Annotated in this window: 160 protein-coding genes, 5 tRNA genes and 3 rRNA genes (2 of these 168 only partly in view); 96 read left to right on the forward strand and 72 right to left on the reverse strand. The window is 40.2% G+C overall.

From position 1 onward, the window contains the following. From bamG to rrf, 9 genes are all read left to right on the forward strand, one after another. Positions 1 to 532, forward strand: partial view of a BamG family beta-barrel-assembly machinery protein gene (gene bamG / locus ACYQ3L_RS15375; RefSeq protein WP_379996190.1) — the 3' end only. Its footprint begins 770 nt before the window's first position; the window shows 532 of its 1,302 coding nt (coding positions 771–1,302); its start codon lies off the left edge, out of view; the stop codon is at positions 530 to 532. 70 nt (positions 533 to 602) lie between these two features. Continuing rightward, on the forward strand, positions 603 to 1,226 hold the full coding sequence (locus tag ACYQ3L_RS15380) for an LPS export ABC transporter periplasmic protein LptC (protein ID WP_379996188.1): 624 nt from the start codon (positions 603 to 605) through the stop codon (positions 1,224 to 1,226). A gap of 107 nt (positions 1,227 to 1,333) precedes the next feature. Continuing rightward, entirely contained in the window at positions 1,334 to 3,442 is a 2,109-nt protein-coding gene (locus ACYQ3L_RS15385; protein WP_379996186.1) for a SurA N-terminal domain-containing protein, read from the forward strand. 83 nt (positions 3,443 to 3,525) lie between these two features. Beyond that, positions 3,526 to 4,161, forward strand: coding sequence for an endonuclease III (nth, locus tag ACYQ3L_RS15390; protein ID WP_379996183.1), 636 nt, complete (start codon positions 3,526 to 3,528; stop codon positions 4,159 to 4,161). 358 nt (positions 4,162 to 4,519) lie between these two features. Continuing rightward, a 16S ribosomal RNA gene (locus ACYQ3L_RS15395) occupies positions 4,520 to 6,046 on the forward strand. A 202-nt stretch (positions 6,047 to 6,248) separates the two neighbouring features. Then, positions 6,249 to 6,322 (forward strand) — tRNA-Ile (locus tag ACYQ3L_RS15400). 107 nt (positions 6,323 to 6,429) lie between these two features. Continuing rightward, positions 6,430 to 6,503, forward strand: a tRNA-Ala gene (locus ACYQ3L_RS15405). A 190-nt stretch (positions 6,504 to 6,693) separates the two neighbouring features. After that, a 23S ribosomal RNA gene (locus tag ACYQ3L_RS15410) occupies positions 6,694 to 9,580 on the forward strand. Between the two features lie 185 nt (positions 9,581 to 9,765). Continuing rightward, positions 9,766 to 9,874 (forward strand): 5S ribosomal RNA (gene rrf, locus ACYQ3L_RS15415). Together the 16S, 23S and 5S rRNA genes with 2 tRNA genes alongside form the textbook arrangement of a ribosomal RNA operon. Positions 9,875 to 10,005: 131 nt before the next feature. Here rrf and ACYQ3L_RS15420 read toward each other — a convergent pair. After that, positions 10,006 to 10,602 carry a DUF1062 domain-containing protein gene (locus tag ACYQ3L_RS15420; RefSeq protein WP_459952439.1) on the reverse strand — a complete coding sequence of 199 codons (597 nt, stop codon included), beginning with the start codon at positions 10,600 to 10,602 and terminating at the stop codon, positions 10,006 to 10,008. A 466-nt stretch (positions 10,603 to 11,068) separates the two neighbouring features. Here ACYQ3L_RS15420 and ACYQ3L_RS15425 point away from each other — a divergent pair, with 466 nt between their 5' ends. Beyond that, positions 11,069 to 12,274, forward strand: coding sequence for an FAD-dependent oxidoreductase (locus ACYQ3L_RS15425; protein ID WP_379997809.1), 1,206 nt, complete (start codon positions 11,069 to 11,071; stop codon positions 12,272 to 12,274). Positions 12,275 to 12,944: 670 nt separating this feature from the next. On the opposite strand, the gene ACYQ3L_RS15430 is transcribed toward ACYQ3L_RS15425, so the two are convergent. After that, a tRNA-Thr gene (locus ACYQ3L_RS15430) sits at positions 12,945 to 13,018 on the reverse strand. 273 nt (positions 13,019 to 13,291) lie between these two features. Here ACYQ3L_RS15430 and pepT point away from each other — a divergent pair. Continuing rightward, a complete protein-coding gene (gene pepT / locus ACYQ3L_RS15435) occupies positions 13,292 to 14,512 on the forward strand; it encodes a peptidase T (protein WP_379997807.1) in 1,221 nt (406 codons plus the stop codon). Positions 14,513 to 14,546: 34 nt separating this feature from the next. Continuing rightward, complete coding sequence (gcvT, locus tag ACYQ3L_RS15440; protein ID WP_379997805.1) at positions 14,547 to 15,641, forward strand: glycine cleavage system aminomethyltransferase GcvT; 1,095 nt, start codon at positions 14,547 to 14,549, stop codon at positions 15,639 to 15,641. A gap of 57 nt (positions 15,642 to 15,698) precedes the next feature. On the opposite strand, the gene ACYQ3L_RS15445 is transcribed toward gcvT, so the two are convergent. From ACYQ3L_RS15445 to ACYQ3L_RS15485, 9 genes are all read right to left on the reverse strand, one after another. Next, on the reverse strand, positions 15,699 to 15,920 hold the full coding sequence (locus ACYQ3L_RS15445; protein ID WP_379997803.1) for a hypothetical protein: 222 nt from the start codon (positions 15,918 to 15,920) through the stop codon (positions 15,699 to 15,701). A 124-nt stretch (positions 15,921 to 16,044) separates the two neighbouring features. Then, positions 16,045 to 17,211: an AIR synthase related protein gene (locus ACYQ3L_RS15450; RefSeq protein WP_379997801.1), complete on the reverse strand. Its 1,167-nt coding sequence runs from the start codon at positions 17,209 to 17,211 to the stop codon at positions 16,045 to 16,047. A gap of 167 nt (positions 17,212 to 17,378) precedes the next feature. Further along, the gene (locus ACYQ3L_RS15455) at positions 17,379 to 18,341 is read right to left on the reverse strand and encodes an ROK family protein (protein WP_379997799.1); all 963 of its coding nucleotides are present in this window, start codon (positions 18,339 to 18,341) and stop codon (positions 17,379 to 17,381) included. A 130-nt stretch (positions 18,342 to 18,471) separates the two neighbouring features. Beyond that, complete coding sequence (gene meaB, locus ACYQ3L_RS15460) at positions 18,472 to 19,572, reverse strand: methylmalonyl Co-A mutase-associated GTPase MeaB (RefSeq protein WP_379997797.1); 1,101 nt, start codon at positions 19,570 to 19,572, stop codon at positions 18,472 to 18,474. Positions 19,573 to 19,799: 227 nt separating this feature from the next. Further along, positions 19,800 to 21,065 (reverse strand): tetratricopeptide repeat protein, encoded by a 1,266-nt coding sequence (locus tag ACYQ3L_RS15465; protein ID WP_379997795.1) that lies wholly within the window; start codon positions 21,063 to 21,065, stop codon positions 19,800 to 19,802. A gap of 22 nt (positions 21,066 to 21,087) precedes the next feature. Continuing rightward, complete coding sequence (gene gyrA, locus ACYQ3L_RS15470; RefSeq protein ID WP_379997793.1) at positions 21,088 to 23,676, reverse strand: DNA gyrase subunit A; 2,589 nt, start codon at positions 23,674 to 23,676, stop codon at positions 21,088 to 21,090. Positions 23,677 to 23,956: 280 nt separating this feature from the next. Next, complete coding sequence (gene secA, locus ACYQ3L_RS15475) at positions 23,957 to 27,271, reverse strand: preprotein translocase subunit SecA (protein ID WP_379997791.1); 3,315 nt, start codon at positions 27,269 to 27,271, stop codon at positions 23,957 to 23,959. Positions 27,272 to 27,321: 50 nt separating this feature from the next. Continuing rightward, the gene (locus ACYQ3L_RS15480; protein WP_379997789.1) at positions 27,322 to 28,911 is read right to left on the reverse strand and encodes an alkaline phosphatase family protein; all 1,590 of its coding nucleotides are present in this window, start codon (positions 28,909 to 28,911) and stop codon (positions 27,322 to 27,324) included. Further along, positions 28,908 to 30,131, reverse strand: a complete 1,224-nt coding sequence (locus ACYQ3L_RS15485) for a lipoprotein N-acyltransferase Lnb domain-containing protein (RefSeq protein WP_379997787.1) — start codon at positions 30,129 to 30,131, stop codon at positions 28,908 to 28,910. Before ACYQ3L_RS15485 ends, ACYQ3L_RS15480 begins: the two co-directional genes overlap by 4 nt. A gap of 184 nt (positions 30,132 to 30,315) precedes the next feature. Here ACYQ3L_RS15485 and ACYQ3L_RS15490 point away from each other — a divergent pair, with 184 nt between their 5' ends. Both ACYQ3L_RS15490 and ACYQ3L_RS15495 read left to right on the forward strand, forming a co-directional pair. Next, complete coding sequence (locus ACYQ3L_RS15490; RefSeq protein ID WP_379997785.1) at positions 30,316 to 30,915, forward strand: SagB/ThcOx family dehydrogenase; 600 nt, start codon at positions 30,316 to 30,318, stop codon at positions 30,913 to 30,915. Positions 30,916 to 31,044: 129 nt separating this feature from the next. Beyond that, entirely contained in the window at positions 31,045 to 32,817 is a 1,773-nt protein-coding gene (locus ACYQ3L_RS15495) for a hypothetical protein (RefSeq protein ID WP_459952440.1), read from the forward strand. Between the two features lie 87 nt (positions 32,818 to 32,904). On the opposite strand, the gene ACYQ3L_RS15500 is transcribed toward ACYQ3L_RS15495, so the two are convergent. Genes ACYQ3L_RS15500 through ACYQ3L_RS15510 form a run of 3 tightly spaced genes read right to left on the reverse strand, consistent with a single transcriptional unit; the run spans position 32,905 to position 34,933 of the window. After that, entirely contained in the window at positions 32,905 to 33,255 is a 351-nt protein-coding gene (locus ACYQ3L_RS15500) for a DinB family protein (RefSeq protein WP_380001417.1), read from the reverse strand. Then, the gene (locus ACYQ3L_RS15505) at positions 33,252 to 34,163 is read right to left on the reverse strand and encodes a dihydroorotate dehydrogenase (protein WP_380001415.1); all 912 of its coding nucleotides are present in this window, start codon (positions 34,161 to 34,163) and stop codon (positions 33,252 to 33,254) included. The genes ACYQ3L_RS15500 and ACYQ3L_RS15505 overlap by 4 nt, the downstream gene beginning before the upstream one ends. Beyond that, on the reverse strand, positions 34,151 to 34,933 hold the full coding sequence (locus ACYQ3L_RS15510) for a dihydroorotate dehydrogenase electron transfer subunit (protein ID WP_380001413.1): 783 nt from the start codon (positions 34,931 to 34,933) through the stop codon (positions 34,151 to 34,153). Before ACYQ3L_RS15510 ends, ACYQ3L_RS15505 begins: the two co-directional genes overlap by 13 nt. A gap of 353 nt (positions 34,934 to 35,286) precedes the next feature. Here ACYQ3L_RS15510 and tnaA point away from each other — a divergent pair, with 353 nt between their 5' ends. Both tnaA and ACYQ3L_RS15520 read left to right on the forward strand, forming a co-directional pair. Next, entirely contained in the window at positions 35,287 to 36,663 is a 1,377-nt protein-coding gene (gene tnaA, locus ACYQ3L_RS15515; RefSeq protein ID WP_380001411.1) for a tryptophanase TnaA, read from the forward strand. 11 nt (positions 36,664 to 36,674) lie between these two features. After that, positions 36,675 to 37,190: an OsmC family protein gene (locus ACYQ3L_RS15520; protein WP_380001409.1), complete on the forward strand. Its 516-nt coding sequence runs from the start codon at positions 36,675 to 36,677 to the stop codon at positions 37,188 to 37,190. 233 nt (positions 37,191 to 37,423) lie between these two features. On the opposite strand, the gene ACYQ3L_RS15525 is transcribed toward ACYQ3L_RS15520, so the two are convergent. Then, the gene (locus ACYQ3L_RS15525) at positions 37,424 to 37,930 is read right to left on the reverse strand and encodes a helix-turn-helix domain-containing protein (protein ID WP_380001407.1); all 507 of its coding nucleotides are present in this window, start codon (positions 37,928 to 37,930) and stop codon (positions 37,424 to 37,426) included. Positions 37,931 to 38,495: 565 nt separating this feature from the next. Between ACYQ3L_RS15525 and ACYQ3L_RS15530 the strand changes: the two genes are divergently transcribed. The 3 genes from ACYQ3L_RS15530 to ACYQ3L_RS15540 all read left to right on the forward strand — a co-directional run bounded on the left by ACYQ3L_RS15530 (position 38,496) and on the right by ACYQ3L_RS15540 (position 42,685). Further along, positions 38,496 to 40,130, forward strand: coding sequence for a C69 family dipeptidase (locus ACYQ3L_RS15530; RefSeq protein WP_380001405.1), 1,635 nt, complete (start codon positions 38,496 to 38,498; stop codon positions 40,128 to 40,130). A 137-nt stretch (positions 40,131 to 40,267) separates the two neighbouring features. Next, positions 40,268 to 41,299, forward strand: coding sequence for an iron chelate uptake ABC transporter family permease subunit (locus ACYQ3L_RS15535; RefSeq protein ID WP_380001403.1), 1,032 nt, complete (start codon positions 40,268 to 40,270; stop codon positions 41,297 to 41,299). A 372-nt stretch (positions 41,300 to 41,671) separates the two neighbouring features. Continuing rightward, positions 41,672 to 42,685 carry an ABC transporter ATP-binding protein gene (locus ACYQ3L_RS15540; protein ID WP_380001401.1) on the forward strand — a complete coding sequence of 338 codons (1,014 nt, stop codon included), beginning with the start codon at positions 41,672 to 41,674 and terminating at the stop codon, positions 42,683 to 42,685. 8 nt (positions 42,686 to 42,693) lie between these two features. Here the strand turns inward: ACYQ3L_RS15540 and rodA are convergent, their stop codons facing one another. The 13 genes from rodA to ACYQ3L_RS15605 form a co-directional block, all read right to left on the reverse strand. Further along, a complete protein-coding gene (rodA, locus tag ACYQ3L_RS15545; protein ID WP_380001399.1) occupies positions 42,694 to 44,151 on the reverse strand; it encodes a rod shape-determining protein RodA in 1,458 nt (485 codons plus the stop codon). Positions 44,152 to 44,178: 27 nt separating this feature from the next. Beyond that, positions 44,179 to 46,146, reverse strand: coding sequence for a penicillin-binding protein 2 (mrdA, locus tag ACYQ3L_RS15550; RefSeq protein WP_380001397.1), 1,968 nt, complete (start codon positions 46,144 to 46,146; stop codon positions 44,179 to 44,181). After that, positions 46,128 to 46,655 (reverse strand): rod shape-determining protein MreD, encoded by a 528-nt coding sequence (gene mreD, locus ACYQ3L_RS15555; RefSeq protein WP_380001395.1) that lies wholly within the window; start codon positions 46,653 to 46,655, stop codon positions 46,128 to 46,130. The genes mrdA and mreD overlap by 19 nt, the downstream gene beginning before the upstream one ends. Beyond that, positions 46,642 to 47,505 carry a rod shape-determining protein MreC gene (mreC, locus tag ACYQ3L_RS15560; RefSeq protein ID WP_380001393.1) on the reverse strand — a complete coding sequence of 288 codons (864 nt, stop codon included), beginning with the start codon at positions 47,503 to 47,505 and terminating at the stop codon, positions 46,642 to 46,644. Before mreC ends, mreD begins: the two co-directional genes overlap by 14 nt. A gap of 56 nt (positions 47,506 to 47,561) precedes the next feature. Beyond that, a complete protein-coding gene (locus ACYQ3L_RS15565; protein ID WP_006798177.1) occupies positions 47,562 to 48,587 on the reverse strand; it encodes a rod shape-determining protein in 1,026 nt (341 codons plus the stop codon). A 40-nt stretch (positions 48,588 to 48,627) separates the two neighbouring features. Then, positions 48,628 to 50,151, reverse strand: a complete 1,524-nt coding sequence (gene purH / locus ACYQ3L_RS15570) for a bifunctional phosphoribosylaminoimidazolecarboxamide formyltransferase/IMP cyclohydrolase (protein WP_380001391.1) — start codon at positions 50,149 to 50,151, stop codon at positions 48,628 to 48,630. 278 nt (positions 50,152 to 50,429) lie between these two features. Continuing rightward, complete coding sequence (locus ACYQ3L_RS15575) at positions 50,430 to 51,368, reverse strand: cation diffusion facilitator family transporter (RefSeq protein ID WP_380001389.1); 939 nt, start codon at positions 51,366 to 51,368, stop codon at positions 50,430 to 50,432. Between the two features lie 207 nt (positions 51,369 to 51,575). After that, entirely contained in the window at positions 51,576 to 53,486 is a 1,911-nt protein-coding gene (rho, locus tag ACYQ3L_RS15580; protein WP_380001387.1) for a transcription termination factor Rho, read from the reverse strand. A 165-nt stretch (positions 53,487 to 53,651) separates the two neighbouring features. After that, a tRNA-Cys gene (locus tag ACYQ3L_RS15585) sits at positions 53,652 to 53,725 on the reverse strand. Positions 53,726 to 53,968: 243 nt separating this feature from the next. After that, positions 53,969 to 54,370, reverse strand: coding sequence for a septal ring lytic transglycosylase RlpA family protein (locus ACYQ3L_RS15590; protein WP_380001385.1), 402 nt, complete (start codon positions 54,368 to 54,370; stop codon positions 53,969 to 53,971). A 19-nt stretch (positions 54,371 to 54,389) separates the two neighbouring features. Then, entirely contained in the window at positions 54,390 to 57,347 is a 2,958-nt protein-coding gene (locus tag ACYQ3L_RS15595; protein WP_380001383.1) for a PEP/pyruvate-binding domain-containing protein, read from the reverse strand. 271 nt (positions 57,348 to 57,618) lie between these two features. Beyond that, on the reverse strand, positions 57,619 to 59,142 hold the full coding sequence (locus tag ACYQ3L_RS15600) for a hypothetical protein (protein ID WP_380001381.1): 1,524 nt from the start codon (positions 59,140 to 59,142) through the stop codon (positions 57,619 to 57,621). A gap of 49 nt (positions 59,143 to 59,191) precedes the next feature. After that, the gene (locus ACYQ3L_RS15605) at positions 59,192 to 62,026 is read right to left on the reverse strand and encodes a TonB-dependent receptor (RefSeq protein WP_380001379.1); all 2,835 of its coding nucleotides are present in this window, start codon (positions 62,024 to 62,026) and stop codon (positions 59,192 to 59,194) included. 267 nt (positions 62,027 to 62,293) lie between these two features. Between ACYQ3L_RS15605 and ACYQ3L_RS15610 the strand changes: the two genes are divergently transcribed. From ACYQ3L_RS15610 to ACYQ3L_RS15690, 17 genes are all read left to right on the forward strand, one after another. Further along, complete coding sequence (locus ACYQ3L_RS15610) at positions 62,294 to 62,848, forward strand: hypothetical protein (protein ID WP_380001377.1); 555 nt, start codon at positions 62,294 to 62,296, stop codon at positions 62,846 to 62,848. Between the two features lie 23 nt (positions 62,849 to 62,871). Then, positions 62,872 to 64,200, forward strand: a complete 1,329-nt coding sequence (locus tag ACYQ3L_RS15615) for a TolC family protein (RefSeq protein ID WP_380001375.1) — start codon at positions 62,872 to 62,874, stop codon at positions 64,198 to 64,200. 81 nt (positions 64,201 to 64,281) lie between these two features. Continuing rightward, the gene (locus ACYQ3L_RS15620) at positions 64,282 to 65,499 is read left to right on the forward strand and encodes an efflux RND transporter periplasmic adaptor subunit (protein ID WP_380001373.1); all 1,218 of its coding nucleotides are present in this window, start codon (positions 64,282 to 64,284) and stop codon (positions 65,497 to 65,499) included. Between the two features lie 4 nt (positions 65,500 to 65,503). Next, entirely contained in the window at positions 65,504 to 66,256 is a 753-nt protein-coding gene (locus ACYQ3L_RS15625) for an ABC transporter ATP-binding protein (RefSeq protein ID WP_380001371.1), read from the forward strand. A gap of 126 nt (positions 66,257 to 66,382) precedes the next feature. Beyond that, positions 66,383 to 67,603 (forward strand): ABC transporter permease, encoded by a 1,221-nt coding sequence (locus tag ACYQ3L_RS15630; protein WP_380001369.1) that lies wholly within the window; start codon positions 66,383 to 66,385, stop codon positions 67,601 to 67,603. A gap of 313 nt (positions 67,604 to 67,916) precedes the next feature. Further along, entirely contained in the window at positions 67,917 to 69,023 is a 1,107-nt protein-coding gene (locus tag ACYQ3L_RS15635; protein WP_380001367.1) for a sensor histidine kinase, read from the forward strand. Next, positions 69,020 to 69,739, forward strand: a complete 720-nt coding sequence (locus ACYQ3L_RS15640; RefSeq protein WP_380001365.1) for a LytR/AlgR family response regulator transcription factor — start codon at positions 69,020 to 69,022, stop codon at positions 69,737 to 69,739. The genes ACYQ3L_RS15635 and ACYQ3L_RS15640 overlap by 4 nt, the downstream gene beginning before the upstream one ends. A gap of 106 nt (positions 69,740 to 69,845) precedes the next feature. Next, a tRNA-Ser gene (locus tag ACYQ3L_RS15645) sits at positions 69,846 to 69,930 on the forward strand. A gap of 269 nt (positions 69,931 to 70,199) precedes the next feature. Beyond that, a complete protein-coding gene (locus tag ACYQ3L_RS15650) occupies positions 70,200 to 71,291 on the forward strand; it encodes a site-specific integrase (RefSeq protein WP_380001363.1) in 1,092 nt (363 codons plus the stop codon). Between the two features lie 468 nt (positions 71,292 to 71,759). Further along, positions 71,760 to 72,296 carry a dihydrofolate reductase family protein gene (locus ACYQ3L_RS15655; RefSeq protein ID WP_380001361.1) on the forward strand — a complete coding sequence of 179 codons (537 nt, stop codon included), beginning with the start codon at positions 71,760 to 71,762 and terminating at the stop codon, positions 72,294 to 72,296. A 76-nt stretch (positions 72,297 to 72,372) separates the two neighbouring features. Next, positions 72,373 to 72,870, forward strand: coding sequence for a GNAT family N-acetyltransferase (locus tag ACYQ3L_RS15660; protein WP_380001359.1), 498 nt, complete (start codon positions 72,373 to 72,375; stop codon positions 72,868 to 72,870). Then, on the forward strand, positions 72,867 to 73,796 hold the full coding sequence (locus ACYQ3L_RS15665) for a hypothetical protein (RefSeq protein WP_380001357.1): 930 nt from the start codon (positions 72,867 to 72,869) through the stop codon (positions 73,794 to 73,796). The genes ACYQ3L_RS15660 and ACYQ3L_RS15665 overlap by 4 nt, the downstream gene beginning before the upstream one ends. A 2-nt stretch (positions 73,797 to 73,798) precedes the next feature. Continuing rightward, a complete protein-coding gene (locus ACYQ3L_RS15670; RefSeq protein ID WP_380001355.1) occupies positions 73,799 to 74,167 on the forward strand; it encodes a hypothetical protein in 369 nt (122 codons plus the stop codon). A 109-nt stretch (positions 74,168 to 74,276) separates the two neighbouring features. Next, on the forward strand, positions 74,277 to 74,594 hold the full coding sequence (locus ACYQ3L_RS15675; RefSeq protein ID WP_380001353.1) for a helix-turn-helix domain-containing protein: 318 nt from the start codon (positions 74,277 to 74,279) through the stop codon (positions 74,592 to 74,594). A gap of 33 nt (positions 74,595 to 74,627) precedes the next feature. Continuing rightward, positions 74,628 to 75,458 (forward strand): RteC domain-containing protein, encoded by an 831-nt coding sequence (locus tag ACYQ3L_RS15680; protein WP_380001351.1) that lies wholly within the window; start codon positions 74,628 to 74,630, stop codon positions 75,456 to 75,458. 260 nt (positions 75,459 to 75,718) lie between these two features. Next, positions 75,719 to 76,045: a helix-turn-helix domain-containing protein gene (locus ACYQ3L_RS15685; protein WP_380001349.1), complete on the forward strand. Its 327-nt coding sequence runs from the start codon at positions 75,719 to 75,721 to the stop codon at positions 76,043 to 76,045. 189 nt (positions 76,046 to 76,234) lie between these two features. Further along, a complete protein-coding gene (locus ACYQ3L_RS15690) occupies positions 76,235 to 77,134 on the forward strand; it encodes a helix-turn-helix domain-containing protein (RefSeq protein ID WP_380001347.1) in 900 nt (299 codons plus the stop codon). 58 nt (positions 77,135 to 77,192) lie between these two features. Here the strand turns inward: ACYQ3L_RS15690 and ACYQ3L_RS15695 are convergent, their stop codons facing one another. The 5 genes from ACYQ3L_RS15695 to ACYQ3L_RS15715 form a co-directional block, all read right to left on the reverse strand. Beyond that, positions 77,193 to 78,161 (reverse strand): alpha/beta hydrolase, encoded by a 969-nt coding sequence (locus ACYQ3L_RS15695; RefSeq protein ID WP_380001421.1) that lies wholly within the window; start codon positions 78,159 to 78,161, stop codon positions 77,193 to 77,195. A gap of 146 nt (positions 78,162 to 78,307) precedes the next feature. Further along, on the reverse strand, positions 78,308 to 78,802 hold the full coding sequence (locus ACYQ3L_RS15700; protein ID WP_380001345.1) for a cyclophilin-like fold protein: 495 nt from the start codon (positions 78,800 to 78,802) through the stop codon (positions 78,308 to 78,310). A gap of 11 nt (positions 78,803 to 78,813) precedes the next feature. Further along, on the reverse strand, positions 78,814 to 79,374 hold the full coding sequence (locus ACYQ3L_RS15705) for a sugar O-acetyltransferase (RefSeq protein ID WP_380001343.1): 561 nt from the start codon (positions 79,372 to 79,374) through the stop codon (positions 78,814 to 78,816). 77 nt (positions 79,375 to 79,451) lie between these two features. Continuing rightward, complete coding sequence (locus ACYQ3L_RS15710; protein ID WP_380001341.1) at positions 79,452 to 80,324, reverse strand: helix-turn-helix domain-containing protein; 873 nt, start codon at positions 80,322 to 80,324, stop codon at positions 79,452 to 79,454. A 384-nt stretch (positions 80,325 to 80,708) separates the two neighbouring features. Continuing rightward, positions 80,709 to 81,968, reverse strand: a complete 1,260-nt coding sequence (locus tag ACYQ3L_RS15715) for a hypothetical protein (protein ID WP_459952441.1) — start codon at positions 81,966 to 81,968, stop codon at positions 80,709 to 80,711. Between the two features lie 179 nt (positions 81,969 to 82,147). Here ACYQ3L_RS15715 and ACYQ3L_RS15720 point away from each other — a divergent pair, with 179 nt between their 5' ends. Both ACYQ3L_RS15720 and ACYQ3L_RS15725 read left to right on the forward strand, forming a co-directional pair. Next, a complete protein-coding gene (locus ACYQ3L_RS15720; protein WP_380001337.1) occupies positions 82,148 to 83,602 on the forward strand; it encodes a sensor histidine kinase in 1,455 nt (484 codons plus the stop codon). A 4-nt stretch (positions 83,603 to 83,606) separates the two neighbouring features. Then, positions 83,607 to 84,284 carry a response regulator transcription factor gene (locus tag ACYQ3L_RS15725; RefSeq protein WP_380001335.1) on the forward strand — a complete coding sequence of 226 codons (678 nt, stop codon included), beginning with the start codon at positions 83,607 to 83,609 and terminating at the stop codon, positions 84,282 to 84,284. Between the two features lie 669 nt (positions 84,285 to 84,953). Here ACYQ3L_RS15725 and ACYQ3L_RS15730 read toward each other — a convergent pair. The 13 genes from ACYQ3L_RS15730 to ACYQ3L_RS15790 form a co-directional block, all read right to left on the reverse strand. Beyond that, positions 84,954 to 85,286, reverse strand: a complete 333-nt coding sequence (locus ACYQ3L_RS15730) for a DUF2149 domain-containing protein (RefSeq protein ID WP_380001333.1) — start codon at positions 85,284 to 85,286, stop codon at positions 84,954 to 84,956. Position 85,287: 1 nt separating this feature from the next. Continuing rightward, positions 85,288 to 85,884, reverse strand: a complete 597-nt coding sequence (locus ACYQ3L_RS15735) for a MotA/TolQ/ExbB proton channel family protein (RefSeq protein WP_380001331.1) — start codon at positions 85,882 to 85,884, stop codon at positions 85,288 to 85,290. Positions 85,885 to 85,906: 22 nt separating this feature from the next. Beyond that, on the reverse strand, positions 85,907 to 86,602 hold the full coding sequence (locus tag ACYQ3L_RS15740; protein ID WP_380001329.1) for a hypothetical protein: 696 nt from the start codon (positions 86,600 to 86,602) through the stop codon (positions 85,907 to 85,909). A gap of 51 nt (positions 86,603 to 86,653) precedes the next feature. Further along, entirely contained in the window at positions 86,654 to 90,934 is a 4,281-nt protein-coding gene (locus ACYQ3L_RS15745; RefSeq protein ID WP_380001327.1) for a cobaltochelatase subunit CobN, read from the reverse strand. A gap of 67 nt (positions 90,935 to 91,001) precedes the next feature. Then, complete coding sequence (locus tag ACYQ3L_RS15750) at positions 91,002 to 92,318, reverse strand: DUF4374 domain-containing protein (RefSeq protein ID WP_380001325.1); 1,317 nt, start codon at positions 92,316 to 92,318, stop codon at positions 91,002 to 91,004. An 8-nt stretch (positions 92,319 to 92,326) separates the two neighbouring features. Then, positions 92,327 to 94,738, reverse strand: a complete 2,412-nt coding sequence (locus ACYQ3L_RS15755) for a TonB-dependent receptor (RefSeq protein ID WP_380001323.1) — start codon at positions 94,736 to 94,738, stop codon at positions 92,327 to 92,329. 77 nt (positions 94,739 to 94,815) lie between these two features. After that, positions 94,816 to 95,988, reverse strand: a complete 1,173-nt coding sequence (locus ACYQ3L_RS15760; protein WP_380001321.1) for a hypothetical protein — start codon at positions 95,986 to 95,988, stop codon at positions 94,816 to 94,818. A 315-nt stretch (positions 95,989 to 96,303) separates the two neighbouring features. Further along, positions 96,304 to 96,582 carry a helix-turn-helix domain-containing protein gene (locus ACYQ3L_RS15765; RefSeq protein ID WP_380001319.1) on the reverse strand — a complete coding sequence of 93 codons (279 nt, stop codon included), beginning with the start codon at positions 96,580 to 96,582 and terminating at the stop codon, positions 96,304 to 96,306. Positions 96,583 to 96,995: 413 nt separating this feature from the next. Continuing rightward, positions 96,996 to 98,102, reverse strand: a complete 1,107-nt coding sequence (locus ACYQ3L_RS15770) for a SusE domain-containing protein (protein ID WP_380001317.1) — start codon at positions 98,100 to 98,102, stop codon at positions 96,996 to 96,998. A gap of 26 nt (positions 98,103 to 98,128) precedes the next feature. Continuing rightward, positions 98,129 to 100,063, reverse strand: a complete 1,935-nt coding sequence (locus tag ACYQ3L_RS15775; protein ID WP_380001315.1) for a RagB/SusD family nutrient uptake outer membrane protein — start codon at positions 100,061 to 100,063, stop codon at positions 98,129 to 98,131. 19 nt (positions 100,064 to 100,082) lie between these two features. After that, positions 100,083 to 103,478: a TonB-dependent receptor gene (locus tag ACYQ3L_RS15780; protein WP_380001313.1), complete on the reverse strand. Its 3,396-nt coding sequence runs from the start codon at positions 103,476 to 103,478 to the stop codon at positions 100,083 to 100,085. Between the two features lie 158 nt (positions 103,479 to 103,636). After that, a complete protein-coding gene (locus ACYQ3L_RS15785; protein ID WP_380001311.1) occupies positions 103,637 to 104,845 on the reverse strand; it encodes a FecR family protein in 1,209 nt (402 codons plus the stop codon). Positions 104,846 to 104,885: 40 nt separating this feature from the next. Then, a complete protein-coding gene (locus ACYQ3L_RS15790) occupies positions 104,886 to 105,461 on the reverse strand; it encodes an RNA polymerase sigma factor (protein WP_380001309.1) in 576 nt (191 codons plus the stop codon). Between the two features lie 889 nt (positions 105,462 to 106,350). Between ACYQ3L_RS15790 and susR the strand changes: the two genes are divergently transcribed. The 16 genes from susR (at position 106,351) to ACYQ3L_RS15870 (ending at position 141,544) form a co-directional block, all read left to right on the forward strand. Then, positions 106,351 to 107,976 (forward strand): SusR family glycan utilization regulator, encoded by a 1,626-nt coding sequence (gene susR, locus ACYQ3L_RS15795; protein WP_380001307.1) that lies wholly within the window; start codon positions 106,351 to 106,353, stop codon positions 107,974 to 107,976. A 209-nt stretch (positions 107,977 to 108,185) separates the two neighbouring features. Continuing rightward, entirely contained in the window at positions 108,186 to 109,580 is a 1,395-nt protein-coding gene (locus tag ACYQ3L_RS15800) for an SGNH/GDSL hydrolase family protein (protein WP_380001305.1), read from the forward strand. A gap of 201 nt (positions 109,581 to 109,781) precedes the next feature. Continuing rightward, on the forward strand, positions 109,782 to 112,316 hold the full coding sequence (locus ACYQ3L_RS15805; protein WP_380001303.1) for a glycoside hydrolase family 38 C-terminal domain-containing protein: 2,535 nt from the start codon (positions 109,782 to 109,784) through the stop codon (positions 112,314 to 112,316). Positions 112,317 to 112,346: 30 nt separating this feature from the next. Further along, positions 112,347 to 114,674 carry a GH92 family glycosyl hydrolase gene (locus ACYQ3L_RS15810; RefSeq protein ID WP_380001301.1) on the forward strand — a complete coding sequence of 776 codons (2,328 nt, stop codon included), beginning with the start codon at positions 112,347 to 112,349 and terminating at the stop codon, positions 114,672 to 114,674. Positions 114,675 to 114,850: 176 nt separating this feature from the next. Next, a complete protein-coding gene (locus ACYQ3L_RS15815) occupies positions 114,851 to 116,683 on the forward strand; it encodes a RagB/SusD family nutrient uptake outer membrane protein (RefSeq protein WP_380001299.1) in 1,833 nt (610 codons plus the stop codon). Positions 116,684 to 116,722: 39 nt separating this feature from the next. Beyond that, positions 116,723 to 117,178 (forward strand): DUF5004 domain-containing protein, encoded by a 456-nt coding sequence (locus ACYQ3L_RS15820; RefSeq protein WP_380001297.1) that lies wholly within the window; start codon positions 116,723 to 116,725, stop codon positions 117,176 to 117,178. An 11-nt stretch (positions 117,179 to 117,189) separates the two neighbouring features. Then, positions 117,190 to 118,341, forward strand: coding sequence for a DUF4961 domain-containing protein (locus ACYQ3L_RS15825; RefSeq protein ID WP_380001295.1), 1,152 nt, complete (start codon positions 117,190 to 117,192; stop codon positions 118,339 to 118,341). Between the two features lie 62 nt (positions 118,342 to 118,403). Then, positions 118,404 to 121,565, forward strand: a complete 3,162-nt coding sequence (locus ACYQ3L_RS15830) for a SusC/RagA family TonB-linked outer membrane protein (RefSeq protein ID WP_380001293.1) — start codon at positions 118,404 to 118,406, stop codon at positions 121,563 to 121,565. 13 nt (positions 121,566 to 121,578) lie between these two features. After that, on the forward strand, positions 121,579 to 123,363 hold the full coding sequence (locus ACYQ3L_RS15835; RefSeq protein WP_380001291.1) for a RagB/SusD family nutrient uptake outer membrane protein: 1,785 nt from the start codon (positions 121,579 to 121,581) through the stop codon (positions 123,361 to 123,363). Between the two features lie 38 nt (positions 123,364 to 123,401). Beyond that, on the forward strand, positions 123,402 to 126,521 hold the full coding sequence (locus ACYQ3L_RS15840; RefSeq protein ID WP_380001289.1) for a SusC/RagA family TonB-linked outer membrane protein: 3,120 nt from the start codon (positions 123,402 to 123,404) through the stop codon (positions 126,519 to 126,521). Between the two features lie 94 nt (positions 126,522 to 126,615). Then, a complete protein-coding gene (locus ACYQ3L_RS15845; protein ID WP_380001287.1) occupies positions 126,616 to 129,576 on the forward strand; it encodes a DUF5005 domain-containing protein in 2,961 nt (986 codons plus the stop codon). A 36-nt stretch (positions 129,577 to 129,612) separates the two neighbouring features. Further along, positions 129,613 to 130,500 carry an outer membrane beta-barrel protein gene (locus tag ACYQ3L_RS15850; RefSeq protein ID WP_380001285.1) on the forward strand — a complete coding sequence of 296 codons (888 nt, stop codon included), beginning with the start codon at positions 129,613 to 129,615 and terminating at the stop codon, positions 130,498 to 130,500. A gap of 73 nt (positions 130,501 to 130,573) precedes the next feature. Beyond that, positions 130,574 to 132,850 (forward strand): GH92 family glycosyl hydrolase, encoded by a 2,277-nt coding sequence (locus tag ACYQ3L_RS15855; protein WP_380001283.1) that lies wholly within the window; start codon positions 130,574 to 130,576, stop codon positions 132,848 to 132,850. 61 nt (positions 132,851 to 132,911) lie between these two features. Then, complete coding sequence (locus ACYQ3L_RS15860) at positions 132,912 to 135,578, forward strand: alpha-L-rhamnosidase (protein WP_380001281.1); 2,667 nt, start codon at positions 132,912 to 132,914, stop codon at positions 135,576 to 135,578. Between the two features lie 902 nt (positions 135,579 to 136,480). Then, a complete protein-coding gene (locus ACYQ3L_RS15865; protein ID WP_380001279.1) occupies positions 136,481 to 139,207 on the forward strand; it encodes a family 78 glycoside hydrolase catalytic domain in 2,727 nt (908 codons plus the stop codon). Positions 139,208 to 140,269: 1,062 nt separating this feature from the next. Beyond that, positions 140,270 to 141,544 carry a phage integrase SAM-like domain-containing protein gene (locus ACYQ3L_RS15870; protein ID WP_380001277.1) on the forward strand — a complete coding sequence of 425 codons (1,275 nt, stop codon included), beginning with the start codon at positions 140,270 to 140,272 and terminating at the stop codon, positions 141,542 to 141,544. A 343-nt stretch (positions 141,545 to 141,887) separates the two neighbouring features. On the opposite strand, the gene ACYQ3L_RS15875 is transcribed toward ACYQ3L_RS15870, so the two are convergent. Further along, the gene (locus tag ACYQ3L_RS15875; protein WP_380001275.1) at positions 141,888 to 142,745 is read right to left on the reverse strand and encodes a helix-turn-helix domain-containing protein; all 858 of its coding nucleotides are present in this window, start codon (positions 142,743 to 142,745) and stop codon (positions 141,888 to 141,890) included. A 478-nt stretch (positions 142,746 to 143,223) separates the two neighbouring features. Between ACYQ3L_RS15875 and ACYQ3L_RS15880 the strand changes: the two genes are divergently transcribed. The 23 genes from ACYQ3L_RS15880 (at position 143,224) to ACYQ3L_RS15990 (ending at position 175,279) form a co-directional block, all read left to right on the forward strand. Beyond that, complete coding sequence (locus ACYQ3L_RS15880) at positions 143,224 to 144,438, forward strand: FimB/Mfa2 family fimbrial subunit (RefSeq protein WP_380001273.1); 1,215 nt, start codon at positions 143,224 to 143,226, stop codon at positions 144,436 to 144,438. A gap of 149 nt (positions 144,439 to 144,587) precedes the next feature. Next, positions 144,588 to 145,583, forward strand: a complete 996-nt coding sequence (locus ACYQ3L_RS15885; RefSeq protein ID WP_380001271.1) for a hypothetical protein — start codon at positions 144,588 to 144,590, stop codon at positions 145,581 to 145,583. Positions 145,584 to 145,609: 26 nt separating this feature from the next. Then, a complete protein-coding gene (locus ACYQ3L_RS15890) occupies positions 145,610 to 146,215 on the forward strand; it encodes a DUF3575 domain-containing protein (protein WP_380001269.1) in 606 nt (201 codons plus the stop codon). A gap of 9 nt (positions 146,216 to 146,224) precedes the next feature. Next, positions 146,225 to 148,120: an OmpA family protein gene (locus ACYQ3L_RS15895; RefSeq protein ID WP_380001267.1), complete on the forward strand. Its 1,896-nt coding sequence runs from the start codon at positions 146,225 to 146,227 to the stop codon at positions 148,118 to 148,120. 11 nt (positions 148,121 to 148,131) lie between these two features. After that, positions 148,132 to 150,591: a Calx-beta domain-containing protein gene (locus tag ACYQ3L_RS15900; protein WP_380001265.1), complete on the forward strand. Its 2,460-nt coding sequence runs from the start codon at positions 148,132 to 148,134 to the stop codon at positions 150,589 to 150,591. A gap of 61 nt (positions 150,592 to 150,652) precedes the next feature. Continuing rightward, on the forward strand, positions 150,653 to 151,153 hold the full coding sequence (locus tag ACYQ3L_RS15905) for a hypothetical protein (RefSeq protein ID WP_380001263.1): 501 nt from the start codon (positions 150,653 to 150,655) through the stop codon (positions 151,151 to 151,153). Positions 151,154 to 151,170: 17 nt separating this feature from the next. Next, the gene (locus ACYQ3L_RS15910) at positions 151,171 to 152,565 is read left to right on the forward strand and encodes a fimbrial protein (protein ID WP_380001261.1); all 1,395 of its coding nucleotides are present in this window, start codon (positions 151,171 to 151,173) and stop codon (positions 152,563 to 152,565) included. Between the two features lie 12 nt (positions 152,566 to 152,577). After that, positions 152,578 to 153,591, forward strand: a complete 1,014-nt coding sequence (locus ACYQ3L_RS15915; RefSeq protein ID WP_380001259.1) for a FimB/Mfa2 family fimbrial subunit — start codon at positions 152,578 to 152,580, stop codon at positions 153,589 to 153,591. Positions 153,592 to 153,608: 17 nt separating this feature from the next. Continuing rightward, a complete protein-coding gene (locus ACYQ3L_RS15920) occupies positions 153,609 to 154,040 on the forward strand; it encodes a hypothetical protein (protein WP_380001257.1) in 432 nt (143 codons plus the stop codon). A 42-nt stretch (positions 154,041 to 154,082) separates the two neighbouring features. Further along, positions 154,083 to 158,369 (forward strand): T9SS type A sorting domain-containing protein, encoded by a 4,287-nt coding sequence (locus ACYQ3L_RS15925; protein ID WP_380001255.1) that lies wholly within the window; start codon positions 154,083 to 154,085, stop codon positions 158,367 to 158,369. A 13-nt stretch (positions 158,370 to 158,382) separates the two neighbouring features. Continuing rightward, positions 158,383 to 158,787: a hypothetical protein gene (locus ACYQ3L_RS15930; RefSeq protein WP_380001253.1), complete on the forward strand. Its 405-nt coding sequence runs from the start codon at positions 158,383 to 158,385 to the stop codon at positions 158,785 to 158,787. Between the two features lie 248 nt (positions 158,788 to 159,035). Then, a complete protein-coding gene (locus ACYQ3L_RS15935) occupies positions 159,036 to 159,641 on the forward strand; it encodes a porin family protein (protein WP_380001251.1) in 606 nt (201 codons plus the stop codon). A gap of 11 nt (positions 159,642 to 159,652) precedes the next feature. Beyond that, positions 159,653 to 160,075, forward strand: coding sequence for a bactofilin family protein (locus ACYQ3L_RS15940; RefSeq protein WP_380001249.1), 423 nt, complete (start codon positions 159,653 to 159,655; stop codon positions 160,073 to 160,075). Positions 160,076 to 160,335: 260 nt separating this feature from the next. Continuing rightward, a complete protein-coding gene (locus tag ACYQ3L_RS15945) occupies positions 160,336 to 161,088 on the forward strand; it encodes a hypothetical protein (protein ID WP_380001247.1) in 753 nt (250 codons plus the stop codon). A 28-nt stretch (positions 161,089 to 161,116) separates the two neighbouring features. Further along, entirely contained in the window at positions 161,117 to 163,396 is a 2,280-nt protein-coding gene (locus tag ACYQ3L_RS15950; protein WP_380001245.1) for a hypothetical protein, read from the forward strand. A gap of 24 nt (positions 163,397 to 163,420) precedes the next feature. After that, a complete protein-coding gene (locus tag ACYQ3L_RS15955) occupies positions 163,421 to 164,077 on the forward strand; it encodes a hypothetical protein (protein ID WP_380001243.1) in 657 nt (218 codons plus the stop codon). Positions 164,078 to 165,279: 1,202 nt separating this feature from the next. Next, entirely contained in the window at positions 165,280 to 165,828 is a 549-nt protein-coding gene (locus tag ACYQ3L_RS15960) for an RNA polymerase sigma-70 factor (RefSeq protein ID WP_380001241.1), read from the forward strand. A gap of 69 nt (positions 165,829 to 165,897) precedes the next feature. After that, positions 165,898 to 166,866, forward strand: coding sequence for a FecR family protein (locus ACYQ3L_RS15965; protein ID WP_380001239.1), 969 nt, complete (start codon positions 165,898 to 165,900; stop codon positions 166,864 to 166,866). Positions 166,867 to 167,213: 347 nt separating this feature from the next. Further along, positions 167,214 to 170,402 carry a SusC/RagA family TonB-linked outer membrane protein gene (locus ACYQ3L_RS15970; protein ID WP_380001237.1) on the forward strand — a complete coding sequence of 1,063 codons (3,189 nt, stop codon included), beginning with the start codon at positions 167,214 to 167,216 and terminating at the stop codon, positions 170,400 to 170,402. 20 nt (positions 170,403 to 170,422) lie between these two features. Continuing rightward, positions 170,423 to 172,039, forward strand: a complete 1,617-nt coding sequence (locus tag ACYQ3L_RS15975; protein WP_380001235.1) for a RagB/SusD family nutrient uptake outer membrane protein — start codon at positions 170,423 to 170,425, stop codon at positions 172,037 to 172,039. Positions 172,040 to 172,064: 25 nt separating this feature from the next. Next, entirely contained in the window at positions 172,065 to 173,066 is a 1,002-nt protein-coding gene (locus ACYQ3L_RS15980) for a glycoside hydrolase family 18 (RefSeq protein WP_380001233.1), read from the forward strand. 34 nt (positions 173,067 to 173,100) lie between these two features. Continuing rightward, positions 173,101 to 174,108: a BT_3987 domain-containing protein gene (locus ACYQ3L_RS15985; protein WP_380001231.1), complete on the forward strand. Its 1,008-nt coding sequence runs from the start codon at positions 173,101 to 173,103 to the stop codon at positions 174,106 to 174,108. A 16-nt stretch (positions 174,109 to 174,124) separates the two neighbouring features. After that, positions 174,125 to 175,279, forward strand: coding sequence for a DUF1735 and LamG domain-containing protein (locus ACYQ3L_RS15990; protein WP_380001229.1), 1,155 nt, complete (start codon positions 174,125 to 174,127; stop codon positions 175,277 to 175,279). Between the two features lie 135 nt (positions 175,280 to 175,414). Here ACYQ3L_RS15990 and ACYQ3L_RS15995 read toward each other — a convergent pair whose 3' ends face one another. From ACYQ3L_RS15995 to sucC, 3 genes are all read right to left on the reverse strand, one after another. Further along, a complete protein-coding gene (locus ACYQ3L_RS15995) occupies positions 175,415 to 175,966 on the reverse strand; it encodes a cysteine hydrolase family protein (protein WP_380001227.1) in 552 nt (183 codons plus the stop codon). Positions 175,967 to 176,240: 274 nt separating this feature from the next. Then, complete coding sequence (sucD, locus tag ACYQ3L_RS16000) at positions 176,241 to 177,113, reverse strand: succinate--CoA ligase subunit alpha (protein ID WP_380001225.1); 873 nt, start codon at positions 177,111 to 177,113, stop codon at positions 176,241 to 176,243. Between the two features lie 63 nt (positions 177,114 to 177,176). Beyond that, on the reverse strand, positions 177,177 to 178,304 hold the full coding sequence (sucC, locus tag ACYQ3L_RS16005) for an ADP-forming succinate--CoA ligase subunit beta (RefSeq protein ID WP_380001223.1): 1,128 nt from the start codon (positions 178,302 to 178,304) through the stop codon (positions 177,177 to 177,179). Between the two features lie 612 nt (positions 178,305 to 178,916). Between sucC and ACYQ3L_RS16010 the strand changes: the two genes are divergently transcribed. The 3 genes from ACYQ3L_RS16010 to hemN are packed head-to-tail and all read left to right on the forward strand — an operon-like array spanning position 178,917 to position 183,624. Further along, positions 178,917 to 181,025 (forward strand): TonB-dependent receptor, encoded by a 2,109-nt coding sequence (locus tag ACYQ3L_RS16010; RefSeq protein WP_380001221.1) that lies wholly within the window; start codon positions 178,917 to 178,919, stop codon positions 181,023 to 181,025. Between the two features lie 9 nt (positions 181,026 to 181,034). Then, the gene (locus ACYQ3L_RS16015; protein ID WP_380001219.1) at positions 181,035 to 182,279 is read left to right on the forward strand and encodes an MFS transporter; all 1,245 of its coding nucleotides are present in this window, start codon (positions 181,035 to 181,037) and stop codon (positions 182,277 to 182,279) included. After that, positions 182,257 to 183,624 carry an oxygen-independent coproporphyrinogen III oxidase gene (hemN, locus tag ACYQ3L_RS16020; RefSeq protein WP_380001217.1) on the forward strand — a complete coding sequence of 456 codons (1,368 nt, stop codon included), beginning with the start codon at positions 182,257 to 182,259 and terminating at the stop codon, positions 183,622 to 183,624. The genes ACYQ3L_RS16015 and hemN overlap by 23 nt, the downstream gene beginning before the upstream one ends. Position 183,625: 1 nt before the next feature. Here the strand turns inward: hemN and ACYQ3L_RS16025 are convergent, their stop codons facing one another. The 14 genes from ACYQ3L_RS16025 to ACYQ3L_RS16090 all read right to left on the reverse strand — a co-directional run bounded on the left by ACYQ3L_RS16025 (position 183,626) and on the right by ACYQ3L_RS16090 (position 197,766). Further along, the gene (locus ACYQ3L_RS16025; RefSeq protein WP_006798208.1) at positions 183,626 to 183,994 is read right to left on the reverse strand and encodes a hypothetical protein; all 369 of its coding nucleotides are present in this window, start codon (positions 183,992 to 183,994) and stop codon (positions 183,626 to 183,628) included. A gap of 22 nt (positions 183,995 to 184,016) precedes the next feature. Continuing rightward, positions 184,017 to 185,126: a metallophosphoesterase gene (locus ACYQ3L_RS16030; protein WP_194224535.1), complete on the reverse strand. Its 1,110-nt coding sequence runs from the start codon at positions 185,124 to 185,126 to the stop codon at positions 184,017 to 184,019. 15 nt (positions 185,127 to 185,141) lie between these two features. Further along, positions 185,142 to 186,305: a VWA domain-containing protein gene (locus tag ACYQ3L_RS16035; RefSeq protein ID WP_380001215.1), complete on the reverse strand. Its 1,164-nt coding sequence runs from the start codon at positions 186,303 to 186,305 to the stop codon at positions 185,142 to 185,144. Continuing rightward, entirely contained in the window at positions 186,302 to 186,487 is a 186-nt protein-coding gene (locus tag ACYQ3L_RS16040; RefSeq protein ID WP_380001213.1) for a hypothetical protein, read from the reverse strand. The genes ACYQ3L_RS16035 and ACYQ3L_RS16040 overlap by 4 nt, the downstream gene beginning before the upstream one ends. Before the next feature lie 12 nt (positions 186,488 to 186,499). Beyond that, positions 186,500 to 188,791, reverse strand: a complete 2,292-nt coding sequence (locus ACYQ3L_RS16045) for a DUF5682 family protein (RefSeq protein WP_380001211.1) — start codon at positions 188,789 to 188,791, stop codon at positions 186,500 to 186,502. Beyond that, on the reverse strand, positions 188,775 to 189,059 hold the full coding sequence (locus tag ACYQ3L_RS16050; RefSeq protein WP_380001209.1) for a hypothetical protein: 285 nt from the start codon (positions 189,057 to 189,059) through the stop codon (positions 188,775 to 188,777). Before ACYQ3L_RS16050 ends, ACYQ3L_RS16045 begins: the two co-directional genes overlap by 17 nt. Positions 189,060 to 189,101: 42 nt before the next feature. Continuing rightward, entirely contained in the window at positions 189,102 to 190,199 is a 1,098-nt protein-coding gene (locus tag ACYQ3L_RS16055; protein WP_380001207.1) for an ATP-binding protein, read from the reverse strand. Between the two features lie 26 nt (positions 190,200 to 190,225). Continuing rightward, on the reverse strand, positions 190,226 to 192,070 hold the full coding sequence (locus ACYQ3L_RS16060; RefSeq protein WP_380001205.1) for a HEAT repeat domain-containing protein: 1,845 nt from the start codon (positions 192,068 to 192,070) through the stop codon (positions 190,226 to 190,228). Positions 192,071 to 192,091: 21 nt separating this feature from the next. Next, positions 192,092 to 193,003 (reverse strand): hypothetical protein, encoded by a 912-nt coding sequence (locus ACYQ3L_RS16065; protein ID WP_380001203.1) that lies wholly within the window; start codon positions 193,001 to 193,003, stop codon positions 192,092 to 192,094. 19 nt (positions 193,004 to 193,022) lie between these two features. Next, on the reverse strand, positions 193,023 to 193,538 hold the full coding sequence (locus ACYQ3L_RS16070; protein WP_380001201.1) for an SWIM zinc finger family protein: 516 nt from the start codon (positions 193,536 to 193,538) through the stop codon (positions 193,023 to 193,025). Between the two features lie 184 nt (positions 193,539 to 193,722). Then, complete coding sequence (locus ACYQ3L_RS16075; protein ID WP_380001199.1) at positions 193,723 to 194,685, reverse strand: alpha/beta hydrolase family protein; 963 nt, start codon at positions 194,683 to 194,685, stop codon at positions 193,723 to 193,725. A 13-nt stretch (positions 194,686 to 194,698) separates the two neighbouring features. Next, positions 194,699 to 195,307, reverse strand: coding sequence for a hypothetical protein (locus tag ACYQ3L_RS16080; RefSeq protein ID WP_380001197.1), 609 nt, complete (start codon positions 195,305 to 195,307; stop codon positions 194,699 to 194,701). Further along, positions 195,297 to 195,560 (reverse strand): DUF2089 family protein, encoded by a 264-nt coding sequence (locus ACYQ3L_RS16085; RefSeq protein WP_380001419.1) that lies wholly within the window; start codon positions 195,558 to 195,560, stop codon positions 195,297 to 195,299. The genes ACYQ3L_RS16080 and ACYQ3L_RS16085 overlap by 11 nt, the downstream gene beginning before the upstream one ends. Positions 195,561 to 196,032: 472 nt before the next feature. After that, complete coding sequence (locus tag ACYQ3L_RS16090; RefSeq protein ID WP_380001195.1) at positions 196,033 to 197,766, reverse strand: phosphoenolpyruvate carboxykinase; 1,734 nt, start codon at positions 197,764 to 197,766, stop codon at positions 196,033 to 196,035. Positions 197,767 to 198,021: 255 nt separating this feature from the next. Here ACYQ3L_RS16090 and ACYQ3L_RS16095 point away from each other — a divergent pair, with 255 nt between their 5' ends. Continuing rightward, positions 198,022 to 199,080, forward strand: coding sequence for a class I fructose-bisphosphate aldolase (locus tag ACYQ3L_RS16095; protein ID WP_380001193.1), 1,059 nt, complete (start codon positions 198,022 to 198,024; stop codon positions 199,078 to 199,080). 344 nt (positions 199,081 to 199,424) lie between these two features. Here the strand turns inward: ACYQ3L_RS16095 and ACYQ3L_RS16100 are convergent, their stop codons facing one another. The 3 genes from ACYQ3L_RS16100 to ACYQ3L_RS16110 all read right to left on the reverse strand — a co-directional run bounded on the left by ACYQ3L_RS16100 (position 199,425) and on the right by ACYQ3L_RS16110 (position 204,688). Further along, the gene (locus ACYQ3L_RS16100) at positions 199,425 to 200,753 is read right to left on the reverse strand and encodes a sensor histidine kinase (protein ID WP_380001191.1); all 1,329 of its coding nucleotides are present in this window, start codon (positions 200,751 to 200,753) and stop codon (positions 199,425 to 199,427) included. Positions 200,754 to 200,993: 240 nt separating this feature from the next. Then, positions 200,994 to 202,358 carry a sigma-54-dependent transcriptional regulator gene (locus ACYQ3L_RS16105; protein WP_380001189.1) on the reverse strand — a complete coding sequence of 455 codons (1,365 nt, stop codon included), beginning with the start codon at positions 202,356 to 202,358 and terminating at the stop codon, positions 200,994 to 200,996. A gap of 683 nt (positions 202,359 to 203,041) precedes the next feature. Next, on the reverse strand, positions 203,042 to 204,688 hold the full coding sequence (locus tag ACYQ3L_RS16110; protein WP_380001187.1) for a diphosphate--fructose-6-phosphate 1-phosphotransferase: 1,647 nt from the start codon (positions 204,686 to 204,688) through the stop codon (positions 203,042 to 203,044). A gap of 366 nt (positions 204,689 to 205,054) precedes the next feature. Here ACYQ3L_RS16110 and ACYQ3L_RS16115 point away from each other — a divergent pair, with 366 nt between their 5' ends. From ACYQ3L_RS16115 to ACYQ3L_RS16135, 5 genes are all read left to right on the forward strand, one after another. After that, positions 205,055 to 205,402 carry a DUF3836 domain-containing protein gene (locus ACYQ3L_RS16115; protein ID WP_380001185.1) on the forward strand — a complete coding sequence of 116 codons (348 nt, stop codon included), beginning with the start codon at positions 205,055 to 205,057 and terminating at the stop codon, positions 205,400 to 205,402. 325 nt (positions 205,403 to 205,727) lie between these two features. After that, positions 205,728 to 206,165 carry a hypothetical protein gene (locus ACYQ3L_RS16120; RefSeq protein WP_380001183.1) on the forward strand — a complete coding sequence of 146 codons (438 nt, stop codon included), beginning with the start codon at positions 205,728 to 205,730 and terminating at the stop codon, positions 206,163 to 206,165. 165 nt (positions 206,166 to 206,330) lie between these two features. Further along, positions 206,331 to 207,434: a PCMD domain-containing protein gene (locus ACYQ3L_RS16125; RefSeq protein WP_380001181.1), complete on the forward strand. Its 1,104-nt coding sequence runs from the start codon at positions 206,331 to 206,333 to the stop codon at positions 207,432 to 207,434. Between the two features lie 11 nt (positions 207,435 to 207,445). Then, positions 207,446 to 208,210 (forward strand): porin family protein, encoded by a 765-nt coding sequence (locus ACYQ3L_RS16130; RefSeq protein WP_380001179.1) that lies wholly within the window; start codon positions 207,446 to 207,448, stop codon positions 208,208 to 208,210. 144 nt (positions 208,211 to 208,354) lie between these two features. Next, the gene (locus tag ACYQ3L_RS16135) at positions 208,355 to 208,993 is read left to right on the forward strand and encodes an HAD family hydrolase (RefSeq protein WP_380001177.1); all 639 of its coding nucleotides are present in this window, start codon (positions 208,355 to 208,357) and stop codon (positions 208,991 to 208,993) included. Here ACYQ3L_RS16135 and ACYQ3L_RS16140 read toward each other — a convergent pair. Together ACYQ3L_RS16140 and trhO are read right to left on the reverse strand one after the other, a co-directional pair. After that, positions 208,977 to 209,498, reverse strand: coding sequence for an NUDIX hydrolase (locus ACYQ3L_RS16140; RefSeq protein ID WP_380001175.1), 522 nt, complete (start codon positions 209,496 to 209,498; stop codon positions 208,977 to 208,979). The two genes, ACYQ3L_RS16135 and ACYQ3L_RS16140, sit on opposite strands and share 17 nt — an antisense overlap. Positions 209,499 to 209,505: 7 nt before the next feature. Beyond that, positions 209,506 to 210,537, reverse strand: coding sequence for an oxygen-dependent tRNA uridine(34) hydroxylase TrhO (gene trhO / locus ACYQ3L_RS16145; protein ID WP_380001173.1), 1,032 nt, complete (start codon positions 210,535 to 210,537; stop codon positions 209,506 to 209,508). A gap of 405 nt (positions 210,538 to 210,942) precedes the next feature. Between trhO and ACYQ3L_RS16150 the strand changes: the two genes are divergently transcribed. From ACYQ3L_RS16150 to ACYQ3L_RS16180, 7 genes are all read left to right on the forward strand, one after another. Further along, positions 210,943 to 212,268: a TolC family protein gene (locus ACYQ3L_RS16150; protein ID WP_380001171.1), complete on the forward strand. Its 1,326-nt coding sequence runs from the start codon at positions 210,943 to 210,945 to the stop codon at positions 212,266 to 212,268. Between the two features lie 78 nt (positions 212,269 to 212,346). Then, positions 212,347 to 213,597, forward strand: a complete 1,251-nt coding sequence (locus ACYQ3L_RS16155) for an efflux RND transporter periplasmic adaptor subunit (RefSeq protein WP_380001169.1) — start codon at positions 212,347 to 212,349, stop codon at positions 213,595 to 213,597. Positions 213,598 to 213,604: 7 nt separating this feature from the next. Beyond that, positions 213,605 to 215,935 (forward strand): ABC transporter permease, encoded by a 2,331-nt coding sequence (locus ACYQ3L_RS16160; RefSeq protein WP_380001167.1) that lies wholly within the window; start codon positions 213,605 to 213,607, stop codon positions 215,933 to 215,935. A 4-nt stretch (positions 215,936 to 215,939) separates the two neighbouring features. Beyond that, positions 215,940 to 218,333 (forward strand): ABC transporter permease, encoded by a 2,394-nt coding sequence (locus tag ACYQ3L_RS16165; protein ID WP_380001165.1) that lies wholly within the window; start codon positions 215,940 to 215,942, stop codon positions 218,331 to 218,333. Between the two features lie 28 nt (positions 218,334 to 218,361). Beyond that, positions 218,362 to 219,042: an ABC transporter ATP-binding protein gene (locus ACYQ3L_RS16170; protein ID WP_380001163.1), complete on the forward strand. Its 681-nt coding sequence runs from the start codon at positions 218,362 to 218,364 to the stop codon at positions 219,040 to 219,042. Positions 219,043 to 219,091: 49 nt separating this feature from the next. Then, positions 219,092 to 221,455: an ABC transporter permease gene (locus ACYQ3L_RS16175; protein WP_380001161.1), complete on the forward strand. Its 2,364-nt coding sequence runs from the start codon at positions 219,092 to 219,094 to the stop codon at positions 221,453 to 221,455. A gap of 135 nt (positions 221,456 to 221,590) precedes the next feature. Continuing rightward, positions 221,591 to 223,978 (forward strand): FtsX-like permease family protein, encoded by a 2,388-nt coding sequence (locus tag ACYQ3L_RS16180; RefSeq protein WP_380001160.1) that lies wholly within the window; start codon positions 221,591 to 221,593, stop codon positions 223,976 to 223,978. A gap of 6 nt (positions 223,979 to 223,984) precedes the next feature. Here the strand turns inward: ACYQ3L_RS16180 and ACYQ3L_RS16185 are convergent, their stop codons facing one another. Further along, the gene (locus ACYQ3L_RS16185; protein ID WP_380001159.1) at positions 223,985 to 224,698 is read right to left on the reverse strand and encodes a DUF4276 family protein; all 714 of its coding nucleotides are present in this window, start codon (positions 224,696 to 224,698) and stop codon (positions 223,985 to 223,987) included. Next, positions 224,698 to 225,837 carry an ATP-binding protein gene (locus tag ACYQ3L_RS16190; RefSeq protein ID WP_380001158.1) on the reverse strand — a complete coding sequence of 380 codons (1,140 nt, stop codon included), beginning with the start codon at positions 225,835 to 225,837 and terminating at the stop codon, positions 224,698 to 224,700. Before ACYQ3L_RS16190 ends, ACYQ3L_RS16185 begins: the two co-directional genes overlap by 1 nt. Positions 225,838 to 226,315: 478 nt before the next feature. On the opposite strand from ACYQ3L_RS16190, the gene ACYQ3L_RS16195 reads away from it, so the two are divergent. Beyond that, positions 226,316 to 226,780 (forward strand): hypothetical protein, encoded by a 465-nt coding sequence (locus ACYQ3L_RS16195; protein WP_380001156.1) that lies wholly within the window; start codon positions 226,316 to 226,318, stop codon positions 226,778 to 226,780. 74 nt (positions 226,781 to 226,854) lie between these two features. Next, positions 226,855 to 227,946: a Gfo/Idh/MocA family protein gene (locus ACYQ3L_RS16200; RefSeq protein WP_380001154.1), complete on the forward strand. Its 1,092-nt coding sequence runs from the start codon at positions 226,855 to 226,857 to the stop codon at positions 227,944 to 227,946. Between the two features lie 906 nt (positions 227,947 to 228,852). Here ACYQ3L_RS16200 and ACYQ3L_RS16205 read toward each other — a convergent pair. After that, positions 228,853 to 229,929 (reverse strand): IS110 family RNA-guided transposase, encoded by a 1,077-nt coding sequence (locus ACYQ3L_RS16205; RefSeq protein ID WP_380002099.1) that lies wholly within the window; start codon positions 229,927 to 229,929, stop codon positions 228,853 to 228,855. A gap of 665 nt (positions 229,930 to 230,594) precedes the next feature. Between ACYQ3L_RS16205 and ACYQ3L_RS16210 the strand changes: the two genes are divergently transcribed. Beyond that, a protein-coding gene (locus ACYQ3L_RS16210) for a hypothetical protein (protein WP_379995193.1) crosses the window boundary here: on the forward strand, positions 230,595 to 230,686 show its 5' end (the start). It continues 616 nt past the right edge of the window; only the first 92 of its 708 coding nucleotides appear in the window; it begins with the start codon at positions 230,595 to 230,597; its stop codon lies off the right edge, out of view.

Consider the following 230,686-nt stretch of genomic DNA (forward strand, 5'->3'; position numbering starts at 1 on the left):
TATTAACGGAGATACTACAATTTATAATGGGGTCGATGCTGGAATTCCGGAAACATACGGATTGGGATTTACAGTTAACAGCAACAATAAACTTGTTTTTGGAGCCGATGCTACTTATCAACGTTGGAGCAAGGCGAAATATACTTCATATATGAATGATGGATTAAGCGATGCCGATCGTTTCAATGACAGGTGGAAATACAGCGTTGGAGCTGAATATATGATAGACCCATACGACAGAAGCTTCTTTAAGAAAATACGCTTCAGAGGAGGTGTTAACTATGCTAACTCATATCTGAATGTAATGGATGCATCCGGAAGAGTAGACGGATATAAAGAATACGGAGCGACATTAGGTTTCGGTTTACCTATCCGGGATAATATCGGCCAGCGGATGTCGTATATCAATATTAATTTCGAATATAAAAAACTAAAGCCGAAGCTTAGTAATATGATAAGTGAAGAATACTTCGGTGTATCGCTGAACGTCAATATCAATGAACTTTGGTTCTTCCGCCGTAAAGTTGAATAAAAAATACAGAATCAGGATAAACAGCCTCAATTACAGATTGAGGCTAATTCTTTTTAAGTATATTAGCCTAATGAAGTTAATGCAAAAACAAGGACTGTGGATGGTAGCTGTAATTTCAATATTTACTGCACCTTTCTTTTTTGCATCCTGTAAGAAAGAAGTCAGTTCTGCCGTAAATTTCAAATATGACAAAGAACTTGTTCCATCCATGCATACAGACAGCGTACGGGTGCTTATTTCCGATTCGGGGCTTATCAAATATAAAATGATAACCAAGACCTGGGATGTTTTCGATGAAGCAAAAGATCCTTACTGGTTCTTCCCGAAAGGGCTTTATCTGGAACGGTTCGACACTGCATTTACTGTCGTATTTACAATTAAGGCAGATACAGTGTGGAACTATACCAGGCGCAAACTTTGGCGGCTTAAAGGAAATGTTTTTGCAAGGAACATTGTCGGGGAAACATTCACCGGAGATGAATTTTTTTGGAATCAGCAGGAACAGAAAATATATTCGGACAAACTGGTAGAAGTGACCAGGCCGGAGAAGGGGATATTGGTTGCCCGAAATGGTATGGTGGCTAACCAGCAAATGACAGCCTACGAATTTATGGAAGTAGGAGAGAATGCCGGGAAAAAAACTCTGATTTATGTAAATGAAGATGAAGAAAACAAAGAAGAAAAAGCAGAATAGTTTTTCAAATATGAATGAAATTCAATCTCAATTTATTATCTTCGCACGCTGAAAACTGTATCTTTGAGAATTTAAAATAAACAATATAAAAAGTAATTATTATTTAAATGGCTGCATTACAGAAAATTAGGAGCAAATCAAGCCTGCTTGTCGGTATAATCGCGGTAGGTTTATTAGCATTTGTATTTCCGTGGGGTGAAGTTACAACCTTTGTTAATAAAATGAGAGACAAAGCATTTGTTGTGGATGGAAAGGTGATTACAACAAAAGAATATTCTGAAAAAATCGCTCAATGGGAAAACTTTCAGAAGATTATGTCGAATCAATCCTCATTGGATGAGTTTACTAACTCTCAAATCCGGGAAATGGCTTACCAGCAAATGGTCAAAGAAATAATATTGGATGAAGAAGCAGGCAGATTAGGATTAGCTGTTACACCTGAAGAGTTGAATGATATGGTTTACGGACCTGTTGTAGCTCCTATATTATATCAAATACCATTTTTCGCAAATCCTCAGACTGGCCAGTTTGACAAGGCCTATCTGATGCAATTCCTTTCCGATATTAATCAGGATCCGGCAGCTATGCAGGAACCTCATAGATCTGAGATTATGGCCAGAAGGGAAATCTGGGCTTTCATACAGAATATGATGAAATATCAACGTCTTGAAGAAAAATATGCATCTTTAGTTGCCGGCTCTGTTTTAGTTAGCGATACTGAGGCTAAAGCAGCCTATGCCGATTCTAAGAATGTAGCAGATATAGCATATGTTGTTCAGAGATATTCAGCCCTGGCAGATTCTGCCGTTCAGGTTTCAGACAAAGAAATAAAAGCACTTTACGATTTGCGTAAAAATAACTATAAACTGGATACCGAGCTTCGCAAAATTTCATACTTCATCAAGGATGTTGTTCCCAGCGATGAAGACTATGCTGCCATAGAGCAAGAAATGAATGCCGCGTATGAAAAATTGAAAATGACAGACAATCCTGCTATTGTTCTAAGTGAATATTCATCTACATATCAGGATATTTTTATGGCAGTTTCATCATTGCCGGCCGATGCCAAAACATTTGTGGAATCTGCATCAGTAGGTGATATTTTTGGACCGGTTCGCGAGAATCAGACATATCTGATGTATAAATTAATAGACCGGACAAATGCCGCCGATTCTATTAAACTGCAAATAATACCGTTGCCACAAGGTCTTGATGAAAAAACATCAGCCCATATTGTTGATAGTATCCAAAGCGTTCTTAAAGGTGGCAAGGATTTCGGGGCCGTAGCTGACGAATTATTCCCTAATTCTAACGGAGGTGATTTGGGTTGGACTAACGAAGCGATGTTGGCAAGTGCAGGAATTGCAAAGGAATGTTTTGCCGCTGCAAAAGGTGAAATTCTGAAATTGAAAGTGGGAGGGCAGGATCAGTTGATTCGTATAGCCGATAAAACTAATCCGGTACCAAAAGTGAAGTTAGCAGTAATACAGTTACCTGTTATAATCAGTGATAAAACACAGAATGCTATAGATAACGAATTGAACCAGTTCGTGAGCGAAAACGGAAACCTCGAAAATTTTGATAAAGCCGCTCAGGCTAAAGGTTACAGCCTGATTCAAAATTCAATTATATCGCCATCCGAAATAGCATTGGGGCAAGCTACAGGAACCCGTCAGGTTATACACTGGGCTTTCAATGAAAAGGCCGGTTCGGTGAAGAAATTTGATATGTCAGACAAGCGTGTCGTTGCAATCGTGAAAAATGAAATAACCGGAGAATATATGCCGGTATCTGAAGTGGCAACAGCGTTAAAATCAGAGCTGATAAATGATAAAAAAGCAGAGAAAATCATTGCGGATCTGAAAGCTAAGAATTTGACATCTCTGGATGCTTATGCACAAGCTGTATCAGGAAAAGTGGATACAGTAAACTTTGTTACATTCCAGACTAACAATCTATCGGGGATTGGTTTTGAACCATTAATGAACGTATATTCGAAATTAGGCCAGGTCAATAAACTGGAAGCTCCTATGAAAGGAAAATCCGGAGTATATGTATTGAATGTGACAAACAAAACTGAAGATACAAAAGAATTCAATGCCGAACAGACAAAACAGTCGTTGAAGCAAGCCAATTATTATCAGATGATGTCACAAGCCGTCTCTATATTGAAAAATAAGATGAAAGTAGAAGATAACAGGGTGAAATTCTGGTAAAATTCTTTAAAGAAAAATTTAATCACTATATTTAAGGTCCCTTGTAGCCAGAGCTATGAGGGGCTTTTTTAATTAAAGAGAATATGACAAAAAAAGAACGTTATGCCGGGGTTATTAGTTGGTTTGACAAAAATATGCCTGTAGCAGACACAGAATTGCATTATGACAATCCATTTCATCTATTGATTGCTGTTATTCTATCCGCGCAGTGTACCGATAAGCGGGTCAATATGGTAACACCGCCATTATTTGAAGCATATCCCACACCTGAAGTGATGGCGGTTTCTACTACAGATGCCATTTATCATTACATAAAAAGTGTATCTTACCCCAATAATAAAGCGAAAAATCTGTTAGGAATGGCTAAGAAACTCGTAGATGACTTCGGAGGGAAGGTTCCTGATACTATGGAAGAATTGGAGACTATACCCGGAGTAGGTCGTAAAACAGCAAATGTAATGCTTATTGTGGCTTTTAATAAGCCGGCGATGCCAGTAGATACACATGTTTTTCGGGTTTCAAATAGAATTGGATTAACCGAAAATTCGAAAAATCCCGAGCAAACAGAAAAAGAATTGATAAAATATATACCGGCGAAATATTTATCAAAGGCACATCATTGGTTAATTTTGCATGGCAGATATGTCTGTATTGCGCGGAAACCAAAATGTGAAGAATGTGGATTAACCCCGTATTGTAAATTTTTCTCAAAAAAATGAACTAAAATGAGGTTTTAGTAATGACTTGGCTATTAATGTATTGTAAAAACGGTTGAAAATAGTTTAAAAATACCTCTTAAAATATTTGGAGTTATACTGATTATTTACATATCTTTGCACCCGCTTTACCACTAAAAGGCTCTTCGGCAGCGGGGAGTTTATGGGAGTAGAGAAAGCGATCTTTGAGATTATGAAATAACAACATTATAGAGTGTAGTACACAGTCTGAACCCTGGTTAAGTTTGGGGTTTGGATAAAAAGCTAGAGATAGTAAAAAAAGGTGCTACCGTCAATTACTATTACCCAATAGTAAAATAAAAACGCTTGAACAGGATCAAAAGGTTAAAAAAAAGAATATACAAAGAAGAGTTTGATCCTGGCTCAGGATGAACGCTAGCGATAGGCCTAACACATGCAAGTCGAGGGGCAGCATAGGGTAGCAATACTTTGATGGCGACCGGCGCACGGGTGAGTAACGCGTATGCAACCTACCTATAACAGGGGGATAACCCGGAGAAATTCGGACTAATACCGCATAAAACAGGGGCTCCGCATGGAGATATTTGTTAAAGATTTATCGGTTATAGATGGGCATGCGTTCCATTAGCCAGTTGGTGAGGTAACGGCTCACCAAAGCAACGATGGATAGGGGAACTGAGAGGTTTGTCCCCCACACTGGAACTGAGACACGGACCAGACTCCTACGGGAGGCAGCAGTGAGGAATATTGGTCAATGGGCGAGAGCCTGAACCAGCCAAATCGCGTGAAGGAAGACTGCCTTATGGGTTGTAAACTTCTTTTGTACAGGAATAAAAAGGGGGACGCGTCCCTTATTGCATGTACTGTACGAATAAGCATCGGCTAACTCCGTGCCAGCAGCCGCGGTAATACGGAGGATGCGAGCGTTATCCGGATTTATTGGGTTTAAAGGGTGCGCAGGCGGGCTTTTAAGTCAGCGGTGAAATCTCGGGGCTTAACTCCGAAACTGCCGTTGAAACTGGGAGTCTTGAGTATGGATGAAGTAGGCGGAATTCGTTGTGTAGCGGTGACATGCTTAGATATAACGAGGAACTCCGATTGCGTAGGCAGCTTACTAAGCCATAACTGACGCTCAAGCACGAAAGCGTGGGGATCAAACAGGATTAGATACCCTGGTAGTCCACGCCGTAAACGATGATTACTAGTTGTATGCGATATACCGTATGTGACTAAGCGAAAGCGATAAGTAATCCACCTGGGGAGTACGCCGGCAACGGTGAAACTCAAAGGAATTGACGGGGGCCCGCACAAGCGGAGGAACATGTGGTTTAATTCGATGATACGCGAGGAACCTTACCCGGGCTTGAAATGTACATGAATTACGTTGAAAGATGTAAGCCAGCAATGGCATGTATGTAGGTGCTGCATGGTTGTCGTCAGCTCGTGCCGTGAGGTGTCGGCTTAAGTGCCATAACGAGCGCAACCCACATTGTTAGTTACTAACAGGTCAGGCTGAGGACTCTAACAAGACTGCCGTCGTAAGATGCGAGGAAGGTGTGGATGACGTCAAATCAGCACGGCCCTTACGTCCGGGGCGACACACGTGTTACAATGGGTGGTACAAAGGGCAGCTACTTGGTGACAAGATGCTAATCTCCAAAGCCACTCCCAGTTCGGATCGGAGTCTGCAACTCGACTCCGTGAAGCTGGATTCGCTAGTAATCGCGCATCAGCCATGGCGCGGTGAATACGTTCCCGGGCCTTGTACACACCGCCCGTCAAGCCATGGAAGCTGGGGGTATCTGAAGTGCGTAACCGCAAGGAGCGTCCTAGGGTAAAACCGGTGACTGGGGCTAAGTCGTAACAAGGTAGCCGTACCGGAAGGTGCGGCTGGAACACCTCCTTTCTGGAGATGCTGTTCGAGCAAGGTAGTCCTTTTTAAGAAAGGTACTGCACTCTTAAATGATGTTGTTGTTTTAACATATACTCAGTTTACAGGAGTAGGTACAGGTTTACCAGTTGAAATATACTGTTTACTGTTTACTGCTAACTGTTAACTGACCAAGAGAAACCAAGAAGCTGGCAATCAGTTTCAGGCGAGAACAGCCAGTCCTATAGCTCAGTTGGTTAGAGCGCTACACTGATAATGTAGAGGTCGGCAGTTCAACTCTGCCTGGGACTACATCGCTGCGAGAGCAGCGAGGTTTCAAGATTCCAAGATTTAAAAATTTCAAGATTCCACAAATAATTTTGCAATCATTAAATTTTGAAATCTTTAAATCACCTTACGGGGGATTAGCTCAGCTGGCTAGAGCACCTGCCTTGCACGCAGGGGGTCAACGGTTCGAATCCGTTATTCTCCACAACTTAAGTGAATAACGAAGAGTGAAAAACGAAGAATATAAATTATATTTTTCACTTTACACTTATCAGTTTACACTTAAAAACGATCTTTGACATGATGTATAAAAAGAGCAAGTAAAGTTAGATTATGGAAATAATCTATCAAACCCTGCTAATGAATAATCTTCGGGTTATTTGTTAGATAGAAAAAAGAAAGTAGGAAAGGGCACATGGGGGATGCCTAGGCTCTCAGAGGCGAAGAAGGACGTGATAAGCTGCGATAAGCTACGGGAAGGTGCAAATAACCCTTGATCCGTGGATTTCCGAATGGGGCAACCCAGTATCCGAAGAGGATATTACACTATGTATGTAGTGAGCAAACGCGGGGAACTGAAACATCTAAGTACCCGTAGGAAAAGAAAATAAAAATGATTCCCAGAGTAGTGGCGAGCGAAATGGGAAGAGCCCAAACCGTTATTGTTTAGGCAATAGCGGGGTTGTAGGACTGCGCCGTGGCAAGACCGATTTGAAGTAGAACGCTATGGAAAGAGCGATCATAGAGGGTGATAATCCCGTATACGAATCATATCCGAAGCCTAGCAGTATCCTGAGTAGCGCGGGACACGAGAAATCCTGTGTGAATCAGCCGGGACCATCCGGTAAGGCTAAATACTCCTGAGAGACCGATAGTGAACCAGTACCGTGAGGGAAAGGTGAAAAGCACCTCGAACAGAGGAGTGAAAGAGACCCTGAAACCATGTGCCTACAAGCGGTCGGAGCATTAAAATGTGACGGCGTGCCTTTTGCATAATGAACCTACGAGTTACTCTTACTGGCAAGGTTAAGTACAATGATGTACGCAGCCGAAGCGAAAGCAAGTCTTAACAGGGCGTTTGAGTCAGTAGGAGTAGACGCGAAACCAAGTGATCTACCCTTGGGCAGGTTGAAGTTTGGGTAACACCAAATGGAGGACCGAACCGGTAAGCGTTGAAAAGCTTTCGGATGACCTGAGGGTAGGGGTGAAAGGCTAATCAAACTTGGAGATAGCTCGTACTCCCCGAAATGCATTTAGGTGCAGCCTCGGCGAATTACTTATGTCAGGTAGAGCGACTGATTGGATGCGAGGGCTTCGCCGCCTATCAAGTCCAGATAAACTCCGAATGGGCATAAGTTAATACCGGGAGTGAGGGCATGGGTGCTAAGGTCCATGTCCGAGAGGGAAAGAACCCAGACCATCAGCTAAGGTCCCCAAATACATGTTCAGTTGAATTAACGAAGTATGACTACTAAGACAGCTAGGATGTTGGCTTGGAAGCAGCCATTCATTTAAAGAGTGCGTAACAGCTCACTAGTCGAGTGGTCGTGCGTGGATAATAATCGGGCATAAACATGTTACCGAAGCTATGGGATAAAATATTATCGGTAGGGGAGCATTCTACTCAGCGTTGAAGGCGTACCGTCAGGTATTCTGGAGCGTGTAGAAAAGCAAATGTAGGTATAAGTAACGATAAAGGGGGTGAGAAACCTCCTCGCCGAAAGACTAAGGTTTCCTGATCAACGCTAATCGGATCAGGGTAAGTCGGACCCTAAGGTGTAGCCGAACGGCGAAGCCGATGGAAGAACCGGTTAATATTCCGGTACTGTTATACAGAGTTATGTGGGGACGCAGGAGTGACACTGCTGCCAAGTGACGGATTACTTGGTTAAAGGAAGTAGACGTAGACAGAGGTAGGCAAATCCGCCTTTGGAGTTGAAACTGATAGTACTACAATCCTTCGGGAGCGTAGATAATGCAGGTAAGCATACTGCCTAGAAAAACCGCTAAACGCTAATCTGTATAGCAACCGTACCACAAACGGACACACGTAGTCGGGTTGAAAATACTAAGGCGCTCGAGCGATTCACAGTTAAGGAATTAGGCAAAATGACCCTGTAACTTCGGGATAAAGGGTGCCATCTGTAAGGGTGGCCGCAGAGAATAGGTCAAGGCAACTGTTTAACAAAAACACATGGCTATGCAAATTTGAAAGAAGAAGTATATAGCCTGACACCTGCCCGGTGCTGGAAGGTTAAGAGGAGATGTCATGAGCAATCAGAAGCATTGAATTGAAGCCCCAGTAAACGGCGGCCGTAACTATAACGGTCCTAAGGTAGCGAAATTCCTTGTCGGGTAAGTTCCGACCTGCACGAATGGTGTAATGATCTTGACACTGTCTCAACTGTGATCTCGGTGAAATTGTAGTATCGGTGAAGATGCCGATTACCCGCGATGGGACGAAAAGACCCCGTGAACCTTTACTATAGCTTTACATTGATTCTGGGCACTTGATGTGTAGGATAGGCCGGAGGCTGTGAAGCGGGTACGCCAGTACTTGTGGAGCCATCCTTGAAATACGGCCCTTTAATTGTTTGGAATCTAACCTGCGGATGCAGGAACAGTGTATGGTGGGTAGTTTGACTGGGGTGGTCGCCTCCAAAAGAGTAACGGAGGCTTCTAAAGGTGTGCTCAGGACGATTGGTAACCGTTCGTAGAGTGTAATGGTATAAGCACGCTTGACTGAGAGACCCACAAGTCGATCAGGTAGGAAACTAGAGCATAGTGATCCGGTGGTTTCAGTATGGAATGGCCATCGCTCAAAGGATAAAAGGTACTCCGGGGATAACAGGCTGATCATTCCCAAGAGCTCATATCGACGGAATGGTTTGGCACCTCGATGTCGGCTCGTCACATCCTGGGGCTGGAGCAGGTCCCAAGGGTTGGGCTGTTCGCCCATTAAAGTGGCACGCGAGCTGGGTTCAGAACGTCGTGAGACAGTTCGGTCTCTATCTATCGTGGGCGCAGGATATTTGCGGAGATCTGACACTAGTACGAGAGGACCGTGTTGGACGGACCCCTGGTCTGCCGGTTGTTCCGCCAGGAGCATCGCCGGGTAGCTAAGTCCGGATTGGATAAGTGCTGAAAGCATCTAAGTACGAAGCCGACTTCAAGATAAGATATCCATTAAGGGTGGTTGTAGACTACGACCTTGATAGGCTACAGGTGTAAAGGCAGCAATGTCATAGCCGAGTAGTACTAATAGCCCGGACGCTTTCAAGGGTGTCAGTAACCAGAATGATGTTAACTGACGCCAAACAACAAACCAGAGGTTTGCTATATTACGAATATAAGATAACGATACTCGCTCTTTTACATCAGTCAATCCTACACGGTTGACAGCAAGGCATACGGTTGTGGTATTTAATACTGTAAACTGTTAACTGTAAACTGTTAACTGAAGATATTCAGGTGGTTATAACACCGGGGCTCCACCTCTTCCCATTCCGAACAGAGAAGTTAAGCCCGGTCGTGCCGATGGTACTGCGCAAGTGGGAGAGTAGGTTACCGCCGTTTTTAAGATAAGTCCTTCACTAAACAGTGAGGGACTTTTTTTTTGTTTGGGATACGGGTTTTCCTATGCATATATGGAAGACTATGAAAGAGGCAGCTGGCCTAATCTTGCCAGCTACCACAGACTAGTGTATTTACGAGCAGATATCATTCTCTGCAAATTGTTTAATATAATCTTTAAGTTTTAACCTATCAATTGTGATTAACGATTGATTTTTGATCTTACATTTTTTTAGATCTGTATTATCCGGCAGTTCCATAACATTTGCTGCTATCATTTTCTCCAACCGATTCAGGGAAATATTGAGACATTGACGTATTACAGATGATAATTTCAGATGAATATCATATGCTGTTATTATACAAAATTCAATCTTATCTTCTTCCATATTCACCATTTCTTCAACAGTTATCGGTTGATGAATAATGTCGTATTCTATTGATTTATAGCAAACTTCCACATTGTTTCTTTTCATCAATTCTATATCGGATGCATAGTTCCATGCAGTGTTTGCATCGTTGGTCAAGAACTTTTGATATAAATTTTTTTCAATCGATTCAGGTCTTATCCGTGATAGAATAGTAAGATTGAACGTACTGTCGCATTCTGTACATCTGTAGATCAACCACACGTCCAGAATCTTTTTTTGGGCATTGATTCTGAATTTATCACTGCAATAAAATTGGCTGCTACTGTTGCATTTTGCACATTTTCTTTTTAATAACGGCATATTTTGGATACATATTTCCCATGTATATCGTTTTGTCTTTTTCATTTTGGCTGTTCCTCTCAGGATGTATATACTACCCTTGATCACATATAATTATGTTAAGGCCTATATACAGAGAGTATTTAAGCCGGAAAGGGTAGTGAGATTAATAAATAAATAAGATATACCCGTTCGAGTACAAAACTCAAACAAGAGGAATTACTAGCTTGTGGTATTTGAAGCTAATATTATGCCAGTATATATAAAAGAATAGTTGCCAAAATGTAATAATGTTGGTTTGGAGTACAAAGATAATAGTTTTATTATATTGTATCCAATAATTACTGAGTGTAATTTATTTGATTGAGCAGGTGATGATTTGAATGATAGTGATACGGGGTTCCGTTGAAAATCAGAGTGCCGAAGAGCTGCCAATACGATATTATATATTTATCTTTGCCTCCGGTCTAAACAAATAAAAGATATTATGAGTGACATAACGTATGACTGTATTGTAATAGGAGGAGGAATAAGTGGAATATCTTTTGCTCATTACATGCATATAGCGGGCAAAAAGACATTAATTATAGAGAAGGATAAGAATGCGGGAGGGCAGGTGCAAAGCTTGTTTTCGGAGCAATATCCCGCTTATTGGAGAGAGTTTGGCGCGCATACCTGTTATAATTCCTATACCCGTTTATTGTCGATTGTAAAAGATATCGGGTGCGTCGATCTGATAAGACCATTGGGAAAAGGAAGCTATGTGACATATTCTGATGGACTGATAAAAAAAATGTTTGCAGAACTGTCGATGCCTTCTCTTATACTGAACGGACCCAGAATGTTCTTTACATCAAAGAAAGGGAAGACTGTGAAGGAGTATTTCAGTAAAATTGTAGGTTCGTCTAACTATAATAAATTGTTTACCAGGCTTTTCAGAGCTGTTATATCACAGAATGCAGACGATTATCCTGTTGAATTATTTTTGAAACACAGGAAAGACAGATATAAAGAGTTTCCCCGGAAATATAGCTTTCATGAAGGCTTGTCGTCATTTCTGCATTCCATAATAGAGAAGGATAAGCTGCAAATAGAAAAATCATGTGAAGTGTTGGATATACAGCGTAGCGGCAATGCATATAGAGTTATCACGATGGAAGGTAAAATATTTGATGCGCCCCATATAGCTATAGCCACAGATCCCCAGGCGGCTTCACGGCTGATTAAGGATATAGAGCCGTCCTTGTCGTCATTGCTGGCATCAATACCACTGTTCCAGACTGAATCGTTGAATGTTATTGTACCGAAGGATAAACTGGTAATGCAAAGTATAGCCGGAATAATACCTGTTTCCGACGACTTCCATTCGGCCGTATCCCGTGATCTGATAGAAGATGAAACGTTAAGGAGTTTTACTTTTCATTTTGAAAAGGGAGAAAAAGACGAAGATGAAAAGTCCGATATTATATGCAAAGTGCTGAATATTTCCCGCAATGATATATTGGAATGTAAAATGATCAGGCATATACTGCCTTCGTTGCGTATGTCACATCTGAATATGGCTGAACAAGTGGTTAAAATGAGGCAATCGGATAGTATTTATCTGCTTGGTAACTATTTTTACGGATTATCTTTAGAAGACTGCGTTCATCGTTCATTTGATGAATCCCAAAGGTATGGTGTAATGAGCTGATTTATAGGAATCTCTTTTACTGTTATTTTTGAACATAATTGTTTGATTTTTGGGAAATACTTTATCTATATGTATATGATAGCTTTTAGCCGTTAGCTGATAGTTCTTTGAAGTATTGATTAAAGCAGTTACGAGTTTGCCTCGCCTTCGCTTCGGCGAATGTTATTTCTTCGTCTTGGGGCAGTTATAAGTTACAAGTAAACAAGATACGAGATACAAGTTGTTAACTGATGACTGTTTACTGATATATCTGTTACCTTTTAACAGTTACAAGTTTGCCTCGCCTTCGCTTCGGCGAATGCTATTTCTGAGCCCTTCGGGCAGTTACGGGTTACTTCATTCTTAATTGTATTCTGTTACTTTTGTTACCTTTTAACTATATAGTGTAAATATAGGTTAATTTAATAAGGTTTTTGAGCCGGTTATTGTTAATGTGATGACAGAGGAAGTAAGGACAGGGTGTTACTTTTTTGATCGGTTTGAATATCTGGGAGCAACTGAATATCATCAGTTCATAGGCGAAAAAGTAACAATGAAAAAAGTATGCAAATGGTGTTACTTTTGTTACCTTTTTGACAGCAAAGAGTATGTGTTATGCGTTGTCAACGGCAGACCGCAATATAAAGCCAAAAAAGACCGTCTGAATACTTCAAACGGTCCGCTTTTTTTGAGCCTCTTGTCGGATTCGAACCAACGACCCCGAGATTACAAATCACGTGCTCTGGCCAACTGAGCTAAAGAGGCAAGTGGGTAAGCTGACTATATCGCGTCGCTACAACCGACGGCCCTTGCTGCGATCAAACCCTGGGGGATTAATCGGGAGCTGACCGTATAGGACTTACCCGCGACAAAAGTAGATAAATTTTTCATATTCACAAAATATGAATTCGATTTTTTCCTTTGATTTCCTTTTACTACATTTGTATTGGAAGTCTTTTCCAGAAAAAGAAGTTAGATATCAGTGACTTATAAATTGACATTTTACATAAAAAAATATTAAGAAAAAAACAAAATAACATGACAGTAACAGATCGTTTTATCAAATACGCAAAATTTGATACGGAATCGAATACAGAAACAGGTATAACCCCCAGTACACCGGGACAAATGGTTCTGGCCCGCGAAATAGAAAAAGAACTTCGTGAAATGGGGTTGGATGACGTTACACTGGACGAGAATGCCTATCTGATGGCTACTCTTCCCGCTAATACAGATAAGAAAGTCCCCACTATTGGTTTTATAGCCCATCTGGATACCAGCCCCGATCTGTCAGGAAAGAACGTTAATCCCCGTATTGTAAAAAACTACGATGGAAAGGATATAATACTGAACAAGGATACAAATGTAGTGCTTTCTCCTGCCGACTTTCCCGAAATGCTCGATTATAAAGGACAGGATCTGATAGTGACGGATGGGGATACATTGCTGGGTGCAGATGATAAAGCCGGAATCGCGGAAATTATAACAGCGATCAGATATCTGCAAGATCATCCTGAAATCAAACATGGAAAAATCCGTATAGGATTCAATCCTGATGAAGAGATCGGACTGGGTGCGCATAAATTTGATGTGGAAAAATTTGGCTGTGAGTGGGCTTACACAATGGATGGCGGCCCGATAGGAGAACTGGAGTATGAAAACTTCAATGCTGCCGGCGTAAAGATTAATATACAGGGAAGGAGTGTACATCCGGGATATGCAAAAGATAAGATGACAAATGCGCTGGTAGTTGCCAGTAGACTTATATCCCTTCTTCCGGCGAATGAAAGGCCCGAGCATACCACCAAATACGAAGGTTTTTTTCATCTGACAAATGTGTCGGGAACAGTAGATTCGGCTACAGTGGGCTATATAATACGCGACCATGACCGTAAGCTGTTTGAAGGGCGGAAACAATTGATGATCGAGGTTGTAGACTTCATAAATAGATTGTATCCTAATAGTACGACTCTTGAAATCAAAGACCAATACTATAATATGCGTGAAAAGGTAGAGCCTGTGAAGCATATTGTAGATATGGCTTTTGAGGCAATGGAAGCAGCAGGGGTTACTCCGATCGTTAAACCGATACGAGGAGGGACAGACGGTGCACAGTTATCATTTAAAGGGCTTCCTTGTCCGAATATCTTTGCCGGAGGGCATAATTTTCATGGACGTTATGAGTTCGTGCCTGTACAATCGATGGAAAAGGCTGTGGAAGTAATAGTAAAACTAGCCGAGATAGTAGCAAATAAATAAAATCAATGTTGATACTTAAAATACATAAACAAATATGAAGAAAACACCTTTTACGGATATTCACGTTGCACTCGGGGCAAAAATGCATGAATTTGCAGGCTACAATATGCCCATCGAATATTCGGGTATAATAGATGAGCATATGACCGTATGCACCGGAGTAGGAGTATTTGATGTTTCACATATGGGTGAAATATGGGTTAAAGGCCCCCGTGCGGAAGCTTTCCTGCGACGAATGATGAGTAATGATGTCGCCTCCCTCGAAATAGGAAAAGCGCAGTATTCAGCCATTATAAATGAGCAGGGAGGTATTGTGGATGACATAATCGTATATCATTACGAGCCGGAAAAGTATATGCTTGTTGTTAATGCATCGAATATAGAGAAGGACTGGAAATGGTTCACGGAGCATAACGATGAATTTGCTGATTTGGAAAATGCTTCGGAAGAAGTTGCTCAATTGGCGATACAAGGTCCTAAAGCCCTGGCAACACTGCAAAAACTGACTAAAATAGATCTGACCAAGATTCCTTATTACTCGTTTGCTATAGGCAGTCTGGACGGTTCTGGCCTGGAGAATGTGATTATATCCAATACCGGATATACAGGTGCGGGAGGCTTCGAAATCTACTTTTATCCGCAATATGGGGTAGATATATGGAATGCTTTATTTGAGGCAGGAGAAGAATTCGGAATCAAACCGATCGGGCTGGGTGCACGTGATACATTACGTCTCGAAATGGGATTCTGCCTGTACGGAAACGATTTGGATGATACCACTACGCCTATCGAGGCCGGATTGGGTTGGATAACTAAATTTACGGACGGGCGGAACTTTACTGCCCGCGCTATATTGGAAAAGCAAAAGGCAGATGGCATAAGTCGTAAGTTATGCGGATTTCATATGCTGGAAAAGGGAATCCCGCGTCATGGCTACGATATAGTGAATGAAAAGAATGAAAAAATCGGGATAGTAACATCCGGAACAATGTCACCTACCACAAAAATAGGTGTGGGGCTTGGCTATATTAAACCAGAGTATGCAGCATTGGGTACACCGGTTTTCATTAAAGTGCGTGATAAGAACCTGAAAGCAGAAGTGGTGAAGCCACCCTTCAGAAAGCTGTAAGATATGAGCAGAAAAAGGGACTCCAACCGGAATCCCTTTTTTATCAGTTCTTTAAAATTACTTTTTGTCAGCTTTTTTATCTTTAGTGCAACAAGCTTTTTTATCAGCAGCCTTGTCCTTGGTGCATTCTTTCTTGTCTTTCGCACATTCTTTTTTATCTTTTGTGCATTCTGTTTTAGCTTTGCAGCACTCTTTCTTAGGAGTAGTATCCTGAGCCATTACACTTGATGATGCAACAAAAGCGATACACATAATAACTGACATTAGAAGTTTTTTCATCTCTTTCTTTTTTAATTGTTAGTTACACACTGAGTTTGGTAATACTGCAAATATAAGTGCTATTCGGTTAAAATATTATTAATAGAAGTTAAATATGAAACGTCTTATAGATAATCATTCTAAATTAGTATTCGAAGCGACCGAATTCACTTTCTATAACCAGTTCTGTTTTATCTGATTTTTCAACAAAACCCACTATTTGTGCATCGATTCCGTATGATTTGGAAATATCAATTACTTCCTGAGCATATTCCGGTGATAAATATATCTCCATGCGATGTCCCATATTAAATACCTTGTACATCTCTTTCCAGTCTGTACTGGATTGTTCCTGAATAAGTTTGAATAATGGGGGAACAGGGAATAGATTGTTCTTTGTAATTTTCACATTATCAACAAAATGTAAAACTTTGGTTTGAGCGCCACCAGAGCAATGTACCATACCATGCACATGAGATCTTAGTTTTTCCAATATCTGTTTGATAACGGGCGCATAGGTGCGGGTAGGGGAGAGTACCAATTTTCCGGCGTCTATATCCAAACCCTCTATTCCATCAGTTAACTTCATGCTTCCGGAATATACCAAATCTAATGGGATAGAAGAGTCATAACTTTCAGGATACTTGGCCGCAAGATATTTGGCAAATACATCGTGGCGTGCTGATGTAAGCCCATTGCTACCCATTCCGCCGTTATATTCTTTCTCATATGTCGCGCGGCCGTACGATGAAAGCCCAACTATGACATCACCTCCCTGTATTTTGTCGTTGGAGATTACATCAGATCGTTTCATGCGGCAAGTAACAGTACTGTCCACAATGATCGTACGTACCAGATCGCCTACATCGGCTGTTTCACCGCCTGTAGGATATATGTTGACACCGAGGCTTGATAGTTCCTCACATAAGTTGTTTGTCCCGCTTATAATGGCTGCTATAACTTCGCCGGGAATCAGCATTTTGTTTCTGCCGATAGTGGATGATAGTAGTATGTTATCTGTTGCGCCAACACATAGCAGGTCATCGATGTTCATTATCAATGCATCCTGGGCAATGCCTTTCCAGATAGATATATCTCCGGTTTCTTTCCAGTAAATGTATGCAAGGGATGATTTAGTACCAGCTCCATCAGCGTGCATTATATTGCAATATTCGGGATCACCGCCCAGTATATCGGGAATTATTTTGCAAAATGCTTTTGGAAATATTCCTTTGTCAATGTCCTTTATAGCATTGTGTACATCTTCTTTCGAAGCTGAAACTCCTCGCTGGTTATATCGTTGGTCGCTCATGTTTGTTATTAATAAGTTTTTATTTGAGGTCTCAGACCTATTTATTCTCGGACAAAGTTAATAAAATCAGGCTGATTTTGAAACTTCGGCTGCGAAAAGGAAACAGCCTGCAAATCTCTTTATTCTACAGGCTGTTAATTATACATACATTTACTGTTTGCTTGATTTTAATAGTCTTTTACTTCCCAACCTAATGCACTGGCTCCAAGTACGGCGGCATCGCTTTCCTTAAGTTCCGACATTAATAGCTTAATTTTATTGCGGTATATAGGTAACATGTTTTCTTCCATATGTTTGCGAACCGGATCGAAAATAAGTTTGCCAGCCTTTATTAAACCTCCAAATAAGATAATAGCTTCCGGACTGGAGAACGCTACAAAGTCTGCGAACGATTCGCCTAAAATCTGTCCTGTATATTCAAATATTTCTTTAGCCATTTTATCTCCTTTTACAGCTGCGTCATATACGTCCTTCGATGTGATCTCATCGATAGCTAATTCGCGCAATACGCTGGGGTCCTTTCTTGTCTGCAGGTATTCTTTAGCTGTACGGGCAACACCTGTTGCCGAACTATATGTTTCGAGACATCCTTTTTTTCCACAGCCGCATATACGCCCGTCACGAATAGCTGTTGTATGACCTAACTCTCCGGCAAATCCGTCATGTCCATATACTAACTGGCCATTTACCACAATACCACTACCGACACCTGTTCCTAATGTAATTACAATGAAGTCTTTCATTCCGCGTGCAGCGCCATAGGTCATTTCGCCGATCGCGGCGGCATTTGCGTCATTTGTAAGGGCTACAGGTATATTTAATTTATCAGTAAGCATTTGGGCCAATGGAATTACACCTTTCCAAGGGAGGTTTGGTGCAAATTCGATACAACCGGTGAAAAAATTACCATTCGGTGCTCCAACTCCAATACCTTTGATATTTCCCGAACCTCCGACCTGATCTATTATCTCCTGAACGCCGGCAGATAAATGGTCTACGTATTCGTTTATTTCTTTGTAAGCACCTGTTTTTATAGAACCCTGATTTATGATATGGCCGCGCTTGTCGACTATACCGAAAACAGAGTTAGTTCCACCGATATCGATTCCAATAGCATATGGTTTTTCCATGATTTATATTATGTTAATTCAACAATGAAATTATTTTTGTGATAATGCGTACAAATATAATCAATTCTGTGGTAAAATAAGGACTTTAAAAGTGAATAATAAAGCTTCTCTTTAGTTAAAAAGAGGTTATCTATGAGCGTTTTAAGTATATGTCCAACACTTTATTAGCTGCAACGAACGAACTCATATGTGAATTTAACACTTGGTTTTCGCAAAATTTCAATTCCTTTTGCACTTCCGGATCGTTATAAAAATTACTTTTCAGTCGTTCATTAATAGTTTCATACATCCAGAATCTGGATTGGGAATTGCGTCTGTGTTCAAAGTAGCCGCTTTTCTTAACAAAATTGATATAATCGTCTATCATATTCCATACTTCATCAATCCCTATTTCATAATAGCCGGAGTATGTCAACACTTTAGGTTCCCAGCCCGAATCGGGTAGGGGAAACAGGTGTAATGCATTCTGAAAGTGGGATTGTGCCAAACGGGCTTTTTCAATATTATTTCCATCTGCCTTATTGATAACTATTCCGTCAGCCATTTCCATTATTCCGCGTTTGATCCCTTGCAATTCGTCGCCGGTTCCGGCTAATTGTATCAATAAAAAGAAATCGACCATCGAATGTACAGCCGTTTCAGATTGTCCAACACCTACAGTTTCTACTATAATACGATCAAACCCGGCAGCTTCGCATAGAATAATCGTTTCCCGTGTTTTGCGGGCAACACCGCCAAGTGAGCCTGCGGAAGGGGAGGGGCGAATGAAGGCTCGCTTTTCTATGGACAGCCGTTCCATACGTGTTTTGTCTCCCAGGATACTGCCTTTGGTGAGTTCGCTGGACGGGTCTATAGCCAATACTGCAACCTTTGATGCTTCATTTTCTTTAAGAATGTGCATTCCAAAAGCGTCTATAGATGTACTTTTTCCCGCTCCAGGTACACCTGTAATACCCACACGTACAGAATTACCGGTATATGGAAGACATTTTTCGATAACTTCCTGCGCTATAGATTGATGATCTGTTTTTGCGCTTTCTATAAGTGTTACAGCTTGTCCCAGAATACTTATATTTCCTTTGAGTATCCCTTCAACGTATTCTGATACAGTATATGTCTTACGTTTGAATTTTTTGAAGTTATCTAAGTAAGGATTGACTGTAGGCTGTTCTCCTGTACCTTTATTTACGCGCAATCCCTGAAATTGTTCATCATTTTCGAAATGTTCCATGTACGTGCTTATTGCTATAAATAAGTCTGGATAGGAAGTTATAAAGGGAACTATCAAAATATGTAATTAAACATAATAGTAATTATATAACTTTGATCCGGATTTATTCCTTGATTAATTTAATCTTTAAATTCAGCTTGTAAATATAGCAAAAAACGAGAAGATAATAAAAAGAAAAGCATCTATAGAAACTCCATAGATGCTTTCTTATATATTATTTAGAAAACTTAGTTCAATTCACTGAGTTCTTTGTCTATTGCGTCTAATTCTTTTGATTTATCTACATTCAAAAGACTTAAGTTATAATAAACGTTCTGTAGTTTCATTAATGCCGGTCTCAGGTCTGAACTGTCAGCATTTTTGTTCTTCAGGATGTCGCGGTATTTTTCCAGATACGGCAGAGCTTTTGTATATAACTCTGTTGTTTGTTTGTCCATCTCAGCTTGTTCTTTCCTGTTAGTGGTTTGTCCGGCTTTTTCTTTCATATCCTGTGCTTGCAGTACATAAAGTACGCCTAATCCTTCTAAAGCTCTTTCACAATTTGCATCGGCATTTAAAGCGGTCTGATAGGCAGGTTCCGCCTGGGCATAATCTTTCTGTTCTGAATACAAAGACGCTTTAACGCTCATCAGGTCACATGTATTTGACGGGTCATTTATAATTGCCTGATCTAGATATGCAATGGCTTCTTTAGTCTTGCCTCCTCTGATGTATTCATTGATCAGATTTGGTGTAAAATATTTATTTTTAGGGAATTTCTGAGCACCCTCCAATAAAGCGTTTACATATGCCACACTGTCTTCTATTTGCTGATATTCGCTTGTAAGCAGTTCATATACATCACTTTCTTTGTATGTGCTGTTTTGAACATATGGCTCTGCTATCAGTTTTTTCAATAGTTTTATCGAGCGTGGATGATCTTGAGACTGGATTGAACTGATTACTGCGTAATATTTGATTGTTTGATATGTCGTATCCTGCAGGTTAAAATCAGCTTGTGAATCAGCAAACATCGCTAATGTAGGCAACTCCCAGTATCTTTCAAAGAAGTCAGCCGCTTTTTTAAAGTCTTTTTTATCGTTGTAGAAAACACCGCCATTGATATAGAACCTGTGGCCGTCTCTCATATTTTTAACGATATCTTTTCTGAATTTATTTTTTACCTGGCCCAATTCGTCAGCTTTGATATATGGATCGTACATATTATACAAGCCGATATACATAGATTCTTCGTTACCACCTTTTCCGGTTATTTCTTTCTGCATTTCCAGAGTACGCTCATCGTCGAATGCCTTATATTCAATATCTCCGGCTATTTTCCATGTTTCCGGATCATTACTCGTTTCCGGGTCTGTCAGAGCAGGCTTAATAAGTTCCCTAGCCTCAGACACATTATTCTTCATGGCAGATTTTGCATCTTTCACAGCTTTTTTCTGAGCGAATGAAAAGCTGGCAAGCAAGCATAATGATGTTACTAATAATATACGTTTCATAAAATCATTTATTTTAAATTAATTATTCTTCGGTTATTTCTGTATTGTTTGTATTATCTGTTCTGTCCAGAATGTCAATATCCTCTGCTTCATCCTGTTCCGGTTCAGATTCAACTTTACAGATTGATGCGATTTCATCGTTTCTTTTTCCTAAATTTATGAGCCTTACTCCCTGAGTAGCACGTCCCATAGTGCGAATATCTGAAACTTTTAGACGAATAGTGATACCAGACTTGTTAATAATCATTAAATCGTTTTCGTCTGTTACACTATTTATGGATACAAGCTTACCGGTTTTTTCTGTAATATTAAGAGTTTTAACCCCTTTGCCACCACGACTGGTAATGCGGTAAACCGGTATTATTTCGCCGTTTTCATCGAGTATTTCGTTTCCTTCTTCATCTTTTTCGTTAAGGTTTGTACGTTTACCATAGCCTTGCTCTGAAACCACCATGATAGTTTCATTTCTCTGGGCTTCTTTCGACATAGCCAACATACCGATCACCTCGTCCTGGCCGTCTTCGTCCAAACGCATGCCTCGTACTCCTGTGGCGGTGCGTCCCATTACACGCACGTCTTTTTCATTGAAGCGGATTGCACGTCCGTTGCGGTTTGCCAGCAAGATTTCACTTTCGCCGTCAGTCATCAGTACTTCAATCACTTTATCCTCTTCGCGGATAGTAATTGCATTCACTCCGTTCTGACGTGGACGGGAATAAGCTTCCAGGCTTGTTTTCTTTATAACGCCTTCTTTTGTACAGAAGATCAGATAATGACTGTTTATAAATTCTGTGTCACTGAAGCCTCTTACACGGACAAATGCTGTCACTTTATCATCGGAATCTATATTCAACAGGTTTTGAATAGCACGCCCTTTCGAGTTCTTGGTTCCTTCAGGTATATCGAATACACGCAGCCAGTAACATTTACCCTTTTGCGTAAACAACAGCATATAATTATGCATAGATGCCGGATAAATATGTTCTATGAAGTCCGTATCGCGGGTTTCCGAACCTTTTGCTCCTACTCCACCTCTGTTTTGCGCTCTGAATTCAGAAAGAGGAGTACGTTTTATATAGCCAAGATGTGAAATGGTAATGATCATTTCATCATTGGAATAGAAATCTTCGGGATTAAGTTCTTCTGAAGCGTATACGATTTCTGTGCGGCGCGCATCACCGTATTTATCTCTTACTTCAATCAATTCATCGGTAATAACTTTCATGCGAAGTTCTTCATTTACAAGAATTTCATTCAAATAAGCTATTAATTTCTGAATTTCTTCATATTCGTTACGTAGTTTATCCTGCTCCAGTCCGGTCAACTGACGCAGACGCATTTCGACTATGGCACGGGCTTGTATATCAGATAGCTTAAATCGCTCTATTAAGCTTTCTATAGCCTCTTGCGGCGACTTTGAGGCCCTGATGATAGCAATGACTTCATCGATATTATCTGAGGCTATGATTAATCCTTCTAATATATGAGCACGTTCTTCTGCTTTGCGAAGTTCATAAATAGTCCTGCGCGTTACAACGTCAATCCTGTGCTCAACGAAAAAGCCTATCATTTCTTTTAGGTTCAACGTTTTTGGCCGGCCTTTGACCAGGGCTATATTATTTACGCTGAATGAAGATTGTAATGCCGTTAGTTTATATAGTTTATTTAAAACAACATTCGCATTTGCATCACGTTTGACATCCACCACAATACGCATCCCCTGACGGTCTGATTCATCATTGACATTGCTGATGCCTTCGAGACGTTTTTCCCCGACCAGGTCTGCTATGTGTTTGATTAATTCAGCTTTGTTTACAAGATATGGAATTTCTGTAATCACGATCTTCTCATGATTACCTTCCATTTCTATTTCGGCACGGCCACGCATAACCACGCGTCCGCGACCTGTTTCGAAAGCATCAATAACACCCTGATAACCATAAATAAAGCCTCCTGATGGAAAGTCGGGGGCTTTTATATGCTGCATCAATCCGGCAGTGTCTATGTCTTTATTTTCTATATAGGCAATAGTGGCGTTGATAGCTTCCGTCATATTATGAGGAGCCATATTGGTAGCCATACCTACGGCTATACCAGAAGCTCCATTTATGAGCAGATTCGGAATACGTGTGGGAAGAACTGTCGGTTCTTTGAGCGTATCGTCAAAATTTAACTGAAAATCAACGGTTTCCTTATCTATATCTTTAAGCATTTCTTCGGCCAAACGGCTAAGTCTTGCTTCTGTATAACGCATGGCAGCAGGCATATCACCATCAACACTACCCATGTTACCCTGTCCGTCTACCAACAGGTATCGCATGCTCCATTCCTGGGCCATACGTACCATCGCAAAATAAACTGATGAATCGCCGTGTGGGTGGTATTTACCTAATACTTCTCCGACTATTCTGGCGGATTTTTTGTGTGGTTTGTTAGATGCGTTACCAAGTTCGCTCATACCGAAAAGGATACGGCGGTGAACGGGTTTAAATCCGTCTCTGACATCGGGTAATGCCCTCGATACAATTACCGACATTGAATAGTCAATGTAGGCCGATTTCATTTCATCCTCGATGTTAATCTTAATAATTCTGTCCTCTGTTTCTGCCATTATTTTAAGATAAAATTTTTATTCTCAAATATTTGTGAAGTACCTCGGAAATAAGGTATTTTCTAGTGTTCAAAAAACATGCTAAGATACAAATTTTCTTTGTATTAAGAAAATATAATAAGGCAAAAAAGCCCGATGAATACTAAATTCATCGGGCTTTTTATGTGGTTTGATGAGTGGTAAGTTTTAAGTAGTAGCTAATAGGTTTTAAGATGGCAAAGCCACAAGATTATATCGTTTGATATACTGGCAAGCTTACGACTTACGACTCATTACTTATTTATTCATTTTTTCCGTGACAGTTTTTATATTTTTTGCCGCTTCCACAAAAACAAGGATCGTTTCTTCCCGGTTTCTTATCCACATGTACAGGTGCAATTTTCGGCGCTCCCTGTGGTTGCGGAGGTCTTTGTCCTCCCCCCTGAGCAGCACCTCCATCCTCAATTTCATTGCGCTCGGTGCGGTAACGGCTGTAATCTGTCTTTTGTTCAGGAGCAGCCTGACGTACCTGTTCAGGTTCACGCACAGGTATTTGTCCGCGCATCAGTATTGTAACAGCTTTACCGTTAACACTGTTGAGCATCGACTTGAACAGATTGAACGATTCCAGTTTATAGATCAATAACGGGTCTTTCTGCTCATAACTTGCATTCTGTACAGACTGGCGAAGTTCGTCCATTTCGCGGAGATGTTCTTTCCATTCTTCGTCTATGGTGTGCAATACAATGGCTTTCTCGAATGATTTGATAATATCTTTCGACTGGCTGTCATATGCTTCTTTCAGATTACATGATATATTATAGACGCGTTTTCCGTCTGTGATAGGGATCAGTATGTTTTCGAACTTATCGCCTTGTTCTTCATAAACCTGCTTGATTACCGGATTTGCGATTTCTGCCAGACGGTCCATTTTATGTTTAAAGTTCTGGACTGCCCTGTCATAAATCTGATCTACCATTGTATCCGATTTCATTGTGCGGAAGCCAGCTTCATCGAACGGAACTTCAATAGCAAGCAAACGCAGCAGATCTATCTTCAAGCCTTCGTAATCGAGATTATCGGCATATTGTTCTACTATGTTTACGGCTGTGTCGTAGAACATATTCACGATATCGATACCAATACGTTCACCCATAAGTGCGTGGCGACGACGTTTGTAGATAACCTCGCGTTGTGAGTTCATTACATCGTCATATTCCAATAAGCGTTTACGGATACCGAAGTTATTTTCTTCCACTTTTTTCTGTGCACGTTCCACAGACTTGCTAAGCATGTTGTGTTCAAGCATTTCACCTTCTTTGAAGCCCATACGGTCCATCATCCCGGCAATACGTTCCGAAGCGAACAGGCGCATCAAATCGTCCTCCAGCGAGATATAGAATACGGAAGAACCCGGGTCTCCCTGACGTCCTGCACGACCACGCAACTGGCGGTCTACACGACGTGATTCGTGCCTTTCGGTACCTATAATAGCCAAACCTCCGGCTTCTTTCACACTTGGTGCAAGTTTGATGTCGGTACCACGACCGGCCATATTGGTGGCGATGGTAACTGCTCCCGGTTGCCCGGCTAGTGCCACAACTTCGGCCTCACGCTGGTGTAGCTTGGCATTCAGTACGTTATGCTTGATCTTACGCATGGTAAGCATCTTGCTCAATAATTCTGATATCTCTACCGAAGTAGTACCTACGAGTACGGCGCGGCCCTGATTTACAAGTTCTTCTATTTCGTGTATAACAGCTGTGTATTTTTCACGTTTCGTTTTGTATATACGGTCGTTCATATCCTTACGGGCAATTGGCCTGTTGGTAGGGATTACAACCACATCCAGCTTGTAGATATTCCATAATTCGCCTGCCTCTGTTTCTGCCGTACCGGTCATCCCCGAAAGTTTATGATACATACGGAAATAGTTCTGGAGGGTAATAGTCGCAAATGTTTGCGTGGCAGCTTCCACTTTCACACGTTCTTTTGCTTCTATTGCCTGATGGAGCCCGTCAGAGTAGCGGCGGCCATCCATGATACGGCCGGTCTGCTCGTCTACAATCATTACTTTGTTGTCGATAACAACGTATTCATCGTCTTTCTCAAACAATGCATATGCTTTAAGTAATTGGTTTACAGTGTGTACTCGTTCCGATTTGATAGAGTAACTCTGCATCAGTTCGTCTTTCTTTTCAGCTTTTTGAGCATCGGTCAATGACTGATTTTCCAAGTCGGAAAGAAGTGCGCCGATATCCGGTAATACAAAGAATAACGGGTCGTCGGAATTGCCTGTAAGCAGGTCGATACCTTTATCTGTAAGTTCTATGCTATTATTCTTTTCATCGATAACGAAGTACAAGTCGTCAGTAACAATATGCATGTTGCGCATCTGTTCAGCCATATAATGTTCTTCGGTTTTCAACATCGAAGATTTAATTCCCGGTTCACTCAGAAATTTAATAAGCGGCTTATTCTTAGGAAGTCCTTTGAATGAGCGATATAGGAGCAGGCTGCCTTCTTCTTGTTCTTTTTTGTCTTCCGAAGCCATTTTTACTTTAGCTTCCGCAAGTAATTTAGTACAAAGGTCCCTTTGCGCTTTTACGATAATCTCTACACGGGGACGGAATTCTTCGAACAATTGCTGTTCGCCTCTCGGTATCGGCCCAGATATAATCAATGGAGTACGTGCATCGTCGATCAATACAGAGTCCACCTCGTCGACAATCGCGTAATTATGTTTACGTTGAACGAGGTCTGAAGGATTGATCGCCATATTGTCACGCAGATAGTCGAATCCGAACTCATTGTTCGTACCGAATGTGATGTCTGCCTGGTATGCTTTGCGGCGGCCTTCCGAATTCGGTTGATGCTTATCGATACAGTCGACGGATAAGCCGTTGAACATATATATAGGTCCCATCCATTCCGAGTCACGTTTTGCGAGGTAGTCATTCACCGTTACCACGTGCACTCCGTTTCCGGTAAGGGCATTGAGGAATACAGGCAGTGTGCCTACCAGTGTTTTACCTTCCCCGGTGGCCATTTCGGCAATTTTACCTTTATGCAGTACAACCCCTCCAAAGAGCTGTACGTCGTAATGGATCATATCCCAGACTATTTCATTACCTCCGGCAGTCCAGTGTTTGTAATAAACAGCCTTGTCTCCATCTATATCGACAAAATCGTGTGTTTCTGCAAGCTCTCTATCGAAATCGGTTGCAGTTACTACAATTTCTTCATTTTGGGTGAAACGGCGGGCAGTTTCTTTTACAATTGAAAATACCTCCGGAAGTACTTTCTCCAGTACTTCTTCATATTTGTCGGTAACTTCCTTTTCAAGCTTGTCCACTTCTGCCCATACATCTTCACGCTGGTCTATTTCCAACGCTTCTACACCGGCTTTCAGTTCAGCAATCTTATTTTTTTCGGTGGCCACATAATCTTGTACCTGTTGCCTTATTTCAGCAGTTTTGGCGCGCAATTCGTCATGAGAAAGTTTTTCTATTGACGGATATACTGCTCTGATGCGGTCTACGTACGGATTAATCTCTTTTAAGTCGCGTTGAGATTTGTTTCCGAATAATGATGATAAAATATCAGCGAATCCCATATATTTAGTTTATTTATTTCGAAATTTAATGTTTCAAGATTTAAAGATTTCTAAAGTAATTCTGACAGAGCTTCTTCCCTTGCCGCATTCGGCGAACGTATGCGCATGATATAGGACACCGTTGGGGCTATTTCTGTAGCCTTGACAGTCCTTTTCACCCTGTCGGCCTTTATGTTATTCCCGAAGAATATAACAGGACAGACAACCGCATTATTTCGTATCTGCTTTTCCTTAAAAGAAGCATCCTGTTCATTTACAATTTTATAGCCCGGCTGTAACTCGATGAAAAGGTCACCTGACGTTTCTCTTGTATAACCGTTTTTATAATATTCCATTACAGGATTCCATTGCCCGTGCTGTATCTGGTAAGAGGTATACACCTCTTGTACCCCTGTGAATTCGGAAACGAATTCGGCAGCTTTATCCTGTATTTCCTGTAATGATATTTGTTTTTGCTTTATTAATTCCCTATTGAGATATACCTGTCCGTTGTAGATTTTATTCACCCACTTGTTGTCCCTGCCATAAATGGCCATCAGATACATGTTCAGCAATGCTTCGCAACGATTGACATAGAATTTGTTTTCAGGGATATTTTGTCCGTCCGGATAGCTGGCGTCATTAGAGTTGTAGTATCCTGTAGATGAGATAAAGATCAATGTATTCTTAAGGCCTACCGTTCTTTCTACTTCATCCAGAATTTTTTCTATCTCGCGATCGAGCCGTACATATACATCCTGGATTTCGTATGAATAATCTGATCTTACGTTAGGGTAATTACCTGCATAAAACGTGAGTGACAAAAAATCCGGGCTTGTACGTTTTCCTAATTCGGCTTTAGAAAGTACTGTCAAAGCTGTGCTTGTCACATTCTGATTTACGACGGGAGTTTGTTTTGCCAGTAAGTATGTCGCTTTGTCAGTACCTGTATGATGTGTAAAAGAGGCTTTGTTCTCTACATAAGGGAAAGCTTTATAATCGCTGATATTCAAAAGCGGAGTCCATCGCATATCCCATGCCTGAACCGAAAAGCCTGCATTGCCCCGGTTATCCTGGTCTACTGTCCAGTAAAAATTTTTGTAATATGTACTCGAAGCCCATTTGCCTGTGTAGTCGTCGACCCAGTATGCGGCATTGCCCCTCAATCCCGCAGTGATCAAAGCCTGAGATATTTGCGGAGCAAACGAATATACATCAGAAGTTCCCTTGGTGGCAAGCTTCAATTCATCGGTAATAGTCGAGGATTTGAGTGCTAGAGGAGAAACCTTATCATCTGTATAGTTGCCTAAATAGGCGGGATCTGAGAACGTGAAGACTTCCTGCTCCTTTGCCGCCAGATACTTTTTATTGCCTACGATCCCATGGTAAAACGGCGTAGTACCGGTGTAGATCGTGGCTATGGCTGAAGCATCATCGAGATAAGGGAAATCGAATTTTATATTTTGATAGACAAGGCCTTCATTGAGCAGGCGCTTAAATCCTCTTTCAGTAAAATTGTTTCGGAAAAGTTCGAGATAATCCCCCCTTAACTGATCTATAGTAATGCCTATTACTAATTTGGGTGTTTCACGCACAGTGGTCTGAGCCTGAACAGATGTAATAGTCAATACTGCTACTAATGAGGTTATTATTCTTATCATTTTGTTCTTGGTAAACTGTAATCAGCTTTTTTCTTTAACTTTTTTTGTTGCAAAATATTCATAAACGATCTTAGTCCGAGGGACAAAATGAACGGAATGAATGTCATTTCTAACTGTTGAGGAATCAAATTCCATGCCAAAAGAAACGCTAAAAGCGCCACAAAGTTAATAAAATGATAATAATAAATACACTTTGACAGTGATTTTACAAAGAATAGCAGAGCCACAATGAGTTGCAGCGGATTTAGCCATATTATATTCCAGTTTGGATTCGTACAAGGGTGTACCGAAAAGAACATGAGGAAAAAGATAATACACCCCGCTATTCCTGCAATCAGAAATAATACAGTATCGAATAATTTTCCCGGCACCGTTCTTTGTTTTTTATAAGTCAGATATGATACAATAATACTGGCAACCAGTAGTATTATACCTGCATATAAGGGGGTAACGGGAAAATCTTTTTCAAAAGGTTTCGCTTCCAGAAGAGTGGTTGTGGACAATAAAATATTTCTCGGAATACTGTCGCCTGTTACAGTGGCTCCCTCATAGGCATTCATCAGATATTGAGGCAGAAAGTATTTTTGCCTGTCTGTTATCACTTTATCTGCATCTGCACCTATGACCAGATTTATTCCGAAACGGAACCATTGTTTACTTTTGGTACATTCTACAACTAAATCCCTATATGTTTGTTTTTTATCGGTAGGTGTATAATTTATTTTACCGTTAATATATTTTTCAAATATATCTCTGGGGCGGGTCGTACAATTATCGTAAAAATAATTGTAACGATATACTCTATTCTCCGGCAAACAGTTTGTTAACAGCGCATCATATATATCCTGTTTTTCTTTTTGGCTAAGGTTAAATATCTGTTCAACCACACCTACACCTCTTTCTTTATATTCCTGATAATATGAATTATAAGGTATGGGAGCAACCATATAATCGGTTTCCCCCTTCATAAAGAGAAGTATAAAATTGGATTTGGATATATTGAACAGGCCAAAGTTAAAGGCATAATCAATATTTTGCATCGGATCGCTTACCCGGACAGATGTATGCCCGAACAAGGAATAGACGGCTTCATCCCATGGAGCATTAGTGAGCAGGCTGACTTTGGCCGAATCGCTCAATATGGTCCGGGGTATATCCTGAGCCTTTGTCTGGGCACCCATCCCGATAATTACCGAAAGAAGTATAATCAGTTTTCGCATTATTGAAAAATTTCATCACAAAGATAAGATATATGATGAAAAATATATTCGAATAGAGTATTCATTCGTACATAATGTTGTGAATTTTACTTAAAAAATAGCATTAAAGATTTCAAATGGGAAGCTTTAATTGTTATTATTATCTATTTTTGTTAATGTTAAAATTTAAAAGTATTTTTTAATTATGAAAAGAGGATCATTAATCATTGCTTTATTATGTCTGGTTAGCTATTTATCGGCTCAGGATATACAGTTAGTTCCCCCTGCAAAAACCGGAGGAAAACCTTTGATGGAGGCTCTGAATGACCGCCAGTCGCATCGCAGCTTTGAAAAGAAAGATCTGCCGGCTCAGACTTTATCTGATTTATTGTGGGCGGCATACGGTTTCAACAGGGAAGATAAGCGTACGGTACCTTCCTCTCAAAACAAACAGGAAGTAGATGTATATGTGATGTTTAGTAGTGGTATTTATTTTTATGATGCTAAAGCAAACAAATTGGTCTTAAAAGAAAAAGGTGATTTCAGAGCTGCTTTGGGACAACCGAATATATCTGAAAATGCTTCGTTATCTTTGATTTATGTTATTAACCTGGATAAAAATAGCCGGGATGCAGGACTCATGGATGCAGGTTTCTCCATTCAGAATGTATATCTTTATTGTGCTTCGGCAGGACTGGGAGCTGTAGCCCGTGGTTCATTCAAAAGACCGGATGTACACAATGTGTTGAAACTGACAGATAAACAGGAGGTTGCCCTGGTGCAGGCCGTGGGATTTATTAAGTAAATTGAAAGCTCAAATAGTATAATATTGCATATAATGTGCAAGAGGATAGCGGGATAAAATACTGCTGCCCAAATACGTTCTTTGGGTGGACTGTATGGTTTTATAGCAAGCGACTCAGGTTATTTCATAATGATACATATTCTTAATAACGAAAAACGGGGAAAAACGTTTTTTATATTTCTGACTGCTCTTATCTTGCTGTCTGCGGCAATGATAGTGCTTTATATTCCTTTTGCCCCCGGTCATGATTTCTATTTCCATTGCGGAAGGTTGCAGGCACTGATCGATAATCTGGGAAGCCCGTTTCTTATCTATCTGGACTATGATGGAGCAAACGGCTACGGATATTTTACAAAAGCATTTTACCCGGACGTCATGCTGATCCCTTTTGCCATCCTGGGTAAATTTATTCCCCTGATATACGTTTACCTCATTATGCTTTTTTCCATCACTGTCCTGTGTGGTATTTCGTCCTATTTGTTTGTGAACTATCTCTTTAAGGATTCTTTTGCTGCCGCGGTTTCATCATTGTTATATACATTCAGTGTCTATCGTATAATCAATTTGTATGAACGGGCCGCGTTGGGTGAAAGTATCTCCCTCTCCCTTATTCCTTTCGTCCTTTTAGGGCTTTGTCTTATAATTAAGGGTGATTACAAAAAATGGTATGTCTTAGCCATAGCATATAGCCTGCTGATTTTCACGCACCTGATTTCATCGGTACTGATGTTTGTAACGGCAGTCATTTTGCTTGCCGTCAATTATAAGAGCCTGGTAAAAGAGCCGAAACGTCTCGGCTATTTAGTGCTGGCAGGTATCGTAACCATAGTTATTACAAGTTATTACCTGTTTCCCATGCTGGAGCAGATGGCGTCCGATACATTTTACTTTGAGGATAAAAGCCGCCGTATTGTAGGAATAACAGATATGACGTTTAATTTTTCCTATGTATTGCGAAGTGTAATTTCCTATCCGAAAGATATTTACGCAAATTTACATACCTGGCACTTTTTCCCGCCAATAGGTATATTGCTTATTATGCCTGTTTTATTACGTTTCTTTGTCCGTAATAAATCCGGGCAATTGAAATATGCCGATATTGGTGTAATCATAGGCCTGATCTATATTACACCAAACTTAAATGTATTCCCGTGGGATGTTTTTCCTTTCCGCCTGCTGGATTTTATCCAGTTCCCGTGGAGGTTGTTCGGCTTTTCCAGCCTTTTCTTTGCTATAGCCTCGGGGTATTATTTGTCGCAGATACTTAGAACAACAAGAAAGCAGCTGATAGGAAGCATTGTTGTGTTTGTAACCTTTGTATTCATATACACAATTATCGATAATGATGCTTATTCGTATAGCGAAAGGAGAGGTTATAAATATACAATAGGCAAAGATACGCCATTGCGGGAACAGTTGCAGCAGTACTCGAAGAAAGATTCGTTGCTTGTATATTGGCGCGTTGCGGGAGGAGAATATTTTCCCACAAAGCTGCCTGGCTTTGATTATATCTGGTCAAGGGGCGATACCGTGAAAAGTAAAAATGCCGCGACATCTATATCCGGATTTAGCAAAAATAAAGGAATAACGAGTCTTGATGTAGATGTGTATATTCCTGACAGCCTGGAACTTCCCCTGGTGTATTACAAGGGATACGCGGCGGAAATGGACGGCAAAAGGCTTCCTGTGAGTGAAAGCTCCAAAGGATTGGTACAAATTCCGGTGGATAAACAAGGACATGTGAAAGTCTGGTACAACGGTACAATTATCCAGCGTATAAGTTATTGTGTGTCAATTATAAGCATTATCATATTGTGCCTTTATATTTTCCGCGATTTTTTCCGGAAGAAGTGTAAGAGGTGTATTAAATCACTTCCTCTATTTCACTCAGATGCAGTCTGAAATGGGGTAGATAGTCCAGGATCATCGTTTTTAGGGATACTTTATCCCCTAAAGCCGTAATCCATTCATTTTCCAGTTTTTCAGAATTTACATGGCGGATAATATGGATAATAATGAATGGAAATTCATGTATTTCCATAGCTGGATCAGATCATGCCAATCCTCGGTCTGATAATTCTGAATGGCAACCCACTTGTCGTTATTTCCCATATTGGCATAGTCGGGGAAAATCAGCGGATTGGCTTGGTATTGCAGATGAATAATACGATGGATATTATTTGAAGCCGAATCGGCAAGATGTCCCAATGTCTCTCTTATAGTCCAGCCCTGAGTCGTTTTTCGACTGGAGATTACGTCTTCCGGTAAGGATTGTAACTTGGGTTCCCATTCATCAATCAGCCGCAACAGCTCTGTATTGTTTGTTTCAAATTCATTCATACCTCCAAAGCCCCTATTAATTCCCGTACCGAACCGATATTGTTCCTGTCCAGATATTCTTTTATACCATCCACTACCTTTACCGAGATCGCAGGATCAATAAAGTTGTGCGTACCTATCTGAATTGCCGACGATCCCGCCAGAATAAACTCAATGGCATCTTGCCAGCAGGAGATTCCTCCCATACCGATAACCGGGATTTTTACAGCATTATATGTTTGCCATACCATCCGCAGGGCAACAGGCTTCACACATGGACCGGAAAGGCCTCCCGTTACGGTAGATAGTACAGGGCGTCTTTTGTTTATATCGATGGCCATACCCAATAGTGTATTTATCAGAGAAACAGAGTCAGCTCCTTCAGCTTCTACAGCACGGGCTATTTCAGTGACATCGGTCACATTGGGGGATAATTTTACTATCAGTGTTTTGTCCCAAACTCTGCGGACAGCCCTTGTAACATCGGCAGCCGAATCGGCACATACCCCGAAAGCCATACCGCCTTCTTTTACATTCGGACAGGAAATATTTAGCTCAATAGCTGGAATTTTGTCCAAATCGACCAGTTTCTCGGTACATTCTACATAATCTTCGATGGTGGAACCCGATACATTGACTATTACATTTGTATTGAAGTCTTTTATCTCGGGGTAGATACTCGATACGAAGTAGTCAACGCCTTTATTTTGCAGTCCCACAGCATTTAACATGCCGGAAGGAGTCTCTGCCATACGAGGATAATCATTTCCCTGTCGAGGTCGAATGGTGGTTCCTTTTACAAAAATACCACCTATTCGCGATAGGTCTATGAAGTCCAAATACTCTTTTCCATAACCGAAAGTACCCGATGCGGTCATAACCGGGTTCTTCAAATGTAGTTTACCTATGTTTACAGCTAGTTTATCCATGTTAACTTTTCTATATTAAATACGGGTCCATCTGTGCATGCACATATATTCCCTTCGCTGGTCTTTTCCACACAGCACAAACATACGCCAAATCCGCATGCCATCATGTTTTCGAGAGATACTTCGCAGTTGATTTCATGATCGTTTGCATACCTTGCCACAGCTACCATCATAGGCTTTGGCCCACAGGTATAAATGGAGGTAAAACGGGTGTTTTTTAACACTGAATGATTGGTAACATATCCCGTTTCTCCATAGCTGCCATCTTCAGTCGTGCAAAACACTTCTCCATAGCGGGCAAAGTCATCCAATTGGAGTAAATCGTTCTTCGATCTTGCCCCTAAGAGAAATTTAGGACTGAATCCTTTTTCTTTCAGGGATGCACCAAGATATAGCATAGGAGCTGTTCCCACACCGCCGCCGATTAGTAATAATTCCTGTCCTTCTTTCGCGGTAGGGACAGAGAATGAATTACCTAGCGGAAGTAAAAGGTTTACGATATCACCTTTATTATATTCGCACATTTTACGTGTTCCGTCGCCAATTGCCTGTACAAGCAGCCACAGCTCATTTTTTGCTTTATCCACAAAGTTTACGGAAATTGGCCGGCGCAAATAAGTAGATGAAGAACCATCTACTCTTACTTCGACAAATTGTCCGGGAAACATCTCCGGTAAAGGGGAATGGTCTGTGGTGGTAAGTTTGATGAGGCAATAACTTTGGTTTAGTTGGTTGTTTTCGGTAACAACTAAATCCAGCATTTTTTTCATTTACCTTGGTTTTTTAGAGATAAATATCTGTTTCTATTCGGGTACAAAGTTAGTAAAGTTTGGGCGTACTAGGAAATTGCGAGGGAAGAATAATTTTTTGAAAAATAATTGTATCTTTATTGTATCATTTAAAACCTGAAACAATAGTACACTATGGCTTTAAGTTTCAAAAACACATTATTCAGCCCCATATTCCTTAATATTAAGGATAGAGACCATTTTACGTTATAAATTTACTCCAACATTTATTTATTTATCATTTTCTAAAACAAACAGGTTTTAGTCGATGAGTTATATATACAATTGAAGTATATACATTCTCTAATTCATAATTTGTAACTTAAAATATATATATGGAACTACCATTTGCAGAATCATGGAAAATAAAGATGATTGAGACGGTCCGGAAAAGTACGAGAGAAGAACGTGAGCAATGGCTTAAAGAAGCCGGATACAATATGTTTCAACTGAAATCCGAACAGGTTTATATAGATCTTATTACCGATTCGGGTACAGGAGCCATGAGCGACCGTCAGTGGGCCGGTATGATGCTCGGGGATGAAAGTTATGCCGGAGCAACGTCTTATTACAATATGAAGGATATGGTGACCCTTATCACAGGATTTGAATATGTATTGCCGACCCATCAGGGACGTGCTGCCGAAAACGTATTATTCTCTTGCCTGGTAAATGAAGGCGATGTGTGCCCGGGTAATTCCCATTTCGATACTACAAAAGGGCATATAGAGTCCCGGAAGGCCGTTGCGCTCGATTGTACAATCGATGAAGCAAAGGACACACAGCTCGAAATCCCGTTTAAAGGAAATGTGGATGTGAAGAAACTGGAAAATGCCCTGATCAAATATGGTGATCGCATCCCGTTTATTATCGTTACCATAACGAATAATACGGCGGGCGGGCAACCTGTATCTATGCAGAATCTCAAGGAAGTACACGCTTTGGCCGATAAGTATAGCAAAAAAGTGTTGTTCGACTCGGCTCGTTTTGCCGAGAATGCCTATTTCATAAAGATGCGTGAAGATGGATATAAGGATAAGTCAATCAAAGAGATATGTTTAGAAATGTTTACAAATGCCGATGCAATGACAATGAGCGCCAAGAAAGACGCAATTGTAAACATGGGCGGATTTATTGCTACCCGGCTGAAATCGTGGTATGATATGGCCAAGGTAAAAGGAATTGCCTACGAGGGCTTTATAACCTATGGTGGCATGAATGGCCGCGATATGAATGCGCTGGCTATAGGCCTTGACGAGAACACCGAATTCGACAATCTGGAGAGCCGTATCAAACAGGTAGAATATCTGGGTAAGAAACTTGACGAGTACGGCATACCATATCAACGTCCAGCTGGAGGGCATGCGATATTCGTTGATGCCGCTAAAGTGCTGGCACACGTGCCCAAGGAGCAGTTTCCGGCGCAAACCCTGACAGTGGAACTATACCTGGAAGCAGGTATACGCGGATGCGAGATAGGGTATATACTGGCTGACCGTGATCCTGTAACACGCGAAAACCGTTTCGACGGATTGGATTTATTGCGGCTGGCTATTCCCAGGCGTGTATATACCGATAATCATATGAATGTGGTAGCCGCGGCATTGAAAAATATATTCGACCGCCGCGAATCTATCACTAAGGGTGTGGAAATAGTATGGGAGGCCGATCTGTTACGGCATTTTACGGTAAAACTAAAAAAAATCAAGTAAAAGATATTTATATGAAAAAAATAATAAATCTCGTCCTATTCATTCTGTTAGCTGTAAACTTTTATGCTCAGAATGACAGTATAAATAATCCGGCTATTTATAGGGTAAAAACACAAATTTCGGAATTAAGAAACCGTACATTGGAATGTAAGGTGCGTGATCATACGATAATTGTAGATCAACCTAAAGCATTCGGCGCAGATGATTTGGGACCAACTCCTCCGGAGATGCTTTCCATAGCCTATGGGAGCTGTGTGGTTTCTACCATGCAGCTTTTGGCATTGCAGCGTAACTTAACCATACAAGATATATTTGTGCAAGTCGAAGGCAGCATTGATTTTTCAAAAGCATTAGGTATAAACGATGCCAACCGCGCAGGATTTTCAGGACTGAACCTCAAAATCCGGTTCGAGTCGGATATGACAAAAGAAGAAAAGAAATTGTTTATAAATGATGTATTGAAAATCGGGGCAGCCATAGATAATGTGGATAATCCAACTCCGGTAGAATACGAAATAATAGATTAACCCTGACACGAACTTCCAATCTGTACCTATCATAAAAAATAAGAGGGTGTGTCAAAAGCCAAATTGCACTATCGAATTATTACCCTCTTTGTCATTGGCTCCGCTTCGCTCTGCCGAACGTTGTTTCTGAATGCAATGAAGAATCCCGAACCTCCAGACACGAGATGTTTCACTCCGTTCAACATGAGAAAATGAAAGTAAAAATTACTTTTGACACACCCTCTTATTTTTTATTATAAGGGTGAATTATCGGCGTTGAATGTCTCAAATGTATTATCCGAGTAATAAATGATTATTTTACTGATTTTTCGCTCAGTAGTTTTTTGATACATAACAGGTTGATTCATAGTTTTTTCAGGTACATTCTGAACCTGATCAACTATATTTTCCTTGCGATATTCTGTTTCCGGTCGGGGAATGGGCGGAGATACAGAATCCTGAGAGAATAAATCCGGTTGATTTTGACCCGGATGGTAATTATAGGATGAAGGAGTAGATACTTGATGCATAGTTGAAGTTTTTCCTCCATCAGTTTTTATCATATCGCCATTTCCGGTAAGTAACCAGTCGGGATTGATATAATTGACCCTGGATAAAATACGTGTAACCACATCCAGGCTGGGATTGTTACGTCCATTAAGTATATGTGATATAACAGCCCGGCCAAGCTGTAACCTGTCGGCAAACGCTGATGGAGTAAGATGTTCACGCTCCATTATTAATCTTATACGATCTTTCATATATAGTAATGTATATAATGATGTAACAAATGTAAATAATATTTTTTACAAAAGGAAATTTTACTTATTTACATTTGTTATTTACGTTTGTTGACTTTGTTTACAACAAGTCTGAATACAAATGTATTTATATTGATATATTGAATAAGTATTACTTTACATATTTTAATTAAAATACTAATAATTAGATATATATTATAACAAATAGACGTATATAACCCCTAAATACCATTATATCCCCTACTCTATTAATTTTTATATTAAATTATAGCTTCAAATATTTATATTAATATACTGGAATATAATGTATTATTATTATTTTAATATATTATTTTAACTATATACATCTGTGTATTTCAGCCAGAATTACAAATGTATAAGAGTCGATATGTTTCAATACAATTTTAGCTATTTACATTTGGATATTGCACAACATATTCTTGAATATTATAACTTGTATACTTATGTAAATTTCAGTTGCAATACTTTTGTATATTTATTCATATGCCTTCCTTATATATAAATAATAAAGTTTATCTTTACACCATTAAAAAAAATTAGAACTATGAAGAAGATATTTTTATTTACTTTCTTTTGTTTAGTCTCCCAGATTCACGTATTTGCCTGCACAAATTTTTTAGTCGGCAAAAAAGCGTCTCTCGACGGCTCAACTATTATCAGTTATTCTGCCGATTCTTACGCTTTATTCGGTGAACTCTACCATTGGCCTGCCAAAAAATGGGCTAAAGGTGATATGCTGAAAGTGTATGAATGGGATACCGGAAGATATATGGGTGAGATAGCCCAGGCCGCCCAGAACTATAATGTGGTGGGAAATATGAATGAGCATCAGGTGACTATCGGTGAAACAACGTTCGGCGGACGTGAAGAACTGGCCGATCCGGATGGAATAATGGATTACGGCAGCCTTATATATATAACTCTGCAAAGAGCAAAGAATGCGCGGGAAGCGATAAAAGTGATGACAGAACTGGTAACCGAATATGGCTATTATAGCGGTGGTGAATCTTTTTCTATCGGCGACCCCAACGAAATCTGGGTACTGGAGATGATAGGTAAAGGTAAAGGAAACAAAGGCGCTGTTTGGGTAGCTGTACGTATTCCTGACGATTGTATATCCGCTCATGCCAATCAGGCCCGTATACAACAATTTCCGCTCAACGACCCGGAGAATTGCATCTATTCGAAAGACGTAATTTCTTTTGCTAAGGAAAAAGGCTATTATACAGGTAAGGATGCTGATTTTAGCTTCGCGAAGGCTTATAATCCACTTGATTTTGGCGGACAACGTTTCTGTGAAGCCCGTGTATGGACTTTCTTCAACCGCTATAATAAAGATATGGCAAAATTTGTGACTTATGCCCAAGGTAAGACGCAAGAACCAATGCCCCTATACATTAAACCCGACAGAAAGTTATCAATAGCCGATATACAGGAAATGATGCGCGACCATTATGAAGGTACCGAACTGGACTGGAGCAATGATATAGGCGCAGGTCCGTTCAAATCTCCATATCGCTGGGCTCCTCTGACCTGGGAATCGGATTCGGTCCAGTATTGTAATGAGCGTCCTGTGGCTACCCAGCAAACCGGATTTGTATTTACATCGCAAATGCGCTCCTGGTTGCCTGATCCAATAGGCGGTATTCTTTGGTTTGGTACAGACGATGCCGACCAGACAGTTTTCACCCCGATGTATTGTTCTATTACCGAAATTCCGGAATGTTACCGTGAAGGGAACGGAGATTTATATACTTTTTCATGGACATCCAGTTTCTGGATTCAGAACTGGGTATCGAACATGGTGTATAATAAATATAGCTATATGCATCCGGATCTGGAAAAGGTACAAAAGGAACTGGAAAGTAAATTCTTTGCCGAACAGGACAAAACTGAGAAAGAAGCTATTGCATTATATGAAAAATCGCCGGCACAAGCTGTTCAGTTCCTTACTAAATATAGTGGAGAACAAGCACAGTATGCATTTGACAAATGGAAGAAGCTGGGCGAGTTCCTTGTTATTAAATATATGGACGGCGTAGTACGCAAGGAAAAAGACGGAGAGTTTATCCGTAACGAACACGGAAAACCGTCTTCACCGCAACGCGTAGGTTACCCGAAAGAATTTTACCGGCAGGTGGTGAAAGAAACCGGAGATAAATATAAAGTATTGTATTAAACATAATAAATAGAAAATTTTGCCATAGGCTCTGCTTCGTTCTGTCGAACGTTATATCTGAACGGAGTGAAGAATTCCGTAAATTTACACCCGATTCTTCACTCCGTTCGGAATGGCAAAAGAACTTAAGAAAATTAATGTCTAAAAGTCTCATATATAGCCTCCTGTTTACAATAAGTATTCCCGTTTTGTTTACCGCAAATCTGTTTCTGGGCTCTGTATCCATTCCGGCTCACGCTATCTTCGATATATTGGCAGGAAATGAAGTTGAGAAGCAGGCTTGGGAATATATCGTATTACAGTCGCGGTTACCACAGGCCATCACGGCACTATTTACCGGAGGGGGCATAGCCGTATCGGGATTGCTGTTGCAGACAGCTTTTCGTAATCCTTTGGCCGATGCCGGGATCTTGGGTATAAGTTCGGGGGCAAATCTGGGTGTGGCTCTTGTTATTTTACTGATAGGGAATACGATAGGTTCAGTGGGTGGTTTCGATTTTTCCTATTCGATGAGTATCGTATTCGGTGCGTTTCTCGGGGCAGCTCTCATTCTTGCCATTATTATGGGTTTTGCATCTGTTATTCGCAACAATGTTATGTTGCTGATAATCGGTATTATGGTTGGTTATCTCACATCTTCCATAATTTCCATCCTTAAATTCTGGAGCACGAGCGAAGACGCTTATTCGTTTATGATTTGGGGCATGGGAGATTTTTCGGGCGTATCCACCGAGCAGCTACCATTTTATTGCATAGTGGTAAGTGCCGGCCTGTTATTGTCCGTTTTATTGATTAAACCGTTGAATGCTCTGCTCTTAGGAGAACGGTATGCTACCAATCTGGGTGTGAATATAAAATTGATCCGTTTCCTTTTGCTATTATGCGCGGGCCTTTTGACGGCAATAACCTGTGCTTTTTGCGGGCCTATTGCATTTATCGGTTTGGCAGTTCCGCACATCGCCCGTTTGCTGCTGGGAACATCCAATCATAAGTCGCTGTTACCTTTTACTATTCTGATAGGTTCGGTAATGGCTCTTATATGCAACCTGATAAGTGTGCTTCCGGGTGCTTCGGGTTCATTGCCCCTAAATGCGATAACTCCTATATTCGGAGCCCCGGTTATTATATATGTGATTTTGAACCAGAAAAAGATACAATATTTCAATTGATTTATCTATATAAAGTAAAATGCAGAAAGTAATGAGTAAAAAGTAATATTACTAAAAACAGAGAAAAGTTGTATACTTTGTTACCTTTTAACTATATAGGATTAATATAGGTTAATTTAATACATGTTTTTAGCGATATATTGTTAAAATTGAAATAGAAAGAATTTAAATGATTATTACTTTTGTTACTTTTTTTAATGTTACAAGTTTTGTCGTCTCGCACCATTGCCTCGCCTTCGCTTCGGCGATTGTTAATTGGCACAGCGGCAAATCTACTAATTGAGATATTAGTTTTCCTGTTACTTCTGTTACTTTTTAACTATATATAGTTAAAATATGTAACATTGTTTTACAGGGAGTATATAACCAAATATGAATAGAAAAGCGATAATATCTGCAAGAAATATAAGTATAGGCTATGCAAAAACAAAGCATAGGGACAAGACAGCTTTGTACGAAGATTTGTCCTTCGACTTGTATCAGGGAGAACTTGTGTGCCTGATCGGCGCTAATGGAGCAGGTAAATCCACTTTATTGCGGACCATCAGTGCTTCACAACCAAGTTTGCGGGGCAAAGTGCATTATGAAAATAAGGATGTAAACTTATATTCAGAAAAGGAATTCTCCCGGCTATTGGGCTTGGTGCTGACCGATAAGACTTCGGTGGGAGGATTGTTAGTCAGGGAATTAGTTGAATTGGGACGTTACCCATACACCGGATTTTTCGGGCAACTGGCAAAAGAAGATAAAGAAATAGTGCAAAAGGCAATGGAGGATGTCTGCATCGTACATAAAGCGGAGGTATATGTCGCTGAACTGTCGGATGGAGAACGGCAAAAGGTCATGATAGCCAAAGCGTTGGCGCAACAATGTCCGGTTGTATTATTGGATGAGCCTACCGCATTTCTTGATATCGAGAGCCGCATAGAAGTAATGAATCTCCTTCACAACCTGACTATGAATCAGGGTAAAACAATATTGCTCTCTACACACGATATAGATCTGGCTTTGCTCCTCGCCGACCGTTTATGGCTATTGTCGCGGGAAAAAGGATTGACTGGCGGAGTAACAGAAGATATTGTATTATCCGGTACAATGGACAACTTCTTTAAGGGCGATAATATTCTTTTTGATAAGAATTCAGGGAATTTTTTACCGAACAGGGAAAGCCGCAGAAAGGTATATTTGCAGGCAGAGGGATATTTATATCACTGGACCAAAAATATGCTGGAAAGACATGGCTTTGGAGTGGTTGAAGAAGAGAAGGATACCTTGTTCTCGGTAATAGTAGAATCTGCTGTTTCTATCCGGATAGTAAAAAAAGATGAAATTGTAGATAAGTTAGCTAATTATGAACAACTGTCAGATTATCTGTCCGGTATATAGTACTTTATCTATCGTCTTTTCCTTGCCATATCAATGCGCAGGAAGATGAATAAAAGGATAGTAAATCCCCACAGGGAAGAGCCTCCATAGCTGAAGAATGGCAGGGGAATACCAATTACGGGAGTTAGTCCTATAACCATTCCGATATTGATTGCCAGATGGAAAAGGAAGATGCAGGCTACGCAATAGCCATAAACACGGCCAAATATATTCTTTTGTCTTTCAGCCAGATATATCAATCTGGTAATCAGGGCCAAGAATAAGAGTAAGACAAGTACAGAACCGACGAAACCTTGTTCTTCTCCTACTGTACAGAAAATGAAGTCGGTATCTTGTTCAGGGACATATTTGAGTTTGGTCTGTGTGCCGTTCAGGTATCCTTTACCCAAAATACCTCCCGAACCGATCGCGATCTTTGACTGATTGACATTGTATCCTGCACCCATCAGGTCCTCTTCCATGCCTAGCGTAACTTTGATACGCATCTGCTGGTGAGGCTGCATTATGTCGGTAAACAGGTAGTCGACCGAACTAACAAATAATAGGCTGCCCAATGCGAATACAGCTGTAAGCATATAGACTTTCGACCAATGCTTTTTGGCTAGATACAGCAAATAACCGACTAAAATAGCCAGAGCCACAAGAGCTACTATGCCAAAATCGATAGGTACATCGATTAACGTGAGTAGGTATGCGATGCCGAATATAACCACTGCTCCGAGAAATATATTTCGCGCGGTTATACCATCCTTACGGTAACTGATAACAAGTATGGCGCTGACAAGGATAACCAATATAATGGATATAAACTCTCCTGTTGAAATGATACCTATATCTGTCTCCGAATATTTGAGCCCTACAACAAAGAGCACAACTGCGGATAAGCCCAGAAAGAGAATAATCCCCGGCAACCCCTCTCTATACAGCATTAGTATAAAGACTGTATATACGAGAGCCGATCCTGTTTCCTTTTGTAGCATAATCAATGCCATAGGCACTAAAATCATCACAGCTATTATAGACAGGTTCTGCGCCGTAAGTAACTTAAAGTTGTAAGAATTGAGAAATCTGGCCAAAGCCAGTGCTACAGCGAACTTGGCGAATTCGGCGGGTTGGATTTGTATCGAATTGGTTATCTTGAGCCACGACCGCGAGCCCCTGATATCTGTTGCTAAAAAGACCGTTGCCAGCAAGAGGAGTATGAAAGCAGCATATATATAATATGCGAGTATATCATAGAGATTGCTATCCAGTTTCAGGATGATGAAGCCGAGAATAACAGATGTTCCCATCCATATCAGCTGCATACCGGCCCGTCCGGATAAGTCGAACATACTGGTGGCATGCTCGTACTGATAGCTGGCTCCATATATGCTGAACCACCCGCCCAGTATCAATATCATATACAAGGCTATGGTAAACCAATCGAGGCTCTTCTTTATGTTTTCATCTTCTCTCTGATACATCTCAAGTATATGACCCTTATATGATTATCAATTATCACTTTCCAGTGTGAACGGTTTCACTTCATCTTTCTCTACATCATTGCTTACAACTGCAGGTTCTGAAAATTCCATGGTCCGTTTGTTAGTCCGGTTCCAGTTAAAGAATGTTTGTGGCAATATGGTTGTATTCGCAACCCGCTCCTCGATATACTTATCGCTGGCAGGCACTTCCCCTCTCAGATACTTTTGCATCATCAACCTTCCTACGGGAACTCCGAATGTTGCTCCGAATCCTGCATTTTCAACAATCACAAATATAGCTACTTTGGGGTTATCCTTAGGTGCAAATCCCATGAATATAGAATGGTCTTTCCCATGGGGGTTCTCGGCAGTACCTGTCTTACCGCAGACTTCAATGTCCGGCAACAGGTTTGCTCCACGGCATGTACCTCCTGTTACTGCACGGGCCATACCTTCCACTATAGATTGATAGTGTTCCTTCTTTATTCCGGTTTCCCGTTTATGAGTATAGATACTGTCGAGCGGAGTGTCCTGTATATTCTTCACTACATGAGGTACGATGTAATTACCTCTGTTTGCGATCGTTGCGGCCAGATTTGCAACCTGCAACGGAGTAGCAGTGACTTCTCCTTGCCCGATTGCTATAGATATGATAGTGGAAGCATTCCAACTATTCCTATAAGCTCTGTCGTAGAAATTGCTGTTAGGTATAAACCCTCTCTTTTCTGAAGGGAGGTCTACCCCCAGGCGATAGCCGAATCCCATATCTACCATATGGTCTTTCCATACTTCAAAGGCTTCCGGTGTGCTTTTGTACTTCTTTCTGTTGCTGAGCATAGCAGATAATCCATAACAGAAATATGAATTACAGGATGTTGCAATAGCCGGAATTAAAGCCAGCGGTGAACCATGAGGATGGCATTTTGGCCTGCCACCTAATGGCGGATATCCTCCGGCACAGGAGTACATCGTGTTCTCTGTGATAATATCTTCTTGCAGAAATACTAATCCCTGCGTGGTCTTGAATGTTGAGCCCGGAGGATACATACCTTGTATAGGTCTGTTCAACAAGGGCTTCAACGGATTATTCTCCAGTTCGACATAGTTCTTTTTGAAATTACGTCCGCCAAGCAACATAGACGGATCGTAGGAAGGAGATGTAACCATGCATAAGACTTCACCGGTTGATGGTTCGATCATTACAATACTGCCTACCTTGTTTTGCATCAGATACTCACCGTATGCCTGCAACTCTATGTCAATAGACAATGTTAAGTCTTTCCCCGAAATTGGTGCGATGTCATTCTTTCCGTTTTCGTATTTACCCTGTATGCGGCCGTGGGCATCCCGCAGCAGTATCTCAATGCCTTTTTCTCCTCTCAGATATTTTTCGTAAGATGATTCTATTCCGGATTTTCCTCCATAATCCCCTCTTACATAGTAGTTGTCGTTTTCCATCTGAGTTTTGCTTACTTCAGCTACATAGCCGAATAGTAAGCCTGCGTTAGGATAGTTATATTGCCTCAGTGTTCTCTTTTGTATAAAAAAGCCTGAGAACTTGTATAATTTCTCCTGAAGGATGCCGCTTTCCTGCGTGGTGAGTTGGGTCATAAAAGTCTGCTGGGTATATGAGGAGTATCCGGGATTCAATCTCCTGTCTTTTATATCAGTCAAACGTTTATCGAATTGTTCACGCGTAATACCTAGAGTCTTACATAAATCAAGGGTATCGAAAGGTTGTACTTCCCGGGGTATGTATACAAGGTCGTAAGTAGGCTGATTGTATACTAAGAGCTTATCGTTTCTGTCGGATATCTTTCCACGCGAAGGGTATAAAGTTCTGTTGAAGAATGCATTCCCATCGGCAGAACTTTTATATTCACTATTGACTATCTGCAGATTGAACAATTGGATTATATATATAAGCACTATGCTGCAGGCTATCCCGCCTAAAACATATTTTCGTTTAGTGAGGTCTAAGTTGATTTTTGCCATGAACTCTTTTGCTTTAACGAAAATCCTTCAAATGCAAAAATAAGGATAGTTGTGAGTACTGTTGATAGTAATATCCTTATTATAACAAGTTTTATATTGAAATAAGAAAATGACTCTATGGAGATTAGTCCTATATGATGTATAAGAGTCAAAAAGAATGCAAATTTCATATATGCTGTTCCCAGCAGCCTTAGTCCGGGCGTCTGTTCGTCATAGTCGTCTATCATAAAAAACAGTCCCTGCACAGGACGGCAAAGAAATCCGATAAGAGTAGTAGCTGCTGCATTCATCCCGGGTGTATTACAAAAAATATCGATAATGAACCCGAGTATGAATCCTAATAAGGTAGACAGGTTTCTACTGAACCCTACAGGCAACTTCAGTACAAAGTAGATATATGCAAAAGGTACAGCATAACTTAGAAAAGAAATCCTGTTAAGTACCAAAACCTGTAATAATACAAGCAGTACAAACATCAAAGCATATTTTATGACACTACTTTTTAACATTCTTGGTTTTAATCTTATTCTCCAGTTCTTTTATTTCCTCATTAGTATTGTTAATAAGAAGTACATTTTTGAGAGAGCCAAAGTCCGTGGATAATTTTACCTTCAAGCTATTGAAATTATCATCTGTCTCACTCTTGTATCCTTCTATTGTGCCAACCATTATACCTTCGGGAAAGAAGTCCGAGAAGCCGGTTGTTACAATCGTATCTCCTATCTGTACATTCTCATATTTAGGATATTCGGTAAGCATTGCGTAACGTGGGTCTCCCCCTTCCCAGATAAGGATTCCGGCAGCATTCGAGTTCAAAATTTTACAGCTAAAGCGGCTATGCGGATTCAACACGGGCTGTACTATACCGTAATTAGCACTGGCATCAATGACAACACCGACTATTCCTTGTTGAGAAACAACGCCCATATCGGGCCGCACACCATCTTTTTTACCTTTATTGATAATTATGTAGTTATCAACAAGAGAGATACTGTTCTTCTCTATCCGGGCAATAACAAAATGCGGCTCAACCCTTTGCCCTAACGAATCGCGCAAGAAAGCTTCTGTTTTCAACGAATCGGCTTCTATTGCAAATATATAGTCTTTCAGTTCGTTTATTTCGGCTTGCAATTCAGCACTTTTCTGCAAAAGTTGCTGATTCTCTGTTCTTAACCCAAAATAAGAGGAGATGCTCCCTGATATAGCATAAACCCTTCCCGTTATTTCATTGGAAGAGTTTAAGTATATACTTTTTTGGTATGAATTTCCGCTAAAAACGAAAGAGAAACAGATTATTTCAAGAATAATGAAAACAAACCATGAACTATTTTTTAATAAAAAGTTTATCAGGCTGCGCATAATCCGTTCTTATCTATTTAAAATCAATTAGGTATAAGATGTTAATCCTAAATATCTTATCGCATCAGGAAATTGAATTTCTCGATGTTTTTCAAGGCAATTCCTGTACCTTTAGCCACAGCATGAAGCGGATCTTCGGCAACATAAAATTGTATTCCGATCCGGTCAGAGAAGCGCTTGCTAAGTCCTCTTAACAAGGCACCGCCTCCTGTCAGGTAAATACCATTGCGAACAATATCGGCATATAATTCCGGAGGAGTTTGTTCTAATGCGCTCAAGATAGCCGAATCCATTTTGGATAAAGATTTATCGAGGCAATGAGCCATTTCCTGATACGATACAGGAATATCCATCGGTAATGATGTCATCCGGTTTGGTCCGTGTACGATAAAATCTTCCGGAACTTCTTCGTCCGGTAATTCGGTCAAAGCAGCGCCAACGGCTATTTTTATGTTTTCCGCTGTACGTTCTCCTACTTTAATATTGTGTTGACGTCCCATATATTCCTGGATATCTTCAGTCAGGTCATCCCCTGCGATTTTTATCGATTTATTAGAAACGATACCACCCAGGGAGATAACTGCGATTTCTGTTGTACCACCGCCTATATCTACTATCATGTTTCCTTCCGGAGCTTCTACGTCGATACCGATACCTAAAGCCGCAGCCATCGGCTCATAAATCATATACACATCGCGACCTCCGGCATGCTCTGCCGAGTCGCGGATAGCACGGGTTTCCACCTCGGTACTTCCCGAAGGGATACAAATGACAATGCGCAATGACGGAGAGAAAAGACGACTTTTATTATTAAACATCTTTATCAATCCGCGAATCATTTGTTCGGCAGCCGTAAAGTCTGCAATCACACCATCTTTCAATGGTCTTACAGTACGGATATCTTCATGGGTCTTACCATGCATCTGTCTGGCCTGTTCCCCTACAGCAATTACTTTTCCTGTTTTACGTTCCAGGGCTATTACTGAGGGCTGGTCTACAACAATTCTGCCATTATGTATTATGATAGTATTGGCCGTGCCAAGATCCATCGCTATTTCTTGCGTGAAAGAGAATAATCCCATATTCGAGCTTGTTTATTTTTGCTTACTAACCAGTTAATTATTAATGTTTAAAGTGGCGGATACCAGTCATTACCATTGAAATATTGTGTTCGTTGCAATATTCGACGGATAAATTGTCTTTCACCGACCCTCCGGGTTGCACCACAGCTGTGACACCTGCATTGCCGGCTATTTCCACACAGTCGGGAAACGGGAAGAAGGCATCCGAAGCCATAACAGAACCATCGAGATTAAAGCCAAAAGAATCGGCTTTTTCTATCGCCTGCTTCAATGCATCGACACGCGAAGTCTGGCCGGTACCTCCGGCACACAATTGTTTGTTTTTAACCAAAATGATAGCATTCGATTTTGTATGTTTCACCAGTTTATTGGCGAACAACAGATCCTCAAGTTCTGTACCCTGGAGTGGCCTGTTTGTTACCAATTTTAAATCGTCAGCCGTCTGTATGCTTAAATCTTTATCTTGTACCAATACTCCGTTCAACAGAGAGCGGAATTGTTTACTTTCCGTCAGTTCTTGTTTTTGCACTAAGATAATACGATTTTTCTTTTGTTCCAAAATTTCAAGTGCATCCTTATCATATTCGGGCGCAATTACTATTTCAAAGAAGATATTGTTGATCTCCTCTGCTGCCGATTTATCGATTTTCCGGTTGCTGACAATGATACCGCCAAAGGCCGAGACAGGATCTCCGGCCAAAGCATCTTTCCATGCTTCAGCTACGGAAGCGCGCGACGCTATACCACAGGCATTATTATGCTTCAATATTGCGACGGTTGTTTCGTCGAATTCGCTGATAAGGCTTACTGCAGATTCTATATCCAGCAAATTGTTATATGATATTTCACGGCCGTGCAATTGATCGAACATAGCATTGAAATCACCATAGAATGTACCTTTCTGATGCGGGTTTTCTCCATAGCGAAGATGCATGGCGTCGTCTTCGGCATAACGGAATGCTGTTCCTTCATTATTATCCATATAATTAAATATGGCTGTATCATAAGATGAAGATACCGAGAAGGCTTCTTTAGCAAAGAATTTACGGTCTGCGATATCCGATTTTCCCGACTTTTCTTCCAGCAGGTTAATCAACGGCTGGTATTGTTGCTTTGATGCAATGATAATTACATCTTTGAAGTTCTTTGCTGCAGCACGTATAAGAGAAATGCCGCCTATATCTATTTTTTCTATAATATCTTGTTCTCCGGCACCTGAAGCGACTGTGTCTTCGAAAGGATACAAATCTACGATAACCAGGTCTATTTCATGTATATCGTATGCTTTTATCTGCTTCATATCTTCGGGCAGTTCCCTGCGGCACAGGATGCCACCAAAGATTTTCGGATGTAATGTTTTTACCCGTCCGCCCAAGATAGAGGGATAACCTGTTGTATCTTCCACGGCATCGCATGGCAAGCCTAACGATTCAATGAAACTCTTCGTTCCCCCTGTAGAAATGAAACGAACACCTAAACTATCTAATTTCTTTAAGATCTCATCCAATCCATCCTTATGATAAACTGAAACTAACGCTGTTTTTATTTTTTTCTCTGAAGACATGATGTGTTAATTATCCGACTTTTTCAGGGGAACAAAGTTATAAAAACTATTGTTATTACAGGCCGTTTTTAATATAATTTTTCAGGAATATGTCAGTCAGAAAAAAATAGTATAAAATCGCATTAATATTTACATATTTTTGTATATGGAAATCTATCTGAATGATGGTATCTGCCGGTATGGTCTGAAACGAAACAAACGAAACATATATCAGCCAAGATTACGATAGCCTCAAAATGTCTTTTGACAATATGACAGTATTGGCATCAGAATAGCGGTCAATTGCAGGATTCTTCGCACAGGCACAATTCACGGCCTTCGGTCTGTATTGTTACATGCCTGATGCCAAACTGCTTGCCGATCGACCGTTTTGCATTTTCCAAGATAAGGTCCCGATCGGCTCCAGGGCTTACTTTCAGATGTACAGTCATTACGGAGAAATCGGAGGTAATCATCCATATATGCAGATCATGGACGCCCTCTACCCCATCTAGCGATTTCAGAACCTTTATCACCTCTTGAGAATCAATACCGGAAGGCTTGGCTTCCATCAATATGTTCACTGATTCCCTGAGTACGTTCCAACCGCTGTAAAGTACTAGTAATGAAACAATCATACTGGCTATAGGATCGGCTATATACCAGCCGAACAGCATAATAAGCACTGCGGCGATAATAGCTCCGACCGAACCGAGTAAATCGCCTATAACATGAAGAAACGCGCTGCGTACATTCAGGTTTTCTTCAGGAGAACCCTGCGAATGCAGTATCCATGCTACAATAATATTGATAACCAGCCCTATCGTGGATATTATCATCATTCCTTTACCTATTACATGAGGTGGGGACGACAGACGTTCTATCGCCTCTTTACATATAAAAACAGCTAATAAGACCAATACGATCCCGTTTAATAATGCAGCAAGAATTTCGAAACGTTTATAGCCATATGTTTTGGACGGAGTGGCAGCTCTCGCACCGAAGATCAGTGCGCTTAGGCTTAGTCCGAGTGCCACGGCATCACTTAACATGTGTCCTGCATCGGAGATTAATGCCAGGCTGTTTGTCATATAGCCTCCGATAAATTCGATAAACATAAATCCGGTAATCAGGATAAAACTGATGGTCAATGCTTTTTTGTTTGCATTGTGACTGTGACTGTGTCCTCCGTGTGAATGCCCGTGATCGTGGTCATCGTGGCTATGGTTGTGCTTCATAAAACCGTTTAATTAAAAAGTGATAAAAAATAGGTATGAACATTCCTTTCTACGGCCTATCTATGTAAACATCCGGTAATGATAACTTGTTTTAGTTATCTGACATATAGATAAAATTGCCCTTTGTTTATTTATAAAAGAAAAAGCAAGGGTAAAGTTAAACCTTTTTCCCTTGCTTTCAGTATTTAATGTTATAAATATCTTCTGTCAGTCGTTCATTGAAATGAGGAATTCTTCATTGTTTACTGTCTTTCTCAATCTATTTTCGAGGAATTGCATTGCTTCTACCGAATTCATATCCGATAAGAAATTGCGCAATACCCACATACGGCTGAGTGTATCGTTGCTAAGCAGCAGGTCGTCGCGACGTGTACTGGATGCAATGATATCCACAGCAGGGAAGATACGTTTGTTGGACAGTTTACGGTCGAGTTGAAGTTCCATATTACCTGTACCTTTGAATTCTTCGAAGATAACATCATCCATCTTGGAACCTGTTTCGGTAAGTGCTGTAGCTATGATAGTGAGTGAACCCCCATTTTCTATATTACGGGCAGCACCGAAGAAGCGTTTCGGTTTATGCAGGGCGTTAGCATCCACACCTCCTGTCAGTACTTTACCCGATGCCGGTTGTACTGTATTATATGCACGCGCCAGGCGGGTAATGGAGTCGAGCAGGATAACAACGTCATGACCGCATTCTACCATACGTTTAGCCTTATTGAGCACTATTTCGGCAATTTTCACGTGGCGATCTGCCGGTTCGTCGAATGTAGAAGCAATTACTTCGGCGTTTACACTGCGTTCCATATCTGTTACCTCTTCCGGACGTTCATCAATAAGAAGCACTATCATGTATACTTCCGGATGGTTGTCGGCAATGGCATTCGCTATATCTTTCAATAATGTGGTTTTACCTGTTTTTGGCTGGGCAACAATAAGCCCGCGCTGCCCTTTTCCTATCGGTGAAAATAAATCCACGACACGACACGATAAGTTATCGTTGCGCCCTTTTGTCAACTTGAATTTTTCATCCGGGAAAAGTGGTTTCAGGTGATCGAACGGAACACGGTCACGAACCTCGTCCGGAGTGCGCCCGTTGATTCTGTCAACTTTTACCAGTGGAAAGAATTTTTCCGATTCTTTTGGCGGGCGGATAGGTCCTTCTACGATATCTCCGGTTTTTAACCCGAACAAACGGATTTGCGACTGGGAAATATATACGTCATCAGGTGATGACATGTAGTTGTAATCAGATGAACGCAAAAAGCCATAGCCTTCTTGCATGATTTCGAGTACGCCTATAGCATTTAGGATACCTTCGAAATCGAATTGCTTGTTGTCTTGTTGTTGGTTATTTTGCTTCTGATTATTATTGTTATGTTGTTGGTTCTGCTTTCCGGTGGGTTTTGCAGGAGTTTCCGGTACTACGATTTCAACAGGGGCTACTTCCGAATCCACTTCTAAAGGGGAAAGCAAAGGTAATCCCGGGATAGGCTCCTGTGGTTCTTCTTCTCTCACTTTGTTTGAACGGAAAACCAGTTGAGTCGGTTTTGCTGCCGGTTGTTGTGGTTTAACTTCAGCTTCGGGTTTATTCTCCTTTTCCTTAGGTTCTGCATTATTGTTTTTTTTAACAATAATTTCTTTTTGCGGAGCTTTTTCTGTAGCTGCGACAGGTGCCGGGATATCTTTTTTGTCTACTACAGGTGCTTTTACCGGTTCCGGTTTGACTTCTTTTTTTATCTCTTCCTGAGGTTTTGGCTTCGGAGCCTCCTCTTTTTTCGGTGGCTGAACTGCTGCCATTTTTTCCTTTCCCGGAGCAGGTGGTGTGCTTTGAGGTTTAGGGGGCTGATCCTGTTTTTTTGCTTGGTTCTGGGCTTTTTGTTTTCCTTTTGCAGCAGCTTGCGATTTTTTCTGCTGTTGTTCTATTCTATCTTCACTTTGGTAGCTCTCCGAATTTTTATTTTTAGCTTCCATGATAGCTTGTTCATCTAATATTTTATAGATGAGCTCATCCTTCTTATAAGCATCGGGGCGCCTGATTCCAAGTTCTTTAGCGATAGTTCTTAGTTCTATTGTGAGCTTTTCGTTGAGCTCAAGAATGTTATATATACGCATGTATATCTATATTAAATTATATTGATTTTGTATGTATTTCAAAAAATAATTAAGGAATGATCTTTTGGTAGTTTAAATACTATTATAATATTATTATGGATCTTATTTTTAGAAGATAATAACCCAAAATGATTAATTATCATAATGCCAAAAAGTTTGCTCTTTTGGAGGTTCCTGGCGGATTCGAACCGCCGTCAACGGTTTTGCAGACCGGTGCCTAACCACTCGGCCAAGGAACCATTTTCGGTTAGCGAATGCAAAGATATAACAATTTATTCAACAGGCAAGTTTTTATAAATTTTTTTATCCCGAAACCAAGGCTCTCTCCGGTTATAATATAGAACGCAAAAGATTATCAATTATTATCAGATCTCGTATTTACTTACTAGTTAGGATGATATGCAAATACTGATTTTATTCAAATGTTCACTGCAATTTAGTTGTTAATTTCAAATCTAATAAAAATAATTCAGATTCTCTCATTATTTTTGAAGCTTTAACGTATCGAACATATAAATTGTAAAAGGTAAGGGCAAATTATTTTTATATTCTGATACCATCACGTTAGCAACGCCCCGGCTTAATATATCCAGTTTTTTAGCAGCGGCATAAGATAAATCTATGATGAATTTTTTTCTGAAAGGCCCCCTGTCTATTACCCGTACAACAACTTCCCTGTCGTTATGAAGGTTTTTCACCGTTAGCATCGTTCCAAAAGGATATGTCTTATGGGCGCATACCATGCTATCCTTTCTGTATATCTCTCCACTGGCAGTTTTTCTGTTATTGAACTTTGTTCCGTAGAATGTTGCCTTTCCTGTATGCTGGGCATTAGCCACTAAAACGACAAAAAGCAAAAAGAGTCCGAATACCGTTTTCTTCATAAGGTTAATAATTACTTAGTTACTCCGGTTTTAACACAACACCGATTTTTTTCTTTCCGTTTATTTTTATTGTAACAGGATTAGAAAAACGGACATGGCGCAGATATCCTGTTTCATATACGGCCGGTTGACTGTTCAGGTATTCTTCATCAAACAGTCCGTCATTTTGTAAAAACGGATTGATGGAAAAATAGCCGACTCCAAAGGATGTCAGGTTTTGAAAAAAGTGCGTACCCTGACTTGGTTCTATCTTATAGTTATCCAGTGCAATCTCTACCAGGACACGTGCGTTACTTATCTGTGGCCAACGTACCGGTATTCCCAGCCAGGGATCGCTGCTCCCCCATCTTCCCGGGCCAATGAGCACATAGTTCTTATCATTATCCAGAAATTCTTTATTTATAGCATCTATCTCTATGGCAATCAATTGGTTATTGGCTGCACTGAAACTTTTGGTTTTCACATAAACTATGTCGTAAACATCGCTGGTTACACCATGTCCGAGGGCGCTGGTAGAATGGAGTATTTCCTGTTCGGGCTTTATTTGCGACAGGTCCTCACTTTGCAATTCGCGGTTCTGTACAATAGGACGTATCTGCAAAAGGTAGAAAGTACCTTCCCCTTTGTCTTTCAGGTCGGCGGCAAATTCTATTTCCACAGCCCGCCCCATTTCTTCCTGGCCTATTCTCAGCGTTTGTTTCAGTATTTCAGCCAAAGGAAAAACATTGTGTTGCAATATATTAACAAACGATAAGATTTTACGTCCTCCTTCATAGTAACCATCATAGATTACCTGGTCTACAGGATCGTATGTAGATGATATATATTTGATAGAGCCGTCTTTCTCGGCATCTTTCAGATTCAGTTTCAACAGGTTAAAGCCATCGTTCGTAGAAAACTCCTTTTCTGTATCTTTCATATCCAGCGCATAGAAGAAGCGTTGTGTATCCCTTAATGCGAAATCTACAGAACTTAATTGTATTATATTATGCGGATGGGCAGGTGAAAAGCGTAGGCTGACTCCGCCTTCGACAATATATTTGCCCAGCCCCAATACAATATTTGCAATGCCTTCTTCCGGTTTTTCATTGCCTACAGGATAAAAATTAAGCGAGCGGGCAACCCCCGATAATGTAGGATAGAAATGGTCTCCATAACGGCTTCCTACAGCTTCCTGTAATACAATTGCCATTTTTTCCTGATCAATCAGGTTTTGTGTGGCTACCATATATGTTTTGCTGTCTCTGTAAAATACGGATGCATAAACGGCTTTAATTGCTTTTCCTAAAAGACCCAGCATTTCGTATTTATCGGGCAGTAATGGTATCATGTATGTGGAATACACACCTGCAAAGGGTTGATAATGGGAGTCTTCCAATAAACTTGATGAGCGTACGGCTACCGGTGCTTTTACTACATCCAGAAATGCCATGAAGTCTTCAATCAGGCGGTCGGGCAACCCTGCTTTGAGGAAATAACGGAGGATCTCATCATCCGGCCTGTCCGATAAAGCTATGGGGTATAAGTCGTTTATTTCCATAAATTCGTCAAAAAGGTCGGTGGACATAACCACTGTACGGGGGATTCTCACTGCAATATTCTCATCATTGTTCAGTTCCGTGTGTTCTTTTACAATATTGTCCATGAATGCGATGCTACGCCCTTTCCCCCCTATAGAACCATCACCCATTCGCACAAAATTGGAGAACTCATCGAACCTGTCTTTATCAAATACGGCCACAATTCCCGAATTCTTGATACGCCTGTATTTTATTATCATATCATAGATAATCTGGCGGGCATCTTCTACATTGTCGAAGTCCGAAATATCTATTTTCTTGAGTCCTTCTGCCAGCGGGAACAGTGCACGGGAGTAGAAGAAGCGTGAAAAGTGATTGTGAGACATATGATATACCAGTGAATCGGTAGGTATATTAAATATGTTCTTCTGTAAGTCCTTCAGGTTACGGATGCGGAATATTTCTTCTTCTGTATCCGGATTTATAATTATAAAGTCGCCGAAACCAAAATTATTTACAACCTGTTTTCTTAAATCGCGGGGAAAGCTTTTCGAATTTTTATCGATAAAACTGCATCCTAATTCGTCGGCATATAATTTGTTGGATATTTCGGATGAAGTGAAAACGATTGGTTTGAAGCGGTCTCTGGTCTTTACCCATTTGGCAAAGTTATAGCCTGCAAGCTTATCCTTTGTGCCTTCGTGCATGTAACTCATATCGGTCACAATGCCAAGTATATTATCTTTATATTCGGTATATATCCCGACAGCTTCTTCATAAGTACGGGCAAGCATGATTTTCGGCCGGCCGCGCATACGCAGCATTTGCTGGTGTTCGTTCAGGGCTTCTTTCGAAAATTCTTTCGACTCTTCCATAACTATTTTGAACAAGGTTGGCAGTGCCGATGAGTAAAACCGTACCGAATCTTCGATAAGAAGGATAATCTGTACACCTACACTTTCCGTATCATGTTCGGCATTCATCGCGTCTTCTATCAGTTTTATGATGGCCAGTAGTAGATCGGGATTGCCGAGCCAGCTAAACACATAATCTACGCCGGACAGGTCTTCCTGCGACAGCCTCTTGGTCACTTCTCTGGAAAACGGGGTAAGAACAACAAACGGTATATCATTAAAATGTTCTTTTATATGTTTTGCCGTGGCAAACATATCGGTTTCATCCATATTCGGCATCTGGATAATAAGTTCGTAGTGATTCTCAATAAGTTCGGTCAGAGCCTCTTCTTCAGTAACTACTTGTGTAAAACGGGGTGGATAGTTCAGGTTAAGGGATGTATATTCATTGAATATCTGTTCATCGATACGCCCATCGTCTTCCAGAATAAATGAATCATACTTGGTCGCTATCAGCAAAACATTGTAGATTCGTTTATTCATCAGGTTTGCGAATGAAGTGTCTTTGATACGGAAATCTTTGATATCTGGTATTCGTTTCATAGAAAACAGTTACAGTTATTAATTACGAGTTGCCAGTCTGTCTTTAGTAAAATATTTTCCGGCATACTTTCGTTTATCAGGATGATATATAAGCAACAAATATAATGCAAAAAAAGAAGCCGGATATAAAATATGCTCAGCTTCTCTTATTCTTTTAATCTATATCTTTCAATATTCTAGACGAAATAAGTCTTTTTTTACTCCATATCAAATATAAAAAAGGGACGGTTACAAAGTATAACCGTCCCTTTCTATGAAAAATGAAATAATATCAATAAGTAGTGTTTTGAGGGTCAAAATTTGTCCATCCTTTCAGCCAGTTGTCATTATCAGAGTCGCTGGCGAAAGCTCCCGAATAATTTACTTTAGTAAAGAACGGATCGTTCAGCGTGGCATCTGTAAATGCGCCTAAGCCAAGAACCGGGCTTCCTGCAACAGGCCCATAGTTAGGATTAGCTTCTTTACTGTTAGGTTGTCTTAGCTTCAGGTCTGATATATTTGTCAGAGCTCTGTTATTGTTGGCAGTCAGGTTGAAGAATGTACTGGAGAATGAAGCCTTTGTAGCATCGGTAACATTCGTGCCGTCTGTAGATAACTGGTCTGTCCATCCATTAGCCTGCTTGTTGATATCGGAACCTGTGATTCCCATTCCGGCAAATACATTGTTTTGTAATTTAAGTATGCCGTCTGTAGCCCATTTTTGAGTAGTACCTTTCTGGTTGTCCAGTAATAGACCTACCGGATATCCTGTAGCAACAGAATTAAAGAGATTCAGGCGTGAATTGCGGCGAATTTGTATTGCTGCCTGAAATATGCCAAATCTCGATCCATTGTTAGGATTCAGTCCGTCACCTGCAATATACTGTGTGGTATTAGCGAAATCCGTAGCCTGTCCCATAGGGCCTATCAGAGTAACATTACTGAATACAGCTTTAGTATATGGTTCGTCAGTTGTACCGTTGGCGTTGTTATCAGATTCGAAACCATTTGATAATGACTGGTCGGCAATTTTAGGATTTCTTATTCCCAGAAGGAACTGTAATTTACCTGAATATCCATTGTCGGTATCGAAATCGTCATCCCATCCGTGGTATGCCACAAGGTATTTTGCATTTACTGTTCCGCCAAACCACTCAAAAGAATCGTCGTTACTATAAGACACCTGTACATGGTCTATCTGTGTACCGCGACCTACCGATCCCATTGTGAGACCGTTTATTTCCTGATCGGTGGCAAACGGAAAACCGGCATATTCTATTCTCACGTAACTGACGATACCTGAGTTATCATCGTCATTGTTACCACCATGAGGAGCTACAGGACCTCCTTCTATCGGCATTCCGGCAACAATATCAATGTTGTTTTTAGCCCTACCGCATAGGATAATACCTCCCCAGTCACCCGGTTTACGGCTTCCTTTTGCCTGATTTGATGTAAATACAATCGGTTCGGAGGCTGTTCCTTTAGCTATTAACTTACCTCCTTTTCTGGCTATCAGAGCAGCTTTAGTCTCTTTATCACCTTTTATGACTGTCCCCGGCTCTATTGTAAGAGTGGCTCCGTCTTCGATATATACCCAGCCTTTGAGTACGTAAGTTCCTTTCTTAATGGTATGGCTTTCTTTTATAACGAAACTTTGTTCTCCGTTACCGATTTCTGTTCCGTTATTAAACAGGATTTGTTCGGTCTCTTCTCCGCCATTTCCGCCCGTGTCATCATTACTATCCGAGCATGCCGGAAATAACGCTATACATGCAATAAAAAATGCGCTTTTAAATAAACTTAAAGTTTTCATAATCAATATTATTAATAAATGTTTTACTGTTTGATAACTATATGTATAATTAGAATGAGTATCTGGCTGTTAATGAAATATTTTGTCCGGTTTTATATTCCTTCGTTATTTGCTCTCTCTCCTGAGTATTACCATCCTTGTCTACAAATTTTGGAAACTGTGCATACTTTGCTTTTGCAGCCAGGATATCCTTTATTCCGGCATTCAGCTCGAAATGTTTACCCAGTTTTTTAGTCACGGTCAGGTCGAGTACATTGCGGGGCATTTCATACATATCAGGTATATCATTGTTGATAGAAGTGCCTGAAGAGGTGGATATACGGCCGATTCCCACAATACGTTTACCTATAATATTATAGAGCACTGTTGCGTTCAGTCCGAGGACTTCATTCTGATAGAATATACCCGCATTTATCAGGTAGGGGGATTGTCCCTGCATCGGACGGTCGTAATTTGCTCCCGAGTTTTCTTTAAATTTCACTTTACTTTTTATCAATGAGCCATTGAATGTCAGGGAAAAATCTTTCAGTCCCATAAAGTCCAGTTTCTTTTTTATATCTACTTCTATACCGTAATTATCTGCATTATCCGCATTTTTGAATGTATAGATATAGGTTCCTCCCCCGTCAAGGTAAGTCCATTCGATAGGGTCTTTAAAACGTTTGTAGAACAGGGCTACGGAGAATATTTCCGAAGACGAAGGATAAAACTCGTATCTGATATCAAAATTGTCGATATAAGCGGGTTTCAGATCCGGATTACCCGATACGAAACTGAACAGGTCGAAATCATAATATGAAGAAGATGATATTTCCCTGAATTCCTGCCTGTTGGTAGAGCGTCCGTAAGCCACGCGTACCAGATGGTCGTCTGTAAGATTATATGAAGCATTCAACGACGGGAATATATCTGTATATGAATAATCTGTTGTCTTCGATTTGTCCCCGGAGATGGTTGTATAGCTTTTCAGCGACATCTTATTGTGCTCCAGACGGGCACCGGTGTAAATATTGAACTTGCTGAACGGGATGTTGAAACCTACATATCCTGCTGCCTGTGTATTCGTACCCGAATAATCGTTAAGCCTGTCGGTATCGTCATAAGCGTATAATTTATCTGCGCCATAATTTTCCGGAATCAGTATTCCTGAAATGGCATCTCTGTAACCGAAATCATCGGGCAGGTTTTCAGGTATCCAGCGGTATTTAAAAAACCGTGTATTGTAATTCCTGTCTCTGTATTCGCCGTATACTCCAGCTTTTACAGAAGGTTTGAAGCCATTGTCGAACGAAAAATCATGTGTATAATTTGTCGATAAAGTATAGCTATATTCATTCAGTTTATTATAGTCCCGGGTTATATCGTTCTGGTCTATTTGGTATTCTTTGTAATGGGCATCTCCGGAATATCCGTTTTCTTCCCAGTTGATAATACGCCTGTCCGGCTGGTTCTTGTTGCTGTAGGAAAAACCTGTGACCCAGTCCAGATTGTCTTTATCGGTTAGGGTATGTTTTCCGGCTAATTGTCCCGAATAGGCCAGGCGGCTACTGTAGATATATTCGGCTTTGCGCTGCCCGTAAAATCCACTTGTGTTCTGATATCCTTCGCGGTCGGTATATCTGTTCTTCCCTATCTGATTTACTATATTCCTGAATTCGAAACGATGCTTGTCGTTCGGCATATATATAAGATTAGCCAAAGCCCCTACCCTTGCGTCATTATTATACTGATTGTCCTTGTATTTAAATGTAAAATATGGTTTGTCATTATCGGAATCATATACGCCGTATCTGGAGTTTTCCATATCTGTATATGTCTTGCTTGTATTGCTATAGTTCAATGCCGCGATAAGCCCCCACATACTATTATCCTGTCCGGTATATTTACGGTTGATAACGAAACCTAAACGTTGGTCGGGTAATGGATTTTTTGTCTTTACAGACCAATCGTTATTGAATCCGTTCTTTGCCAGGTTATTTACTTGCTCTGCATTAGCATTGTCGATTCGTCCTGAATTAAAGGCACTTGACAAACTTCTCATTCCGTCGTCAAAACCAAGAAAATCGGTTCCGCTGCCTTTGCTGTATTTGAAATCCTTAAACTGAGTCTGAGTATTGATGCCGAGACCATAATTTATCTGTATTGAATTTTCACTGGGAATTCCTTTAGTCTCCACCTTGATAAAACCTCCCGAGAAATCGGCGGGCAGTTCCGGTTGCGGTGATTTTACAATCATTATGTTTTCTATCTGTGAACTGGGGATGATATCGAATGAGAAAGCACGTGTGTCCGCTTCCGAACTGGGTATTGTACTGTTATTTACCCACACATTATTATATCTTTGGGATAATCCTCTGGCTACTACAAACTTATCGTCCATGATAGAAATTCCGGGGACACGTCTTATTACTTCCGATGCATCTCTGTCCTGACTTTTCGATATTTGCTGTGAGGACACTCCGTTTACAACCGCATTGGATTTCTTTATTGAACTCAGGAGAGATACTTCCGAGTTTATACGGCCTATTGCTACTACATATACTTCACCCAGGGCATGCTCCGATTCTTTCATGGGAATGTTTACTATAGTAGGTTCGCCTCTCTTCACTTCCACATCTGTGATTTCCATTGGCTGATAGGATAAATAAGATGTTACTATGGTATATTTCCCGGGGCCAACATTGAGTTCGTAGTCACCGTTTTCATTTGTTATAACTCCTATTGTGGAGTTTTTTACAGATATGGCTACTCCGGGTAAAGTTTCCTGTGTTTTTGCATCTTTTACCGATCCCTTTATTATTGTCTGTGCCGACAGAGTGTTTGCTGATAGTAATATAAATACCGCAAAAAAAGCTTTTAATAAATAGTTACGTTGTTTAAACATATTCCTAATTTCCTTGTATATATTTTCTTTGAATTTTACAATACAAAGCACTTGTATTTTTGTTACAGAAACGCTACATAAAAAATAAGGTTGGACAAAGAAATTATTTCTTTACGGTTAAGTATTTCGTAATATTCTTAACAGCGAATACTTCCCTTTTATCATGCGAAAACGCTTATACTTCTATGGAATCTGCCTGTCTGTCGATTAGCTTTGTTTGTCACCCTTCCTCCTCCTAATTTTGAGATAGAAATAAAAATAAGAATTATGAAAAGGTCAATTCTAACAGCAACATTCATTCTTATATGCTCCGCTTTGGCTGCACAACCGCCAATGAGTGGTGGCAGGCCTCAGGGTGGCCGAGGGGGAGGCCGTCCGCCTATGATGAACGGTCAGGGACAAAACCAGGATAGTTTTATGATAATGGGGATGCCCGAAATCCCGGGCCTAACACTGGAACAACGCGAAAAACTGGGAAAGGAAATAACCAATGAACGTAAGGATATTTCCAAGTTGATGCAGGAAAAGCAGCAATTGAAAATAGATTCCGAAAATCCGGGAATGGCGGAAAAAGAAAGACAGAAACTTTTCGGGAAGATGGCTAAAATAGACGAAAAGATAAAAAAGAAAGAAGAAAGATATGACAAGAAGTATCGTTCTATCCTATCTGAAGAGCAATATGATATATTCTCCGCTAGTAAGAAGAATATAGAGTTCAGAGGGCAAGGCAGACCCGAAAGGGGCAACAGGCAACAGCCGCCTGCACAAAGACCCGATGATGGCGGAGGCCGTCCGGATATGCCGGATGAGGATATGTTTTGATAATTTCATGAATCAGATATTTTATGAACACGTATAATATTAGAAGATTGTTTGGTTTGGTAATGGTTGGTGTTCTTATACCAGCCATTGCTTTTTCACAAAAGAAATGGACTTTGCGGGATTGCATCGATTATGCACGGCAGGAAAATATTCAGGTGAAAAAATCGGACATTACAGCAGAAACTTACGATGTGGATATTTCGCAATCCAAGGCCGCATTGTTCCCTTCCCTCAGCGGAAGTGTCTCACAGCGATATACCAATTCCCAGTCGCCGGACGGAAACGGGGATTACAGGTACGAAGGTCTATTCAACGGGCAATATACCCTGAATGCGAACTGGACTGTGTACAACGGTGGAAAAAACAGGAATGATATAAAGCAGGCTCAATTGCAGAAAGAGATGCAGAACCTGAATACCCAGAATACCCGGAACAATATTGAAATAGCTATAACTCAGGCCTACCTGCAAATACTATACAGCAGGGAATCGATAAAAAACAATGAAAATATAGTCGCTTCAGATTCCGCTCAATTGGAACAGACTAAAATATTTCTTGATGCCGGTAGTATAACCCGGAGCGAATATGCGCAGGTGGAAGCGCAATACAGTGCCGATAAATATAATCTGGTGCAGGCTCAGAATTCGTTTGAGGTTTATAAGCTGCAATTAAAACAACTGCTGGAGCTTGATTATGACGAAGAAATGGATATCGATTTTCCACGGATTGCCGATCAGGACATATTATCTTTTATCCCTTCAAAATATGAAGTTTATCAGAGGGCTTTGAATATTATGCCGGAAATTGCCAGCGGCAAAACAAATATAAAACTGGCAGAACTCAACAAATCGTCTGCCAAAGCGGGCTATTTACCGACAGTATCCGTATCGGGAAGTATCGGTACAGGAAATATATTCAACAGCAGTCCCTCATTTGCGACACAGATAGGGCGTAATTTCAATCAGAGTGTGGGACTGACGGTCAGCATCCCTATATTTGATAATAAACAGAACCGGTCGAATGTAAAGAAAGCCGATTTGAATATTCAAATGGCTGAACTGGATCTTATCGATACACAAAAGACATTGCTGTCGACAATAGAAAACCTGTATCAGGATGCGGTATCTGGACAAAGTAAATACAATGCGGCAAAAGACAAACTTAATTCGGCCAAATTGAGCTATGAACTGGTGCAGGAACAATATGCGCTGGGAATGCGCAATACAGTTGAACTGACGACCGAAAAAAATAATTATGCCAATGCTTTGCAGGATTTGCTGCAAGCTAAATATACGGCGTTGGTAAGTCTCAAATTACTTAATTTTTATCAGGGACAGGAAATCGCATTATAATTATTAATTAATAGTTGACAATTAACTCTTTACAGATTATAAACAACTTGTAACTCGTTTACTCGTAACTCGTAACTAATTATGAACAAGAAATTGAAAAAATACCTGATTATTGCAGTCGTAATAGCAATTGTGGCTACAGGGATATTCTTCCTTCTGCCGTCAACAAAAGGTTCTGCGATTATACTGGACACAGCAAAGGTAGAAAAAGGTGATATCTCGATCGCTGTTACCGCGACAGGTACTATAGAACCGATCACACTTGTGGAAGTAGGTACACAGGTATCGGGTGTCATATCCAAAATATATGTGGATTTTAATTCAGAAGTAAAAGCCGGACAAGTACTGGCCGAGCTGGATAAGAGGCTGCTTGTGTCGGAACTGGAAAACGCGAATGCCAATCTACAGACAAGACAGGTTGAGCTTACATTACAAAAACAAAATTACGACCGTCAGAAAGGTCTGTGGGAAAAGCAAGCTATAAGCAAGGTAGACTGGGAAAATGCCGAATCGGCATATCAGACGGCACAGTTGGCTGTAACTTCATCGAAGGCCGCTGTACTGAAAGCACAAACCAATCTGGGATATGCAACCATCACATCTACTATCGACGGCGTAGTTATATCCCGCGCGGTAGAAGAAGGGCAAACCGTAGCCGCTTCGTTCAGCACCCCTACCCTGTTTACCATAGCTAACGACCTGACAAAGATGCGGGTGATCGCCAATGTGGACGAGGCTGATATAGGCGGTGTGAAAGAAGGACAACGTGTAACATTTACAGTGGATGCTTTCCCTGATGATGAATTTGAAGGAAAAGTGGTACAGGTAAGGCTCGAAGCTACAACAACATCGAATGTTGTTACATATGAAGTCGTTATAGACGCTCCGAATCCCGAATTGAAACTGAAACCGGGACTTACAGCCAGTGTCAATATCTATACACAGGAAGAACAAGACGTGTTGGTAGTACCATCTAAGGCTTTGCGCTTCAATCCTGAGCCCGATATAATGAAGAATTTTAAAGACCTGACGTTGGGGCAGCCTCTGCAGTTCGATCTGAAGGATAAAACAAAGAAAGTAGTTTGGGTAAAATCGGGAAATACACTTTCACCAAAACAGGTAACAGTAGGAACTACTGATGGCGTACATGTATCTGTAAAGGAAGGACTTAATCAGGGAGAAGTAGTTGTTACAGGTATTTCGCAAGAGACAAATAGCAGTATGTCCGAGCCTGAAAAAGTAAATGGCGAATCGAGCCCGTTTATGCCTCAGCGTCCGGGCGGCAACAGAAGGAGATAATGTAATGAATCAGAATAAGGAAATTATAAGAGTAGAAAATCTGAAACGCGACTATGTTGTAGGCGATGAAACGGTTCATGCCTTGCGGGGCATCAGCTTCAGCATACAGGAGGGCGAATTTGTGACCATCATGGGTACCAGCGGTTCCGGAAAATCTACCTTGTTAAATATATTGGGTTGTCTGGATACACCCACAGAGGGAGAATATTACCTTGACGGTATTTCTGTCCGCAAAATGGGAAAGAATGACAGGGCTACACTACGCAACCGTAAGATAGGATTTATATTCCAGTCTTATAATCTGCTGGCGAAGACTACAGCTGTGGAAAATGTGGAATTACCCCTTATGTACAACCCCGATGTTTCGGCAAAGGAACGCCACCAGCGTGCTATAAAGGCCTTGGAAGAAGTCGGATTGGGTGACAGGCTGAACCATAAGTCCAATCAGATGTCGGGAGGTCAGATGCAACGTGTGGCTATTGCCCGGGCACTGGTAAATGAACCCGTAATAATACTGGCTGATGAAGCTACCGGAAACCTCGATACCCGTACATCTTTCGAAATTCTTTCCGTACTGCAACGTATGCATGACGAAGAGGGACGTACAATCATATTTGTAACACACAATCCTGAAATCTCGGCATTCAGCAGTCGCAATATTGTTATTCGCGATGGTAGTATCAAGGAGGATAAGTATAATGAAAATATTCAGTTGGCAAAGGAGTTTTTAGCAAAACTGCCGAAAGAAGATAATTAATGAAATAATGAGATAATACGCCAATGTGCCAATTTGAAAGTGAAAAATATTTTTCGTTTTTCGTCCTTCACTTTTCGTTAAAAAATATTGGCACATTAGTATATTAAAAATTGGCATATTAAAGTTATGAATCTAGTAAATCTATTCAGAATAGCTCTCCGGGCGCTGAGCGGTAATAAGTTCAGGGGATTCCTTACCATGCTTGGTATTATAATCGGTGTAGCGGCCGTTATTACCATGCTTGCAATAGGACAAGGCTCGAAGAAGAGTATACAGGATCAGATATCCACGATGGGTTCGAATATGATAAATATCCGTCCCGGAACAGGTCAGTTTGGCGGAGTACGACAGAGCGCATCGAGTATGCAGACACTGAAACTCGAAGATTATGAGGCTATTGTGGAACAGGCCGAATATATTTCGGCAGCATCGCCCGAAGTACAGTCTTCGGGACAGGTGATTTACGGGGCTAACAACTCTCCTACTTCCATTTATGGTGTAAACCCGTCCTATCTCGATATCCGCAAATATACTATTGCCCAGGGCGAAATGTTTAGTGAAGGAGATGTTAAGACTTCTGCAAAAGTTTGCGTAATAGGACAGACTGTTGTAGATAATTTGTTTACAAACGGTGAAGACCCTGTTGGGCAGACGATCCGTTTCAACAAAATACCTTTTAAGGTAATAGGTGTACTTACCTCCAAAGGTGATAATACGATGGGGATGGATCAGGACGACCTGATAATCGCCCCTTATACGACAGTTCAGAAGCGTATTCTGGCCATTACTTACATTCAGTCCATATCGGCCTCTGCCGTAACAGAGGATGTGACAGAGAATGCTATAACAAGTATAGAAAACATTTTACGGCAGCGTCATAAAATAGGTGCGAATGATGAAGTTGATTTCAATGTACGTTCACAGAAAGAGCTGATTTCCATGATGAGTTCCACAACGGATATGATGACAATCCTTCTGGCATGCATTGCCGGTATATCGCTGTTGGTCGGTGGTATAGGCATTATGAATATCATGTATGTATCTGTAACTGAACGTACCCGTGAAATCGGGCTGCGTATGTCTATCGGAGCCAAAGGTGTGGATATATTGATGCAGTTCCTGATCGAAGCTATCCTGCTGAGCGTAACAGGAGGGGTTATCGGTGTGATACTCGGCGTCAGCAGTGCTTTTATGGTAAATTATCTGCTGGCATGGCCTATCAGCATCCAGGTATATACTATTGTATTGTCTTTCATTGTGTGTACTGCAACGGGAATTTTCTTCGGCTGGTATCCTGCAAAAAAAGCATCATACCTTGATCCGATCGAAGCTCTGAGATATGAATAAGGGTGAATTATCTCTAGAATTGTTTATCTATACGTTTGTGCTATAAGTACAGAGATATTTGATTTCGTTATTGGTTTTCGGAAAAAGTAACAGTAACAAAATATGAATAATGTGTTACCTTTGTTACTTTTTAACAAGCAGTAAGTTGAAAGTTATATGAGATACGAGATATAAAGTTGTTAACTGATGACTGTTCACTGATAACTGAAAAAAACGTTACGTTTGTTACTTTTTAACGAAAAACGGTTAACAAATGTGAATTCGATCTTAAGGTGTCTAAAGTTAACTTATTGTATTTTAAAATGATATAAACATGAAAAACTTTATAAAAATATTTCCACACATCATTATATGGACGATTGCATTGCTGGTTCCGATGTATTTGATTTCGCGTGAAGGGACATTCGATTATAAACCTTATTATAATTATGTTATCCGCATGGGGATATTTGCCATATTGTTTTATGCAAACTATTCTTATTTGATAGAAAAGTACTTGTTCACTAGGAAGTTCGCTCTTTACGTTATTACAAATATAGCACTTATAATCGTTCTGGTAATTCTTCAGACTTTTATATCAGAATCCATGCGACCTGATCCGCAGGTAATAGAGAGTATGGAACAAGGCATGCAGAAGAGACCTCTCCATATGGGCCGATTCCCGGAAGGCAAACATGGTGGACCACCAATTCTGATGCGTTTCGTATTCGATTATGTATCCATTATTTTTGTGATAGGGCTCGCTGTGGCAATAAAAACAACTATTCGCTGGTATCGGGATTCTATTAATTTTGAGAAGTCGAAAAGTGTTCAGTTAGAGGCCGATTTGCGTAACTTGAGAAGCCAGCTTAATCCTCACTTTCTTTTTAATACACTGAATAATATATATTCACTGATCGCCATCGATCAGAACAGGGCACAGGATGCCGTCCATAGGCTCAGTAATCTTTTACGATATGTGATGTACGATAATGATGAGAAATTTGTTCCTTTGGATAAGGAATTGACGTTTACTCAGAATTATATTGATTTAATGAAGCTCCGTCTTAGTGCTAACGTGAAACTGAATGTGCTGATAGACGGCAAAAGCAGCCATGATATGATTGCGTCATTAATGTTTATCACCCTGATAGAGAATGCTTTTAAACATGGGATAAATAATGGTGAAGAAAGTTTTATCGATGTTAGTATTTTGGTAGATCCGGGAAAAGGAGTGCTTTGCACGGTGGAGAACAGCCTTGTGGAAAGAGAAGAAAAAATGAATATGGAAGAGCATAATTCCGGTATTGGTTTAACTAACCTGTCCAAAAGGCTCGATCTTTTATATCCTAACAGGCATGAATTTATCGCAGAGAGACGGACAAATAGTTTCTTTACTTTATTAAGGATCGATTTTGGAAAAGAAAATAATGTGTTATGAAACTGAGATGTGTAATAATAGACGATGAGCCTCTAGCAATAGATTTGTTGAAGACATACGTTGTTAAAACTCCTTTTTTAGAATTGACCGGGACTTTCAACAATGCTTTGTCTGCTATGGATACCATAAGCAATGGGAATGTGGATGTATTGTTTTTGGATATAAACATGCCTCAGATAACAGGACTGGAATTTTCCAAGACCCTCCCTCCTACTACAAAGATTATATTTACAACTGCGTATGACCAGTATGCTGTGGACGGTTTCCGGCTAAATGCACTGGACTATCTATTGAAACCAATTAATTATACAGAGTTTCTTCAGGCAGCGAATAAAGCATTGGAATGGTTTAAGTTGACAGCCGCTTCGTCAAATGATAGTTCTACATCCACTGCGACGAGTATATTCGTGAAATCGGGCTACAGGATGGAAAAAATAGAATTTGATGATATTCTCTATATAGAAAATCAGAAGGATTATGTAAAGTTCCATCTGGAAAATCAGAAGGAGCCGGTTAGTTCGTTGATGAGTATGCAATCACTGGAGGAGAAGCTTCCCGAAAAGCAGTTTATGCGGGTGCATCGCTCTTTCATTGTTAATCTGGATAAGATAAAAACGATAGAAAGAAACTGTGTTGTGTTCGGAAAGGAATATATTCCTGTGTCCGAATCATATAAGGTAAAATTCATGGATTTCCTCAACAAGCATTTCTTTTAATGATGCAGATTTATCGCAAAAAAGGCTGATATTTATTTTGGAATTAGAAAAAAGTACATATCTTTGCATCGCTTTTTAGGAAAAGCACAGTGTTAGGATAAACACTGGAGAGATGGCAGAGTGGTCGATTGCGGCGGTCTTGAAAACCGTTGAACTGCGAGGTTCCGGGGGTTCGAATCCCTCTCTCTCCGCGGAAAGGCTAAGACAAAAGAAGTCAAAAGCAAGGAAAGTCCTACAAATCAGTGATTTGTGGGACTTTTTCGTTTATCCCCATTTCATATAGAAGCCATAAAAAAGCCATTTTTTGACATAGCTGCGTAACCTATTCGTAACCTATTGTCAGAAAATCAAAACAGGTTACGATTTGTCTGATTTGGGCAGTTTGAAGTCCATTTTTGGAAGTCTGTATTTATCTCATTATTTGATTGTTGAATGTATTTTTTAAATTAAATTTTGAGTTATGAAAAAGACCACATTCAGTATCCTTTTTTATGGAAAAAAGAATGGATTAAAGGCAAACGGTAAGATGCCGGTTATGGGACGAATTACCGTGAATGGAAAATCGATCCAGTTTGGAACAAAGGTTGATGTTGATCCTAAATTATGGAATGTAACGGCAAGTAAGCTTGTCGGGAAAACACAGGAAGTCATTAACTCAAACTCAGTGCTTGATAGTATCAAAGCAACGATGACTAAGATTTACAGAGAACTACTTGAAAGAGAAGTTTCTGTCAGTCCTGAACGTATTAAAAACATCTTCTTTGGTGTTGAGATCCAACAACAGATGCTGCTTGATCTTTTTAGGAAGCATAATGAAGATGTTGAGAAACTGATCGGCATAAATAAAAGTAAGGCTACTTACCAAAAGTACGAAGTTACCAGAAAACATCTAACTTCTTTCATCAAAGAAAAATACAATCGATCGGATGTTGCCTTAAAAGAAATCGACTTTATTTTTATAACTGATTTTGAAGTTTACCTCTTGACCACAGCTGGTTGTAATCCGAATACAACAGCCAAATTTATGCAGTTTTTCAAACGGATTGTTATTATAGCCAAGAATAATGGCTGGTTAAAGAGTGACCCATTTATAAATTATAAGATCCGGATTAAGAAAGTCGACCGAGGTTATTTAACACAAAACGAAATAGAATCTATCATCAACAAGAAGATAACGATAAAGCGCCTGGATCAGATTCGGGACATTTTTATTTTCTCCTGTTTTTGCGGATTGGCTTACATCGATGTGAAAAATTTGCGAAAAGAAAATATTCGTATATCATTTGATGACAAACTCTGGCTAATAGGAAAAAGAGAGAAAACAGGAGTGTCTTTTACTATTCCTTTACTTGATATTCCTCAAAGGATACTGGATAAATATGAGGGAGCATTATCGGATGATCGTGTACTTCCGGTTCCAAGTAATCAAAAGGTAAATGCGTATTTGAAGGAAATCGGTTCTTTATGCGGAATTGATAAAGAATTGAGCTTCCATATAGCAAGATACAGAGAGTCCCTTAATCAAGTGTATTTCAGTGTGTTACAAAGTTGACGTTGCCGATAGGTAACGATTTAGAAACCAGCTATCATTATTCGCTGATTAGCTTCGTTTTCAACAATACATTAAGAGCGACTTAATGGATACAAAGGTACGAAAACTACCGGATATATTGTATCTTATTTGTCAAAACTTTCCTATTAAAAATCTGTAACCACAAATAGTTCAGGATCAATTCCAGCAATAATTTGACTGGAATCACTATCTTTGCATCAGAATTTAGAATTTTAACGGATGAATTTCCGTTTAGATATAACATAACGTTCGCTGAACGTCTCATTGCGAAAACTGGTAACTTTCAATTAGAAGAGACAAAGCGCATGTTCATGCTATACAAACGTATAGCGTGGGCTGCTTGTTTCTTCTAAGGGCATACCAGTGCCTCGCAATGGAACAATGCGTGTCCACGCTTCTTTTTTGAGGTACAGCGAGCAATGGTATGAACAATTAAATTTTTGAAACATGAAAAAGATTATCCTTTACATTGCTGCATCGCTCGATCAACGTATTGCAGAGCCGGATGGCGGATTAGAATGGCTTACTGGATTTCCAAATTCCGAAAAGACAGATTATGGCTACAAAGAGCTATTAGCATCGATCGATACCGTTATTATGGGCGGACGTACTTATCGAGAAATATTGAATATGGATGTAATTTGGCCGTATTCAGAACAAATAGCTTATGTTATTTCCCACCACAAATGGGAAGCAAAGGAAAATATGCATTTCATCACAGAAAATATTATTGAGACGATTTCCGAACTACGTAATCAGGAAGGGAAAGACATTTGGTTAGTCGGAGGTGGTGAATTGACTTCGGCACTACTTACTGCTAAATTAATTGATGAAATACAGATATGTTATTTTCCTATAATTTTAGGGAAAGGTATCCCTTTATTTCCAAGTAATCACATAGAGTCTACATGGAAATATATAGGAAGCACGGCCTACAATTCAGGTGTTCTAAAGGTGGATTATATAATAAATAAGACTTGTTGATGTTAATTTGATTCATTTTTACACCGATTCATTTATCAGGTTGAGGTAACTTTGCAGAAAATATAAATATATTAAAATGATACAGTTAAGGAATGTAAACACAGCTACACCCGAAGAAATACAAAAATTAGCAAATAATCATGCAATCGCTGTAAATCTACGGGATGCTTTTCCATATCCTTATACGGTTGAAGATGCTGTTACTTATCTTGAATTAGCCGCAAATGGCGTATTAGGACACGTTTTTGGTATATATGACAATGATACGTTCGTCGGCTGTTGCAGCCTGATTCCGCAAAATGATGTATATCGTATTAATGCAGAAATAGGATATTGGATTGGAGAGCCTTATTGGGGCAGAGGATATGCGACCGATGTAGTAAGGCAATGCTTAAAATTTGCCTTTGAGGAACTTAATTTGTTGCGGGTTTATGCGAATATTTGCGAGTACAATATAGGCTCAATGAAAGTTTTGGAAAAAGTAGGCTTTGAAAAAGAGGCCATTATTAAGTCCTCGATAATGAAAGAAGGCAAAATATTTGACGAACATTTATATAGTATTAGGAAGCAATGAAAAAAGACATAGGCGCTCATATTATCAGCAAATTGGATTTGCAGGATATAGACAAAATACTTGCCGACGAATTAAGTGGGTCAGAGTTAAACACGGTTTTACTGGATGTTTTTAACAGGCGTGTTCAGCAGGAAACACCCTCGTCTTTATTACAGAAATACGAGAGCAACAAACTTGTTAAACCCGCCCCGTTAGAAGATGTTTTGGACTACAAAGAAAATGAATTGCGGACTTATAAATTAATAGCAAGCAAAGGATTTAAACCCGTAGAACTTTCCCCTGTTGCACAGCTTGGGACAAGTAGTGTTATAGCAACGGTAGATCAAAAGAAAGTCCTTACCGCTTTGAGAAATACGGAAGTACAGGCCGACCCAACTAACGCAATAGCATTACATTATGCGGCATTAAAGAAAAAAGGAGAATTAGATAACAAAACCTACAATTACAGTAACATTTCACGGGTAATAAGGACACAAGTTTTTGATAATCCTAATTTCACGCCTCATTTTATTGTTCTTGCTTTGATTTCATGCGGTAGAGATACTGGTAGTTTCACTTTTGAAAAAGAAGAACTATTAAAACATCTGACTACATCGTATGAAATATGTAAAAGTTTCGGAGTGGATAAAATATATTATGAGATTATTCCGTGCAAAGGCTATGACTGTCAAAGCCCGCTTATAACGGAAACAATATCGTATGTCCGGGAAAAAAGTAGTCTTGAAGTTGCGGCTGTTAAGCCACAACATGATAATAACTATTATCAAGGTTTCAGGATAAAACAGCAAATAGTGATTGGCGGCAATACTATTGAAATTGCTGACGGTGGGCTACTTGACTGGACGCAACAGCTTCTAACTAACAAAAAGGAGCGAATGATGACATTTGGTCTTGGCATTCAGGTATTATATCATTTGACTAAATAAACATGGTAAAGGGTAAAGTCATATTTGAAGATGAGGAAAAAGTAGCGATTAAATATCCCTGCTTTGAATTAAAGGATGTTGTAGAGTATTATTTTGAAATATGTACTCCTAACAACTCTATAACTCCGCTTTCACTTGTGGCTTTGCCTAATGCTAATATATCAGTTTCAATTTTTCTATCTGATAGTAGCCAAACATTTAAAGTACACCGTGAATATGGTATAATTGAAACAACAGGCAACAGAATTTCTGGCAGTTTAACGGAAGCAATCGCTATAATATATGCTCCCGGAACGCATGAGTTTGCTATAAAATTTAAGCCTGGAGTTTTACTCTTATTTCGCTGGCGAGATTCAGTTACTTGTCGATAGCCATTTACCCCTGCAAAAATACATTAAGCAGGAGGTTATAGATCAATTAAAACTAAAAAAATCCTTTGATGAACGTGTCCGTTTTGCGGAAGAATTTATTTTAGATTGCTTGAAAAACTTTGATGCAGACCATAAACTTAAAATCGTATCAAAAGCAATTTATTATATTAATAATAATTGTGAATATAAAGCGAATGTAGTAAGTAAACAGGTTGGCGTTTCAACTGCCACACTTAACAGATATTTTAGAGAAGTTTTAGGGATATCTCCCAAGCAGTGCTTTAGAGCCTTACGTTTTAAGGTTGCATTAAGAAGTTATCGTTCTAAAAGTGGTTATGATTTGTATGAGGAATTAGGCTATACCGATTTTTCTCATTTTGTGAAAGAAGCCAAAGATTTGACACATAAAAACCCGTCAGAATTATAGAGATAAAAATATTTGAGTTAAAAGGTAAAACAAGTGTATGCTTCAATTTACTTCCCGTCTAAAAAAGAAATAGATGCAAAGATTGAGCAAATAGAACGCTCGGAAATCAGCATGATTACAAAGTCTTTGGAGGCTTCCTATATCCTTACCGAAGCATTCAATCAACTGAAAGCATTTATTCTGTCATACAAATTCAAAGACGAGGAAGAAGAAATATTCTTTTTTAAAGATGCAAAGCCCAGATTTTGTTCCCGTTTGATATACTATCGAAAGGTTTACAACATTGAAATGAACCGCCCTACCGGTAGTGACAAACAAAGGGAATACCTAAGTGAAATACTAAATGATATAAACAGGTATAACTGCAAGCGGCTCGATTTTATACGTTACTACCGTTCAAGTTCATCTCATTTGGATTCACTCTATTTTCTGCGCGGTCAAACAAATGCAGAACAATATTTGGAAACATTTCGCCACGAATTTGACCAGAATTTTTCCACCAACTGCGATTTTAAGGTCGCAAAAATTTTAGCGAATGATATGCTTTCCGCTTATTTAATGGATGAAATAGAGCTACTAACAGACAATGGGATTAAAATTTTCACCAACGGTTTTCCTGCCAGCAAAATAACATGGCTGGGAAGTAAAGCGGAATTGCAGGAACAAATTTTCTCATGGGATAGTGCAGGAACATTCGGGAAAGTACCACTCACACAACTATTCGACTATATTCAAAATGTATTCAACATTCAGTTAGACCGCAACCTGTCGCGAAGTTTCGATGACCTGAAAATACGAAATAGCCCGACACCATTTCTTGATAAACTAAAAAACGCTCTATTGCGGCGTATGGGAAGAAAGTAGCTAATACCGATGTCGGTATTTTCTGTAAAACACCCGATTTTGATGCTAATTTAGGTCAAAATCGGGTGTTTTGGCTTATAAACCACATTATACCGACCTTTTCCGATTTTTTTCTTGTCGCTTTTCAGAGAAAAATGCGTTTGTAATGCACTGTAAATAAATAATTTGGGAAAAACTTTCAAAAAAAGTCATACCAACCTCGTTAGCGACTATCAGAAATCCCCCGAACTTTGCAGTGAATCAATAAGATACGAAGCATAATGGAAGATGATAATATAAGAGATTTCATGCAAGAATGGTTAGAGCAATTCATGGGACGTTTCGACCGATTGGATAAATTCATGGATATAATGAGCGGACGGCATAATGTATTGAACGGCGAACGGCTTTTGGATAATCAGGACTTGTGCCAACTGCTGAATGTAAGTAAACGGACACTGCAACGCTACCGCTCTGCGGGAGAACTGACCTATATAACCATCCACCATAAAATATTTTATACGGAAAAAAACGTAGAAAAATTCATACGCGACCATTTTACTGATGGCGACAATAACAGTGAAACAGAACTTGAACCATCCGGTTAATTTTTCATTTTTTTGATTATTTGATGTTTAGAACCCTGTACTGTCGTGAATTACTGATTTACAGCGTGGAATGGTAGATTTCAAACAAGAAGCCTTATTTTTACAGAATATAGGATGCGCCTCAGCAATTCAAATAAATTTGATCGCTTTCGGCTTTTTATATATTTGTTATACATAAAATCAGAAATTATGAGCGAAATATTGAATTTTGATACGATACACGATTATAACACCTTTCTGGGAATAGAAACGCTGCACCCTTTGGTAAGTTCTATCGACTTTTCCACAGTCACAAAAGAATTTCATCATATCCGTAAAAGATATGGTTTCTATTTTATTTTCCTGAAAGATGTAAAATGCGGCGATTTGATTTATGGCCGCCATACATACGACTATCAGGAAGGAACGCTTGTGTTTATTGCTCCGGGACAAGTGGCCGGAAAAGATGATACGGGCGAAACTTTCAAAATGCAGGGCTGGGGGTTGTGTTTTCATCCCGATTTGCTTCGGGGTACACTGCTCGGACAGAAAATGAATGATTATTCGTTTTTCTCTTACGAATCGAATGAATCGTTGCATATGTCGGAACGTGAACGGCAGATTATCATAAATTGTTTTCAGGAAATAAAAGACGAATTGAGTCATTCTGTTGATAAACACAGTAAAGCCATCATTACGGCGAATATTGAGGTTTTTCTTAATCATTGCCTGCGCTTTTATGACCGCCAATTCATTACCCGTGAAAATATAAATAAAGATGTATTGTCCCGGTTCGAGGAACTGCTTAACGGTTACTTTGAATCGGATAAACCGCAAACAATCGGTTTACCTTCGGTGCAGTATTTTGCAGATGAACTTCATTTGTCAGCCAATTATTTCGGGGATTTAATCAAAAAAGAAACAGGTAAATCGGCTCAGGAGTATATCCAGATAAAGGTTATTGAAAAGGCAAAGGATAAACTGTACCACCCGGATAAGTCGGTAAATGAAATTGCTTATGAATTAGGGTTTAAATATCCGCATCATTTCAGCCGGATGTTTAAGAAGATTGTGGGTAGTTCGCCAAGTGATTATCGGTTGATGAATTAATAAAAACGAGAGAATCCGTAAAAATTCTCTCGTTATATATCGTATGTTTATATCCACTCTATTTCAAATATTCCTTAAAGAAAGATTCCAGTTTGTCAAATGGTATAATATCCATACGGTCATATAAATCCACATGAGTAGCATTGGGAATAATCATCAGTTCCTTATTATCGCCTTTTAACTTTTTGAAAGCATCTTCACTGAAATAGCGGGAATGTGCTTTTTCACCGTGAATAATGAGTACTGCATTGCGGATTTCGTCGGCATAGGCAAGTTGCGGCATATTGATAAACGAAAGAGACGATGTTATATTCCAACCACCATTCGAATTGAGTGAACGCTCGTGATAGCCTCGTTCAGTTTTGTAGTAACTGTGGTAATCTTTCACGAACCAAGGAGCATCGTCCGGTAACGGATCAATAACGCCTCCGGCAAGTGTATATGTGCCGTTTTTTGAGTCGATTGTGCGCTGGGTATTCAGTTGCTCACGGAGTTTATAACGTGCGTCCGCATCCATAGAATCAAAATAACCATTGGCATTTACACGGCTCATATCATACATGGTAGATGTGGCAGTTGCTTTAATCCGGGTGTCCATAGCGGCTGCGTTGATAGCCAGACCACTCCAGCCACAAATACCGATGATTCCGATCCGTTCAGGGTCTACATCATCACGTGTGGAAAGGAAATCGACGGCAGCACTGAAATCCTCCGTATTAATGTCGGGTGAAGCTACATAGCGGGGTTCACCGCCACTATCACCTGTATATGAGGGGTCAAAAGCAATAGTCAGGAAACCACGTTCGGCCATTGTCTGTGCATAGAGTCCCGATGATTGTTCTTTTACTGCGCCGAAAGGTCCACTCACGGCAATAGCTGCCAATTTTCCGGTTGGATTTTTAGGTATATACATATCGGCAGCAAGGGTGATACCGTAGCGGTTGCGGAAGGTTACTTTGCGATGATCGACTTTATCGCTTTTGGGAAATACTTTGTCCCATTCAGGTATTAATTTTGACTTTTTCATATTTTTATCGTTTGCTTGATTATTTTCGGTTAATACGGTTGTTCCGTTTGTTGCTTCTGCTGTGATTGTTCCTATTACGAGCAAAGCCATGAGTATTATTTTCTTCATTTTCTGTAACTATTTATCTGTTATATATGATTCTTTTTTTATTCCATTTCAAAAATTACGGTGATATTTTCCGAACCTGATGCGGAGGCTAAGCCTGTTGTATCATCTACTTTTCCCAATCGGGTATAGCTGTACGATGTAGAAAAACTTTTGTAGAACAATACCAATGTTTGCGAGCCGTACAGCATTAAATCGCCGTTTTGTATCGTTTTCGGATTAATAGGATTGGTGGGTAAGCTGTTTGGCAGGCTATAATACTTTTCATTATTGTTTAACTCGGACATTGTGATTGTTATGGGTAACAGTTTCTTGAAAGCGGTCGCCGTTGCATTACTTTCAAGGGTAGCGGTAAATGCGGTTGAGCCTATCGTTATTTTCATTTTCATATTCTCTTGCGGATTTTCGTTTTCATTATCGTTGCCCGTGTTCTCCGGTTGCTGAAGTGGTTCGGGACTTCTTATCTCATCGGTATCACAGGCTGAAAGTCCTGTTATTACCATCAAAGAGGAAATTATTATTATAAGCTTTTTCATAATTGTTCTGTTTAAATTGTATTGATGATTTTAGCAGGAATACCGCCGACAATCACATTATCGGGAACATCTTTAGATACAACTGCTCCTGCGGCTACAATAGCGTTTTCTCCGATTATTACCCCTTGCAGAATGGTTGCTCCTGCGCCAATCCAAGCGTTATTCTTGATATGAATGGATTTGGGTTTGAGTGAATGCCGTTCTTCCGGCCCAACGGGATGCCCTTCGGATAATATGCTGACGTTGGGACCTATCAGTACGTTGTCTTCGATGGTGATGCCGCCCAAGTCCAGCAAAGTGCAGTTGAAATTGATAAATACATTTTTACCTATTGTGGTATGCTTTCCGTAATTGATATACAAAGGGGTAAATACGGCAACGCTTTCGTGAATTCCGCTGTCTGTAATTAGGCTTAACAGATTCCTTATTTCTGCCGGATCAGCAGAATTGTTCATTTGCGTCAGCAACATTTTAGTACGGTATGAAGCTTCTCGCATTTTATATCGCTGAGGATCGTCGGACAAGATAGTTTCTCCGTCTCTAAGCCGTTCAAAAATATCTACTTTATCCATCTCTGTATTTTTTGATACAAAGTTCAGGATTTATCGGCTTTACCTGTTAACGATATTCAAACCAATAATTAAGAAATTCAAACCATTGATTCGCGGAGTGACTTCGGATTAGTGCCTGTTTGCTTTTTAAAGAAGTTGTTGAAGTAGGTAGGATATTCAAAACCGAGAGCATAAGCGATTTCCGCAATATTCCAATCCGTATGCAGCAAGAGGGCTTTTGCTTCGGCAATAATGCGTTCGGTGATATGTGAAGTTGTTGATTTTCCTGTAATTTCCTTCACTGCCCGATTCAGGTAATTGGTGTGAACATTGAGATAGCGTGCGTAATTCTGTGCCGTTTTCAGTTGCAAAGGATGGTCGGAGGTTTCGATGGGGAATTGTCTTTCTAACAGTTCAAGAAATACGGAGGTAATTCTTGCGGTTGCTTTTTTTGCCTGATGATAATGTTCTGAGGGTTGCAATTTCAATGCTTCATGAATAATCAGGCTGATATAGTTTCGGATAAGTTCATCTTTAAAGGTATAATCGTTTTCCTGCTCTTCAATCATTTTTTGAAAAAGAGTATTGAGGAACAATCTTTGTTCTTCGGATATTTCTAAAACAGGTGTTCCGTCAATTTTAAAGAATGGTGATTGAAGCAAGCTCTCCGAACGATCGGATTGTTTTAAAAAGTCTTCAGAGAAAAGACAAGTATAACCAATATATGTTCTTGATATTGTTTCCCATGAATAAGGAATATGTGGATTGCCAAAAAACAGAATTGTACCTTCCTGCTCAAAGCTCCTGTCGGCATAGTGAATGATGCTTTTACCGGTAGTAAGACAAATCTTATAGAATTCTTTACGACTGTAAGTGCGCGTGGCATTACTGTCGTCTTCAATTTGAAATGCCTTGAACCCTTTTAGCTTGAGTTCAGTATTAAATTCGGATATTGAACGTTCTTTCTTCATAATACAAAGATAAGAAATTCAAATCTATTAATTCATTTTCCGTTTTTTTCGAAAGGGAGATGAATCCTATTCGTCGTATCACACATTCTATAAGTCGGCAGTATCGGATTGTCTCACGATTCCTTATACTCTGTTGCCAGCTCTGTTATCTTTTCAAAGGTATGGATAAGTAAAAGTTCCTATGCTGTACCATTCGGCTTTAGCTTTGATTATCCCCATAATGGGTGTTTTGTCATCGGGGTTGAGGTTGTTTTTAGGTAAAACTTAAAATTATCCAACGTTATTCAAATTTACGCAAATGATTGAATAAGTGACGAAGGCAGGATGTTTATTACACTCTGCTCTTACTTTGCCCATATCGGCAGGTGGCAACAAGCCTTTGGTTTATTCTTTTACCATTGTGTAAATTCCACCTTTTTCAATAGCTTTCCATCCTTGATTTATTTGAATCTTATAATCGTCTCCTTCAACAATGTTTTCTGCTATCCTTTTCGGGGGAAGAAGATAGAATGCAGACCAATTATTTAGGCGAACAATGCCTTTTTTAACGTTGATTTGCCCCCATTCCCCTGTAAGTGTCATATTTCGTAATAATACAGCATCACCTATTGTAATTACCCGGTCATGAGGATTATAGGTGAAATTAATTTTGCTATTTGTAATCAATAATTTTCTTGTGCCAGGTTTAAGTAATTCTTCAAATTGAGCAATATCTCCAAAGGATTTTAGTTCCTCTTTTTCTTCAGATAAAATCTTGTCATAATTATATTTGTCAAGTAGTTTTTCCAGATAAACATCATCAATTACAAAAGCATGTTGCGGACTTGTCTTTTTTATCAAATAAATCATACCATAGCCTAAATCCTTATCACGTTTCCATTCAGGGTATAACTCATCCAATATATCAGCATAAGCGGAGCCTGTAAAGTAACCGAACGCATTCGCATACCCTTTTGAAATATCATAGTTTAAGCGGCTTTTGACATATTCCCGCATATTGGTAGTAGATAGCTTCACTCCGGTATATTCTGCCAATCCTTCATTTAATTCATATAAATCCTCATTGTTATTTGGATATAGGCTTTGACGATAGGCCCGAATATATAACGCATCATATAGGCTTTGAGCGTCACCATCCAATGCCCTTTGAAGATTTCCCATCTCAATTTGAAGTAATGCCCTACCCTCTGCTTCATCCATATGATAGTTTGCAGATAATTGATTCTCTATACCCAAGCTGTTTTGATGTAAATGGAATATTTCGTGAGTTAATAAATTTACCCGCTGTTCGCATGGAGTATTCATTAGGGTTGCATGAATAATGGTAATATATTTTTTACCATCATATTCAAAGAAACTATTGGCTAAGGGGACTTTGTTATCCCATTGCTCTTCTTTGACGGTTTGCATCACGCCATTTTCAATGGCCGTAAAAAACATCTTATTGTTGAAGTGGTCGATGATTATAACGGGTGCATTCAGCGAAATACCCCATAATTCTTTCGACTCCGGCCTATTCAGTATTTCGGCTGTTTGTTGTAAGCTTTCTTCCATTGTTTCTCCGCAAGAGGATTGCTGCCCATAAGCGTTATAAGCCAATAATTGCAGAAATAATACAGTAAGCAGTACATTCAAATTCTTCATATTTCTTTGTTTTAAATTTCTTATTCGCAAAAATACATACCGGTATTCTCCTATTTTCATATAATTATTATTGAAGCATTACCGAATTATTATTAATTTATTACGCTGTCAGGGTTTTGCCTGATAATCACTATCCAATACAAGTAATTTTCATAATTTTGACCTAAATAACGGAGAGAATGGAAACACGAATTAAAATAATCTACTGGCTGACAATCATCGCATTGGCGGCATTGGTGGTGATACAAGGTTATTGGTTGTTTAATCAGTATACCTATACTTTGGTGCAATATGAAGGAGAGTTATTTGAAAAAACCATTCATGTAGGTCAGATGGATAGGAATTTAAGAAAAGAACTACATGATGAGGGATTTAAGATAATGACCTGGTGGAAAATGGAGGCTACACAAAATAATGTCTCAACATTTAATCCCGAATTGGAGTGGGTTTTTGATACATATATTATTGATACAAGAGAGATTGAACATTATAATTCTATGTCATTACAGCAAATAGATTCTCTATCTGAGGTAAGTAAAGACATTGAGAAATACAGATTTGATATTAAAATCCCTAATCGTGAATATGATGTCTATGATGCGTTGGAACGATTTCATATAAACAAACTATGTCCTTTTAATACAGAGCGTTTTGATTCCTTGCTCTTGACGCAAGGAATCAAAGCTCTATCTATAAAGACTGAAGTTACAGATTCAATGGTCTGGAATCCACATAAGATAAGCCATACCTCAATATGGAATCCAACAATGGAAGTTACTTATCCCTTTAATATTTTGCAGAAAGAGCAGGTTCGAATAACCTATAAATTGGGGGGATCGCCGATACTTGGAAAGATGCTCAAATCTCTCTTATGTTCAATACTCATTTCTTTATTACTCGCATTTTGCCTGATATATCAGATACGGACAATTATTAAGCAGCAACGGATTGATGAATTGAGAAAAGATTTTATCAAGACAATGATTCACGAGTTAAAAAGACCGGTTGCTACATTGAAAATGTGTATCTCTTTCATGAAAAATGATAAAATGATGCAGGATAAAACGATGAAAGACGATATTATTCACAGTTCGCAAAACGAGTTGGATAATCTGTCTTCTTACTTCTCTAAATTAAGGGATTTAACGTATGGAGATATGGAAGAAATACCTCTGAATTTATCAACCTTCAACATAAAAAGACTAATAGAAGAATGTATTGAAAAACAAAATCTTCCTGTTGATAGACAAATTACCATCACAGCCTGTTTTGACAATGATAATGTTGAAATCACAGCGGATAGAATGCATGTAATTAATATTATATGCAATTTATTGGAAAACGCTGTTAAGTATTCGGAAGGAGAAACATCTATTCTGATTGACGGCCATTCAATAGATAATAAGTATATAATAGAAGTTTCAGATAATGGTTTTGGAATTTCACTGGCTGAATGTCCTTTCGTTTTTGATAAGTTTTTCCGGAGTTCAAACATTATAAACAAAAACATTCCCGGAATAGGATTGGGACTAAGTTACGTTAAACTATTGGTTATTGCCCACAAAGGAAAAATATCTTTAGAAAGCACATTGGCAAGCGGTAGTAAATTTATCATTGAGATACCCAAAAAATAATAAAATGAGAGTACGAAAAATATTATTGGTGGATGATGATTTAAAGAATTCCATGTTTCTAAAGCGGTTCTTGGAGGAAGAATCATATGAAATAACTTATGCCAATAATGGGAAGGTGGCTTGGGGATTATTTGCATCACTTAAACCTGATTTGGTATTATTAGATATTAATATGCCTGAAATGGATGGTTTTGAACTTGCTCATAAAATACGGAAATGCGACAAAAAAGTTATTATCTTCTTTCTGACGGACCGGACGGAAAAGTCAGACCGCCTGAAAGGTTTCGGACTGAAAGGGAATGACTATATACCCAAACCGTTTTATCCGGAAGAATTGATAGCTAAGATAAGAGAACGGTTTGATGGATTATCAAACTGTGAGGAAGAAATATATCAAGTCGGAAATACGGCCTTTAATTATTCTCTTTGTAATATTAATTTTTCAGGTGTTTCTCAAAATATATCTGCGAGACAATCAGATATACTTAAAATATTGGTCCGGCATCTTAACTCTGTTGTAGACAGGGATTATATTCTTGAAAATATTTGGGGATGTAGTAATAATTCCAATTCATTATCACTAAATGTCCAGATTACTTATTTGAGAAAAATACTGGAAGCAGATAGTTCCATATCCATTATTTCATTAAATAAAAGAGGATATGTACTCAGAATATCATAACTTAAAGTAAACGGATAAAATCCTTCCGGTTCAATATCCTTGAATACTTTCGTGTTTGCAACTACGATTGCCGTGCACGTTACCTTAATTGCCCCACAACAGCTGCAGGTAATTTGTGGCCGCTGTAGCAGAAAGCTCTCCTGTTTCTACTTCCCTGACCACCTCTAGTTTGAAAGACATACTATAATCTTTTAGACTACGCTTTACATAACTTGAATTCAATTCTTTATCCATAAATAAGTTTTTTGTGTCAACCTATTTTAGGACGGGACATTATAGGTTATCCTGTAATAGGTATGCCTTTCTCCCGACAATACGTGATATTGACTTTTGCCTCCACATTTGGCAGAGTTATATAATAAAAAAGGGAACGAATGAAGCATATTACTTTTTAGGGTATTTTAAAGCACTAAAACACTTGATTTACATGATTGGCTATTTGTCAATTCTCATGATGAAATTATTAGGATGACCGAAAAAAGTGCGAAAAGGATAGTAAAAAGAACATATCTAGATTTTTTCAATAAAATCATCTCTCTTTAATAGCCATCTATATTGATTTTATCCTCTATAGTTGTACTTCCGTTACTCAAGCAATAACTAAGTGCGTTAATAACCTTTCTAGGTGGCCCTTTAGCCCCTGTCCCTTTTCGAAAGAGAACAAGGTAATTATTCCGGAACATAAATTATTTCTCCATTTTCCAGCTCGTAGGCTATTCCTACCTTACGTCCCTTAGAGCCGGACGACTGTTCCTTCGAAGGAGTATATTTATTTATTTTATTTCCTTCTTTGGTTATAATTTCCATGTTTTCTTTGCCCGGATTTTTTACTATTGTATAATCTTCCTGAGTAAATACTTCCGTCATATTCATGTGCATGACCATTGCCACCATGAGAGCAACAGCAAATACCATTGCTACATCGAAAAGGTTTACGATAACACTTAGCGGATCGGTATCCTCTTCTTTGGCAAATCTGCTGACCCGGCGTTGTCTTCTCATATTATCCTTCTTTTTGAGTTAATACACGTGATACATAATCCAGGTTATTCACATCTTTGGCGTACCAGCGTTGTTTGAACTGCAATGTTACCAATCCGATGGCAGATACTACCAGCCCGACTACTGTTGTAGCAAATACAACCTGCATATTATAAGCCATTCCTGCGATATCTCCTGTAGATAGCCCTACCAAAGCCGGACTCATAGCAATAAGGGTTCCGATAAGTCCAAGCACAGGTCCCATTTTTGCTAAAAGTTTTGATAGTGATGCATCTTTTTCCGCCTCATTTTCAAAATTAGAGATTAAATAGTCGGAATATGCATCACTGGCAGGAGTCGTTAGCAGATCTCTCAGATATTTAATGAATAAAGAATTATCATTTTGAGGCAATAAAGATTTAAGTTCATCTACAGATGAAAGGTTTAATCTTTTTATCTGATCATTGAGCACCTTATCGTTTTTTCGTTTGGTCATATATTGATTGTAAAAGCTCCCGACCAGTAATAATCCTCTGGCAAATAGACAGAGTAAAATAATGATATCCGGTATTAATAAACTATTTGCGACCCAGAAGAGTACTTTAGAAATAATTTCCATTGGTTGATTCTGTTTATATAAATTATTTTTTCATTTGTTTTCTTTGCATAATTCGCCACCGGATTTTGTTCCATACATATCCGATAAGGAAAGCAATGGCAAAAAGGGCCAGTGATAACCCCAATGCTTTGAAGTTAACAGGCTCTTCAGCTACCGCATAGGTGACATTCCCGTTGACTGTCGTCAATAGTCCCAGAATTGCCACAAAAAGGCTTACCAGAAAATGCACCTCCAGTCTTAATTCTTTTTCCGGGAACATATATCTTATTCCGTAAGCAGCCATAGGAAGAATAACTAATACCGTTCCTGCCATTATATAAGAGACTGTATCAAAATCTGTTCCTGAAAGGCTAAAAATACTCTGAGTGAGTATATAAAAAAGCACCGGGAACAGAAGTAGGCTGGGATACCAGTACAGAGGCAATAACCATCGTTTTATCCTTCTCCCGAATAAATTCCGGAGTGCCGCGAAGCAAAAAGCAAAGCAGATTACAGATTCGATAGTAACCAGTACAGCAGCATCCTGTAAGGCCTCGCGGTTCATCAAATAATCATTTATCTGAGTCTTTGACTGTAAGATAGCATATTGTTCCGCCCAAAGGAGGAAAACTGCACAAACAATGCTGAATATAGCAGCCTGCCACCACTTCCAGAAACTGAGTTTCAGTATGCAGTTGATAATAATAAACAGCATTAATATCTGAATAATAAGCTCCATATAATTATTGTCAAATCAGGCAGGGAAATATATCTCCCTACCCGATTAAGATTAATCATTACTTTTCCGTTTCTTCTTTAGTATAAATAACAGGATAAAAAATACGACAAGTACTACTCCTGCAATAATAAGCCCGTTCAGGGAGGTTTTTGACTCTTCCGGTATAGTCGTTCCTACTTGGTCTTTTTTCAATACCATGCCATTTTGTGCGATGTCGGATGAAGGTGCAGCAGTCTTCATTTGTTGTATCTGCCGATTATACACTTTTGCTTCTTCTGTCGATACTTTTTTCGAAATGAAATCCTGCAACTTGGCATTCCCTCCGGCAAAACCTGCGCCCGAAGAACCAAATTCTTTAACCAGGCCGGTATGCAAGCTCGCAATATCCGCCAATTGAGCATCTGTAGCCTTCCACATTCCTTTGCGGGCAGTCTCCATCATAATGGCTGTGATCTCTTGCAAAGCCTCGGGATTTGTCTGTTTGAAGAAATCTTTAGTTCCCAGATTTTGAGAATCTTTTACGTACATATCATATAACTGATCCCACAGTTCGTTATCAATAACATCGGGTTTAGCAACATTCCAGCCAAAAGTATTTGTTACTACTTCTGTAATCTGAGACGCACTTGCCGCACCACCTTTCATTACTTCTTTCACATACGCCGGATTTAAAACTGTAGTGCGGGATTCCACTCCGATGGCCTCTTTCAGATCCTGCATCTTAGCATTATTACGGTTTCGGTAATCAGCAAAATATGCATCGGGATCTTTACCCGTAACATTCCGTATAGCCAGATTCATACCGCCCATAAATTCATATACATGATCCAGGCTTAAAGCTCCCCATGTATTATTCTGCCGTGGCTGCACAACCACATCCGTGTTATGAAGTACTGTACGTAGAAGCCCTGTCTGAAACTCTCCCCAATTCTTATCGCTTCCATATGCTGCTCCCATATTATTGATATATGTATCGGCTATTTCTTTTTCCGATTCCCATTTGTCGCTGCCGGTTATCATTTCCTGAATACCTGTTCCGTACATTCCGTTTATTCCTCCGAATATCCGTTGAGTAGACATTGCACGGGCATCTTTAGGTGATATTCCTTGCTCAACCAACTGACGTTCTATCTCAACCGTACTTTGATGTACAAGGTTTTCATATTTTTCATCTTTTGCCGTTGCTGCCATTTCCACAGCTTTCGATATCAGTATCAAACGTGATGCCGCCAAATCCCGGAATTGTCCGGATGTCTGAACCACAACATCTATACGTGGACGCCCCAGTGTCTCAACCGGAATAAGGCGCAGGTCGGAAACCCTGCCGTATGTATCACGTACCGGCTCAACACCCAGCATATATAATACCTGAGCTATTGTTGTTCCTTCACTTTCTATAAATTCACTGCTCCAGAATGTATAACTAACCTTACGGGGGTATTCTCCATGCTGTTTTTTATATTGCTCCAGTGTCGTATTTACTAAAGACACACCCCTGTCCCAAGCTAATTCGGACGGTGTGGATTCAGCATTTATCGAATACAGATTGTGACCTGTCGGTACCGCCATAGGGTTTGCAACAGCGTCTCCTCCCGAAGATGGAGCGATATAACCACCAGCTAAAGCATTTAATATAGATTTGAACTCTTGTTCCGGACTATCTTCCAATGCCTGTTTATAATATACTATATTATTTATAGTACGTTCTATTTCAACGATTGCCCGTGCCTCTTCTTTTTGAGCCTTTGTATATTCAGGGGCTTTCGACATTTCAGATTTTCCACCTTTTGCGGATGGTTTTCCCATCGCCGCCGGATCAACCTTAGTAGGCTTAGTCCCTTCTTCCCTTTTGGAGCTATCCGGGCGTTTCCCAACTTTTGGTATCCACGAAGGATGGCCTCCCGAAGATGGTGCTTTTGACTGAGATCCCGGACTATCACTGTTCATCGCAGCCATTGCAGCTGCCATGCCCCGTTTGGGTGGAGACAGAATCTCTTTTGATTTCTCCAGATCAGATTGATTTATATTTGCTATACCACAGATCAGTTCATTACTCACAACTTTTCCATTCAATACCTGATTCACCAAACTTTTTGCAGGATCGAGGTAAGACCGCGTGAAAAATGATTTGTTTTTCAATTGTTTTTCGGATACCTTTCCCCGTTGCCGGTCCAAAGCAGCCAGGCTGTAAGCTATCGGGTCGGCGCTCATCGCCAATACCGTAGATTTTATTTTTTCGGCAGTGTACGGTATACCCGAAGTATAGAGTTGCCCGTTCATTTTTTCATTGGCTATTTCTTCCGCATAATTCTCTATACGCTCTATGTCCTCAGTAGTATAGGGTTTTGTGAGAATACTATCTAAACGCAAGTCCCGGTGAATTCCCATGTCTACAGCAATCTTTTTTACCTGAAGGGATGCCTGAGGTTGTTTAGGCTCCTCTGTTTTATAATATTCGCGTATTTTGTTTTCCAATACTTTGAATTGCGAGCGTGTATCGCTTTCCATGAAAGCCGGAGTAAGGTAAGAGACCGTTGTTGCATAAGATCGGCGTTTAGCCATCATGCTTTCACCTATATTCCCTATGGTATAGTAATAGAAATGAGGGAGAGTGCCTATCAAACGGTCGGGCCAGTCGTTACTACTCAAGGCCACTTGCTTCTGAGGTGTGAACTCAAGGCTGCCATGCGTTCCAAAGTGAATTAAGGCATCTGCTTTAAATCCATATTGTGTCCATAGATACGAACCAATATAGGTATGTGGCGGAGGTGATTTTGTCCCATGTACGATGGCAAAGCTATCATCGCCTAAAGCGGCCATTGGTTGAGGAAGTAAAACAATATTTCCTAACTGAATGCGGGCTACAGCAAGATACGCTCCATCGTTTTTTATCATGCTCATATATGCACCGGGAGCTTCTCCGTAGGTATCCGTTACCTCTTTATACAGTTCCGGCGATAAAGATCGATGTATCCATGCTTCATAGTCTTGTTTTTTTATCAGCTCCGGATTGCCGTTTTTAAGATAATCATCGAAAGCACCTTCTGCATAAGTGCTCAAAACAGAGCCTTGTGTCATCAAGAGTTTTTCAAATTCTTTTTCGGTTGCAGGAAGATTGTCGACTTTATATCCCTCGGACTTCAACCGTTTCAATAGATTATAGAGAGACAGAACTGTTTCCAGCCCCTGGGCAGCTAATGTTTCCTGTCCTGCTCCTTTAAAATAATATATGGCAACCTTCTTATCTGCATTCTTTTTGTGTTTGAGTGTAATCAGGTTATTCACTATGGTCGTAAAACTTTTAAGCCTGTCAGGTATTGTCCTGAACACATATAAACCATCATTGTTCTTTTCCTGAGCGACTAATGAGTATGGATAAATTGAGCCGTCCAGTTCCGGCATAACCAGACTTTGCCCCATAAATCCGCCGAACATCCCCATCGGGTCTTTCATCCAGTTTTCTTTCAACTGGAGAATGGTGAGCGGTGTAAATATAGGGATATTATGTGCTTTCAACCAATCAATTGCTGCGTCTGCCTGTCCCATCAAAAGGCGCCCGTGCGGGAAATAAACAACAGCTGACGGGTTTATCTGCTCCAGAAATTCGATGCGTTTTGTCATCGAAGATATAGGATACACATTCAGCCCTGAGTTTTGCAAGGATACAATCAGGCTGTCCAGATGTTCTTTATTTCCACTGAAAGGATCGTGTATCCCTGCAACAATAGCAACTTTACCTGAGCCTTCCCTATAAAAACCTTGTTTCTTTAAATAAGATTCATATTCCTTTACGTCTGTGAAAGCAATATTTTCATCGAGATGGAAGAACGCATCGGATACACTTTCTATTACAGGCTGCGCCCCTGTGACAAAAAAGGTCTTTTTGTCTATATTCTGACGGATGTAGCGTGCCATATTCTGGTAATTAGGCTTATTTGCATTCTCGAGATATCCGGATATCTGTTTGAGGTCTGTACTATCCAGATTGCAGATATTATTTTCCGGATTAGTAACAGCAAACATATAGACCGGTGTTCCTTTGTCCGCTGCCAATTGTATTTGATTTCTTTGTTCTTCAGAGACTTTCAGTCCCATTCCAAAACCTAAGACAAAATCATAATTAGTCAGTTTGCCCAGATCGTCTACGGAGACAATTTTATACTTTATAAATTTGTCCTCATTGGATAAGGAAATATTCGATACCTGAAAAGGCTGGAAATTGAGAAGAGCTATTCTCGTCGGAGAGGCCGTTCTCTGCCAGATAATCCAACCCGATATAATAACTAACAGGGCAGATAAGGCAATTATTATGTATTTCTTTTTCGATTTCATTGAAATAATTCGTTATTACTGGTTTTAGTGATTTTTCTTATAGCATCTTCCGTCAATAAGACGGCTTTTAGTTAGTCAGTTTATATAGCCTGACTGGTCTATACTTGTTTTGCAGAAGTATTTCTTTAGCTATTGTGCCATCTCTGTTTATTGAATATATCCCGTTGATCTTGTCCGTACTGCTGTTGGGTACACATATATAGAGTTTATCATCTGCAATACTGAATACGTTCATCCGTGCAGACGGGTTAGATGCCGGAATGTCTAACTTGCGGATAGACATATCCTGGGGATTTAGTTCATAATATTCCATCTCTATCTTACTCCCTTCCGAATCACTATCCGAAAATGTATATTTGATAGTGGATATATGCAGGTATATTCTATTGTTATAGCTGATAATAGACTGAGCAATACGTCCCTTTCCAAAATATTTATCTACGTTAAATTCCCACGTCTTGTCAAAATCCGTTTCTCCTCTTTCTATTCTGAATATTTTAGATTCGGTAGGCGTACCAAATTGGTTCCATCCCCACGAACAGAGATACATATCACCCGACTCGGTCTTAGTTGTAGGATTGTTTTCCGAAACAAAGAAACCGACTGTACGGGTATTGGGATAATTGATGATTTTCTCCACCTGTTTTGTCTCTATATCTATTATGGCCAGATAGAAATTCGTTTCATTGTCGGCTATAATATTAAAACCCACTGTTTCCAGAAATACTACGCTTACATATAACTTTCCTTCTTTTTCGTCTAATACCAATGAACCCGTACGCACCATATTATTACCGCTTTCGTCGAGCCATTTAGCATCGGGACGGAAGTTCATTATCGCGTCCTTCAGATCGATTGACCCGGTAGTATTCATTGTGTACGGATTGAACATGTATATGCTCTGCGGGGACAAGCCTTCGTTATAATAAAACCCGAGGTTACGGTCAACAATACATAGTTTACGGGACGGGAACAAGTTATTTTTTCTCAGATTGAGACTCTCGTTTATAAATACCCGATTACTCATATTGAGGCTTAAGCGATATATACCGGGGGTGGACGACATTCCCTTTTTATCCTTTGCCATAGCAAAGAAATATTTTCCGATAGATTGATGTCCGGCTGAGGTAGACGGATCTGAATTTGTAAACAAAGATTCTTCCGACAATAATTCGTATGGCTCAGTATTATTCTTCACCTGATTCATTTCAAATGTGAAAAATCGTGTTATATCCGAGTTGGACGCCTCCTCTACAGCCAGCACATAATTATTAGAGGTGAAGTCCAGACGGGGTGTATTGTCATTTTCAAGATTCTCAACTTCGCACGATTGTATAAAAAGAGAGCTGAGAATTATAAAACAGAAATATTTTAAAGTCTTCATAATCGAATCTATTTGAAGAGATAAACCGCTTTAGCCCAGAAACTACGTCCGGGATTCTGCATTTTGAAATTATTATAGATGTCTTTATCAAAAATATTACGTACTTCCAATCCCAATGTCAACCTGCTTTCCTTATATGTCTTCATATCGAAAGAAGTTCCTGCTGTGTGAAGCTGTTGTTGAGGGATAACACGGTCTGTGGAAATTTTCGATTTCCCAAAAAGGCCTAAGAAACCATCAGGTTCGTACTGTTTCTCTATATAATCCAGATAATATTGATGTACATATGAATAATTCCAGTAGGTACGAAGTATATTATTCTTACCCAATACATTATTGAAAGTATATTCTACACCCAGATTCCCATAATAGAAAGGCATATTGCTGATACGGGCATCTTTAAAATGCACATTATTTGCATTTTCGTCGAGCGAGCCATTGTATCTGAACTCGTTATAAGTAAGATTCCCCGTCAGTCTGAACTTATCGAAAAAGGTATAATATCCGTCGAGTTCAATCCCATACCCTTTTACTTTCTCCAGATTGAGGAACAAACCCTGATATTGGTTGATTTCCTTGAGTTTTATCAGGTCTGTTGTATTCCTGAAATAAGTATTTATTTCAAAATTGTATTTTGCCGGCTTATGCAGCTTTAGTCCTAAATTGAAATTATTACTTTTCTCAGGTGATAAATCGAGATTGGAAATGATAAAAGTATTATCCCCGAAGATTTCCATCTGGTCGGGTAACCGGTAGGTGTTTTCATATGACGCGCGTATCAGGAGGTTATTCAGTATATTATACTTTACTGCCAGAGAGAAACTAAGCCCTTGTTTAGAGATGGATCTGTCTTCATTTACCAATTCGGACGAACTGTATACCGATTCTTTGCCTTTAGTCTGATAGAACAGGGACTTCATTTGTACAATCGTATTCAACTTGTTGTCAAACAATCCGGCATTATACCCTACCCCTACAATCAGACGATTATACGTAATGCGTTTTTTTTCTAAAGGATTGACCTCATCATCTTTCTTGTTGATGAAATAGTTATCAACTACATTAGCGGTAAGTATATGGGACGGGGTGATATGGTAAGACAATAATCCACGATATATCATATTCTGATAATCGGACTCAAGCCCGTTTTTCCCCGGAGCAGATGTATAAACACTCCCTATTTCCGAAGCCGAAGTGGAAGAATGCGCCTCTCCTTTCCAGTCGTAATATGTATTCTTAAGTGTATCTACAAACAGGTTGTCGATCTTACTATAAACAAGAAACTGAGTAGTATTCAACTTGTTGTCCATAAAAGATTTCCGGTAAGTAACAGAAGGTATGGCAATAGCTTTTTCGGTACGATAGACCGCACCAAAAGCCCTGTCACGGGTGGTAAAATCGTTTTGCATATCCTGATGCAGGGCAAAGCTGGTTACTCTGAACTGCAAAAGGTCTGCCCACGACAGATTGTCGAAGTTTACATACCCTTCTACAAAATATTGCTTAAATTTATTGTGGAATAAACGGGCTTCTATGTATGTATTACGTCCTGTTTCTTCTTCATAATAAGGCAGATTTTTTACCTTGTAATCGTTATCGGAATAATTTCCGAAGGCATACAAACCTACTGATATATTTCTATTCAACCGCCGGAATCCGTTAATAGTCGCTATGTTCGTATTGAAAGACCCTCTTTCGAATGATACTTGAATCTCTGAATCGTATAACTTACGGCTTACCAGATTTATAGCTCCCCCTAAAGCATCTATCCCTATTTCTGTCGGTAATACACCTTTATAAACCTCCATACGTTCGACAGAATTGACCGGAATTTTGGTTATACCGAAACTTGAACCGAGATAATCCAAGGGAATACCGTCCCGCATCAGTTTGATAGATCTGCCGCTAAATCCGTTTATTATAACCTCATTACTTGCTCCTAATGCCCCCGTATTACGCAAACGCACGCCCGGGCTTACATTCAGCAAATTTTGAATATTTGTAGCCTTTTCGTGAAAGTGAGTTACATCGATCACTTCTGCCTTGATGGGATTCAATCTGAGTTCATCAATCTTTCTGCTGGCACTTATAGTTACTTCTTTGAGCTCTATGGCTGAAGTTTTTATATGGAAATCCAATGTATCAGTAGATGCTTTGAGGTCGACAGACTTTATTTCAACATATCCATCCTGATGTAGCGCGTACAGAACATAGGTACCTGACGGTAAATTGTTGATTGTATATCTACCCTTAACATCAGTAAAAGCCCGAGTATCCAATTCTTCAATTATTATCTCTATATTTTCCCGAACTGTATTGTCAACGTATACACACCCGGAAATACTATACTTTTTATTTTGAGAATAAGATTGGTATGGGCAAAGCGATATTATTAATATACAGATTAGTATATATTTCATCTCGTTTAAATAAATAAAGTAAAAGAAGGAGTTTCTCCGTTTACTCCTTCCCTACTCTGATTTAGATACTATCTACATTATTTAGTGAAAATCGTATAATTGTCCTTTTTTACAGTAGTACTATTATCGCTTACATCGTCAGCAGATACAGAAGTAAATTCTCTTTTCAGAATATCAGCGCTTACTGTACTTAGATCTAGTTTGGTTTCAGCTTCCTGCCCGGCATTATTTATCACTTCTTGTAATTCCAGTATGAGTGATTTCACATCGTCAGTTATCTGATATGAAGCTTTCCATACAAATTTCATCACAGAGCTTTCCATTGCTCCTTCTCCTTTGGCATAACTTACAATGTATGTTGCATTATCATATTGCCAGGTCGTTTCCTTTGTACTCACAATACCCATTGGAAATGAATATCTGAATTTAAGTACACTCTCATCTTCGAAATAGAGAGTGATAAGTTTAGCAAATTCCAATACCGGATTCTGGGTAGCAAATCCCGGATCATATATTTTCGATCCTATTTTCAGCATCCATGCAGTGCCTGCCAGATTTGCTTTTGTTACCACAGTAGGATAAATTTGTTCCGGCAGTTTAAACGCTGCACCGTTCAATTTCAGATTGGGAGATACTTCCGTATCTATTTCCCCGCTGGTCTCCACTAGCGTGAATGTTGCTGTTGCTGCCACTTTAGGACGAGTCATCGGGTTTGAAGATTCGTCCATTCTATCCTGATCGATACTTATCAATGTTGTTGTGAAAATAAGCACACGTTTACCATCGAGAGTAGTTTCTTCTAAAGAAGAAGTTTTGGACATTGAAAAGTCATAGGGAGGCATCTGGCTGTTAAACTGAACGACTTCAAACGCTTTTCCGTCTTCACTCTGATTCCATATCCAATATACCTTTCCTGAGCCTCCATATGAGCTGCCGGTTATTAACTTAAATACTTTTCCCGATTTCTGTGTCTGAGAGTCTGTGTAATCCTCGTTCGTAAACTCAACACCCGAAGCACTTTCGAACATATAAGGAGCCCAGCCGAAAACATCCATTACATCAGTGAATGTTTCGTTTTTCCATGCTTTAACATTCGACTTGAAGTTTATTTCTTTAATAATCCATTTTCCTTCCAACTTTATACTTTCGGTCGGTATTACCGGATTATTATCATTATCATCATCACTACTGCAAGAATTCAAAAATAATATACTGCATAGAGCAAGCAGTACAACTTTAATATTTTTCATATGTTTATTGATTAATATAATTTAATGTTTTGCAAAGGTATTCGATGCATGAGTGAGTAACAATACCTAAAAATTAGGGTTTTTTAATAAGAAACTAATGATTTATGATTACTTTATATAGTTATAAAACAGTCTAATGTAAAAATAAAATAAAGAAAATGTCACATATGTTACGGTATTGTATTATCACTATTTAAATTATATTTTATTAACTTTTATAAGAAAATAGTGTTTTGAGTATCTTGCCTTAAAAAGATAATACATACACATAGAAGATTTAGATATTCCTTTAATTATCCCGATATTGCAGAGGTGTCATACCTGTTTTTTTTGAAATAAGTACCGAAAAAAAGAGGAATTTGCAAAATTTAGCTCATCTGGGATCTGGGCTACTGTCCGGTTCGAACTTTTAAGTAATGCTTTTGTTGTCATAATAACCATTTCATCAATCCATTCGGATGCCGCCCGGTCGCTGGCTTCTTTTACAATACGTGCCAAATGTTTGGGGGTAAAATATAACTTCGATGCATAATATTTTATTGACCGCTCCTCTTTATAATGTTTGAATAAAAGTTTTAAGAACTGCTGAAACACTGTATATTAATGCTATCGGTTATTATATCCCCCAAAAAAGAATTAATAATAAATATTTTACTCAAACAATTGGATCAACGTACTGGTATCCCCACACGTTCAAGAGCATCCGGGTCTATTCACATTAAGCAAAAAAGGTAGGCTTTAAATCTACTATTAATATATGCCAGTTCTTCAATAAATTGTAATATTGCTTCATTTAGATTTTACATTTGATTTTATAGGAAATTTGTTATGTAATTTGACCCATTTGCATACTTTATTATTTTTTGTATAAAATTCTAATACCTCATTCTTAATGATTCCGTGAATCTTCTGATCCACCTCTCGACCCGGATATAAAAGAACAGGCCGTATTATTATAATACGGCCCGTCTGCATATCTGCAAGCTATGGTCAGAAAGATGGATTAGTTATTGTTGTTCGAACTTTATCTTCATCTTATATATATCCAGTGTTATTCTATAATGTCCGCCTTCACCATCCTTTATTACCCATTTCAGGTCCTCTCCTCCTTTATTAGCCTGCATCCTGTCATCGGTAACAGGGGCGCCTGCTATCATCGGCCTTAGTGTGTAATTATCATAATTTTCGGCACTAAGTATCTTAAATTCACCAGGATTAAGATTGATATCCAATTCAAACAAATTATGGTTATCTGCTTTCATTGTAAACTTATGGAGGTCTTGCGGGATTCCCCATCCGGTACCCGCATTACCTACAAGATACAGGTTCGGATAGGGTACATTCATTTCGCATTTCAGCGTCATATTATCCTTTCTCACCTCTATATTATAGATGCTCTCGGTACTGATTCCAAACATATTGTCGGGTTCGCTTTCTAGAGCTCTATTGATCAGTGTGTTATCGCCTGCACCTTTATTCAGTGAAGGCAAAGACTCTCCCAATATGGATATGAATTTAAAATACCCCGGCTTCAGGACACCCTGCCATTGATAAACATTACCGGCTTCCGCCTCTGTCATTTTAATAGCCTTCGAGAGATCTGTTCCCGCGGGAGTGGCATCTCCTGTAAGATACAAGGTTTCAGGTGTCGGTACATAACTTTTTACTTCGAGAGTCATTATGGAAATTTCGGGATATATAAACTTAGGTCCGATTACCTTTGCAACTACCCTAGCCTGTATTTTCACGTCAGAACCCGGTATTTGCCCCCATTTATTCAGAATCAGATCGTTCAGTTCCTTATTGGTATATTCAACCTTGAACTCTGCATCAGGAGCAAATTCTATCGGGTCGGTAGATGTTTTGAAATCTGCGCCCCAAATATCAAGCCTGAAAAAATACACTAATGTATTCTCCTGCCCCGGATCTTTTCCCTTATTCCATGTAAAGAAAACTACCACATCATTGCCCTTGGCTTCGTCCAAGACAATAGACTCACTCGATGCTTTCAGAGATAAAGCATCCCCATTATTCTCCTTATCATCATCACTACAAGCTGCAAAATAAAATGCAGCTAAAAATAATATCGATATATATAATAATTGCTTTTGCATAGTTATATCATTTTCACGGGTTAGAATTATTCTGATGTATCCCAAAACGGTAATTGACGCAGATTCGGATTCTTGTCTATCTGGTCTTGTGGTATCGGAACCCAATAATTTTTCTTGGTAAACACACGCTTCTGATAGACTTTTCTCACAAAGAAAGCTTTATCGTTGTTCTTATCGTCGCTTTTGTCCGTACCGGAAAAATTCATTCCCCAGAAATCACCATTTAGTAACTTCTCCCCTAGTTTCCATCTCCTGATATCGTCCCATCTGGTTCCATTTTCGCAATTGAGTTCCACCCGGCGCTCGCGGCGAATAGCTTCCCGCATTGCATCCTGTCCGCTTGGCACTGCAATTTGTCCTTCACCTGAGCCGTAGATTGGTATACCTGCCCTTTCTCTTATCTTATTCAGGTAAAATAAGATTTCCGTTGTTTTAGCCGGTTCCGATTCATTCAGTGCTTCCGCATAATTAAGATAAAATTCTCCCAGTCTGAATAAAATACCCGGACGGTACGGGTTTACATTATTTCGCGGGTCGTGGTCAGGATGTACTTTCTTTCTTACAAGGTATCCGTTCTGAGGTGCATCATGCGTAGGTCCGCCATCCCATGCTCCACTATAAAAACGGGTAGTCCTGTTCTCACGTCTGAACCAGCATTCATTATAAAGCACCGATATATAGAACCGTGGCTCACGGTTACAATACATATTATATGTATCGGCTAATGTAACAGGATTGGAATCCGAATCACGATTTCCTTTTACTTCTATCCATTTTGTATCCCGCTTTTCTTCTGCCGTTGAAAAGCCTGTTTCCGTATAACCCGATGCTGTGTTTATGATCGGAGAGCCGTTCGCATTATATCCTGTTATAGCCGGTAAACCATTTTTCATAAAGAAAGCATCGACCAAAGACTGAGTTACACCCATACCACCATTACCACCGGTTCCACGGGGCTGTGCATGCCTGTCATATTCCCATGTTTCCGCCGGATTTCTGGCAAATAAGATCTCTTTGTTACCTTCGTTAAATCTACGGAACAGCATATTCTGATATGATAGGAATGGATCGATATCACCATTATTCAGATATTCGTAATACAGAGCATGTCCGTTTTTCTCAGCCAGTTCTATCAGATCCATGTTTGCTTTTACCGCTTTCGCCCATTTAGACGCATCAGGGGTAGAGTTAAATACAGGAGTGCCTTCACTGTTTGTATAATTGGCATAGTCGGGATTTCCGTTAACTAAAGGACTTGCCGCAAATAACAGCATCCGCGCTCTTACTGCCAGGCACGCAACAGAAGTGGCTCTTCCGTACTTTTTGGATTCATTATAGTATGGAGGCAGAATCTTCGACACGGCAACCAGTTCCTGATCTATCCAGTCAACGACTTCATCAAATGGTTTCTGAGGTATCATCAGTTCCGAAGCAGGTGCATTTACATCCACCAGGCCTAGTTGCAAAGGTATAGCTCCATAATAGTTCAACAACAGATAATAATAATATGCTATAAGAAAGCGCGCTTCAGCCTTCATATATTGTACTTCCTGTTCAGTAACCAGCTGAGCTTCGTTGGCCCTTACATTATCAATAAAAATATAAGCGGCACGTATCCTTTTCGGAAGCTGATTGAAGTAATTCGGTACCCAATCCGAAGTAGGATTCCAGTTTCCCTGTTGCTTCCCGATAATATTCCATCCAAACTGGAGCCAGCCTGTAGATGGAGCCAGATCGTCTCCCAGAGGGTCCATTCCTCTGGCGTATGTCCAGTATGTATCCGGGATATTGGAATATACACCGGCCAGCCAGTCTTCGGTTCTGGTCTTGTCTTTGAATATCATTTCCAGTGTCAACTGGTCGTCAGGCTCTTTATCCAAAAAGTCTGAGCAGGAGCTCATACCTCCTGTTAAGAGGAGGATAAGCGAAAGATAAAAAAATCTATATATTGTTTTTTTCATAATTTTCGATTTTGATGTTTCAGAAACTGATATTTAGACCGATAGAATATGATTTTACCAGCGGGTATTTACTTCCCCTGTCAGAGTCGATTTCAGGGTCCCATAACTTGAAGTCGGATATAGTCAGTATATTAGTTCCCCGGCAGAATATCCTTGCACCCGAAGACCCGAATTTCCGAACCATTGTTACAGGGAAATTATAGCCGAGTTCGATATTTTTCAGGCGCAGCATTTTCATATTCTTCATCCACCATGTAGACTCCTGATAGTTGTTTTCGTTCAGCCCCTCATACAATCTCGGATAGAAAACATCCTGTCTTGGATTTTCGATAGTCCACCTGTCTCCGGCATTTGTAAAGAAGTTACCTACTCCACCGAGACCAGATCCGGGAATAAAATATGCTTCACGTCCTATCATACGGTAAGTATGACCGTTTCCCTGGAAGAAAAAGCCGAAATCGATATTCTTATATCTGAGGTTGGCTCCAAATCCGTAGACAATCTGAGGATCGACCGTTCCTCCGAGATTTGTCCTGTCCAGAGCATCAATTCTGTTATCACCGTTAACATCAACATATTTGATATCTCCCGGACGAACGGACGAAGTAAAGGTTGGCGTCGGTATATCATCTTTAAGAATGCCATTTTCCACATCGGCAAAATCCTCGTCAGTGAACAGTCTCTCGGCCACCAGCCCGAATATCTGACCTACCGGGAGCCCTGTAGACGAACGGTTTGTACCTATTATACCTAATGATTCATCCTGTTCTATAATCTTATTCTTTGCATATGTAAATGTACCCCTTGCCGACACAAACCAATCCTTATTAATTTGTTTGTTGACATCCAGCACCATATCTACACCTTTATTGTCTACTTTTCCGAAATTGGCAAAAGGCATGTCAACAAATCCTGCAGAAGCAGGCATCGTGGTACGGCGCATAAAAATATCCCTTCGTTTTTCCATAAAGTAATCCACTTGCAGTTCGATTGCGTTGAACAGGCCCAGTTCTACTCCTAAGTTTGTCTTTGCCACAGTTTCCCATTTCAAACCTGTATTCGCGATATTTCCTTCCCAGCGTCCTGCTCTTCCGAATTCATCCCTGTTATATCCCCATACATAGCCATCTGTATTGTTTATGGTAGAAATATACGGAAAGCGGTATTCTGTATCACCTATCTTGAAACGGTCATTTCCTACAAGCCCCCACGATCCTCTGAATTTTACCTTAGACAAGGTATTTCTTATTCCTTGCATAAAAGGCTCTTCCGATAAGATCCATCCGGCTGCTACCGAAGGAAAAAATCCATAGCGCTTGCCTTTTGCAAAGTTCTCGGAACCATTATAACCGAAATTAAACTCGCCTATATATCGTCCCTTCATCGTATATGACATGCGACCCGCTATTCCCTGAAAACGGAACGGAAGCTTGCCCCCGTCATCGTAATTTCGTTGATTATACATGAAAAGGGCATTTACAGTATGATCTCCGAATGTATTGTCATACGTAAGTGTACCTTCCAGATAAGTGTTTTTATTTCCAAAATTAGCTCCTACAGAATGATCCAGGAATTCCTGCCCGTATGAAGAAACTATAAGTTGTAATCGGCCTGTTTCTGGGTCCCTCCCTGTAGCCGGATTATAATAATCGGGACTTTTCCCTCTTCTTACATTATTATCGGAATAATTGTCGAAAGAGAATGTTCCTTTTACCTTCAATCCGGGAAGAAACATTTTCAAATCCTGTTCCACTACAAATAAAGATTCAAGTTTACTCTGTACCACACGTTCATAACCGGTTTGAGTGAGTAATGCCCACGGATTTACACGTTGCGGAACTTGCGGAATCTCGCCTGTAGAATAACGTGTGGGATGCTGATATGGGGGTGTCTGGTATGCCATTGCAAAAAGATTATCAATACTCTGCGGCGGAGATGTGCGTTCCTGCATATAGCCTCCGACATTGAACCTTACCAAAGTGGTAGGGGTCAGATTTATATCTACATTAGAGCGCATATTGTACCTGTTCAGCCTGAGAGAAGAATTCCATCCCTGATTTTTATCTCTTTCAAGAATTCCGCCTTCGTGGTAAAAGGCTCCTACAAAAGAATAGCGTAATACCTCCGATCCTCCGTTAATATCAATAGAAGCCCTGGTATTGGTACCGAAATCTTTAAGTATTGCATCCATCCAGTCCACACTCGGATATAAATCGGGGTCTACCCCATTCCTTATATTATCGATATGCTGTTGGCTATACATCGGTTCTTTACCACTCTCGTGGCGTATACTGTTCATTACTTCGAGGTAATCGGCTGCACCGACAAATTCAGGTATCTTAGTCGGTTGTGTGATTGCCTGCTCCACTTTAAAGGAAAGGGTCGGTTTACCCACACGCCCCCGTTTTGTATTGATAAGTATCACTCCATTTGCGCCTCTCACCCCATATACAGCACTGGCAGACGCATCTTTCAATACAGAAAAAGATTCGATCTCTTCGGGGTCGATATTATTCAATGAACGTTCAATACCATCAATAAGCACTAATGGAGTGCGATTGCCCTGGAATGTACTGATACCACGTATCCAGAAGTTGGAATTGTCATAACCGGGCTCTCCCGATCGTTGCACGCCAATAACACCGGCCAATTGTCCTGCAAGGTTATTACTCATCGAGCGTGTAGTTCCGGCTGCAAGCTTTCCGGGTTCGATAGTAGAGATGGAACCTACGACAGATTCTTTTTTCTGTGTACTGTAGCCGACAACTACGACTTCGTCAAGCTGCCCGACATCTTCCTGCATTATTACATTTATTATTTTACGCTCACCTACGGTTTCTTCTTTAGGTAGAAAGCCGATGTATTTGTACTGTAACACAGTATATTTATCAGGTACGTTTATCGAATAATTCCCGTCGGTATCTGTAACAGTGCCTGTACTTGGATTATTCTTAACAATGATAGAAACCCCAATCAAAGGTTCCCCTTTCATATCCGTTACATTTCCCCTGACAGTAGTTTTATTCTGATTTTGCCGGGGAGTAGCAGGCGCCGGCTTTCTGGACACAAATACCTGCCTGTCGGATACAGTATAAATATAATCAGTGGATTTAAAAAGCTCTTTAAGCACTTTGTCGATAGTCTGACCTTTCATATCTATGGTCATACTTTTGTTCAAATCCACAGATTCATCATAATAGAAAAAAACATATTCACTGTTTTTTTCTATTTCTGAGAAAATTTCTTTTAAGGGTGTATTCTTTAAATTAACGGAGATTCTTGTTGTCTGAGAATAACTTTCCACGGCATATGACAGATTTATTCCCAGTAGCAGGAAACATATAATCAGTCTCATAATCCGCAATATTTTTCTAATATTAGCATCTTTTATGCTAAAAGAACGTTTTTTTATCATACATTTGTTATGATTTAAAGGTTAGACTTTGTACAGTTTTAACAATTTAAACTCTATTGGATGGTACTGGTACTACCATCCAATTTTTTCTGTAAGCTTCTTTACATAGGCATTTTACTGATTTAAGGTTAATACTTATTTTAAATGGTACTTTTTCACTAGTTCTTATTTATTTTATATATATTTCCTTCCTGCGAATAAATGATTTTCCCGTCGAAAGATAATCCTTTCATTATTTCCTCGATGTTATCTTTCAAATCCAGTTTCCCTGAACATCTTATCATTGAAGCTTCCGGACTACATTCTATATGTATTCCATAATATCGTGACAACCGTTCGAATACGACTCCCAGTCTTTCATTCCGGAACAGGTAAAGTCCTTTTATCCATGAGATATATTTATCAGCTTCTACCGGAATTATCTTTTCATCGCCTCCCTGAGTTTGAAACATTGTGTTGGGATTCAATATTGTACCTTTGGATTCTTCAGTTTCTACTTTTACTATACCCGAAACTAAAACAACCCTCTTCAATGCATCGGATTCATAAGCCATAACATTAAAGCTCGTACCCAGGGCTTGTACGCTCATATCTTTAGTCCTTACAAAAAAAGGCTTGCTTGCATCCTTGGCAACTTCAACAAATATTTCACCATCGACGTATATCTCTCTTTTATCTTTACCGAATTCGCTCGGATATATTACCCTCGAACCTGCATTAGCCCACAGTTTGGAGCCATCGGACAAGGTAAGTACGGAGCGTTTGCCCTTTGGTATAATCAATTGATGTATTGTTACAGACTTTTCTTTCTCAAGTACACCTTTTTCTGTTTTTATCTCATTCTGGTCGTAAGTAATTGTCGCTTCTTTTTCATCAAAAAGTATAGTCTTATTATCAGAAATAATCAGCTGTATTTCGGAATTATCGGGCAGTTCTACTTTGTTCTTATCCGCGTAGGCAATTATATCCGATGTATTTTTACCGGAAAATATATCCGTAAGGAAGGGAAATGAGATGGCCAGTATGGCTATACTTGCCGCCACTCCTATAGTAATAAACAGTGGCTTTCCTCTTTTACGTTTCTTATCCCCGTTCCTATGTGAAGAAATATTATTCCACATATGCGATATTTCATCATCAGACAGAGGATCGGCCGGAGCAGCTATAGATTGGAGATATTGTTTTGCAAGTATATACTCTTGAATATTATCGGGCTTTTCATTCTGAAAATTTGCCCAAAAAATCTCAGATTCTCCTGATGGTTCTTTAATAGAAGAAATAAAGAAATCGTCTTGAAGGAAATCTTCAAATGAATAATTTAAATAATCTGATTTATGAGTATTTTCAGGCATACGTTTTTTGTTCATTTATCAAGTAAACAAACTCTCCTTATTTTTATACTCAATTTTATTCTGATTTTTTATAAAAGCTTCTGATTTTTTTTAATGACCGTTGTATAACGTTTGCTACAGACTGATAATTCATCTCTGTAAGAATGCTGATTTCATCAATACTCATGTTCTCCACAAAACGGTAGTATATGATCTCCCGCTGCCTCATTGTGAGTAGGGACATCACTTTATCCACAGTTGCTTTAACAGACAGATCTACTTCAATATCTATCAGTAATGTCTCGGCCGTATCTTCCGTATAAGTTTCTGCCTGTTTTTCCTGAGTATCAAGAAATGCTATATGGGTTTGATGACGTTTTAGTACGTTGATCAAATGATTTTTCAAAACCCTAAAGAGATAAAATTTTATATTATCGGTAAAACCAATCTTTTCTTTATTATCATATAAATTAATGAAAATATCCTGAATACAGTCTTTTACAAGTTCTCTATCTGATGAAAGTTGCATACCATAATGAAACAGACTTTGGACATATTTTTTATAAATATGCGTAAATGCTGCATCATTTCCGGCCTGAAAGCTTTTCCATAATGAAGAATCGTCTACAAAATTATCAAAAGAGTCTCTCATTAAAAATGATAATAATTAAATAACAATGCATTGCACGGTATATGTAAGTCAAGCCGATTAGCCTTTTATATGTCCGTTGCATCTTATACCAATCTTGTTGTATCCTGCGAATGGGAATCAAATATGTATAAGATACCGTGTATTCTCAGCTAAACAAGACAAGATTTTTACTGCAAATATACTGACAAAGGTCAGGAAGATTCGCAGAGAAACTTTTTAGAACATAACTTTGGAGGTCTATTACTGATTACTATATGCGCCAGATATAAGCAGGAAATCCAAGCTTTTAATATAACCTTTTTATATCTACCCTTTAAAACCTCTTTTAACATAGCCACTTTTTTCAGATTATAGGAAGGCGTTTGTATAGTTCCGCAATCTTATCCGGATATTTTGTTCCAAGTTTATATCCTTTTTCATAACCGGTCAAAATGGCTTGTGATACACCTATTTGTTCGGCAAGGATATCCTGATTTATATTACGCCAATCTCTCCATCGACAGACATTCGTGCCATGACTGTTTTTCTTGACTGTCGTTTATTCCATGATACTCTAAATCTGAAATTGTTGCCCTGCAAAAATAAGAATTTAAAGTTATTGATAATTTATTTTTATTGTAATATTTCAATGAAATCCTTCCTGATGTTTTTAATCACCGTTATTCCCACTATTTGATCTTATTATACTTATAAAACAACATAATCTTGAATTTCACATACCTCTCTGCTATATTGAACAAAGTACTGTTTTAAAACAATTCTTTCCTAGGCATAAAAGCTGTATCCGGAAGGAATTTCTTTTGGTTATACAGCAATATTATGCTTCCATATGACTATTATATCAGATTTATATGTACTTTTATCCATAACATACGAATCTTATAACTAAATGAAAAAGACACTCCTCATTCTGTTTTGTATTATATACAATACAACAGGATATATATATTCCAAAAATAAGATTGATTCTCTTCTTAAAGTTCTGGATAAGACTATCTCAGAACGTCCCACATATATGAAGGAAAAGATACAACGAATAGACAGTTTCAAATTAAAACTAAATAATAGCCTTTCACTGGATAAAATATTCAGAATAAATGAAGATATTATTGCCGAGTATGAATCTTTTGCCTGCGATTCAGCTATTGCATATATAGATAAGAATATAAAAATAGCTGAAAAGTTAGACAATAAAGAATTTTTGTCGCAAAGCAAATTGAAGCTCTCCTTCGTCCTATCTTTGTCCGGCTCATTCACACAGGCTTTGGAGGAGTTGAATAGTATCGAGTATAAAGAACTTCCCACACATTTAAAATCCATGTATTGCTGGACATATATACGATATTATGAAAATCTTATAAAATATACAGACGATCCTCAATATGAGAAAAAATATCAGATTGAAAAAATGCATTACAGGGATACGGTCATGTCATTTCTTGGAAAAGGTACAGATATGTATGTGAAGGAGGAAGCTTTCAAGTTTCAGGACGAAGGCAGATATGATGAAGCCAGGCAGATATTATCCGATATATTTTCCAAACAGGAACTTCGGACACACAACTACGCTATGTCTGCAATGAGTCTGGCATTGGTTTATAAATACCTGAAAAATAGTGAACTGGAAGAAATGTACCTTATTTTAGCAGCAATAACAGATACTCAACTTGCTGTGAAAGAAAATGAGGCGCTTTTGGCATTAGCAATAAACCTATATAATAAAGGTGATGTTAATAGGGCTTATAATTACATAAGAGCAGCACTTGACGATGCAAATTTCTATAATTCCCGTTTCAGAAATACGATGATCGCGCGTGTACAGCCTATTATAGAAGACACATACCTGAACAAAATAGAGCAACAGAAGAGAAATTTAAAGGCATATGCTGTAATCATCAGTTTGTTTGTTATTGTGCTGGCCATTGCTTTATTCTTTATTTATAAACAAGTAAAAATAGTTTCCAGAGCCAGGAAAAACCTGAAAGCAATGAATGAGAAGTTAGCCAGTATCAATCATAAGCTGGATGAAGCTAATCTTATAAAAGAAAAATACATCGGTTACTTTATGAATCAATGCGGCGTATATATTGACAAGCTGGATGATTACAGAAAAAATGTAAACCGCAAGATAAAAGCGGGTCAAATAGATGAATTGTATAATATGACTGCTTCCAACCGTAGTTTGGAAAAAGACGTGGAAGAACTTTACATTACCTTTGATAAGGCATTCTTCAAGATATATCCCAATTTTGTGGAGGAGTTCAATACTTTACTTAAAAAAGAAGAACGTTACAAACTGGAAAAAGAACAATTGAATACTGAACTCCGGATTTTTGCTCTCATCAGATTAGGTATAACAGATGTCAATCAGATAGCCGTATTTTTACGTTATTCCATCCAGACTATTTACAACTATAAAAGTAAGGTAAAAGGAAAGGCTATAATAGACAGTGAATATTTTGAAGAAGAGGTGAAAAAAATTGAGGTATTTTCTATTAAAGATAACTCTATATAATTTACCAAAACCCCAATAAATAAAACAGGTAAATAGCTTACATATAGAGGTTTACTGGATAATTGGATTGAAAATCATTTACTCAAATGCTTACTTCGAACAGGAGTGAGTTTTTTTTGTAAATATATTTGTACATGGCTTTTTGGAGCCGTACACTAACGTAAGTATTTTGAGATAACCTGACTAAAAGTCGTAAAATCCAATACCAAATGAAAAACAAATCTGTTGCAATCATTATTCTGTTCGTGCTGCTATGTTCTTTCATGACATCGAACGCTCAGAAAATCAGTCCATTTAAGGACGGGGAAAGGGCTGTATTCCTGGGAAACAGTATTACTCATGGTGGACACTATCATTCATATATATGGCTTTATTATATGACTCATTTCCCAGAAATGAGGATTAAGATATTGAATGCCGGAATCGGAGGCGACAGGGCCATTGATATGGTAAAACGGCTGGATGGTGATGTATTCAGTAAGAATCCCACAGTAATAATAGCCACTTTTGGAATGAATGACTCGGGCTACTTTGAATACAACGGAGATCAACCCGAAAAATTTGCAGACGAAAAGGTCAAAGAATCTTATGACGCTTACAGGCAAATGGAGGCCAGATTCCGGAATTTGGAGAATGTAAAGGTGGTGCTCATGGGCAGCTCTCCTTACGACGAAACTGCTGTTATAGAAGGAAACAATCCTTTCAGGAACAAGAATAAGGCAATGCTCAGGATAGTCGATTTCCAACGCGAATCTGCAAAAAATAACGGATGGGAGTTTTTCGACTTTAACGAGCCTATGACAGCCATTAATCAACAATTTCAACAGCACAATCCTAAGTTTACCCTTTGCGGGACCGACCGCATTCATCCCGACAATGACGGGCATATGGTAATGGCATATCTGTTCCTCAAAGCACAGGGATTTGCAGGTAAGGAAGTTGCAGACATAAATATAGACGGCTCAAAGATGAATATCATATCTTCTTCGAACTGTGAAATTTCCAACCTGAAAAAAAACTCTGCTGGAATCACGTTTGACTATCTCGCAAAATCATTACCCTACCCGATGGATACAATAGCCCGTGGATGGGGATATAAGAAAAGCCAGGCCGAAGTGGTTAAATCAGTTCCGTTTATAGATGAAATGAACAGGGAAATACTATCAGTAAAAGGATTGAAAGGGGATTATAAACTAATGATAGATGAGGAAAATATAGGAACATGGCCTGCAAAAGATCTGGCAGAGGGCATCAACCTTGCCACGCTTACCAATACACCTCAGTACCAGCAGGCCCTCAGAGTTATGTTCCTGAATGAAGAACGCTGGGAAATAGAATGCCGTTTTCGTGAATATGCATGGGTACAGTTCAACTTTTTTCTCAACAAAGGTATAACCGATCCGAATACCAGAGAAGCTATTAAGGTATTGGATAAATATAAAGGCAGTGATGGCTGGCTTAATGGCAGGCGTGACCTTTACTCGAAAGCGATGTTTCCTGAAGTAAGACAGGCATGGCAGGATGAGATGGATTTGCTTCTTTCGGCTATTTATGAAGTAAATACTCCTGTGAAAAGAAAGATAACTCTTGTTCGCGTAAAATAAGGCTATGAATTGAAAATTCATAGATTGTTTTTGAATGGAATCTATTTGAAAGTTAATTGTAAGTAATATAAAATCAATACACTTAGGCTTGAATGAGTTGTATAACCTCAATTCAGGCGGAGGATGAAGACCACCCGGAGTAAAAGGACTTCGACAATCTCTTAAACCAACGTATTCGAAAAATAAACCCAAAATTGATATATGAAGCGGATTTTTGCTTTTGTACTGATATCTGTGTCTATACTCGGAAAAGTATCTTCCCAACAGCAGGCATACTTTGTTGACGGCTATCATGGTGGCGTCTATGGGCATTACCCGATGTGGGTGACCCAGTTTATGACAGATAAACTGTCACAACACCCGGAGTGGCGCATAGGACTCGAAATAGAACCCGAAACATGGGATACGGTAAAAGTAAAAGAACCGCTTGCGTATCACAATTTCAGAAGTATCGTAACGGATAAAAGAATCGAGTTTACGAATCCTACCTACGCCCAACCCTATTTATACAACATATCGGGAGAAAGTATTATACGGCAGTTCGAATATGGTATTAATAAGATACATCAGCATTTCCCGGATGTGACTTTTACGACATATTCGGTAGAGGAACCCTGTTTTACAAGCAGTCTGCCACAGATTCTAAAGTCGTTCGGTTTCAAATATGCCGTACTTAAATGTCCGAATACCTGCTGGGGCGGATATACGGCAGCCTATGGTGGTGAGCTGATTAACTGGATAGGACCTGACGGAACTGCTATCCTTACAGTGCCGCGCTATGCATGCGAAGAGTTGGAAGAAAATTCCACATGGCAAACCACAGCATGGGGAAATTCCAAAGCCTATCTCAAGGCATGCTTCGACTACGGGATAAAAAATCCTGTCGGAATGTGTTATCAGGATGCAGGATGGAAAAACGGCCCGTGGCTTGGTCACGGCAACAAGGTAAGGAACAACTCTGTATATGTGACATGGAAAGAATATATAGAAAACAAGTCGGTAGGCAGTTCCTTCGATAATCTGCACTTTTCGCAGGAAAATATGCTGGTCAACCTGATGTGGGGAAGTCAGGTGCTTCAGAAGATTGCACAGGAAGTACGTATATCCGAAAATAAGATTGTGATGGCTGAGAAGATAGCAGCTATGGCAACTATCGGGAATAATTATGCCCCGCTGCAAACATCACTGGACGAAGCGTGGCGTACCCTGATGCTGGCGCAACATCACGACTCATGGATAGTTCCTTACAACCGTCTGCATAAAAATCGCACATGGGCGCAGGAGATCACTCTGTGGACAAACAATACAAATAAAATTTCGGACAATATCATCGAAGAGGCTGTCAAAACATATGGTTCCAAAAATGGATCACCTTCCCGTGACTTGTCTTTTGTAAAAGTATACAATACGCTGGCAACAGAAAGGTCGGAGTTAGTAACCATAAGCCTGCCCGCTACCCGCATCAGGCAGGGATTGGCGGTATATGATTCGAAGAAAAAAAGAATTCCTTCGAGTCTTCGACACGAGGGAGATTCTATCTGTCTCACCTTCAGAGCGGAGGTGCCTTCTTTCGGTTATGCAACATACAGTTTACAAGATGAGAAACCAAATAAAGAAACATATTCTGCTGGTAAAAATAACTCAGAAGGCGATTATATACTGGAAAACGATATGTATAAGATCGTTATCGATGCTGCAAAGGGAGGAACAATAAAAAGTCTGATTGCCAAAAAAGAGAAAAACAAAGAATATATCGACACTGCCAACCAACACGGCTTCGGCGAACTGAGAGGCTATTTTTATGAGGAAGGGAAATATTATTCTACCGTTGACTCTCCGGCAAAAATCACTGTATTGGAAGACAACGGCCTCAGAACCATAGTGAAAATAGAAGGGAATATCTCTATTCACCCTTTCACGCAGATTATCACTTTGAACAGTGGACAGAAACGTATCGATTTCGACCTGACGGTAGATTGGAAGAGCAATGTCGGCATAGGTGAATACAAACAAGGTAATAATTGGCGTGATAACAGGAGGGCATATGTAGACGACAAGTTCAAATTGAATATAATGTTCCCTGTAGGCTTATCTTCACCCAAATTGTATAAAAATGCTCCTTTCGATGTATGTGAAAGCAACCTCAAAAACACATTCTTCAATACATGGGACAGCATAAAACACAATATAATCCTTAACTGGGTAGACCTTGTCGATAAAAACGAGGTATATGGCTTTACCCTCTTATCAGATCATACCACCTCTTATTCTTTCGGAGAAAATTATCCGTTAAGCCTGACCGCCCAGTATTCGGGCATCGGATTATGGGGTATGGATTATAAAATAACAGGGCCGTTGAAAATGAAATATGCTGTCATTCCACATACCGGAAAATGGAAAGAATCCCGTGTGTCGACTGAAAGTAACAAGTGGAATGAACCTTTAGTGGCTTCGCTTCTCGCTAAAACTTCAACAGAAGACAAATCCTATTTCGATACCGGCAACTCAGGCTATGAGGTAACTGCATTTAAGACTCATGGCGACGATCTGCTCATCAGGCTGTTCAATGCCGAAGGAAATACTTCCGTACAGAAACTGAAGTTCGGGTTTCCCGTATCATCAGTGGAAGAAGTTGATTTAAGAGGGAATATAATCACAAAAAATACAATTCACAAAAACAGTATATCGCTGTCGATACCCCGTTTCGGGATTAAAACATTATTAATAAAAAGATAAGATAGGAAAATAATTGAAATGATTGATACTATGCTAAAGATGACAACAGCTCTTATAACGGTTCTTTGCCTGACTATAACGGGATGCACCACGGAAGTAGAAACAAAAAGTTCTGCACCTTCCGATTATGTCAATCCGTTTATCGGAGCCAGTACCAGCGTAGGTGCTGCCGGAGTCTACCATGGACTGGGAAAAACTTTCCCCGGAGCGGCCACACCATACGGGATGGTTCAGGTTAACCCCAATACAATAACAGGAGGTGACAATTCGCCGGGCTACAGTTACGAACATAAAACTATCGAAGGTTTTGCATTTACACAAATGAGTGGTGTGGGCTGGTTCGGCGATCTTGGTAATTTCCTTGTAATGCCTGCTACAGGAGACCTGAAGACAATTGCGGGTAAAGAAGACGGGAGCATAAGCGGATACCGTTCGCTGTACGATAAAAAGACGGAAATTGCCAAAGCAGGGTATTATTCAGTAAACCTGACCGACTATAATATCCGGGTAGAAGCCACGGCAGCACCGCATAGCGGAATCTTACGATTTACATTCCCCGAGCATAAACAATCACGCATACAGATAGACTTGGCTCGAAGAGTTGGCGGGACATCGACATACCAATATGTAAAAGTAGTTAATGACAGCACTATACAAGGGTGGATGAAGTGTACGCCGGATGGCGGCGGATGGGGTGATGGAGAAGGCAATACCGATTATACTGTGTTTTTCTATGCGCAATTCAGTCGTCCGTTGAACAATTACGGCTTCTGGAGCGCCGATATACCTGATAATTGGAAACGTAAACTCAAAGATGTTACAAGCATCCCTTATCTGAAAAGGGTATCGGAAGCTAAAATTATCAAAGATGTCAAGGAATTGGAAGGCAAACATCTGGGATTCTATACAGAGTTCGATACGAAAAAAGATGAGGAGGTAACACTGAAAGTGGGAATATCTTTTGTCGATATGGATGGTGCCGGCAAGAACTTCAAAGCGGAAATCGCAGATAAGAATTTCGACCTTGTCCGCAACAAGGCAAAAGCAAGTTGGGATAGGGAATTGGGCAAAATAAATATTACGGGAGGAACAGACGATCAGAAAACAATTTTCTATACATCCCTTTATCACACAATGATAGATCCGCGCATATATACCGATGTAGACGGGCGTTACACAGGTGGTGATAAGCAGATATACAGTGATTCCACATTCACGAAACGTACTATATTCAGCGGATGGGACGTATTCCGGAGCCAGTTCCCTCTGCAAACCATTATTAACCCCGAATTGGTAAACGATCAACTCAACTCTCTGATTACCCTCGCCGAACAGAGCGGACGCGGATATTTCGAGCGCTGGGAAATTGTGAATGCATACTCGGGCTGTATGATAGGGAATCCTGCCTTATCGGTTCTGGCAGACGCGTATGTGAAGGGTATCCGCAATTATGATATAGATAAGGCCTACAAATATGCAGTGAATACATCGAAAAAATATGGCAATGACGCCCTCGGCTATACAGCTTCGTCACTCAGCATATCCCATACGCTCGAGTATGCTTATGCTGACTGGTGTATATCCCGTATTGCCAACAAAATGGGCAATAGCGACGATGAAAAACTGTTCCTGAAAAAAGGTCAGGCCTACAGGAATATTTTTGATAAGGAAAAGGGCTGGTTCCGTCCGCGGAAGGCTGATGGTTCTTGGGAAGAATGGCCTGAAAATGCGCTATTTAAAGAATGGTATGGCTGCATAGAATCTAATTCTTACCAGCAGGGGTGGTTTGTACCTCACGATGTTCCGGGTATGGTGGAGTTGATGGGAGGAGAAGACAAGGTTGTTACCAATCTTACAAATCTCTTTGAAAAGACTCCCGACAATTTTTTGTGGAACGACTATTATAACCATGCCAACGAGCCGGTACATCATGTTCCTTTCCTGTTCAACCGCCTGAGACGGCCCTGGCTGACGCAAAAATGGACCCGCCATATATGCGATAAAGCCTATGCCAACAAAGTAGAAGGCATAGTGGGCAATGAAGATGTAGGCCAAATGTCGGCCTGGTATGTGCTTGCCGCCTCCGGGATACACCCTGTGTGTCCGGGAGATACACGTCTTGAAATAACAAGTCCGGTATTCGACAAGATAGAATACAAGCTGGATACGAGATACTTTAAAGGAGGAAAGTTCACCATAATAGCCCATAATAACTCACATCAAAATATATACATACAAAAAGCATTGCTTAACGGAAAAGAATATAAAGACTGTTATATAGATTTTTCAACTATAGCAGACGGAGCCACCTTGGAATTGTTCATGGGCAGGAAACCAAACAAAGACTGGGGTATATGAAACTTGGAGAGCTTTAGAAATATGATGCGGAATAAATCACAAATACACTTTCTTATGGAATGAAAAAGCGGATACAAAGGGACCATAATTTGATATATTAAAACAATGTTGATTGATCGATAGGTAGAGTTTCGGGTATTTAAATGAAAAGTTTTTATTAACCTAATACATTATGTATGAAAAACATTTTATATTTATTATTAACGTTAACAGTCGTGTGGGGATGCTTTTCCTCTTGTAACGACAAAGGGTTTCTCGACGAAACCGTAACGACAGACCTCAATTATAATAGGGTTTTTTCCGACAGTGCGCTTACCGAGGGCTTTCTGGCCGAAATCTATCGGGATGTGGGTTTTGACGTGAAAGGCAATCGTTTCAGTACTATATCGGAACAATTGGGTGGCCTTCAGACCGCATGCGACGAAGCCGAATTCAGACTCTCTTCGGAAGGTATCGCCGATGTGCAGTTTGCGTCGGGGACCGTTAATCCGATAATTATTACCGATGATGCATGGAAGATACCTTACCAAAACATCCGGAGGGTAAATATCTTTTTTAAAGGGATAGAACAGGCACCCCTGCAAAGCTTCCGTAAGGCTCGTCTTAAAGCCGAAGCCCGTTTTCTGAGGGCCTGGTATTATCATATCATGGTAAGGCATTACGGAGGTGTACCTTTAATCGGTGATACCATTTATGCTGACGGTGACAAACCGAAAGATACCCGTGATACATTTGAAGACTGTGTGAACTATATCGTTAAAGAATGTGAGACTGCAGCTACCGAACCCAATCTGCCTGTAAAACCTACGGGATCATATTATGGGCATGCGGGAAGAGGCGCTTGCAGGGCTTTGATTGCCCGTATAAAACTATTGGCAGCCAGTCCTCTTTATAACGGGAACAGCGATATAGTTGCGGGAACAAACGTCCCTGCCGAGTTGGTCGGATATCCCGGGTACAGCAAGAAACGATGGGAAGAAGCGATGAATGCCGCGAACGATGTAATCTCCCTGGGGCAGTACAGTTTGTATGTATTACACACAGATCCTTTCAATAACAATAATCCCGATTCCGGACATGGTTTCTATGCTTTGTTCCAATCATTAAAAGATGAATATAAGCCCTCATCTCTCGCTGAATCTATACTCGATGATCGTAGTCTTGGGCGAGTAGCGAGAGAAAGCTGGTTTCAGCCTCCATCCCGTGGTGCTGCAAAAAGCGGATTTATCTATCAAAATCTGGTAGATGCATTCCCGATGAAAAACGGAAAGCCGATCAGCGATCCTGCGTCAGGATATGATCCTAATAATCCATATGCAAACCGCGACCCGAGGTTCAATAACACTGTGGCCCACGACCAGACAATGATTGCGTTAGCACCGAATAATAACCCTGATCCAATAAACGTGTACCGCAAAGCCGACGGTTCTTCCAGTGGTAAAGATGCTGTACATCAGGGCACGCCTACCGGCTATTATATCAACAAAATGGTCAGTCGTCATTTGGCGGCCAACGCTGTACATGGCGAAAATGAGGCAACTCCGATCTTACGCTTCGCCGAAATTTACATGGCCTATGCCGAAGCAATGAACGAATATGAGATAGGTGATGGCAACGGATCTCAACTAGTATCGCCAGCAGACAAAACATACGAAATATTAAAAGCGATTAGGGCACGCGGAGGAATAGAGGCCGGTACAGACGGTATGTACGGATTAAAACCGGATATGACACGCCTGGAAATGCGTCAGGCCATACGCGATGAAAGACGTATCGAATTTGCTATAGAAGGCCACCGTTTCTTTGATGTAAGGCGCTGGAAAATAGCTGAACAAACAGACAGCCAGATGATGACGGGTATGGAAGTCAGGCTGACACCTGAGGGTGGCAAGTCATATACGCGTTTCAATGTACGGCAGCGTATTTTCAGAAAGGCGATGTATTTCTGGCCTATCCCGTATGCGGAAACATCCAAGTCTCCGAACCTGATCCAAAACCCTAATTATTAAGATTAACCTTTTTTCTAACTCTGTAAACAAAGATTCATTATGAGAAGATTAAATACAAAAATGATGTTTATGCTTTGTATTATGGTATACTCTTTCCTTTCCTGCGATAAATTTAAAGATTCGAACGGTTACGACATCGAGGAACCTGTTAAAAACCTTGCCGGTTCATGGTATATTACCAAGGCCGTAAGGAATGGAATAGATATAACCAAAGCTATGGATTTCAGTGCTTTCAGGATTACCTTCAATGACGATAATACGTATACCATTGATAATTACCTTCCATTTTTGGTTCGCCAGGACGGGACATGGAATGTAAACGACCCTCAGTATCCCACACAACTGTTGTTTAAGGAAGGAACTTCTACCGGATCCAATATTTCTCTTTTCGACTATCAGACAGTGAAAGGAGAACGGCAGATAACCCTTTCATTCTCGCCGGGATGTCAGAGCAATGTATATTCCTATGTATTGGAGCGGGCGTCTAATAAATAAAACAGAACACCATGAAAACAAAACCGAAAAATAAAATATTGATATATAAAATATTAGGGTGTATGATCTGTCTTGTCGCATTTATTTCCTGTGGCATAGAATGGTTCACAGACCATGGGAGTAAATTTGATGACGAATATAAGGATAACAACTCTCCAATCATTTATAAGACAAATTCCGTAAAGGCAGGTGAATATGCCGAATTTGTCATGTATATAAAATGCGGGTCGAACATAGACGGTGGCCGGACAGAAAAACTGATAATCGCCGTTAATGTTCCTAAAGTGTGGACAGATGCCAAAAATGCTATAGTAACATGGGAAGGTACCGGCAATGGTAAAAATCTGGAGGGAGAACATAAGATGTCGCCGATCCCTGATGGAACTTCCCCTGTGAGTAAGCCGGGTCTGACTTGGGATCAAGCACTCCTTAACAAATTCGGTGGAGAAAATCCGAATGTACTGGACGATACCCAATGGGTGGCATTTGTGTCTGATGCTGCGGGGACTATAGATAACGGAGGCAATGCGTATGACCTGTATGTAAAAATAAAGATAAAAATGAAAACCGGTCCCGATAACCTGAGGGCGAAAATAGGATTCTTCGCTAATTATGAATCTGACGGACTGAGCGAGTATAGTTCAGGAAACAATCAGGTAGGGCCGGATCATTGGAAAGTGATGTGGGGCGACTGTTTTGAAGTGACGGACGGTGAAGGCGTCGAACCGATAGACTTCTGCCAGTATCATTTCTATCAGGTAACTCCGGGCAATGCTGCACATAATGATATTCTTACGTTCAGGTATATCGGCGATTATTACAACAACCAGTTGATAAATGAAAGTAATATCTACCTGAATGCCAAGGCTCACACTGCAAATGGTAATACATATACAGTAGACGAAATATCCGACAAAACAAAACTACTGAAAGATTCCAGATGGGGAGTAATGTGGAGTGCGACACTGTGGCCTGAAGGCTTTTTCGGCGTGCCAGCCAACGAGACTATCACTCATATCGAATATTATTTTACAAATGCGGACGGTTCTCTATTTGTCGACAAATATGACGACGAACAAGCAGGAAAAGATGATCCGGCCGGAGACGACGATCATTCGACAAGGGAGAAAAAGCCGTTTGTTTACAATTTCGTTTGTAAATGAGATCAATGTATAAATTTTTATAATTAAAACCGGAATTTATGTATAATTCAATATATAAAAAGATGAGTAAGAGCTGTTACTTCTTGCTTATGATCGTATGGTGGTTGTTGTCAGGATACGGGACCGCTTATGCCCAGGAGAAGGCGGCTAACGGCGCATCCGGCTTTTCGGGTGTGGTTGTCGACCAGTACGGGAGACCGGTACAAGGCGTGGAAATAGCAATTAAAGCAGGCAGTTACAAGGCAATAAGCGATGAAGCAGGAACGTTTGGCATTGATGCTGTTATTGGAAATACGCTTGTTCTCACACATCCCGATTATTTAGTAAAAGAAATCAGAATTCCCAAGGACATCAAAAAGGGAACAGTATTTAAAGTAGATATAAAAGATAAGAAGCTAAAAAATCCTGCTAAGCTGGATATCCCTTACGGAAAAACGGTAGACAAGGAAACTTATCTGGGTGCGGCATCGACCATTTATACAGATGAAATAGCCCCTGCATTGTCTGCTAATATACTGGGCGCATTATCAGGCAGGTTGCCCGGCCTGTATATTTCCCAGGGTAGAGGATACAGAAATACTTTTACCAACCAGAGTACAGTTAACAATGCTTTTCTGGGCGGTCAGGCCGATGATTCCAGAGTAGGATATAACGACAATACGCAGTACGGTTTCTCATTACGTGGAGCTTTTTCGCCGGTAGTGGTTGTCGACGGATTTCAAAGCGAACTGTTCAACATCGATGTGGAAAGCATCGAATCGGTTTCGGTACAGAAAGACGCCTTGTCTTCCATGTTTCTGGGAGGAAGAAGTTCGCGCGGGGTAATGTATATTACTACTAAAAAACCGGTAGAAGAAGGGTTTAAGATATCATTCACCGGCAGGTATGGCATACAGGAACCCATAAAGACGCCCAAGCCGCTTCCGGCCTATCAATGGGCGTACCTGCTGAATGAGGCTCTGGTCAACGATGGTAAAAACGGAGTATATACAGCCAGTAACATAGAGTCGTTCCGCTACGGGAAAGACCCGATAGCATACCCTGACGTAAACTGGTACGATCAGGTACTGAAGAACAACTCCGATATCCAATCCTACAACCTGAATGCAACCGGAGGAAATAAAACAGCCCAGTACTTCGTCAGTTTGGGATACTTCACAGAAAACGGGCTGTTTCGCGAAAACGCGCAGAACGCCTACAATACCAACCTATCATACGACCGGTACATGGTAACTTCCAAGATTAACGTAAATGTTTTACCGGGACTCAAAATGGGAGCCACCGTTATAGGGCGTATCGAGGAGGGCAACCAGCCGGGAGCAGGTACAAGTAGCATTATGAGCGATATATACACACTTCCGGGAAGCGTATATCCGGTTTACAATCCCGACGGCTCCTATGGCGGGAACAACAGCTACCAGAATAATCTGATGGCGAAAACTATCGGTTCGGGTTATATAAAAGATCATATGCGCGACGGATATGGCAATATTGTTATCGATCACGACATGGCATGGCTTGCCGAAGGCTTATCGGCGCGTATGGTAGGAAGTGTTGTTTCGCAAAGCCGCAATGCCTTGGACCGCAGCAAGCAGGAACCTGTCTATCTTCGTTCTCTGAATCCCGATGGATCGCTGAGAGGCTATGAACGCTTTGGGAGTATAGTCCCGCAAAAGAATAGTTTCATTGGTGTATCAAACTTTCAGTATATGTATGGGCAGGTTGCACTGGACTATAAAAAAGTGATAAATAAATCGCATACGATAGAAGGAAATGTATTTGCTGATGTAAAAGAGGTTTTGGACAATTATCAGTTGCCTGAAAAACCTGCAAATCTTAATGCAGAAGCCAAATACGACTATCAGCAGAAATATTTCGCCCAAGCGGCCGTTTCCAGAAGCTACCTGAACAGGTATGCGCCGGGTAAAAGATGGGGGACGTTTTACGCTTTCGGCTTAGGATGGGATATCAGTAAGGAAGCATTTATGCAATCCATCGACTGGGTAAATAAACTAAAGCTACGTGCGGTGTTCGGACAAACGGGAAACAGTATCGGACGCGACAATTATTATACATGGAGACAACAGTATGAAAGTAATGCCGTTACTGTTGCGGGTACAGGAGCTTATTATCCGCAGGGATCGAACTATACGGGCTTGTATGAAAATGTTGCAGTCGGGCTTATCGAAACAAATCTCAGCTTGTCGAATCCGAACCTGACATGGGAGAGAGCCAATAAACTGAATCTGGGGCTCGATGCCAACCTGTTCGACAACAAACTATGGATTACAGCTGATTTATACAGCGACAAACATTTCGATCTTTTGATGACCAGAGGGAAAAGTATAGAGCTCATCGGTTTGAACTATCCTACTGAAAATATAGGGAAAGTCCGGTATCAGGGTGCCGATCTATCAGTAACTTATCAGGATCACATCGGGAATTTCAATTATTATGTGACCGGAAACTGGAGCATAAATCAATCGAAGATTTTATTTATGGATGAACAAAATGTTCCCGAAGAATACATGCGCAGGACAGGCAATCCGGCCGGAACCCGCTATGGGCTTATTGCCGAAGGATTTTTCCAGACAAGGGACGAGGTGGCAAACAGCCCGGTTATTTCCGGTTATAATATCGTCCCGGGCGATCTTAAATATAAGGATATGAATGGAGACGGAGTAATCAACGAATATGACCAGACTGCAATAGGCGGCAATAAACCGCTCTGCTTTTTCGGTCTGAACTTTGGATTCGAATACAAGGGACTTGAGTTGTCAGCTTTATTTCAAGGCGCTTACAACCGTGAAATTTATTTTCCGGATGCAGGCTGGGAATATGCAACAGGATTCATAGCATGGGGTAATACCTACAGTCAGGCATATGAACATGTACTGAACCGCTGGACTCCCGAAACGGCCGAAACGGCTCTGTTCCCAAGGCTTTCCACAAGCCCGAATTACAATGTTGCTCCTAATGGCATGAATAATTCATTCTGGTTGAAATCAGGAAATTACATACGGTTGAAAAACCTGAATATAGCCTATACCCTCCCCGATTCATTTTCGCGGAATTATCTTGGCGGAGTGAAAGTAAAGGTATTCGTCGGTGGTCAGAATTTATGGACACAAGCTGCTTTCGATCTGGTTGACCCTGAAGTTGTAGATTTCAGGAACTATCCGGCGCTACGTGGCTTCAACACAGGGATCAACATCAAATTTTAGCATTCTCTAAAAAATGAAAGACATGAAAAATAAATTATATATCATACTGATAGGCCTGTTCTGCACGTTGTGGTCATGCAACGACTATGAAGATGTTCCTGTGGAAAAGCATACGCTTGAGTATGTGTTCTCAACTACAGATTCACTGGGTGTAGATGCAAAAAGGTATTTAAACAACATTTACAGTGTTTTGCGATACGGACACAATGGCATTGACGGAGACTATCTGGATGCAGCTTCGGACGATGCTGTCACATCGGTCAATTCGGAAAATCAAATCTATCAATTGCAGGTCGGCCGTTATTCACCTTTTGTACGCCTTACTGACATGGGATGGGCTAATTATTACAGGGGCATTCGCTGGTCGAATACATTCATTAAAAATATAGACGTGGTTCCATTCATGCAAACATATAACAATCACGCCGGTACTAAAATACCTCTTAACAGAGCACTGAAGGCCGAGGCTCGTTTCTTCAAAGCATTTTATTATTTCGAACTTGTAAAACGCTATGGTGGTGTGCCTTTGGTTGGTGACATACCTTACGAATTAGGAGAACCGATGGAGTTTCCGCGAAATACATTCGACGAATGTATAGAGTATATCGTAAATGAGCTCGACAATATCAAAGACAGCCTGCGTTCGGTTCCTATCGCCAATGTCGGGGCAGACGGCCATGTGGTGACATCGGGAGCGGCTATGGCTCTCAAAACAAGGGTATTGTTATATGCCGCAAGTCCATTGTTTAACGAATCTCCGATCGAAGCCGGAAATCCGTATGTAGGTTATGATAAATATGATCCTGCCCGCTGGAAAAGAGCAGCGGATGCAGCGGAGAATTTCATCAAGGACTGGGGTCCTGGAGGAAATTATGGGGGATATGCTTTAATGAATGATTTCAGGGATGTATTCCTTTATTATTACGGCCCGTCTACAAATGAAGTCATATTCCATGTACAGGTACAGGATGGTCAGAAAAAAAGAGATGTGGAAGTAAATAACGGGCCGATAGGATTTTCCAGTGAAGCCAAAGGCAACGGACGCACCAGTCCTACACAAAATCTGGTGGATGCTTTCCCTATGAAGGACGGAAAACCAATAAGCGACGTGAGTTCAAAATATACATATTCGGAACAATCGATGTACGACAACCGCGATCCCCGCCTCGATTACACAGTATTACATAACGGTTCACGCTGGCTTAGTTCGGTGCTGGCCACATACATAGGCGGACGAAATAATCCGGGCGGAACTACCGAAGCCACGACAAAAACCAGCTATTACCTTCGTAAATTTATGGGTAAATACGAAGATAAGGAGAAATATGAAGAGACTCTCCGCAACTGGGTTCTATTCCGCTACGCAGAAATATTACTAAATTATGCGGAAGCCAAAAACGAATATGACCTTGCTTCTTCGAAAACAACAGCCGACGCCAAAGTGATCGAATATATCAGGGAAATAAGAAAAAGAGCCGGAATTGACGGTGACGATGATACTTATGGCATAGCCGGTAACACAACCTGCGTAGCGATGAGGGAACTTATCCGTAACGAAAGAAGAATTGAAATGGCATTTGAGGAGCAACGCTTCTGGGATATACGACGTTGGAAAATAGCCGAAGATATTTTCAACCGGCCACTAAGAGGATTAGCACTGGTGATGAGGACAGGGAATATACAGATTGAACATATTGATGTTCTGAATGCAAAATTCGATCCGAAAAGATACCTATATCCTATACCATACAGCGAAGTAAACAAAAACAGTAACATGGTTCAAAACCCTGGATGGTAACAAAGCTATGTTTATCAATTCTTTAACAATCGATTGATATGAAAAGACTAACTTTATTATTTATAAGCATACAAATCTTTGCCTTTGCTTTCGGGCAACAACAGTTCCAACTGAAAGGCAAGGTGTCATCAACTGACGGGGAACTCCTGACCGGAGTGAGCGTCACTGTTGATGGAACGACAAACGGCACGATGACAGATTCTGATGGTAATTATACATTAACAGTAAAACCCGGAGATCAGGTAACATTCTCTTTTATCAGTTTCGCAAAGCAATCTGTCAAAATAACTAATCAGAAGATTCTGGATATTGTACTCCATTCCGATCAGACAGCATTAGACGAAGTTGTGGTTGTCGGTTATGGTAAAGTGAAAAAAATCACATTGACCGGAGCTGTAAGCGCTATGTCGGCCGAAGAAATACGAACGGTCCCCACATCCAGTGTGCAAAATGCGTTGGCGGGAAAACTACCCGGATTCTTTTCTCAACAGCGTTCGGGACAGCCCGGTAAAGACGCCTCCGATTTCTTTATCAGGGGAGTCAGTTCCCTGAACGAGGAGGGTAATCAACCGCTGATCATTGTAGACGATGTTCAATATACATACGACCAGCTGCAACAGATCAATGTGAACGAAATAGAAAGCATTTCGATTCTGAAAGATGCTTCTACTACGGCTATCTATGGTATTAAGGGTGCTAACGGCGTTTTGGTGGTAAAAACCCGCCGTGGCGAAGAAGGACGCCCCCGTATAAATGTACGGCTCGAAGGTGGTTTGACTATGCCCATACGTACACCCAAATTTCTGAACGCTTATGAAGCGGCATCGCTTACAAACGAGGCTTTTGGAAATGATGGATTGGAAAGCAGCAAGCCGTTTACCGCTGCCGATTTGGAGCATTTCAGGCTGGGAGACGATCCTTATGGCCATCCTGATGTGAACTGGTATAAAGAGATTTTTAAAGACATAGCCAGTCAGCAGAATGCAAACGTGGATATTTCGGGTGGTACTAAAAGGCTGAGATATTTTGTTACGGGTGGATTCTTCTCCCAAAATGGTTTGACACGCAATTTCGAAGACCCGTACGGCGAAGTGAACACTGATTACTTCTACCGCAGGTTTAATTTCCGCTCCAATCTGGATTTCGATGTCACTTCTACTACCAAAGTCCGTCTCGATATGTCGTCCCGTTTTATGAATATCAATGAGCCAAACGGCTTAAATGCCGTAGGGGAAATCTATAACTTCAAGAATATGACCCCGTTTTCGGCTCCATTGAAAAACCCCAACGGAACCTACGCTTATCATAATTACTTCTTTCCCGACAGTAAAGACCCTACTTTGAATGCACGTCTGGCAAATGAAGGTTACAGCCGCACAAGGAGATTCGATTCCAATATACTATTCGACGTATCCCAGAATATGGACTTTGTTACCAAAGGGCTTTCCGGCATGTTACGCGTAGCATATTCCAGTATAGATGAAAATTCCAGAAGGATGTGGCGGGCTAAGGATATGTATCCTACCTATCATTATACTCCTTCGGGGAACGGAGGTACATATACAATCAACCCTACGGTGAACTCCTATGCTTACGAGAAGTATGTATCAGGCGCCGGTATCAATAAGGCTATAAGGGATTTGAATATACAGACATTCATCAATTACGAACGGACCTTTAACGAAGACCATAATATCAACGGAATGTTGTTGTACAACAGGCAAAGCCGTACAAGGGACTGGGAAAACGTGCCTTTTTTCAGCCAGCCTGACGTTCCTGCAAAATTTGTCGGATATACGGGCCAGATCAAATATAACTACAAGAACCGGTATCTGTTCGACCTGAACACGGCCTATAACGGGACCGACCGATTTAGTAGGAACAAGCGTTTCGGCTGGTTCCCCTCTGTCGCGGCAGGATGGAATATCGGCGAAGAACCATTTTTTCAGGAGAAATTCGGCAGCAAGGTCGATATGCTGAAAATCAGGGCCTCGTATGGTTTGGTAGGATCAGACGTAGCATCGGGTGGCCGTTACCTTTATAAGCAGTATTATGAGCAAGGAGGCGGATATAGTTTTGGCGAAAATTATAATAATAGAATATCTTCATATAAGGAAGGCTCATTGGCAGATGAATCGGTTACATGGGAAAAAGCCCGTAAATTCGACGTCGGCATAGATGCCAGCCTGTTCAATAATAAGGTATCCTTCACGATAGACTATTTTTATGATTTCCGCTATGACCAGTTGGTAGAGAGAAGTGATGTGTCTCTGGTCTTTGGTTTGGGTTCGGCCCGCAAAAATATAGGAGAAACCACTAATCAGGGTTTCGACGGGCAAATCGGTTATACTGACAAATTCGGAGATTTTAGTTTTAATACTAACCTGGTGTTTTCCTATGCAAAGAATAAAGTGAAGTACAAAGCCGAGGCTCAGCAAAGATATCCCTGGCTGGCCGAAACAGGCAAACCTATCGGTCAACCATTCGGTTATACATGGCTTGGATATTACACACAACAGGATATAGATGAAATCAACGCGGGTAATCCGAATAAGATTCCCGTGCCTTCAGTTCCTGTATCGGCAGGCGACCTTAAATATCTGGATATGAATGACGATGGCGCTATCGATGACTTCGACAAAAGCGCTATCGGTAAACCTAACCTGCCGACAACCACACTTGGATTTACGATAGGCGGATCATATAAGGGTTTTTCACTGAACCTGTTGTTCCAGGGATCATTTGATTATAGTTTCAGTGTCGTAGGAACGGGCATAGAATCTTTCAAAAGCCAGTTTCAGCCCATCCACTTGAAACGCTGGACACAGGAGAGATATGATAACGGTGAGGTAATCGATTTTCCGCGCCTGACAACGAACCCTTCGACCGTAAGCAGTAGTGAAGCATACATGTCGGACTTCTGGCTGGTAAACGCATGGTATATCCGTCTAAAAACGATTGACCTGGGCTATGAACTACCTAAGAGTGTATTGCCTAAAGGGATATATAGCACACGCTTCTATATGAATGCTTATAACCTGTTCACTAAAACGAACTATGATAAATATCAGCAGGACCCTGAAATAAAGACGAACTCGGCAGGTGACGCATATATGAATCAGCGGGTGGTAAACTTCGGCGTGCAGATGTCGTTCTAAAAAAATCATTGTAGCAGGGTTATCTACCGTATATATGAATGATAACCCTGTATACTATTACGATACACATTCATGACCTTTATTTATAATGCATATGAAAAGATTTTATGAATTTTTCAAAACTTCGCAGAGGTTATACATATTCGTCCTGTCATTATTCGTTATCAGCTTTATACTATATGGCTGTTTCAGATTGAGATCGCTGAACCATCCCACAACGGCGGAGACCAACAGTTATTTTGACGTGACCTTTGTCTGCGAACATACCAATCCGACCAAAACAGAAGGAAGAGGTTATTTCGGCGCGCTTTTGCCTGAAGGATGGAGAGCGCAGGATTATACCGAATATACCGTACATTTTCCTAATCCCGATGAAAATATATACGGGCGCCTCGCTTTCGACCAATATTATACGGATGCTTTAAATACCGCTTTTCCGGCTCCTGCGGGTTATTATTGGTGGGGCGGCCGTTCAATCGATATACTTGAACTTTTGCATAGCGACAATAATAAAAGCGATGATTTTACTTTTACATTCCGCATATTTACAGATAATCAGACCGGGAATTTTAGCCTTAGATACGTGGTGGGCACCGATGGCAACGATGAAAATCCGGCCGGAAACGGGAAGTATATCGATGAAACGCGGACAATCTCTATTACACAAGGTAGCGAATATCCGATGCAGAAGACTCCGAACTGGGTACTTTTGCCAAACAGAGGTGAAGATGCCAATGTACAGGTTTATTCCGATAAGGATTACGACGGATTCTTCACTCGCTGGCACGGATGGACAGGCGGCGACATTGGCCGGTCTGAGCCGCTGGGCGACGGGCGGAGTATTTGGGTATGGGGCGACTCCCATACAGGTACTGTACTTTCCGGCCGCACCAGAGTAGGAAATAAAGGAGATAACCAATTCGAACGCAACTTCGTCATGGTTCAGGACGGTGAGGATTTTAGCGCTTTCAGGCTATTGAATGACGGCTCGCCGGGTGGCAACCCTCCGGTAAAGGAAGTACTGATACCTACCGATGACAATGGAAACCCTTTGAACAAGAACAGTGTATGGTACTGGCCTGCGGGAAGTTCTGTTTACTATCGCAATGGCGTTCCTGAACTTCAGATGATTCTCAGCCGTGTGCAAAACGATGGCTCGGGAGGAATGTGGGGTATGGTGGGTGTGTCGGCTGACGTTGCCGTATTCTCCCTGCCCGATCTTAAGTTGAAGGAGATAAAAAAATATAAGCATATGACCCGGAGCCTTGCAAAAGGCGATAGCAAATTCGGGCTGGATTTCGGAGGATATGTATTCAAAGACGATGACGAAACTGTGTATATATACGGTTATGCCGATATTGAAGGTATCTGTACACGGTATGGCCTTGTAGCCCGTGTTACGAATGGAGACCTTACGGGGGACTGGGAATTTTATAATGCCAGGACAAAAGAATGGTCTACCGATACGTCATGGCAAAATGACCTTGCCAATTGGGAAGGTGCTACTATAGTGCAAGACCCTGTGTTTGTATTTAAAGATGCCGGGAAATATTATGGGATTGCCCAGCCGGGAAAGTGTTTTAGCGATGAAATCGTACTTTATGAGGCCGAGACTCCTTATGGGCCATTCACAAACAGGAAAATAATAGCGAAATTACCGGCCGAAATAAGCACGGAGAACTCATTTTTCTGTTCATTATTGGCCGTTCATCCGCAGCATTCCAAAAACGGGGAAATATTCTTTTCCGTTTCCAAAAACTTTCAGGACGACAAGCCGTGGTATGCAACCGGAAATGCCGACACATACCTGCCATACTTCTTCCGGGTGAAAGACTGGCGTGACAAATTAAGCATTGCGAATCAGGATGCTACCGACAATAAGGGCATTCTTACCGCCCAATACGAAAGCGATATGGAAAATGCGACAGATAATGATGCTGCGACTATCTATTCGGTCAATGCAGGAAAAGCCTGGATTGAATACGAATCTCCGTCTCCGGTTAATTTAAGGCGCTATACAATCACTTCTGCGCCGGATTCTCCCGACAAAGACGACAAAGACCCTCTGCATTGGAAGCTATTGGGTTCGAATGACGGAACATCATGGACTGTACTCGACGAGCGTTATTATGCCGAGTTTGAGCACCGCTCCCAAACCGTGAATTATAATGTGCCTGTCGATGGCAATTATACTCATTTCCGCCTCGATGTTCTGGCATCGAAGGGAGGAACAGGATTACAAATAGCCGAATGGCAGCTTTTAGGTAAATTCGAATATGAGTATGGTACTGTCGCCGAATTGGAAAGCGTGACCGTAGATGGTAACCCTGTGGCTGTACAAGATGTTATGGCTATAGATCTGCCGGCTTCAAGCGGAAGCGGTTTTACAGTTAATTTAGCAACCGTCGACAAAGGAACAATAGATGGTAAGGCAAGTAAATATACATTTTCTGCCGAACTGGACAGGCCTGATATCAAAAAATATAACATAAAAGTCATATCGGAAGACGGAAAAGCCCAAAAGGACTATACGTTAATTTTCAACAAGCGTTTTGCCTTTGACGACCTTATTAAAGTGAAATGGAACAATACCCTTATGTTGTATCTTAACAAATTGAAAGATTACGATATAACGGGTTACCAGTGGTACCTCGACGGAAGCCCGGTTGCAGGCGCCACGGGAACCAGCTATGTAGCTGGTTCAAAGAAGAACGACCTGTTGAGCCAGACATCAGCTTATCACATTGTATTGAAAACCCCTGACGGAGATTTACGTTCCGAAGCAGAACGGATAACGCTGAAGAGTACGGGTATAATCACTCATCCGAATCCTGTAAAATCAGGCGAAGAAGTGACTGTAGATGCGGATGTTGATGAAGATTTACTCCGGAATGCAACGATTGAAGTCTACAACATTTATGGTAACAAACTCAGTGCTGTTAAAGCTCAGGGACGTTCAACCAAGGTAAGTATGCCGTTTACATCCGGTATATATATGGTTCGGTTCAAGGCAAAAAATGATTTTGAAAAAACGCTGAAGGTTGTTGTTAAATAGGAATGTCTTAGTTAAACGTATATTAATTAAATGATTATGAGAAAAACAATAATAAAAGGCCTTACAGCCGTTTTCATTTTATTTACTTCGGCTACTGTTCTTTCGGCTCAGGGAAACAAGTCTGAGGTTTCGGTATTTGTAGCGGGAGGGTTGTCGACGCTGGATTATGAAGCGGCTTTTGGCAACCATAAGAATGGTGCCGGAGGTAACCTTGGGATAGGCTATACCTATTTCATTTCCGAAAATTTCGGATTGAATACAGGGGCTGAGTTCTCCCTATATCAGGCTGAGTTGACTAAAGATAAGTTTAATAATGTGTCCCGGTCTCTGGTTGACGCATCGGATGGAGAATTGTATGATTTTTATTCTTCGGTGAAGGGTTATAAGGAAAAACAAAATGTGACATATCTGAATATCCCGCTAATGGCGCAGTTCCAATCAGGGGAAAAGAACAAGCTGTATGCGCAGGCAGGAGTTAAATTGGGCATTCCCGTGAAAGGGAAATACAAATCTTCGGCTTCCGAAATGGTAAATAAAGGATTCTTTCATGATACTGAAAACTGGGGTGAAACTCAGGAATTTATGGGCTTCGGAACGTTTACAAATTATTCGAATAATGAAGATATCAGGCTAAGGGTCGTTTGCTTTTTCAGTGCCGATCTGGGTATGAAGTGGGCTTTGTCGGATAAGCTGTTTTTATATACGGGCGCATATCTCGATTACGGATTGAATGATATCGTGAAAGACAGCCGCAATCAGAACTTTATCAAGTTTAGGGATACATCCGAAGGATTGGTTACATTGAATAGCAGCGTCCTTAATTCATCGATCGGCTATGGTAGCAATACACTTACCCAAACGTTGAGTGACAGGGTGATACCTGTCAGTATCGGGCTAAAAGTCAGATTGGCTTTAGGGTTATAAATTATAATTATCCGCAAAGTCCGGATATAAGAATGTTTAATATTCGGACCTTGCGGATTCAATAATCATATATATGAAAAAAATTAACTTTATATTCTGGGTTCTTTTATTATCCGCTACAACCGCCAATGCGCAGTTAAAAGACCTTGTGCAATATGTAAATACGCTTCAGGGAACCGATTCCAATTTCGGGCTTAGTTACGGTAATACATATCCTACAACGGCTATGCCTTTCGGGATGCATACATGGGCAGCTCAGACAAACAGGAACGGAGAAGGGTTCAAATATATGTATGCCGATAATAAAATCCGAGGATTCCAGCAGGCCCATCAATGTAGTCCGTGGGTGAGTGACTATGCTGTTTATTCCTTGATGCCGATGGTTGGCGAATTGATTGTTAATCAAGATAAGAGAGCCGCGAAGTTCAGCCACGATAACGAAATCGGCAACCCGCATTATTATAAAGTTACATTTGACAATGGTATTACTACCGAAATGGCGCCTACAACGCGCGGGGTACATATCCGCTTCTCATTCCCTGAAAACGGGGACGCTTATTTGGTACTCGACGGATATACCAATATGAGCGAAGTAAAAATAGATCCGCAGAAAAGACAGATTAAAGGCTGGGTAAATAACCAGCGTTTTGTAAATCATCCGGAAAACTTCCGTAATTATTTTATAATACAATTCGATAAGCCTTTTGAGGCATATGGTACATGGGAGAATGAGAAAGACAAAATTTTCCCTGACGAATTGCATCGCGACGACAAAGGTGCGGGTGCATACATTAAATTCAAAAAAGGAACAACAGTACAACTAAAAGCTGCTTCATCATATATAAGCCCCGAACAGGCATTGCTCACATTAAACAGGGAATTAGGCAACGATGAGAATCTGGAAGTAACAAAGGCCCGGGGGGCAGAAACCTGGAACAAATTACTGAGCAAGGTAATTGTAGAAGGAGAAACGGATGAGCAAATAAGAACTTTTTATTCGTGCCTTTTCCGTGCGAATCTTTTTTCGCGCAAGTTTTACGAACGTAACGAAAATAACGAACCTTATTATTATAGTCCTTACGACGGGAAGATTTATAGCGGTTATATGTATACCGATAACGGATTCTGGGATACATTCCGTACACAATTCCCTCTGACTAACATTCTTCACCCTACTATGCAGGGACAATATATGAATGCCTTACTCGATGCGCATGACCAGTGCGGCTGGTTGCCTTCATGGTCACAACCCGGCGAAACAGGCGGTATGATCGGTAACCATGCAATCTCGCTTCTTGCCGATGCATGGGCAAAAGGTATCCGCACATTCGATCCCGGACGGGCTTTGAAAGCCTATGCGCACGAAGCGATGAACAAAGGCCCGTGGGGCGGTGCTAACGGACGTATTTTCTGGAAAGAATATTTCCAGCTGGGTTATGTCCCATACCCGGAATCGTCCGGTTCTACTGCACAGACGCTTGAGTATGCTTACGATGACTGGTGCGGTTATGAACTGGCAAGAATGACAGGAAACCGTTTCTATATGGATGTTTTTGAAAGGCAGATGTATAATTACCGCAATGTATTTGACCCGACCGTGGGATTTATGAGAGGAAAAGATAAAGACGGAAAATGGCAGGAACCATTCGATCCGTTTGTCTGGGGAGGTCCTTATTGTGAAGGCAACGCGTGGCATTATACATGGTCTGTTTTCCATGATGTACAAGGCCTGATCGATATGTTTGGAGGTCCCGATAAAATGACGGCGAAGATGGATTCGGTATTCACCGTTCCTAATATTATCAAACCCGGCACTTATGGCGGTGTAATCCACGAAATGAGAGAAATGGAACTAGCCGGCATGGGACAATATGCACAAGGTAACCAGCCTATCCAGCATATGATTTATATGTATTCGTATGCGGGGCAGCCATGGAAAACCCAATACTGGGCACGCCGTATAATGAATGATCTGTATAATCATACGGAGAGAGGTTATCCGGGCGACGAAGATCAGGGAGGCATGGCGTCATGGTATGTTCTTAGCGCTTTGGGGATTTATGCCGTTTGTCCCGGAACGGATGAATATGTATTGGGTAGTCCGTTATTCAAAAAGGCGACTATTACGATGGAAGACGGTAAAAAATTTGTAATCGAGGCAAGCAGCAACAGTAAAGATAATGTATATGTACAGTCTGTTACATTGAATGGCAGCCCGTTGAGCAAGAACTATATCACTTACAAAGACATCGTAAACGGAGGAACAATCAAATATGAGATGGGAAGTCAGCCGAACAAGAGCAGAGGTACGGGTAAAGACGCGGTTCCATTCTCTCTTTCAAAAAAATAAACCGGACTTGTCATCAAATCATTGTATATCTTATATATAATCCTTAAAAACAAGAAAAATTATGCAAAAGAAAAAATGTTTAATTTTCACAATCATATCTTTCCTGTTTGTTGCAATCAGTTGCAGTCTGAATGCCTCTATAACAGTATATGACCTGAAGTGTGAAAATCTTACAAATCCTGATGCGATAGATAATACATCGCCGCATTTCAGTTGGAAGATAAAATATACCAAAGGAGCCATGCAACAACAGTATTATGAAATACAGGTTGCCTCCGACAGTATGTCTTTGCTCGGAAACAAGGCTGACTTATGGAATTCCGGCAAGCAAAAATCGGCCTCTTCCGTAATGGTCCCATACAAAGGTAAGGGATTGGCGTCGCGTTCACTATGCTACTGGCGGGTTCGTGTATGGAACAGTAAGAATGAAGTTTCCGGATGGAGTGGAATCAACAGATTCGGAGTAGGTATAATAGATAAGGAAGATGCACGGGGTAGTTATATAGGTCTATCGCCGGCGGCGGGGAATGTACAAAGTCCGATTCTAAGAAAGAGTTTCAATGTCAATAGTATCAATACATCGTTTTTGCATGTCAACGCATTGGGATACTATGAGGTATATATCAACGGCCGGAAGGTGGGCGACGATGTACTTTCTCCTGCAGTATCGCAGTTGAATAAAAGGTCTTTGATCGTTACATACGATGTGACCCCTTACCTGAAAGAAGGTAAAAACGAACTGGTCTTGTGGCTTGCCAAAGGATGGTACCGGAAAAACACATTCGATGCCGTATATGACGGGCCTTTGGTGAAGGCTCAGCTGGATATCAAAGAGAATGGCGGATGGAATACCTTGATTGCGACTGACAGCTCCTGGAGAGGCAGGCACGGAGGATATGTAGAGACTGGTATATGGCAGGCACTCCGGTTTGCAGGTGAAAAGCTGGACGGAAGAGTACTTCCTAAAGATTTGAACTCCACAACCCTCGACCAGATGAGCTGGTACCCTGTCGTGGAAATCGCCGTTCCGGAACATAAAGCCACGCCCGTAATGACGGAGCCTGACAAAATACAGGAAACCTTAATACCTCAAAATATTAAACAGTTGAGTGATAATGCCTGGCTGGTAGATATGGGTAAAGTGCTGAATGGCTGGTTTAAAATCCGTCTGCCCCGGCTTAGCGAAGGCCAGGAGGTTTTGATGGAGTACACTGATTTTATGGATAAGGAAGGTAAATTCGATGATCAGGGACAAAGTGATATTTATGTCGGGGTAGGCAACGGTACGGATATATTTTGTAATAAATTTCATAGTCATGCTTTCCGTTATATCCGGATATCCAATCTTACGGTCAGACCGGATAAGGAAGATATAAAAGCATATCTCATCCATACCGGTTACCGTCAGGCATCGACATTCGAATGTTCTGATCCTGAATTAAATGCCATACACAACATGATTCAATATACCATGAAATGCCTGGCATACAGCGGATATATGGTAGACTGTCCTCATCTCGAACGTGCCGGATACGGAGGCGACGGGAACTCTTCGACAGAAAGCCTCCAGACCATGTATAATGTTGCGCCCCTGTTTACCAACTGGCTGCAGGCATGGGACGACTCGATGCGCGAAGGCGGCAGCCTGCCCCATGTCGCCCCCAACCCGGGAGCCGGCGGCGGTGGTCCGTACTGGTGTGGCTTCATTATTATGGCTCCATGGCAGACATATCTGAATTATAATGATCCGAGATTGATAGAGAAGCATTACCCGGCCATGAAAGAGTGGCTCGGCTATGTGGAAAAATACACAGTGGACGGATTGCTGAAACGATGGCCGGATACTCCGTATCGTGACTGGTTTTTGGGAGACTGGCTGGCACCGATCGGTGTAGACTCAGGTAATGAGCTGTCTGTAAATCTGGTTAATAACTGTTTCGTAAGCGATTGTTTTTCCAAAATGGAAAAGATAGCGGGAATACTGGGTAAGCCCGGTGAAGCAAAAGAATTTGCCTCACGCAGGGATAAACTTAACCAACTGCTGCAAAAGACGTATTACAATAAAGATGAAAAGATGTATTCGACAGGTTCACAACTGGATATGTCTTATCCTATGCTGGTTGGGGTCACCCCTCCTACCCTGTACGACGATATCAAAGAGCGGCTGCTCTCCCTGACTGCAGAACGGCACAACAATCATATAGCCGTGGGACTGGTCGGGGTACCTATCCTTACCAAATGGGCAATCGAGAATAAAGCCGTCGATTTTATGTACACGATGCTGAAAAAGCATGATTATCCGGGTTATTTGCATATGATAGACAACGGGGCAACTACTACCTGGGAATACTGGAGCGGTGAACGCAGCAGGGTGCATAACTGCTACAATGGTATAGGAATGTGGTTCTATCAGGCTGTGGGAGGTATTCGTACCGATGAAGATAAACCCGGCTATCAGCATGTGATAATAGAACCGCAAATCCCTAGAGGCGTATCATGGGCAAAGACTACGAAAGAGTCGCCTTACGGTACTATTTCGGTAGACTGGAACCTGAATGCCGGTAAACTGACAATCACCGCCGTATTGCCTGTAGGCAGCACAGGGACTGTTATATTACCGCAGAGTGCGACAAATTGTAAGCTGAACGGAAAGACAGTTAAGACGAGAAATAACAGTGTTGCAATCGATAACGGATCTTATACTTTTGAAATACTATTGGCAAGCTAATAACGGGTTACAGGCTGGCGGGAACATAAATTTTGCAAAGTGACTGAAAACTTGTGACAGCCCGAAGGGCAAAGTAGCTTGCAGGAAAGATTAAGGATGTTGATTACACGGCATCCTTAATCTTTATCTAACAAATTAAAGACATTATATTCAGTGGAACTGTCATGAAAATAATTGTTTGATTTTTGGAAAATACTTTATCTATATAGTAAGCTATTAGTTAGCTGATAGTTCTTTGAAAGAATGAACGAGCCCCCTAAATCCCCCAAGGGGCAGGGCTGTTAAGTTCTGAATACTTATATCCTCTTTGTCATGTTGAGCGAAGTGAAACATCTCCTAAATAGAATGAGATCCTTCTTTCCACTCAGAAACAACGTTCGGTAGAGCGAAGCGGAGCCAATGACAGTAGAAAATAACAGAACAAAGCGGAGAACTTAACGGCCTTGCCCCAAGGGGGACTTACAGAGAGGAAAAAAGGAACAGATAAAAAATAGTGGAAAAAGTGTAACTTTTGTAACTTTTTTGAAATAGTTACGAGTTACTTCGCCCTTCGGGCAGTTACGGGTTACAAGGAAAAGAATTAGCTCCGCTGACCGTTGGTTCTCAATTTTTCATTCTTCATTCTTAATTGTATTTCGTGTTACCTTTGTTACTTTTTAACCATATATGGTTAATAAAAGTAAAAATTTGAGAATAAAAGAATGAAAAATGGATTTTACGCCTCATGACCTTTAAGAAAGAAATTTTTTATGAAGGAGATGCTTCGCTCAACATGACAAAAGGATTAGCTCCGTTGAGCGTTGGTTCTTAATTCTTCATTGTACTCTGTTACTTTTGTTACCTTTTTTGAGTTGAATGTTGACAATTAAAAATAAAAAGAGACTTTAAATATATTTTTATCCATGAAAAAAAATAGGAAAAATATTCTTATCATACTTTTTGTAGTCATTTTTACTGCCTGCGAAAAGAAAGATATTCTTGTAGAAAATCTATTATGCGACTATATGGAAGAACCTTTATCCATAGAGAGTGTTACCCCTCTCCTCAAGTGGCAACTCTCGTCAGATAAAAGGGCTAAAAGTCAGTCAGCATACCGCATTCTGGTTTCAAGCGATATTTCTTTACTGGAAAAAGATCAGAGTGACTATTGGGATTCGGGGAAGGTACAATCGTCCGGGTCGATCATCAGATATAAAGGAATACCTCTGAATTCGAAGGCGCAAGCGTATTGGAAGGTAATGGTATGGGACGAAACCGGTACACCTTCCGGTTGGAGCGATATAGCCACCTGGACTATGGGGCTGCTTCAGCCCTCCGATTGGAAGGCCAAATGGATAGGACAAAGAGTGGATCAGTTTCCTGACTCCACACAGATTTTTCCGGCACCTTATCTCCGGAAAGAGTTTGCTGTTGGCAAAACCGTAAAAAAAGCAATGGCTTATATCAGTGGCCTGGGTTTTTACGAAATGTATATCAATGGAGAGAAAATAGGAGACCAGGTATTGTCCCCGGCCGTTACCAATTATGACAGGCGTTCGCTTAAAAACCTTTTGTATCATTACGACGACCAATCCACCCAACGTGTGTTTTATAATACATTCGATGTTACTAAAAACTTAAAAGCAAAGAACAACGCCATAGGAGTAATACTGGGTAATGGCTGGTACAACCAACGCGACCGCATTGTCGAAGGATATATGTGGTATGATGTGCCCAAAATGATACTGCAACTGGAGATAGAATATAAGGATGGAACCCGGGAAACGATCGTTTCGGACAAATCATGGAAGGCAACGACCGGCCCATTGGTGCATGATGCCATATTTACGGGGGAAGTTTATGATGCCCGTCTGGACCTGGGGGCGTGGAACCGTGAATCATATGAAGATAAGGCATGGCAGGCGGCCCTCGAAGTCCGCCCTCCGAGCGGCAGGTTAATGGCGCAGACCGTACCTTTCACAAAGGTAATGCGCACGGTAGACACTACGTTTAAAAATTCCGGCGATAGTATTTATACATTTACTCTCCCGGAAACTGTTTCGGGATGGTGTAGCATCGATGTTAAAGGAAATAAAGGGGATATTTTGAAGCTTCGGTTCATTACCGAGGAGGGTTACGATTACGGGCAAACAGATACCTATATACTGAGAGGAGGAAATAGTGAGACCTGGGAGCCGAAATTCACATGGCATACTTTCAGAAAGATAGAGATAGCAGCGAAAGGTACCTCTGTATCGGAACGCAGCGTAACAGTCAAATCTATTTATACGGATGTAGACAATACAGGCAGCTTCGAGTGCTCTAATGAACTCTTCAATCGTATACACAGAGCCTGGGTCCGCACTATGCATGCAAATTTTAAGGGGATCATAAGCAGCGATCCACACAGAGAAAGGCTGGCGTATACAGGCGACGGACAGGTAATATCGGAGAGTTTGTTATATTCGTTCGATATGACGCGTTTTCTCAGCAAATTCATTGATGATATGGATGATGCCCGAAATAAAAATTCCGGCTATGTACCGCATACCGCACCATTTAGCGGCGGCGGTGGCGGTCCCGCGTGGGGATCGGCCTATGTGATAATACCATGGGCTTATTTTTGCCATTACGGAGATATCTCTATATTGCAAAAACATTATAATGGAATGAAACAATGGATAGGATATCTGCAAACAAGAACGGACGAAAGGGGACTTGTGGTCAGGGAAGAGCCCGGGGGATGGTGTCTGGGCGATTGGTGTACGCCTTACAATAGTATAGAGATCCCCACAGAATTTGTTAATACGGCTTTCTTCTATCGTACAGCCAGTATAATGGCCGATGTAGCAAAAGTATTGGGCAGAGGTGATGATGAAGCAGCATTTGCCTCTTTGGCGGAAACGATAAAAAGCAATTTTAACAAGGCTTTTTTTGATCCCTCAACCAGTCATTACCGGAAAGGAAAGCAAGGAGCCGACGCTTATGCTCTCGCATTCGGACTGGTACCCGGAGATAAGCGGGATAATGTTCTGGCAGCCATGCTGGAACACCTGGAAAGTATCAATTATCATTTCGATACGGGGATATTCGGCACACCTCTTACTTTAAGTGCGTTAACCGAAAACGGAAGGGTGGATATCGCATATAAGCTGATGGATCAAAAAGACTTTACAGGATATGGCTATCTGATGGATGACAAGAACAGTACCCTATGGGAAACATGGGATGGCGGCGGTGATGATCCCAATGGAAGCGGACATTGTCATCCGATGTTTGGCAGTGTAGTAGCATGGTTTTACAATTCGCTTGCCGGAATAAAAGCCGATAAGTTAAATCCGGGGATGAAGCATTTTTACATAGAGCCGAAACCGGTTCAGGATTTACGGTATTGTAAAGCATCCTACAATAGTTTGTACGGAAAGATCGTTTCGGACTGGAGTATCGATAAAGAAGAGAACTTCTGTCTTAAGGTACTTATTCCTGCGAATACGACAGCAACGATAAGCTTTCCGGAATGGGGAAAAAATATTGTTTCCGAATCGGGAATCCCTCTTGAGAAAGTAAGTGGGATTACGGTAGATAAGAAGAGTCCGAATCAAATAACTGTTCCATCCGGAGCTTATAGTTTTATCGTTTCAAAGTATTGATATTAAAATTATTATAAGTAGATTAGAGAACAGGCCCTCTCCTATTCTCCCCCATGCAGGGCATTGTAAATTCTTCATGGGGGAACAGAGGGCTTCTTTTTCTTCTGCTTTTCTCTTTATTTATAAAGACTTTTAATATAAGATAAAAGCTTCCGGATTAAATAGGACATACATATATTCTTATTATCTTTATGGCTAAATCATAAAAATTATTGACCATAAAGTAAAAGAGCTGTAGCTTAGGGCTTAGTTATGATGATAAATATAAATTGAAGATAAAGTTTTATATTGCTTTTCAATTCAGCAAAGGTAAATCCGGCACAGTTAAATTGAATACAGAAGGAGTTTCGTAAAGAATCTGTAAAGCGGGACCCAGAGAGGTGCAGATTTTATCTATATAGTACGTGCAGGGGCCTAAAAGGTAATTTTATGCCAATACAATACAGGGGTGAGTATAAACAGGCCTGTATTTATAATATGTTTTATTCATTGGATTTTCTTTCCGACAGAAAAAGGTTTCTATCCAATAGAGATGAAGCAAAAGGACGACAGACAAAAGAAGATATAAGAATTTTTTTAGAAGTATGACTCCGACAGGGGCATCATCTTTTTTACGATGAATTCAGTTTGTTTGGCATCGCTATATGGTTTCTCCATAGGGCAGTAATTTCTGATTGCCTACAAACAGATTTCTAAGAAAAGGTTGCAGGTTTTAGGAGGGGAAAGCCTGCAAAGAGAGGACTTGTTGTAAACTTTGATTAAAAGAGCAACTTCTTATCCGTCAAAGAACGTTTAAGGGAGACTTTCGAATATACCAGGGTATCCTCTATATTGACAATATCAGGCATTGATGTATATCCAGATCCGGAGATTTATTATCGGCTTGCTTAAGTCCTGTAGAGGAAGCCAGGTGTTATATGAGGGAAATAATTACCAAATGTATTTATAATCTATCGAAGAACACGCCTTCAGGTTTTGACAGTTAATATCAAGTGAGTTTATCAGAATATTTGAGTAATTAATTTTTTAATATTTATATAAAAGAGCTTAATAATGGCGACTATGTCTTTTATCTACCGTCCTTCATCCAGAGGTACGGATTATGTTGGAAGTTTGAATATGAGATTCATTCACCATCGTAAAATTAAACAGTTGAGTATTCCGTTCAAATTGTACCCTGAAGAATGGAACGCAGACCAGCAACGGATAGTACATAAATATCCGGAAAGAGAATCTTATATACTTCAGGCTGAAAAGTATCTGGCGCAAAGCAAAAGTCTATTCGAACAGGCTGTGTGTTTATTGGAGAAAGACGGGCATTATGATGTGGAGGATATTGCTCTCCACTTCAGATATGACTCGTCGGATATGAGCCTCCAGCAATTAGTCCGGCAATTATCCTGTGAACTGGTACGTTTCGGACAGGAGCGTACAGCCCGGGCTTACCGGACAGCAGCCTATGGACTTATAGAATTTAATAAAGGGAAAGATATTCCTCTAATCCATATTGATAATTTTCTTATCAGGAGTTATGAGCGCTCCATGAAAGAAAAAGGACGAAGCCTGAACACTATTTCTTTTTATATGCGGAATCTACGGGCTATCTATAATAAAGCTGTACGCAAAGGATTTATAGAGAACAAAAATGAAAACCCATTTTTGGAAGTCTATACCGGAGTGGATAAAACACGAAAACGAGCACTTAATCAAGAGGAAATTCTGCGGCTTCATAATTTGAAATTCTCTCAGTTCTCCGATAGTGAGAAGGTTCCTGATTCTTTGAGCGATGTGAGTCTGTACAAGGCGTGGCGTTTATTCTTCTTTTGTTTCCATACCCGTGGTATGAGCTTCGTAGATATGGCTTATTTACGTAAAGATAATATTCAGGGCGAGCTTATCCGTTACTACCGGAAAAAAACAGGACAGATGATAGAAATTAAGATAACACCCAGATTACAGTCACTGATAGATAGCTTTGCTAACGACGTGAAGAATTCACCTTATTTATTCCCTATTATCCACGATGATAATAAGTCGAAACGATTGTACTATGAAAGCGGATTACGCCAACAAAACAGATATCTCAAAATCCTGGCATCCCAAGCCAATATCGACAAGTCCCTATCTACACATGTATCCCGTCATAGTTGGGCAACAATGGCAAAAAAAGAGAACCTGCCTATATGGGTAATAAGCGAAAGCTTAGGACACAATAATGAAAAAACAACCTATACCTATTTGGCATCTTTGGATCGCTCGGTTTTGGATAACGCAAATGATATTGTTTCAGCTTCTATAGATATAAATCCGCGAAAGCAGTTGTTTGCAACAGATTGAATATTTATCATTATCATAACCTTGCAGAACTCATATGATATTATCTCCTGTTTTTCTTGCCTTATATAAGGTAAGCTGAGATTTGTATAATTCTAAGAAAACGCCATCTTTATGTAAATAGTATATATGTATTATTAATAAAAAAACTGTTAAAATGTTCATAAATATGTCAATTTATAAATGTTAAATACATATCTTTACGATCTGTAGATTGTTTACCATCAACTCCGTCACTTTAGAAGTGACAGGCAGAAGCCAAAAAACGGATACACAAATTTATTTAAATTTTAATATTAAACCTTATTAATAGCTACCCACTTATTCTGATTTTCCGCCAAACCTATTATTTTTCTCTTATATTCCCCGGTGGCTTTCCGAAATTAGCTTTACAAAAATCATTAAAACTAGGTAAGGATGCAAATCCGAAGTCAGAACTAATCTGTTTAAAAGTTTGATTCGTATTTCTTATCTGATGAAAGATCCTTTTAGCTTTCTGATCCTTCATCCATTTATATGGAGATAATCCAAATATACGCTTAAATCGTTTTTCGAAGCCGGATGTTGTGTAATTCATGGCATTAGCGAGTTCTCCCACCGATTTGTATTTATACCAGGTATCCATGATAGATGCTGCAAACTCGTTTCCACTCTTCAAATCATATTGAAAGAACTCCCACAAAACATTTTTCGGATAAAACCATCGGAAAATATAGAATAACTCTTTTATTTTCAGCTGATAAAAAGACCTGCATTTGACACCAACATGTATATAATCAAGCAGATTATCAAGATACTTCTCTAAGTATTCATTCATTTCCAGTGTGAATAAGCTATTTACTGTAGAGGCCGGGCGTTTAACCTTATATATGACTTCTTTCTCAAGATCTTTGAAATGGTAATTATCACAGAAACAAGTATGCCCTTGTATGCATATTACAAAAAAGTTACTTTTCTCCAATGCCTTACAATTAAACTTATAGCCTGTAGGAAGATATAATATCTGCTTACATCTAATTTGGCAATCAGAATATTCCCCGAATGAAAAGACAAATCTCCCATCTAACAAGAATATCAGTTTATTGCCCAAAGACAGATTGTCCCAAGATTCCCCCTCTTCAATAGAAACGAATTCTATTGCGGGATTTTTATCATGGTCGTAATTTATACATCTTAAATGCTCTTCTAAATATAAAAGTCCCATAACACCCAAGTTTTCAATATGTTTAACAAATGTTTGTAAAAAAAAATCATTTTTGCCTTTACTTATACATAGTATCAATTACAACTATCTATTATTCAAATTAATAGCTATTAATTTACATACTATATACCCTTTCGGATAAATAATTTGTTCGACAGTTTGTAAAACTATTTGAAGGTTGGGTTAGTATTTTATATACTATATGTCAGCTATTTATATATCAGTGTCTATCTTCTGCCTGTCACTTCTAAAGTGACAGACTATTAACAAAAAGATAATATTATTACAAACTTGATAATAGTAATATTATCAATGATATAGCATGAAGCGAAATGAATTATCTAATGTTAAGACTATTTGATCGAGTTATATATTAACAAATACTGTTTGACATTGATAAAGTTTGGATTGGGAGAGATTATCCATTTTTTAATCAACTATATTATCTAAAATCTATTTTAAATTAAAAATTAGAAAAATGAAAAAAGTATTATTTAGCCTGGCTTCTGCCATCCTGCTACTCTCTTCTTGCGGTAGCGATGAAAATGTTCCGGTGGCTTCAAATACAGGAGACTTAGTGACTGAAGTCAGATTTGATGGTATTACCACCAAAGATGCGTCTTCAACAGCTATCCCTGTTACTGGTTGGAGCAACGTGAACAAAATACAATTATTTTTATATAACTCAGTGAGTGGCGCTGTTGCTTTTTCAGATGTTATAGATCCATCAACGTCTTCAACCAAGGTTTTTAAATGGACAAATGTACCTCAGGGCACTTATGATCTGGCAATCGTGGCAAACATCAAGAGCGATGTGGACAATGTGGCTACTTCACTCGATGGCGGTACAACTTGGGCAAAATTTGATGCATACAATGTTTTGAACAAAAAACTTAATTCTGAACTGTTTATCGATCTGAAAGAATCTACTCTGCCTGCCGGACATACTTTCTCTCAAACGGCTGCATACTCGCCTGCTTCAGAAATATTCACGGCATATTCTTCAAATATAAAAGTAGAAGAAGGAAAAACTACAGACCTTTCTTCTACCCCGTTAATGCTGAAAAGAGAAATCTCATTGATGCGTATACGCGTAGATAAAACTGATAAGGAGGACGCGCCAAAGTTGAGCACGGTAGATTTTGCCAATACCAGTAATTTTATTGCTATAGGAAACATGCCTGTTGGTATAGGCCTCAAGTCGGGATCATTTGCCGGTGGTATTTATGCGACTGCTTCCGATGCTAACAGAATTATGATCGGTTCCAGCGGAACAAGTACTTATAATGATGCTGATCCGACAACAGGTTATGACCCAAAAGTTATTGTTGATAATAAATTTACGCTATGGAAAGATATCCATGTATTACCAAATGCCACCAAGGCAGAAGGGAAAGCTACGAATGTTAACGCGGAGCCTGCAAGAATGTATTTTGTTATCCTCACAGGATGGGCTCCAACCGGATATCAGTATGCTGATGGAACAATAGCATCAAAACCTCAATCGGTATATTGGGCAGGTACAATCAAAGGTGTTTTCTCTCCAAATGTGATACGGGAAGTAAATATGACCATCAAATCGAAGGGATACCCCGAAATACCTGAACCTCAAAACGAAGGCACACTGATTATAGAAGTTGGCGCTCCTGAAAACTGGAACTCAAAAATAGAAAGCGAACAAGTCGAAGTCTAAATATTTGTGCCGGGTTTTTCATAAACAATCAAGATCTGAATAACTAATTGAACATTATTATCTTGCTCTTTTACTGGAACAATACTTTATCCAAGTATTGTTCCGGCAGGGCGGATAGTAGCTGGATGTTATCTTATTATCTAAAAAAAATGAATAAAAGATATTACTTACAGTTTTTTTATCTACCTGCTCTATTGTATTTATCATCATGTACATATGACTATTTCGAGGATGAAACCAATTATGAAATTTATGTACCCAAAGCTGATAAGAATATAAGGACAGAGACATATAGTATCGAGGATCTTAGCATCTTTATCTATAATGATGAACTTAAAAAGGAAAGATATTCCGGTAGTCCATTTTCGGAAAATGCACGAAGCAGGCTGGGAAATTTTAATTTCAGGCTTTATCCCGGCAGTTACAATGTGTACTGCTTTACAAATGCCCAGGGAACACTTTTTCAGGACTTAAACATATATAGCCAAGCCAGATTCGATCTGCAACAATCTACGGATGGAACTTATAAAGAACCTTCTGCAATTTATCTGGAGTATAAAACTCCATCAATTAACTTTCCTGGCCCGGTAGTTTCCGATACGGCTTTTTTTGAACGGAAATATGTAGGGCGTATTTGCATAGCTTTTAAGAATCTTTTCAAATTAGATGCTTCATTAACATATACCAATATAAAGAAAATAGACATTGAGGCCTCAGGTGTAGGTGTCACCCAATACCTGTTGGCGCTAAAAGACAGTACCAGTACTCGGTCTTCGCGAAATAGTACATCAGATATAATGCGATTGAGCGGTAAAACATTCGATGTTGAATATAAAGACTTCGAATTCGGGGTTCAGAATTATTATTTTCCTTCACCCGACTTATCAGCAGAAGGACGTGAGCTTGAACCCATCGTTTTAAAGTTGAGCTTTATCGGGCAATCTGATAATACCTTATCCGTTTTGACCATTCCTTTTACAGACAAAATGGGAATCCCAATCGTCTTGCATATGAATGAGACCCACATAATAGAAGTTGATGGTAATAATATCCAGATATTGAGGTTAGAGGATCCGGAGAAATGGAATCCTCAGATAGAGACGGAAGAAAACTCCGGCCCCGGTGGTGGCGGAATAGGCGTATAAACAGATATTTATTAATTTATGAATCAATGAAACATTATTTTAAATACATTTTTACCGGTGCTATACTACTGATGTTCTTTTGTTATACCCCGGTAGTAAAATCTCAGGCACTGAAAACAAATATTCCTTTTATTTTGACCGGAAACCCCAATTTTGGTATTGAATGGACTGTCGGACGGCAGCTTACGATAAACACAGATGTCATGTGGATGCCCTATTTATTCAAAAAAAATGAAGAAGTGTTCCGGGTACTTGTCGGCAGTCTCGATTTCAGGTATTACCTCAATCCTAAGTATTATTATACAAACGACCTTTGGGACGGTTTTTATGTAGGACCTTATGCAATGGCCGGAAATTTCAATATCGGACTAAAAAACAAGGATGAAGAGAAAACCAGTTACCGTCGCAAAGGATGGGGAATGTCGGCCGGAGTCACAGCCGGATATAAATTCTATCTGTCGAGCCGTTTTCGCATAGATGTTAATATTGGAGTAGGATATGCTCTTCTGGAATATGATAAATATCAACTTGGGGGTGAATACGCAAATTTCGCAGAGGAAATCAAAAAGACAAAAAATTATGTAGGACCCACTAAAATCGGAGTATCATTCGTGTATAATATATTCAGATAAAAGACTCTTATGATTAACAATATAATACGATCCGTTTTCCTTATATTCTTGTTTTTTATTTCATTATCCGCAATAGGTGATGATATCAAAAATGAAACGGAAGGAGACAGGAGAGCTAAAGGGATTGAGGCTCGCGCCGACCGAAAATTCATTCGTCAGGATTTTGACGAGGCGATGGCTATTTACGAAACAGCCTTTAGTCATGCTTTAAGTTCAGGATATGGGGCAGCTTTACATCTGAAAGTAGCGCGTTTATACCTCACTCTGTTGGATTATGCAAAGGCTGTACCTCATTATGAGTCGGCCATGGCTATCTCCGGCAACTTATTCAGTACAGCGGATATATGTAATTATCTGGATGCCCTGCGTTTTTCTGGACAGCGGATGAAAGCCATTAGCCTGGCCCGACGGTATGCCTTTCGCGATACTTATCATTCAGATCAGCGTTACCAGAATATCTTACATGCTCTTAATTACGAAGATGGCTTTTTACCAATAGGGATACCCGAGTTTACAGTTCGGTCATTGGATAAAGTAAATACTTCTAATTCTGAGTTTTGGGTAGGTGTGAAAGCAGGTGAGTATTTTTATGCCAGCAGCAAGAGTCGTTTCCACGATCCGAATAAGAAATTCTACCACCGCAGCAATTATTTTTCACTGGCTGAAAGTTCCGTATATTCCGTTAGGAATGAAGGAGATATAAAAAAACGGATGTTGGATATGATTCCTTCCAGTTTGCAAAATGGCCCCATGTCGTTTTCGCGTAATATGACCAGAATGGTAGTAACTCAGGTTTATTATGGAAAAAGCGAAGGAATAGGAATGACAGCTCAGGGGCTGAATACTTTCCAGACCAGATTATATTATTCAAACTATGACCAGAAACGAAAAGGCTGGTCTTCCTTCAAAGAAATTTTCCATCAAATAGAAGGCAGCTCTTATTCTCATCCTTATTTATTCAATAACGACCGTTCGTTGCTTTTTGCATCGGATATGCCCGGCGGTTTTGGCGGGTACGATATTTATGTTACTCACTGGGACGACCGGAAAGGAACATGGGGTGAATCTGTAAACCTTGGCTCTCAGGTCAATACCGAAGGAGATGAAATCTCACCGAGCTTGTTTGATGATATGCTGATCTTTTCCTCTAATGGTCATATAGGATTTGGCGGTTATGATGTATATGGCATAACTTATGAAAACGGACATACCGTAGATGGAAGCCTGGTACATTTTGACTATCCGATAAATACGGTTCACAATGATTTTAGCTTGCTTCATATCGACGAAGACCGAGGATACATTGTTTCGGACAGAAAAACAGCAAATAAAGATGATATATTCTACTTCGAGCGGAATATATCGGACAAACGAAAAAATAACATGCTTTTTGGCATATCAGAAGCTAAAGCTGTAAGCAATGGATCTATAAATCTAATAAGGGACGAAAATAAGAGTCATACAGGTCCTTTAAAGGAGGCTTTGCCCAGTAGCCGGTTTGTAGAACATGTGTTGAGCCTCTATTTCGATTTTAACTCTTATATGTTAGGCGCAGAATCGTTGAAAGCCCTTGAGGCATGGCAAAAAGAATCTGATTTCAGCAAAATAGATACGCTCGTCATGGAAGGTTATGCTGATGAAATCGGAGGAGAACAATATAATCAGGTTCTTTCTGAACAAAGAGCTGTCGAAGTCGGAAACTGGATGAAAGATAACGGTATAACGGCTAAGCTGTTAATGCAAGGTAAAGGACAGATTGCGGCCGATATCGATTTTTCCTCTTTATTATCGCAATTCAGCCAGGAATTATCAGGTAAATCCCTTTACCAATATCTTCCATTAGAGAATAAAATACGACTCAACCGGGATGTACGGCGAGTAGATATAAAAGCAATAACAAAATAAATATTATTACAATGCAGTTAAGAAGGAAATTGTATGCCATTTTGGTCGTTTTGGTTTTGTCATCGACATATCCACTAATCAATATTCATGCCCAATACATGCCTGTCGTTTACGACAGGACATATGGTGAAGACATCACATACCAGTATACCTGCCCTGTCACAAACGGGGAGGTAGCCCTGATAGGAAGTAATGACGGTGTTACTACGGTCACATGGATCAGCAGGGATGGATCGGCTGTTGCTTCCCGTACTTTGACGAAAGGGTTTGAGTCTGTAAACAACGCTTACCACATAGGTAATAGTAAACTATTGATACTGGGGCAATCCCGGGATTGGCTTTCGAAGAAAAAAGACAAAGGCGTTTACGGCAGATTTATTATAACTGATAAAACAGGAGAAATACTTAAAGATATTAATGTCGGAGAAATCGGTAGTGAACTGTTCTGCGGACAGCAGCTTCGGGACGGCAGCTTTGTATTAGGAGGATATGAGCCGCGCTCCGGAAGCGTTCGGGCAGGTATGCTTGCCAAGGTGGATTCTACCGGCAAAGTAGTTTATAAATATATTTCCGATGAAGGTGGTCCATGTATGGGTTTCGATGTACTCGGCAGTTCCAGGGAATATATACATGCGGCTTTTACAGCCGAAGAAGGTACTGTATCTGCTGTGGTCAGGCTCGACAGTAATGGAAAACCTGTATTCGTTACAAAATTACCGGAACCGGAATTTCATCTCTTTAAAATGATTACGGCGGAGGATGACCACATATTCCTTATCGGAAACAGCCAAATAGCCGGTGGACGAATAATGAAAATACGTCCGGAAGGAGATATTATATTCAGCAAAGAGATTGTACCGGCTTCGGGCGAGGCTTCCTTACAATATTTATCTCTGGCAAAGAACGGGAATGTTCTTGTTGGTGGAAATTCAGCGGATAAGAGTTACTATTCCCTGTTGCGCAATGATGGTACAGATTTGCAGAAGTATATAATGCAGGGAACTATTTCGGGTATGGAAATGAATCCTGTTTCGGGAGAATCTGTTATTGTAGGCTATGATACTGAACGTGGTCGCGGCACAATGATAGGATTGTCTAAAGACGGACGCCAGATATACCAAAAGGCTACTGATGGTAATTTCGATCAGGTACATATGACAACAAACGGTATATTCTTAACCAGCAGGTCGAGCGGACGGGTATGTATGTTGTCTGCGTCAGGTGAACTCCTGTTCGATCGTTATGCTATAGAGGATGACAAAAAGATGTTTGAAGAAATACTGTTCACACCAAACGGGGATATCCTGTTTAAAGATATGAAAAACCGCCTGATAAAATTAGGGCATGGACTATATGTGTCGGATGTAAAGATAAACAAACCGGTAAGTGGCTTCACAACTGCTATCTTCACCATCACACTTACCGGTTATCCGACAACAGACCAGGGCGCCCCTATACCTGTAAGGGTAGAATATCTGACTACAGACGGTACAGCCAACAAAAGCGACAACTATCTTCCTGCCAGGGGTAGCCTGTCTTTTGTCCCTTCCAACGATGGCACAGCACGATATATGATAAAGCAGGATGTAGAAGTCCCGGTGAAGGCCAATAATTTGATGGAGGGGCGTAAAATGTTCGAACTGCGCCTGGCAAATGTGGAGCAAAGCTATATGGTGAAACCTGTCGGTGTAGGAGATATAGAAGATCAGGAAGTATTGGTTAAGTTGATGGGTACACGTGACGGACTTGAAGGTGCACAGGATATTATATATGAACTGGGGATCTTCAAAACAAATGGCGAAGCATTGATCAATGCTACAGGCTCTGATATTATAGTGGAAGGTATTTATGGAAAAGGCACCGCAGATAATTTGGACTTTGACATGGGAGTCAGCCCGCGCATAGTTATAGGAAGGGGTGCCAGTTCCGGTAAGTTTAATGTGAAAACATTAGAAGACACCCGTTATGAATTACCTAAGTCTGTGGTTGTAGACTTCAGAAAGATATATGCGATCAATGATGCGAATATCAATTTCGAAAGCTCAAACTTAAGCTGTACCGGTACAATTATAGATCAACCGGCACATATTGCGATAAACTCGCTGGGCGACCATGGCAGAATGAATAGTATTGTTTCCGGTTTCTTCAAATTCGCCCTGTTAAGGGCTTCGGATGGAGCTTTGCTTACAAATGCCACAGGAGGAGATATTGCTATTTCCTGTTCAGTAGATACTCAGACAACAGCAGAAGAAGGTAAAGACTTCGTATTCACGAACCGTCACGATTTACGTATCTGGGGCGATGGCAACCGTAGTGCTATTAACCTGAGCGGTATTATTCTGCATAACCCGGATAATAAAGGAATTAAAAAATTGGCAGTAGGCATAGACTCTGTAAAGAAACCGGACAATGCTCCTGAAATACAGATTTCTCCCAAAGAATCTATCGCCGGATTTTCAGTTGTCGAATAATAAGTGAAGTATGATGGGAAGCCGGGGTCGTTAGCAGTTAAAATTTAATGAAAAGTAAGACATGAAACACATAAATATTCCTTTGATTTTATCGTTCAGACATTCACAGATAAAAGAGTTTGTAATGTACACAGGTTCTCGTAAAGGGGCTATCACCTGTGACATTACGGAGGTAAGACCATCCGACTTGTGGAAAGATGAGATAGAAGAAAAAGAAAATCTATATAAAGAGATGAGAGTAATTTTTATAGATGATTCCCGGCTAAAAATCATGCCTTACGGCTACTTCTACAGATACAGGATGAGAAACGGAGTTGTGGAAATTCTGGTTTCCGGAAAAGACAAATGGATACCGTTCGCCTATGGGAACAGGGATAAGTTGACAATAAGATTGGGATTGACAGGTATAGTGGATATTAGCGGTGTAGAAAAGAAACGTTCATTGAACTACAACGAGACATGCTGGAGTGCATTCAACTATGCAGGCCTGTCCACCTTATCCTTACTGAAAAACGAAAAGAAAAAAATAGCCTGGTGCAACATCCACTATGTTTTTCAATAATTAAGACGCTGACTCAAATGCAAAGAAGAAAATTGATAATGGAAAAAATGAATATAAAGAAACATACTTATCTGCTAATGTGCATACTGGCAGGGGCACTTATGTATTCATGTTCCGGAGATGAATCACCAGCTCCTGAAGGTCTCAAACAGGGAACCTCTCTTTCTATTTTACTTAATGCCCCTCAGCAAGGGAAAGAGAAATCTTCCGGTAATCCGGATATAAGCGCTGAAAGTAAGATATACAGTCTCGAAGTGCTTGTATTCAAATCGGAAGGTGAGTCGGAAGAAGGAAAACTGGATGGATATGGATATGTTGCCCGTCAGACAAAAAATGTAACCGGACAAATTTACGATAAAGAATATATAGAGATAAATGAAATAAAAGATATAACCGTTACAGCGGGGAAACGGGATATTTATGTGATTGCAAATGCTCCTGATAAATATTTCAGCTCAGTTACCAACAGCCAGGATTTCCTGAAGAAATACGAAGATTTATCAACACAGGGACGCTATCCTTATCCGGGGACTACAACCCCGAATGCGGACGAAGATTTACCGATTGGAGGCATAAATCCTTCCAATCTGAAAATGAATCTTACCATGTGCAATTATAAAAAAAATGTATCCCTTAACAATTTATATGATCACCAGTATCTGGGATATACAACAAATAATGGTCGTCCCGACGGCGTTGACCCGGGTCAGGGTTGGTTGCTGGATGGCTCTAACCCTTTCTACATAGAGCGCTTGGCAGCAAGAATTGCCATACGAAAAATTGAATTTGACCTACCTGCCAGTCTGCCTTTTGAAGGGGTTAGCTATCCTTCAAATGATTATACCTTTCAGATAGATTCTGTGTTCATGCTGAATACAAAGACAACTTCAAAATTTGCAGCTGATTCTCAGATTGGATTTACCGAGAAGTTTGGTCATGGATGTCAAACAGGTTATTCTTTTTTGAATAATTCAACCCGGATTTACAATCTGAATCAGGATAGTGAGCCGGCAGATTATCTTATGGAAGCCATAACAGCGACTAATTATGATATTAGTACAAATGCGACGCCTCTATGGTTCTACGCATTTGAGAATGAAAGCGGTAGCTATCCCACTTATCTGGTAATAGGTGTAAGATACAATTTTAAAAGTTCTAAAGATAACAGTCTCAATACTCTCAAGTGCTACTATCCGGTAATAGTAAATCAGCCTAAAGCGGGAAAACCAGCAGATCATGACTATGTTAAGCGTAATTATCAATACCAGATCACAGCTACTATAAAAGGATTGGGAAGTATGTACGGAAATCCTACAGCCTTGAAGAATGCGCTGGCAACAGATTCGGAAGTTGAAATAACAGAAACAGTGGGACGGAATCTCTTCCCTTGGACAGGAGATGTTTACAAGTAAAAAGAAATGATTATGAATAAAAATATCATTATAAGCTTATCCTTTAATTGCATGGATTCATTTACGAAAGCATTCGGGTTGTTTGTCATATTCGCCTTAATTGCGCTTTTGTCCGGATGCGACGGAGATAAAATCGTGGGAGAAGAAGAACCTCTTGAGACAAATATCACGATGACTTTAAAGTCAGGTACCGATCCTGTATTCCTGAATAACGCTTTAATATATGTGTTTACCAGCACTGATAAGTTTGTAGAAAAGAAATTGAATATAGTCAGAAATGATAATAAGCTTTCTACTTATATGCCTGTGGGTATATCGAATCTTGTGCTTTTGACATGTAATACGGATATAGCCGGAAAAGTAACCCTTCCACCTTATGGGGGAGCAAATACTTATCCTATGTGGAAAACGGGTTTTACCACTTCAGCAAATGAGTTTTTAGCACAAACTCCGGCAGAACTCAGATACGCGTCGTTACCAAATACGGTTATAACCGAAAATATGAAGACGGAAAAGCAAGCTACGATGAACCGGAATGTGGCAAAAATACAGGTTATATTAAAGGATTATACCGGCTTTGACCAGATACATTCAGGAAGAAATGATTATGCATTTGTCGATCTGCTGGATGTGCCTACAACGCTGGATTGGTCTGGCGGATATTATCCCGGTAAAGACAATCCGGACCACTCGGGAAATATACCGGTCAGGGAGTATTTCAACTTTAATGCCCAATTAAAAGCCGACACTGTAAATTTTATAGTTCCGGCGCACAGGGGGTCTGATGCTTTCGAAACACAGCATATAGATACCACAACTCACAAATTGCGATTGCGTACCAGTATGCCGCTGAAAGGACAGAGCTACTTCGGGAAGACTCCCATCGAGATATCTTTTGTACCTAAAATTAACCGGATCATACAACTCATAGTCACTTTCAGGGGGGAACCGGAAACAAATCTAAGTATAAATATAACTGTTAAGGATTGGGCTGATCCCATCGATCAGGAGATAATATTTGAATAAATTAAAAGAGCAAGTCTATGGAACCTAAAAATATATGTTCAAAGGCACATTTACTGATTATTTTCTTCAGTATCTCACTGTTCGCAGTTGCGCAGACAAAAGAAAATAATAAGGATTTACTGCAAGGGAAATGGGTACTGGAGAATGTTTGTGTTGATGATGCAGGACGTACGCTATATATTGATAGCTCCAGTAGTTACGGTGAATTTTACTCCGGAATAGAGATCAAAGAAAATATAATATGTCTTAAAGAAGATGAGACGAAAAATCAGGAAGTGAAATACGAAGTGGATGGGAACTTTCTGGGATTTGACCTTTCATCCGGACAATCGTTCATCGCTGAATGGGCTGTACTCGACGACAAGTTATACATGGAGTTCAATAGTTCTAATCCCTATAATACATCAAAGGAAATTAAGATTTTACTGATTTATACAAAAAATAAGTAACATATTTTCATCCTAGTAGTGAAGTAATAAATGTAAAGAAATATGCAACATTTTACTGTTTTACATAAAATATTTTCTAACGGTTCTTTTCTTCAGAAAGGCATAAGAAAACGTTTGGTACAGGTACTTTCAATTCTGTGGTTAGGATTTATAACGACAGCCGTGCAGGCGCAGACTGTGGTTACACACAATATAGGTTTAAGAAGTTTGACTATACCGGGTAATTCTTCCAGTAATTATATTATTACCGGGACAACCACGGCTAATACTATCACAATTCAATCCGGTTACCATGGTACTGTCACATTGGACAATGTATCCATTACATCATCAAAGACAGGGTTGACGGGAACTTCAACCAAGGGAACCAGTACAGATGTATCGTGTATCACTGTTCTGGGAGAAAATGACCGATCTAATCTCAATCCTGTTACTAAAGTCAATTTTATATTGAAAGGAATCAACGCCCTTACGTATACACAAAATAACTATTGCGCTATCCAGGTAAATCAGGGTGCGCAGATACATATCAGTGCTGATAATCCTGATGATAATTCTTCCGGAAAGCTAACTGCTGGATGTACAGTCGGTGCAAGCGGTAGTGGAGGAGGTGGAGCTGCTATTGGCGCACCTAATTTTAATTCCGGGTATGGGCAAGGGACTTCTTCTTCAATTACCTGTAATGCAGGAAGTAATGGTGGGTCGTATAAAAATACAGCCGGAGGGAATATTATTATTTCCAGTGGAACGGTAATAGCTAATGGAGGACATGCTGCTGGTATTGGTGGTGGATGGTACACATATTATAACGGGATAATCCTAATATATGGAGGTGATGTAACAGCCAGCTCGAAACGTCATGCGGCAGGTATCGGAAGCGGGTGTCCGACCGGAAGCGGAGTTATTGGATGTTATGCGGATAATAGCGCAATAATATCATTGCCACCTGCAACTATAGAAGGTTATGGAGCAGGGGAAACAAATACGGTAGTTCCTGATCTGGCACTGGCAGGAGCAAAAAACATAACTTATATAAACGATCCGAACAAAACAAAAATCACAGTGCATACTGAAGATTATCAGCCTGATGCGAATATTTATCTCGATCTGACGCAAACCACAGGTCTGGCAAATATATTTACCCAGCTGGGGATTGACTATGATTTGAAAAAGGTGAGGGTTGGGAGAACCGGTGCGGACGGTAAATTTGTTTTCAATGCACATTTTGAACAGCTTACAACATTCTTTACCGATGCATCCAGTAATAGTAACGGGCGTCCTTATATGCCGGTAGTGACCACCGTTATAGGAAATCAGGGTAGTACAAGAGACATAGAGCTACCACTTTTGAAAACAGATATTGCCTTTACTGATTATGCGTCAACTCCTCTTGAGGTTGGTTATACGGCTCAACAAGCATGGAACAATGCTTATAGGATAAAGATGGAATACAAAGACAATGAATCTATGAGTAATCTTACGTTTAAACTTCAGGCCGGGACGGCAAGTAATTTTACAGGGATTAAATTTCTGGCGGCAGACGGAATTACTGTAGTTTCTGCGCCCACTACCTTAATCAAAGGCGATGTTTATTATATAGTTTTACCTATAGTGACAGGTAAGCAGATAGGTGTGTATTCTGATGTCCTTCTTATTAACGGGAACTGGAAAGGTATCGCCTTACCCGGCTATATCCGCAGGATAGGTATGCAAAGAGTTGTAAGTAATGATACGGGTATAAATGAACATATTAAAGTAACCGCTTCACCCAATAAGTCTATATTCCTGACATCGGCATCAAATAAAAATGTAGAGTTGGCCTTGAATATAAATCATACAGGTACAGGGGTTAATTATGATCCGCTTGATGTAAAAGCCAAATATATAATAACAACAGAAAAGAATTATAGTGCAATCACTACTTCCGTCAATGACTGGACGAATCTGAATATACCTGATGGTATTAATACGGATAAGAAAACGACTGTCTCTTTTAACGGAGCAAATATAAATAAAAGGACCGGTTATTATATTCACTGGTATGTAGAATCGGGTGTGGTATATGCACATAGTCAGGACGTAACTAATCCTCCGCTTACATACGGCGGTTTTGGACCCTATATAATTGCTGATGCTGTGACAGCCGGCACATTGGCTGGTAATCCGTATGTATGCAGTGGACAGATCCCAACCGAAATAAAAGGAGAAGCCTCCTCGGGTGGCAGTGGTGATTTTAGCTACAAATGGCAGGTAAGTACCGACAATGTAACCTGGACCGATGCTCCCGGCACGAATAATGCACTTAACTATACTCCGGCTATATTGACTGCATCTCCGGCTTATTACTGCCGGACAACTACAGACAATCAGTATGGAGGAACCTATTATAGTAATGTTTTCTCTATCGGTATAGTAGCAGGTGGTCAGACACTATATTGGAAAAAAAGTGCTGCCAACAATAATTGGAACGATCCGTCCAATTGGGTTGATGTATCGGGAACAGCACTGAATATGGTACCTGTTTCTTGTTCCAACGTATATATTCCGGGAGGTTTAACTGTTTATCCATCGCTGGATGCCAATAGCACGCCGGTTGATGTGTACGGTATGCCTATATGCTGCAACATAACATTCGAATATGGAGCGGAGCTGGCATATCAGCACAGACTGACTTATGAGAAAGCGTATATCCAATATAACTGGGGTTATTATGGGAATATGGCCGGGGTAAATTATGGAAATCAGCCGGTTGGTAATGCCGGTATTTCGGGAACAGCAATGCTACGGGATAAGTGGTATGCACTATCGGCTCCACTGAAAGGAATGGCCACAGGAGATTTTGCTTTTGCGGGATATCCTCTGACATGGCAGGCCGGATTTGCTTTATCAGATCCCCAAACCGGAATAAAAGGAAGAGAGATTGAAGTTGGTGATTTCAGCAAAAAGTTCTCAGCTAATGATGTGCCGTTAAATGAAACAAACAATGCTATTGCTGTAAAAGTTGCTTTATATCAGAACTCTGTCGGTTATGCAGACCATCGCAATCTTGAAGGTCTAAAAGGAATAATAGAAATCCCGTATTTTGAGAGTGCTGAAAAACTTCCTTATTATCCGGGACACAGCTACGACAGGTTTACGAAAGAGAGTAAGTTCTTCTACTTCAACACGCAGACATTACAACTGTTGTATTCCCCTCTCGGGCGGATGAAGCGTGGCAGCGAAGCTTATAGATTTATTTATGAAGAAAACGGAACAGCCCCCAATATTACCGTCTCAGGTTCCCCTGCTTCGGTCCCTGGCTATGAACAAAAGGTAAAAAGGAATAGTAGCACATCATTGAAGGCCATGATTGGTAATCCGTTCCTGGCACAAATAAACTCCGGTCATTTTTTAGATATAAACAATTCGGATGCTGCCAGGAAAAAAATAAATGAAACGGCAGGATACCAGTTGTTTAATAGTTTGGATGGTACATGGAAACATTACTCTTTCTCAAACTCCAACTATATTCCAGCATACCAGTCGTTTATAATCACCCTTATGGATGAAGAGGTAAACCTGCTTTTTCCTCTCGAAGGAACTTATGCTCTTACAAGCCCAATTACAGCCGGCAGTTCTTCTTCAGTTTTAAGTGCGGGAAGCTTATATCTGAAGTCCGTTACTGGTAATGGGACGGAAGGTGATCGTTCCGTTCTTGTATCCTACGGGCCTAAAGCGGAATCGAATATATCCAATGTTAAGAAAATGATTAGTTCGCAAGGGTATGCTATACCGGAAACATTCTTTATTGCTACTGATAACAAAAGTTATAATCTGATTCAGGCATATGAAAAAGGAATTAGCGAAATAGGAATAGGAGTAAAATGCTCTGATACTAAAAATACACTTTCGCTTACCTTCGAGAATGCAGATCGATTTTTATCTGCCAGTAATTTATACCCGGTACTTGTTGATAAATATTTAGGAGTTAAACAAAATCTGGTTTTGAATAATACCTATGATTTTACCCAACGTCCGGTGGATTCTAAAAATGAATATATCGATGCCGATAGGTTTGCTTTACAATTAATATCGCCCGATAATCTGTTAGAGCCGGAACCGGGCTCCGATATAAGTATCATATACAATAATAAACAGTTGGTAGTTAATGCAAACCGGAATATAGAACAGATCCGGATATATGATGTCCTTGGGCGCCGTATATTTTCTGATATGAAAATAAATACCAGCCTTTATGTAAGATTCATACCGCTAAATCAGGGTATCTATATTGTAAAAGTGCATACTAAGGAGGGAGGAATAAAAGTTGGCAAAATAATAGCACCTTAAAAATTAAAAAAATATGAGCAACATTCAGCAAATATTGGAAAAGGAAAAGTCTAACGACAAGCATATCCGCCTATACCGGATCGATGGGTACTGGCTTGCCTTTGAGCGTTCAGCTTTCAATTTATTCTCGGTCTGCAACGTAGATATGATTCTCAAGATAAAAGACGTCCGGGAAGAAGGAAGCAGTATCCTGATTGTCATCGTGAAGGACGGGGAACCTTGCTTGTTCAATCCGCATTTCACAGTTCTCGACAGTTCGGAAAATGAAATGCTAATAGCCAGCCGTACGATCTGTAAGGGATTCGCATTCTGGAAAGACAGCTTGATTCCGAGGTTCAGAAAAAATATTCATCCGGCCTCTGAGGAAGATATTCCTCATATGTTCCAACATTTGAGTTTAGAGATGTTGCTCTGTTAACAAAAAGACATAATGACCGGTGTCAAATCCGGCATCATAAATTATAACTCATTAACAATTAACAAAATGGTAATGATTTCCGAAAATTTATCTGATTATATACATATTGTACGAAGGGATAGAAAAAGGGCGTTGCCCGTGCTCAGGAGACGTTGTAATAATCCGGTAATAGATATAAGAGCAATCCTGATTGGAGGATGTGGTACTATTATGGTGTTTTTATTTGGTATGATAACTTTTATGCTGCTATGAAGACACTCTTTATCACGATATTGTTCCTTGCAGGTACATATACAGCCGGTTCCCAAACTATCGGAGTACAAGCCGGGATTCGGCTCAATACGTCTGCTATAAGATATGCCGGAGTGGATATAAGCCGTAAAGCCGGTTTTGAAGGAGGCCTCTCTTACCAGCATCCTATAGGTTTGCCCGGATTGAATTTTCGCGCTGCAATACTTTATTTCAATCAGGAATTCAGTCTGGAAAACGATATGGGAAACAATACCGGAATTACCTACCATTTTATGGAAGATAATCTGAAGTTGCCGTTGATAGTTGAGTGGACTCCGTTCCCGGCACAAATAAAACCTTTTGTACAAGCGGGCTTATATACTTCTTATGCTATCTCAGGTAACATAAAGGACAGCGATTCAAGGAATAGTATAATATACGAGAAAGCAGGACACCGGCTCGATTATGGAATTGTCATAGGTGCCGGAGTTTATCTGACCCGGCAGATTATTCTGGATGTCAGGTATGAACACGGATTTGCCGGCCGTAATTTAATGCTTGGCGATCAGACGGTGTATGTCTGTAATAAAGGGTATTCAGCCTCATTATGTTATCTTTTTTAATATATATTGAGATGTTTAATAAATACAGAATAAATAAGGGTTCTAATGGCCAGAATCCGGATTCAAGGTCTCTTAGTATTCTCTCCGGTTCTGCAGAACTGAAGGGTGAAATCAAAATTGAAGATGACTTTAGAATAGATGGTAATGTGCATGGAGATATCTATAGCGGCGGTAAGGTAGTTATAGGCATTGAAGGCTGCGTCAAAGGTAAAATAGTTGGAAAATCGGTTGAAGTCATTGGGAAGATCCTGGGTGATGTGATAGTCTCTGACGTTGTTGTTTTGCGTGCCTCATGCTATTATGAAGGGCAGATAACAGCCCGTAACATAGAGATCGAAGCCGGAGCCAGTTTCTTTGGCAATTGCAGGATGGAAGAAGATGAGATCCTTGAAGATGCCAAGACCAGTATATTACCAATGGTGGAAAATGAGTAATAAAAATAGAATGGATACCGCAATGTAGTTTTGTAAAGTCTGTTGTGATTATATAAGCTGGGAAGCCAATGTAATCAACCCTGCAACTAACCTTCCCCCCCTCTTGGGAAGGTTAGCAGAAGGGTAAACAGAGCAATAGCAAATGGAGTTTCTGAAATTTGTTTCAACCGGAATAACTATTTAAGATTGTGGAATTCATAAATTCCTACATTTTTCATTTGATTAAGATTGAGTTAAGAAGAAATTAAAGATAGAACAGGATGATAAAGAACAGAATTATTTTAACATTAATGAGTGGGCTGCTTGTGGCCATCTCATTACAGGCGGATGGAGGTAAAACCCGGGATAAAGGAAAACCGGAGTCCGGGAAAAAAATTCTTACAGAAGAATTTAAGGATAGAATTACCGGGTGTGTTATCACTTACGAGTACTATAAAGATCCGGAGGGCAAAAAAATACTTCACGGCAAATACAAGCGGCAGTGGTCTCTACCCAAGGATGACAGGGGTAACTGGTCGGGACGCGAAGTCATAACGGCAACATTTGCAGATAATAGGTTGAATGGTGTTGTAACTATTAACTGTGAAAAATATAAATGGCAAAGGAAAAGTGAGTTTATAAAAGGAAAAGGTAGGAAAGTGTCGTTAATTCCGGTAGAATCTTATGTCGTTAATAATCTAAAGTTAACTGTAAAGAATGATACACTGGCCGGAACATTCAATTTCGAGCTCGGAAACCTGAAGTATGAAGCATTGGGGAAGGTGAATGAAGCCGGTGAAATGCAGGGGAAGTACACCCTTTATAGAAAAAATATTACTGAAAGTACAACCAACCCCCGAAATATAGGATACGACTGGGTGGTCGAGGAACAATATTTATGCGACCCCGATTATACGTATAAAGACGCTGCCCCCAAAGTAGCAGAAGTGGTCCTGGGCTATCCGGGGACTTCCAGAAGCGAACAGATACGTATCAAAATACCTAGGCTGAGGTTGAGTATATCTCCAAAGTAAAAAATATATCAAGGACTAAATTATTAATATGAAAAAAAGTGCTAAATCAAATATATCGTCATCCGTTTTATTATTGTTGCTCTTGTTGATAGCCATATTTGCTATGTTTGTTTCCTGTTCTTCAAATAAGATGAGAGGCAAAATAGAAATAGAACGGCTTTTCATGCAAACGACAAAGCCTGAAATAGATTTTGTAAATAGCGGAGGACTACAAGGCCAGGGCGGACCCCGGACAATATCGGAAGAAGTATCATTTACAAATCCCGAAGACCAATCTCTGGAAGAGAATGAAGTCTTCGCCAGTAAAGCGACCAAATTAGATACCAGTAAAGTTTATAAGTTATCGGAAGTAGTTATAAAGGTCAAATCATATTTTGCACCAGAGCGCGATGGGAAGGTTAATCTTGACTTTAATATCATTGCACCGATTGATGTTTTAGACCCTAATTGGCGGCTGGTACTTGTACCCAAGCTTATAGACGGAGATTCTATCTGCCGCTTGGATACGGTCATCCTTGTGGGAGAAGGCTTCAAAGATAAGCAAACCGGGGATTATGAGGCTTATGAAGACTTTCTTTCTACCATCGTCGATCCTTCAGCCTACGATTCTTTGTTCGTAAACTGGAAAAGTTTGTACAAAGAAATTCATAAAGTGCAACGGCGCAACTATGAAGATTATCGGAATCAATATGAACTGGTAAGGAACTACGAGAATTGGAAAAAGATGAACGAAATGGAATTCTTGAGTATGGAAGCTCTGGCTATGCGTCACAAAAAACATATGTATAGCAAATATTGGCGTAAAGCTGAGAATCAGGTAATAAAGAATAAAGAGAGCGGAAAAATCTGGGACGGTATACATGAGAAATACGATCAGAAATATAAGAAAGACTATGTGAATTTTCTGAAAGATGTATTCTCTTTACACTGGCTCGATAGTGTTACGATCGATCTTAATCTGCATGCACAAAAAGATAGTATCTTAAAGAGAAGCCATGTGCCCCGCAAATATCGGGAGATACACGCAAAGAAGCTGACCTTAAATGACATGAAGGCGCAAGCTTTTACGCGGGAAGATTCAGCCAGGATAGCAAAGCATCACTACCTGATAGATGAGATCGTGCTGAATGAGCTTAATATAAACCGTAAAGATGATATATTTAAAGAAACTGTTGAATTCCCTTACCGGTCCGGTCCGGAAGGATTGAAAATAGATACGACGATCACAGCAGAGAATGACGTTATTTACCATTATCGTCAGCCATGGATGGTAAGGCCCGGTATGAAGAATCTGAAGATAGTTCTGGAATCAAAGGCAGAGGCTATAGATCGCTCTGTATTTGTATTTCCCACTTCTGATACTCTGACTTATTTTATAGCCTCATTATCACAATTGGCGGATGGTGATCTCGCCACAGACCGCAGGAAATTGCATAAATATCTCTTTGATAAAGGAAGTGTACAGCCAGATTACAAGACGCGCAAATCATATCAGTTTGATGAGAGTATAAATCAGGGTGTTTTTGATAAATTAGTGGAAGCGTACAATACTTATGCGGCCAAGCCTGAATATTCAGTGGATAGTATAATTATACAATGTAGCGTAGATTTACAAGGTGATTGGGAATCTAACTACGAACAATCACTGCGCCGGGGAAATGCTATTTCCGCTTTTTTGAAAAATAAGATTGCCGCACCTTTAGTAGTTAAGCCTAAAGGAGAGGATTGGAGTGCCTTGGTTAAAGAAATCCAATTGCGGAATGATTTGCCTAATAAGGCTGCTATACTGGATACATTAACGAATGCCGTCTATCCGGACAAATCGGAAGAAACTATCAAAAAAATATATCCTGAAGATTACAGGATTATCCGGGATGAAATATACCCGAAACTAAATCGTATTGATTATTTTATCGAGCTGTGCAGGACTGATATTGAAAAAGATACTATCCAGGTTACTTATCGTGAAGATTATGCCGATGCAATCCGTTTATTAAAAAACGGGGAATATATGGACGCTCTTGAAATATTGGCGGCTTATGGTGACTATAATACGGCCTTATGCCTGGTATGTCTGGGGTATAACGATAAGGCTTTAACTGTATTGGATAAATTACCGGAATCTCCGCAAAATGAGTATTTATCGGCTATTATATTTTCCCGTAAAAAAGATGATAAAGAGGCCGCCAAAAGACTGATAAACGCCTGCAAGTTGAATCCTGATCTATACAATAGAATAAGATTGGATTCGGAAGTAAGCGAACTGGCAGACAGGGTCAACCTATGGCCACGGCTAAGTAAATATTAACATAATATATAAATATAAGACAGTATGAATTATATCAGAATTATATTAACACTAGGGTTCATGGCTGTATCCTTGGCAGCTTTTTCACAAACGGATTCCAAAAATTCGATAACTTCGGAGTGGGAAAATATATCGTTGGGTAAACTACAAAAGAAACCCCGGTTTAAAGAACCTATGATTTCTGTTCGTTTTATATCGGAAGAAGGAGCCCGTTTTTTACACCTTTCTCTTAAATACATGTTCACTGATGCCGTGTTTGAAGAGGCAGTCCCGGTGGAATATTACAAAAATGAAAAGCTCGAATGCGTTACGGATAAGGGTAAGTTCGAACTTAGGGCAGTAAGGTATGCTAAAGCCAGAAGGATGAGTACTGTTGCTCAGAAAACCGCAGACATAAGGGTTATTTTTGGCGGAGATTTATCTTTTCTAAGTAATAATCTGATGAAAAATTTTACCGTCCATTATGCTCAAGGTTATCAAAACATTGACCTGAATGCGGAAGAAGCAACTCATTTGCAGGAGGCATATAATAAATTCTTGTCAACGTTGCCTAAACCTAAAGAAACACCTCATGTAAAGATCGAAGGCGTAGCGCCAAAGATTGTGAGGCCCGATACCGTACAATCCAGCCAAAGCTCGCTCGACCGGCTTCGTAAACAGGCAAGGAACTGGCGGAAATAATCAATCTGAGAACTTGCAGGTACCTGAATTCCAGTAAAGATGAAATCTTATCCTCCTACTGTTTTTTAGGTTCCTGCTTACTTTTACATGGCACTGGTACGACCTTCATCGATACTTCTTACAAAAATGGAGTGTTAGCAGGAGGTTTGATAGCCATTTCCCTATATATAATTGACAAGATTAAAAAAACAGACAATGGACACATATTTTTTTCTTTTGGCCGGATGTCAGGTTATATACTGGTTATTTATTATTTTAAGTATGAATAGAGTCCCTACAGATATTGATCTATGGGGTGAAGAAGTTGATTAATAGATTATCAACAGTCATATGAGTCTATATTAGTTATTTTTACATTAATTAACCGTATATTGTTAAAACCTGACACTTCTGACACTTTTCTTACTGTTTTTAAATCGTTATTTTTATATCTGTTAACTATATTCAGTTAAAAAGTAACAAAGGTAACAGAATACAATTAAGAATGAAGAATGAAAAATTAAGACCAACGGTCAGCAGAGCTAATTCTTTTGTCATGCTGAGCGAAGCGAAGCATCTCCTTCATGAAAAATTTATTTCATAAAGACCCTGAGGCGTAAAATCCATTTTTCATTCTTTTATCCTCGATTTTTTACTTTTATTAACTATATATAGTTAAAAAGTAACAGATATATCAGTTAGCAGTAAACAGTCATTAACCCGTAAGATGTAAAAAAAAATGCGCCTTTGCGTCTTTGCGTGAAACAAAATAGGGTGCTAGCCAACTTGTAACTTGTAACTGCCCGCAGGGCGCAGTAACTTGTAACTCTTAAAAAAGGTAACAAAAGTAACAGATATATCAGCTAACAGTAAACCAACTTGTAACCCGTAACTGCCCGAAGGGCGAAGTAACTTGTAACTAAAAAAGTACACATGTTACACTTTTTACTCAATTTTATTTTTTCTCATTACGTCAAAGAACCCTCCATCTTGTAAACTGGTACACTATTTACCAATTTGCTGATTAATTCCTTCAAAGACTAAAAGCTATCATATACATATAGATAAACTTTTTAAATCCCGCTTACATAAAATCGCTTATGCAAATTTAATGCGGTTGTCCTGGCTATTTTTTAGATATTGCCTTGGTTTCTTACAAATTTTGTATATTTGATTTCTACAATAACCTAACCTGGACATTCATGTTGAAAGATGAGCTAGTTATGCAAAACTTTAATGAGTTGTTTTCTGTATACCGGAATCGCTTCATCTTATTTGCAATTAGCTATGTCGATAACAAGGAAGCAGCAGAAGATATCGTCATGGATAGCTTTATGTATTACTGGGAAAAACGGAAAGAATTAGACGATACATCAAACATACCCGGATATATACTTACCACAATAAAGCATAAATGCCTGAATTATCTGAAACATAAATTACATGTAGAAAAGACTCACTCAGAAATTAAGTCTCATCAAAGCAGGGTTACAGAATTAAATATCTCATCACTGGAAGCCTGTGAACCTCAGGAGCTGTTTGCAAAAGAACTTGAGGCTTTGATAATGGATACGCTTAACCAATTACCGGAACCCTCCCGGACTATTTTCATAAAGAGCAGACTTAAGAATAAAACTTATAAAGAGATTGGACATGATTTGAATATTTCAGAAAAAAGTATTGAGTATCACCTAACTAAAGCGATAAAAATATTAAAGGAAAATCTTAAAGATTATCTCCATCTTCTCATATTGTTATCATTCTTCAAATAAGAAATAGTTAATATTGGTTAAATTAATTGATCCTGACAGGGATTTGTCTTTTATAAATGCTTTATATATATGAACCAAGAATTTGACAAGAATATAATGTATAAGTTCTTTACCCGGAATATCACTGCCGGTGAAGAACAACAATTATTAGATTGGATTGATGAATCCGGGGATAATAAAGATATATTCTTATCCGAAAGGAAAATGTACAACCGGTTGATCCTGAATATCGGAGAAAAAAATCTTATAGATTCAGCAAGCGCTGGAGAATACAACAAGGTCAAAAGAATACCGGTGTGGATAAAAGAAGTGCTGAAAATATCCGCTGTGATCCTGTTGGTCTTAGGCGGTGCGTACTTCTTTAACAAGCATCAGTATAATAATTTGCAAACTCTTTCAAATGAGATTGTTTTACCGGCGGGAGAAAGAGTTAGCCTTACTCTTTCCGATGGAACAAAAGTATGGGTTAACGCGAAATCAAAATTCACTTATCCTGCCTTGTTTGGAGATAAAGAGAGACGGGTACTCTTGGATGGTGAAGCCTTCTTTGATGTGACAAGTAATAAAAAACTACCTTTTATCGTTGAAACGCCGAAGGGAGAAGTAAAAGTATTGGGTACAGAATTTAATGTCGATGCTTACTCTCATTCTCCCAAAATGACTATTTCATTATTTAAAGGTAAAGTTGAGTTTTCCGGTATAATGCTGCCGAAGCCTGTTATATTGGCTGCTAACGAATATTTTGAAAGTGTAGGTAATGAATACACCGTAAAAATGCTGGAAAATTATTCTGCTGCGATGTGGAAAGATGGAATAATAGCATTTAAAGATACCCCGTTCCCGGAACTTATAAAAACCTTTGAGAAATATTATGATGTGAAAATATATATCCAAAATCCGAATTTATCAAATACGGAGCTTACCGGAAAGATACGGGTCAATGACGGGATAGAGCATGCCTTGAAAGTTATTCAGAAAAATTCAGACTTTAAATATAAAAGGGACAGTGAAGAGAATAATATTATATATATAAATTAGAAAAACACTTATTATTAACCTAAAAATCTAATCGCCTATGAAAAAATAAAAAACCTGAAAAACATTTGAATCTAAAAAAATCTGTCGATGCGACCACACCGACAGATAAGAGAAAAAGATTTTATCATTATTTCCATAAAAACCTTTAACAATGTAAATATATGAAAATTATAACAAAAACAGATGTTTTTGCTACTAAAAACGTCTGTCATAAACAATTATTAAGAGTGATGAAACTTACTTCTTTCTTTTTAATCGTTTTTGTTTTTTGTCTAAATGCAGGGAATCTCAGTTCACAAAACATAAAGGTAACCTTAAATCAAAAAAATGTCACGTTAGAAACAGTTTTGAACAAGATTGAATCTCAAACGGATTATTTATTTGTTTATGACAAGTCAATAAACAAAGACCGCATTGTATCTGTAACGGAGACAGAACAAACATTAGCCGATGTTCTGGAAAACCTATTTAAATCTACCAATATTTCTTATTTTGTAGAAGGAACCAATATTGTCCTTAGCACAAAAAATATCGGATCGAAGGACACTCCTCAGCAGCAGCGTACTATAACAGGTACCGTTCGAGACGAGAATGGAGAAGCTATAATAGGTGCTTCGGTTTCCATAGAGGGAACAACCAAAGGAACCTTTTCAGATATTGACGGACGATTCGAAATTTCCCTGCCGGCCGGAACTTCAAAACTGATGGTATCCTTCATCGGAATGGTAACATATGAATTTACTGTAGGTGCACAGAATAACTACAATATTATTCTTAAAAATGCGACCGTGACAATGGATGAAGTCGTAGTCACAGCCTTAGGTATCAGAAGAGAGGAAAAGGCCCTTACTTATAACGTACAAGAAATCAAAGCCGAAGAATTAACGACCGTAAAAGATGCCAACTTTGTCAATTCTCTTGTAGGTAAAGTTGCGGGTATTACAATCAATCAGAGCGCATCGGGTATAGGAGGTTCTTCCCGTGTAATAATGCGTGGAACCAAATCGTTGCTCGGAAATAATAATGCACTCTATGTTATAGATGGTATCCCCATTTATAATACAAAGAACGATCAGCCCGAAGCCGCTTACGAATCGCCCGATGGCGGAGACGGAGATGTCATGTCATTTCTCAATCCTGAGGATATAGAATCTATATCTGTCCTGTCCGGGGCTGCCTCAGCCGCGTTATATGGCAGTCAGGGTGCGAACGGGGTTATCTTGGTAACGACAAAAAAAGGTAAAGAAGGCCGGGTACGGCTTAATTATTCGAATAGTACCATGTTTATGGCGCCATTCGTTAAACCTCAATTCCAAAATACTTATGGAACAAAGGGTACGGAATTTAATAGTTGGGGGGCAAAACTGGATAAACCGACATCATACGACCCTATGGACTTCTTCCAGACAGGATATACAGAAACAAATTCATTAAGTGTATCGGCCGGAAACCAGTATAACCAAACGTACGCTTCGGCATCTGCTCTTTTAGCCCGGGGGATTATCCCGAATAATGATTTGAGACGTATAAACCTGACAGTCAATAATACTACCAGCTTAATTAAAGATAAGCTAACGCTCGATCTCGGCTTTTCATATGCAACCCAAAAGGATAAAAACATGTTGATTCAGGGGCAATATCACAATCCCCTCGTACCTCTTTACCTGTTTCCGAGAGGTGATGATATCAACAAGTATAAAGTATATCAAAGATATGATGAAGGCCGTAATTTCTCACTGCAATACTGGCCATATGGTAATCAGGGTTTAGGAATGCAAAATCCGTACTGGATAGTTAACCGGGAAGCATTTGAAAACAAAACAGACAGGTATTCCATCAATGGCGCTCTGATTTATAAACCGGTAAACTGGCTGACATTGACCGGACGGGCATTGAGTACATTTACATCTAACACGTTTGAAAGAAAAATTTCCGCTTCGGCTGATCTTCTCTTTGCCTCCGAAAAAGGAAACTATATGCACCGGCAGACAAGCAATAAGCAGTTATATGCGGATTTCTTAGCCACAGTTGACAAACGGTTTGGTGACGATCTTAGCTTAACCGGAGTATTAGGAGCTTCCGTTCTCGACTTTAAATATCGTCAGAGCGGAGCCGAAGGCCACCTAAGTATAATCCCCGACTTTTTCTATTTAGGAAATTTAGACCTCACCCATCCCGAATCAAGACTCCTGCAGAATGATTATAACGAGCAGACTCAATCTGTTTTCGCGACAGCCCAGTTAGGTTACAAGAGTATGCTTTATATGGATCTGACCGCACGTAATGAATGGTCTTCCGCACTGGCATATACAGACCACGGAACAGCTTTTTTCTATCCTTCTGTCGGCTTGTCGGGTATAATAAGTGAAATGACGGATTTAAGCTCCGTAGTCTCATTTCTGAAAGTAAGGGGGTCTTATAGTGAAGTGGGAAATGCCCCTCTCAGATATATCACGATGGTAAATTATGGGCTGAAACAAAACGGCAGCCTCGATCTGCTGCCGTTTTATCCGGCCCGGGGTCTGAAGCCGGAAAGGACAAAAGCTTATGAAGTTGGGTTGAACACGAAGTTTTTGAATAATATGCTAAGGTTCGATATAACATATTACAATACGAATACTTACAATCAGCTATTTAAAATAGATGCGTCTACGACTTCGGGCTTTTCCTACTATTATCTGAATGCCGGAAAAGTAAACAACCAGGGCGTCGAAATTTCATTAGGACTGGATAAAAGATGGAGGGATTTCCAATGGAGCTCAAACTTTACTTACACCCTGAACCGGAACAAAGTAAAGAAAATGGTAGCAGCCGGGACAATAGATCCGACAACTAACCAGCCGATGGAAAACGGCATGAATGAAATTATAGCCAGCGAACAGGATGCATACCGGATGGTAATAAAAGAAGGAGCCGCTATGGGAGATATCTATGTATATACACTAAAAAAAGATTTAAATGGGAATGTATATGTAGACCCTGTTAACGGAACTGTAAGCGCCGATACCAAAAACTGGGTCAGGGCAGGAAATCCGGCTCCAAAATATAACCTTGGATTCCAGAATACCTTTAGCTATAAAGATTTTTCTCTGGGCTTTTTATTCGATGCCCGTGTCGGAGGTGTCGGAGTATCGGCAACTCAGGCTTTGATGGACCGTTACGGTGTGTCAAAAGCTTCAGCAAATGCCAGAGACGCCGGAGGGGTTGCCGTTAATGGCGGCCTGCTGAACCCCGAAAATTATTATTCCGTAGTTGGGGGAGGTACGACAGGTATTCTGTCCGAATATGTCTATAGTATGACCAATGTCAGGTTGCGGGAAGCCAGTCTTAGCTATACCCTTCCGGCAAATCTCTTCAAAGGATATGTTAAGAATGTGACCCTGTCTGTGATCGGACGCAATCTGTGGATGATATATAACAGAGCTCCGTTCGACCCTGAAATCACGGCTTCCACAGGCACGTACTATCAAGGATTCGATTACTTTATGCAGCCAAGCCTTCGTAGCTTCGGGTTTAATGTGAAAGTAGAATTTTAATAACTTAAATGAAAAACATTATGAGATTCTATAAAATCCACAATATCACACATAATCTGTGTTTAGCATTCTTACTCTGTTCTGCTTTTCTTTTTTCTTGTACTGATGATTTTGAACGCAAGAATACCGATCCGAACAGAGCCTTAGAGGAGGATATAAAAAAAGATTTATTGGGTGTCGGAGGATTTATTCCGACAATGCAGACAGATGTAATTCCAACGAGCGACGTGGGTGCTAATGAATACCAACGTGCCCAAAACCTGACAGGAGATATCTTTTCGGGATACATGGCTGCTATCGGCCAGTGGAACGGCTCAAGTAACAATAGTACCTACAATATGGATTTCAGCGACTGGAATGATGTAGGATTTAATGTAGCTTACCGCTCTGTAATGTCTCCATGGAGCCAGATAAAGGTAAAATCCGGAGAATACGGGGTGCCTTACATTTTCTATCTGGCACAGATAATCAAAATTGCCGGTATGCACCGTATAACTGATAATCACGGACCTATCCCCTACTCTCAATTTGGTAAAGGAGCTATGGGGGCAGCGTACGATTCCCAAGAGGCTATTTATAAATCTTTTTTTGAAGAACTGGACGAAGCTATTGCTGAATTAGACAAATTCGTGACGGCTAATAGTGATTCCGGGCCATTAGCAAAATACGACTTAGTATATAACGGTAATATCCGCAGTTGGATAAAATTTGCAAATACATTAAGGCTTCGTCTTGCTATACGGGTAGCTTATGTAAATCCGGATTTGGCAAAAGAAAATGCGGAAAAAGCTGTGAATAACAGCTATGGCGTCCTTACCGACAATATGGAAAATGTCACCGTGAAGTCAGGTAAAGGCTATACAATATCCCATCCGTTAACTGTCATATGGAGTTCATATAAAGATACTAAAATGGGGGCGAGTATAGAATCCTTCCTGAAAGGATACGAAGATCCCCGGTTAAGTAAATACTTTAGGCCAGCTGTTTCAGGATCTTACAACGGGGTTCGCAACGGGGTAGTGATATCGAATAAATCAAGATATGAGGATCTTTCAAACCCGAATGTAGAAGCTTCAGCTCCTATACAATGGATGTGCGCAGCCGAAGCCTATTTCCTTAGAGCAGAAGGAGTGCTGCGGGGATGGAATATGGCAGGCACAGATAATTTATCTTCGGCTGAAGATCTATATAATAAGGGAATAGAGGCCTCATTCGCTCAGCATGGAGTCTCGTCCTCATATACTTCATACGTTGGTAATAACACATCTGTCCCTGCCCGGTTTAGCGATGCAGTAGCTTCCAATAGTATCAATCCTCTTTCAACGATTACTATAAAATGGGACAACTCGGCATCATTTGAAAAGAAACTGGAGCGTATTATTACTCAAAAATGGCTGGCTATGTATCCTGAAGGACAAGAGGCCTGGAGTGAATTCAGAAGAACCGGTTATCCTAAGATATTCCCCGTAGTAACTAATAATAGTTCCGGGAAAATAAATACCGATATTCAGGTAAGAAGAGTCCCTTATCCTAAGACTGAATATACATCGAATCTGACCAATGTCACAGAAGCTGTAAGCACTCTTCTCGGAGGGCCGGATAATGGCGGCACCAAAGTTTGGTGGGATAAAAAATAATGTAGAATAACAAAATACGAAAAGTATGAAAAAATATATATACATATCTATCTTTTTATTTGCTGCAATTGCATTTGCCACTTCGTGTGACAATGAATGGACGGAGCCGAAAACAATAGATGTGGATCAGCCTGAAATTGGCTCAGACGCTTATTTTGCCAATCTGAGAGATTATAAACAGTCTGACCATCAGATTGCGTTTGGTTGGTTTGGAGGCTGGACAGCTGCCGGCCCGTCGATGGTTACCCGTCTCTACTCCATACCCGATAGTGTAGATATGATAGGCTTATGGGGAAATATGTGGCATAGGGATAAAATGACTCCTGAAAAAATTGATGATTTGCGACTTACCCGGGAAGTAAAAGGAACGAAGATACTGGTGACAACCCTTTTAGGCTGGACCGGAAAAGAGTTGCCAAACATACCCGAAGAAAATTGGGGAACCGACCGCCAGGAAGGATTACGCAAATATGCAAAGGCACTCGCTGAAGAAATTATCGACCTCGGTTTTGACGGACTGGATATCGACTATGAACCGAATGTGGGAGGCCAGACAGATGTAAGGGATTGCCCCAGAGGCGAGGACATGATTGTTTTTGTTCAGGAGCTTGGAAAATATTTAGGGCCGAAGTCCAATTCCGGTAAATTATTAGTAGTCGACGGAGAATTGGATGTACTGCCTGAAGAGACTGGCCCCTATTTCAATTATGCGATAGCCCAGGCATATTCGACAACCAGCGGCAGTAACCTGCAAAGCAGGTATAATAGAATCAGGTCCATATTCAAACCCGAACAATTCATTGTTACGGAAGACTTTGAAGCCCACTGGAGGACCGGCGGGGTCAGCTATACCGAAACGAATGGAAACAAAGTACCATCTATTTTAGGCATGGCCAAATGGAACCCAACCCAAGGGGTAAAGGGGGGATGTGGTACTTATCATATGGAATACGAATACAGGAATACAGAGATGGAGTACAAATACCTCCGTCAGGCGGTTCAAATAATGAATCCTGGAGTAAAATGAATATCATTATATATTCTCTAATAACTGATCATATATGAAAACATATAAAATACATATATTTCATTATCTCTTCATAGCTTGCCTGTTCTGGACAAGCTGTAGCTCGGACGACGATACGGAGACATTAGACCCGATAATTTACCTGAACACCAAGCAGGGAGATCCTCAGGTGGCCGTGAATATAAACTATAAACGGCTAAAAGAGTCGTCTGATCTGAACTATATATTATTACCTGTAAAAGCTACGGGAAGAGTCAATCAGGAAACAAAAGTTATCCTGGAGACGGATGAATCTTTAGTGAAGAGTTACAACGATGCAAAAGGAACAGAATATGAGATCCTTCCGTCTTCGGCCTATTCGATGGACAAGAATCATATAAGTATCGCTTCAGGAAGTAATATTTCTGCCGATTCTGTACAAATTGTTTTTAATAAGGCATTTATAGAAGAACATTTTACCGGATTTATAAACACGACATTTATACTCCCAATAAAAATATCCTCTGTGCAGACAGGTGATAAAAATGTAAGGGTGAGTACTAACTTCAATGTAGTCTATGCTATTGTAGATTTTTCCCTGACCGGCTTCGTATCAGAAACGGCTGTAAAACCAGGCGCATCTATCGACCGTTCGGCATGGACATCCGAGTCCAGGCACAGTTATGCTTACGGTCCGGCGCAGAATTCATATGACGGAGATCTTTCTACCTCATGGGTTATTCAATCAGGTAATTCATCCCATGGCATATATTATGATATGAGTGAAGTTCATAAGGTGAAAGGTTTCAGTTTGGTTTCTTCATATATTTTATACGGATACTATAATTGTGTATTGGCCGGATTCAGTATTGGAGTAAGTGCCGATGGTGTGAACTGGACCGATTTAGGCAGTGTGGAGCCTGTTATTGAGAATAACGAAAAGGTAGATGCTATTTATCAATTTGCAGAGCCTTTAGAGAGCAGATATGTACGCATTCTTCCGGATAAATTTTCAAACAGTTACAATCTGACCAGTATTGCCGAAGTCTACTTTTATGAATAACAGAAAAGAGTGAAATATGAAAACAAGAATAATACTATTTATAGCCGCTTTGCTGAGTGTTTTGTACTCGTGCAAAGACGCCGATGAATTTCAGAACGTAATTTATTTTACAGGCACTGAAAACAGCCCGGTACTGAAGATGTCTATCGAGGAACCGACGGATTTAGGTATAAGTGTCAGAGCCTCTGCCATAACAAAAAACGATATTAACGTTACTGTGGCTGTAAATGAGGCGCTGGTAGATAAATACAATAAAGAGAACGGAACAAATTATAAGACTTTATCTACGGATATATATGATATCAGCAATACAAACCTTCAAATTAAGGCAGGAAAGTATATCTCGGAGCCGCTGAAATTGTCCATTAAATCATTAAATGAATTTACGGATGAAGATATCTATTGTGTCCCTATGGAAATAAAGAATGTGCAGGGAGGCGACTTCCCTGTTTTAGATGCTTCAAGGATTATATACCTGGTAATAAACAAGACGATTATAACAAAAGCTGCCAATCTGAGCGGAAACTACTTTAAGGTAGACTTCGAGAATAAAGACCTGGGTAAAGGTGATCTGTCGGCAGTGAATGAATTGACTATGGAAGCCAGAATTTATGTGGACAGGTTCCAGACAACGAATCCGTTTATTAGTACCATAATGGGATTGGAGGAAAATTTCCTGCTCAGGATAGGTGATGTTACTATAGATAATAATCAGTTGCAATTAGCAGGAGGAGGATATCCGGTAACATCAGTAAACGGATTGTCCGCAAATGCCTGGACTCATGTGGCTGTAACATATGATGGAAAACTTATAAAACTTTATGTCAACGGAGAACTGGAATCATATGTCGAAGCACCCCGAGGGCCTGTCAATCTCGCTGGTCTGGACGGTGACCGTAAGTTCTATATAGGACAAACTGCTTTGTATGGAAGGTATCTGTACGGAAAAATCAGTGAAGTACGCGTCTGGACAAAAGCTTTGACTAAAGAAGAAATACAGAATGGTATATGTGCTGTATCTCCGGCATCTGAAGGGTTGCTGGCATACTGGAAATTTAACTCGGCAAAGAGTGACACTGAGTTAAATGTTGTGCCTGACCTTACAGGGAACGGTTATCATGCAAAGGGTATAAGAAATGTAAGCTGGGTTGAAGGAGTAAGATGTCCTTAAACAAGCATTAAATCAAAAGGATACATTAATGTTTGGTTTATGGCCGGAAGAGTCTTCTTCCGGCCTTTTTTATTCAGTATCATCCGATATAGGAATAGCAAAAGCCTCTGTAATTTCTGATCACTGACACTATGCTTATTGAGCTAAATACTCTCTCGTTGTTTTTACCGTTGAATAAAAATAATCGAGGGCAGCAAGAAAAGCATATTGGACGTCTTTAGCAGAAACCGTCTGGGCTTGAATTTCTAAATCCTTTGTAGCGCAGGCATCGCTGATAACAATACAGTTAAACCCGAAATCTTTAGCTGCTCTTGTGGTTGCATCGACACACATGTGGGTCATCATGCCACAAATAACCAAATCGGTGATGCCATTAGATATTAAGTAATCCAATAATGGTGTTTCACGAAAGCTATTGGGATAATTCTTGGTAATTACTCTTTCCCCGTCAACAGGAAATACATTTTTATGTATTTCTGCGCCGGCCGTATTAGGTACAAAGAACGTAGAGCCGGGACGCACAGAAAGGTGTTGAATATGAATTACGGGAAGTGAGTCCTTGCGAAATGCTTCTAAAATCTCCTTTGCTTTTAAACTGGCTTCCAGACTTCCGGTCAATGGGTTTGCTCCATATTCGAAGTAATCGTTTTGCATGTCAATGATCAATAGAGCTTTCTTTGTTTCCATATAAGACTTTGTTGTATTATCCTGCTGGCAGAAGGTGTTTACGCAGAAGAATAACATAGTGATTATAAATCCTGTTTTCATATTTCTTATTTGTATGTAAAGATACGATTCATTATTTAACAGTTATGCTTTTCCCTGTTTCTTTTTATCATACATCACTCCTGCCGGCACTTGTTCATCGAACAGTCCGGTCCTTACTTTCCATAAAAAGTGCCCTTTCAAAATCATCTCTGACTTTTGAGGGCACTTTATTTTTATTCAGGTATGATTTCCCTTAATTACCGAGTTGCTTTCGGAGTAGTTCCGGTATCTCCGAGGGTTCTTTGGCCACGCGTACACCTGCAGCTTCCAAAGCGGCGATTTTATCGGCAGCCGTACCTGAGCCGCCTGCTATGATAGCGCCGGCATGTCCCATTTGCTTACCTTGAGGCGCCGCCTGTCCGGCAATGAATCCTACAACCGGTTTCGTTACATGCTTGCGGATATATTCGGCAGCCTGCTCTTCCGCATTTCCGCCTATTTCACCTATCATGACTATTGCATCAGTATCGGGATCGTTTTGCAGCATTTCCAGTAATTCGCGGTAATAAAGGCCTACAACGGGATCACCCCCCATACCTACGGCCGTAGATTGGCCCATGCCGTTTGCCGTAAGATGATATACAACCTCATATGTTAATGTACCGCTTCGGCTGATTACACCTACATTCCCTTTTTTGAAAATCTGTCCGGGCAATATTCCTGCAAGGCATTTGTCTGGTGACATCAGTCCCGGACAATTAGGCCCTATCAGCATAGCCCCTTTCAGTTGAGTATAGCGGTATGCCTTTACTGCGTCCAGTGTTGGAAGCCCCTCGGATATGCAGATAATTAGCCTTATACCTGCATCGGCAGCTTCCATAATTGCATCGGCAGCAAACCGTGCGGGTACGAATATAATGGAAGTATCTGCCTGGGTCTGTTGCACTGCCTCGTATACGGTATTGAATACGGGTACGCCGAGTATTTCGGTACCGCCTTTTCCGGGCGATGTGCCGCCTACCACATTAGTTCCGTATTCTTTCATTTTTTTTGTATGGAAACTGCCGTCGCGTCCGGTGATCCCCTGTACTATCAGTCGTGTGGATTCGTTTATTAGTATGCTCATATTGTTTAGCTATTAGCTTTTTGTTTTCGATTGATATTATTTTTTTAAGTTAAGAGCTATCAGCTACAGGCCAACAGCTAACCTTACAGCTTCTCCCATGGTTTCCGCTACTTTGAATCGTGTCCCTGAAAGCATATCCCGCCCCTGCTTTTCGTTGGTACCTGTAAGGCGGACGATAACGGGAATATCGGTTTCCAACTGTTCGAAAGCGGTGAGCAATCCCGATGCTACATCGTCGCAACGGGTTATACCGCCAAATATATTTATCAATACTACTTTCACTTTCGGATCTTTGAGCAATAGGGTCATGGCATCTATTACCTTATTAGGGTTGGAACTGCCGCCTATATCAAGGAAATTGGCAGGAGTGCCGCCATATAACTTTATCATGTCCATAGTTGCCATAGCAAGGCCTGCGCCATTTACCATACAACCTATTTCACCGTCGAGATGTACATAACTGAATCCTTTCTCCTTGGCATATGCTTCCGTTTTTTCTTCCTCGGTAGGTTCAAAGAGGGCATGTATTTGTGGTTGGCGGTAAAGGGCATTGTCATCGAAGGTCATTTTAGCGTCAATCGCTATAAGATTGCCTTCTTTGGTGAGTACCAGCGGATTTATTTCCGCTAATGAAGCGTCTTTGTCGATAAAGAGTTTGTACAGCTTTTGCAATATTGCTGCCATTTGGTTCACCTGATTTATTTCTTCGAATATGGAGAATGCGAATCGGCGCGCCAGATAATCAGGAACCCCGATAAACGGGTCGATGGCAAATTTGTGTATCTTCTCCGGCGAATGGGATGCTACGTCTTCAATATCCATTCCTCCTTCGGCACTCATCATCAGTATCACCGACTTGGTGTTGCGGTCGATAACGAAGCTCACATAATATTCCGACCCGATGTTGACGGCTTCGCTGACGATAATTTTTGTAACGGGAAATTCTTTGATAGTCATACCCAGAATGTCTGATGCATATCGTTTTACATCTTCCCTGTTTTTTGCCAGTTTTACTCCTCCTGCTTTACCGCGGCCTCCGGTTAGCACCTGTGCCTTTACTACCACACGTTCCATGTTCAACCCGTCGTATGCCACTGCAGCTTCTTCTGCTACATTGCACAGGATATACTTTTCAACGGGAATGCCATAAGACGAGAATAGATTTTTTGCCTGATATTCGTGTATCTTCATAGGTATAAAAAAATTTAAATGTTATAAATTGATACCTTTTCTTAAACAGCTAAATTTACAGGTAAGTTTTTTAATAAAGTGTATTTTATAGATAATTTTAATTTAAGAGGAAATAGATGATGTTTATAAGACGGATACTCTACCACAAGAATTACACTCGCCTGATCCGGAAAAGTAGCAGGAACCGGCGCCTGGTAAGCAAAAAGAGATTTTGACTGCACCGGCAGGATCTCCTGGAAGAAACTAAAACCTGACAAACTTGACACTTTTTACACTTTTTTTATCTGTTGTACTTTTCCTTATAACTTATGATTTCCATAGAAAACTTGACAAAGTTGACACATTTTACATTTTTTCTGTTGTCTCATCGCAAGCAAGAGAGCTTGTTCAATACATCAAAGAACTATCGGCTTATAGCCTGCTATATAGATAAAGTTTTTGATTCTCAATTCGTATTATTCAGAACTTAGTAATAAATATTACACTTAAAAACACTCTCTCTCACTATCTTTAATTTATAAATTAATTAAAAATATCACTACATCTAGTGATTGACTTTTATTAAGGCTTTTACTTAAATTTGCGTATCAACTAAAATACAATCGAAGCACCTTGAAAAAGAAACCGGACATCAAAAATATTATCTTATTAATATTTTTATTTACAGCTACTTACACATATGTAAAAGCAGAGGATATACAGGGAGAGAACGATTCCGTGAAAATGAAATTCACTGCAAACGAAGTGGTCATAGAATCATTTAAGCAGAACAACAACCTCTTTATACAGCCTGTATCCGCTTCATTACTGACAGGCAGGGAGGTGAAGGATTTCAATATCATAAACATAAAGGAAATTACTTCCCTTGTTCCAAACCTGTTTATTCCCGACTATGGTTCCAAAATGACATCGCCTGCATATATCAGGGGAATAGGCTCACACCGCAATGCTCCGTCTGTAGGGCTTTATGTGGATGGCGTACCGTATTTCGACCGTTCCACATTTGATATTAATATCAACGACATCGACCGCATTGAAGTATTGCGGGGGCCACAGGGTACTATCTACGGCCGTAATACGATGGGAGGGATAATCAATGTTTTCACCAAATCGCCATTTAAATACAAGGGTACAAACCTGAATCTGACAGCAGGGAATTATAACAATTATCAAACAAGCTTGTCTCATTACGGCAATGTGGATAACAAAATAGGTTATGCCATATCGGGAAATTACCTGCACTCGGGAGGATATTTCAAGAATACGACAACCGGAAAGAAGGCCGATCCTATAGATGCCGTTTCCACCCGTGCGCGCATCAGCTGGCGTGTGCAGCCCCAATTGCTGATGCATCTGATAATGGCGTATGAATATTCCGATCAGGATGGCTATCCTTACAGGGTACTACATAAAGACACCGGAGAAATAGACGAGGTGAATTACAATGCCCGCAGCTATTACCTCCGGAATATGTCTACAAACGGATTGAACATAGAATATATAACCGACCTGTTTAAACTTAGTTCTCAATCGTCTTTTCAGTTTTATAATGGCAAGCAGGGACTGGATCAGGACTTTACGCCTAAGGATTCCTATTATGTAGATTTTTATCAGCGTCAACAGATGTACTCACAGGAATTTAATATCGGGTCACTGAAAGACGACAGCCGTTATGTATGGCAGTTCGGCCTGTTTGGTTTTCATCAGAGTTATTTCCAGACAAACGATGTCAATAATCTTTTAACAGGAGCACATACAATCCAAAGTGCAAAAAATCCGACCGACGGCTTTGCTGCCTATCACCAGTCTACGATTAACGATATTATAACACCCGGTTTATCCCTTGTGTTGGGCGTTCGTTACGACCGGGAGAAAACTAAATCCACTATGATAGGTACCCCGTTGACAAAGGCTGGCGAATCCATTACCGACAAGACTTCTTTTTCGCAATTAACTCCGAAAGCCGCTATCCAATATACTTTCAAACAAGACGGATTGGCTTACTTTTCAGTAACTAAAGGATATAAGACAGGAGGCTTTAACAATACAGCCGAAAAGGAAGAAGACCTGATATTCAACCCCGAATATAGCTGGAGTTACGAGATTGGTTCACGCTCCGGATTTTTCAACAATCTTTTATTCCTCGACTTGAGTTTGTTCTATATCAACTGGGAAAACCAGCAGATATCACAGACAAAGACCAGTGGAAAAGGCTTTATAATCAAGAATGCAGGCAAATCGGCCAGCAAAGGAGTTGAGCTGTCGGCACAGGTGAACCCTGTGAAAAATCTTAGCTTTCAACTGGTGTATGGTTATACAAACGCAAAGTATAAAGACTATAAGGACTATAATGCCGCTACCGGGGTAACAACTGCATATGATGATAATTACCTGCCGATGGTACCGCAGAATACAGTTTCCATATCGGCGAACTATACATTAGCCATAAACCGGAAATGGCTGGATAATATCGTATTGAACGCTCAGTATATTGGAGCAGGCAAATTATACTGGACCGACAAGAATGATATATCACAGGATTATTATAGCCTGTTCAATGGCAAAATTTCTTTCGTAAAGAAAGATTTTTCCATAGATTTGTGGTCGAAAAATATTGGGGGGGAGAAATATAATTCTTATTACTTCTCCACATCGAGTCAACATTATGTGCAAAGAGGCAGGCCGTTTACCTGCGGAGTAAATATGAACCTGAAATTTTAAACTATCGGGATGAAGCTAAACTATCAAAAAGGGGGACACTTATTTACATTTTTTTGCCTGTATATTGCACAGTCGATCCCGATGAGCTTTTTCTCTACGGTGCTTCCTGTTATTATGCGGCAACAGAATTTCTCCCTGGAGACAATAGGTATGCTTCAGTTGCTCAAACTGCCCTGGATACTCAAATTCCTGTGGTCGCCGATGGTAGACCGCTCAACCTATAAGCTGAACGATTTTAAGCGCTGGATATTCTCATCCGAACTTATCTATGCAAGTATTATCCTTGCCGTTTCGTTCCTCGATTTCAAAACCACCCCTTACCTGATAATAGGCCTTGTCATATTCTCATTCATCGCATCCGCCACACAGGACATAGCAACCGATTCGCTGGCCGTATTGTCATTCAGTAAAAAAGACAAGAGCCTGGCCAACAGCATGCAATCGATGGGCAGCTTTGCCGGGGCAATGGTCGGTGGAGGATTTTTGCTGTTGCTTTACCACAAATTCGGATGGGGCAACCTCCTGCCCTTTCTTGCCCTGTTTGTCATCATAGCGATTATCCCCCTCTTTTTCTTCAAGGGTAACAGGGGACATGAAATCATAAAAGAAAAGCAAGCCGAAAAAGCTACGGCAAATGATATACTGGGATTTTTCAGGCAACGGGGTATATGGAAGCAAATCGTTTTCCTGTTTTTCTATTATGCCGGGTTGATCGGTATTTTGGCCATGTTGAAGCCTATGCTTGTGGACTATGGGTATGATATGAAAGAAATAGGCGTTATGTCGGGTATTGTAGGTACTTCCATCGGATGCCTTGCTTCCTTCGGAGGCGGTTTCGTCGTGCGTAAAATAGGGCGGCACGCCGCACGTCTTATATTTGCCGTATTCACGTTAATTACCACTATATATTTCTGTCTGCTGGTAACTGTACTGCCTGTCAATATAGCGACATTACATTTAGGTATCTCCCTGTTGTGGGGAAGCTACGGCCTGTCTGTCATTGTGGTATATACCACTGCTATGGACTGTGTGCGCAAGGGATACGAAGGCACGGATTTTACTATACAAACGGTTATCACGCACCTTAGCGGCATCATAATGGGCGTCAGTTCGGGTAAGATAGCCGCAATGATTACTTATAAAGGTTTGTTTGTCGTGGAAATGTGTATTGCAGCCATTTCACTTACATTCATACTCTTTGCATTCAAATTAAAAGCGCCGGAGGAAAAAGATGAAACAAGAATTACTGAATAAATACAGCATACCTGTACCACGATATACGAGCTATCCACCTGCAAACTTCTTCAACGAATCGTTTACAGCCGGAAAATTCCGTCAGATCGTTATAGAATCGAATAAGGAAAATCCGCAGCATATTTCTGTGTATATCCATATTCCTTTTTGTTATCATATGTGCTTCTACTGCGGGTGTAACTCACAGTTGCTAAGAGATAACGCTGTTGTCCTGAAATACATAGACGCCCTGAAGAAGGAGATTAAAATGGTACTTCCCCTACTCGACCGCAATCGTAAGATATCGCAGATACATTACGGCGGGGGCACGCCGACATCGCAACCGGTATCTGTACTTAAAGAGCTGAATGAACTGGTATTATCCGAATTCGATTGTATAGAGAATCCCGAGATAGCCATTGAATGCCATCCCGGCTATGCCGATGAAGCGTATTGGAATGAGCTTGTAAATGCCGGATTCAACCGCATCAGCCTCGGAGTACAGGACTTTGACGAGGAGGTATTGAAAGCATCGAACCGTAAAGCACCGGGAATGGCCATGGAAGATGTAGTCCGCATACTCCGCAATAGGAATGTGTCGCTGAATATGGATTTTATCTACGGGCTGCCGCTTCAAACACCTGAATCGTTCGCAAAAACTATAAACAGAGCCATCGCGCTACGCCCCGACAGGATAGTTACTTTCTCCTATGCGCATGTGCCCTGGGTAAACGAATTACAAAAGAATCTGGAAAAGGTGGGTTTACCATCGGTGGAGGTAAAAAGCCAGCTATATGCAACAGCGAAGAAACTGTTGACCGATGCCGGATACAAGACTATCGGCCTCGACCACTTCGTACTTCCTGACGATGAATTATTTGCAGCTCAACAATCGAAAGCGCTGCACCGTAATTTTCAGGGATATTGTACCCGCAGGACTACAGGGCAGGTTTACGCATTCGGCATAACAGGTATCAGCCAGTTGGCAACAGCCTACAGCCAGAATACTAAAGACCTGAATACTTATATCAGGCAAATAAACGAAGGCGTTTTTCCTATTGCAAAAGGCTATATATTGAATGAAGAGGAACAGATTACACGCGAGGTTATTTCTCAACTAATGTGTAATTATACGGTAAATTGGCCGGAGCTATCCAATACATTGGATATTCCTATGGCGAAGATAAAATCTGCTGTTAATTATAACGAAACAGCATTACAGGCATTTGCTGCCGATGGGATTATAGAATATAATGAGGATTATATAAGCATCCTTCCCGATGCTGCTCCTTTTGTCCGCAATGTAGCTGCGTCTTTCGACAAACTGATAGATACAAAAGAGAACAGATATTCTAAATCTATCTGATTCAGCTATAAATCAATATTTCATTTATAAGGAATACGGCGACACATAACATTATCGCAGTAACAAGACATATAGACAATGACCTGACGTTTCGTTTCGCTGTCGATGCTATTGCCCAGATCAGGGTGATAAAAAACAAAGTTCCATAAATAAAATCCCTGACCGGATATTTTACCGTTTCTATATAATAGGATTCCGCAAGCGGTACTTCTCCTGTAGGTAGTTTCGATACCGTTTCGAAAAAAGTGGCATTTCCAAATGAATAAAAGTATGTACACATCATATATCCACTCAGTAATATGGTGAAGATGGATATTATACGGAAACCGACATTGGTATGCTGCTTATAGTTATTATAATTTTCGTTCATGGGATTTATCGTTTTCCTTAAATTAAAAATTTCTTTTTTGCCCTTTGTTATCAACTATATATTGAATACCATTTTCGATATATAAGGCTGAGCTGTTTTCATAATGATCTACATCTATACGAATAACTTTTCCGCCATAATCTTTCGATATGCTGTCTATTGGTGTATGCCCGATCACAATTGACTTACCTTCAAAATACATTAAAATATCGTTTACCTGAGCTTCTGTCGCTTTTTTATACTGTTTATTGTCATCATCTTCAATGAGACCTCGATACCAGAGAATTCCCTCTTGTGTAAGTAATTCCAATGATTCATCTGTCTTAAAATCATTTGTATCTATAGCTCTCGAAACCTCAAAATTAATTTTTTCCATAGTCAGGTTATATTTTAAGACAGATGGGCTTATACCGGCATGAACAAAAATATAATCTCCTATTTTTATAATTGAGCTTTTACTCCTTATCCATTCACCTAGTTTAGTCTGCTTAGAATACATATGCGAAACATTTGTATGTAGACTTTTAAAAATATCCTTATATTTCTGAGCACAATAATTATCATATCCCGATAATAGAAGCTGTTCGTGGTTTCCTAATAGATAATGTACTTCACCACCATTTCTTTTTGCTTCCTTCTCTAAATAGTAAGTCAGCCATAAGCATTGTGTAACATAATTACCTCTGTCTACCAGGTCGCCAATGATAACCAAATGCCCTTTTCCGAATGTCCATTTATATAATGAGTCTATTACATTATTTGCTAGTAGTAAATCATAATATTTCTCGTAATTTCCTTCAATATCCGATACCGCCAATACTTTATCTGGCATAGGAAATATTCCTTTTTTGTGGATATTTACAGATTGAGAATCAATATTAAAAGACAGCGCGGGATATGGAATACCATCAAATTCATATCTGAAAGTTAAATTCTGCAATTCGGAATTCGAAAAATACAACGAATCAAATATACCATCTCGCTTTTGTGTTATGACCATTGCCGAGTCCCCTTTCATAAAGAGATAAGGACCATCGCCACATGATGTAATAGCATGACGGGTATCTGTTACACATGAATTAGTAAATATAATTATTAGTATTAATAAAACAGAAGTTACAAAGTATCTCATAATACCAATCTATAATCAAACCTTATCCTTTTGCCCAAACTTTGTCAAATCCATACCTTTCAAAGCTGCTTCAACTAATTCAGGCAACTTATCCGGTGAGCAGGCAAAACAGGCGATTTCCAGTTTACTGATTTCTTTACCCAGATTTGCATCATAATCGGGACGTCCGCTATCGGATAACGCCAGCAAAGTTATAACTTTTACGCCATCTTCGTGCATTTGCGACAATCTTCGTAGCAATCCCGCACGCACACCGCCTTCATAGAGGTCGGAAATGAGGATAAACATCGTCTTGCGTGGATTGGTTATCAGTTCCTGACAGTAAGCCACCGACTTGTTGATATCTGTACCACCTCCCAATTGTACACCGAAAAGCATATCCACGGGGTCGTTCCGGCAAAGCTCCGTCAGGTCTGTAACCTGTGTATCAAACGCGACCACATGCGTATCCAGTGCGGGCATACTGGCAAAGATAGAACCCATTACTGATGAATAAATAATGGAATCGGCCATCGAACCACTCTGATCTATATCAAGTATTACTGTCCAGTTCTTTTGCTTTTGGCTGCGTTCGAAAAAGTAGAATTTTTCGGGGATAAGACGTTTCGAATTTGTATCATAATTCCTGAGGTTACGGTTTATTGTCCGTTTCCAGTCTGTGGAAGCATAATTGCTGATAGGTGAATGTGCTTTTTTATTCAATGCACCTGTAACAGCACGGCGCAGGTTCTGTTCCATGCGCTTCATTATCTCGTCCACAACTTCTTTTACCAGTTGGCGGGCGGTCTCTTTCGATTTCTCAGGTATCTGCCCTTTCAGGGCCATCAGCGTACTGACCATCGAGATATCCGGCTTTACATTTTTAAGCGTTTCAGGTTCAAATAATAATTTAGTGAGTCCTTTTCGTTCAATGGCGTCCGATTGTATTACACTTACGACGTCCTGCGGGAAGAGTGTACGGACATCGGTAAGCCATTTTGCCAGATTCGGAGCCGATGGGCCAAGCCCGCCTTTCTTGCCTCCTGCCCCATTCTGCGATGTATTCCCGTCATAGATGGCTGCAAGGGCGGCGTCCATCACCGATTGTTGTTCGTTCAGTCCTACATTGTCCAAAGCACGGGTATCGGAGCCGAGTATGAGTCGCCAGCGGGTTGTATTTTTGTTATTTTCTTTTGTCATCTATTATGTTTTAAAACTTCTGTGTCTTTCCATTCCTCACGTACTATCCTCCCTGCATCGACAATATCCCCGGACAAACACGCCTTATCTTCACAAATGGTTATAAAATATAATCCTTCTTGTGAATAATCGTATCCATAAAGGCGAATACTCCGATGGTGAGGATAACGCTGTCTGTTCATATTTTCAGACTCTTAAAAGTCAAAATCAAAATCATTCAATTCGTCCAGTTTCTCTGTTTCTGTCTCTGTCAATTCAGATTGCAATATCTCAGCCGTAGTTTCCGCACCTGTTCCCCAGATGTCGCCCAGCAATTCTGCAATACTGTTTTTCTGATTTGGCTCGAATTCCCCGAATGCACGCCGCAGGAAAACAACCGAGCGGAAAAATTCTTCATCGTCTAACTGTTCAACATACTTATCCAACTCTTTCCAAAGCGAAACACGGGATAACAGTGCATAGCGGTTCCTCCCCGACAGGCCTTCGAACCATCCCGCACCCAAATCGGCAGGGGCACCGGGCGATAGCCGGCGCGAAACCTCCTTGGCACAGTCATCTTCACTTGCAAGATTGTGTTCCAGCAGGATCGAAAACGCTGTACCCGAAAGCCTGGTATTCAAGTCGTCGCGCCAAGCCAGTTTCAGCAATTCTTTCTGCCATGTTTCCACATCGACCGTTTCGTATTGCTGCTGCGATATCAGTTCCATCACATTGATAGCCTGAGCGATTCCTCCGGCAGCCTTGTCGTCACAGGATGAAGCATCTACAAGCAACAGGGATGAACGCAGGAATAACTGTTGTAAAATAGGAATTAACGGCTCAAGGTTAAACTGCCGTAAATCACCATATTGTATCAATATGGATAGTTCGTGCGCAGCATATGCAGTTTCTCTGAAATCGTCCGAGTCGACCAGTAAACGTTGCAATGTGCTTAACGCATTATCGAATATATTTGTCAGATGGCATTCGCAAGCCTGCCGGATAATTTTGGCAGTAAGCGAAACATCCGTACATTCATTCAATTGTTCTTTCAACTGGTAGGCAGCCGCTATTTCGAGCGTTTCACCTTTCAGATTAGCTTCTACTATCTCAATCTCTACCTCAGGTGTCCAACGTAATATCCATTTTTCAGCCCATGTGGCACTATCCTGGGATACGCGTACCTGTTCGGCAAAATGAATGCCCAATGTTCTTAACCGATGTAAAAAGGTAGAACGGTTCAGGTCGATAAAGGCAGCCTCTTTTGTCTTTACTTTCAGGTTTTCGCGGAGGTCAAGAGTAAGTTCCTGCGCTACTGCTGATTTATAGTTTGTCAGTTTCAGGCGTTTCAGTTCCTGATTCATATCTTCCTGTACGGGAGTCTGGCTCACGCCTTCGGGCAAACTACCGATGGCCGTTCCTATATCCACTTTGTTGATAGCTTCGGCAACGGAAGGTAAATCGCCTCCACCAAAGCAGGTAACGACAGCATCATGCAAGTCTTTCAATACTGGCAGTGAACCTCCACGCATCGACGTCAAAGCGTTGGCCAACCGGACCGCTTCAATCACACTTGCTGATGATGCATTATCTCCTTTATCGCGCAAGGCTTTTGCTATTTTAGAGAGGTAAACTGCCGGCAGATCACCCATCCTGTCCTGTTGGACGGCTTTCCACATCAGTTCGAAATAGTATGGAGCACGATTTCCTGCGCCATATCCTGTACGGCTACTTAAGCGAAGATATGAATAAGGCATCAGCGTAATCCGGGAAGCAGCGCGGGGTATATTCTTCAATTCACTGTCCGAGACAGGCGGCAGATCTGAAAGGATGCCCGATACGTGGTATGCGCCGACAATGATAACAATTTCTTCCGGCTTGAAACCTTCTGATACAGCACGTTGTATTTCCCTTCGCATATAAGCCTCACGGATAAGATTATACGAGTAATCGTAAGGCACGCTTTCGTATTCCTTATCCACTACCATATCCCGTATCTGTCCCGATTGGTAACTCAGGCCATCTCTGAATGTACCGGCATTGAGATTATGTTCGAAATTCCTTTCCCAGTAGCTTTCATAGTCATCTTCTTCATAGAGCCCGGCTACTTTATCATAAAGCCCGTTATGGAACATATAGAATTCATCGGCTGCTTCGTTGGCTTCACGGTTCCTTTCCTGCCTTATTTTCAGCATTATATCGGAGGGAAGGTCAATAAACCGCACATCCAGCTTTTTCTTCGCACCCCAGCATATCGCCTGATATTCGGGAGAATAGGAAGCAAATGGGTACAATACGGTTTCGATAGGTAATTCGGTGGTGTATGCTAATATCGCAATAGGTGGTTTCACTTCCTCGTTCGCAACATTATACAGCATATCTGTAGCGTCGGCGGGCCCTTCTATCAGGATACATCTGGGTTTCTTTTCCTCCAGGTATTGTATCAGGTGATAGGAAGCACCGGGTGATAAGTGGCGTACACCGAAAATATTATATTGGTTTGTCATTTATTCTAATTGTAATAATCGTCTGTTTGCCAGTATTTAGAGTTTTCCCAGATGTATTCCGCCATTTTCTGTAATGTTCAGGTATGGCCAACCAGCATTCTCGTGCTATTTTTCCTGCGTCATTCAAAATCATTTCACCGTCAACAATATTTCCAAATAAGCATACCTTATCTTTCGTGCAAATGGTCACAAAATATAATCCCCCTTGTGAATAATCATATTCATAAAGGCGAATACTGCGGCGTTGAGATAGGTTTTGACAGGCCATTCTTTTATCTTTTACTATGAGCAGCAGGGACAATAAAAGCCATTATCCGTTCATATCGCTACATGTATTGTACAATCCACGCCACGATGCCCCCCGTTTTTTCATTACGTTCTCCAGGTATTCTTTCCACACCAGCTTGTCTTTATCTTCGTCTTTTACAACAGCTCCCTGTAATCCTGCAGCCAAATCTTCATCGGTAATAGTCCCATTGCCGAAACTGGCTGCAAGAGCCATGCTGTTTGTAATAAGGGATATGGCTTCCGCAGTCGAAATTACACCACTCGGCGATTTTAGTTTTTGTTTTTCATCGAGTGTAAGTCCCTGACGAAGTTCTCGGAAGATAGTAACTATCTTTTCGATGGATTCGTTTGTAGGCAGACTAGCTTTCAGGCGGTAATTACCGGAAATTTCAGCCACACGTCTGGTTACAATCGATACTTCCGTTTCCAGATTGGCCGGAGCAGGCAATACGATGATATTAAAACGGCGTTTCAGCGCCGAAGACATATCATTAACACCCCTGTCGCGTGTATTCGCCGTTGCGATAATGGAGAAACCACGCTGCGCGGGAAGTTCCCTGCCCAGTTCGGGTATGGCGATTGTCTTTTCCGACATTATGGAAATCAATGCGTCCTGAACTTCAGACGCACAACGCGATATTTCTTCGAAGCGGGCGACACTACCCGTTTCCATTGCACGGTATATCGGACTTTTTATCAGTGCTTCATTAGAAGGGCCATTAGCCAGAAGCATGGCATAATTCCACGAATAGCGGATAGCTTCCTCACTTGTCCCGGCTGTACCTTGTATTACCTTAGCCGAATCGCCGCAAATAGCAGCCGTAAGATTCTCCGACAACCATGATTTTGCTGTTCCCGGTTCCCCGATAAGCAGCAGCGAACGGTCGGTAAGTAGTGTAGCGATGGCAATCTCTACAAGCCGGTTGTGACCTATATATTTTGGTGTAATGTCTATGCCGTTGGCTTTGCCTCCTACTACGAATTTCAATACTGCCTTTGGCGAGAGTTGCCATCCAATTGGCTTTTCTTCTTTTTTATCTTCTTCTTTCAGCACTTCCAGTTCATGCGCATATAATGACTCGGCGGGTAACCGGAGTACGTCTTGTTTCTTTTCTGACATAAGTATATGTAGTTATAAATTATAAGTTATGAATTTTTATAGGAAGATTCTATTTCGTCTGCTATATCTTTATACACCTGTAGGGGATTTTTCTTATACAATTCCTCGTATTTAGCTGCATATTCTTTTGGGAATTGTTTCCATAATCCTATGTTCTTGAGCCAGTTTAAGCCATAAAAATAAGTTTTGGAAGCATATTTCGACATAGCGGAATAGACAACTTCGAAACAGTTTTCAATTTTCCTGTCTATTATAAGCATGAACAAGGTCGCCTGTTCGTTTGGCATTGTCCATCCGGTTAACCTCACCAATAACTCATCGAACTTCTTTTTATCGGATTCGCAGGCATCCAAAAGGCGAAGAGCACGATCATGGTCATATCTCCATTTATATTTTTCACCTTTAAAGATATCGTACAATAAGTCCAACCAGCGCTTGTCTATTTTATCTGCAAATATTTCTCTTTTGGATTGATTGCCATAATGGTAATTATTATTGTTGGAATATGCCGTATGCAGGTGATCGATACTTATAGTATTCCTTTTGAACTGATCACTAAATACATCGAATACCTTCTCTTTGGGATAATTTGCGTCTATGGCTGCATAGAAATAATTCCACCATAGCGGACGTTTCCAGTTGGTTTTAGGAATATCATCTATGTTTGATTCGTAAAACTTTATTATCCGCGCTTTTGAGAACGATTTAAGTCCATCCGTTATGCTGACGGTTATGTCGGATGCTAAATTTTCAAGCAGGTTCTTCTTTGCTGAAATCAAATTGTTATATTCTTCATTTCTCAATACTTTCGCATAGAAGTCGATAACCTCGTTATTATCTTTATTTGCCAATGTTGCAAGGTTATATTTGAATTGTTCCAATTTATTAACCAAGACCTTTTCCTTTTCATCCTTTTCTAATGTTATGAACTCTTCGAAGGTTTTGACCACCTGATTAAAAACTTCTTGAAAAAAAAATGGAAGCTTCGAAGAAGCTAATGCTGTAACTATTGCCGGGAGATTTGTCCTGTTTTTGTTATTTATATATACATCTTTCAGCTTTTCGAAACTGGTAGGTGTTCCCAGTTCTACAAGCCCCATGTAGGCGGCTTCACGAACCAGTTTGTTCTTATCGTCAGCCAGTTTTATTATCAGTTCTTCATTCTTAGTATCGGCGCTTAATATGTGAATTGCTTCCGCCTGAAGAGCCGGCAGGGGGCCCGATAATATCTTGTCTACCATTTCCGGCAATTGCGGATAATTAAATTTATTCAGCAGGCGCAGCCGTCTTACATTTTCCGTTTTATCCTCATATTTAAAGTTCTGAATCAGGAATGGCACAATCGGCTTACCAACCTCCGGTATAATCGTTTTTTCCACATAGTCACATAATTCGGCATATTTATCAGCCAAAGCTAAATCAAGGTACTGATAGGTGCGTGAGTCGCTGAATACATTCCGCTCCAGTGCATCTTTCAATATTTCCAACCGGCCTGAATTGCTGGTTGTCAGGGCCTGCATCACAGGTTTCAGTTGCAGGTATGAGTATTCGGTGTTCACTTCATTCAAAGGGATATTGGGTATCTGCAAAGCTTCTTTGGCTCCGGATTCTGCCGGTTCACCCTGAGTATATAGGACAGAATAAAGCAAAGTGGATATAGCCATCAGTTTTTCAGGTGATTGCTGTACTTCGGTATTAACCAGATCTTCTATATCTTTTGCCAATTTACTGAAAACAGGGGCTTTCTCTCCTAATTTTTGGAATACCGGAATATGTTTTTGCAAGCGAGGATCGCCTTTGGCGAATTTACTTCCGGCTATAAACAGGCGGTTTATTTCTTGTTGAAGGTCGTATAATGGTTGTAGTCTCATTGTAAAATAATTTCAAGATTGTTAATATAGTAACCTTATTATCTTTTCGGGAGTGATAAGTGACATTGGCTGAGCAGATAACAATCCCGTTTGCATATCATTATTCATCATCACCGTAAGGGCTAAGCCTTCAGGAGCAGATGGCAGGATTGCTTTCAGATTGGTTGCAGAAGAAACATTCTGTTCTTCGATATCTTTCAATGTCAGTTTATTTCCCAGCTGATCTTCCACCACAAGGTTATCGCCGCACAGATATGCTTTATGCAATGAAATCAATACGACCGGATGTTTATCCATCAGCGGATTCTTAATTGTATTCTTTATGGTCTTTATAGTATCAGCGTAATTTCGGGAAGCAAAAGCAAGTATAGCAGCTAAATCTTTAGCTGTTAACTTACGTCCTTTCACGGCTTCGGTTTCCCAGCGCACGCGTGGGTTCTGGTCGCCCGGATAGATGTACATTTCTTTAAGTTGCAGCACGTCAAAAGAACTGTTATCCTCCTTTATATACTTGGCAGCACGGTAGGGGCGGTAATTTTTCGTTTTATATATCCTGCCTGTTCTCATATTTAACCAAAGTCCTTCATCCACATATTCTTTGCGAGCCTGATTATCATAGCTATTGAAAGAAAGTTGAATGAGTTCTCCGTTTTCTTCATACAGGCCATATTGCATAAGTTCTATCAATTTCCAGACATATCCTATTTGCTCTTCGATGGCAGAGTCCAGTTCAGGATCACCTTCCGGGTCTACCTTGCGCCTGTTCAGATATTCTGTACTTTTTTTCAACAGAGCAGAGATGAAATTGATCTGGTCTATAACGTGTGTGTATTCTTCGTTTTCCACTTCCCCCAGTTCCAATAAGAGATTGTTGAAAGCGGTTTGTATGCCGCCAATATAGTAGTTCCCCAATTCCTTTACCTGTGCCTGCAAAGTCCTCGATATTTTTGCATCAATAGATGAAAGTCCTGTCTGTACAATATCTTTCAGTATCTTTCCGGCTATATCTATACCTGTAAGCTGGGCGTCTGTTTTTTTTAAGTAAGACAGCTCTATTAACTTTTTTGGGTTTCTCCGCCTTCTCTTTTATAGATTCTTTTTCCTGCTCTTTTTTCTCCTGCTTTTTCTCTATTTTTTCCCGTTTAGATATTATATCATCGGGAATATCCGCTATGGAGAAGGCTCCGTTATTGGCTTCGTAAGCATAAAGTAATCCTATGGCATGTTTGCAGGGAAATTGTCTGCTGGGGCAGTTGCATCTGAAAACAGGATTGCTCACCTCAATATAATCTGCAGAGCAATAGTACGGATTTTTGCCGCTTCCGGCACATTCGCCCCATATAAGATTTTTTTCGGATGAGATTCTGAGATTTGCAAATTTATTTTTTTTCACCAGATCACGGCCATTTTTAGCCGCATCGGCATTAGGTGCCAATTCTTCGATTTTTTTCTGCGTAATTTCCATCATATTTAGTGTCCAGTTTATACTTATGTGTAGCTGAATACAAATTTATAAGATTATTTGAGGAATAGTCCAATTGCAATAAACTATTTAAAGATGTGCACAAAGTCATATAATTATCTTTATCTCAATAAAAAAGCCGCTATATAGCGGCTCTCCATCTTTATATTTCACTTTTTTTAAGGGTTTCTTATTCTTTGATAAAGTCGGCTATACGCTTTATAACCTCTGGTATAACAGGCTTGTCAGGATTTGTATATGAATCTTTTATCTGAGTTTGCTGATCTGTAGTTTCACTGTTTTTCATTACATGATCCATCTTATCGATAATTACTTTCCTGGCTTTTTTGTTTGCCTCGGCCAGCAGTTCGGCCTGCTTTACTGTTACCTGAATGTCGGTTGTCCCTTGCAGTATTAGAACCGGAATCTCTAATCCCGAAATTTCTGCCTGCGGATTGTACTTAAACCAGGAGATCATATAAGGTTGTACACTTGGGCGGAACAACATATTGAGCGAGGCGGGAACATCTGCGATGATTTCGCCTTTATCTAATTTATCGATATATGAAAATATCATATCCTTTACTACCTGTGGCTGCGCAACCATTTGTTTACTCAACTGCTCCTTCAATATATTTGCTGCCGGCTCCCCTACCCCTGCAACAGATATATATTTGGAGGCTTTCTTATTATTTCGCGCTGCAATCATACCTAGCAGCGAACCTTCACTGTGCCCGATAATGACAATGTCCGAAAAGCGTTTATCTTTTGCCAGATAATCGATCCAGTCCTGTACGTCTTTAATATAGTCGTCGAAACGCAGGTCTGATTCATTTTGCCCGGCATCCTTACTTTCCGCAATACCACGTTTATCGAAACAAAGCGTAGCTATGTTGTTATAATATAATCCATCGGATAACATTTTCAGTGAATTATTCTTCATTTGGGGCTGATTGCCGTTTCGGTCTGTCGGGCCGGAACCGGCAATAATCAGGGCTACCGGGATTGGTCTATTATTCACAGGAACTTTTAATGTTCCATAAATATCTCCTGTACCCGTTTTTAAGATTGCGGGTTCCTCAGTAACCAGTAACTGTGCTGATATTGAAACAGATAACATGCAGAATAACAATGAAATATATACTTTCTTCATGATATTATGGCGTTTATAAAATAATATACAGAACTATTTTGGAAAGGATTTCCGCAACAATCAATGCAATTGCAAATGATATTCCCCCTACTATCCCCTTTATATTGGCCGATACCGTATAGGCATTATATTTGAGAATAACAGACCAAATGGCAAATAATATTGCGGTTAATCCGGCTACGGTCATCATTACTGCATTTTCTCTAAGTATAGCCATCATTTTGCCTATGTTTGTTGTATTAATATCGCCTATGCAGATATGAAAAGAAGAAACAAAACCTAATAACGCAGCAAATATCAACGGAGCCTGCGATAATGCCATTGTTCCGGCAATATCTATAAACCGTATGGATGATTTGGTGACAATGCGCGCTGTAATATAAAATACCAATGTTGATAAGCACCATCCTACCAATTGGTATAGAACATGATTGATATATGGCGTTAGTATGGCCGGGCATCCATAATGAATATCTAGTACTCCGTCGAAATGGGTATTGCTCAGATATCCCAGTACGGATAAAAGCGTCATGACTGCAAGGCCAATAATCAGGGCCTTTAGCCCTGCTATGAATTTAAAAGGTTTGAATATCCATGTACTGATCGATTTGTTATTTTTCATAGTTTTTTATTTTTTCAATTATATCATCTAGTAAATTTCTCACCGTAGGATAGCTTAAGCCCAAGTCTTTGGCCATATCCTTAAGGCTTCCGCTATTCTTTACAAACTTGAGGATAAACCCTTGTTCATCAAAAGGCAATCGCGCCAATACCGGGAGTGCGTATAATCCGTGCACTTCTGTACCACAATTTTCGCACAGTAAACTTTTTACTTTCAGTTGAGCCTGACAGCTCGGGCAATTACAAGGTAACATATTATCATTGTTTTTTTTTACAAAACTAAATATTATTTTAATAATATCAAATATAATATAAATAATATTCAATTTTTTTAAATAAAAATTTACTCATCTCACGTTTTTATTAATTGTATAATCGCTATTATTAAATTTTTATCTTTTGGAAACCATTGCCCTTTTACTATTGTTTCTACTGTAATTGGAAGGATGCATTGCTTATTGGCTGGTCGGGCATGCGGGGCATTGTGTCGCTACGGCGATTGTCCTGCCTGTAGCATTGGGTTGGAACTATTTTTCCCCAGTGCAATAGCATTATATTTCTTATCGTATTACTTCTTGTATTGATGTTACGGGTTTTCCATTGCTAATTAAATGGCTCAAAACAGAAAGCAGTGAGGAGAATACCTAATAAAAGGCCGGATCTGTTTCCCCCAAATAAAAAAGACTCCGGTAACATCCGGAGTCTTTTTTCATATAATAAGAGTTATCATTCATTTATCAGTGTGAACAACTCTTCAGCAGCTTCACGCGGACCGTCTTTTGTCTTACCATCGATAGCAAGAGATGTATGTATCTCTCCTATCTTTACTCCGGCGGCCTTCATATCTTTAAAGTAAGCACGGACTAAGACCTCTGTTTCTTTGCGTTCCTGAACAGGACCGAACGGATTTGCAAAATATGATTTCACCAGCCCTTTTTCGGTTGTAGTTCCTTTTGCTTTGCGGGCACCATCTTCAAATACCTGAATGGCATGGTCCAGATTGTCATAAATGAGGATTTTCTTATCCGCCTCATTGTAGTTATTTGCATAAAGGAAATAATCTATCGGATAGCCTTTGGATATAATCTCGTAGGTGGAGATCGGTATTGTAACACGGGCATTTACTTTGTCCATATTGGTATATACCCCTTTATCCAATTGCTCGAAGGCATAAGCCGGGTCAAGGTCGTCTACACGGACAAATGCTCCGATCTCGGTTCCGTATGCTTTGATAGTACCGTCTTTCTCTTTTTTCAGATACCCCATATCATCGAAGATTACACGCATGTGCCGAATGTAATTTTCGTTCAGGGTACGGAATGCTTCGAGGCTTTCCGATTTTCCGGCCCCGCTGTCTCCCATAATGATAATGTTGGATTCTTTACCGTTGCGAAGCACAATGTTTACCATTGCTCCGTGAATAGGCAGGCTCCCTGTGTCTATCTGCTTTACATTATGCAATGTAAGAAGCATTTTCTTCATGTAGCCGAAATAATCGATATCGTCGCAATAATTAGCGTAGCCGATAAGAATATCATTCTTTTTATCTTTATAATAGAATGTACGTTTTTCTTCATATCCGTCAGGATATCCGAATACATATATCATGTCCGGTTTCTTTCCGATATATTCGGTTTCTGTCGCCAGTTCAAACAGATTTGCCAGTCCAATGCCATGAACCATAAAATCCTTATGAAAATAAACAAAGGTAAGCATATTACCTACCTTAGCCGGAAAGACAAACCAATCATCTTCATTAAGCACAACATTTACCAGTGGATTTTGCTGGTGCTCCTGGAATATTCCGTCACGCGTATTCCTTTTTGTGTATGATATATATGGCGGCTGGAAAACAACTGTACTGATAAATGGAATAGATGTAAGTCCTTTGTATTCTACCGGACAATTCCAGTTTACATCATTCAGGGTAAGTCCGGCATTAGCTCCGGCTACAGACTGGCGATAAACACGTGTTTCGTGCCCGTTGACTGTTGTCTGTATCCTGCGGCCTGTTGATAACACAAGGTCATTAAACATATCATTGGCCTGGATAAAACGTACATTCTGTAAGCCTTCCCCTACCCGCGAATTTCTTACGATAGTATAGCGCTCGAGCCGCTTCCAGTAAGCGAAAAGCAATTCGGTAACCTCTATAAACAGGTGTTTATCTTCAAAGAATTTCGAATATTTATTATCGACTGCTATTACTTCATCTATTTCAAATACTGTCAGTAATTTAAAGACTTCTATGAGGGAATCGACCGTTTCGTCTTCATTGCCGAAGTGAGAGGTATAATAGTCGTAAATGACTCCCTCGTCTTTCTTCAAAACCTGTTTAATAAAAGATTCGACAACACGTCTGAATCCGTAACTATTAAGCAGCTTTTGCTTCGTATCGCAATATTTGAGCGTAAAGTTAATCATTGCTCTTCCTCTCGAAAGCGTAAATTCGTGTAACATAATGTTTTATATATGGTTAAATAAATACAAAAAGATTAATTTCCTTAGAACTATCTAAGCAAAGATAACAGTTTTATTTAACTTTTCGGTTATTTTGACACGTTATAAATAAGACGTGTATGTTAAATATTCTTTTAGAGCCATATAAATTATCAACCCGTTATAAAACTTATATGTATCAACTTTGTTTTATAATAAAGGGTAAGTAAATACAATGGATGCCAATAGCAGTGTATCCGTTAAAACAATAATAGTATGGCAAATTCTAAGATTACAAGTATTCTGGGCGATCAAAGTGAATATCTGCTCGGGCACGTAAGTAAAACGATCGACAAGTCACTAATCCATGCCCCCGAACCAAATTTCATAGATAATATCTGGACAGATTCGGATCGCAACATTCCCACGTTGAATAGTCTTCAGCGCTTATTCAGTCATGGCCGGCTTGCCAATACGGGATATTTATCAATCCTGCCTGTAGATCAGGATATCGAGCATACTGCAGGTGCTTCTTTTGCGCCGAACCCCATTTATTTTGATTCGGAGAATATTGTAAAATTAGCAATAGAAGCCGGATGTAGTGCCGTCGCATCTACCTATGGCGTATTGGGTTCAGTAGCCCGCAAGTATGCGCATAAAATACCATTCGTGGTGAAGATTAATCATAATGAGCTTCTGACCTATCCTACGGCTTATGACCAGGTATTGTTCGGTACAATAAAAGAGGCCTGGAATATGGGGGCGGCTGCCGTCGGTGCAACAATTTACTTCGGCTCCGAACAAAGTCGCCGGCAGATTGTTGATATAGCTAAAGCATTCGAGTATGCGCACGAGTTGGGAATGGCGACGATCCTTTGGTGTTACCTCCGAAACAGTGATTTCAAAAAGGACGGTGTGGATTACCATAGCGCAGCCGACCTGACAAGTCAGGCCAATCATATTGGAGTAACCATAAAAGCTGATATAGTGAAGCAAAAGCTGCCTACTAGTAACGGAGGATTCAAGGCTATAAACTTCTCCAAATGGGACGAACGTATGTATACCGAACTGGCATCGGACCATCCGATAGATCTCTGCCGCTATCAGGTAGCCAACGGATATATGGGACGTGTAGGCCTGATCAATTCGGGAGGCGAATCACATGGCGCTTCCGACCTTAAAGATGCTGTATATACAGCCGTGGTAAATAAACGCGCCGGAGGCATGGGCCTGATCTGTGGACGTAAAGCGTTCCAGCGTCCGATGATAGAAGGTGTAGAGTTGATTAACACGATACAAGATGTATATTTGGATAAAGATATAAAATTAGCGTGAGCTAAGTCTAGTGTTTTTTATTATAGTTGCTGAAGATGCCCCTGTACTATGTGCGGGGCTTCTTTTTTTGTTCTCGTTGTCATTCGTTATCCAAAGGTGCATTTCTGCAACTTAAAAACAATGAGATAGAATAAATAAGATAAAATGATATAAGAACGATACCTAAAGTCATGATTGTAATTGTCTGTGAATAATCTGTTGTCTCTATACCTTAGACTACGTATCTTGTCATTCGTTTATTCTATTGATTTTCTTTATATTAATTTTCGATCCATTATGATTTTATGTCTGTTCTTATAGTTATATTTTGATAAATTTACTGAAAAAGAAGTCAATACATCCGGTTAAAATGACATACTAAAAATAGTCCACCCATCTTTGGCATAATGTTTCAGGTTTCCGCCATGCATGCGCATAATATAACGGGATATACTCAGGCCTATTCCCGTACCTGTATTTTTAGTTGTAAAAAACGGGATGAATATATTCGGTATTACCTCCTGCGGAATCGGTTCGCCATTATTGCATACCTCTATATTCGTTTTATTATCGGCATGGCTGATCTTTATTTTGATACTTCTCCCTTCAACGGGATCTAATGCTTCAACCGCATTTTTTACTAAATTGACCAATACCTGTGTAATCTGTGACTCGTCAGCATTTACAACCAGGGATGGCGCGATGTACTGCAGTTCCAGTGATATTCCTTTTTCCTGCATCATTGCCGACTCCAGGCTAACCACCTTTTCTACCAGAGGGATCAGGTCGAATTCTATCAATTGAGGCTTTGGAACTCCTGTAAATTTACGGTACGATTCCACAAATACCATAAGTCCTTTAGCTGTGGAACTGATGGTTTCCAATGCCTCCACTGTATTTTGCCGGAGATTATCATCCGATTGGTTATCCCGGGATATTTTATAAGAGAACAACAATGTATCCGTCAGCGATGTGATAGGCGCTATCGAGTTCATTATTTCGTGAGTCATCACTCGTATAAGGCGCACCCATGATTCCATCTCTTTCGCCTCCAGCTCGTTCCCGATACTATTAAGCGTAAAGATTTTCATTGTACCCCTTTTCAGTGTTATTTTGGATACACGCAAGCTTATCAGAGTTTCTTCTCGTTCATTGGCTATTCTCAGATACTTATTGTCATTTGTTTCCAGATGGAGAAATATAGATGGAAATGATTCGTCAATTACTTTCAACTGATTTAAATGGGTAAAGACCGGTAATCCCAGCAATTCATTCGTTGCCCGGTTCGTTATCAGCACATTGTTATGTTCATCCAGTATAATGATACCGGTAGAAACGCTTTCGACTATCAGGCTCAGGAACTTTTCGTTTTCTATCACTTCTTTCCGGGCCTTGGACAGGATTTCCTTGATGCGGTTCATCATCTGGTTCAGTTCCTGTTCGCGCTTCGATATTTTGGTTACCGCAAAATTGAAGGAATAATCGCCATTATCAAGGGCATTAAGCAAAAACAAAATATTCTGATTGAATTTCCTGTAGTGTTTATGTAACCTGTTGATGGAAAATACGGCTATCAGGATACACAATGGCCCGTATACATATTCTTTTTCCAGAAAACAATAGGTGGCGGCAGCTACCGAAAGTATCAGCAAACTTATGTATATCAACAATTTATATTCTATCGATTTAAACATATTACTCAATAATTTACTTTCCTGTTCTCATTTTTTACATTTATTAACCATATATAGTTAAAAGGTAACAAAAGTAACAGCTTTTTCAGTTAACAGTTAACAGTTAGCAGTTAACAACTTGTATCTTGTTTACTTGTAACTCATGACTGTTAAAAAGTAACACAAATAACATATTTTCCACGTCCTGTTTTTCACTACTCTCTTATTACTTATGTTTTCTATATAGATAAAGAAACCTGATTATAATCCATATTTTTTCATTTTATTATAAAGTGTCGGACGCGTAATTCCCAGTTCGGCGGCAATAGCGGATATATTCTTCTGATATTTGCTCAACGCTTTTTCTATGAGTATCTTTTCCATTTCGTCCAGTGTGATGGAGTCGATAATAGCAGCCTTGGCTTCGGTAGCCCGCATATAAAAATCAGATGGTTGCAGTTCTGTTCCGTCACACAGGATGACAGCTTTTTCTACAGCATGCTCCAGTTCCCGAACATTCCCCGGCCATGAATAATTCTCCAGTTTCGCAATGGTTTTATCATTAAAGACAAGCCCTTTTTTATTGTATTTTTTTGCAAAACGGGATAGGAAAAAGGTGGCCAGAACGGAAATATCTTCCCTGCGGTTGCGTAATGCAGGTACTTCGATCTGGATAGTATCGAGACGGTATAGCAGATCTTCCCTGAACTCACCGTTTTTTACAGATTCGAACAGATTACGGTTTGTGGCACTTATCAGCCGTATATCCACTACGACAGGCTTGTTACTCCCTACCCTTACTATTTGTCGCGATTGTAATGCCGTAAGCAGCTTTGCCTGCAATATATAACTAAGGTTCCCTATCTCGTCCAGAAAAAGTGTACCTTTATCCGCTGCCTCAAATTTTCCGGCACGGTCGGTTCTTGCGTCGGTAAACGCACCTTTTGTATGGCCGAAAAGCTCGCTTTCGAATAAAGTTTCGGTAATAGCGCCCATATCTACACTGACCAGCGTTTCACCTGCCCGCAGGGATAACTGATGTATTTTTCGGGCAATCAATTCTTTTCCTGTACCATTCTCACCTGTGATAAGTACATTCGCATCCGTTTTAGCGACCTTCTCTATCATCGAAAGTAAATTTTGCATGGCTTCGGATTTCCCCCAGCATACATCAGAGTCTTTAGCTAGTTCGGAATTCAGTACATCCTGTTTTTCCCTGAGTTTCTTAACTTCTTTTCTCGATTGACGGAGCGCGAAGGCAGATTGCAATGTTGCCAGCAATTTGGTATTATCCCAGGGTTTCACTACAAAGTCGCTCGCACCTTCTTTCAGAGCCTTCACAGCCAGTTCTATATCGGCATACGCCGTGAATAAAACAACCGGAAGTTCCGGGTCGGTCTTCTTTACTTCCGACAGCCAGAACAACCCTTCGTTTCCGGTATTTATTCCGGCCGAATAATTCATATCCAGCAAAACAATATCCGGATTTTTTTCTCTGAGCGTAGAGAGGAGCATATTGGGCGATGGCAACAAAGTGACTTCTTCGAAGTAATTATCAAGTAAGATTCGCAGTGCGCTCAATACATTTTTATTATCATCTACAATCAGGATGCTACCTTTTTTCATTCCGGGCTTTATTGGTCAATGGTACAAATATAGAAATTTATTAGTTATGCCAATTAGTAGCTGAAATAATTGTTGTTGCGTGAAAACATTGGATTTTTTCTACTACGCGCAATCAAAGATTGCTTGTGTTCCTTTTGGCCAAATCCCCAAAAGGAACCAAAAATGCTTTAGCACCCCGCTTCAAAGGCCGACCCGTAACGGACAAAAAGACGAAACGAAAAAACTCGCTCTGAATAGAGCTGCGGTTTTGACTCCCTCTCCCTTTGGGGCAGGGCTGTTAAGTTCTGAATTCTTATATCCTCTTTGCCATGTTGAACGAAGTGAAACATCTCTTAAATCGAAAGAGATCCTTCGTTCCACTCAGGATGACAGCAGAAAATAACTGAACAAAGCGGAGGACTTAACAGCCCTGCCCTTTGGAGAGGTCGAATGGAGCGCTAGCCTTTTGGTTCGTTTTGGGCAATGTCAAAATGAACATTCAGACAAAACGAAGTGTAGTCAATGAAAAAGGAACGTTAAAACTCAACTACTGATCCGTATTAGTTGTGATTAATATAGCAGGGCCCTTCTTTGCATCTTTGCGGGAGATCCACATCTCATATAGCTACAGATATAAAATTGCGAAAAAACAAAGAGGCACGGAATTTGTTCCATGCCTCTTCTGTTTTATATTCCGGGGTAAATTATTTACCTTGCTCCAGTTTCAGTGTAATTGTAGGCTGGTCACAAACTTCAGTAGGACCGAAGTATTGGATCGGACCAGGGTAAACAAACTCTGTACCTACAGCCCAGGCTTCACGGTTTGCCGCCAGATATTTAAACGGGGCGCCATCAAGTTCTACCAGAGCTTTGCGGATAACAGGTTTCATTTCACCGTGACGGCGTTCCATATTCATCATCATTGTTACAGGTACTCCGCCCGCGATCCATTGGTCGGCAGGAGCAGTTGTATTACGTATCGATGACATATATCCTGTTTTGCCGGCACCGATAAGAGCGGCGGCAGTATAACCCAATGAATAGCAATAGTCGGCATCGTAGTTTGACGGAGCAGCGCAACGGCCTTCATATCCGAAGAAATGTACCTGTGAAGCAAATTTTCCGCTGTATTTTCCTTCAGCTTTCATTGCGGCAAGTTTATTGCCTACCATTTCAGCTAATAATTTTTCTGTTTCGATAAGAGAAACCTGTACATTACCATGAGGGTCGCGGTCGAGTGTCAACTGGCGTGCAACTCCATCAGGAAGGCTTGCGAATACTTTTGAATTGTCGGCAGACAGGCTTTTTCTGATATAAGCCAGTTGCTCATCTTTAGGCACTGCATTGAATTCGTCCTGATGATGTGCAAGGAAATCGTTCAATTCCGAGATAAGCAGTTTCATTGCAGGGATAAATTCGATAAGGCCTTCAGGGATAAGTACGGTACCGAAGTTGTTGCCATCGGCAGCACGGCGTGCCACAGCATTTGCTATATCGGTTACAATATCATCGAGCGATAATTTCTTCGCTTCCACTTCTTCCGAAATGATACAGATATTAGGTTGTACCTGCAACGCACATTCGAGAGCGATATGAGAAGCTGAACGTCCCATCAGCTTGATGAAGTGCCAGTATTTACGGGCTGAGTTACAGTCACGTTGAATGTTGCCGATAACTTCCGCATATACTTTACATGCTGTATCGAAACCGAACGAAGTTTCTATCATTTCGTTTTTCAGGTCACCATCGATTGTTTTAGGACAGCCGATCACCTGTACGCCTGCATTGATAGCTTTGTAATATTCAGCTAATACACAGGCATTTGTATTTGAGTCATCACCGCCAATAATAACCAGCGCTTTGATATCCAGCTTTTTAAGAATTTCAAGTCCTTTGTCAAACTGTTCTTTCGATTCCAGTTTGGTACGTCCCGAACCTATGATATCAAAACCACCTGTATTACGGTATTCATCAATAATTTCGCCTGTAAGTTCTTTATAATCGTGGTCGACCAATCCTCCGGGGCCCATAAGGAAACCATAGAGGCGACTGCCTGAGTTTAAGTTCTTAATTCCGTCGAAGAGGCCTGCGATTACATTGTGGCCACCGGGAGCTTGTCCACCCGAAAGGATAACCCCGACATTGATAGCCGGATAGTTTGTTTTTTCAGAAGCTTCTACAAACTTGAGGGTTGGCATTCCGTATGTATTGGGAAATAATTTATTCACTTCCTCCTGGTCAGCTACCGATTGAGTCGCCGCACCTTCTTCAATTTTCACAGAACCATACAATGCTTTCGGCATTTTTGGTTTATAAGCAGCCCTGGCTACTTGTAAAGCACTTTTTACCATCGTTTTTTTATTGGTTTATATAGTTAAATTTATTCAGCTCTTTTAAGGCTCGCAAATTTCGTTATTTTTTTTCAAATATGAAAGGATTTGTGAGCCATATCTGTTCCGTTTTTGTACAATAAGCATTGTTTTTTTGATATAATCTTCTCTTTTGATGGTTTTATTTATCCTTTTATCATTTTTAGTAATATTGCTTCAGTATAATATATCATTATGATAGATTATATGCGTTATATGTCGGTATTTTGAGCGCTATTTATGTTGTATTAACTATATTTAACTATAAGTTGATGACTATTTGATAGTTTTTCTTTCCAATATATCAGAAAACAATATATCTTTGCAGTACTAAATTAATTTTGAATCATGAAAGCAAAAACTTTATTTTCGTTATTAGCTATTTTGTTCTTCTCTGCAAATATTTATGCAGGCACACCGGAAACTATTAAATTTACTAATGTTGAACAAACAGAAGAAGGTTGTGTAAAAGAATTTATTTTTTGTGACAAAAATACAAATGCTCCACTGACGAAGACTACTTATGTCTATGATGCCGCTAACCGCATGATAGAGAAAGCCACTTATGAATGGATGGGCGAAAAAGGATGGACCGGTATCCAAAAGTATGAATATACCTACAATGCGGAGAATCAGGCTCAGGCGCCGACAATGATCAAGTGGGACAAGAAGTCTAACGATTGGGCTGAAAAATAAAAAACTTTACACACTACATATATAAATACTTAAGACAAAGACTCTTTGAATAATTTAAAGTTTAGAATTATTCCCGAATAGCTAAAGTGAATTATATGACGCCGCTCTTTTTATAGAAAAGGGCGGTTTTTTTTGTTATACACGATTCAATAAGGGATATCTTTTTCTAAAATGCAATAAATAGCTTGTCAACCAGAATAATAAGTGGAAAATTGTTTTTTATATCTGAATTTCTGTAACTTTTTTCTGCCATTCTCGTCATATACATAGAAAGCGCTTATAAAGATTTTCAATCAGTATAAATTTAGTTTAATAAAAAACGATTATGAAGGCAAAAGTTTTAACTTTAATAATAGCATTCTTATTTCTATCGGCAAGCCTTTTTTCCCAAAGTAATGCCGGAAGAGATACAAAAATCAGTAAAGATGGCAATGGATACACGACTAAAGAGTCCATTCAGTATCAACGGACAAAAGCAGTCTCAAAGATTGTATATCTATACGATCCGGCCGACAGGCTGATAGAAAGAATGAGCTACATTTCAGAGTATGGTGCAAAATGGATTCCTGTCCAAAAATACAAATATGAATATACCGCCGATGGGAAAATTGCCAATATAATCTGTACAAAATGGATTCAGGGACAGAATGTGTGGGCCGGAAAATCGCAGTGCATAGCGCATTCGTATGGAAATAAAGGTGTAATAGTAAGGCAGATAACTATCGACACCAAGGACTTTAATCTGCTTACAATGAACAAATAGGTGCAGGAGATTTTATTCCGGAAAACAAGAGCTTTCCTGATAAAATATCAGGAAAGCTCTTGTTTTTTTGCAGAAAAGAGAGACGATTACAGCTTATAATTCAGATATTAGGCAAAATGTTAAAGGAATTCTTTACCTTTACATTCTATTATTTAATCGAAATATATGAGATCTAAATCGTTATTAGCCCTCTGCATCGTCATTGCCCTGACTTTGAATTCCTGTATCCAGGATGAACCTCTGAACAGAGAAGCCGACATCACAGATATAAAAGTAGAAGGAGATACTTTTATTTCGAGTATCATATCCGAAGCGAACAACGAAATCAATATATTTGTGACCGGCAAAGCCGATATAACTAATCTAGCTCCGGTAATAGAACTTTCCCCGGGTGCGACAGTTTCCCCCGCATCGGGAGTAGCTATGGACTTCACAGAAGGACAAAAATATAAGGTTACATCGGAAGACGGTAATTATTCGAAAGAATATACCATTACAGTGACATCTAATATTGATCTGAAATATGACTTTGAAGACTGGGGAGAAGCGGGGGTAAGCGGACGTAAATACCCCATATTGTTGTCCAATCATAATGCATGGAGTACCGGCAACTCCGGCGTTGCTATAGTTGTGAATGCAAACCCTTATCCGACAGAGAAAACAACAGACTCTTATGCGGGGACCTATGCAGCCAGATTGCAAACCATTAAGGGCCTGTATATTTCCATAACCGGTCAGAATATACCTATCTTTGCCGGATCGCTGTTCTTAGGCGAATTTAGCGCAAACATCACTAATCCTCTGCTATCACTTAAACTGGGGCGTATGTATTCGGAAACAAACGGTAAACCCGTCACCTTCACCGGATATTATAAATACACTCCGGGAGACGTATTTACTGATAAAGACGGTAATCCTGTCGCCGGAAGGGTAGATGAATGCAGTATATATGCTGTTATATTTAAAGTTAGCAAGAACTCTTCCGGACACACTGAATATCTGAATGGTGAAACGGTCTCGACCTCGGATAAAGTTATAGCCAGGGCCGAATGGAGTAGAGAAACGAGCTCTATTACCGATGAAGAAGTAAATAAAGGTTTCTACAAATTCACCATCCCGTTCGTATATAAAGAAAATTTCGATTTCACGAAGAACAATTATAAGCTGACGATCGTCTTATCTTCGAGTCAGGATGGAAATCTATATGAGGGAGCGATAGGCAGTACATTGATTGTTGATGAACTGGAAATATTAACCGAAAGTTTTTAAATTGGAAGAGTATGAAACCGAATTTTTATAATATTGTATTAACATTGGTCGTTGTCTCTTTGTTTTCGGCAAGTTTGTCCGCACAGATACAGGACAAGAAGCCTCTCGACTTATCATTCCTGCTCGGTTTTAATATCGGAGGTACAGCCCCGCTCCCTCTACCGGCCGAAGTGAGGAAAATTGAAAGTTATAATCCGAAATTTAATCCGCAATTGGGCTTCAACGTTGTATACAGCCTCGATGACAAATGGGGTGTAGGAACAGGAGCAACTCTCGACTGGAAAGGGATGAGAGTAAGGGACGAAGTGAAATACATGAAAACAAGCGTTGTCCTTACGGAAGATGGCAGTCGCCTTAGCGGCTATTTTGTAGGAAAGAATATGACAAACGTAGATATGACCTACCTTACCATACCTATCTATGGGACATATAATTTCAACAACAGATGGCAAGCACGCCTGGGTATATATGCCGCGAGGACACTCTCTTCCAGGTTCAACGGGAAAGTCTACGACGGATATATGCGCATAGATACACCCGTGGGACAAAGACAGGAAATAGATGGAGAGGGAGCCACATTCGACTTTAGCGACGACACCCGCGACTATGATTTCGGTATATTAGGCGGAGGTGAATTCCGGCTAACAAACCGTGTGGGATTTTACGGAAGCCTTACATGGGGGCTGGTTCCTTATTTTTATTCGGGAACAAATCCTATCGAATTCAAGATGCACAATATCTATGGGACAATAGGCATCACATACAGATTGAAATAATAACGTTATAATATTGATATACAGAGATATGACTTCCAGCCGAAGCCATATCTTTTATATTATGACGCATACACCTGACTTCACTCAGGTTGCTTATCAAAATATAAAGTCTTACCTTTGCAGCGTAAAAATAACAATATAGACATGACTAAAATTTCAACGGTTCTTTTCGATTTCGACGGAGTTATTGCTGATACCGAACCTCAATATGATATCCATATTGAAGACCTGGGAGAAAGATATAATCTGGGTATAGAAAATTTTGCCTTACAGGTGAAAGGTACGACCTCACCGGATATACTGAAAAAGTATTTCAGCCATTTGCCCGGGGAAGAACAAACCAAAATAGCCAAAGAACTGGAAGATTTTGAACTCAATATGGATTTTCCGCTGGTCGATGGTGTGATGGACTTTATCAGGTACCTGAAAGATAATAACTATAAAACAGGTATAGTAACCAGCTCCCAGGACTTCAAAATGAAAAGGGCGCTTGATATTCTTCAATTATCCGATACTTTCGATGTGGTAGTCACTGCCGCGCGTATTACCGAAGGCAAGCCTAATCCGATGTGCTACAAACTAGCTGCTCAAGACCTGAATTCTTCTCCGGCTGAATGTATTGTCTTTGAGGACTCACTGCATGGCATACGGGCAGGTCAGGATGCGGGAATGAAAGTAATCGGCCTGTCGACCACCATACCGCGCGAAGTCCTGGTAGAAAGAACCGAGAATGTGATACCGGATTTTACTGATATGCAGCAAATTATCAAATATCTGAACTGATTCCGGCCAGCCCCTTGTTCAGAAACTTAATAAAATCCAGTTCAAAATTTGTCGTAAAAACATCTTTACCCAGATTGGACTGGATTTCTTCTATCTTCCAGAAGCGTCCGTCCGCCAGTTCATCCCTGTTTAATACAAAGCCACCATTATATACCGCATAGAAACAATAACTTAATTCGCGCTCCCGATCTGTTTCTATAATATATTTTGTGATAAAATGCGGCTCTATACCCGAAAGGCCTAATTCTTCTCCGGCTTCGCGGCAGGCTGCCAGCTCCGGCATTTCATCCAGATCGATATGTCCGGCAACGGACGAATCCCACTTGTCGGGCTGTACGTCTTTTGTCGCGGAACGCTTTTGCAGATACAAATCCCCTTCCGAATTGAATATATGCAAATGAATAACAGGGTGTAAAAGTTTCGAACCATCGTGACAAACACTGCGTGGCGCCTGTCCGATTATATTGCCTGTTTCGTCAACAAGCGGAAAAATTTCTTCCGGCATAATCATATCAGTCTTTAAACAAAAGGCTTTCCGAACGTCCTTTCTTGAAAATCATTGTGCCGTTCCTGACACCCTTTCGTATCACCTTTTGCTGTTCATCTGGCAAAGATACAATATCCTTACAATCATCAGAGCAGCAGCCTTTCATTTTTTCCGCACATTCATCACATTGTATGAACAGCAGATGGCATCCGTCATTCTTACAGTTGGTATGTGTATCGCACGGTCTTCCACACTGATGGCAATGAGCGATTATATCTTCTGTGATACGTTCCCCCAGACGGTTATCGAATACAAAGTTCTTGCCTGTAAACTTAGATTCCAGCCCTTCTGCTTTTATCTGACGGGTATATTCGATAATACCGCCTTCGAGCTGATAAACGTTCCTGAATCCCTGATGTTTGAAGTACGCACTGGCTTTCTCGCAACGAATACCGCCTGTACAATACATCAACAGCTTTTTATTGTCTTTATAGTCTTTCAACTGCTCGTGTATAATGGGCAGTGAATCGCGGAACGTATCCACATCCGGAGTTATGGCTCCCGTGAAATGTCCTATTTCGCTTTCATAATGGTTTCGCATATCTATTACTATAGTATCCGGATCATCCATCATGCTGTTAAAATCTTTTGCCTTTAAGTGTATGCCTATATCAGTGGGGTCGAAAGTCTCATCATTCAATCCGTCGGCCACAATTTTATCCCTTACTTTTATCTTGAGTTTCAGAAAAGATTTGTTATCATGTTCCACAGCTACATTCAGCCGTATTCCTTTCATAAATGGATATGTATCCAGAAAATCTTTAAAGGCTTCCATATTAGCTGCCGGTAATGACAACTGGGCATTGATACCTTCCTTAGCCACATAGATACGCCCGAGGACATCTAATTCATTCCAACGGACAAACAATTCGTCTCTGAACTCTTGCGGATTTTGTATATGCGCGTATGCATAGAAAGACAAAGTCAATCGTTGAAGTCCGGCATCATCAATAAGTCTGGCTCTTTCTTCTGCGCTTAATGTATTATATAATTGCATTTTATATAAAGTATTGAGTAAATAATAAAAGAATATAATGTCATATATTCTCGTTTGTCATGCTGAGGTAACGAAGCATCTCATTCCTTTTATACAAGAGATTTTTCACTTCGTTCAAAATGACAAAGGCGACAACAATTATCATCATTTACTTAATTTAGAATAATTACAAATAAAAAGACAAAGATATACAGGATACAGCTAACAGTACCAATTTTCTATATCAATAGTATTTATACAACATAGATGAAGGAATATTGATCTATTGTAATAAAATTTGACAAACACTGTAAAATTATTTTACACTTTTACCATTCACCAAAATACATAAACACCTATACAACAGTTTATTATACATTCTGGCACGACTTTCGCTCTTTAAATATTAAAAATGTAAATAAAACTATGAAATATATAATCTTTATTATCGCATTCCTGATCGGCTTTACAGCCAATGCCCAGAAAAAAAAGTGGACACTGGAAGAGTGTATGCGCTATGCAATAGAGAACAGCCCGAAGAAAAATAAGCAAGACGCTCAAAACAGCATCTACCACCAGAACTTCCTGGAAGCTGTAGGCAAACTTATACCATCTCTGAGCGCAAATACCAATGCTTCATTCAATTTCGGACGTGGGCTGGATTCTGAAACAAACACATACACCGATATCAACTCTTTCAGTAACAATTATAGTCTTTACTCGTCACTTGTTTTATTCGATGGTTTTTCGAATATTAATAAGATGAAAATGCAGAAGGTGAACAAACTGATGGGTAAACAGCAATTACAGCAGACTAAAGATGTAATAGCTTACGAAACCATGGAAGCATTTATCAATGTAGCATATTATATGGATATGGTAAAACTGGCTGAACAACAGCTTGAAGAAAGTGCTGCTAATGTGGGGCAAATCAAACGGATGGAAGAACTGGGAATGAAAGGCGCGGCAGATGTAGCCGAACTTGTAGCCAAAGAAGCAGCCGATAATTATAACCTTACACGCCAGAAAAATCTTTTGGTAATAGGCATTATCGTATTAAAGGAAAAAATGAATTTCCCCATCGAAGACGATATCGAGATAAGCAATATCGTCTCGGACGAATTGATAACGAAGACTCAGGAAACAGCAGTCTCCATTTTTGAAAATGCAAAGTCAGTCAATCCGAAAGCGATGGCGGCCGAATCCGCGTTTCAGGCACAGCAACTGGCATACAAGTCGGCGAAAGGGAGCTTCTCTCCCACTCTGTCTATGGAAGCCGGCATTTCTACTAACTTTTCCCGTTATATGGACGGCAGTGAATACTCTTCATTCAAAGACCAGATAAGAGACAAGCGCGGGCATTACATAGGATTTTCCCTTTCTATCCCTATATTCTCAGGATTCTCACGTTCTGCACAAGTAAAAAGAAGCAAGGCTCAAACCGTCATAGCACGTAACGAACGGGACGAAACGTTGCGTACACTATATAGCGAGGTAGAGCAGGCGGTTGCCGATATGAACGGGCTGGCCGACGAGTTTTATCAGGCAAAAAAACAAACTGATGCCATGACTGTCGCACACAATGTAAATCAACGGAAATTTACCGAAGGATTGATAAATGCAATAGAACTGCATACCAGTTCCAATCGTCTGCTACAGGCAAAAGTAGATGAACTGAACGCACGTCTGAAATACGAAATAAAGCATCGTTTGGTAGATTATTACAAAGGCGCTCCATTCATCACAGAATAATGTAAATAATTGAATATGTGTATTTTGAATTAAATTATAAACGGAGCCAAATCTTGAAATCTTGAAATAATAAATCATATGGATATTAAAATAGAAAAGAAAAAAGGAATACAGAAAAAGCATATCCCTTTCATTGCCGGAGGTATCTTTTTACTTGGGCTTACCGGTTGGTATATATTCGGTAATCATGCCTCAAAGCTGAATATCGAAAAAGACAAGGTTACCATACAGGAATCGACGAAAGGCATGTTCAACGATTATGTCCGCATTCCCGGACAGGTACAGCCCATCAATACAATCTTCCTCAGCGCAATAGAAGGCGGTATGGTAGCAGAGAAGCTGATAGAAGAGGGTTCGGAAGTACGCAAAGGAGATATTATAATCCGGCTGACGAACCCGATGTTAAGCCTCAACATACTCGATAGCGAAGCACAACTGGCCGAAAAGCAAAACTTTCTTCGTAATACGCAGGTGTCTATGGAGCAGGAAAGACTCAGCCTGAAAAAAGAGAAACTGCAACTGGATGTGGACGTGGAACGCAAGAAGAGAAAATATGAACAGTATAAGCAACTATATTCTGAAAAGCTGACTTCTAAAGAAGAATACCTGCAGGCCAAAGAAGATTACGAATTTGCAGTAGACGGACGGGTATTGGTTGTTGAGCGCCAGAAACAGGATTCCTTATACCGGGGTATCCAGGTAGACCAGATGGAAGAAAGTTTGCACAATATCCGTAAGAATCTGGTACTGGTACGTCAACGGGTGGATAATCTGAATGTGAAAGCCCCTGTCGACGGACAATTGGGTGTACTGGATGTCGAGATAGGACAAACAGTCGCTTCCGGTGAACGTATAGGCCAAATCAGCGTATTATCCGATTATAAGGTAGAAGCGATGATCGACGAGCACTATATAGATAGGGTAAAAGCCGGATTGGACGCCACATTCGAACGTCAGAATAAAGACTTTGCCCTGCGTGTAAGGAAAGTATATCCGGAAGTACGGGATAAACAATTTAAAACCGATTTTGTATTCGAAGGAGAGCGCCCCGATAATATCCGCGCCGGACAGACATACTATATAAATCTCCAATTGGGGCAACCTGCCGAAGCTATATTAATACCGCGCGGCCCGTTTTATCAGACTACCGGTGGGCAATGGATATTCGTTGTTGTACCGGACGGAAGCAAGGCCGTAAGGCGTAAAATAACGATAGGCCGCCAGAACCCGAACTATTACGAGGTAACCAGCGGACTGGAGCCGGGCGAAAAAGTGATTACGTCTGCATACGATAGCTATGGAGATATACAGGAACTGATACTAAAATAGAAATACTATGAATATATTAAGGTCTTACAAGCGTACCCGGCTTTTTCTGTGGGTGAATATAACAGGACTGGCTATCGGGCTGGCTACTTCCATCATGCTGATTCTTTTTATTATAAATGAATGGAGTTATGATAAACATCTTGTAAATAATGAGCGGATAGTGAATCTGGTAACCATAGTAGACGATAATGGCAATATACGTAAAAACGGCATAACACTACGCACTGCTTATACTGAACTTCCGGCAAAAGTTCCGGGAATAGAAGCCGCCACTCAAATATATGATGCCGGGAATACTGAAGCTATAAATAACCTCGAACATTTCCAGAATTTAAGGCTTATTTTTGCTGATCCTGATTTTTTCAAGGTATTTTCTTTAAAGTTTGTAGAAGGTACGCCTCAGACTGCCCTAAACGATATGAACTCATTTGTCATCACCCGTCAAAAAGCCGAAGTTATATTTGGGAGCGCAAGCAATGCCATGGGGAAAACCTTGAAGATCGACGGAGAAGATGTTACCATTTCGGCAGTAGTCGAAGAATTTCCAAAAAACACTCATTTCACCTTTGATGTAATGGGAAAAATTCCTCAATACATGGAAGATTATTATAAAGGACTGGAATTCAATACATATTATCTTATAAAAGCTGATATTCCGATGGCAAATGTTACGGCATCCATTGAAAAGGAATATGCTACCCTGATGAAACCCTGGGCTGCTAACTTCGGAGCAAAAGCCTATGGCATGACACAGAATGTCACTGATATATACATGCATTCTCTGGCCGATAGCCGTCTTTGGAAACGCAGCAGTACGACTTTTATGTGGTTGTTATCGGGATTGACCCTCTTTATACTGGTTTTGGCTATAACAAACTTTATAAACCTGTTTATGGCACAAGGAGAAACACGTATGAATGAAATCGGAATACGCAAGACGAATGGTGCACGTGTACAGGATATTATCGGGCAATTTTTCAGGGAAGTATCGCTTATTGTCTTCGTTGCGTTTGCCGCCGGATTCATTCTGGCTGTCGTCTGCACGCCTTACTTTGCCGATCTGATAAAAAAGGATATAGACCTGATGCAGTTGCTGAATCCTGCATTTATAGTATGTATTATAGCTCTCTTTATTATTACTGTCGTACTGTCTGCATTTTATCCTGCATTTTATTTGAGCCGTTACAATCCACTGGACATTCTGGGTAAACGTATTAAATTTTCGAAACGCAGATTGAATACTATTGTTGTAATCTTCCAGTCTGTTATAACAATTGTACTTATTTCGTTCATTCTGATTATCAATAAACAGACTGCTTACCTCCAAAATATACCGTTAGGCTATAATCCGGATGGCGTAATGTGCGCACTGGTTACAAAGGATATATCCAAGAGTTATGATGCAGTAAAACAGGAATTACTCAGTTTACCTGAAATAAAAATGGTAAGCGGAGGCCATCATATCATTGGCGAAGGATGTAGCGGGCAACTGATCGCATTATTGGAAAGCAAAGAAAAAGGGCTTTCAATAAACGAATACAGAATTATGAGCGGATTGTGCGAATTAATGGAATTTAAGCTGCAGGAAGGGGAGTTTTATAAAGAAGAAACCCCTGACAGCATCCGCCAGATCGTATTAAACGAAGCCGCTATAAAAATGCTGGGACTTACTTATCCCGTTGTTGGAAAACAAGTTTACTACAAAGGTACCAGTGAAATTATAGGTGTCGTGAAAGATTTTTATTATGACAGTCCGGCCAATAGTATAGCACCTATAGTGCTGACCCGTGTAAGAGGAGCAGGACTTCTTTATATAAAGTATGATGAGCATGTGAGCAGAAGAACTGCTCAGGAAGTAACAGTAAATACTCTCAGAAAATTTGATCCCGATTTTTATCTTAACCCGATGTGGAGCGAAGATATATATAAGGCTAAATTCGATACCATCAAGACTCAGGGAAAAGTTATAATGATAAGCTCATTCTTATCTATATTTATTGCTATGTTGGGATTGGTGGCCATGCATCTCTACAGCACTATGCGCCGTATAAAAGAGATCGGTATAAGGAGAGTGAACGGAGCCAGTGTAGAAAACATTTTCACACTGCTTACACGTGATATTATAATATGGATTTGTATCGCCGGAGCGATAGCTATGCCTATAGTGTACTATTTCACTACCGAGTGGCTCAATAATTACACGAACCGTACAACTCTCGGTTGGAGTATTTTTCTATTTCCCATACTGATTCAATATATTATAGCTATTTCAGTCACATCGTTGGTTAGTATCAGGGTATTATCCAGGAATCCCATAGAAGCATTAAAGACAGAATGAAAAGATGAAAGCCATATTCAGTAATTTTATTTACACAATCAAGAAATTCAGAGTGTCGGGTATCCTTAATATACTCGGACTGACCGCCGCCTTTGCCGCATTCCTTATCATTGCCATTCAGGTAGATTTCGAGTATAGTTTCGAGAAGTGCCATTCCAATGCGGGCAGGATATACAGGGTGGAAGGTACCAACTTCAGGACAGGCGAAGACTGGCCGATTCATTCACGCCCATTTACGGCTGCCGTAATAGCGTCTTCACCGCATATTATCGCCGGTACGCTTATTAATCCTTATATAGACGAATTCTACGTTACTGTCGATGAAGGGAATATACAGAGAGGATTTAAAGAAGCTTTTACTACCTGCAATACAGGTATAGTAAAGATGTTCGACTTCAAGATGCTCGAAGGGCAGGCCGATTGCCTGAAAAACCCCGAAAATGTAATGATTCCGAAGAGCATAGCCCGTAAAATGTTTGGTGATAAACAGGCGGTAGGTAAACAACTCAACCTGACCGGAAGTTTATGGTCGAAACAGGATAAAGGATTCCTGATTATAGGCGGTGTATTCGAAGATTTCCCCGATAATACTCAACTGAAAAATTGTATTTATACAGCAATAGCAGAAAATTATGCAATAAGCGACTGGGGCAGTTCTAACTATTTCTGCTACATCCTGCTCGACAATAATGTATCCCCGCAGGAAATAGCTGATAATTTCAATAAGAATTTCGATTTTACCAAGACTTTCAATGAAGATAATGAAACAGGGATAAAGCTGACTCCACTCCCGGCTGTTTATTTTCAAAACAGTGATCCTTCAGGCAAGTTCGTGAAAAGCGGGAGTGAAACCACACCCCTGTTGCTGATTACTATTGGCATCATCATTATAGTCATAGCCATTATTAATTATACGAACTTCAATATGGCGTTGTCCCCGATGCGTATGCGTAGTATAAACACGAGGAAAATACTGGGAAGTACCAATACATACCTCCGGTTGGGTATTATTTCGGAGGGTATCATCATGAGTTTCATCTCATTTCTTCTGGCTATAGTTGTTATTGTCATCCTGGATAAAAGCAATGCGTTACCTTTTATTCATGCCGGTATAAATCCCGCAAAGAATATTTTTCCGACTGTTATGACAGGACTGATTGCTGTTGTAGCCGGAATCATTGCGGGCATACGTCCCGCTTATTATATGACATCCTATTCCCCGGCATTAGCCCTGAAAGGAAATTTCGGTCTATCGCCTTCGGGCAGGAAACTGCGGACTATATTGATCGGATTTCAGTTCCTGGCATCTATTGTACTCATCATAACTTCATTCTTTGTCTATAAACAAAATCTATTTATGCAAAAATATGCACTCGGTTATAACACAGAAAATATAGCTGTTGTCGAACTGCCACAAAGCATTGCATGGAAAGATAAAAACTCTTTTACGGCCGCGTTGAAAGACAATCCCGTTATAATAGACGTGGCTTTCTCCCATCAGAAGTTCGGAGCTTCGGATAATTACCGTTCATGGGGCGCGAAATATAAAGATGAAAGTATTGGTTTTTATTCACTGTCCGTATCATGGAATTTCCTTGATGTAATGAATATAAAAGTCAAAGAAGGACGTATGCCGGATGAATCAGTGAAAAATGATTCTGTTGTGTCGTATATTATAAACAGCAACCTGCAAAAAAAATATGATATAAAACCGGGTGAAATTATAGATGTGGAATGGAGCAGGACTCACAGACAAAATAACGACGGACGGGTACTGGGTGTGATAGACGACGTAAAATTCAGGTCGCTGCGCAACCGGTCGGAAGATATGGCTTTTGTTTTCAATGACGGCAATTTACAACCATATTCGTATATACGTATAAAAGCCGGCGCGGATATAAGGCAGGCTGTATCATATATTGAGAAAACCATTTCGGAATTCGATCCGGCATACCCGGTCAAAATAGAATTTTATGACCAGGTATTCAATAATTTGTATAAACAGGAAATAAGTACGGAAGCCACCATAAGCATATTCAGCATGCTGGCTGTTATCATATCCATTGTCGGGGTATTTGGTATAGCCATGTTTGAATGTGAATACAAGCGTAAGGAAATAGGTGTGCGAAAGATCCTGGGCTCCGATGAATTCGAGATACTGATTCTTTTCAATAAGAATTACCTTTTGATTTTCATTATATGCTTTATCATATCCATTCCTGTCAGTCATTGCATTTTAAATCGCTGGCTGGAAAATTTCACTTACAAAACTCCTTTAGAATGGTGGGGATTTGTTTTAGCCGGTATCCCTATACTACTTATCATTATACTGACAGTCAGCTGGCAAAGCTGGCGGGCAGCAACGGTTAATCCTGTCGATTCATTAAAAAACGAATAAAATAAAAAATAATTTAATATTTAAAGTTATGATACAGATCAATGATTTAAAGAAAGTATTCCGTACCGAAGAAGTGGAGACAATCGCTCTGAACGGTATATCCATGCATGTCAACAAAGGCGAGTTTATTGCTATTATGGGACCTTCGGGCTGCGGTAAATCTACCCTGCTGAATATTCTGGGACTGCTGGATAATCCTACATCCGGTCATTACCTGCTCGACACCAACGAAGTCGGTAACCTGAAAGAAAAAGAACGCACACAGACCCGCAAAGGAAATATCGGGTTTGTATTCCAGAGTTTCAACCTGATTGAAGAAATGACCGTCTTCGAAAATGTGGAGCTCCCCCTCACCTATCTGAAAGTAAAAGCATCGGAACGCAAAAAACGGGTAGAAGACACTCTCCGCAGGATGAGCATCAGCCACAGGGCAGGCCATTTCCCCAACCAGCTATCAGGAGGTCAGCAACAACGTGTTGCCATAGCACGTGCCGTAATAGCTAATCCTAAGCTGATACTGGCCGATGAGCCGACCGGAAATCTGGATTCTAAAAACGGAAAGGATGTGATGGACCTGCTCACAGAACTTAACAGGGAAGGTGCAACTATCGTCATGGTAACTCACTCCCAGCACGATGCGTCATTTGCTCACCGTATAGTGAACCTCTTTGACGGGCAGATCGTCACCGAGGTGGAAAGCATAATGTAATATCCCCATATGGACTTGCTCCCCTATGAATTAATGAAGTAATATACTTATGAAACAATTTTTCAGGAATTTCAGGAAACAGAAAACCGTGGGTACACTTAATATTTGCGGATTAAGCCTCGGCATCATGGTTTCCGTCACAGTCGGTCTTTGGGCTATCAATGAATTGTCCTTCGACAATTTCCATAAGAACGGAGAAAGAATGTACCGGGTAGTGCAAAACTTTCGGTATAGCAGTAAGCCGGTCAGAGCAGCTACAGCATTTAAGCCACTCGGGGAACTGGCGGCAGCTGAAATTCCTGAAATAGAACAGATGTGCCGTGTGGTGATCGAAAATAACGGAATAGAGATAGATCAAATTACATATTTTAATGTAAGAAATATTATTACCGACCACAACTTCTTTTCATTCTTTACCTTTCCGTTGAAAGAAGGGGATATAAAGACTGCCTTTTCAGCTCCGGACAATGTTATTTTCACAGAATCTGCAGCAAGGAAATATTTTCCGAACGAAAATCCTATGGGTAAAACGGTACGGTTTCACGGATGGACGTTTACAGTATCGGCAATCATGTACGATATGCCTAAGAATTCGCATATACAGGCAGATGTTGTTTTTCCGTTATTCTCCTTTTTCAAGGATTGGCAATGGGAGAGCAGTTTCAATTACGATACCTATTTTATCCTTTTGCCCGGTACAGATATTCACTCAATCGAGAATAAGGTGACGCAGATTAATAAGCGCGGAATATCAACATTCATTCGTGATGCAAATTTTTCGGTAGACCTGGAGCCTCTCAAAGAAATACATTTCAGCAAAACGAGTGCAGGCTTCGACAGTGCAGTAAAAGGGAATAAGGGGCTGTTAAATACTTTTATAGGCGTGGCGATAGCAATCCTTATTATAGCCTGCATCAATTTTACAAACCTTTTCATCTCCACTTCTTTTATCAGGGCAAAAACCATTGGAATCAAAAAATCCCTTGGCGCCGGCAAAAAGCTTCTTATAGTGGATTTTTATAAAGAGACTGCCATATATATCCTGATTGCCATCTTTTTGGGTATATTACTTACAACGGTGGCTCTTCCCGTTTTCAATAATTATACACGGTCCAATGTGGTTCTGGATTTCTTCTCACCCGGATTATATATCTTTACTGTTTCCCTGTTCATTATAACAATCCTTATGGCCGGTTCATTTCCCGCATTCCAAATGACTAAATTCGGAGTTATAGAAACCCTCAGAGGAAAATTCCGTGGCAAGAGGATGTCTGTGTTCCAAAAGATACTTATAATCATCCAGTTCACCACATCTATCTGTCTGCTCATCATAGTCCTTTTCTTTGCTAAGCAAATAGATCAGATACTGGATCAGGACTTGGGCTTCGACAACAAAAACATCGTTTACATGAATGGCTGGAGAGACTTTGGCCGCGATTATAAAGCCCTGCGTGAAGAACTGGTACAAGACCCGTCTATCATGGATGTGGCGATGAAACAATATGATCTGCCTCTCGAAATGGGCAACGGAATCGGTGGTAAGAATGTAGAGAACGGAGAACAGATATTACTTGACCTGTCGGAAGTATCGCCCAATTATTTCGACTTCTTCAGGATGGAATTTATAGCCGGTGAAAATCCTTTATATCAGGAAAGTGCGGCGAGTTCGCGGTTCTGTGTGCTAAATGAACGGGCTGTTCAGTTACTGGGGCTTAAAGATCCTGTCGGTAAATCGTTCCAGATAATATCCATAGGAGGAAAACTTAGTGAAAACGAAGGGAAGGAGTATGTTGTGAAAGGTGTAATACGCGATTCATATGTAAAATCGTTATATCAGGAACCTGATGCTCAGATGTATCTCAATTTATCGAGGGACGACCACAACCCGATATTCTTCAAGATCGCCGGAGACCCTCAAAGAGCAATAAGAACCATAGAAAAGAAATGGAAGCAAATGTTACCGAATGTACCTTTCGAATATCATTATCTGGACACAACATATGAGGCTCAGTATGCTTCTGAGATGAGCGCCCGTAATGTATTAAGCTATGCTTTGGTTATCACGCTGATAATTACAGTCATGGGGCTATACGCGATGATATTCTACTCTACACAGAGAAGGATAAAGGAAATAGGCATCCGCAAAATAAACGGGGCTACGGTTCTCGACCTTCTTGCATTATTAAACAAGGACACTATAATATGGATAATCATCTCGTTCCTGATAGCCTGCCCTGTCTCGTATTACTTTGTAGCCCGTTGGCTGGATGGCTTTGTAGTAAAAACATCATTGAGCATATGGGTATTTCTGGGAGCCGGAGCTTTGTCTTTCATCATCGCAATGCTTACAGTCTGTTATCAGACATGGAAAGCAGCCAATATGAACCCTGTAGACGCCATACAAAATGAATAGCATTAGTTTCCATAAATAATTGTGGAGGAGTATTAAGGATTTAGAAGCAGGCACACTCTTTTTCTTTCTTTCCATGTTTTTAGCCTTTTGCTCCTTCTGCAATTCATGTTAAATCAATAAGTTAAAGAACTCTTTATGTACCATATACCGTTTATACTCCGCCGCTTCCTGAAAAGTAAAAGTCTCCGTATTATAAATCTGCTGGGACTAACCCTCATATTTGCCTGTATACTGGTTTCCTATACATACATCAAGCGCGAACTTAGCTACGATAAGTTTTACAGCAATGCTCACCGGATAGCCCGCATGACTCTTTCATATGACAACAATACAGCCGACGGGCGTATTTATGGTATTTCTGCAAAACAAATATGGCAAAACATACCCGAGATAGAAGACGAGTTCAAATTGGAGCTGGTAAACACGGCAATACTAAACCATAATGGCAACAAACAAGTATTAAACAACCTCTTCTTCGCCAGTGAGAACTTATTGAATATCCTCGACATCCCGTTAATAGAGGGCAACAGCAAAGAAGCATTCAGTTCCCCCGAAAGTGTCATCATCAGCGAATGCCTCGCACACCAACTCTTTGGCAGGACGGATGTAATCGGCGAAAAAATAGAATTGAGCAGCAGACGAATCGAATCTACTGTCCGCTTTATAAGTGGAGTATTTAAGAACATGCCCGAAAATACCCACTTCCATAGTGATATTATTATCCATAAAGACGATTTCGACAATTCTTTCTACTATACATACCTGTTGTTGAAAGACGGTTATGACCTCACTGACATTCAAAGCAGGCTGACTGCCAATTTCAAATCACAAAACCCGGATAACGAGAATGCCGTAATCAGTCTGATGCCGATGACCGACATCCATTTGCATAGCCATTTACTGCGCGAAATGGAAACCAACGGCAACATATACTATGTTTACCTGATAGCAGGCGTAAACCTTCTTCTTCTTATAATCGTCCTGTTCAATCTGTGGCTCAATTCCAGTGTAATCTTCTCTTACAATAAGCGGTATTACCAGTTGCTGAGAATGAACGGAGCCTCCTCTTCGGCTGTAATAAAAGACGAGATATGGGTTTCGCTACTCTTAGGCGTTATCTCCATATTAGCAGGGAAATTACTGTCGGTATTCATCGGCAGCTATTTTTCCATCTCATTCTCCGCATTATCTTTGAGCGAAACAATCATCATAGCCCTTCTTTTTATCCTTTTCACCATCTTTGTATCTCTATTGCCTATACTTATCAATATGTCGGCAACCATCTTTCTGAATGAACAGACAGACTTGCAGCAATCCCGTTTTTCTATATCCAATGTAAAATACATGCTTATAGTGCAGTATAGTATCGTCCTGTTCATTATCATTGTAGGTATCGGTATCAATAACCAGATGGCCCTTATCCGCAACACTCAGGTTGCAGGCAACAATGACAGTATACTTGTATTTGAAGAACAACCGTACGAGGTCATAAAAAACTATACAGCCTTTCGGGACGAGCTCCTCAAACATAGCGAAATAGAATCGGTTACAGCCGCTATGCAACTACCGGGAATCGCTGTCCGCGATATGATTGCCATAACCACACAAGGGAAAGAACCGGTATATATACCCGTACTGGTAGTCGGTGAAGACTTTATGCAGACTCTCGATATAAAACCTGCGGCCGGAACACTGTTTCCTCCTCTCCGGTTATCATATGCGGAAGAAGAAAACCTTCAGCAAAGGAAGATGTATGAAGAAGGCTTTAAATCATCCCACAAAGACAATATTATCGTCAACAGAAAAGCACTTGGCCAATTAGGTTTCTCATCTTTTGAAGAAGCTATCGGAAAAGAGGTCGGCATAGTCCACAACTCTCTCGACTATTTCCCTACAGGAATAATCTGCGGAGTAGTTGAAGACTTCACATATACCAATGTCTATGAAGATGCCATCCCTATGGTTATACTCCAACGCAATATGTTTATGAATTGCTTCATCATCCGCATTGCTCCCGGCAGGAACGAACAGGCTTTATCTACCCTGAACTCTGTATGGGCCACATTAAATCCTGATTATCCGATCAACTACAAATTCTTGTCCGACTCTTACAAATCCCTATATGAGAACGAACTGAACGCTGAGAAGGTCGTTCTGTTCTTCTCCATACTATCTTTCATTATCACTATCCTCGGACTGATTATATTCATGGCCTTTATGATAAAGAACCGTATGAAGGAAATCAGTATCCGCAAAGTAAATGGCGCTACCAACAGCGAGATCGTCTTTATGCTCAATTTGGGACTGTTGCGCTGGATATTTTTATCCTTTATCATAGCGATGCCCGTTGCATGGTATGTCATGGACAAGTGGCTCGAAAACTTCGCATATAAGACAACCATCTACTGGTGGATGTTTGTCCTTGCGGGAGTATCGGTTTTTCTGGTTTCTTTCCTCGCTATCAGCTGGCAAAGCCTTAGGGCAGCCCGTATCAATCCTGCAAAATCATTAAAAGGGGATTAATAATAATCACTTCTTCCCTTTGAAATTCTCTATCGCTTTCAACAGGCGGTCCAAAGGACTGACATCATAGCGGAGATTGAATCGTATATTATTAAAATCCAGCTTGTTGACCACACGTGTAGTAGCATTGTATTTCTTGGTATACGACTTGCCTACAAGGCGATAGATATTATCAAGGTCTTTGGCCGGATGCTCCCTTGCTTGCGGATCGGAAGCATAGGGATCGAATCCCAGCTTATCTTTTATAAAGCGCCCTGTCAGCCGTTTGTCTATTTTCCTGAAATGGTTCGTCTCGGCCAGGAACCACGCTTCTATTTCGTGTACGGCTATAATGACGTCAAAATACTGAGCATCATTTTTCAATTTATTGGGAAGAAACCGCAACCCTTTTTCCAGTTTTTCCAGATCGTCTATCGGCAACGGGTACAGGTCGCGTAGGCCAATGATCATTTCATAACCGTTTTTTCGTAAAGTCTCTATATTGTCCAGTATTTCAGATTTCACACGGTTGTCCGAGCCACAGTCGAAAATGAGTACTTCATATTTCGGATTACGCGAAAATGAAGAGTTCCGCACAATCTCTACTTTCGGTATATTCACTCCTCCGCGAAACTGTTTCTGTATAATATTTATCTGTTGAGTTCCCAGAATTTCCTTTATCAAGCGATTCACGAAAATCTGCTCGGTCTGTCCTTCAACAAAAAAAGCAATCCGTTTCATCAATCGTTATCTTCATCTATAACACCAAAGCCTTTTTTGAAAAAGTCCGTGGCAAGAAAATCAAAGTTATTCAGTCCTGTGTATTTAAAATCGTCGAACGTATCTTTCGAATTGGTATAATCGTAAAATATAGATTTACTACTCTCCCGCCCTATCACAGACCAGTAGCGAAGGGGTATCTGGTTCATAACCTGCCTGTCGTTGGATGTCATAAAGAACTGCATATTCGATTTGTTGACTTTCTTTATAACCAGATCCATCATCTTCTTCGAACTTTCGAAGTCAAGGCCTTCGCCCATATCATCGATAAGCAGGCAAAGGGAAATATCGCTCAGCCGGGCATAACTCAACATAATAAATAAAGATAAGGCACGGAACATTCCCTGCGACATCTCGCGCTGCGAGATGGTATATTCCCCGTCTTCTTCAATAAAGATACCAAAGCCGCCACGGGTTTCCTTTATATCTATATTTGTGATTGAATAACCCAATTCCTGCATACCGGCTTTAACTTCCGATATAAACGTTTCACCAAAAAGCTCCCGCCCCTTGTAGAATGTGTATATGAGTACATCCGGGTCGTCTATGTCATGGTCGTCCCCGTCTATTTGGGTATAATCTTTTACCAGGCGATTCTTTTCCAACTGATTGGCAAACAGATAATTCTTTAATGATTCACCCCATGATACAAGGTTCGCGAAATAGGGTTTGCCTTCGGCATCGCACTGCGCTATGGCGATTTCGAAACCGGCAACTTCGAACGGAATATTTTCTCCCTGAGGGTTTAACAGTATCTTTTTTGACCTGTTCAGTAATACTTTATTATTGATTGTCAATACCTCATCCGAAACTATTCTGTCCTTAAAGGTCAAAGAATATTTGTATTTATCATTATTGCCATTGGTAAATACCAGTTCGAACAATTCGGACGGACTGATTGCATATTTCAAATCTATCCTGCCCGATAGTAAGTCCGCAATTTCACGAATGACATTCAATGTGCGGCTCTTGCCCGAAGCATTTTTGCCTACCAGTAAGTTTATATTGTTGAAATAAGCATAATCGCCGTCATTCCCCACAATGCTCCATTCGCGGGGTTCTCCTACATAGCGGGTATATTTTAAAGCACTTAGTATCATTCAAGTAATAAGTTTAGGGTATTACGAATAAGTATATATTTGCTGTTACAGACTCAAATATACGCTTTTTTTCAGTAATCGGTAAATCTTATTACGACGTAGGATGAAAAGACGAAAAAAAACAGGAAGGAGTTTTAACTTAGCCGGTGATCCGGCTTACACAATCTGTGGAGAGAGCTTTTTCCCTGCCTGCGTTTTGTCTTTTTGTCCGTTAAGGGCCGGTCTTTGAAACGGGGGTACTGAAGCGTTTTTGGTTCCTTTGGAGAATTACAAGCAACATTTGATCGCGCATGGCAGGAAACTACTGACTGACATAAATAACAGGCAGGTACAAAACAAGATACATACCTGCTTTGTTTTATAAGAACAAGAAGGGTTTGCTTTTACATTCATTCTACAGAAAAACAGATATAATTGAGTGTCGGGATGAACACTGAACACTTCATAATATTTATTATATTTTTTTCAAAACAATAAAATGAAAAATATTATCGCCTTGTCATTTATCGTTTCCTTCCTGCTTGCATCTTCCTGCACAAATAAACAGCCTGAAAGAAGTGCTGTATTCGACTATACCCATGATAGTCTCAAAGTGAAAACAGACTCTGTTCCTGTAGAGCTGAGAGATTCGCTGTTGAGCAGGATACTCGATATTCCGGAAGTGAAGAAATATTCGGAATATCTGGAAAAAGAAACGTCCGGCAAACAGGGTGCGACGGCATTCATAGACCCCGCAAATAATACGGAACAGCGCTATACGGTAAACGTAGGTCTTAGCAGTGAAGGTCGTTTCGATACGGTTTATATCTTCTATGTGGATAAGAGATCGGGAGATATATCGGTTCTGCATCAGCCGTCCGGGCAGGATTATCCATTAAGTGAGTGGCAGAAGAGGTATGAAAGGTATATGAACGGTGAAAAAGATGCATTTTCTTCGGAATAAAAGCTACGGGAGAAGGATCGGAACTTATTATTTTTTTTACCTTTGAACAACGTTAATTTAACAAGGAAATACACATGAGAAAAATTAAAATCCTTCTGATAATGGCTCTGTCAGCTATATCTGCCGTTGCATCGGCACAAAATGACAAACCTCTCCGGCTTGCTGTGGCAGGCCTTTCGCACGGACACCTATGGGAAGTCCTTTCCCGCCTCGACAGGGGTGACTTCGAAGTGGTAGGCATTGCCGAAAAAGACACCTCCCTATGGAACAATAAGACATTACGGGCAAAAGTAGATAAAAGCAAATTCTTTGAGAATCTGGACGAAATGCTGGATAAAACCAAGCCCGAAGCCGTTATCGTATATGAAAGCATATACGACCACCTGCGTGTAATAGAAGCCTGTGCTCCGCGCGGCATACATGTAATGGTAGAGAAACCGCTCGCTACCACGACTAAACAGGCTAAACGCATAGCCGAACTGGCCCGCAGGCATAATATAATGGTGCTGACCAATTATGAAACGACATGGTATGCCGCCAATCATAAAGCTTACTACCTGATTAAGAATGAAAATTTGATTGGCCGGATATCGCGTATAAATGTATATGACGGACATCAGGGACCCGTAGAAATAGGTTGCGGTCCTGAATTTCTCCGCTGGCTTACCGATCCTGTGCTCAATGGAGGCGGGGCTGTTGTTGACTTCGGCTGCTATGGGGCAAACCTGAGCACATGGTTGATGGGAGGCCGGAAGCCTGTCAGCGTATCCGCTACCTTGCAGCATCTGAAACCGCAGGTTTATCCCAAAGTGGACGATGATGCCACTATTATGCTTGAGTATCCTGATGCCACAGTCGTTATCATGGCTTCGTGGAACTGGCCGATGAGCCGCAAGGATATGCATATTTATGGCGATAAAGGCTATATATACCAGGATAACGCGAATGATATGCGTGTATATTCGGATAAGAAAGAAAATAAGATGGTAGCCGAGAAACTGGCTGCACCGTACAACGATTCTTTCTATTACCTCAAAGCTGCCGTACGTGGCGAAATAGAGGTGAAGCCTACCGATTTGTCATCGCTGGAAAATAACCTTATAGTCGTAGAGATACTCAATGCGGCCATAGAAAGCAGTAAGACAGGCAGGAGTGTGAAATTGTAGATCATCCAACCAAAATAATAAAATGGAGTTGTCTCAAAAGCCGGAGAGATAACTCCATTTATATTATTACAGTTGGTAATTTTAAATTTCCTGTATCTAAATTTTAAAATCGCGCAATAGCGGGAGTATTTTCATTCTTTCTCTTTTCTATATCATAGATTAAAACACTGCAAAAAGGAAATACGCAGAAAAGGATTTTATAGATTTTTTTTCTTTTCGGCGATATATTTTTATCATCCTTAGATTTTATAAACAGCATTTTTGGGTACGGTATATATAAAACTACTCTCTACTCTTTGGCGGAATATCTTTCTCTCAACCTTTTATTCGCTTCCAAGTAGTAAAATAGAAGTCCCAGAAAAAGATTAATGCATGTAAGGACTATATACACTATTTTCCTGTTAGAAGATATATATTTATTATTAAGTATCCTTTTTATCAACCAAATAACAACAAGAACATAGATTGCAAAAATAACCACACCACTTATCTCTAATAATAGATATTCTTTCATAATTGTATATTCCAGTTAAAATCCAAACAAATTGGATGATTATTTTTAATTAATTTCAGTTTTATATCTTTATGTCAGGATGTTAAGAGGAAACAGGCACTGCTGGGGAGCAACCTGTCAGCAATAAACATCCTGACGGTACGCGGTAACGCTACTTGGGAGGCCGGTTTTCTGCCTCTCTTTTTAAGTTACCGATACTGTCCGTATGGCTTAAAAAACCCGATATTAAATCCTTCGGTAAACAGACTTTCCACAGCGGTCAGTCTCTGCCGCAAGTTCCTGCATTAGTTCACAAAGGCGAGAGGAGCAAACTTTTTTAAGCGGACTTCAAAGCCGCAACAATTATGTAGTATTCTCTCTCGGAAAATCCGTCTACCGGAAGGAAGTTCTCTCTATGACACAATACCATTGATATATTCTGTTTTGTGTTTCAGTACGAAGAATAATCTGTTAACCAGTTTACGCGCCACCTTTACGATGGCTTTGCTTGGAGCCATCCTTTTGCAGTTATGCGTGTAGATCAGGTTCATTGCAGGATCTTGCCGGATTGCCACCCACGCGGCCTCAATCAGATTACAGCGCATAGCAGCGTGCTTGCGCACGGTAATATCTCCTGTCCCATCTTTTTCTCCGCTTGAATGACACATGGGGATCATACCGATATAAGCCGCCAGTTGTTCGGCATTCCTGAAACGGGATATGTCGCATATCTCCGACAGGAACACCATACCCGTGGCCTGACCGATACCCGGAACTGTCATGATTAACCGTAGCGGTTCGCGGAACTGTTCCGTCCTGGCCAGAGCCCGCAAGGCCCGCGTCATCTCCAGCTTCTGCCTGCGCAATTCCTCCAGATGCCTGATCCGGATGTCAAGCGACTGACGGCCGACAGATGTGAGTGTCTGTACCTCCTTCAGCCAGACGATGAAGCGCTTCGACCAATTAGAGTACGGCTCCAGATACTCTACGGGAATCTCTATCCCCAGATAGCGTAACTGTGACTTGATGCGGTTCTTCTGCCGGGTCATGTCTTTCGTTATCGAGTTTTTCAATCTTATCAAAGAACGCATCTCCAATGACACACTGTCCGGCGTGTAGATGCCTTTCAGCTCTTTAGCCCGCAGGCTTCGCGCCAGTTTTCCACTGTCTATGGAATCGGTCTTACGCAGCTTTTCACTGCTTTTGGTCGGAACATCGGCCGGATTTACAACAATATTATCAATTCCTAACCCTGTCAATCTTTCATGTATCCAAAAACCACAGAATCCCGCTTCGTATACCGAGTGATAATCCGCTCCCGGATAATTCGTGACCAGAAACTTATACAACGCTTCCGGTTCTGGTATTTGGCTAAACTTCTTCATTACAGAGGTTTCCGACAAAACTGTTACCGACCAACTCTTCAAATGAACATCTATCCCTACATAGATATTTTGTCCTTTGAAATCTAATTCCTTTCTTTGTCTCATAAGCTATATTCTTTGAGGTTAATAAGTAAGTAATCTCTATTACTAAAATTAACCAAAAACATATAGCTTATTTTTTCTACTCAGCCATCGCTTCCGATTTTAAACATAGGAACTTTTTATGTTATTTATTAAAAATCTTCCGGAACTTCCGCCATAGTCTCTTCATCCTTATCCTCCTTTTTTATTATCGTTTCCTCCTCAGGCAGATGTATCATTTCTTCCGTTACCCCAAGTATTTATTTCTTATATTAGTTAATGTTGTCCTGTATTTATCAGTACATTCTTTACAGGAGGATGCGACAGACGCTCCGGCTTTATCATCAATATCTTTAACTATAATATCCAGGTGCGTAAAAGTTAAGTTTTGTTTTTAAGGCTTGTGTCATAAATATACAATTAAAATTATGTAATTTAACAAAAACAAAAAAAATATAGCTGCCCAGTTATTTTTTTCTATAGCCTGAAGCATAATATAGAGAAAGTCCTGATAATAAAAGCCCTCGCAACGAAGTACATATAATCTTTATCAAAATTCAAAATATTTATCTATAGAATAAAGCTGTCAGTCATTAGCCTTCAGCTTTTATAAATAATATATTGACAAACGACAGCCTCTTTGCCGCCTCCCCTTTGGAGAGGGCGAAAGGAGCCAAACATTTAGCATTATGAAATATTCCAACAAAACCGCCACACGTATCATTGAAATGCTGGAACAAGACCTTTTCGGTATTTCCGAGATTTGTAAGATCGTTAATAT

Source organism: Dysgonomonas termitidis (assembly GCF_054657735.1).

Excerpts from the sequence above, each read along its gene's own strand:
- ACYQ3L_RS15380 (WP_379996188.1), top strand. The coding sequence starts at position 603 with ATGAAGTTAATGCAAAAACAAGGACTGTGGATGGTAGCTGTAATTTCA.
- ACYQ3L_RS15385 (WP_379996186.1), top strand. The coding sequence starts at position 1,334 with ATGGCTGCATTACAGAAAATTAGGAGCAAATCAAGCCTGCTTGTCGGT.
- nth (WP_379996183.1), top strand. The coding sequence starts at position 3,526 with ATGACAAAAAAAGAACGTTATGCCGGGGTTATTAGTTGGTTTGACAAA.
- ACYQ3L_RS15420 (WP_459952439.1), bottom strand. The coding sequence starts at position 10,602 with ATGCCGTTATTAAAAAGAAAATGTGCAAAATGCAACAGTAGCAGCCAA.
- ACYQ3L_RS15425 (WP_379997809.1), top strand. The coding sequence starts at position 11,069 with ATGAGTGACATAACGTATGACTGTATTGTAATAGGAGGAGGAATAAGT.
- pepT (WP_379997807.1), top strand. The coding sequence starts at position 13,292 with ATGACAGTAACAGATCGTTTTATCAAATACGCAAAATTTGATACGGAA.
- gcvT (WP_379997805.1), top strand. The coding sequence starts at position 14,547 with ATGAAGAAAACACCTTTTACGGATATTCACGTTGCACTCGGGGCAAAA.
- ACYQ3L_RS15445 (WP_379997803.1), bottom strand. The coding sequence starts at position 15,920 with ATGAAAAAACTTCTAATGTCAGTTATTATGTGTATCGCTTTTGTTGCA.
- ACYQ3L_RS15450 (WP_379997801.1), bottom strand. The coding sequence starts at position 17,211 with ATGAGCGACCAACGATATAACCAGCGAGGAGTTTCAGCTTCGAAAGAA.
- ACYQ3L_RS15455 (WP_379997799.1), bottom strand. The coding sequence starts at position 18,341 with ATGGAAAAACCATATGCTATTGGAATCGATATCGGTGGAACTAACTCT.
- meaB (WP_379997797.1), bottom strand. The coding sequence starts at position 19,572 with ATGGAACATTTCGAAAATGATGAACAATTTCAGGGATTGCGCGTAAAT.
- ACYQ3L_RS15465 (WP_379997795.1), bottom strand. The coding sequence starts at position 21,065 with ATGAAACGTATATTATTAGTAACATCATTATGCTTGCTTGCCAGCTTT.
- gyrA (WP_379997793.1), bottom strand. The coding sequence starts at position 23,676 with ATGGCAGAAACAGAGGACAGAATTATTAAGATTAACATCGAGGATGAA.
- secA (WP_379997791.1), bottom strand. The coding sequence starts at position 27,271 with ATGGGATTCGCTGATATTTTATCATCATTATTCGGAAACAAATCTCAA.
- ACYQ3L_RS15480 (WP_379997789.1), bottom strand. The coding sequence starts at position 28,911 with ATGATAAGAATAATAACCTCATTAGTAGCAGTATTGACTATTACATCT.
- ACYQ3L_RS15485 (WP_379997787.1), bottom strand. The coding sequence starts at position 30,131 with ATGCGAAAACTGATTATACTTCTTTCGGTAATTATCGGGATGGGTGCC.
- ACYQ3L_RS15490 (WP_379997785.1), top strand. The coding sequence starts at position 30,316 with ATGAAAAGAGGATCATTAATCATTGCTTTATTATGTCTGGTTAGCTAT.
- ACYQ3L_RS15495 (WP_459952440.1), top strand. The coding sequence starts at position 31,045 with ATGATACATATTCTTAATAACGAAAAACGGGGAAAAACGTTTTTTATA.
- ACYQ3L_RS15500 (WP_380001417.1), bottom strand. The coding sequence starts at position 33,255 with ATGAATGAATTTGAAACAAACAATACAGAGCTGTTGCGGCTGATTGAT.
- ACYQ3L_RS15505 (WP_380001415.1), bottom strand. The coding sequence starts at position 34,163 with ATGGATAAACTAGCTGTAAACATAGGTAAACTACATTTGAAGAACCCG.
- ACYQ3L_RS15510 (WP_380001413.1), bottom strand. The coding sequence starts at position 34,933 with ATGAAAAAAATGCTGGATTTAGTTGTTACCGAAAACAACCAACTAAAC.
- tnaA (WP_380001411.1), top strand. The coding sequence starts at position 35,287 with ATGGAACTACCATTTGCAGAATCATGGAAAATAAAGATGATTGAGACG.
- ACYQ3L_RS15520 (WP_380001409.1), top strand. The coding sequence starts at position 36,675 with ATGAAAAAAATAATAAATCTCGTCCTATTCATTCTGTTAGCTGTAAAC.
- ACYQ3L_RS15525 (WP_380001407.1), bottom strand. The coding sequence starts at position 37,930 with ATGAAAGATCGTATAAGATTAATAATGGAGCGTGAACATCTTACTCCA.
- ACYQ3L_RS15530 (WP_380001405.1), top strand. The coding sequence starts at position 38,496 with ATGAAGAAGATATTTTTATTTACTTTCTTTTGTTTAGTCTCCCAGATT.
- ACYQ3L_RS15535 (WP_380001403.1), top strand. The coding sequence starts at position 40,268 with ATGTCTAAAAGTCTCATATATAGCCTCCTGTTTACAATAAGTATTCCC.
- ACYQ3L_RS15540 (WP_380001401.1), top strand. The coding sequence starts at position 41,672 with ATGAATAGAAAAGCGATAATATCTGCAAGAAATATAAGTATAGGCTAT.
- rodA (WP_380001399.1), bottom strand. The coding sequence starts at position 44,151 with ATGTATCAGAGAGAAGATGAAAACATAAAGAAGAGCCTCGATTGGTTT.
- mrdA (WP_380001397.1), bottom strand. The coding sequence starts at position 46,146 with ATGGCAAAAATCAACTTAGACCTCACTAAACGAAAATATGTTTTAGGC.
- mreD (WP_380001395.1), bottom strand. The coding sequence starts at position 46,655 with ATGTTAAAAAGTAGTGTCATAAAATATGCTTTGATGTTTGTACTGCTT.
- mreC (WP_380001393.1), bottom strand. The coding sequence starts at position 47,505 with ATGCGCAGCCTGATAAACTTTTTATTAAAAAATAGTTCATGGTTTGTT.
- ACYQ3L_RS15565 (WP_006798177.1), bottom strand. The coding sequence starts at position 48,587 with ATGGGATTATTCTCTTTCACGCAAGAAATAGCGATGGATCTTGGCACG.
- purH (WP_380001391.1), bottom strand. The coding sequence starts at position 50,151 with ATGTCTTCAGAGAAAAAAATAAAAACAGCGTTAGTTTCAGTTTATCAT.
- ACYQ3L_RS15575 (WP_380001389.1), bottom strand. The coding sequence starts at position 51,368 with ATGAAGCACAACCATAGCCACGATGACCACGATCACGGGCATTCACAC.
- rho (WP_380001387.1), bottom strand. The coding sequence starts at position 53,486 with ATGCGTATATATAACATTCTTGAGCTCAACGAAAAGCTCACAATAGAA.
- ACYQ3L_RS15590 (WP_380001385.1), bottom strand. The coding sequence starts at position 54,370 with ATGAAGAAAACGGTATTCGGACTCTTTTTGCTTTTTGTCGTTTTAGTG.
- ACYQ3L_RS15595 (WP_380001383.1), bottom strand. The coding sequence starts at position 57,347 with ATGAAACGAATACCAGATATCAAAGATTTCCGTATCAAAGACACTTCA.
- ACYQ3L_RS15600 (WP_380001381.1), bottom strand. The coding sequence starts at position 59,142 with ATGAAAACTTTAAGTTTATTTAAAAGCGCATTTTTTATTGCATGTATA.
- ACYQ3L_RS15605 (WP_380001379.1), bottom strand. The coding sequence starts at position 62,026 with ATGTTTAAACAACGTAACTATTTATTAAAAGCTTTTTTTGCGGTATTT.
- ACYQ3L_RS15610 (WP_380001377.1), top strand. The coding sequence starts at position 62,294 with ATGAAAAGGTCAATTCTAACAGCAACATTCATTCTTATATGCTCCGCT.
- ACYQ3L_RS15615 (WP_380001375.1), top strand. The coding sequence starts at position 62,872 with ATGAACACGTATAATATTAGAAGATTGTTTGGTTTGGTAATGGTTGGT.
- ACYQ3L_RS15620 (WP_380001373.1), top strand. The coding sequence starts at position 64,282 with ATGAACAAGAAATTGAAAAAATACCTGATTATTGCAGTCGTAATAGCA.
- ACYQ3L_RS15625 (WP_380001371.1), top strand. The coding sequence starts at position 65,504 with ATGAATCAGAATAAGGAAATTATAAGAGTAGAAAATCTGAAACGCGAC.
- ACYQ3L_RS15630 (WP_380001369.1), top strand. The coding sequence starts at position 66,383 with ATGAATCTAGTAAATCTATTCAGAATAGCTCTCCGGGCGCTGAGCGGT.
- ACYQ3L_RS15635 (WP_380001367.1), top strand. The coding sequence starts at position 67,917 with ATGAAAAACTTTATAAAAATATTTCCACACATCATTATATGGACGATT.
- ACYQ3L_RS15640 (WP_380001365.1), top strand. The coding sequence starts at position 69,020 with ATGAAACTGAGATGTGTAATAATAGACGATGAGCCTCTAGCAATAGAT.
- ACYQ3L_RS15650 (WP_380001363.1), top strand. The coding sequence starts at position 70,200 with ATGAAAAAGACCACATTCAGTATCCTTTTTTATGGAAAAAAGAATGGA.
- ACYQ3L_RS15655 (WP_380001361.1), top strand. The coding sequence starts at position 71,760 with ATGAAAAAGATTATCCTTTACATTGCTGCATCGCTCGATCAACGTATT.
- ACYQ3L_RS15660 (WP_380001359.1), top strand. The coding sequence starts at position 72,373 with ATGATACAGTTAAGGAATGTAAACACAGCTACACCCGAAGAAATACAA.
- ACYQ3L_RS15665 (WP_380001357.1), top strand. The coding sequence starts at position 72,867 with ATGAAAAAAGACATAGGCGCTCATATTATCAGCAAATTGGATTTGCAG.
- ACYQ3L_RS15670 (WP_380001355.1), top strand. The coding sequence starts at position 73,799 with ATGGTAAAGGGTAAAGTCATATTTGAAGATGAGGAAAAAGTAGCGATT.
- ACYQ3L_RS15685 (WP_380001349.1), top strand. The coding sequence starts at position 75,719 with ATGGAAGATGATAATATAAGAGATTTCATGCAAGAATGGTTAGAGCAA.
- ACYQ3L_RS15690 (WP_380001347.1), top strand. The coding sequence starts at position 76,235 with ATGAGCGAAATATTGAATTTTGATACGATACACGATTATAACACCTTT.
- ACYQ3L_RS15695 (WP_380001421.1), bottom strand. The coding sequence starts at position 78,161 with ATGAAAAAGTCAAAATTAATACCTGAATGGGACAAAGTATTTCCCAAA.
- ACYQ3L_RS15700 (WP_380001345.1), bottom strand. The coding sequence starts at position 78,802 with ATGAAAAAGCTTATAATAATAATTTCCTCTTTGATGGTAATAACAGGA.
- ACYQ3L_RS15705 (WP_380001343.1), bottom strand. The coding sequence starts at position 79,374 with ATGGATAAAGTAGATATTTTTGAACGGCTTAGAGACGGAGAAACTATC.
- ACYQ3L_RS15710 (WP_380001341.1), bottom strand. The coding sequence starts at position 80,324 with ATGAAGAAAGAACGTTCAATATCCGAATTTAATACTGAACTCAAGCTA.
- ACYQ3L_RS15715 (WP_459952441.1), bottom strand. The coding sequence starts at position 81,968 with ATGAAGAATTTGAATGTACTGCTTACTGTATTATTTCTGCAATTATTG.
- ACYQ3L_RS15720 (WP_380001337.1), top strand. The coding sequence starts at position 82,148 with ATGGAAACACGAATTAAAATAATCTACTGGCTGACAATCATCGCATTG.
- ACYQ3L_RS15725 (WP_380001335.1), top strand. The coding sequence starts at position 83,607 with ATGAGAGTACGAAAAATATTATTGGTGGATGATGATTTAAAGAATTCC.
- ACYQ3L_RS15730 (WP_380001333.1), bottom strand. The coding sequence starts at position 85,286 with ATGAGAAGACAACGCCGGGTCAGCAGATTTGCCAAAGAAGAGGATACC.
- ACYQ3L_RS15735 (WP_380001331.1), bottom strand. The coding sequence starts at position 85,884 with ATGGAAATTATTTCTAAAGTACTCTTCTGGGTCGCAAATAGTTTATTA.
- ACYQ3L_RS15740 (WP_380001329.1), bottom strand. The coding sequence starts at position 86,602 with ATGGAGCTTATTATTCAGATATTAATGCTGTTTATTATTATCAACTGC.
- ACYQ3L_RS15745 (WP_380001327.1), bottom strand. The coding sequence starts at position 90,934 with ATGAAATCGAAAAAGAAATACATAATAATTGCCTTATCTGCCCTGTTA.
- ACYQ3L_RS15750 (WP_380001325.1), bottom strand. The coding sequence starts at position 92,318 with ATGAAGACTTTAAAATATTTCTGTTTTATAATTCTCAGCTCTCTTTTT.
- ACYQ3L_RS15755 (WP_380001323.1), bottom strand. The coding sequence starts at position 94,738 with ATGAAATATATACTAATCTGTATATTAATAATATCGCTTTGCCCATAC.
- ACYQ3L_RS15760 (WP_380001321.1), bottom strand. The coding sequence starts at position 95,988 with ATGAAAAATATTAAAGTTGTACTGCTTGCTCTATGCAGTATATTATTT.
- ACYQ3L_RS15770 (WP_380001317.1), bottom strand. The coding sequence starts at position 98,102 with ATGCAAAAGCAATTATTATATATATCGATATTATTTTTAGCTGCATTT.
- ACYQ3L_RS15775 (WP_380001315.1), bottom strand. The coding sequence starts at position 100,063 with ATGAAAAAAACAATATATAGATTTTTTTATCTTTCGCTTATCCTCCTC.
- ACYQ3L_RS15780 (WP_380001313.1), bottom strand. The coding sequence starts at position 103,478 with ATGATAAAAAAACGTTCTTTTAGCATAAAAGATGCTAATATTAGAAAA.
- ACYQ3L_RS15785 (WP_380001311.1), bottom strand. The coding sequence starts at position 104,845 with ATGAACAAAAAACGTATGCCTGAAAATACTCATAAATCAGATTATTTA.
- ACYQ3L_RS15790 (WP_380001309.1), bottom strand. The coding sequence starts at position 105,461 with ATGAGAGACTCTTTTGATAATTTTGTAGACGATTCTTCATTATGGAAA.
- susR (WP_380001307.1), top strand. The coding sequence starts at position 106,351 with ATGAAAAAGACACTCCTCATTCTGTTTTGTATTATATACAATACAACA.
- ACYQ3L_RS15800 (WP_380001305.1), top strand. The coding sequence starts at position 108,186 with ATGAAAAACAAATCTGTTGCAATCATTATTCTGTTCGTGCTGCTATGT.
- ACYQ3L_RS15805 (WP_380001303.1), top strand. The coding sequence starts at position 109,782 with ATGAAGCGGATTTTTGCTTTTGTACTGATATCTGTGTCTATACTCGGA.
- ACYQ3L_RS15810 (WP_380001301.1), top strand. The coding sequence starts at position 112,347 with ATGCTAAAGATGACAACAGCTCTTATAACGGTTCTTTGCCTGACTATA.
- ACYQ3L_RS15815 (WP_380001299.1), top strand. The coding sequence starts at position 114,851 with ATGAAAAACATTTTATATTTATTATTAACGTTAACAGTCGTGTGGGGA.
- ACYQ3L_RS15820 (WP_380001297.1), top strand. The coding sequence starts at position 116,723 with ATGAGAAGATTAAATACAAAAATGATGTTTATGCTTTGTATTATGGTA.
- ACYQ3L_RS15825 (WP_380001295.1), top strand. The coding sequence starts at position 117,190 with ATGAAAACAAAACCGAAAAATAAAATATTGATATATAAAATATTAGGG.
- ACYQ3L_RS15830 (WP_380001293.1), top strand. The coding sequence starts at position 118,404 with ATGAGTAAGAGCTGTTACTTCTTGCTTATGATCGTATGGTGGTTGTTG.
- ACYQ3L_RS15835 (WP_380001291.1), top strand. The coding sequence starts at position 121,579 with ATGAAAGACATGAAAAATAAATTATATATCATACTGATAGGCCTGTTC.
- ACYQ3L_RS15840 (WP_380001289.1), top strand. The coding sequence starts at position 123,402 with ATGAAAAGACTAACTTTATTATTTATAAGCATACAAATCTTTGCCTTT.
- ACYQ3L_RS15845 (WP_380001287.1), top strand. The coding sequence starts at position 126,616 with ATGAAAAGATTTTATGAATTTTTCAAAACTTCGCAGAGGTTATACATA.
- ACYQ3L_RS15850 (WP_380001285.1), top strand. The coding sequence starts at position 129,613 with ATGAGAAAAACAATAATAAAAGGCCTTACAGCCGTTTTCATTTTATTT.
- ACYQ3L_RS15855 (WP_380001283.1), top strand. The coding sequence starts at position 130,574 with ATGAAAAAAATTAACTTTATATTCTGGGTTCTTTTATTATCCGCTACA.
- ACYQ3L_RS15860 (WP_380001281.1), top strand. The coding sequence starts at position 132,912 with ATGCAAAAGAAAAAATGTTTAATTTTCACAATCATATCTTTCCTGTTT.
- ACYQ3L_RS15865 (WP_380001279.1), top strand. The coding sequence starts at position 136,481 with ATGAAAAAAAATAGGAAAAATATTCTTATCATACTTTTTGTAGTCATT.
- ACYQ3L_RS15870 (WP_380001277.1), top strand. The coding sequence starts at position 140,270 with ATGTCTTTTATCTACCGTCCTTCATCCAGAGGTACGGATTATGTTGGA.
- ACYQ3L_RS15875 (WP_380001275.1), bottom strand. The coding sequence starts at position 142,745 with ATGGGACTTTTATATTTAGAAGAGCATTTAAGATGTATAAATTACGAC.
- ACYQ3L_RS15880 (WP_380001273.1), top strand. The coding sequence starts at position 143,224 with ATGAAAAAAGTATTATTTAGCCTGGCTTCTGCCATCCTGCTACTCTCT.
- ACYQ3L_RS15885 (WP_380001271.1), top strand. The coding sequence starts at position 144,588 with ATGAATAAAAGATATTACTTACAGTTTTTTTATCTACCTGCTCTATTG.
- ACYQ3L_RS15890 (WP_380001269.1), top strand. The coding sequence starts at position 145,610 with ATGAAACATTATTTTAAATACATTTTTACCGGTGCTATACTACTGATG.
- ACYQ3L_RS15895 (WP_380001267.1), top strand. The coding sequence starts at position 146,225 with ATGATTAACAATATAATACGATCCGTTTTCCTTATATTCTTGTTTTTT.
- ACYQ3L_RS15900 (WP_380001265.1), top strand. The coding sequence starts at position 148,132 with ATGCAGTTAAGAAGGAAATTGTATGCCATTTTGGTCGTTTTGGTTTTG.
- ACYQ3L_RS15905 (WP_380001263.1), top strand. The coding sequence starts at position 150,653 with ATGAAACACATAAATATTCCTTTGATTTTATCGTTCAGACATTCACAG.
- ACYQ3L_RS15910 (WP_380001261.1), top strand. The coding sequence starts at position 151,171 with ATGCAAAGAAGAAAATTGATAATGGAAAAAATGAATATAAAGAAACAT.
- ACYQ3L_RS15915 (WP_380001259.1), top strand. The coding sequence starts at position 152,578 with ATGAATAAAAATATCATTATAAGCTTATCCTTTAATTGCATGGATTCA.
- ACYQ3L_RS15920 (WP_380001257.1), top strand. The coding sequence starts at position 153,609 with ATGGAACCTAAAAATATATGTTCAAAGGCACATTTACTGATTATTTTC.
- ACYQ3L_RS15925 (WP_380001255.1), top strand. The coding sequence starts at position 154,083 with ATGCAACATTTTACTGTTTTACATAAAATATTTTCTAACGGTTCTTTT.
- ACYQ3L_RS15930 (WP_380001253.1), top strand. The coding sequence starts at position 158,383 with ATGAGCAACATTCAGCAAATATTGGAAAAGGAAAAGTCTAACGACAAG.
- ACYQ3L_RS15935 (WP_380001251.1), top strand. The coding sequence starts at position 159,036 with ATGAAGACACTCTTTATCACGATATTGTTCCTTGCAGGTACATATACA.
- ACYQ3L_RS15940 (WP_380001249.1), top strand. The coding sequence starts at position 159,653 with ATGTTTAATAAATACAGAATAAATAAGGGTTCTAATGGCCAGAATCCG.
- ACYQ3L_RS15945 (WP_380001247.1), top strand. The coding sequence starts at position 160,336 with ATGATAAAGAACAGAATTATTTTAACATTAATGAGTGGGCTGCTTGTG.
- ACYQ3L_RS15950 (WP_380001245.1), top strand. The coding sequence starts at position 161,117 with ATGAAAAAAAGTGCTAAATCAAATATATCGTCATCCGTTTTATTATTG.
- ACYQ3L_RS15955 (WP_380001243.1), top strand. The coding sequence starts at position 163,421 with ATGAATTATATCAGAATTATATTAACACTAGGGTTCATGGCTGTATCC.
- ACYQ3L_RS15960 (WP_380001241.1), top strand. The coding sequence starts at position 165,280 with ATGCAAAACTTTAATGAGTTGTTTTCTGTATACCGGAATCGCTTCATC.
- ACYQ3L_RS15965 (WP_380001239.1), top strand. The coding sequence starts at position 165,898 with ATGAACCAAGAATTTGACAAGAATATAATGTATAAGTTCTTTACCCGG.
- ACYQ3L_RS15975 (WP_380001235.1), top strand. The coding sequence starts at position 170,423 with ATGAGATTCTATAAAATCCACAATATCACACATAATCTGTGTTTAGCA.
- ACYQ3L_RS15980 (WP_380001233.1), top strand. The coding sequence starts at position 172,065 with ATGAAAAAATATATATACATATCTATCTTTTTATTTGCTGCAATTGCA.
- ACYQ3L_RS15985 (WP_380001231.1), top strand. The coding sequence starts at position 173,101 with ATGAAAACATATAAAATACATATATTTCATTATCTCTTCATAGCTTGC.
- ACYQ3L_RS15990 (WP_380001229.1), top strand. The coding sequence starts at position 174,125 with ATGAAAACAAGAATAATACTATTTATAGCCGCTTTGCTGAGTGTTTTG.
- ACYQ3L_RS15995 (WP_380001227.1), bottom strand. The coding sequence starts at position 175,966 with ATGGAAACAAAGAAAGCTCTATTGATCATTGACATGCAAAACGATTAC.
- sucD (WP_380001225.1), bottom strand. The coding sequence starts at position 177,113 with ATGAGCATACTAATAAACGAATCCACACGACTGATAGTACAGGGGATC.
- sucC (WP_380001223.1), bottom strand. The coding sequence starts at position 178,304 with ATGAAGATACACGAATATCAGGCAAAAAATCTATTCTCGTCTTATGGC.
- ACYQ3L_RS16015 (WP_380001219.1), top strand. The coding sequence starts at position 181,035 with ATGAAGCTAAACTATCAAAAAGGGGGACACTTATTTACATTTTTTTGC.
- hemN (WP_380001217.1), top strand. The coding sequence starts at position 182,257 with ATGAAACAAGAATTACTGAATAAATACAGCATACCTGTACCACGATAT.
- ACYQ3L_RS16025 (WP_006798208.1), bottom strand. The coding sequence starts at position 183,994 with ATGAACGAAAATTATAATAACTATAAGCAGCATACCAATGTCGGTTTC.
- ACYQ3L_RS16030 (WP_194224535.1), bottom strand. The coding sequence starts at position 185,126 with ATGAGATACTTTGTAACTTCTGTTTTATTAATACTAATAATTATATTT.
- ACYQ3L_RS16035 (WP_380001215.1), bottom strand. The coding sequence starts at position 186,305 with ATGACAAAAGAAAATAACAAAAATACAACCCGCTGGCGACTCATACTC.
- ACYQ3L_RS16040 (WP_380001213.1), bottom strand. The coding sequence starts at position 186,487 with ATGAACAGACAGCGTTATCCTCACCATCGGAGTATTCGCCTTTATGGA.
- ACYQ3L_RS16045 (WP_380001211.1), bottom strand. The coding sequence starts at position 188,791 with ATGACAAACCAATATAATATTTTCGGTGTACGCCACTTATCACCCGGT.
- ACYQ3L_RS16050 (WP_380001209.1), bottom strand. The coding sequence starts at position 189,059 with ATGGCCTGTCAAAACCTATCTCAACGCCGCAGTATTCGCCTTTATGAA.
- ACYQ3L_RS16055 (WP_380001207.1), bottom strand. The coding sequence starts at position 190,199 with ATGTCAGAAAAGAAACAAGACGTACTCCGGTTACCCGCCGAGTCATTA.
- ACYQ3L_RS16060 (WP_380001205.1), bottom strand. The coding sequence starts at position 192,070 with ATGAGACTACAACCATTATACGACCTTCAACAAGAAATAAACCGCCTG.
- ACYQ3L_RS16070 (WP_380001201.1), bottom strand. The coding sequence starts at position 193,538 with ATGATGGAAATTACGCAGAAAAAAATCGAAGAATTGGCACCTAATGCC.
- ACYQ3L_RS16075 (WP_380001199.1), bottom strand. The coding sequence starts at position 194,685 with ATGAAGAAAGTATATATTTCATTGTTATTCTGCATGTTATCTGTTTCA.
- ACYQ3L_RS16080 (WP_380001197.1), bottom strand. The coding sequence starts at position 195,307 with ATGAAAAATAACAAATCGATCAGTACATGGATATTCAAACCTTTTAAA.
- ACYQ3L_RS16085 (WP_380001419.1), bottom strand. The coding sequence starts at position 195,560 with ATGTTACCTTGTAATTGCCCGAGCTGTCAGGCTCAACTGAAAGTAAAA.
- ACYQ3L_RS16090 (WP_380001195.1), bottom strand. The coding sequence starts at position 197,766 with ATGTTACACGAATTTACGCTTTCGAGAGGAAGAGCAATGATTAACTTT.
- ACYQ3L_RS16095 (WP_380001193.1), top strand. The coding sequence starts at position 198,022 with ATGGCAAATTCTAAGATTACAAGTATTCTGGGCGATCAAAGTGAATAT.
- ACYQ3L_RS16100 (WP_380001191.1), bottom strand. The coding sequence starts at position 200,753 with ATGTTTAAATCGATAGAATATAAATTGTTGATATACATAAGTTTGCTG.
- ACYQ3L_RS16105 (WP_380001189.1), bottom strand. The coding sequence starts at position 202,358 with ATGAAAAAAGGTAGCATCCTGATTGTAGATGATAATAAAAATGTATTG.
- ACYQ3L_RS16110 (WP_380001187.1), bottom strand. The coding sequence starts at position 204,688 with ATGGTAAAAAGTGCTTTACAAGTAGCCAGGGCTGCTTATAAACCAAAA.
- ACYQ3L_RS16115 (WP_380001185.1), top strand. The coding sequence starts at position 205,055 with ATGAAAGCAAAAACTTTATTTTCGTTATTAGCTATTTTGTTCTTCTCT.
- ACYQ3L_RS16120 (WP_380001183.1), top strand. The coding sequence starts at position 205,728 with ATGAAGGCAAAAGTTTTAACTTTAATAATAGCATTCTTATTTCTATCG.
- ACYQ3L_RS16125 (WP_380001181.1), top strand. The coding sequence starts at position 206,331 with ATGAGATCTAAATCGTTATTAGCCCTCTGCATCGTCATTGCCCTGACT.
- ACYQ3L_RS16130 (WP_380001179.1), top strand. The coding sequence starts at position 207,446 with ATGAAACCGAATTTTTATAATATTGTATTAACATTGGTCGTTGTCTCT.
- ACYQ3L_RS16135 (WP_380001177.1), top strand. The coding sequence starts at position 208,355 with ATGACTAAAATTTCAACGGTTCTTTTCGATTTCGACGGAGTTATTGCT.
- ACYQ3L_RS16140 (WP_380001175.1), bottom strand. The coding sequence starts at position 209,498 with ATGCCGGAAGAAATTTTTCCGCTTGTTGACGAAACAGGCAATATAATC.
- trhO (WP_380001173.1), bottom strand. The coding sequence starts at position 210,537 with ATGCAATTATATAATACATTAAGCGCAGAAGAAAGAGCCAGACTTATT.
- ACYQ3L_RS16150 (WP_380001171.1), top strand. The coding sequence starts at position 210,943 with ATGAAATATATAATCTTTATTATCGCATTCCTGATCGGCTTTACAGCC.
- ACYQ3L_RS16155 (WP_380001169.1), top strand. The coding sequence starts at position 212,347 with ATGGATATTAAAATAGAAAAGAAAAAAGGAATACAGAAAAAGCATATC.
- ACYQ3L_RS16160 (WP_380001167.1), top strand. The coding sequence starts at position 213,605 with ATGAATATATTAAGGTCTTACAAGCGTACCCGGCTTTTTCTGTGGGTG.
- ACYQ3L_RS16165 (WP_380001165.1), top strand. The coding sequence starts at position 215,940 with ATGAAAGCCATATTCAGTAATTTTATTTACACAATCAAGAAATTCAGA.
- ACYQ3L_RS16170 (WP_380001163.1), top strand. The coding sequence starts at position 218,362 with ATGATACAGATCAATGATTTAAAGAAAGTATTCCGTACCGAAGAAGTG.
- ACYQ3L_RS16175 (WP_380001161.1), top strand. The coding sequence starts at position 219,092 with ATGAAACAATTTTTCAGGAATTTCAGGAAACAGAAAACCGTGGGTACA.
- ACYQ3L_RS16180 (WP_380001160.1), top strand. The coding sequence starts at position 221,591 with ATGTACCATATACCGTTTATACTCCGCCGCTTCCTGAAAAGTAAAAGT.
- ACYQ3L_RS16185 (WP_380001159.1), bottom strand. The coding sequence starts at position 224,698 with ATGAAACGGATTGCTTTTTTTGTTGAAGGACAGACCGAGCAGATTTTC.
- ACYQ3L_RS16190 (WP_380001158.1), bottom strand. The coding sequence starts at position 225,837 with ATGATACTAAGTGCTTTAAAATATACCCGCTATGTAGGAGAACCCCGC.
- ACYQ3L_RS16195 (WP_380001156.1), top strand. The coding sequence starts at position 226,316 with ATGAAAAATATTATCGCCTTGTCATTTATCGTTTCCTTCCTGCTTGCA.
- ACYQ3L_RS16200 (WP_380001154.1), top strand. The coding sequence starts at position 226,855 with ATGAGAAAAATTAAAATCCTTCTGATAATGGCTCTGTCAGCTATATCT.
- ACYQ3L_RS16205 (WP_380002099.1), bottom strand. The coding sequence starts at position 229,929 with ATGAGACAAAGAAAGGAATTAGATTTCAAAGGACAAAATATCTATGTA.